At 70.5% G+C, this 225,930-nt stretch carries 219 protein-coding genes and 3 pseudogenes; 137 read left to right on the top strand and 85 right to left on the bottom strand.

Annotated features, from left to right (window positions below):
* Nucleotides 1-111 precede the first annotated feature (111 nt).
* From ACZ601_RS28390 to ACZ601_RS28355, 8 genes are all read left to right on the top strand, one after another.
* Nucleotides 112-756: an HAD family hydrolase gene (locus ACZ601_RS28390; RefSeq protein WP_469543163.1), complete on the top strand. Its 645-nt coding sequence runs from the start codon at nt 112-114 to the stop codon at nt 754-756.
* A gap of 42 nt (nt 757-798) precedes the next feature.
* Nucleotides 799-2,001, top strand: coding sequence for an MFS transporter (locus ACZ601_RS28385; protein WP_469543160.1), 1,203 nt, complete (start codon nt 799-801; stop codon nt 1,999-2,001).
* A complete protein-coding gene (locus tag ACZ601_RS28380) occupies nt 1,970-3,142 on the top strand; it encodes an acetoin utilization protein AcuC (RefSeq protein WP_469543157.1) in 1,173 nt (390 codons plus the stop codon). The genes ACZ601_RS28385 and ACZ601_RS28380 overlap by 32 nt, the downstream gene beginning before the upstream one ends.
* Nucleotides 3,143-3,305: 163 nt before the next feature.
* Nucleotides 3,306-4,121, top strand: a complete 816-nt coding sequence (locus tag ACZ601_RS28375; protein WP_469543154.1) for a phosphatase — start codon at nt 3,306-3,308, stop codon at nt 4,119-4,121.
* 128 nt (nt 4,122-4,249) lie between these two features.
* Nucleotides 4,250-4,462 carry a helix-turn-helix domain-containing protein gene (locus ACZ601_RS28370; protein WP_158072253.1) on the top strand — a complete coding sequence of 71 codons (213 nt, stop codon included), beginning with the start codon at nt 4,250-4,252 and terminating at the stop codon, nt 4,460-4,462.
* Nucleotides 4,463-4,572: 110 nt separating this feature from the next.
* Complete coding sequence (locus ACZ601_RS28365; RefSeq protein ID WP_003948845.1) at nt 4,573-4,671, top strand: 30S ribosomal protein bS22; 99 nt, start codon at nt 4,573-4,575, stop codon at nt 4,669-4,671.
* 240 nt (nt 4,672-4,911) lie between these two features.
* On the top strand, nt 4,912-6,009 hold the full coding sequence (locus ACZ601_RS28360; protein ID WP_469543151.1) for an NAD-dependent epimerase/dehydratase family protein: 1,098 nt from the start codon (nt 4,912-4,914) through the stop codon (nt 6,007-6,009).
* A gap of 15 nt (nt 6,010-6,024) precedes the next feature.
* Nucleotides 6,025-7,071, top strand: a complete 1,047-nt coding sequence (locus tag ACZ601_RS28355) for a lysophospholipid acyltransferase family protein (RefSeq protein ID WP_469543148.1) — start codon at nt 6,025-6,027, stop codon at nt 7,069-7,071.
* A gap of 330 nt (nt 7,072-7,401) precedes the next feature.
* Here ACZ601_RS28355 and ACZ601_RS28350 read toward each other — a convergent pair whose 3' ends face one another.
* The 3 genes from ACZ601_RS28350 to ACZ601_RS28340 form a co-directional block, all read right to left on the bottom strand.
* Nucleotides 7,402-8,613 (bottom strand): DUF5667 domain-containing protein, encoded by a 1,212-nt coding sequence (locus tag ACZ601_RS28350; RefSeq protein ID WP_469543145.1) that lies wholly within the window; start codon nt 8,611-8,613, stop codon nt 7,402-7,404.
* A 224-nt stretch (nt 8,614-8,837) separates the two neighbouring features.
* Nucleotides 8,838-9,614 (bottom strand): ECF subfamily RNA polymerase sigma factor, BldN family, encoded by a 777-nt coding sequence (locus ACZ601_RS28345; RefSeq protein ID WP_389211256.1) that lies wholly within the window; start codon nt 9,612-9,614, stop codon nt 8,838-8,840.
* A 310-nt stretch (nt 9,615-9,924) separates the two neighbouring features.
* Nucleotides 9,925-10,872: an HAD family hydrolase gene (locus tag ACZ601_RS28340; RefSeq protein ID WP_469543142.1), complete on the bottom strand. Its 948-nt coding sequence runs from the start codon at nt 10,870-10,872 to the stop codon at nt 9,925-9,927.
* Between the two features lie 148 nt (nt 10,873-11,020).
* On the opposite strand from ACZ601_RS28340, the gene ACZ601_RS28335 reads away from it, so the two are divergent.
* From ACZ601_RS28335 to hemB, 6 genes are all read left to right on the top strand, one after another.
* The gene (locus tag ACZ601_RS28335) at nt 11,021-11,296 is read left to right on the top strand and encodes a glutaredoxin family protein (protein ID WP_440576960.1); all 276 of its coding nucleotides are present in this window, start codon (nt 11,021-11,023) and stop codon (nt 11,294-11,296) included.
* 272 nt (nt 11,297-11,568) lie between these two features.
* Entirely contained in the window at nt 11,569-12,339 is a 771-nt protein-coding gene (locus tag ACZ601_RS28330; protein WP_073737091.1) for a redox-sensing transcriptional repressor Rex, read from the top strand.
* On the top strand, nt 12,336-13,856 hold the full coding sequence (locus ACZ601_RS28325) for a glutamyl-tRNA reductase (RefSeq protein ID WP_469543136.1): 1,521 nt from the start codon (nt 12,336-12,338) through the stop codon (nt 13,854-13,856). Before ACZ601_RS28330 ends, ACZ601_RS28325 begins: the two co-directional genes overlap by 4 nt.
* Entirely contained in the window at nt 13,853-14,839 is a 987-nt protein-coding gene (gene hemC, locus ACZ601_RS28320) for a hydroxymethylbilane synthase (protein WP_389211261.1), read from the top strand. The genes ACZ601_RS28325 and hemC overlap by 4 nt, the downstream gene beginning before the upstream one ends.
* Entirely contained in the window at nt 14,836-16,503 is a 1,668-nt protein-coding gene (locus tag ACZ601_RS28315; RefSeq protein ID WP_469543132.1) for a bifunctional uroporphyrinogen-III C-methyltransferase/uroporphyrinogen-III synthase, read from the top strand. The genes hemC and ACZ601_RS28315 overlap by 4 nt, the downstream gene beginning before the upstream one ends.
* Before the next feature lie 116 nt (nt 16,504-16,619).
* The gene (gene hemB / locus ACZ601_RS28310) at nt 16,620-17,618 is read left to right on the top strand and encodes a porphobilinogen synthase (protein ID WP_440576964.1); all 999 of its coding nucleotides are present in this window, start codon (nt 16,620-16,622) and stop codon (nt 17,616-17,618) included.
* 25 nt (nt 17,619-17,643) lie between these two features.
* Here hemB and ACZ601_RS28305 read toward each other — a convergent pair whose 3' ends face one another.
* Both ACZ601_RS28305 and ACZ601_RS28300 read right to left on the bottom strand, forming a co-directional pair.
* The gene (locus ACZ601_RS28305; protein WP_469543128.1) at nt 17,644-18,174 is read right to left on the bottom strand and encodes a HEAT repeat domain-containing protein; all 531 of its coding nucleotides are present in this window, start codon (nt 18,172-18,174) and stop codon (nt 17,644-17,646) included.
* 88 nt (nt 18,175-18,262) lie between these two features.
* Nucleotides 18,263-19,033, bottom strand: coding sequence for a DUF4232 domain-containing protein (locus tag ACZ601_RS28300; RefSeq protein WP_469543125.1), 771 nt, complete (start codon nt 19,031-19,033; stop codon nt 18,263-18,265).
* A 342-nt stretch (nt 19,034-19,375) separates the two neighbouring features.
* On the opposite strand from ACZ601_RS28300, the gene ACZ601_RS28295 reads away from it, so the two are divergent.
* Nucleotides 19,376-20,809: a helix-turn-helix domain-containing protein gene (locus tag ACZ601_RS28295; protein ID WP_469543118.1), complete on the top strand. Its 1,434-nt coding sequence runs from the start codon at nt 19,376-19,378 to the stop codon at nt 20,807-20,809.
* A 39-nt stretch (nt 20,810-20,848) separates the two neighbouring features.
* Nucleotides 20,849-21,643: a CPBP family intramembrane glutamic endopeptidase gene (locus ACZ601_RS28290; protein WP_469543115.1), complete on the top strand. Its 795-nt coding sequence runs from the start codon at nt 20,849-20,851 to the stop codon at nt 21,641-21,643.
* Nucleotides 21,644-21,659: 16 nt separating this feature from the next.
* Here the strand turns inward: ACZ601_RS28290 and ACZ601_RS28285 are convergent, their stop codons facing one another.
* Nucleotides 21,660-22,217, bottom strand: a complete 558-nt coding sequence (locus ACZ601_RS28285) for an NUDIX hydrolase (RefSeq protein ID WP_469543112.1) — start codon at nt 22,215-22,217, stop codon at nt 21,660-21,662.
* 5 nt (nt 22,218-22,222) lie between these two features.
* Complete coding sequence (locus tag ACZ601_RS28280; RefSeq protein WP_469543110.1) at nt 22,223-23,344, bottom strand: adenosylhomocysteinase; 1,122 nt, start codon at nt 23,342-23,344, stop codon at nt 22,223-22,225.
* Nucleotides 23,345-23,554: 210 nt separating this feature from the next.
* On the opposite strand from ACZ601_RS28280, the gene ACZ601_RS28275 reads away from it, so the two are divergent.
* From ACZ601_RS28275 to ACZ601_RS28265, 3 genes are read left to right on the top strand one after another with little or no spacing between them, the layout of a single operon-like run.
* Nucleotides 23,555-24,694: a helix-turn-helix domain-containing protein gene (locus tag ACZ601_RS28275; protein ID WP_469543107.1), complete on the top strand. Its 1,140-nt coding sequence runs from the start codon at nt 23,555-23,557 to the stop codon at nt 24,692-24,694.
* On the top strand, nt 24,631-25,287 hold the full coding sequence (locus ACZ601_RS28270) for a YdcF family protein (protein ID WP_469543104.1): 657 nt from the start codon (nt 24,631-24,633) through the stop codon (nt 25,285-25,287). The genes ACZ601_RS28275 and ACZ601_RS28270 overlap by 64 nt, the downstream gene beginning before the upstream one ends.
* Nucleotides 25,223-26,017: a WbqC family protein gene (locus tag ACZ601_RS28265; protein ID WP_469543101.1), complete on the top strand. Its 795-nt coding sequence runs from the start codon at nt 25,223-25,225 to the stop codon at nt 26,015-26,017. Before ACZ601_RS28270 ends, ACZ601_RS28265 begins: the two co-directional genes overlap by 65 nt.
* A 30-nt stretch (nt 26,018-26,047) precedes the next feature.
* Here the strand turns inward: ACZ601_RS28265 and ACZ601_RS28260 are convergent, their stop codons facing one another.
* From ACZ601_RS28260 to ACZ601_RS28250, 3 genes are read right to left on the bottom strand one after another with little or no spacing between them, the layout of a single operon-like run.
* Nucleotides 26,048-26,839: a DUF4253 domain-containing protein gene (locus ACZ601_RS28260; RefSeq protein WP_469543099.1), complete on the bottom strand. Its 792-nt coding sequence runs from the start codon at nt 26,837-26,839 to the stop codon at nt 26,048-26,050.
* A 37-nt stretch (nt 26,840-26,876) separates the two neighbouring features.
* On the bottom strand, nt 26,877-27,116 hold the full coding sequence (locus tag ACZ601_RS28255) for a DUF397 domain-containing protein (RefSeq protein ID WP_469543096.1): 240 nt from the start codon (nt 27,114-27,116) through the stop codon (nt 26,877-26,879).
* Nucleotides 27,113-27,898, bottom strand: a complete 786-nt coding sequence (locus ACZ601_RS28250; RefSeq protein WP_469543094.1) for a helix-turn-helix domain-containing protein — start codon at nt 27,896-27,898, stop codon at nt 27,113-27,115. The genes ACZ601_RS28255 and ACZ601_RS28250 overlap by 4 nt, the downstream gene beginning before the upstream one ends.
* 151 nt (nt 27,899-28,049) lie before the next feature.
* Here ACZ601_RS28250 and ACZ601_RS28245 point away from each other — a divergent pair, with 151 nt between their 5' ends.
* From ACZ601_RS28245 to ACZ601_RS28215, 7 genes are all read left to right on the top strand, one after another.
* Entirely contained in the window at nt 28,050-28,454 is a 405-nt protein-coding gene (locus ACZ601_RS28245; protein WP_393340907.1) for an ATP-binding protein, read from the top strand.
* Between the two features lie 174 nt (nt 28,455-28,628).
* Nucleotides 28,629-29,189, top strand: coding sequence for a SigE family RNA polymerase sigma factor (locus ACZ601_RS28240; protein WP_469543196.1), 561 nt, complete (start codon nt 28,629-28,631; stop codon nt 29,187-29,189).
* Nucleotides 29,190-29,191: 2 nt separating this feature from the next.
* Nucleotides 29,192-29,968: a hypothetical protein gene (locus ACZ601_RS28235; protein ID WP_469543091.1), complete on the top strand. Its 777-nt coding sequence runs from the start codon at nt 29,192-29,194 to the stop codon at nt 29,966-29,968.
* A gap of 91 nt (nt 29,969-30,059) precedes the next feature.
* On the top strand, nt 30,060-31,010 hold the full coding sequence (locus ACZ601_RS28230) for a hypothetical protein (RefSeq protein ID WP_469543088.1): 951 nt from the start codon (nt 30,060-30,062) through the stop codon (nt 31,008-31,010).
* Nucleotides 31,007-32,581 (top strand): peptidoglycan-binding protein, encoded by a 1,575-nt coding sequence (locus ACZ601_RS28225; protein ID WP_469543085.1) that lies wholly within the window; start codon nt 31,007-31,009, stop codon nt 32,579-32,581. Before ACZ601_RS28230 ends, ACZ601_RS28225 begins: the two co-directional genes overlap by 4 nt.
* Nucleotides 32,578-33,333, top strand: coding sequence for an ABC transporter ATP-binding protein (locus ACZ601_RS28220; RefSeq protein ID WP_469543082.1), 756 nt, complete (start codon nt 32,578-32,580; stop codon nt 33,331-33,333). The genes ACZ601_RS28225 and ACZ601_RS28220 overlap by 4 nt, the downstream gene beginning before the upstream one ends.
* Nucleotides 33,330-34,616, top strand: a complete 1,287-nt coding sequence (locus ACZ601_RS28215; protein WP_469543079.1) for an ABC transporter permease — start codon at nt 33,330-33,332, stop codon at nt 34,614-34,616. Before ACZ601_RS28220 ends, ACZ601_RS28215 begins: the two co-directional genes overlap by 4 nt.
* A gap of 69 nt (nt 34,617-34,685) precedes the next feature.
* Here ACZ601_RS28215 and ACZ601_RS28210 read toward each other — a convergent pair.
* Nucleotides 34,686-35,387, bottom strand: a pseudogene (locus ACZ601_RS28210) (DUF234 domain-containing protein); the annotation flags it as partial.
* A gap of 144 nt (nt 35,388-35,531) precedes the next feature.
* Between ACZ601_RS28210 and ACZ601_RS28205 the strand changes: the two are divergent.
* The 3 genes from ACZ601_RS28205 to ACZ601_RS28195 all read left to right on the top strand — a co-directional run bounded on the left by ACZ601_RS28205 (nt 35,532) and on the right by ACZ601_RS28195 (nt 37,850).
* Nucleotides 35,532-36,140 (top strand): DUF6232 family protein, encoded by a 609-nt coding sequence (locus tag ACZ601_RS28205; RefSeq protein WP_440573267.1) that lies wholly within the window; start codon nt 35,532-35,534, stop codon nt 36,138-36,140.
* Entirely contained in the window at nt 36,137-36,484 is a 348-nt protein-coding gene (locus tag ACZ601_RS28200; RefSeq protein WP_440573268.1) for a DUF5955 family protein, read from the top strand. The genes ACZ601_RS28205 and ACZ601_RS28200 overlap by 4 nt, the downstream gene beginning before the upstream one ends.
* 112 nt (nt 36,485-36,596) lie before the next feature.
* Nucleotides 36,597-37,850 (top strand): phospholipase D-like domain-containing protein, encoded by a 1,254-nt coding sequence (locus tag ACZ601_RS28195; RefSeq protein ID WP_469543075.1) that lies wholly within the window; start codon nt 36,597-36,599, stop codon nt 37,848-37,850.
* A 25-nt stretch (nt 37,851-37,875) separates the two neighbouring features.
* Here the strand turns inward: ACZ601_RS28195 and ACZ601_RS28190 are convergent, their stop codons facing one another.
* Nucleotides 37,876-38,337 carry an ATP-binding protein gene (locus tag ACZ601_RS28190; RefSeq protein WP_469543072.1) on the bottom strand — a complete coding sequence of 154 codons (462 nt, stop codon included), beginning with the start codon at nt 38,335-38,337 and terminating at the stop codon, nt 37,876-37,878.
* A gap of 171 nt (nt 38,338-38,508) precedes the next feature.
* Between ACZ601_RS28190 and ACZ601_RS28185 the strand changes: the two genes are divergently transcribed.
* Nucleotides 38,509-38,937, top strand: coding sequence for a hypothetical protein (locus ACZ601_RS28185; protein WP_440573271.1), 429 nt, complete (start codon nt 38,509-38,511; stop codon nt 38,935-38,937).
* Between the two features lie 210 nt (nt 38,938-39,147).
* Here the strand turns inward: ACZ601_RS28185 and argS are convergent, their stop codons facing one another.
* Nucleotides 39,148-40,929 carry an arginine--tRNA ligase gene (gene argS / locus ACZ601_RS28180; RefSeq protein WP_469543069.1) on the bottom strand — a complete coding sequence of 594 codons (1,782 nt, stop codon included), beginning with the start codon at nt 40,927-40,929 and terminating at the stop codon, nt 39,148-39,150.
* 134 nt (nt 40,930-41,063) lie between these two features.
* Here argS and lysS point away from each other — a divergent pair, with 134 nt between their 5' ends.
* Nucleotides 41,064-42,821 (top strand): lysine--tRNA ligase, encoded by a 1,758-nt coding sequence (gene lysS / locus ACZ601_RS28175; RefSeq protein ID WP_469543192.1) that lies wholly within the window; start codon nt 41,064-41,066, stop codon nt 42,819-42,821.
* A 98-nt stretch (nt 42,822-42,919) separates the two neighbouring features.
* On the opposite strand, the gene ACZ601_RS28170 is transcribed toward lysS, so the two are convergent.
* Nucleotides 42,920-43,864 (bottom strand): ACP S-malonyltransferase, encoded by a 945-nt coding sequence (locus ACZ601_RS28170; RefSeq protein WP_469543066.1) that lies wholly within the window; start codon nt 43,862-43,864, stop codon nt 42,920-42,922.
* 335 nt (nt 43,865-44,199) lie between these two features.
* On the bottom strand, nt 44,200-45,195 hold the full coding sequence (locus ACZ601_RS28165; protein ID WP_469543063.1) for a UbiA family prenyltransferase: 996 nt from the start codon (nt 45,193-45,195) through the stop codon (nt 44,200-44,202).
* Nucleotides 45,196-45,551: 356 nt separating this feature from the next.
* On the opposite strand from ACZ601_RS28165, the gene ACZ601_RS28160 reads away from it, so the two are divergent.
* From ACZ601_RS28160 to ACZ601_RS28150, 3 genes are all read left to right on the top strand, one after another.
* Nucleotides 45,552-46,244 carry a 4'-phosphopantetheinyl transferase family protein gene (locus ACZ601_RS28160; protein WP_469543060.1) on the top strand — a complete coding sequence of 231 codons (693 nt, stop codon included), beginning with the start codon at nt 45,552-45,554 and terminating at the stop codon, nt 46,242-46,244.
* Nucleotides 46,245-46,447: 203 nt separating this feature from the next.
* A complete protein-coding gene (locus ACZ601_RS28155) occupies nt 46,448-47,449 on the top strand; it encodes a sensor histidine kinase (protein ID WP_469543057.1) in 1,002 nt (333 codons plus the stop codon).
* Nucleotides 47,433-48,107 carry a response regulator gene (locus tag ACZ601_RS28150; protein WP_073737121.1) on the top strand — a complete coding sequence of 225 codons (675 nt, stop codon included), beginning with the start codon at nt 47,433-47,435 and terminating at the stop codon, nt 48,105-48,107. Before ACZ601_RS28155 ends, ACZ601_RS28150 begins: the two co-directional genes overlap by 17 nt.
* A gap of 190 nt (nt 48,108-48,297) precedes the next feature.
* On the opposite strand, the gene pdxR is transcribed toward ACZ601_RS28150, so the two are convergent.
* Complete coding sequence (pdxR, locus tag ACZ601_RS28145; RefSeq protein ID WP_440573277.1) at nt 48,298-49,698, bottom strand: MocR-like pyridoxine biosynthesis transcription factor PdxR; 1,401 nt, start codon at nt 49,696-49,698, stop codon at nt 48,298-48,300.
* A 116-nt stretch (nt 49,699-49,814) separates the two neighbouring features.
* Between pdxR and ACZ601_RS28140 the strand changes: the two genes are divergently transcribed.
* From ACZ601_RS28140 to ACZ601_RS28070, 15 genes are all read left to right on the top strand, one after another.
* Nucleotides 49,815-51,146 carry a nucleotide sugar dehydrogenase gene (locus tag ACZ601_RS28140; protein ID WP_440573278.1) on the top strand — a complete coding sequence of 444 codons (1,332 nt, stop codon included), beginning with the start codon at nt 49,815-49,817 and terminating at the stop codon, nt 51,144-51,146.
* On the top strand, nt 51,146-52,225 hold the full coding sequence (trpD, locus tag ACZ601_RS28135) for an anthranilate phosphoribosyltransferase (RefSeq protein WP_469543053.1): 1,080 nt from the start codon (nt 51,146-51,148) through the stop codon (nt 52,223-52,225). Before ACZ601_RS28140 ends, trpD begins: the two co-directional genes overlap by 1 nt.
* Nucleotides 52,225-53,022, top strand: coding sequence for an indole-3-glycerol phosphate synthase TrpC (locus tag ACZ601_RS28130; RefSeq protein WP_440573280.1), 798 nt, complete (start codon nt 52,225-52,227; stop codon nt 53,020-53,022). The genes trpD and ACZ601_RS28130 overlap by 1 nt, the downstream gene beginning before the upstream one ends.
* Nucleotides 53,019-54,206 (top strand): tryptophan synthase subunit beta, encoded by a 1,188-nt coding sequence (gene trpB / locus ACZ601_RS28125; protein ID WP_469543050.1) that lies wholly within the window; start codon nt 53,019-53,021, stop codon nt 54,204-54,206. Before ACZ601_RS28130 ends, trpB begins: the two co-directional genes overlap by 4 nt.
* Nucleotides 54,203-55,000 (top strand): tryptophan synthase subunit alpha, encoded by a 798-nt coding sequence (trpA, locus tag ACZ601_RS28120; protein WP_469543047.1) that lies wholly within the window; start codon nt 54,203-54,205, stop codon nt 54,998-55,000. The genes trpB and trpA overlap by 4 nt, the downstream gene beginning before the upstream one ends.
* The gene (locus ACZ601_RS28115; RefSeq protein ID WP_469543044.1) at nt 54,997-56,169 is read left to right on the top strand and encodes a DegT/DnrJ/EryC1/StrS family aminotransferase; all 1,173 of its coding nucleotides are present in this window, start codon (nt 54,997-54,999) and stop codon (nt 56,167-56,169) included. The genes trpA and ACZ601_RS28115 overlap by 4 nt, the downstream gene beginning before the upstream one ends.
* Nucleotides 56,166-57,290: a DegT/DnrJ/EryC1/StrS family aminotransferase gene (locus ACZ601_RS28110; protein WP_469543041.1), complete on the top strand. Its 1,125-nt coding sequence runs from the start codon at nt 56,166-56,168 to the stop codon at nt 57,288-57,290. The genes ACZ601_RS28115 and ACZ601_RS28110 overlap by 4 nt, the downstream gene beginning before the upstream one ends.
* Nucleotides 57,291-57,295: 5 nt before the next feature.
* Nucleotides 57,296-58,225 (top strand): sugar phosphate isomerase/epimerase family protein, encoded by a 930-nt coding sequence (locus ACZ601_RS28105; RefSeq protein WP_469543039.1) that lies wholly within the window; start codon nt 57,296-57,298, stop codon nt 58,223-58,225.
* Nucleotides 58,218-59,525: a M20/M25/M40 family metallo-hydrolase gene (locus ACZ601_RS28100; RefSeq protein ID WP_440573286.1), complete on the top strand. Its 1,308-nt coding sequence runs from the start codon at nt 58,218-58,220 to the stop codon at nt 59,523-59,525. Before ACZ601_RS28105 ends, ACZ601_RS28100 begins: the two co-directional genes overlap by 8 nt.
* Nucleotides 59,526-59,566: 41 nt before the next feature.
* Nucleotides 59,567-60,682, top strand: a complete 1,116-nt coding sequence (locus ACZ601_RS28095) for an Ldh family oxidoreductase (protein WP_469543035.1) — start codon at nt 59,567-59,569, stop codon at nt 60,680-60,682.
* Between the two features lie 42 nt (nt 60,683-60,724).
* A complete protein-coding gene (locus ACZ601_RS28090) occupies nt 60,725-62,038 on the top strand; it encodes a Gfo/Idh/MocA family protein (protein WP_469543032.1) in 1,314 nt (437 codons plus the stop codon).
* Nucleotides 62,035-62,715 carry a phenylalanine--tRNA ligase beta subunit-related protein gene (locus tag ACZ601_RS28085; protein WP_469543029.1) on the top strand — a complete coding sequence of 227 codons (681 nt, stop codon included), beginning with the start codon at nt 62,035-62,037 and terminating at the stop codon, nt 62,713-62,715. The genes ACZ601_RS28090 and ACZ601_RS28085 overlap by 4 nt, the downstream gene beginning before the upstream one ends.
* Before the next feature lie 119 nt (nt 62,716-62,834).
* Nucleotides 62,835-64,328, top strand: a complete 1,494-nt coding sequence (locus ACZ601_RS28080; RefSeq protein ID WP_469543026.1) for an anthranilate synthase component I family protein — start codon at nt 62,835-62,837, stop codon at nt 64,326-64,328.
* A complete protein-coding gene (locus ACZ601_RS28075) occupies nt 64,325-64,924 on the top strand; it encodes an anthranilate synthase component II (RefSeq protein WP_469543023.1) in 600 nt (199 codons plus the stop codon). Before ACZ601_RS28080 ends, ACZ601_RS28075 begins: the two co-directional genes overlap by 4 nt.
* On the top strand, nt 64,894-65,559 hold the full coding sequence (locus tag ACZ601_RS28070) for a flavodoxin family protein (RefSeq protein WP_328696526.1): 666 nt from the start codon (nt 64,894-64,896) through the stop codon (nt 65,557-65,559). Before ACZ601_RS28075 ends, ACZ601_RS28070 begins: the two co-directional genes overlap by 31 nt.
* 22 nt (nt 65,560-65,581) lie before the next feature.
* On the opposite strand, the gene ACZ601_RS28065 is transcribed toward ACZ601_RS28070, so the two are convergent.
* The 8 genes from ACZ601_RS28065 to ACZ601_RS28030 all read right to left on the bottom strand — a co-directional run bounded on the left by ACZ601_RS28065 (nt 65,582) and on the right by ACZ601_RS28030 (nt 74,661).
* A complete protein-coding gene (locus tag ACZ601_RS28065; RefSeq protein WP_469543019.1) occupies nt 65,582-66,853 on the bottom strand; it encodes an amidohydrolase family protein in 1,272 nt (423 codons plus the stop codon).
* Nucleotides 66,854-66,855: 2 nt separating this feature from the next.
* Complete coding sequence (locus ACZ601_RS28060; RefSeq protein WP_440573293.1) at nt 66,856-67,578, bottom strand: type 2 periplasmic-binding domain-containing protein; 723 nt, start codon at nt 67,576-67,578, stop codon at nt 66,856-66,858.
* Complete coding sequence (locus ACZ601_RS28055) at nt 67,575-68,987, bottom strand: phenylacetate--CoA ligase family protein (protein WP_469543016.1); 1,413 nt, start codon at nt 68,985-68,987, stop codon at nt 67,575-67,577. The genes ACZ601_RS28060 and ACZ601_RS28055 overlap by 4 nt, the downstream gene beginning before the upstream one ends.
* A 190-nt stretch (nt 68,988-69,177) precedes the next feature.
* Nucleotides 69,178-69,864, bottom strand: coding sequence for a phosphoribosylanthranilate isomerase (locus ACZ601_RS28050; RefSeq protein ID WP_469543013.1), 687 nt, complete (start codon nt 69,862-69,864; stop codon nt 69,178-69,180).
* A complete protein-coding gene (locus ACZ601_RS28045; RefSeq protein ID WP_469543011.1) occupies nt 69,861-71,135 on the bottom strand; it encodes an MFS transporter in 1,275 nt (424 codons plus the stop codon). The genes ACZ601_RS28050 and ACZ601_RS28045 overlap by 4 nt, the downstream gene beginning before the upstream one ends.
* A complete protein-coding gene (locus tag ACZ601_RS28040) occupies nt 71,122-72,399 on the bottom strand; it encodes an ATP-grasp domain-containing protein (RefSeq protein ID WP_469543008.1) in 1,278 nt (425 codons plus the stop codon). The genes ACZ601_RS28045 and ACZ601_RS28040 overlap by 14 nt, the downstream gene beginning before the upstream one ends.
* Nucleotides 72,400-72,436: 37 nt before the next feature.
* The gene (locus ACZ601_RS28035; RefSeq protein WP_469543005.1) at nt 72,437-73,648 is read right to left on the bottom strand and encodes an ATP-grasp domain-containing protein; all 1,212 of its coding nucleotides are present in this window, start codon (nt 73,646-73,648) and stop codon (nt 72,437-72,439) included.
* On the bottom strand, nt 73,645-74,661 hold the full coding sequence (locus tag ACZ601_RS28030) for a Gfo/Idh/MocA family protein (protein WP_469543002.1): 1,017 nt from the start codon (nt 74,659-74,661) through the stop codon (nt 73,645-73,647). Before ACZ601_RS28030 ends, ACZ601_RS28035 begins: the two co-directional genes overlap by 4 nt.
* 307 nt (nt 74,662-74,968) lie before the next feature.
* Between ACZ601_RS28030 and ACZ601_RS28025 the strand changes: the two genes are divergently transcribed.
* Nucleotides 74,969-75,739: a 3-oxoacyl-ACP reductase family protein gene (locus ACZ601_RS28025; RefSeq protein ID WP_440573300.1), complete on the top strand. Its 771-nt coding sequence runs from the start codon at nt 74,969-74,971 to the stop codon at nt 75,737-75,739.
* 74 nt (nt 75,740-75,813) lie between these two features.
* On the opposite strand, the gene ACZ601_RS28020 is transcribed toward ACZ601_RS28025, so the two are convergent.
* From ACZ601_RS28020 to ACZ601_RS27960, 13 genes are all read right to left on the bottom strand, one after another.
* The gene (locus tag ACZ601_RS28020) at nt 75,814-77,490 is read right to left on the bottom strand and encodes a phytoene desaturase family protein (RefSeq protein WP_469542997.1); all 1,677 of its coding nucleotides are present in this window, start codon (nt 77,488-77,490) and stop codon (nt 75,814-75,816) included.
* 33 nt (nt 77,491-77,523) lie between these two features.
* Nucleotides 77,524-78,663 (bottom strand): beta-ketoacyl synthase N-terminal-like domain-containing protein, encoded by a 1,140-nt coding sequence (locus ACZ601_RS28015; RefSeq protein WP_469542994.1) that lies wholly within the window; start codon nt 78,661-78,663, stop codon nt 77,524-77,526.
* A complete protein-coding gene (locus tag ACZ601_RS28010; protein ID WP_469542991.1) occupies nt 78,660-79,883 on the bottom strand; it encodes a beta-ketoacyl-[acyl-carrier-protein] synthase family protein in 1,224 nt (407 codons plus the stop codon). The genes ACZ601_RS28015 and ACZ601_RS28010 overlap by 4 nt, the downstream gene beginning before the upstream one ends.
* A complete protein-coding gene (locus ACZ601_RS28005) occupies nt 79,876-80,142 on the bottom strand; it encodes an acyl carrier protein (RefSeq protein WP_311304967.1) in 267 nt (88 codons plus the stop codon). The genes ACZ601_RS28010 and ACZ601_RS28005 overlap by 8 nt, the downstream gene beginning before the upstream one ends.
* Before the next feature lie 162 nt (nt 80,143-80,304).
* On the bottom strand, nt 80,305-80,739 hold the full coding sequence (locus ACZ601_RS28000; protein WP_440579279.1) for an ester cyclase: 435 nt from the start codon (nt 80,737-80,739) through the stop codon (nt 80,305-80,307).
* Nucleotides 80,740-80,830: 91 nt separating this feature from the next.
* Nucleotides 80,831-81,535, bottom strand: coding sequence for a 3-oxoacyl-ACP reductase FabG (gene fabG / locus ACZ601_RS27995; RefSeq protein WP_440579278.1), 705 nt, complete (start codon nt 81,533-81,535; stop codon nt 80,831-80,833).
* Complete coding sequence (locus ACZ601_RS27990) at nt 81,532-82,200, bottom strand: HAD family hydrolase (protein WP_469542985.1); 669 nt, start codon at nt 82,198-82,200, stop codon at nt 81,532-81,534. The genes fabG and ACZ601_RS27990 overlap by 4 nt, the downstream gene beginning before the upstream one ends.
* 9 nt (nt 82,201-82,209) lie before the next feature.
* Complete coding sequence (locus tag ACZ601_RS27985) at nt 82,210-83,232, bottom strand: AfsA-related hotdog domain-containing protein (RefSeq protein ID WP_440579276.1); 1,023 nt, start codon at nt 83,230-83,232, stop codon at nt 82,210-82,212.
* Nucleotides 83,233-83,329: 97 nt separating this feature from the next.
* Nucleotides 83,330-84,784 carry a DHA2 family efflux MFS transporter permease subunit gene (locus tag ACZ601_RS27980; protein WP_469542980.1) on the bottom strand — a complete coding sequence of 485 codons (1,455 nt, stop codon included), beginning with the start codon at nt 84,782-84,784 and terminating at the stop codon, nt 83,330-83,332.
* Nucleotides 84,781-85,875: an SMP-30/gluconolactonase/LRE family protein gene (locus tag ACZ601_RS27975; protein WP_469542979.1), complete on the bottom strand. Its 1,095-nt coding sequence runs from the start codon at nt 85,873-85,875 to the stop codon at nt 84,781-84,783. The genes ACZ601_RS27980 and ACZ601_RS27975 overlap by 4 nt, the downstream gene beginning before the upstream one ends.
* Nucleotides 85,876-86,318: 443 nt before the next feature.
* A complete protein-coding gene (locus ACZ601_RS27970) occupies nt 86,319-87,812 on the bottom strand; it encodes a DUF2637 domain-containing protein (RefSeq protein ID WP_469542976.1) in 1,494 nt (497 codons plus the stop codon).
* A gap of 219 nt (nt 87,813-88,031) precedes the next feature.
* Nucleotides 88,032-88,850, bottom strand: a complete 819-nt coding sequence (locus tag ACZ601_RS27965; RefSeq protein ID WP_469542974.1) for a DUF3558 family protein — start codon at nt 88,848-88,850, stop codon at nt 88,032-88,034.
* Between the two features lie 169 nt (nt 88,851-89,019).
* Nucleotides 89,020-89,886, bottom strand: coding sequence for a prolipoprotein diacylglyceryl transferase (locus tag ACZ601_RS27960; protein ID WP_469543190.1), 867 nt, complete (start codon nt 89,884-89,886; stop codon nt 89,020-89,022).
* A gap of 170 nt (nt 89,887-90,056) precedes the next feature.
* Here ACZ601_RS27960 and ACZ601_RS27955 point away from each other — a divergent pair, with 170 nt between their 5' ends.
* Complete coding sequence (locus tag ACZ601_RS27955; RefSeq protein WP_469542971.1) at nt 90,057-91,250, top strand: RtcB family protein; 1,194 nt, start codon at nt 90,057-90,059, stop codon at nt 91,248-91,250.
* Nucleotides 91,251-91,282: 32 nt separating this feature from the next.
* Here the strand turns inward: ACZ601_RS27955 and ACZ601_RS27950 are convergent, their stop codons facing one another.
* The 3 genes from ACZ601_RS27950 to ACZ601_RS27940 form a co-directional block, all read right to left on the bottom strand.
* Nucleotides 91,283-92,167, bottom strand: coding sequence for a hypothetical protein (locus ACZ601_RS27950; protein WP_469542968.1), 885 nt, complete (start codon nt 92,165-92,167; stop codon nt 91,283-91,285).
* A gap of 200 nt (nt 92,168-92,367) precedes the next feature.
* Entirely contained in the window at nt 92,368-93,126 is a 759-nt protein-coding gene (locus tag ACZ601_RS27945) for an SDR family NAD(P)-dependent oxidoreductase (RefSeq protein WP_401927409.1), read from the bottom strand.
* Nucleotides 93,127-93,180: 54 nt separating this feature from the next.
* On the bottom strand, nt 93,181-93,516 hold the full coding sequence (locus ACZ601_RS27940; protein ID WP_073737160.1) for a YnfA family protein: 336 nt from the start codon (nt 93,514-93,516) through the stop codon (nt 93,181-93,183).
* Nucleotides 93,517-93,629: 113 nt separating this feature from the next.
* On the opposite strand from ACZ601_RS27940, the gene ACZ601_RS27935 reads away from it, so the two are divergent.
* Both ACZ601_RS27935 and ACZ601_RS27930 read left to right on the top strand, forming a co-directional pair.
* Entirely contained in the window at nt 93,630-94,148 is a 519-nt protein-coding gene (locus ACZ601_RS27935; RefSeq protein WP_469542964.1) for a hypothetical protein, read from the top strand.
* Between the two features lie 76 nt (nt 94,149-94,224).
* Nucleotides 94,225-94,719 carry a MarR family winged helix-turn-helix transcriptional regulator gene (locus tag ACZ601_RS27930; protein WP_440579441.1) on the top strand — a complete coding sequence of 165 codons (495 nt, stop codon included), beginning with the start codon at nt 94,225-94,227 and terminating at the stop codon, nt 94,717-94,719.
* A 63-nt stretch (nt 94,720-94,782) separates the two neighbouring features.
* Here ACZ601_RS27930 and ACZ601_RS27925 read toward each other — a convergent pair whose 3' ends face one another.
* From ACZ601_RS27925 to ACZ601_RS27910, 4 genes are all read right to left on the bottom strand, one after another.
* On the bottom strand, nt 94,783-95,538 hold the full coding sequence (locus tag ACZ601_RS27925) for a Mut7-C RNAse domain-containing protein (RefSeq protein ID WP_469542960.1): 756 nt from the start codon (nt 95,536-95,538) through the stop codon (nt 94,783-94,785).
* 78 nt (nt 95,539-95,616) lie between these two features.
* On the bottom strand, nt 95,617-96,456 hold the full coding sequence (locus ACZ601_RS27920) for an SDR family oxidoreductase (protein WP_469542957.1): 840 nt from the start codon (nt 96,454-96,456) through the stop codon (nt 95,617-95,619).
* A 139-nt stretch (nt 96,457-96,595) separates the two neighbouring features.
* The gene (locus ACZ601_RS27915; RefSeq protein WP_469542954.1) at nt 96,596-97,126 is read right to left on the bottom strand and encodes a GNAT family N-acetyltransferase; all 531 of its coding nucleotides are present in this window, start codon (nt 97,124-97,126) and stop codon (nt 96,596-96,598) included.
* A gap of 65 nt (nt 97,127-97,191) precedes the next feature.
* Nucleotides 97,192-98,013 (bottom strand): DUF6597 domain-containing transcriptional factor, encoded by an 822-nt coding sequence (locus tag ACZ601_RS27910; protein WP_469542951.1) that lies wholly within the window; start codon nt 98,011-98,013, stop codon nt 97,192-97,194.
* Nucleotides 98,014-98,116: 103 nt separating this feature from the next.
* On the opposite strand from ACZ601_RS27910, the gene ACZ601_RS27905 reads away from it, so the two are divergent.
* Complete coding sequence (locus ACZ601_RS27905; RefSeq protein WP_469542948.1) at nt 98,117-98,689, top strand: TIGR03086 family metal-binding protein; 573 nt, start codon at nt 98,117-98,119, stop codon at nt 98,687-98,689.
* Here the strand turns inward: ACZ601_RS27905 and ACZ601_RS27900 are convergent.
* Nucleotides 98,622-98,939, bottom strand: a complete 318-nt coding sequence (locus ACZ601_RS27900) for a hypothetical protein (RefSeq protein WP_469542945.1) — start codon at nt 98,937-98,939, stop codon at nt 98,622-98,624. The genes ACZ601_RS27905 and ACZ601_RS27900 overlap by 68 nt on opposite strands.
* 702 nt (nt 98,940-99,641) lie before the next feature.
* Nucleotides 99,642-100,235: a hypothetical protein gene (locus ACZ601_RS27895; protein ID WP_311304989.1), complete on the bottom strand. Its 594-nt coding sequence runs from the start codon at nt 100,233-100,235 to the stop codon at nt 99,642-99,644.
* Nucleotides 100,236-100,365: 130 nt separating this feature from the next.
* Here ACZ601_RS27895 and hemL point away from each other — a divergent pair, with 130 nt between their 5' ends.
* The 7 genes from hemL (at nt 100,366) to ccsB (ending at nt 108,226) form a co-directional block, all read left to right on the top strand.
* Nucleotides 100,366-101,682 carry a glutamate-1-semialdehyde 2,1-aminomutase gene (gene hemL / locus ACZ601_RS27890; protein WP_311304990.1) on the top strand — a complete coding sequence of 439 codons (1,317 nt, stop codon included), beginning with the start codon at nt 100,366-100,368 and terminating at the stop codon, nt 101,680-101,682.
* A 29-nt stretch (nt 101,683-101,711) separates the two neighbouring features.
* Nucleotides 101,712-102,428 (top strand): histidine phosphatase family protein, encoded by a 717-nt coding sequence (locus tag ACZ601_RS27885; RefSeq protein WP_469543187.1) that lies wholly within the window; start codon nt 101,712-101,714, stop codon nt 102,426-102,428.
* Nucleotides 102,429-102,665: 237 nt separating this feature from the next.
* Nucleotides 102,666-103,919, top strand: coding sequence for a polysaccharide deacetylase family protein (locus ACZ601_RS27880; RefSeq protein ID WP_469542941.1), 1,254 nt, complete (start codon nt 102,666-102,668; stop codon nt 103,917-103,919).
* Nucleotides 103,920-103,986: 67 nt separating this feature from the next.
* Nucleotides 103,987-104,595: a TlpA family protein disulfide reductase gene (locus ACZ601_RS27875; protein ID WP_469542938.1), complete on the top strand. Its 609-nt coding sequence runs from the start codon at nt 103,987-103,989 to the stop codon at nt 104,593-104,595.
* Between the two features lie 40 nt (nt 104,596-104,635).
* Complete coding sequence (locus ACZ601_RS27870; protein WP_469542935.1) at nt 104,636-105,358, top strand: cytochrome c biogenesis CcdA family protein; 723 nt, start codon at nt 104,636-104,638, stop codon at nt 105,356-105,358.
* A 7-nt stretch (nt 105,359-105,365) separates the two neighbouring features.
* Nucleotides 105,366-107,147 (top strand): cytochrome c biogenesis protein ResB, encoded by a 1,782-nt coding sequence (gene resB, locus ACZ601_RS27865; protein WP_469542932.1) that lies wholly within the window; start codon nt 105,366-105,368, stop codon nt 107,145-107,147.
* Nucleotides 107,144-108,226, top strand: coding sequence for a c-type cytochrome biogenesis protein CcsB (gene ccsB / locus ACZ601_RS27860; protein ID WP_440576784.1), 1,083 nt, complete (start codon nt 107,144-107,146; stop codon nt 108,224-108,226). The genes resB and ccsB overlap by 4 nt, the downstream gene beginning before the upstream one ends.
* A 4-nt stretch (nt 108,227-108,230) precedes the next feature.
* Here the strand turns inward: ccsB and ACZ601_RS27855 are convergent, their stop codons facing one another.
* Nucleotides 108,231-108,710 carry a winged helix-turn-helix transcriptional regulator gene (locus tag ACZ601_RS27855; RefSeq protein WP_469542928.1) on the bottom strand — a complete coding sequence of 160 codons (480 nt, stop codon included), beginning with the start codon at nt 108,708-108,710 and terminating at the stop codon, nt 108,231-108,233.
* A 70-nt stretch (nt 108,711-108,780) separates the two neighbouring features.
* Between ACZ601_RS27855 and ACZ601_RS27850 the strand changes: the two genes are divergently transcribed.
* Complete coding sequence (locus ACZ601_RS27850) at nt 108,781-109,608, top strand: NAD(P)H-binding protein (RefSeq protein WP_469542926.1); 828 nt, start codon at nt 108,781-108,783, stop codon at nt 109,606-109,608.
* A gap of 36 nt (nt 109,609-109,644) precedes the next feature.
* On the opposite strand, the gene ACZ601_RS27845 is transcribed toward ACZ601_RS27850, so the two are convergent.
* Nucleotides 109,645-110,949, bottom strand: coding sequence for an aldehyde dehydrogenase family protein (locus tag ACZ601_RS27845; protein ID WP_469542923.1), 1,305 nt, complete (start codon nt 110,947-110,949; stop codon nt 109,645-109,647).
* 139 nt (nt 110,950-111,088) lie between these two features.
* Between ACZ601_RS27845 and ACZ601_RS27840 the strand changes: the two genes are divergently transcribed.
* Nucleotides 111,089-111,553 carry a MarR family winged helix-turn-helix transcriptional regulator gene (locus tag ACZ601_RS27840; RefSeq protein WP_440576882.1) on the top strand — a complete coding sequence of 155 codons (465 nt, stop codon included), beginning with the start codon at nt 111,089-111,091 and terminating at the stop codon, nt 111,551-111,553.
* Nucleotides 111,554-111,568: 15 nt separating this feature from the next.
* On the opposite strand, the gene ACZ601_RS27835 is transcribed toward ACZ601_RS27840, so the two are convergent.
* Together ACZ601_RS27835 and ACZ601_RS27830 are read right to left on the bottom strand one after the other, a co-directional pair.
* Nucleotides 111,569-111,973: a PLD nuclease N-terminal domain-containing protein gene (locus ACZ601_RS27835; protein WP_469542920.1), complete on the bottom strand. Its 405-nt coding sequence runs from the start codon at nt 111,971-111,973 to the stop codon at nt 111,569-111,571.
* 73 nt (nt 111,974-112,046) lie between these two features.
* A complete protein-coding gene (locus ACZ601_RS27830; protein WP_469542917.1) occupies nt 112,047-112,856 on the bottom strand; it encodes a class I SAM-dependent methyltransferase in 810 nt (269 codons plus the stop codon).
* Nucleotides 112,857-112,945: 89 nt separating this feature from the next.
* Here ACZ601_RS27830 and ACZ601_RS27825 point away from each other — a divergent pair, with 89 nt between their 5' ends.
* The 4 genes from ACZ601_RS27825 (at nt 112,946) to mqnP (ending at nt 116,515) form a co-directional block, all read left to right on the top strand.
* A complete protein-coding gene (locus tag ACZ601_RS27825) occupies nt 112,946-113,680 on the top strand; it encodes a GntR family transcriptional regulator (protein WP_469542914.1) in 735 nt (244 codons plus the stop codon).
* A gap of 148 nt (nt 113,681-113,828) precedes the next feature.
* Nucleotides 113,829-114,062, top strand: a complete 234-nt coding sequence (locus ACZ601_RS27820; RefSeq protein WP_469542911.1) for a hypothetical protein — start codon at nt 113,829-113,831, stop codon at nt 114,060-114,062.
* Between the two features lie 93 nt (nt 114,063-114,155).
* On the top strand, nt 114,156-115,613 hold the full coding sequence (locus tag ACZ601_RS27815; RefSeq protein WP_469542908.1) for a menaquinone biosynthesis decarboxylase: 1,458 nt from the start codon (nt 114,156-114,158) through the stop codon (nt 115,611-115,613).
* 62 nt (nt 115,614-115,675) lie between these two features.
* A complete protein-coding gene (gene mqnP, locus ACZ601_RS27810; RefSeq protein WP_242436796.1) occupies nt 115,676-116,515 on the top strand; it encodes a menaquinone biosynthesis prenyltransferase MqnP in 840 nt (279 codons plus the stop codon).
* On the opposite strand, the gene ACZ601_RS27805 is transcribed toward mqnP, so the two are convergent.
* Entirely contained in the window at nt 116,451-117,092 is a 642-nt protein-coding gene (locus ACZ601_RS27805) for a rhomboid family intramembrane serine protease (protein WP_469542906.1), read from the bottom strand. The two genes, mqnP and ACZ601_RS27805, sit on opposite strands and share 65 nt — an antisense overlap.
* A gap of 126 nt (nt 117,093-117,218) precedes the next feature.
* Between ACZ601_RS27805 and ACZ601_RS27800 the strand changes: the two genes are divergently transcribed.
* Entirely contained in the window at nt 117,219-117,884 is a 666-nt protein-coding gene (locus ACZ601_RS27800; protein ID WP_469543184.1) for a UbiX family flavin prenyltransferase, read from the top strand.
* Between the two features lie 11 nt (nt 117,885-117,895).
* Here ACZ601_RS27800 and ACZ601_RS27795 read toward each other — a convergent pair whose 3' ends face one another.
* Nucleotides 117,896-118,030, bottom strand: a complete 135-nt coding sequence (locus tag ACZ601_RS27795) for a hypothetical protein (RefSeq protein ID WP_260255715.1) — start codon at nt 118,028-118,030, stop codon at nt 117,896-117,898.
* A gap of 140 nt (nt 118,031-118,170) precedes the next feature.
* On the opposite strand from ACZ601_RS27795, the gene ACZ601_RS27790 reads away from it, so the two are divergent.
* The 6 genes from ACZ601_RS27790 to ACZ601_RS27765 all read left to right on the top strand — a co-directional run bounded on the left by ACZ601_RS27790 (nt 118,171) and on the right by ACZ601_RS27765 (nt 123,509).
* On the top strand, nt 118,171-118,626 hold the full coding sequence (locus ACZ601_RS27790) for an Lrp/AsnC family transcriptional regulator (protein WP_073737182.1): 456 nt from the start codon (nt 118,171-118,173) through the stop codon (nt 118,624-118,626).
* 90 nt (nt 118,627-118,716) lie between these two features.
* The gene (mqnE, locus tag ACZ601_RS27785; protein WP_073737183.1) at nt 118,717-119,880 is read left to right on the top strand and encodes an aminofutalosine synthase MqnE; all 1,164 of its coding nucleotides are present in this window, start codon (nt 118,717-118,719) and stop codon (nt 119,878-119,880) included.
* 159 nt (nt 119,881-120,039) lie between these two features.
* Nucleotides 120,040-120,564, top strand: a complete 525-nt coding sequence (locus tag ACZ601_RS27780) for a GNAT family N-acetyltransferase (RefSeq protein WP_440576875.1) — start codon at nt 120,040-120,042, stop codon at nt 120,562-120,564.
* Nucleotides 120,565-120,719: 155 nt separating this feature from the next.
* On the top strand, nt 120,720-120,974 hold the full coding sequence (locus ACZ601_RS27775) for a DUF4229 domain-containing protein (RefSeq protein ID WP_469542902.1): 255 nt from the start codon (nt 120,720-120,722) through the stop codon (nt 120,972-120,974).
* Nucleotides 120,975-121,384: 410 nt separating this feature from the next.
* Entirely contained in the window at nt 121,385-122,731 is a 1,347-nt protein-coding gene (locus ACZ601_RS27770) for a dicarboxylate/amino acid:cation symporter (protein ID WP_469542900.1), read from the top strand.
* Nucleotides 122,732-122,852: 121 nt separating this feature from the next.
* Nucleotides 122,853-123,509: a TetR/AcrR family transcriptional regulator gene (locus ACZ601_RS27765; protein ID WP_469542898.1), complete on the top strand. Its 657-nt coding sequence runs from the start codon at nt 122,853-122,855 to the stop codon at nt 123,507-123,509.
* A 157-nt stretch (nt 123,510-123,666) separates the two neighbouring features.
* Here ACZ601_RS27765 and galE read toward each other — a convergent pair whose 3' ends face one another.
* From galE to ACZ601_RS27745, 4 genes are read right to left on the bottom strand one after another with little or no spacing between them, the layout of a single operon-like run.
* Complete coding sequence (gene galE / locus ACZ601_RS27760; RefSeq protein ID WP_469542896.1) at nt 123,667-124,665, bottom strand: UDP-glucose 4-epimerase GalE; 999 nt, start codon at nt 124,663-124,665, stop codon at nt 123,667-123,669.
* Between the two features lie 45 nt (nt 124,666-124,710).
* A complete protein-coding gene (locus tag ACZ601_RS27755) occupies nt 124,711-125,097 on the bottom strand; it encodes a formylglycine-generating enzyme family protein (RefSeq protein WP_469542893.1) in 387 nt (128 codons plus the stop codon).
* 30 nt (nt 125,098-125,127) lie between these two features.
* Nucleotides 125,128-125,988 (bottom strand): MaoC/PaaZ C-terminal domain-containing protein, encoded by an 861-nt coding sequence (locus ACZ601_RS27750; protein ID WP_469542891.1) that lies wholly within the window; start codon nt 125,986-125,988, stop codon nt 125,128-125,130.
* 3 nt (nt 125,989-125,991) lie between these two features.
* The gene (locus ACZ601_RS27745; protein WP_469542890.1) at nt 125,992-127,389 is read right to left on the bottom strand and encodes a 3-oxoacyl-ACP reductase; all 1,398 of its coding nucleotides are present in this window, start codon (nt 127,387-127,389) and stop codon (nt 125,992-125,994) included.
* Between the two features lie 76 nt (nt 127,390-127,465).
* Here ACZ601_RS27745 and ACZ601_RS27740 point away from each other — a divergent pair, with 76 nt between their 5' ends.
* The 12 genes from ACZ601_RS27740 to ACZ601_RS27685 all read left to right on the top strand — a co-directional run bounded on the left by ACZ601_RS27740 (nt 127,466) and on the right by ACZ601_RS27685 (nt 142,076).
* The gene (locus ACZ601_RS27740) at nt 127,466-128,743 is read left to right on the top strand and encodes an acetyl-CoA C-acetyltransferase (RefSeq protein ID WP_469542888.1); all 1,278 of its coding nucleotides are present in this window, start codon (nt 127,466-127,468) and stop codon (nt 128,741-128,743) included.
* A gap of 117 nt (nt 128,744-128,860) precedes the next feature.
* Entirely contained in the window at nt 128,861-130,783 is a 1,923-nt protein-coding gene (locus ACZ601_RS27735; RefSeq protein WP_469542887.1) for an AMP-dependent synthetase/ligase, read from the top strand.
* A 402-nt stretch (nt 130,784-131,185) separates the two neighbouring features.
* Complete coding sequence (locus tag ACZ601_RS27730) at nt 131,186-132,208, top strand: hypothetical protein (protein ID WP_469542886.1); 1,023 nt, start codon at nt 131,186-131,188, stop codon at nt 132,206-132,208.
* A 106-nt stretch (nt 132,209-132,314) separates the two neighbouring features.
* Complete coding sequence (locus ACZ601_RS27725) at nt 132,315-132,494, top strand: hypothetical protein (RefSeq protein WP_469542884.1); 180 nt, start codon at nt 132,315-132,317, stop codon at nt 132,492-132,494.
* A gap of 8 nt (nt 132,495-132,502) precedes the next feature.
* Complete coding sequence (locus ACZ601_RS27720; RefSeq protein ID WP_469542883.1) at nt 132,503-132,628, top strand: hypothetical protein; 126 nt, start codon at nt 132,503-132,505, stop codon at nt 132,626-132,628.
* An 82-nt stretch (nt 132,629-132,710) separates the two neighbouring features.
* Nucleotides 132,711-133,655 (top strand): LLM class F420-dependent oxidoreductase, encoded by a 945-nt coding sequence (locus ACZ601_RS27715; protein WP_469542880.1) that lies wholly within the window; start codon nt 132,711-132,713, stop codon nt 133,653-133,655.
* 10 nt (nt 133,656-133,665) lie between these two features.
* A complete protein-coding gene (locus ACZ601_RS27710) occupies nt 133,666-134,451 on the top strand; it encodes an SDR family NAD(P)-dependent oxidoreductase (RefSeq protein ID WP_469542877.1) in 786 nt (261 codons plus the stop codon).
* 121 nt (nt 134,452-134,572) lie between these two features.
* Nucleotides 134,573-135,694 (top strand): LLM class flavin-dependent oxidoreductase, encoded by a 1,122-nt coding sequence (locus ACZ601_RS27705; RefSeq protein WP_469542874.1) that lies wholly within the window; start codon nt 134,573-134,575, stop codon nt 135,692-135,694.
* 204 nt (nt 135,695-135,898) lie between these two features.
* Nucleotides 135,899-137,638, top strand: a complete 1,740-nt coding sequence (locus ACZ601_RS27700; protein ID WP_469542872.1) for an N-acyl-D-amino-acid deacylase family protein — start codon at nt 135,899-135,901, stop codon at nt 137,636-137,638.
* Nucleotides 137,635-139,098 carry an aldehyde dehydrogenase family protein gene (locus ACZ601_RS27695; protein WP_469542870.1) on the top strand — a complete coding sequence of 488 codons (1,464 nt, stop codon included), beginning with the start codon at nt 137,635-137,637 and terminating at the stop codon, nt 139,096-139,098. Before ACZ601_RS27700 ends, ACZ601_RS27695 begins: the two co-directional genes overlap by 4 nt.
* A gap of 139 nt (nt 139,099-139,237) precedes the next feature.
* The gene (locus ACZ601_RS27690) at nt 139,238-140,623 is read left to right on the top strand and encodes an MFS transporter (RefSeq protein WP_469542867.1); all 1,386 of its coding nucleotides are present in this window, start codon (nt 139,238-139,240) and stop codon (nt 140,621-140,623) included.
* A 112-nt stretch (nt 140,624-140,735) separates the two neighbouring features.
* Nucleotides 140,736-142,076, top strand: coding sequence for an eCIS core domain-containing protein (locus tag ACZ601_RS27685; protein ID WP_469542864.1), 1,341 nt, complete (start codon nt 140,736-140,738; stop codon nt 142,074-142,076).
* A 10-nt stretch (nt 142,077-142,086) separates the two neighbouring features.
* Here the strand turns inward: ACZ601_RS27685 and ACZ601_RS27680 are convergent, their stop codons facing one another.
* On the bottom strand, nt 142,087-143,622 hold the full coding sequence (locus ACZ601_RS27680; protein ID WP_469543179.1) for a CehA/McbA family metallohydrolase: 1,536 nt from the start codon (nt 143,620-143,622) through the stop codon (nt 142,087-142,089).
* Nucleotides 143,623-143,855: 233 nt separating this feature from the next.
* Here ACZ601_RS27680 and ACZ601_RS27675 point away from each other — a divergent pair, with 233 nt between their 5' ends.
* The 3 genes and pseudogenes from ACZ601_RS27675 to ACZ601_RS27665 form a co-directional block, all read left to right on the top strand.
* Entirely contained in the window at nt 143,856-144,497 is a 642-nt protein-coding gene (locus ACZ601_RS27675) for a DinB family protein (RefSeq protein ID WP_469542861.1), read from the top strand.
* A gap of 95 nt (nt 144,498-144,592) precedes the next feature.
* Nucleotides 144,593-145,438, top strand: a complete 846-nt coding sequence (locus ACZ601_RS27670) for an LLM class F420-dependent oxidoreductase (RefSeq protein ID WP_469542858.1) — start codon at nt 144,593-144,595, stop codon at nt 145,436-145,438.
* Between the two features lie 151 nt (nt 145,439-145,589).
* Nucleotides 145,590-145,836 (top strand): annotated as a pseudogene (locus ACZ601_RS27665) (transposase); the annotation flags it as partial.
* Nucleotides 145,837-145,966: 130 nt separating this feature from the next.
* Here ACZ601_RS27665 and ACZ601_RS27660 read toward each other — a convergent pair.
* The 3 genes from ACZ601_RS27660 to ACZ601_RS27650 all read right to left on the bottom strand — a co-directional run bounded on the left by ACZ601_RS27660 (nt 145,967) and on the right by ACZ601_RS27650 (nt 148,218).
* Nucleotides 145,967-146,593: an SMI1/KNR4 family protein gene (locus ACZ601_RS27660; protein ID WP_469542856.1), complete on the bottom strand. Its 627-nt coding sequence runs from the start codon at nt 146,591-146,593 to the stop codon at nt 145,967-145,969.
* A gap of 138 nt (nt 146,594-146,731) precedes the next feature.
* Nucleotides 146,732-147,433, bottom strand: coding sequence for a DUF4232 domain-containing protein (locus ACZ601_RS27655; RefSeq protein WP_469542853.1), 702 nt, complete (start codon nt 147,431-147,433; stop codon nt 146,732-146,734).
* Between the two features lie 125 nt (nt 147,434-147,558).
* Nucleotides 147,559-148,218, bottom strand: a complete 660-nt coding sequence (locus ACZ601_RS27650; protein ID WP_469542851.1) for a class I SAM-dependent DNA methyltransferase — start codon at nt 148,216-148,218, stop codon at nt 147,559-147,561.
* A gap of 356 nt (nt 148,219-148,574) precedes the next feature.
* On the opposite strand from ACZ601_RS27650, the gene ACZ601_RS27645 reads away from it, so the two are divergent.
* Nucleotides 148,575-149,630: a C40 family peptidase gene (locus ACZ601_RS27645; protein ID WP_440575133.1), complete on the top strand. Its 1,056-nt coding sequence runs from the start codon at nt 148,575-148,577 to the stop codon at nt 149,628-149,630.
* 57 nt (nt 149,631-149,687) lie between these two features.
* Here the strand turns inward: ACZ601_RS27645 and ACZ601_RS27640 are convergent, their stop codons facing one another.
* The 3 genes from ACZ601_RS27640 to ACZ601_RS27630 form a co-directional block, all read right to left on the bottom strand.
* Entirely contained in the window at nt 149,688-150,521 is an 834-nt protein-coding gene (locus ACZ601_RS27640; protein ID WP_469542848.1) for a helix-turn-helix domain-containing protein, read from the bottom strand.
* Nucleotides 150,522-150,816: 295 nt separating this feature from the next.
* On the bottom strand, nt 150,817-151,002 hold the full coding sequence (locus ACZ601_RS27635; protein WP_469542846.1) for a DUF397 domain-containing protein: 186 nt from the start codon (nt 151,000-151,002) through the stop codon (nt 150,817-150,819).
* A complete protein-coding gene (locus tag ACZ601_RS27630; protein WP_469543176.1) occupies nt 150,999-151,865 on the bottom strand; it encodes a helix-turn-helix domain-containing protein in 867 nt (288 codons plus the stop codon). Before ACZ601_RS27630 ends, ACZ601_RS27635 begins: the two co-directional genes overlap by 4 nt.
* A 133-nt stretch (nt 151,866-151,998) precedes the next feature.
* Between ACZ601_RS27630 and ACZ601_RS27625 the strand changes: the two genes are divergently transcribed.
* The 7 genes from ACZ601_RS27625 (at nt 151,999) to ACZ601_RS27595 (ending at nt 156,574) form a co-directional block, all read left to right on the top strand.
* Nucleotides 151,999-152,463 (top strand): ATP-binding protein, encoded by a 465-nt coding sequence (locus ACZ601_RS27625; RefSeq protein ID WP_469542843.1) that lies wholly within the window; start codon nt 151,999-152,001, stop codon nt 152,461-152,463.
* A 13-nt stretch (nt 152,464-152,476) separates the two neighbouring features.
* Nucleotides 152,477-153,073, top strand: coding sequence for a DUF4333 domain-containing protein (locus ACZ601_RS27620; RefSeq protein ID WP_469542840.1), 597 nt, complete (start codon nt 152,477-152,479; stop codon nt 153,071-153,073).
* Between the two features lie 27 nt (nt 153,074-153,100).
* Nucleotides 153,101-153,757 carry a maleylpyruvate isomerase N-terminal domain-containing protein gene (locus ACZ601_RS27615; protein ID WP_469542837.1) on the top strand — a complete coding sequence of 219 codons (657 nt, stop codon included), beginning with the start codon at nt 153,101-153,103 and terminating at the stop codon, nt 153,755-153,757.
* Between the two features lie 281 nt (nt 153,758-154,038).
* Entirely contained in the window at nt 154,039-154,485 is a 447-nt protein-coding gene (locus ACZ601_RS27610) for a hypothetical protein (protein ID WP_469542834.1), read from the top strand.
* A 54-nt stretch (nt 154,486-154,539) separates the two neighbouring features.
* A complete protein-coding gene (locus ACZ601_RS27605; protein WP_440574957.1) occupies nt 154,540-155,349 on the top strand; it encodes an NAD(P)-binding domain-containing protein in 810 nt (269 codons plus the stop codon).
* A complete protein-coding gene (locus tag ACZ601_RS27600) occupies nt 155,346-155,852 on the top strand; it encodes an SRPBCC family protein (RefSeq protein ID WP_469542831.1) in 507 nt (168 codons plus the stop codon). The genes ACZ601_RS27605 and ACZ601_RS27600 overlap by 4 nt, the downstream gene beginning before the upstream one ends.
* A gap of 98 nt (nt 155,853-155,950) precedes the next feature.
* The gene (locus ACZ601_RS27595; protein ID WP_469542828.1) at nt 155,951-156,574 is read left to right on the top strand and encodes an RraA family protein; all 624 of its coding nucleotides are present in this window, start codon (nt 155,951-155,953) and stop codon (nt 156,572-156,574) included.
* Between the two features lie 110 nt (nt 156,575-156,684).
* Here ACZ601_RS27595 and ACZ601_RS27590 read toward each other — a convergent pair whose 3' ends face one another.
* The gene (locus tag ACZ601_RS27590) at nt 156,685-157,362 is read right to left on the bottom strand and encodes an HAD family hydrolase (RefSeq protein WP_440574964.1); all 678 of its coding nucleotides are present in this window, start codon (nt 157,360-157,362) and stop codon (nt 156,685-156,687) included.
* 173 nt (nt 157,363-157,535) lie between these two features.
* On the opposite strand from ACZ601_RS27590, the gene ACZ601_RS27585 reads away from it, so the two are divergent.
* Complete coding sequence (locus tag ACZ601_RS27585; protein WP_469542826.1) at nt 157,536-160,118, top strand: bifunctional FO biosynthesis protein CofGH; 2,583 nt, start codon at nt 157,536-157,538, stop codon at nt 160,116-160,118.
* Nucleotides 160,119-160,171: 53 nt separating this feature from the next.
* Here ACZ601_RS27585 and ACZ601_RS27580 read toward each other — a convergent pair whose 3' ends face one another.
* From ACZ601_RS27580 to ACZ601_RS27565, 4 genes are all read right to left on the bottom strand, one after another.
* A complete protein-coding gene (locus ACZ601_RS27580; protein WP_469542823.1) occupies nt 160,172-161,455 on the bottom strand; it encodes a choice-of-anchor A family protein in 1,284 nt (427 codons plus the stop codon).
* A 136-nt stretch (nt 161,456-161,591) separates the two neighbouring features.
* Entirely contained in the window at nt 161,592-162,362 is a 771-nt protein-coding gene (locus tag ACZ601_RS27575; protein WP_469542819.1) for a hypothetical protein, read from the bottom strand.
* Nucleotides 162,359-163,597, bottom strand: coding sequence for a type VII secretion protein EccE (eccE, locus tag ACZ601_RS27570; RefSeq protein ID WP_469542816.1), 1,239 nt, complete (start codon nt 163,595-163,597; stop codon nt 162,359-162,361). Before eccE ends, ACZ601_RS27575 begins: the two co-directional genes overlap by 4 nt.
* Nucleotides 163,598-163,865: 268 nt before the next feature.
* Entirely contained in the window at nt 163,866-165,026 is a 1,161-nt protein-coding gene (locus ACZ601_RS27565; RefSeq protein ID WP_469542814.1) for an RNA-guided endonuclease InsQ/TnpB family protein, read from the bottom strand.
* Between the two features lie 378 nt (nt 165,027-165,404).
* Here ACZ601_RS27565 and eccB point away from each other — a divergent pair, with 378 nt between their 5' ends.
* The 13 genes from eccB to ACZ601_RS27500 all read left to right on the top strand — a co-directional run bounded on the left by eccB (nt 165,405) and on the right by ACZ601_RS27500 (nt 176,942).
* A complete protein-coding gene (gene eccB, locus ACZ601_RS27560; protein ID WP_440574950.1) occupies nt 165,405-166,955 on the top strand; it encodes a type VII secretion protein EccB in 1,551 nt (516 codons plus the stop codon).
* Between the two features lie 210 nt (nt 166,956-167,165).
* Complete coding sequence (mycP, locus tag ACZ601_RS27555) at nt 167,166-168,302, top strand: type VII secretion-associated serine protease mycosin (protein ID WP_469543172.1); 1,137 nt, start codon at nt 167,166-167,168, stop codon at nt 168,300-168,302.
* Between the two features lie 146 nt (nt 168,303-168,448).
* The gene (locus ACZ601_RS27550; protein WP_390089171.1) at nt 168,449-168,799 is read left to right on the top strand and encodes a WXG100 family type VII secretion target; all 351 of its coding nucleotides are present in this window, start codon (nt 168,449-168,451) and stop codon (nt 168,797-168,799) included.
* Nucleotides 168,800-168,861: 62 nt separating this feature from the next.
* Nucleotides 168,862-169,143 (top strand): WXG100 family type VII secretion target, encoded by a 282-nt coding sequence (locus ACZ601_RS27545; RefSeq protein ID WP_469542809.1) that lies wholly within the window; start codon nt 168,862-168,864, stop codon nt 169,141-169,143.
* A gap of 111 nt (nt 169,144-169,254) precedes the next feature.
* On the top strand, nt 169,255-169,722 hold the full coding sequence (locus ACZ601_RS27540) for a hypothetical protein (protein ID WP_469542807.1): 468 nt from the start codon (nt 169,255-169,257) through the stop codon (nt 169,720-169,722).
* Nucleotides 169,723-169,754: 32 nt separating this feature from the next.
* Nucleotides 169,755-171,356: a WXG100 family type VII secretion target gene (locus ACZ601_RS27535; RefSeq protein ID WP_469542805.1), complete on the top strand. Its 1,602-nt coding sequence runs from the start codon at nt 169,755-169,757 to the stop codon at nt 171,354-171,356.
* A gap of 95 nt (nt 171,357-171,451) precedes the next feature.
* Nucleotides 171,452-172,666: a type VII secretion-associated serine protease mycosin gene (mycP, locus tag ACZ601_RS27530; RefSeq protein ID WP_469542802.1), complete on the top strand. Its 1,215-nt coding sequence runs from the start codon at nt 171,452-171,454 to the stop codon at nt 172,664-172,666.
* A gap of 33 nt (nt 172,667-172,699) precedes the next feature.
* The gene (locus tag ACZ601_RS27525) at nt 172,700-173,452 is read left to right on the top strand and encodes a hypothetical protein (protein WP_469542799.1); all 753 of its coding nucleotides are present in this window, start codon (nt 172,700-172,702) and stop codon (nt 173,450-173,452) included.
* A gap of 25 nt (nt 173,453-173,477) precedes the next feature.
* Nucleotides 173,478-173,780 carry a BAR domain-containing protein gene (locus ACZ601_RS27520; RefSeq protein WP_440574944.1) on the top strand — a complete coding sequence of 101 codons (303 nt, stop codon included), beginning with the start codon at nt 173,478-173,480 and terminating at the stop codon, nt 173,778-173,780.
* A gap of 29 nt (nt 173,781-173,809) precedes the next feature.
* Complete coding sequence (locus ACZ601_RS27515) at nt 173,810-174,550, top strand: hypothetical protein (RefSeq protein ID WP_440574943.1); 741 nt, start codon at nt 173,810-173,812, stop codon at nt 174,548-174,550.
* A gap of 149 nt (nt 174,551-174,699) precedes the next feature.
* Complete coding sequence (locus tag ACZ601_RS27510; protein WP_440574942.1) at nt 174,700-175,038, top strand: hypothetical protein; 339 nt, start codon at nt 174,700-174,702, stop codon at nt 175,036-175,038.
* A 367-nt stretch (nt 175,039-175,405) separates the two neighbouring features.
* Entirely contained in the window at nt 175,406-176,008 is a 603-nt protein-coding gene (locus tag ACZ601_RS27505) for a PH domain-containing protein (RefSeq protein WP_469542795.1), read from the top strand.
* A 169-nt stretch (nt 176,009-176,177) separates the two neighbouring features.
* Nucleotides 176,178-176,942, top strand: a complete 765-nt coding sequence (locus ACZ601_RS27500; RefSeq protein ID WP_469542793.1) for an SDR family NAD(P)-dependent oxidoreductase — start codon at nt 176,178-176,180, stop codon at nt 176,940-176,942.
* Nucleotides 176,943-177,005: 63 nt separating this feature from the next.
* On the opposite strand, the gene ACZ601_RS27495 is transcribed toward ACZ601_RS27500, so the two are convergent.
* Nucleotides 177,006-177,614 (bottom strand): TetR/AcrR family transcriptional regulator, encoded by a 609-nt coding sequence (locus tag ACZ601_RS27495; RefSeq protein WP_469542790.1) that lies wholly within the window; start codon nt 177,612-177,614, stop codon nt 177,006-177,008.
* 98 nt (nt 177,615-177,712) lie between these two features.
* The gene (gene eccCa / locus ACZ601_RS27490; protein ID WP_469542788.1) at nt 177,713-181,678 is read right to left on the bottom strand and encodes a type VII secretion protein EccCa; all 3,966 of its coding nucleotides are present in this window, start codon (nt 181,676-181,678) and stop codon (nt 177,713-177,715) included.
* 384 nt (nt 181,679-182,062) lie between these two features.
* Between eccCa and eccD the strand changes: the two genes are divergently transcribed.
* Together eccD and ACZ601_RS27480 are read left to right on the top strand one after the other, a co-directional pair.
* Nucleotides 182,063-183,532: a type VII secretion integral membrane protein EccD gene (gene eccD / locus ACZ601_RS27485; protein WP_469542785.1), complete on the top strand. Its 1,470-nt coding sequence runs from the start codon at nt 182,063-182,065 to the stop codon at nt 183,530-183,532.
* 84 nt (nt 183,533-183,616) lie between these two features.
* Nucleotides 183,617-183,994: a nuclear transport factor 2 family protein gene (locus ACZ601_RS27480; protein ID WP_440576500.1), complete on the top strand. Its 378-nt coding sequence runs from the start codon at nt 183,617-183,619 to the stop codon at nt 183,992-183,994.
* Nucleotides 183,995-184,046: 52 nt separating this feature from the next.
* Here the strand turns inward: ACZ601_RS27480 and ACZ601_RS27475 are convergent.
* Nucleotides 184,047-184,201, bottom strand: a pseudogene (locus tag ACZ601_RS27475) (IS630 family transposase); the annotation flags it as partial.
* A gap of 72 nt (nt 184,202-184,273) precedes the next feature.
* Entirely contained in the window at nt 184,274-184,723 is a 450-nt protein-coding gene (locus ACZ601_RS27470; protein WP_469542783.1) for a MerR family transcriptional regulator, read from the bottom strand.
* 76 nt (nt 184,724-184,799) lie between these two features.
* On the opposite strand from ACZ601_RS27470, the gene ACZ601_RS27465 reads away from it, so the two are divergent.
* Both ACZ601_RS27465 and ACZ601_RS27460 read left to right on the top strand, forming a co-directional pair.
* Entirely contained in the window at nt 184,800-186,104 is a 1,305-nt protein-coding gene (locus tag ACZ601_RS27465) for an MFS transporter (RefSeq protein WP_469542780.1), read from the top strand.
* 387 nt (nt 186,105-186,491) lie between these two features.
* Nucleotides 186,492-187,490 carry an aldo/keto reductase gene (locus tag ACZ601_RS27460; RefSeq protein WP_469542777.1) on the top strand — a complete coding sequence of 333 codons (999 nt, stop codon included), beginning with the start codon at nt 186,492-186,494 and terminating at the stop codon, nt 187,488-187,490.
* A gap of 85 nt (nt 187,491-187,575) precedes the next feature.
* Here the strand turns inward: ACZ601_RS27460 and ACZ601_RS27455 are convergent, their stop codons facing one another.
* Nucleotides 187,576-188,484 carry an aminoglycoside phosphotransferase family protein gene (locus ACZ601_RS27455; RefSeq protein WP_469542775.1) on the bottom strand — a complete coding sequence of 303 codons (909 nt, stop codon included), beginning with the start codon at nt 188,482-188,484 and terminating at the stop codon, nt 187,576-187,578.
* Nucleotides 188,485-188,816: 332 nt separating this feature from the next.
* Here ACZ601_RS27455 and ACZ601_RS27450 point away from each other — a divergent pair, with 332 nt between their 5' ends.
* Both ACZ601_RS27450 and ACZ601_RS27445 read left to right on the top strand, forming a co-directional pair.
* Nucleotides 188,817-189,773: an RpnC/YadD family protein gene (locus ACZ601_RS27450; RefSeq protein ID WP_469542773.1), complete on the top strand. Its 957-nt coding sequence runs from the start codon at nt 188,817-188,819 to the stop codon at nt 189,771-189,773.
* A 374-nt stretch (nt 189,774-190,147) separates the two neighbouring features.
* Complete coding sequence (locus ACZ601_RS27445) at nt 190,148-191,263, top strand: ADP-ribosylglycohydrolase family protein (protein WP_469542770.1); 1,116 nt, start codon at nt 190,148-190,150, stop codon at nt 191,261-191,263.
* Between the two features lie 113 nt (nt 191,264-191,376).
* Here ACZ601_RS27445 and ACZ601_RS27440 read toward each other — a convergent pair whose 3' ends face one another.
* Nucleotides 191,377-192,975, bottom strand: a complete 1,599-nt coding sequence (locus ACZ601_RS27440; RefSeq protein ID WP_469542768.1) for a sodium:solute symporter family protein — start codon at nt 192,973-192,975, stop codon at nt 191,377-191,379.
* A gap of 355 nt (nt 192,976-193,330) precedes the next feature.
* Complete coding sequence (locus ACZ601_RS27435) at nt 193,331-194,113, bottom strand: SDR family oxidoreductase (protein ID WP_469542765.1); 783 nt, start codon at nt 194,111-194,113, stop codon at nt 193,331-193,333.
* A gap of 79 nt (nt 194,114-194,192) precedes the next feature.
* On the opposite strand from ACZ601_RS27435, the gene ACZ601_RS27430 reads away from it, so the two are divergent.
* The gene (locus ACZ601_RS27430; RefSeq protein WP_469542762.1) at nt 194,193-195,074 is read left to right on the top strand and encodes a hypothetical protein; all 882 of its coding nucleotides are present in this window, start codon (nt 194,193-194,195) and stop codon (nt 195,072-195,074) included.
* Between the two features lie 123 nt (nt 195,075-195,197).
* Here the strand turns inward: ACZ601_RS27430 and ACZ601_RS27425 are convergent, their stop codons facing one another.
* From ACZ601_RS27425 to ACZ601_RS27415, 3 genes are all read right to left on the bottom strand, one after another.
* On the bottom strand, nt 195,198-195,404 hold the full coding sequence (locus ACZ601_RS27425) for a DUF397 domain-containing protein (RefSeq protein ID WP_024491268.1): 207 nt from the start codon (nt 195,402-195,404) through the stop codon (nt 195,198-195,200).
* A gap of 206 nt (nt 195,405-195,610) precedes the next feature.
* Nucleotides 195,611-196,480, bottom strand: a complete 870-nt coding sequence (locus ACZ601_RS27420) for a helix-turn-helix domain-containing protein (RefSeq protein ID WP_390089213.1) — start codon at nt 196,478-196,480, stop codon at nt 195,611-195,613.
* A 295-nt stretch (nt 196,481-196,775) separates the two neighbouring features.
* Nucleotides 196,776-197,498, bottom strand: a complete 723-nt coding sequence (locus ACZ601_RS27415; protein WP_024491270.1) for a GOLPH3/VPS74 family protein — start codon at nt 197,496-197,498, stop codon at nt 196,776-196,778.
* 194 nt (nt 197,499-197,692) lie between these two features.
* Here ACZ601_RS27415 and ACZ601_RS27410 point away from each other — a divergent pair, with 194 nt between their 5' ends.
* Both ACZ601_RS27410 and ACZ601_RS27405 read left to right on the top strand, forming a co-directional pair.
* Nucleotides 197,693-200,248, top strand: coding sequence for a D-alanyl-D-alanine carboxypeptidase family protein (locus ACZ601_RS27410; protein WP_469542756.1), 2,556 nt, complete (start codon nt 197,693-197,695; stop codon nt 200,246-200,248).
* 265 nt (nt 200,249-200,513) lie between these two features.
* Entirely contained in the window at nt 200,514-202,322 is a 1,809-nt protein-coding gene (locus ACZ601_RS27405; protein WP_469542754.1) for an MFS transporter, read from the top strand.
* A gap of 170 nt (nt 202,323-202,492) precedes the next feature.
* Here the strand turns inward: ACZ601_RS27405 and ACZ601_RS27400 are convergent, their stop codons facing one another.
* Nucleotides 202,493-205,147, bottom strand: a complete 2,655-nt coding sequence (locus tag ACZ601_RS27400) for an N-acetylmuramoyl-L-alanine amidase (RefSeq protein ID WP_469542751.1) — start codon at nt 205,145-205,147, stop codon at nt 202,493-202,495.
* Between the two features lie 399 nt (nt 205,148-205,546).
* Nucleotides 205,547-206,188: a TetR/AcrR family transcriptional regulator gene (locus tag ACZ601_RS27395; protein WP_469542748.1), complete on the bottom strand. Its 642-nt coding sequence runs from the start codon at nt 206,186-206,188 to the stop codon at nt 205,547-205,549.
* A gap of 179 nt (nt 206,189-206,367) precedes the next feature.
* Here ACZ601_RS27395 and ACZ601_RS27390 point away from each other — a divergent pair, with 179 nt between their 5' ends.
* The 6 genes from ACZ601_RS27390 (at nt 206,368) to ACZ601_RS27365 (ending at nt 213,367) form a co-directional block, all read left to right on the top strand.
* Nucleotides 206,368-207,849, top strand: coding sequence for an APC family permease (locus ACZ601_RS27390; RefSeq protein WP_440578260.1), 1,482 nt, complete (start codon nt 206,368-206,370; stop codon nt 207,847-207,849).
* A complete protein-coding gene (locus ACZ601_RS27385; protein WP_469542744.1) occupies nt 207,849-209,018 on the top strand; it encodes a zinc-binding dehydrogenase in 1,170 nt (389 codons plus the stop codon). The genes ACZ601_RS27390 and ACZ601_RS27385 overlap by 1 nt, the downstream gene beginning before the upstream one ends.
* A gap of 178 nt (nt 209,019-209,196) precedes the next feature.
* On the top strand, nt 209,197-210,531 hold the full coding sequence (locus tag ACZ601_RS27380; RefSeq protein WP_469542741.1) for an NAD-dependent succinate-semialdehyde dehydrogenase: 1,335 nt from the start codon (nt 209,197-209,199) through the stop codon (nt 210,529-210,531).
* Nucleotides 210,532-210,707: 176 nt separating this feature from the next.
* Nucleotides 210,708-211,496, top strand: coding sequence for a hypothetical protein (locus ACZ601_RS27375; RefSeq protein ID WP_469542738.1), 789 nt, complete (start codon nt 210,708-210,710; stop codon nt 211,494-211,496).
* 27 nt (nt 211,497-211,523) lie between these two features.
* Nucleotides 211,524-212,678 (top strand): sensor histidine kinase, encoded by a 1,155-nt coding sequence (locus tag ACZ601_RS27370; RefSeq protein ID WP_469542735.1) that lies wholly within the window; start codon nt 211,524-211,526, stop codon nt 212,676-212,678.
* Nucleotides 212,675-213,367: a response regulator gene (locus ACZ601_RS27365; protein WP_469542732.1), complete on the top strand. Its 693-nt coding sequence runs from the start codon at nt 212,675-212,677 to the stop codon at nt 213,365-213,367. Before ACZ601_RS27370 ends, ACZ601_RS27365 begins: the two co-directional genes overlap by 4 nt.
* 92 nt (nt 213,368-213,459) lie before the next feature.
* Here ACZ601_RS27365 and ACZ601_RS27360 read toward each other — a convergent pair whose 3' ends face one another.
* Both ACZ601_RS27360 and ACZ601_RS27355 read right to left on the bottom strand, forming a co-directional pair.
* Nucleotides 213,460-213,591, bottom strand: a complete 132-nt coding sequence (locus ACZ601_RS27360; RefSeq protein WP_469542729.1) for a hypothetical protein — start codon at nt 213,589-213,591, stop codon at nt 213,460-213,462.
* A gap of 671 nt (nt 213,592-214,262) precedes the next feature.
* Nucleotides 214,263-214,808: a flavoprotein gene (locus ACZ601_RS27355; RefSeq protein ID WP_469542727.1), complete on the bottom strand. Its 546-nt coding sequence runs from the start codon at nt 214,806-214,808 to the stop codon at nt 214,263-214,265.
* Nucleotides 214,809-214,938: 130 nt separating this feature from the next.
* Between ACZ601_RS27355 and ACZ601_RS27350 the strand changes: the two genes are divergently transcribed.
* Together ACZ601_RS27350 and ACZ601_RS27345 are read left to right on the top strand one after the other, a co-directional pair.
* Nucleotides 214,939-216,117, top strand: coding sequence for a helix-turn-helix domain-containing protein (locus tag ACZ601_RS27350; protein ID WP_469542724.1), 1,179 nt, complete (start codon nt 214,939-214,941; stop codon nt 216,115-216,117).
* A 306-nt stretch (nt 216,118-216,423) separates the two neighbouring features.
* Nucleotides 216,424-216,663: a DUF7848 domain-containing protein gene (locus ACZ601_RS27345; protein WP_469542721.1), complete on the top strand. Its 240-nt coding sequence runs from the start codon at nt 216,424-216,426 to the stop codon at nt 216,661-216,663.
* A 644-nt stretch (nt 216,664-217,307) separates the two neighbouring features.
* On the opposite strand, the gene ACZ601_RS27340 is transcribed toward ACZ601_RS27345, so the two are convergent.
* Nucleotides 217,308-218,372 carry an HNH endonuclease gene (locus tag ACZ601_RS27340; RefSeq protein ID WP_469543169.1) on the bottom strand — a complete coding sequence of 355 codons (1,065 nt, stop codon included), beginning with the start codon at nt 218,370-218,372 and terminating at the stop codon, nt 217,308-217,310.
* A 405-nt stretch (nt 218,373-218,777) separates the two neighbouring features.
* Between ACZ601_RS27340 and ACZ601_RS27335 the strand changes: the two genes are divergently transcribed.
* Complete coding sequence (locus ACZ601_RS27335; RefSeq protein ID WP_469542718.1) at nt 218,778-219,758, top strand: hypothetical protein; 981 nt, start codon at nt 218,778-218,780, stop codon at nt 219,756-219,758.
* 471 nt (nt 219,759-220,229) lie between these two features.
* On the opposite strand, the gene ACZ601_RS27330 is transcribed toward ACZ601_RS27335, so the two are convergent.
* Nucleotides 220,230-220,793: a GNAT family N-acetyltransferase gene (locus ACZ601_RS27330; RefSeq protein WP_469542715.1), complete on the bottom strand. Its 564-nt coding sequence runs from the start codon at nt 220,791-220,793 to the stop codon at nt 220,230-220,232.
* Nucleotides 220,790-221,563: a GntR family transcriptional regulator gene (locus ACZ601_RS27325; protein ID WP_469542712.1), complete on the bottom strand. Its 774-nt coding sequence runs from the start codon at nt 221,561-221,563 to the stop codon at nt 220,790-220,792. The genes ACZ601_RS27330 and ACZ601_RS27325 overlap by 4 nt, the downstream gene beginning before the upstream one ends.
* 157 nt (nt 221,564-221,720) lie before the next feature.
* On the opposite strand from ACZ601_RS27325, the gene ACZ601_RS27320 reads away from it, so the two are divergent.
* The 8 genes from ACZ601_RS27320 (at nt 221,721) to ACZ601_RS27285 (ending at nt 225,750) form a co-directional block, all read left to right on the top strand.
* Nucleotides 221,721-222,050 carry an SCO3933 family regulatory protein gene (locus ACZ601_RS27320; protein ID WP_328898328.1) on the top strand — a complete coding sequence of 110 codons (330 nt, stop codon included), beginning with the start codon at nt 221,721-221,723 and terminating at the stop codon, nt 222,048-222,050.
* 2 nt (nt 222,051-222,052) lie between these two features.
* Nucleotides 222,053-223,402: an FtsK/SpoIIIE domain-containing protein gene (locus ACZ601_RS27315; RefSeq protein ID WP_469542709.1), complete on the top strand. Its 1,350-nt coding sequence runs from the start codon at nt 222,053-222,055 to the stop codon at nt 223,400-223,402.
* A gap of 83 nt (nt 223,403-223,485) precedes the next feature.
* Nucleotides 223,486-223,671: a hypothetical protein gene (locus ACZ601_RS27310; protein WP_469542706.1), complete on the top strand. Its 186-nt coding sequence runs from the start codon at nt 223,486-223,488 to the stop codon at nt 223,669-223,671.
* Nucleotides 223,672-223,751: 80 nt separating this feature from the next.
* Nucleotides 223,752-224,435: a DUF2637 domain-containing protein gene (locus tag ACZ601_RS27305; RefSeq protein ID WP_469542704.1), complete on the top strand. Its 684-nt coding sequence runs from the start codon at nt 223,752-223,754 to the stop codon at nt 224,433-224,435.
* A gap of 19 nt (nt 224,436-224,454) precedes the next feature.
* The gene (locus tag ACZ601_RS27300) at nt 224,455-224,640 is read left to right on the top strand and encodes a hypothetical protein (protein ID WP_469542701.1); all 186 of its coding nucleotides are present in this window, start codon (nt 224,455-224,457) and stop codon (nt 224,638-224,640) included.
* A gap of 2 nt (nt 224,641-224,642) precedes the next feature.
* Complete coding sequence (locus ACZ601_RS27295; RefSeq protein ID WP_469542699.1) at nt 224,643-224,831, top strand: mobile element transfer protein; 189 nt, start codon at nt 224,643-224,645, stop codon at nt 224,829-224,831.
* A gap of 14 nt (nt 224,832-224,845) precedes the next feature.
* Nucleotides 224,846-225,190, top strand: a complete 345-nt coding sequence (locus ACZ601_RS27290; RefSeq protein WP_469542697.1) for a SpdD protein — start codon at nt 224,846-224,848, stop codon at nt 225,188-225,190.
* Nucleotides 225,191-225,195: 5 nt separating this feature from the next.
* Nucleotides 225,196-225,750, top strand: a complete 555-nt coding sequence (locus ACZ601_RS27285) for a GGDEF domain-containing protein (RefSeq protein WP_469543166.1) — start codon at nt 225,196-225,198, stop codon at nt 225,748-225,750.
* Nucleotides 225,751-225,930: the final 180 nt, after the last annotated feature.

Raw genomic sequence — 225,930 nt, 5'->3', positions numbered from 1 at the left:
AGGGGGGACCCTGTGGGAGAGTAGGACGCCGCCGAACTCCTTTTAATAGTTAAGCCCCGTGCCCTTGTGGCACGGGGCTTTTCTGCGTTCCCGACAGTTTAAGGTCATGACATGCGCTACGAACTGGTCATCTTCGACAACGACGGTGTGCTCGTGGACAGCGAGCCGATCTCCAACACCCTCATGGCCGCCTACCTCACGGAGCTCGGCCACCCCACCACGTACGAGGAGTCCCTCCGCGACTACATGGGGGCCGCCATGCACCGGGTGCACGACCTCGTCGAGGAGCGGGGCGGGGAGAAGCTGCCCGCGGACTTCGACGACACGTTCCACTCGCGGGTGTTCGCCGCGTTCCGGCAGGAGCTGCGGCCCGTACCCGGTGTCGAGGAGGTGCTGGGGGATCTCGTCGCCGAGGGGGTCCCGTACTGCGTCGCGTCCTCCGGCAGCCACGAGCGGATCCGGGTCGGGCACCGGACGACCGGGCTCGACCAGTGGTTCGAGGAGGAGTGGATCTTCAGCTCGGAGGATGTGGGCCGAGGGAAGCCCGCCCCCGACCTGTTCCTCTACGCCGCGGACCGGATGGGGGTGCCGCCGGAGCGGTGCGTCGTCATCGAGGACAGCCCGCTCGGGGTGGAGGCGGCCAGGGCCGCGGGGATGGACGTCTACGGGTTCACCTCGATGATGCCGGCGGACCGGCTGGCCGGGGTGACCGGGCATTTCTCCGACATGGGACAGCTGCGGGAATTGCTTGCCTGACGCGTCTACCCATGGGTAGAAACTGGCTCTACGCTCGCGGCCATGACAGATGCACGTTTGCGGCACGGCAGAGCTTCCCTCGCGTTGAGCTTCTTCGTGCAGGGGGTCACGTTCGCTTCTCTCGTGACGCGGATCCCGGCCATTCAGGACCGGTACGGGATATCCGACGGCCTGCTGCCGGTGTTCCTCGCCGCCGTACCGATCCTGGCTGGTGTGGGCAGCGTGGTCACCGAGAAGGTGGTCGCACGGGTACGGCCGCGTGTGGTTCTGCGGTGGACGCAGCCCATCGTGCTGCTGGCGCTCCTCGGCGTCGGTGCCGGGAGCGAGCTGTGGGCGGCGGCGCTGGCGCTCGGCGTGTTCGGGCTGGCCGTCGGCGCGCTGGACGCGTCCACGAACATGATGGGGGTCAGCCTCCAGCGGGCGTACGGACGTTCCATCATGCTCGGCTTCCACGCCGCGTACAGCCTGGGCGGGATCGCCGGGGCGTCGATGGCGTGGGCCGGGGCGCACTGGGATCTGTCGCTGCTGGTCTCGTACCTGCCGGTCGTGGTGGTGCTGTTGCCCGTCGCGTTCGTCGGGAGCCGTTGGTACGTCGAGGGGAAGCAGGAGGACGAGGGGCGGGCCGCGCCGAAGGGGAAGGCCGGGGCTGTCTCGTTCAAGCTGCTGCTGCCGCTCTGCCTGGTGATGAGCTTCGCGTACATCGGGGACTCGACCGTCTCCAACTGGAGCGCGAAGTATCTGCAGGACGTGCTGGGGAGTTCGGAGCAGCTGTCGACCGTTCCGTACAACGTCTATATGGTGACGACGTTGCTGGGGCGGGCCGTCGGGGACTTCGGGGTGCGGCGGTTCGGGGCGGTGGCCGTGGTGCGGTCCGGGAGTGTGCTGGCCGCGGCCGGGTTCGGTGTGGTGGCCGTCGCCGGCGGGGCCTGGACCGGGATGCTCGGGTTCACCATGCTGGGGTTCGGGCTGTGCGTGATCGTGCCGCAGACGTTCGCGGCGGCCGGGCGGATGTTCCCCGACGACAGCGACACCGCGATCGCCCGGCTGAACATCTTCAACTACGTGGGATTCCTGGTCGGCTCGCCGCTGGTGGGGGCGATCGGGGACGCCTGGAGCTACCGGGGCGCGATGCTCGTACCGATGGTGCTGGTGCTCGCGATGCTCGTGTACGCCAGATCGTTCGGCGCGGAGCCCGCCCGATACGGTGGCGGGCATGAGCGGCCGCGCACAGCTGATGTGGGATGACGCAGTAACGGGATACGACTTCGGGGACAGCCACCCCATGGACCCGGTCAGACTCGCGCTGACGATGGGCCTGGTGCGGGCGTTCGGCCTCGACCGCGCGGTGGACGTGGTGGCGGCCAAGCCCGCCGGGGAGTCCACGCTGCGGCTCGTGCACCGCTCCGACTACGTGGCGGCCGTGCGGGCGGCCTCGGCGGACCCCGCCCACGCCGACCAGAACTACGGACTCGGGACGTTGGACGATCCCGCGTTCGCCGGGATGCACGAGGTGTCCTCGCTGATCGCCGGGCAGTCCGTGGGCGCCGCGGAGGCGGTGTGGCGCGGGCGGACCGGGCACGCGGTGAACTTCAGCGGCGGGCTCCATCACGCCATGCCCGGCAGCGCGTCGGGCTTCTGTATCTACAACGACCCGGCGCTCGCCATCGCCCGGCTGCTGGAGCTGGGCGCGGAGCGGATCGCGTACGTCGATGTGGACGTCCACCACGGGGACGGCGTGCAGGCGGCGTTCTGGGAGGACCCGCGGGTGCTGACCGTCTCGCTGCACGAGCACCCCCGCACCCTCTTCCCGCAGACCGGCTGGCCGGAGGAGACCGGCGCCGGGGCCGGTGAGGGCGGTGCGGTGAACGTGGCGCTGCCGGCCGGGACGGGGGACGCGGGGTGGCTGCGGGCGTTCCACGCGGTGGTACCGGAGCTGCTGGCGGACTTCCGGCCGCAGGTCCTGGTGACGCAGCACGGGGCCGATACGCACTTCGAGGACCCGCTGGCCCATCTCGCGGTGTCGCTGGACGCCCAGCGGGCGGTGATGGCGGCCTGCCACGACCTCGCCCACGAGTACGCGGACGAGGCGCGCTGGGTGGCGCTCGGCGGGGGCGGTTACGCGGTGGTGGACGTGGTGCCGAGGTCCTGGACGCATCTGGTGGGGATCGCCGCCCACGCGCCGGTGGACCCGGAGTCGGTGATCCCGTCCTCCTGGCGGGACGAGGTCTACGCCCGGACCCGGCAGCTCGGTCCTGCCCGGATGACGGACGGCCGCACCCCGTCGTGGAAGTCGTGGGAAGAGGGGTACGACCCGGCCGACCGGCTGGACCAGGCGGTGCTGGCGAGCCGCCGGGCGGCCTTCCCGCTGCGGGGGCTGCTGACCTGAGCGACCGGGCCAGTCCTGTCCTGAGGCGACCGGCCCGTTCTGTCCCGAGGCGACCGGGCCCGCTCCGGCCCGAGGCCCGGCCGCCCGGCACGGGTTACGCCAACTGTGGGGCGTAACCCGGCTTTTGGCCCCCGGCCGGTGCGGGTACGGGAGCATCGGCAGGGTGTTGAGCACCGGCGCGCTGCGCGCGCATCTGCTGGCGGCCCGGCTGGCCGGCCCCGTGGCGACCTCGCGGGAGGTGAGCCTGCGGAGTTATCGGCTGTTCGCGGCCAGGGACCCCCGGGTGACGCTCGGCCTCGACCCCGGACGGGGCTGGGGTGAGCTGGACCTGCTCCGGCTGATGGCCGATAAGTGCGGGGTCTCGGCCGATCCCGCGCATGTCTCGGGTCCCGATGTGATCGACCCGGAGCGGACGCTCGCGGGGCTGGACGCCTTCGCGGCCCGGCTGGCGGACGCGGCCCGGCGGCGGGCGCCGGTGCTGTTCGGTACGGGGCACCCGCACCGGCTGCTCGGTTTCTACGCAGCGCTGGCAGACGCTTTGTCGTCGGTCGGGTGCGTTGTGCTCACCCCCGCGCAGGGGCGATGTATCGACATAACGACCCGGTTCGGCGTACGCACGTACAACCTGGACTACGTACGGGGAGTCGCGCTGGTGCGCGAACCCGGCGTGCGGCTGCCCGGTGGTGGTACCGGCGCACACTCCCACTCCCCGCTGCCGGTCAGGGTCGTTCTGGAGGCCGCCGCGGTGGGCCGGGGGCCGCTCCCGGAACTCGTCGTGGGGGACCACGGCTGGGTCTGCGGGGCAGGTCAGCTGGGCATCGAGGCGATCGGGCTGGCCGATACGGACGATCCCGCGCTGTTCGTCGGTGAGGCCGAGGGAAGGGTGTCGGCCGTCGTCCCGGTGGACGACGCCGTGCGGTCCGCCTACTACCTGCCGCTCACGCGCTATGTACTCAATCGGGCGGCTCTGTCACAGTAGGCGGCCGATCGTCTCTCCTCTTCCCCACTCGCATCACCCGCCCCTAATCTGGGCAGTGAGCGCACATCGACGAAGAGTCACCGGAGGGGAAGCCGGTGCGCGTCGCGTGCGGAAGGTACAGGTGGATCATGGCTGCTGACAGCGAGAGGCCTCTCAACGAGGTCAAGTTTCTGACCGTGGCGGAAGTCGCCTCTGTCATGCGAGTGTCGAAGATGACCGTGTACCGCCTGGTGCACAGCGGTCATCTGCCGGCGATCCGGGTGGGCAGGTCCTTCCGGGTGCCGGAGCAAGCGGTTCACGAGTATCTCCGGGAGTCCTTCGTGGGGGTGGGGTCGGCCTGACATTCCCCTCGGATTACGTCCCTCACCCGGTGGCGGGTAGGCTAGGCCGACGTAGGTCGTGTGGGCCCAGACGCCCCGCACCAGTGAAGAAGAAGTGAGCGAGGGTAGTCGTGGGCTCTGTCATTAAGAAGCGGCGCAAGCGGATGGCCAAGAAGAAGCACCGCAAGCTGCTCAAGCGCACGCGCGTTCAGCGTCGCAACAAGAAGTAAGCGAACGCAGTTCGTGAAATCCGCAGCCCTTTCGCCTGTCAGGCGGGAGGGCTGCGGTGCTGTGCGGGGTCCGGTACGACCAGGCTCGCCCCGGCACACATTCGGGCCAAGACGCGGGAGAAGGCCGCCGCGCGGGCATCACAGGGCAACATCCACCCGCTACGGTGACGAGCGGGGGAGAACCTCTCTTCGAGGGCCCCTCCCACTCACTTCACGGGAGACCGACGGAAGGCGCTGATCTTGGGGAAGGTCGTGCTCGTCACGGGAGCGGCCCGGCAGCTGGGCGGCCGCTTCGTGCGGCGCATCCAGCGTGACCCGGACGTGGACCGGGTGATCGCCGTCGACGCGGTCGCGCCCGGCCACCAGCTGGGGGACGCCGTCTTCGTGACGGCCGACATCCGCCAGCCCGCCATCGCCAGAGTCCTCGCCGAGCACTCGGTCGACACGGTCGTCCATCTGGACGTCAGCGCGATGGGCCTCGGCTCCCAGGGCCGCAGCGCGGTCAAGGAGACCAACGTCATCGGCACCATGCAGCTGCTCGGCGCGTGCCAGAAGGCCCCGGCCGTCCAGCGCCTGGTGATCAAGTCCAGTACGGGTGTGTACGGCTCCGCGCCCCGCGATCCGGCGGTCTTCCACGAGACCACCCCGCCCAAGTCCCTGCCGAGCGGGGGCTTCGCGAAGGACGCGGTGGAGGTCGAGGGATACGTACGGGGCTTCGCGCGCCGCAGGCCGGACGTGGCCGTGTGCGTGCTGAGGTTCGCGAACATCCTGGGGCCGGACGCGGATTCGCCGTTGGCGGACTATCTGTCGCTGCCGGTGCTGCCGACGGTGTTCGGGTACGACCCGAGGCTCCAGTTCGTGCACGAGGACGACGTCATCGACGTGCTCGGCATCGCCGCGAGCGAGCCGCGGCGGGGCACGCTGAACAGCGGCACCTTCAACATCGCCGGGGACGGGGTGCTGCTGCTCTCGCAGTGCTCACGGCGGCTGGGGCGGCCGACGCTGCCGGTGCTGCTGCCCGCGGTCACCTGGGTCGGTCAGGCGCTCCGTGCGGTCGGTATGACGGACTTCTCGCCGGAACAGATCCGGCTGCTCACCCATGGCAGGGTGGTCTCCACCGTCCAGATGCGCGAGACCCTGGGCTTCCGGCCGCGGTTCACCACGGTGGAGACGTTCGCGGAGTTCGCGCGCAGCCGGGGGCCGGGGCTGCTGCCGCCCGAAGCGGTGGGCCGGGCCGTCGGCAGAGTGGCAGCGATGCCGTTCGCCGGGGGGACCGGCGGGGCTCCGGAGATCACCGGGGCCGGCGACGACACACATCCGACCCCGAGCGGCAGGTAGAGGAGCGCACCGACGATGGCGGATGCCAAGGTCATTCCGTTCGACGACGACCGTTCGCGGTCGGGAGGTTCGCCGCGTGGAGCGCGGCGGCGCGGACCCGGACGCGGCAACGGGTCCGTGAGCGCCCTGCCGGGCCGGCCGGGCGCCGGGCCGCTGTCGGAGGGGCAGGGAGATCCGGTTGAGTCCGAGGAGGCCGGGACGGCGGCCGAGGGCGCGGGACGGGCCGGCTGGGAACGGCGGATCGCGGGCGGTCTGGCGTTCCTGCGGCGGCGGGTCACGGGCGAGTACGACGTCGACGAGTTCGGCTACGACGAGGAACTCACCGACCAGGTGCTGATGTCGGCGCTGCGGCCCGTGTACGAGAAGTACTTCCGGGTCGAGGTGAAGGGCATCGAGAACATCCCGTCGGACGGCGGGGCGCTCATCGTGTCCAACCACTCCGGGACGCTGCCGCTGGACGGGCTGATGCTCCAGGTCGCGGTGCACGACAACCATCCGGCGGGGCGGCATCTGCGGCTGCTCGCCGCGGACCTGGTCTTCATGCTGCCGGTCGTCAACGAGCTGGCCCGTAAGGCGGGGCACACGCTCGCCTGCGCGGAGGACGCGGAGCGGCTGCTGAGGAAGGGCGAGGTCGTCGGCGTGATGCCGGAGGGCTTCAAGGGCATCGGGAAGCCGTTCAGCGAGCGGTACAAGCTCCAGCGCTTCGGGCGGGGCGGCTTCGTGTCGACGGCGCTGCGGGCCGGGGTGCCGATCGTGCCGTGCTCGATCGTGGGGGCCGAGGAGATCTACCCGATGATCGGCAACTCCAGGACGCTGGCGCGGCTGCTGGGTACGCCGTACTTTCCGATCACGCCGACGTTCCCGTGGCTGGGGCCGCTGGGGGCGGTGCCGTTGCCGACGAAGTGGACGATTCAGTTCGGTGAGCCGATTCCTACGGAGGGGTATCCGGTGGAGGCGGCGGAGGATCCGATGCTGATGTTCAATCTGACGGATCAGGTGCGGGAGCAGATTCAGCACACGCTGTACAAGTTGCTGGTGCAGCGGCGGTCGGTGTTCTTCTGAGGTGCCCGGTGCTCCGGGCTGGAGCTTTGTCCTCAACCGCCGGACGGGCTGGATTTTGCCGGCCTCGGGGCCCCGGGGCGGAGGCTTTGTCCTCAATCGCCGGACGGGCTTGATGTGGGCGGGCGGGATTTCTCGGCCTCGGGTGCGCGTGGGCCGGGGCTTTGTCCTCAATCGCCGGACGGGCTTGAGTTGGGCGGGCGGGGATTTTTCGGCCTCGGGTGCGCGTGGGCGTGGGTCTTGTCCTCAATCGCCGGACGGGCTTGATGTGGCCGGACTGCGGGCTTGAGCTAGCCGGACGGGCTTGGGGCCCGTCCGGCGGGGGTTTGTGGGTCAGTCCTTGTCGGGCCTGCTGTCGATGCCTAGGCCTCCGATCAGGCCGGGGATCAGCGGGGGCAGGGTGATGTCGGGTGTGGGCGCCGTGCTCGGGGTGTCCTTCGACGGTTCGGTGGCTTCCGGTGACGGCGGGTCGAAGAGGTCGTCCGCGCCCCCGATCAGTCCGTCCGCCGGGGTGGAGCCCGTGTCCGAGGGGCGGGGTGAGGTGCTGCTGCCCTTCTTGCCCTCGTGCGCGCCCGCCGGTGAGGAGGACGAGGGTGACGGCCTGTGCGACGAGGGGGCCGTGCCGGTACCGGTGCCCGTGCCCGAATCGGTGGAGTCGGACCGCTGGGATCCGCCGCTCTTCTCCGGGGCGCGGGGGAACAGCGACTGGAGCGGCGCGACTTCCTCGTCTATGGCCGCGAAGACGGAGCTCACCTGGTCACCGAGCTCGGTGAGCTGGACGGGCAGCCGGTCGCGGAGGCTGCTCCAGCTGTCGCGGTGCGAGCGGGAGAAGGAGTCCAGGGTCTGGATCGGGCCGATGGCGCCGTCCCGCTTATACGCGGCGTGCAGCAGGCGGTGGCCCTCGGTGGCGTCGTGCGTCATGCCGTTGAGCGTGCGCCTGACCTCCCCGAGCTGCTCGTGGTCCAGGTCGCCGGAGCGGCCGCGCTCCATCAGCCTGCGGGCCTCGCTGAGCCGGGTCGATGCCTGGTCCAGGTAGACCTCGCCCCGGCTGGTGTCGCTGCCCGCCAGGTTGAGGTGGATGTCCTCCATGCCGCGCTTGAGCCCGTAGAGCGAATCGCCCGGGAGCGCGTCGGAGCTGGCCGCGGCCACTCCGCCGAAGGCTCCCGCGGCCACACCGACGGTGAGTCCGCCGGCCGCGAGGCCCTTCGTCCAGCGCGATCTGGGGCGCAGTTTGCGGAGCGGGGAGGCCCGGTGGGCCCCCTTGCTCCGTTGTTCGGGTACTGCGGGGGCCGCGGGCGTGCCGCCCGCGGCGAACATGGCCTCCATGGCGGCGACGAGCTGGGCTCGCTGCACCACTTTGACCTCGGGATCCAACGCCGGCTTCGGTAGTTCACCGAGGCCGTTCGCCAGGGCCAACAGCGGTCCGCGGTCGGCCGGTTCGGCCGGGTCCTCGGGCTGTACGGCCGCCGCACCGCGGAGCGACTGCTCCTCCACGGCCTGGGCGAAGGCGTTCGCCCGCCGGTGTGCCGAGACGTTCGCGATCACTGGCGGCACCTCCTCTCGTCATGACGGTCGACTCCCCTGAGGGTCCGGAAGGTTGCACACCTTGAGCGCATCCACACGATTGAGTGAGTGTCTGCGGACAGGGGGTGACGACAGGGGGCCTGCAACCGGCACAACGAGTGGCGCGGCACTTGGGTTACGCACGAAGGATGATCGGACCAGTGCGTGATGAACGTATCGCCGAGAGTGATTCGGCCCGGGTGGGATCAGCGGGCATCGTCCGGGAGGAGGCGGGCAAGGGTGCGGACGGCGCGGTACTGCAGGGTCTTGATCGCGCCCTCGTTCTTGCCCATCACCCGGGCGGTCTCGGCGACCGAGAGCCCTTGCAGGAAGCGCAGGGTCACGCACTCCTGCTGCTGGGGGTTGAGTCGGCGCACGGCTTGCAGCAGTGCGGCATTGGAGAGGGACTCCAGGACGGAGTCCTCGGGGCTGCGCTCGACCTCGTTGGCGTCGAGCATTTCGCCGGTGGTCACTTCCAGCCGGAACCGACTGGATTTGAAGTGGTCGGCGACCAGGTTACGAGCGATGGTGACAAGCCAGGCGCCGAAGTCACGGCCCTGCCAGGTGAACGTGGAGATACGCCGCAGGGCGCGCAGGAAGGTCTCACTGGTGAGGTCCTCCGCTGTCGCCTTGCCGCCCACGCGGTAGTAGATGTAGCGGTACACGGTGTCGCTGTACTGGTCATAGAGGCGGCCGAAGGCGTCAGCCTCACCGGCCTGTGCGCGCTCGACGAGATCCATCATGCGCGCGCTGTCGCTGTCGGCCGTCGGCCGACGAACGGTGGACGTGGTCGTTGCGCCGCGGTTGCTGCGTCTTCCGACCGCCGCACCGCGTTCGGCCAGGGCGTAGCAAGGGCCGACAGGCGCAGGGGTGGCAAAGGCGGGTACGGCGTACGCGGTGGGGACGAAGCCGCGCAAGCGGTCGCCGACCGTTGCGCGCAGCGTAGCCAGGCCCGAGGCGTCAACCCCGACGTGTGGGTACACGGGACTCCCAGAGGCAGAGCTTCCATCACGTGCAGTGCGAAACCGTCACTCGTCGTAGTGAGTGGTGGGTTCCGGAATGCGTCTGAGGAGAATAACGCTTCGTACAGGCAGTGCTACACCCAGTTGCTCAAATCACCGGTTACGTCGCTTCTGTAGCGACTATTCGACACATCAAGTAGCACATGGTGACCGGTTATTGATCGAATTATTTCGAGATCTGCCAGGAGCCGCGACAGGTTGTGGTCGGGCGGGGAGAGCCGGAGCGGGCCGGACCGGCGGGAGCGGGCCGGGCCGGCCGGGGCGGCCGGGGTCAGCGGCGGCGGCGGTGCAGGGCGACGGCGGCGGCGGTGCCGCCCGCGAGGGCGCCCACTCCCGCCGCGGCCGGGATGCCGACCTTTGCCGCCTTGCGGCCCGTCCGGTAGTCGCGCAGCCGCCAGTCACGCGCCCGCGCGTGCTTGCGGAGCTTGCTGTCGGGGTTGATCGCGTACGGGTGTCCGACCAGGGACAGCATCGGGATGTCGTTGTGCGAGTCGCTGTACGCGGCGCAGCGCGACAGGTCCAGGCCCTCCGCCGCCGCCAGGGCGCGTACCGCCTCGGCCTTCGCGGGGCCGTGCAGCGGCTCGCCCACCAGTCGTCCGGTGTAGACGCCGTCGACGGACTCCGCGACGGTGCCGAGCGCGCCGGTCAGGCCGAGGCGGCGGGCGATGATCGTGGCGGTCTCCACCGGGGCGGCGGTGACCAGCCAGACCTTCTGGCCGGCGTCGAGGTGGGCCTGGGCCAGCGCCCGGGTGCCGGGCCAGATGCGGTCGGCCATGTACTCGTCGTAGATCTCCTCGCCGATGGACATCAGCTCGGAGACGCGGTGGCCCTTCACGATGGACAGGGCGCTGTCGCGCGCGTCCTGCATGTGTTCGGGGTCCTCGACGCCGGCCAGCCTGAACCAGGCCTGCTGCCAGGCGAACCGGGTCAGTTCGCGGCGCTCGAAGAACTTCCGCTTGTACAGGCCGCGGCCGAAGTGGAAGATCGCGGCGCCCTGCATCACGGTGTTGTCGAGGTCGAAGAAGGCGGCTGCCCGGTCGTCACCGACGACGGGGAACTCGGGTTCCTCTGCGGGTGCGCCGGCCTCGGCTTCGGTGTCGGCGGGGCGTTCGGTATCGAGCGACGACTTCCGCGCGGCTTCCGCCGCCGCCTCGCCTGCCAGCACGCTCCGTGCTGTTGCGGAGCGCCTACGGGGTGTGAGCCATCCAAGAGCGGCCATGTCGTGAGCATAGCCAGTCGGTTCGGCCCTTCCCGACCTGCCGGGATGCGAAGCCGTGAACTCTCGGGGACCGAATTGTTAAACGGGTGATTCCGGGCACCGGGGACGCGGAGCCGTCCGGCTCCGCGCGCGGCGCAGAATGAGAGGCATGAGTCCCCTGTTGCGACGTACGAAGAAGAAGCCCGCAGACCGGGTGGTGACCCTGGTCGGGAAGCCGGGGTGTCACCTCTGTGACGATGCCCGGCTGGTGGTGCGGAAGGTCTGCGAGGAGACCGGCGCGTCCTGGGAGGAGAAGGACATCACCCTGGACGAAGAGCTGTACCGGGAGTACTGGGAGCAGATCCCCGTGGTCCTCGTTGATAACGAACAGCACACGTTCTGGCGGGTGGACCCGGCGAGACTGCGCAGTGCGCTGATTTCCTGAGTGAAACCCGGTTACCATCGTGGGCGTTTTGAGTGGTCCCGGGGGCGTAGTTGTGAGGAGTGTGTACCACCTTGCCCCCTTCGGGCCTGCAACGGGCTGATGCGATCGGCGGTTCCTGGATCGCGCGACGAATGCGCGTGACCCCGGTCACTTTGACCGGACAAATCGGACACCATCTTTGTGCACGCGTTCACAAAGACATAGCCTGCATTCGACGGGGCGGCCATGGGACATACGGCCGCCTGCAGCCCCGCTCATCCCGCAGGAGCACCGTGGCAACTGGCCGAAACCACCGACCGGCGACCCGTAGCCGAGGAATTCCCGAGGCCACCGTCGCCCGACTTCCGCTGTATCTCCGTGCGCTGACCGCGCTCTCCGAGCGCTCGGTCCCCACGGTCTCCTCCGAGGAGCTCGCCGCGGCGGCGGGGGTCAACTCCGCCAAGCTGCGCAAGGACTTCAGCTATCTGGGTTCCTACGGGACGCGCGGCGTCGGCTACGACGTCGAGTATCTCGTCTACCAGATCTCCCGCGAACTCGGCCTCACCCAGGACTGGCCGGTCGCCATCGTCGGCATCGGTAACCTCGGCGCCGCGCTCGCCAACTACGGCGGTTTCGCCTCCCGCGGCTTCCGGGTCGCCGCGCTGATCGACGCCGACCCCGCGATGGCCGGAACGCCCGTCGCCGGTATCCCCGTCCAGCACGCCGACGAGCTGGACCGGATCATCAGCGAGAACGGCGTGTCGATCGGCGTGATCACCACCCCGCCCGGCGCGGCGCAGCAGGTCTGCGACCGCCTGGTGGCCGCCGGGGTCACCTCGATCCTGAACTTCGCCCCGACCGTGCTCTCGGTGCCCGACGGCGTCGACGTGCGCAAGGTCGACCTCTCCATCGAGCTCCAGATCCTCGCCTTCCACGAGCAGCGCAAGGCCGGCGAGGACGCCGCCGCGGACGACGGCCCCGACCCGGCCGCGCCGCCGGTACGGGCCACGACCACCAGCCGGAAGGGACCCGACGGGGACATGCCCGCCGTGATGCCGGCATGAGTCTCCTCGTCGTAGGGCTGAGCCACCGCAGCGCCCCCGTCTCCGTACTGGAGCGGGCCTCGCTGGCCGCCGACGCCCAGGTCAAGCTTCTTCAGGACACGCTCGCCGCGGAGCCCGCGGCCGAGGCCGCCGTGCTGGCCACCTGCAACCGCATCGAGCTGTACGCCGACGTGGACAAGTTCCACGCGGGCGTTGCCGAGCTGTCCACCCTGCTCGCCCAGCACAGCGGCGTCGGTCTGGACGAGCTCACTCCGTATCTCTATGTGCACTACGAGGACCGGGCCGTCCACCACCTCTTCTCGGTGGCCTGCGGACTGGACTCGATGGTCGTGGGCGAGGGCCAGATCCTCGGCCAGATCAAGGACGCGCTGGCGCTGGGCCAGGAGCTGCACACCGCCGGACGGCTGCTGAACGACCTCTTCCAGCAGGCCCTGCGGGTCGGCAAGCGAGCCCACAGTGAGACCGGGATCGACCGGGCCGGGCAGTCGCTCGTCACCTTCGGCCTGGAACAGCTCGCCGAGGGACGCGACCCCGCCGCCTGGGCGAAGGGCAAGCGCGCCCTGGTGATCGGCGCGGGCTCGATGTCCTCGCTGGCCGCCGCGACGCTGGCCCGTACCGGTGTCGCGGAGATCGTCGTCGCCAACCGCACCCGGGCCCGCGCCGACCGGCTGGTGGAGATCCTCAGCCAGGCCGGAAGCCAGTCCGGAGGCCAGGCCGGGGGCACCCCGGTCGCCGCCCACGCCGTGGAGATGGCCTCGGTCTCCGACGAACTGACACGTGCCGATGTCGTCGTCTCCTGCACCGGCGCGACCGGTCTGGTGCTGAGCGCGGAAGCCGTCGCCGGAGCGCTCGGCCTTGACTTCGCCCCGCACGAGGCGCCCGCCGCGCCCGTCGCCGCGCCGGCCGTCGAGCTGGACCAGCACGCGGCCTGGGTGGAGAACGGCTCCGCCACCGCGACCGCGCAGGCGCAGGCCGTCCGCCGGGCCACCGTGCCCGCCCAGTCCACCGGACCGGTCCGGCTCGCCCTGCTGGACCTCGCGATGCCCCGCGACATCGACGGGGACGCCGCCCGCCTCGACGGTGTGCGCCTCGTCGACATCGAGTCGCTCGCCGAGGCGTCCGCGGACGCCCCGATGGCCGCCGATGTGGACCAGGTGCGCACCATCGTCGCCGACGAGGTCGCCGCCTTCGGTGCCGCCCAGCGCGCCGCCCACATCACTCCCACCGTCGTCGCCCTGCGCACGATGGCCGCCGGAGTGGTCGCGGGCGAGATCGCACGGCTGGACGGACGCCTCCCCGACCTGGACGAGAAGCAGCGCGCCGAGATCTCGCAGACCGTGCGCCGCGTCGTCGACAAGCTCCTGCACGCGCCCACCGTGCGGGTCAAGCAGCTCGCCAGCGAGCCCGGCGGCGCCGGGTACGCCGACGCACTGCGGGAACTCTTCGACCTCGACCCGCAGACGGTCGCCGCCGTCTCCCGGGCAGACCTGAACGACCCGAATCGAGGGCGGTCATGACCGACAACTCACCCCTGGGCGCGGGGGCCACCGAGCCGCTGCGGCTGGGGACCCGGCGCAGCAAGCTGGCCATGGCGCAGTCCGGCCTGGTGGCCGAGGCCGTCAGCGAGGTGACCGGGCGGGCCGTGGAGCTCGTCGAGATCACCACGTACGGGGACACCTCCAAGGAGCAGCTCTCGCAGATCGGCGGGACCGGCGTGTTCGTCGCCGCGCTGCGCGAGGCGCTGCTCCGCGGTGACGTGGACTTCGCCGTCCACTCGCTGAAGGACCTGCCGACCGCGCAGCCCGAGGGGCTCGTGCTCGCCGCGGTGCCGGAGCGCGAGGACCCGCGTGACGTGCTGGTGGCGCGGGACGGGCTGACCTTCGGGCAGCTGCCGCCCGGTTCCCGGATCGGCACCGGCTCGCCGCGTCGCATGGCGCAGCTCAACGCGTACGCCCGCAGTCACGGCCTCGGCATCGAGACCGTGCCGATCCGCGGCAACGTCGATACGCGCATTGGTTTTGTACGAAGCGGTGAACTGGACGCGGTGGTACTCGCCGCGGCCGGACTCAGCCGTCTCGGCCGGACCGGTGAGGTGACCGATTTCCTGTCGGTCGACACCGTTCTGCCCGCTCCCGGCCAGGGAGCACTGGCGATCGAATGTGCTGCCAGCAGCACTGACCTCGCCGCCGCGCTCGCGGAGCTCGACGACCCGTACACCCGGGCCGCCGTGACTGCCGAGCGTGCCCTGCTCGCCGCCCTGGAGGCCGGCTGCTCCGCACCTGTGGGTGCGCTGGCCGACCTCCTGGCCGACGGTCAGGCTGTCAACGAACTGCGCCTGCGCGGAGTCGTCGGGTCCACCGACGGTTCCTCGCTGGTACAGCTGTCCACCACCGGTCCCGTCCCCACGTCGCACGACGACGCGGCGGCCCTCGGTCGCGAACTCGCGGCCGAGATGCTCGCCAAGGGTGCGGCCGGTCTTATGGGGGAGCGAGCACTTTGAGCCCCACCGGCCCCGCCGCATCCGATTTTCCTGTCCTGTCCGCAGGGCACGTCACCTTCCTCGGCGCCGGTCCCGGCGACCCGGGACTGCTGACTCTGCGCGCCGTCGAGGCGCTTGCGAGCGCGGACGTTCTTGTCGCGGAGCCGGACGTTCTCGGCGTCGTCCGCTGCCATGCGCGCGCAGGTGTAAGCACGCCTGAGCTGACGGTTGTTGACGCGCAGTCAACAGCCGTCGGGGTACCCGTTCTCAGGGATGCGGCCAATCTTGTCATGGAGGCCGCGAAGGGCGGCAGGCGGGTCGTCCGTGCCGTCGCCGGTGACCCCGGCCTGGACGGGAACGCGGGCGGCGAGATGCTGGCCTGCGCCGCCGCCGGGATTCCCTTCGAGGTCGTGCCGGGTGTCGCCAACGTCGTGGGGGTGCCCGCGTACGCCGGGGTGCCGCTGCGTGACGCGCAGGGCGCGGACGTCCGGTTCGTGGACGCCCGTACCGCCTCGGAGCGCTGCTGGAGCGAGGTCGGCGCGAGCGATGCCACGTGCGTCATCTCGACGACGCTCGACGCGGTGGCCGCGGCCGCCGGTGAGCTGGTCTCCGCGGGCCGCAAGCCCGACACCCCGCTGACGGTGACGGTCGGCGGCACCACGACCCGGCAGCGCACCTGGACGGCGACGCTGGGCACCATCGCCCAGCTGTTCAAGCAGGCCAAGGTCCTCCCCTCGCCGGAGGGGCACCGGCCCGTCATAGCCGTGGTCGGGGAACGCAGCTCCGCCGCCCAGCGCGACCAGCTCGCGTGGTTCGAGTCCAAGCCGATGTTCGGCTGGAAGGTGCTCGTGCCGCGTACGAAGGAGCAGGCGGCGTCGCTCTCCGACCAGTTGCGTTCGTACGGCGCGGTGCCGCACGAGGTTCCGACGATCGCCGTCGAGCCGCCGCGGACGCCCCAGCAGATGGAGCGCGCGGTCAAGGGTCTGGTCACCGGCCGCTACGAGTGGATCGCGTTCACCAGCGTCAACGCCGTGAAGGCGGTCCGGGAGAAGTTCGAGGAGTACGGGCTCGACGCCCGTGCCTTCGCCGGGATCAAGGTCGCGGCCGTCGGTGAGCAGACCGCCGCCGCGCTCGTCGACTTCGGTGTGAAGCCGGACCTGGTGCCCTCGGGCGAGCAGTCCGCCGCCGGGCTGCTGGAGGACTGGCCGCCGTACGACCCGGTCTTCGACCCGATCGACCGGGTGTTCCTGCCGCGCGCCGACATCGCCACCGAGACGCTGGTGGCCGGTCTCATCGAGCTGGGCTGGGAGGTCGACGACGTCACCGCGTACCGCACGGTCCGCGCCTCGCCGCCGCCCGCCGACACCCGTGAGGCCATCAAGGGCGGCGGTTTCGACGCGGTGCTCTTCACCTCGTCCTCGACGGTGCGCAACCTCGTCGGCATCGCCGGCAAGCCGCACAACGTGACCGTCATCGCGTGCATCGGCCCGGCCACGGCGAAGACCGCCGAGGAGCACGGGCTGCGCGTGGACGTCCTGTCCCCGGAGCCCTCGGTGCACAAGCTGGCCGAGGCCCTCGCGGCCTTCGGCGCGCAGCGCCGGGACGCGGCGAAGGAGGCCGGTGACCCGGTGACCCGGCCGAGTGAGCGGCGTCCGGGTGCGCGGCGTCGTCGTACGACGACCTGACCGTCCGGCGTGCTGTGTGCGGGGCCCGGCTGCTTCTCCTGGAGGCGGCCGGGCCCCTCGCTTTCCCAACACGGGTGTCGGTAAGAGCGTGATGTGTACGGGTCTAATCTCGAAGGATGACTGTGTACGGAAACTTCCCCGGCTCCCGCCCCCGGCGGCTGCGGACGACCCCCGTGATGCGGCGGATGGTCGCCGAGACACGGCTCGACCCGGCCAACCTGATCCTGCCCGCGTTCGTGCGCGAGGGCATCGACGCCCCCGTCGACATCTCGGCCATGCCCGGCGTGCGGCAGCACACCCTGGACACCCTGCGGAAGGCCGCGGTCGACGCGGTCTCGGCGGGCGTCTCCGGGATCATGCTGTTCGGTGTGCCGCTGGACGAGAAGAAGGACGCCCGGGGCACGGCGGGCACCGACCCTGACGGCATCCTCCAGCTCGGTCTGCGCGCGGTGCGCGAGGAGGTCGGTGACGATCTCGTCGTCATGTCCGACCTCTGCCTGGACGAGACCACGGACCACGGCCACTGCGGTGTGCTGACCGAGGACGGCCGGGTCGACAACGACGCGACCCTGGAGCGGTACGCGGAGATGGCCCAGGTCCAGGCCGACGCGGGCGCCCATGTGGTGGGCCCCAGCGGCATGATGGACGGCCAGGTCGGCGTGATCCGCGACGCGCTGGACCAGACCGGCCACGAGGACGTGTCGATCCTCGCGTACACGGCGAAGTACTCCTCCGCGTTCTACGGCCCGTTCCGCGAGGCCGTCGGCTCCTCGCTCCGGGGCGACCGCAAGACGTACCAGCAGGACCCGGCCAACTCCCGTGAGTCGATGCGCGAGCTGGCGCTCGACCTGGCCGAGGGCGCGGACATGGTCATGGTCAAGCCGGCCGGACCGTACCTGGACATCCTGGCCAAGGTCGCCGAGTCGGTGGACGTGCCGGTCGCCGCGTACCAGATCAGTGGCGAGTACTCGATGATCGAGGCCGCCGCGGAGAAGGGCTGGATCGACCGGGACGCGGCGATCATGGAGAGCCTGACCGGGATCCGGCGCGCGGGCGCGCAGATGATCCTGACGTACTGGGCGACGGAGGTCGCGCAGAAGCTGGGGCGCGGCTGACGGGTCGTGGGGCCCGCGCGGGTGCTCAGAGCGCCGGTTCGCCGCCCCAGGCGGTGAGGATACGGGTGGCCTCCCGGCCCAGCGTGCGGTCGTCGGCCAGTTGGTGCAGCACCTCGGCCCGGCCCTCGCTCGGGCCCGCGTGGCTGAGCGCGGCCAGGGCGTTGTCCCGGACGAGTTGGTCCTCGTCACCGAGGACGGCGGCCGCCATCGCCTCGTGGACCTCCGGGTCGTCCGCGTAGGGGCCGAGCGCCATGGCCGCGTACTGCCGCACCAGGTCCTCGTCGGGCCCGCGCATCACGGCGAGCAGCGCGCGGGCGGCCCGCTGCCGGTGGGCGCGGTCCGTGGGCGGCCACAGCCGCAGGGCGGTGGCGGCCTCGATCCTGGCGAGTTCGTACTCCTCGGTGTCCTCGGTGACCGAGGCGAGGAACGTCAGGGCCGCCGGGTGGTCGGGCCGGTCCGCGAGTATGCCGCCTATCCCCGCGACGAGTTCGCGTCTCCGGTCGCTCTCGGGGGGCTGTGCGCGGAATTGGCCGATGAGGTTCTCTGTCCGGTCCATTGTGTGTGGCTTCCCGTTTGACGGCGGCGCACTCCCGGCCCGGCCGTCGACGGGGACGGGCGGGCCGGACGGGGCGCGGTGACGGGGCTCAGTAGGTGAGGGCGTCGGACATCTCGGCCTGCCAGTAGGTGACGAAGCCGTTGTCGTCCCAGTTGGTGTTGGCCGGGAGGTTCAGCTGGGCCGGGCTGCCGGTGGAGCCCACGTTGCTGCGGCCGGCGAAGTTGACCTGGAGGTGGGTGGTCTTGCGCGGGGCCGGGCCGGCTCCGGGCTCGCCGGTCAGGCCGATGGAGGCGTAGGCGGACTCGCCCGGGTTGAGTGTGACGACGGCCTGCGGCTTGCTGTCCTCCAGGATCGGGAAGACGGCCTGCGCGTCGTCGAAGCGGAGCTTGGGCGCGTAGTAGGCGTTGCAGGCGGTGCTGCCCGTGTTGGTCACGGTGAGCAGCAGGTGGTTGATGGGGCGGGTCACCTTGCTGACGCTGGTCTTGGTGTTGCCCCCGGTGCAGGCGGCCGTCGTGACCTTGGAGCTGCTGCCCGCCTGTTCCGTGGAGCCGGTGGTGCCCTTGTCGGTCTTCCCGGCCTTGGCGGCGTCCGCGTCGGCGTTGGACGTGCCGTTGGACGTGCCGTTCGACGTGCCGTCCGTGGTGCCGTTGTCGGCGGCGTCGGCGTCGGTGCCGTCCTTCTGTGACGCGGCGTCCGGGGACTGGGACTGCTTCGCGCTGCTGTTCGCCGCCGGGGCGGACGCTGCCGCCTTGCCGTTGTCGCTCGTGCCGTCGTTGTCACCGCCGCAAGCGGTGAGCGAGAGCGCGGCCAGGAGGGCGGTGGCGGCGATGACAGTGGTGCGGACGCGGTTGCTGCGCATGGTGGTGCTCCCCGTGAAGTGAAGGTGCTGGATCTGCGGAATTGGATCAGTGCTGGTGGATCAGGTGGATCAGTGGCTGTGGATGAGGACCATGACGACCGTGCCTGCCACGATCACCACCCCGATGGCCAGAACATCGATGAGCTCGATGCGGAAGAGGGTTCGCATTGCTCGTCCCCCGTGGTCGCTGCGGTGTGGTCTCAGATTGCGGGGCGGCGGATTCCGGCCGCAACACCTGCCGATCCATTGGGGATGCTGGAACGCCTGCGCGTACTGTGACCTGGGCAGATTCCACGTCCCTGGAACGGTGTTCCGGGACGAACCAGGAGGGGGAACGCTGCAGTGGCGACGCCGGAGGCCGAGGATTTCGCGGCCCTGCTCAAGGAACTGAAGGACCGTTCGGGACGTAGTTACGGGGTGCTCGCCGCGAAACTGCACGTCAGCACGTCGACGCTCCATCGGTACTGCAACGGGGACGCCGTCCCCAACGAGTACGGGTCTGTGGAGCGGCTGGCCCGGCTGTGCGGGGCGACGGCGGACGAACTCGTCGAGCTGCACCGCCGGTGGATCGTCGCGGAGGCGGCGCGTCGACGCGGAAAGCAGGAGAACGGGGCGGCCCCGGCGGCTCCCGCGGCTCCGGCTCCGGCTGCTGCGCCTGTGCCCGCGTCTGCGCCTGTTCCGGCGCCCGATCCGGCTTCGGCTGCCGGGGGCGATCCCGAGCCCGAGCCCGAGGCGCATCAGGCACCTGAACCCGTGCCCGAACCCGTGCCCGTTCCGCCGGCCTCCGAGCTGGAACGTGAGCATCCGGCGGCCGAGCCCGCCGCCTCTGGCAACCGCTGGCGGCGCGCGTCCGCCCGCACGCGGGTGCTGCTCGCGGTGGCGGCCGTTGTCGCGCTCACCGTGCCCACCGCCGTCGTCGCCAACCAGCTCGCCGGGTCGAGCGAGGACGCCGCCGTGGGCGCTGCCCCGGGCGCGACGGGCCACGGGGGCGACGGCAAGAAGGCGGACGCCGTGTCCGGCGCCTCGGAGAGCGCCTCCCCCTCGCCCAGCCCGTCGCGGAAGCCGAGCGCGTCCGCGGCCACCGGTTCCGCCACCCCTTCCGCCACCGCGTCGAAGACCGCCTCGCCCCCGGCGGGGAGCGAGCCGAAGACCGCCACCGGCCGGCCGCCGACCGTCACCATCAGCTCGTACAACTGGGAAGAGCCCTGCGGGCAGTACTACCTGCTGGACGAGCCCGCCGCGAACGTGCCGCCGCCGCCCGTACCGCAGGACACCCGTGGCTGGGCCCGCGCGCTGGGCGGCGTCGACGGCGGTCAGATGAGGCTCGAACTCACCGTGCAGGGGACCTCGGAGCAGGCGGTCGTCCTCAAGGACCTGAACGTGCGGGTGCTGAGCCGCAGCGCGCCCCTGAAGCGGTCCGCGTTCTCGATGGGCGAGGGCTGCGGGAGCGGGATCGAGCCGCAGTCCTTCGATGTCGGCCTGGACAACAGCCGCCCCGCGCTCACCCCCGTGCCGGGGCTACAGGCCGGCAAGAAGGTCCCGGCGAAGGACTTCCCGTTCCGCGTCTCCTCCAACGACGTGGAGGTCTTCGACCTGGACGCGCACGTGGAGGGCCACGACGTCACCTGGTACCTGGAGCTGGAGTGGAGCAGCGGCGGCCAGACGGGCACCCTGCGCATCGACGACGGCGGCCAGCCGTTCCGTACGAGCAGCATCGCGGGACGGCCGGAGTACCTCTACAACAGGGAGAACTCCAAGTGGGAGGCCGCCCCGTGACGCGGCGCCTGGGAATCGACTGACGGTGAGGGGGGTCCGGTGGACGCAGCCGGGGCGGAGACGCAGTTCGGGCGCAGGTTCACGTGGCCGTGGTTCCTGGTGGCGGTGCTCGTCTACCTGGGGATCATCCAGGGACTCGGACAGCTGATCGGCGTGGACACCCCGTCCTCCGACAGCCGGTTCCCGACCACCGAGTCGCTCGTCCGCAACGCACTGATCCCGATCGGTGCTTCGATCGTGTTCGTGGCCGCGCTGGTGACCTGGCTCGGCTGGTGGGGCGAGGTGCTGCGCTACCGCGTGCCCGTACGGCGCTGGGTGCGCTGGGTGCCGGTCTCCATGCTGCTCGGCTCCCTGGTCGCCATGAACTACGGCCACCTCGGGGCCCAGAGCGGCTCCCTGGTCGTATGCCTCCTGCTGCTCGGGCTGTTCGTCGGTGTGGGCGAGGAGCTGATGTTCCGGGGCATCGGCGTCCACGTGTTCAAGCGTGCCGGACTCAGCGAGGGCAAGGTCGCCCTCTGGTCATCCGTGGTCTTCGGTCTGGCCCACGTCAGCAACGCCATCGGCCAGGGCGCCCAGGCGATCATCCAGGCCCTGGTCGTCTGCACCTCGGGCTACTTCTTCTACCTGTGCCTGCGCGCGGGCGGCGTGATCCTCCTGCCGATGCTCGTCCACGGGCTGTGGGACACCAGCCTGTTCTCCAGCATGATCGGCGCCAAGTCCGCCGTGTACCCCGGCGCCGTCCTCCTCGTCGTGCTCCAGGTGGCCCTGATCATCATGCTCTTCAACCGGCGTCGCGCCGTCAGTCCCACCAGAATGCCCACGTCTCCTGCTTGAGGAGCGCCTTCTCCGGTTATGCCTGGAGGGTGTTGAGGGTCGACATCAGCCTGCGGACCAGTTTCCGCGACGTGATGGTGTCCACTCCCAGCCACGCCGCATCCGTGACCTCCTCGGTTTGGAGCGTGCTGATGTCAGCGCTCTCCGTGCGGAAGAGGAAGCGAAAGTCGACGTGCTGGTGATCGGGCTCTCCATTGGCGTCGTTTGCCGGGATGGGGTGTACATCGATGTCGATCGGTGCGGGGTTCGCCAGGGTCACCGACGTGGAGGAGATACCGGTCTCCTCGCACAGTTCACGGAGGGCGGCCTCCTGGAGGGTGGTGTCCTCCGGCTCCAGATGACCGCCGGGTAGCAGCCACTTGTTGAGCGCCACGTGGTGAATGTGGAGGACACGGGCGTCGGGGTCGATGAGGATCGCTCCTGCGGTGGCGTGGGCGCGAAATTCCTTGCGGGAGGTCAGGTCCGCGTCCATGGCCAGGAGCGTGAGCACCGGACTCAGACCGGGCTCTTCCTCGGGGTGGACTCCGAGGTAGTTGTTCAGGGTCGTACGGATGTGGTCCTTGCTGATGGGCATGTCTGTCACCTGTTGAAGTAGGAGAGCCAGGTCGTCGCGATCGCGGCGCGGTCGTATGCGGGGATCTCGTGGAGTCCAGGAGCGAGGTGCTGGTCGGTGAGCAGCCTGATCGCTGCGAGGATCTCCGCTTGAACGAGGAAGATGAACGGTCCAACGCTGGCGCCATGCAGAAAGTTGACCGCGTTGCCACCGTTCGCCAGATAGAAGTAATGGCCGGTGGTCCGGTAGCGGGTGATGTGGTCGCCGACGGCTGTCCGCGTGTATACCTCCGGCAGGGAGTCGAGTTCCAGTTCGTCTTCGCTGCTCGTCACAGTGGCTACGTACGCCCCGTTGCGAAGGTGTCCGAAGTCCTCCCCGCGCAATGAGACCGCACCGGTCGCGCAGAGGACGAGGCCGGCGCCAGTCAGGGCTGCCTCGCGGTCCCGCGCGACGGCGAAGCCCTGGGAGAGCGCCTGTGTGCGCCGTACGGGATCGATGTCGAAGACGGTCACGTGCACGCCCTTCGCCTCGAGCAGCCGCGCGATGGAACTGCCCAGCTTGCCGAACCCGATGACCAGCGAGGGCCGGCCGTGGAGGATGTCGCCCCGGCTGCGCATCACCGCCTCCGTGGAAAAGACGACCGACTGACCGACGAGGTAGTCCTCGGGGTCCTTCAGCGGTGAGCGGGCCACCGAGACGACCGGGCAGGGGAGTTTTTCCAGCGCGGCATACCGGCGGTGTCCGTTCTCGGTGTCCTCGACGACACCGGTGATCTCTCCGGAGAGCCGCTCGTGCAGATGTGCGAGGACGGGTGCGAAGTAGCCGCCGACATCCAGCAGAACCGTGCGCTCACCCCCGGCACGGGATTCGATGTAGTCGAGCGCGGCGTCGGGATCGTTGAAGAGTTCGCGCGAGAGGGCGTCGACGCTGACGGACCGCTCGACGTCCCGCCGCGCCGCCGCGTCGATCGACTTGGGCTTGGGCAGTACGGCGCGCACATCACTGAGGGACGCCACCGCGCGGACGAAGCTGGGGCGTTCGGACAAGAGGTGGGTTATAAGGAAGGCAGTAGTGCGTTCCCGGGGCAGGAAATGAGCGGCGATCTTCGTGAAGTAGGCGTCCAGCCTTGCGCGCTCGAAGGGCTCCACGGCAGTTCTCCTTTCTTGTTCTCGGACAATCGGGAGGGATCAGACAGGCTCAGGAGTCGGCACCGCGGGCCGTCTCGTGAGCGGTGGCCGGTCCGTCGAGTCTGTCGTGAGCAGCGGGGCGCCCCAATGGCCGTGTGTCGCACCTCCGTGGCACTTTCGTCCCTTGCCGTCGGTCGGTGTGCTTGCATGACAGGAGGAAGGGAGGGGCCCGTGGCGACCGTGCACCACTGGACCGGCCTGGAAGCCAGGGCACTGCGGCTTGCCCTCCGGATGAGTGTCCGGACCTTCGCGGCTCATCTCGGCGTGGGCACCCGGACGATCTCGAAGTGGGAGAAGCTCCTCTCCTCCACCGCGCCGAGGCAGGACACCCAGGCCATCCTGGACACCGCGCTGGCGCGCGCGGAGGCCGCCGTGCACCTTCGCTTCGAGACCAACCTCTCCGAGGCCGGAAGACTTGCTGCCAGCTCCGTCCGGCGGCTCATCGCCAGCGGCCCCCAAGCTTGGGAATACGAGACTTGGGCCGACGACCTGGAACGAGCCGCAGTCTGCCTGAGCCGCCAGGACTTCAGCTTCGCCGGAGCCCTCCTGGGCCGGTGGCTGCGGTGTACTCCCCGGGAGCTCGACGAGAAGGGACGGTATCTCTACGCGCGGTCCCTGACGCTGGCCGGGGACAGGCGGCGGCTGGAGGGCAGCATGCAGGATCTGCTCACTGCGACGTCCCTGTACAGGGACGCGCACAGGACGTTCGTCGAACTCGGTATTCCGCGCCGGGCGGCTCAGATTCAGTTGACGCTCGCCGTGGTCGCGGAGATGTCAGGACGGCTCTCGGCCGCTGCCTCCCGGTATGAGGCCCTCACCAGCGACGAGCGGCTGAGTGCCCGCGATCGTGCGCGGGCCCGGCTCTGGATCGGTACGGCACTGGCCAAGCAGGGACATGCCGAGCCGGCGATCGCCCTCATGCGCTCGGCAGCAGAAGACTTTCACGACCTCGCGGAGCCCGAGGAGTGGGCAGTGTCGCAGCAGAAGCTGGCGCTGGCTCACCGGGGCGTCGGCGACCTCACCCGTGCTCTGTGTTTCATGGAAACAGCGCGCTCGGCCGGCCGTCCCAACTCACCTTTGGAGCATGTCCAGATCGACACCGCGCAGGCGCACATTCTGCTCTCCGACCCCGCCACCGCCGACGAGGGGCGGGCGGTCCTGGCCGGGGCCGCCAATATGGCTGGGAAGCATGGGCTCAAGCACCAGTTGCGCAGCATCGAAACCATCCGCGACACCGAGGAGTATGCATGGCCCCGATCAACGACGCCGACCGGGACGACGCCCGCACGCTATGGGACTTCAACACCCTGAACCAGCGGGCCCGTCCTGTCTCCGCCGCCGTCGCCCTGGGCGGCTGCGACATCGGGGTCGTCGCTGCGGTGGCCACGCTCTATCGTGCGCGCCTCTTCCCGACGGTGGTCTTCACAGGGGCCGTGACAGAGGCCACGTTGGGGCGCTTCCCTCGGGGCGAAGCCGTCCATTTCCGAGAAGAGGCGCTCGCCCTCGGCGTGCCGGATGAGGCGATCCTCCTGGAGCCGCGCGCGACCAACACCGGGCAGAACATCACTTTTGCCCGCGCTGTTCTGGAGGAGGCCGGGAAGCACATGGACTCGGTGTTGCTGGTCTGTATGCCCTATATGCAGCGCCGGGCGTACGCCACGTGCCGCAGGCAGTGGCCGGAGGTGGAGGTCGTCTGCGCATCCGAGACGGTGTCCTTCGACGAGTACGCCAAGTACCAGGAGGACGAGGCGGGGTTCGTCGCCATGATGGTGGGTGACACGCAACGCGTCATGGAGTACCCGCGACGGGGCTTCGCCATCGAGCAGGAGGTGCCGGAGCGTGTCCACGACGCCTTCGAGCGACTGTCAAAGCGCGGCTACGACGCCTGGCTCCTCCGCGACTGACCCCGAGTGCTCCGCGACGCCGGAGAGAACACGCTGCGCCATCCATCAGCCCAACCTCTTCCCCCGGCTCTCCACACTGGCGAAGCTGTATTCGGCAGACTGCTGGGTCGTGCTCGACGACGTGCAGTTCGCCCGGCGGGACTTCCAGCACCGGGCCCGTCTCGCGGCACTGGAGGAACCGGCACAGCGGCAGTGGCTCACGCTCGCGACCCACCTGCCGCACGGACGGCAGAGCCGTATCAATGAAGCCCTGATCGTGGACCCGGGGCTCAGCCGCAGAAGAGTGGACCTGCTGCTGCGGCAGTACTACGGCCGGAGCCCGTACTGGTCCACGCTCTCCTCCGTGATCACACCCGTCCTGGAACTCATGGCGGTTTCCGATCGCACGGCGGTGATCGCGGAGGCCTCCACCCGGCTGCTGCTCGAACTGCTCGGCTGGCGCGGCTCCGTCGTTCACAGCAGCGCTCGCCCCGCACGCGCCGGCCGCTCGCAAAGGCTCGCAGACCTGGCGAGGGCGGTCGGTGCCGACACGTACCTCTGCGGAACCGGTGGCGCTCGCTACCTGTGCTCCGACCCCTTCGACGAGTACGGCATAGACGTTGCCCTCTTCCGCGCTCCGACCGGTGAAGGGGCCTGGACAGGGGCGCGGGAGACCAGCGCCCTGTGGGCACTGGCGACGTACGGTCCTCAGCACCTTGCGGGCCTTCTACGCGATCGGTCAGCGGATTGATCACCCGCAGCCGGGACCCTCGTTGAGGGCTCAGTCCCACCAGAACGTCCACGTCTCCTGCTTGAGGAGCGCCTTCTCCGCGTATGCCTGGAGGGTGTTGAGGGTCGACTGCTGGATGTTGTCCGGGCAGAACGCGAAGTGCTCGGCCGCCAGTGCCTCGGCCTCGGCGGGTGTGGTCGGGGGGCGGCTCACGGAGACGACCATCGTGTCGAAGCCGAGCACCACGACCCGGGCCCCGAAGCGGTCCTCCCAGGAGCGCAGTACCGCGCAGAGCCGGGCCACGTCGTTCTCGTGGTTGAGCGGTCCCGACCAGCCGATCGCCGCCGGTATGTCCGCGCTGCGCCGCGCGGGAACCAGTGCCGCCCGCATTCCGGCCGGTGAGAAGCCCATCCCGGTCAGCTGGTCCGCGACCTCGGCCGCCAGGCCGTCCGGGGTGTCAGGGCCCGCCTCGGCCGGGACGGGAGCCAGGCCCGGCCAGTCGGCCGGTGCGTCGTTCAACTCGTCGTCGGCGTATGCCTCCCACGACTCGCTCAGTACGTCCTCTGCGTCATGGTCACCGGCGTACGTCGTCCGGGCCGGGGCGAGGTCCCAGCGCTCGGGCCACTGGGTGCGCGTCCCGCCGTCGATCAGTACCGGCAGCAGCCCGACCGGCCGTCCCGACGCCCGCAGTGCGGACCACGATCCGGGGGACGCGGGCTCGTCCCCGTACCAGAGCAGGGGTTCGGTCCACGTGCCGTCGACCGTGTCGTCCACGAGCCTGCCGGGCGGGAGTTCCAGCCCGGCGGCGGCCGGGGAGCGCAGAGGATTCGGGAGCGTCGCCATTCCAGAACCCTAGGCGCCCCCACTGACAGTCGGCCCGTCAGCTCCCCACGTGCCCGGTGAACGCCGCCCAGGTCGTGGGGGCGAGGGTGAGGGCCGGGCCCTCGGGGTTCTTGGAGTCCCGGACGTGGATGGCGCGGGGGTGAGCGGCGACCTCGACGCATGCGCCGCCCTCTTCGCTGCTGTAGCTGGACTTGCGCCAGTCGTAGGCGACTTCGAGGCACGCCCCGCCCTCGCTGCCGCTGTAGCTGGACTTGAACCACACGCGTGCCGTGCTCATAACTCTCCTAGCAGCCGGTCCAGCAGGTCCTTGGTTTCCTCGACGTTGAGGGCCTGCGTCCGCAGCATCGCATATTTCTGCGCCAGGATGCTGACCTCATCAGGGTCTGCGACGATCTGGCTTCCGCGCTGCGTTTCCGTGTAGGCGAGGTGCTGGTAGTCCGGTGTTTCGAGCAGGATGAACGGGCCGGAGAGAGCTGCGTGCGTTTTCAGTCCGAGTGGCATCACCTGAAGCGTGATGCCGGGCAGTTGGGCGATCTCTACGAGGTGTCGCAGGGTCTCTGCGTACACCTCGTCACCGCCCAGGCGGTCGCGGAGGACGGCTTCGGAGATGATGAAGCTTGTAGTGGGAGGGTTCTTCCGGTGCAGGATCTCCTGCCGCTCGATGCGGGCCGCAACCTGTGCCTCGATCTCGTCCTCGGGCATGACGGGGACCTTGCTGCGGAACACCGCCCGCGCATAGTTCTCCGTCTGGAGCAGCCCAGGCAGTACCTGGTTCTCGAACCAGGACAGCGCCAGCGCCGTCCGTTCCAGGTCCATGTACTCCTCGGCCCACGCCGGGATCAGGTCGACCTCCGGCATGTACTCCAGGGCCGTCCCCAGCGCTCCCTTCGTCTCCAGGATGTCGTCCAGGACGCAGGCCAGTGGCGGGAGCAGCGCGCGGCGGCCCTGTTCGATGGAGGCGATGGTTTCCGGCTGGGTGTTGGAGCGGTCGGCCAGTTGGCGTTGGGTCAGCCCGGCCGTTCTGCGGAACTGAGCGACCAGTGCTCCTACGAGCTTCATTGCCGACGCGTTCTTGCGCTGCCGATTCCTGGGGTGCATGCGGCCCCACTCCCCACTTTCGTCCGTACTTCACCCGTGATCGGCCCGTACAAGAAATGTGTACGGGCTCGCGTAAGGCGACAGCCTAGTCACGGAGTGTGACTCTCGTCTCATGAACGAGACGATGCAACTCGTGCTCCTGCGCGAGCGGTTCTACCGGCGTGAGCGCCGATCCGTCCGGGCGGCGCGGGAGTTCGTGCGGGCCGCCGCCGATGACTGGGGGTACGGGGCGCGGGCCGATGACGTACTGCTGTGCGTGAGCGAGCTGGCGACCAACGCCCTGGTGCACGGGGTGCCGCCGGGGCGCGGGTACCGGGTGCGGCTGCTGCTCCAGGAGGCGGGGCGGCTGCTGCGGATGGAGGTGCACGACAGCGGGGACGGTACGCCCGTGGCGCGGGAGCCCGCCGGGGAGTCGGGGCGGGGGCTGCTCATCGTGGCGGCGTACTCCGACGGGTGGGGCGTGGGGGAGCGGAGCCCCGGCAAGGTGGTCTGGTGTCAGTTCCGCAGGGAGGGGTGACGGCCGGGAGGTTCTCGTGCTCTCTCGCCGGGAAAAGTATTTTCGAGTCGATGACAACCTCCCGCGCGTGCCACCACGTCAGTACGGCATGAAGTACTTCTCACCGCGCACCGCGCCGGTGCCGGGCGGAGGCGGCCGGTGACGCGGGCGCCGGACGGGCCGGGCGTCTCCGACATCAGCGACCTCGACGGTGCCCCCGTCGAGTTCGACGAGTTCGCACGCAGCCGGCAGGCCTACCTGCGGCGCTCGGCGTATCTGCTGTGCGGTGACTGGCATCTCGCCGAGGACCTGACGCAGACGGCGCTGGCGAAGCTGTACGCCGTGTGGCGCCGGGTGCGGATGGACTCGCCCGACAGCTACGCCCGCAAGGTGCTGTTCCGGACGTTCGTGGACGAGACCCGCCGGCGGCGTTGGTGGGAGCGCTCCAGTGCGCACGAGTACGACGTGGCGGCCCCGGCGCAGGACCCGGACCTGCGGCTGATGCTGCTGGCCGCGCTGCGGCAGGTGCCGGCGCGCGGCCGGGCGGTGCTCGTGCTGCGGTTCTGGCACGACCAGAGCGTGGAGGAGACCGCGGCGGCGTTGGGGTGCAGCACCGGCACCGTGAAGAGCCAGACCTCCCGGGGGCTGGCCACGTTGCGCCGCATCCTGGGCGACACACCGCTCGCGGCGCAGCTCGGGAGCGGCGACGGCATGGGCAGAGGCGCGGGAATTGGCTATCCGAAGGCGGGGTGCTGAGCATGGCGGAGAAGTGGAGCGGCGACGAGCACGGGTTCGCCCTGGCCGATGCGCTGGGGGAGCTGGACACTGGACCGGAGCCGCCCATGCCCGATCTGGTGCCGGGTGCTGTCGCGCGCGGTGCCCGGATCCGTCGCAGGCGCCGGATCGGTGCCGCGCTGGGTACCGCGGCCATGGCGGCGGTCGTGGCGGTCGGCGGATACGGGCTGCTCGCACCGGCGACGCAGGAGAACCGACAGCCGCTGCCCGCCGCTGAGCCCTCGGCCTGGTATCCCTCGCCCGAGCTCCTGCGGTCGATCCTCCCCGCCTCGGCCGGCACCATCGAGGCGGCGCGGCCGGCGCGGCCCGGCTACTTCCGGATGACCGACAGGACGGGGCTCGTGACCAGCCTCTATGTGACGGTCGCCCGGTCCGCGGCACCGCTCGCACCCCCGGCGGAGGTCTGGCGCTGCCAGGACGGACGCGGCCGGCTGCTCACCAGTCCGTGGGGCGGCCGGCTGACCAAGTGCTCGGCTCTCCGGACGCGTACGGGCGACAGCGTGCTGGAGTACTTCATGGAGATGGAACAGCTGCCCGCCCGGATGCGGGCCCCGGGTGTCGGGTACGCCTGGGGCCTGTCCTACCTGACCTCGGGCGGCTGGACGGTGCAGCTGATCTCCAGCCCCCGCAGCGAGGGCAGAAGGGACCTGGAGGGCACCGTGCCGAACAAGCGCGTGCTGACCCAACTGGTCACCGACTACCGGCTCTTCGACGCCGTCGAGCCGGCCGGCGGCGGCTGACCCGCCGGCCCCGGAGACCGCACACCACGGGCGATAGGCCACCGTCGGCCGACCGCCGGAGACACCCCCTGAACAGAAGGATGGCATGTACATGTCTAAGAAAGCTGTGCGCAACTCCCTGATCGCGGCCCTGGTGGTCGCCACGCTGCCGCTGCTGACCGGCTGCGGCGGTTCGGACGACAAGGCCGCCGCGGGCACCGGTTCCGCGGCGGCGGACGGCACGCCCGCGGCCGACGGCTCCGGGCAGCTCGTCGTCCCGGACGGCACGAGCGACGAGGTCAAGAAGACGTACATCCTGGAGAACGCCCTCGCGGCCTGCATGAAGAAGCAGGGCTTCACCTACACACCGCACGTGATGACACCGTCCACCGATGACCCCCTCGCCGGAATGGACGGGGAGGACTACGCGGTCTCGAAGAAGTTCCGGCAGAAGTACGGATTCGGCACCTACGCGGCCGACGCCTACCCCAACGACCCCAAGGCCCCCTTCAGCAACGCGGGCGGCCGGGCAAGAGGAAAGATCGTCACCCCGGCCGACGACGACGAGAAGGGAATGACCCCCGCCCAGCTGAAGGCGTACGGCGCCGCGCTGGACGGCGTACCCCCCAAGACCACCGACAAGACGGTGCTGGACAAGCCCCGCGGCTGCACCGCAGAGGCGAGGGTCAAGGCGTACGGACCTGAGCAGAGCGCGTCCGCGGCGAAGAAGGAGCAGGCCAACAGGGAGCAGACGAACCGCACGAACGGGCTCGCGCTCAACGGCGACACCCAACTCGTCCAGCTCGCCCAGCAGTACGCCACCTGCCTGCGGGGGCAGGGCATCCCGGTCTCCACCACCCAGCCGACCGGCATGTCCACCATGGTCCGCCTCGACCTGACGGCCAAGCTGCCCGAGCACCACACGCTGACCAGTGAGGCCGCGCTGCCGCTCCTCACCAAGGACATCGACGTCGCCCTGAAGGACCTGGAGTGCGGCAAGGCCTTCCGGGCCGCGTACTACCCCAAGGAGAAGGCCCACCCGTACTGGGGGGACGGCGCGTGAAGCGCCTCAGCACGCGAAGGCAACTGGGCGCCGTGATAGGCGCGGTCGTCCTGGTCGGCGCGGGCGGCTGGGTCGCCGGAAGCCAGGTGCACTCGCCCGCCGACGCCGCCGCCGCGCACAGTGCGCCCAAGGCCGGCCCGGTGACCGTCGCCGTCCAGCGGCAGTCCCTCACCGCGACCGTGGTGTCGACCGGATCCGTCGAGTTCGACTCGCCCGAGCCCCTCTCGCTGGCCGGTGCCGTCGGCACCGGAACCGCCGCGACCGCAGGCGGCGAGGGTGCGGAACAGCGGGTCACGAAGGCGCCGGTCTCCGGCGCCCGGATCAAGGAGGGCGACGTCCTGATGACGGTCAACGGCCGCCCGGTACTCGCCTTGCAGGGCACCGTGCCGATGTACCGCGCCATGGGCCCCGGTATGTCGGGCGATGACGTGAAGCAGCTCCAGAAGGCCTTGGGGCGGCTCGGGTTCGGTCCCGGGGGCGTCACCGGAACCTTCGGCCAGGGCACGGCCGCCGCGGTCACCAGCTGGTACACGCACAAGGGGTACCAGGCGCAGCAGCCCAGTCCGGACGAGCAGCAGCAGCTGGGCACGTTGCAGCAGTCGGTGTCCTCCGCCCAGGAGGCACTCCTCACCACGACGGCCGCAGGCGCCGGCTCGAACCATCCGGCTCCCAAGACCGGCACGTCGAGGAGCACGGAGGGCAGTACGGACGGCAGTACGGACGGCAGTACGGGCAGCGGCACCGACAGCAGTACGGGCAGCGGCGCGGACAGCAGTACCGACAGCAGTACGGAGAGCAGTACCGACAGCAGTACCGACAAGAAGGTCCGGGCCATTCAGCTCAAGTCCGCCCAGAAGTCGCTGGACATGGCGAACGACGCCCTCAGCACGTTCCAGGCCTCCTACGGTACGAAGGTCCCGGCCGGAGAGGCCGTCTTCTTCCCGAAGCTGCCCGTACGGCTGGACAAGGTGACCGTGAAGCCGGGGGACGTACCGTCCGGCCAGATCGGCACGGTGACCAGTTCCGAACTGGTGGTGCAAGCGGTCGTCCCCGGCACGGACGCCGAACTGCTCAGGAAGGGCATGGCCGTTGACCTGACGACGAATGGGGGCGAGAAGGCGCACGGCACCGTGGCCGCGCTGGGCGCCGACGCCGCGGCCACGGTGCCGCAGGACGGCGGCGGCCACGGAGCGTCCGCCGGGACGGCCGAGGAGGGCGCCGGGGCAGAAACGAGTGAGGGCGACGGCGGAGCCGCCGACGCCTCCGGCTCCAGCCCCGGCGCCCCGGTCCAGCTGCGGATCTCCGTACCGGAGCCCGGCCCGATGGCGGGGCAGGCCGGGGCCTCGGTGAAGGTGACCATCAAGATCGGCGACTCGGACGGCAAGGTGCTGACCGTGCCGCTCGCCGCGGTCCGGACCTCGGCGGACGGAAAGGCCCGGGTGCAGGTCCTGCGGGGCACAGGCGTGCGGGACGTACGGGTCACCGTCGGGCTCTCCGCGTCGGGCCTCGTCGAGGTGAAGCCGGACGGCGCCGGGCTGAAACAGGGCGACGCGGTGGTGGTGGGCAAGTGATACGCCCGGCGACCGACGCCGCCCCGGCAACCGAAGCGGTCCCGCCGCAGGGTGGCGGCGGCCGGGACACGGTCATCGAACTCATCGGAGTGGAGCGGACCTTCGACACCGAACCGCCCGTGCACGCGCTGCGCGGCGTCGATCTGACGGTGCGCAGGGGAGAGCACCTGTCGATCGTCGGGCCCTCCGGGTCCGGGAAGTCGACGCTGCTCAACACACTGGGCCTGCTCGACCGGCCCACCGCGGGCTCGTACCGGCTGGACGGAGTGGAGACCACGACGCTGGGCGACCTCGAACGCACCGCGCTGCGCGGCAGCCGGATCGGCTTCGTGTTCCAGTCCTTCCACCTCCTCCCGTACCGGACGGTGGACGAGAACGTCATGCTGGCGGAGGCGTACCGCAGACCGCGCCCCGGACGCGGGCGCGGCAGCCGTACGGAACGGGCGCGCCAGGCGCTGGAGCGGGTGGGGGTCGGACACCGGTCGGGTTTCAGGCCTGACCGGCTGTCCGGTGGTGAGCGCCAACGTGTCGCCATCGCACGGGCGTTGATGGGTGACCCGGCGCTGCTGCTCTGTGACGAGCCCACCGGGAACCTGGACAGCGAGAACACCCTGTCGGTCCTGGAACTCTTCGACGACCTGTGCGCCCAGGGCATGACCCTGGTCCTGATCACCCATGACGAAGCGGTCAGCCGCCGGGCCGGGCAGCGGGTCCGGATCACCGACGGCGGCCTCACCCTGGAGACCACGTGACGCGCACGGGAAGCGCCCCGGCCGTGCCGGCGACGGGGGCGGCCGCGGCGGACGGGGCGCGTACGGCCCGCCCCCGGATGGACCCCAGGGACCTGTGGGCGGAGGCCTTGGCCGGCATCCTCGCCCGCCCGGTGCGGTCCGCGCTGACCACGCTCGGCACGGTCCTCGGCATCACCACGCTCGTCATCACCATCGGTGTGGCGTCCACCGCGGGCAACCAGATCGTCGGACGGTTCGACGCGCTCACCGCGACCTCGGTGGCCGTGAAGGTGCCGGCGGCACCACCGGGCGGGGACGACGACGGGCCGTTGGTGCGATGGTCGGGCACCGACGCGGTCCGGCGCCTCGCCGGGGTGGAGTCGGTCGCCGCGCTCGCGGACTCCGCCGCGACCAACAGCGTCCAGGTGCGGTCCAACGACGTGAACGCGCCCGGCGACGCCTCCGGCCAGACCCTGGCCGTCGTCGCCGCGTCGGACGGCCTGCCCGAGGCCGTACGCGGCGCGATGACCGCGGGACGGTTCTACGACACCGGCGACATCGACCGGCGCGACCAGGTGGCCGTGCTCGGTGACCAGGCGGCGAAGCTGCTCGGCATCAGCCGGGTGGAGGACGCGCCCGCGGTCTTCTTCCAGGGCCAGTCGTACACCGTCATCGGCATCCTCGGCGGCATCAGGCGCGAGCGGCGCCTGTCGACCGCCGTGATACTCCCGCCGACCGTCGCCGCGGACCGCCTCGCCCTGCGCGACGTCAACCTCGTCCTGGTCAACACCGCGCTGGGAGCGGCCCGGCAGGTGGCGCGCCAGGCACCGATCGCCCTGGCGCCCGGACACCAGGACTCACTGGGCGTCGAGGCACCGCCCGACCTGTCCAAGGCCCGCGACGGCATTCAGAGCGACGTCAACGGGCTCTTCCTCGTCCTCGGCCTGGTCTCGCTCGTGGTGGGCGCGATCGGCATCGCCAACGTGACCCTGGTGACGGTGATGGAACGGGTCGGGGAGATCGGACTGCGCCGCGCCCTGGGGGCTTCGAGGCGGCAGGTGGCGGGCCAGTTCCTGCTGGAGTCGACGACCATCGGCCTGCTCGGCGGCATCGTCGGCGCGGCCCTGGGCATCACGATCGTGGTGTGCGTCGCGGTGGTCAAGCAGTGGACGCCGGTGCTGGACCTGGGCCTGGCCTTCGGCGCCCCGCTCGCCGGAGCCCTCGTCGGCCTGCTCGCCGGCCTCTACCCGTCGCTGCGAGCCGCTCGGATGGAACCGGTCGACGCCTTGCGGGCACCGTCGTAGTGGGGCCGGGGTCTCGTACCGGCCGCCGCCGGGGGCGGGCTCGGCGGCGGTGCGCCACCGGTCACGGAATCAGGTCCAGGCGTGCTGGAGGTCCTCGGGTGTGAGGCTGGGGACGTCGGCGGTGCAGCCGTTGCGGGTGACGGCGAGCAAGGGGGTGGAGTCGTCGGCACCGGGAAGCCGGGAGCGGTGGGTGACCAGGCGGGCGAGGTCGCGGTGGTCGAAGGGCTTCTTCTCCAGCCACTTGACCGAACCCACCAGGGTGATCTTCTTCGCGATGGGGGCGCGGTCGGCGCCGACGATGTCGATCTCCGGGTCGTTGGTGCGGGTCCAGTAGCCGCCGATCGCATCGGTGCCCGCAGGCAGCTGCCCGTCGTCGGGGCCGAGCCGCCACAGGGCTTCGCGGATGACGGGCTCGATGGCCCTGCCCCGCCAGGACGTCCAGCCGGCCCGGATGGTGCCGAGGACGCGGTCTCCCCGGCCGCGTTCGATCGCGGGGATGCCTGGGCCGATGAAGGAGAGCCAGAAGCGCAGGTACGGGTCGTCGACGCGATAGCGGGTCTCACGGCTGGGTCTGGTGGAGAGGGGCAGTTCGGCGGCGACCATGCGGCGGGAGGTGAGGAGCTCCAGTGAGCGGGATACCGAGCTGGGGTTGAGGCCGCCGGCGGCCCTGCCGATCAGGGTGAAGGTGCGTTCGCCGTGGCCGATGGCGCCCAGGACGGTGCGAGCCTGCGCCTCGGCGGGGAACTCGGCGGCCAGGGACCGACCCCCGGTGCGGGTGGGGTAACAGGTGCGTTTCCGCCAACTCCTTTTGGTGGAAGCGCCGTTGAATAGTCGTTGAACGATTTTGACTTGCGTTGACCGAGGGCGCGGCGCTTAATGGGTGCTTCGCGCCGAGCGGATGTTCGAGGGGGAGTCATGGAGCCACCGGCCGTACCGCCGCGCCCCATGGGCGCGCCTCCGCCGCCGCTCGTGCACGCGGTGGATCTCAGGGTCAGCAAGCGGCTGCTGTGGGTCGGGCCCGCCGCGTATCCGCTGGAGAACATCGCGCGGGTGTTCACCTTCGTGCTGCGCCCGCGCCGCAAGGAGGCCATCGCGCTCTTCTGCAAGCGCGTGGCGCTGACGCTCGCGCTGGCGGTCGTTATGACCGTGCTCATCCTGCTGGTGGACACGGTGGCGTCCATCGGGCGGGGTGAGAGCAGCGGGGGTCCGTTCATCACGATCGTCTGGCTCGGTACGGTCGGCGCGCTGATCTACTACCTGCTTGAGCTGACGAAGGTGCTTTCCGCGCCCTCGTACTTTGTGCTGGCCGTCGAGACGTCGGGGCCGTCCACGGCGATGGTGACCAGTCACGACCCGGCGCATCTGGTCCAGCTCGTCGGGCAGATCGCGTACGCGATCGACCATCCGGAGGCGGAGTTCACCGTGCGGGTGGAGGGCATCAGCGTGAGTCCCCAGATCTACCACTTCGGGGACAACGTCAACATGTACGGCGGAACCGGAAACGTGGGGATCGCGAATTCATGAGCGGCGACAACGTCAACATGTACGGCGGCTCGGGCAACACGGGCATCCAGAACAACCACTACGCCCCGGCCGCCGCCGATTCCGGCTCGGCCGAGTTGCAGGAGGCGGTACGGGAGCTGCTGCGGCTGGTCGGTGAGCTGCGGGCGCAGCTCCCGCCCGTCAGCGCCCGCGCGCTCGACGAGACCTTGCCCGCCCTCACCGGCGGGGCCGACGCGCCGCAGGCACCGGAGGAGCGGCACCGCGCGCTGCTGGCGGTCGCCGGGATCGCGGCCACCGTGTCGACGGTCGGGGAGCCGGTGGTCGAGGCGGTCCGCAAGGTGCTCGGGCTCCTTGGCGCTGTCTGACCCGTCACAGTCATACGAACGCTTGAACGACGCAGTCGCGGGAAGGTGCGCGGGGTTGCTTCCGTGGGGGAGTGGCGGCACGGAACCCAGTAACGACCGTCGGAGGCGACGTATGACCAGCATCGTGGGCGGCAGACCGGAGAGCGTCCGTCCGGAGCCGTCCGGTTCCTCCGTCGTCGAGGCCCCGCAGCAGCGGGAGACCGAGCTCCTCGCCGAACGCGCGCTCAGGCTGCGGCGGCGGCTGGAACGGCTCATCGGGATCGCCGCGACCGAGGGGAACGAGGTCGTCCCGCTCCGCAACGGTGACGCGATCTTCGCCGCGATGCTGGAGAGCATCCGGGGCGCCGAGCACACCGTGGACATGATGACCTTCGTCTACTGGCGCGGCGACATCGCCGGGGAGTTCGCCCGGACACTGGCGGACCGGGCCAGGGCCGGGGTCAGGGTCCGGCTGCTGCTGGACGGGTTCGGCAGCCGGCTGATCGAGAAGGACCAGCTCGCCGCGATGGAGGCGGCGGGTGTCCAGGTGGCGTGGTTCCGCAAGCCCCTCTACCTCTCACCGCTGAAGCAGAACCACCGGTGCCACCGCAAGGTCCTCGTGGTCGACGAGGACACCGCGTTCACCGGGGGCGTCGGCATAGCCGAGGAGTGGTGCGGGGACGCCCGTAACGAGAACGAGTGGCGCGACACCCACGTACAGGTGCGCGGACCGGCCGTGGACGGACTGGCGGCGGCCTTCGCGCAGAACTGGGCCGAGTGCCACGAGGAGCTGTTCGACGAGCGGGACCGTTTCCTGGGGACGCCGCCGCGCGGGGATGCGGTCGTCCAGGTCGTGCGCGGTTCGGCCAGCTTCGGCTGGCAGGACATGCAGACGCTGTTCCGCGTCGTACTGGAATCCGCCGAGGAGCGGGTGCGGCTCACCACGGCCTACTTCGCGCCCGACGCGTACTTCGTGGAGCTGCTCTGTGCCGCCGCGCGGCGCGGGGTGGAGGTGGAGATCCTGCTGCCGGGACCGCACACCGACAAGCGGGTCTGTCAGCTGGCGGGACAGCTCCACTACGAGGACCTCACCGCCTGCGGGGTGAAGATCTTCCAGTACCAGCCGACGATGATCCACACCAAGGCCATCACCGTCGACCGCGTCGCGTCGCTGATCGGCTCGACCAACTTCAACCGGCGCTCGCTTGACCACGACGAGGAAGTGATGCTCGCGGTGATGGACCGCGCGTTCACCGCGACGCTCGACGGCCATTTCGATCAGGACCTGGAGTCGAGTGTCCTGATCAAGGGCGGCCGGTGGAAGAGGCGGTCGGTCGTGCAGCGGCTCAGGGAAGCGTCGGTCGTGCCGTTCCGCCGCTTCCTGTGACCGCCCCCCGTGGCCGGTGTGCCGGTCAGCGGGCCAGTGTCGCCAGGATGGTCTTTCCCTGGTTTCCGTGGCGGTGGACGGTGACGTTGCTGGCCAGCCGGAGGACCATCGGCCAGCCGAATCCGCCCGTCTGGCCGGTCAGGTCCGGGACGCGGCACTGCGGATGGGCGGGGCTGGGGTCCACGACCCGTACGTGCAGCGCCCCGTGGTCGGCCCCGAACGAGAGGGCGGTGACGCCTCCGGCGTACCGGATCGCGTTCGTCACCAGCTCCGAGACGAGCAGCACCAGGTTCTGGACGGCACGGGCGGACGGCGCCGGGCTCAGCCGTGCGACGAAGGCGGCGGCGGCCTCGCGGGCCTCTGCGGCGCGCAGTGGCGGGGGTGCGGGCTCCGAACGGACTTCCTCTGCGGCGCGCAATGGCGGGGGTGCGGGCTCCGAACGGACTTCCTCTGCGGAGAGTTCGGGCGCGATGCCTTGTGCGGTCATTGTGGTTCACCCCTGAGGAATGGCGCGGTGGCCGGTCCTCGCTGCGCGTACCCGGGTTCTCGCGGTGTATCCGCAATTGGTCCGTACGGGTGGCCGGCTGTTCCGAGGCGTGCGGCGGCTTCCTCGGGGCAGGTGACCGGGACCTGACCGTGCTGCGAAGGGAACAAGCCCATGAACGAGTCCGTCGAGCTCGCACCGGACTCGACCGCGGTGATCACCGAGGCGGTGCCCGATCTCCAGCTCCAGCTGCTGATCCAGCTCCTCGACCGGGAGACCCGCTCCGGTCTGCCGCTCACGCTGACCATCCCGGCCGGTGTGCTGCACGGTGACGTGATCGGGCACGAGGCCTGGAAGGCCGAGTGGTCCAGGAGTCTGCGGCAGGTCGAGGGCGAGGGCGCCAACCTCATCGCGGAGTTCCCGGAGACGGTGGACCAGGGCATCCAGGAGCTCCGTGCCGGTGAGGACAGCCAGCAGCTGCCCCGGTGGATCCATCTGCGCGATGCCACGCTCGTCTTCGGCGGTACGGCTCCGCTGCGGCTGCCGCTGTGGCGCGGGCGGCTGTCCGACGTGTCCGGGTGGGCGCTCGGGCGGCCCGAGTAGTACGACTGCGCGCCCGGTAGCGCGGCAGTGGTGACTCTGCGCGGCGAATGCGCCCTCGTCGAATAACTGTCCGTAATCGATTTTCGGCTAAGTGCCCGTCACTCCTGCTGTGCGTCCCCCAAGCTCCTGACCGGGAGCGGGGGACGCCACGGCGCCTCCAGCACTCCGGTCAGGAGGTGTCGGCGGCCCTACGCGCGCCGGGAAACGCGATCAGAGCCGCTCGGGGGTCCTGATGCCGAGCAGCGCCATGCCCCGGTGCAGGGTGCGGGCGGTGATGTCGCAGAGGAACAGCCGGTTCTCCACGACCTCGGCCGGGTTGTCCTCGCTCAGTACGTGGCACTGGTCGTAGAACGTCGTGTAGAGCGAGGCCAGCTGGTAGAGGTACGCGGCCAGCTTGTGCGGCTCGTAGCCCGCCGCGACCTCGGACAGCACCTCACCGAACTGGTCCAGGTGCAGACCGAGCGCCCGCTCGGCCGGGGCCAGCTCCAGCTCCGGGTGCGCGACCGGCTTCGCCTCGCCGGCCTTGCGCAGGATCGACCGGACACGCGCGTACGCGTACTGGAGGTAGACGGACGTGTCGCCGTGCAGCGACACCATCTGGTCCAGGTCGAACTTGTAGTCCCGCACGGCGGAGGTCGACAGGTCGGCGTACTTCACGGCGCCGATGCCGACGTACCGGCCGTTCTCGACGATCTCCTCCTCGGACAGGCCGACCTTCTCGGCCTTCTCCCGGACCACGGCCGTCGCCCGCTCGACCGCCTCGTCGAGGAGGTCCTCCAGCTTGACCGTGACACCCTCACGGGTCTTGAACGGCTTGCCGTCCTTGCCCAGGACGGTGCCGAACGCCAGCTGGTGCGCCTTCACGCCGTCGCTCAGCCAGCCCGCCCGGCGGGCCGTCTCGAAGACCATCTTGAAGTGCAGGGACTGCCGCACGTCCACCACGTACAGCAGGCTGTCCGCCTTGAGGTTCCGCACCCGGTCGCGGATCGCGGAGAGGTCGGTGGCCGCGTAGCCGTAGCCACCGTTCGTCTTCTTGACGATCAGCGGGACCTGGTTGCCGTCAGGGCCGAGCACGTCGTCGAAGAAGACGCAGAGCGCACCCTCGGAGCGGACGGCGACGCCCGTCTCCTCCAGGATCCGGCAGGTCTCCTCCAGCATGTCGTTGTAGCCGGACTCGCCGACGATGTCGGGGTCGGCGATCTCCATGTCGAGCTTGTCGAAGACGGAGTAGAAGTAGATCTTCGACTCGTCGACGAACCGCTGCCACATGGCGAGCGTCTCCGGCTCACCGGCCTGGAGCGCGACCACCCGGTCCCGCGAGCGGGCCTTGAACTCCTCGTCGGAGTCGAAGAGCGCCCGGGAGGCCTTGTACAGCCGGTTCAGCGACGACATGGCGGCCTCGCCGTCGGCCTGTCCCGCTTCGTCGTCCTTGTGGTCCAGCTCGTGCGGGTGCTCGATCAGGTACTGGATGAGCATGCCGAACTGGGTGCCCCAGTCCCCGATGTGGTGGCGCCGGACGACGGACTCGCCGGTGAACTCCAGGATCTGGACCATCGCGTCACCGATCACGGCGGACCGCAGGTGACCGACGTGCATCTCCTTGGCGACGTTCGGCTGGGCGTAGTCGATGACGGTGGTGCCCGCGGCGCTGTTGTACGGGACGCCGAGCCGGTCCTCGCCGTCCGCCGCACGGGCGGCGAGCGTCTCGGTGATCGCCCTGTCCGAGAGCGTGATGTTCAGGAAGCCGGGTCCCGAGACCTCGATGTCCTTGATCAGCTCGCTCGCCGGGAGGGCGGCCGTGACCTGGGCGGCCAGCTCGCGCGGGTTGCCCTTGAGCTTCTTGGCGAGGGCCAGGATGCCGTTGGCCTGGAAGTCGGCCCGGTCGCTTCGGCGCAGCAGCGGGTCCGCGGTACCGGCATCCGGCAGGGCTGCCGTCAGGGCGTCCGCCAGCTGCTGCTGGAGCGTGGAAGCGAGGGAATTGACCGAGGCCATGAGCTGGCTGCCGTTTCCGTAGGAGTACAGGGGATGAGCCCAAGTATCCCACGGGGTGCAAAGCCGTTTTCGCGCTGTGGGTGGTACCTGGGAGAATGGCCGCTGCCCCCATGAGTCCTACAAGAGAGAAGGACGTGCCGACCGTGGCTCAGAGTCAGAGCAGCACCGAGACCGACTGGGTCTCCCGCTTCGCGGACGAGGTCATCGCCGAATCGGAGCGTCGTGCGCCTGGCAAACCGGTCGTCGTCGCCTCCGGCCTCTCCCCGTCGGGCCCGATCCACCTGGGCAACCTCCGCGAGGTGATGACCCCGCACCTGGTCGCCGACGAGATCCGCCGCCGCGGGCACACCGTCCGGCACCTGATCTCCTGGGACGACTACGACCGCTATCGCAAGGTGCCGAACGGTGTCCCGGGGATCGACGAGTCGTGGGCCGAGCACATCGGCAAGCCGCTGACCTCGGTGCCCGCCCCGGCCGGTTCCGCGTATCCGAACTGGGCCGAGCACTTCAAGGCCGCCATGCTGGCCTCGCTGGACGAGCTGGGCGTCGAGTACGACGGAATCAGTCAGACGGAGCAGTACCTGGCGGGGACGTACCGCGAGCAGATCCTGCACGCGATGCGGCACCGCGCCGACATCGACGCCGTCCTGGACCGCTACCGCACCAAGAAGGACGGGGCCGCGGGAGCCAAGGGCAAGAAGCCGCAGCAGAAGAAGGCCGACGAGGCCGAGCTGGAGGCCGAGGCGGGCTCCGGCGCGGCGAGCGAGGACGACGGCAGCGGCGGCTCGGCCGGGTACTTCCCGTACAAGCCCTACTGCGGCAACTGCGAGAAGGACCTGACCACCGTCACGTCGTACGACGACGAGAGCACCGAGCTGAACTACACCTGCTCGGCCTGCGGCTTCGCGGAGACGGTCCGGCTCAAGGAGTTCAACCGGGGCAAGCTGGTCTGGAAGGTCGACTGGCCGATGCGCTGGGCGTTCGAGGGCGTGATCTTCGAGCCGAGTGGCGTCGACCACTCCTCGCCCGGGTCCTCGTTCGTCGTCGGCGGGCAGATCGTCCGCGAGATCTTCGACGGGGTGCAGCCGATCGGTCCGATGTACGCGTTCGTCGGGATCTCCGGCATGGCGAAGATGTCCTCCTCCAAGGGCGGTGTGCCGACCCCGGCCGACGCGCTGAAGATCATGGAGGCGCCGCTGCTGCGCTGGCTGTACGCCCGCCGCAGGCCCAACCAGTCCTTCAAGATCGCCTTCGACCAGGAGATCCAGCGGCTCTACGACGAGTGGGACTCGCTGGAGCGCAAGGTCGCCGACGGCTCCGTGCTGCCTGCGGACGCCGCGGCGCACGCCCGCGCGATCGGGACGGCCGCCGGTGAGCTGCCGCGCACCCCGCACCCGCTGCCGTACCGCACCCTCGCCTCGGTCGCGGACATCACCGCCGGGGCCGAGGACCAGACGCTGCGCATCCTCAGCGAGCTGGACCCCTCGTCCCCGCTGACCTCGCTGGACGAGGCCAGGCCCCGGCTTGACCGGGCCGAGAACTGGATCACCACCCAGGTCCCGGCCGAGGCCCGCACCATCGTCCGGGACCAGCCGGACAAGGAGCTGCTCGGCTCGCTCGACGACGAGGGCCGCGCCTCCCTGCGGCTGCTGCTGGACGGGCTCGACTCGCACTGGTCGCTGGACGGGCTGACCACGCTCGTCTACGGCGTGCCGAAGACGCTGGCCGGCCTGGAGCCCGACGCCAAGCCGACGCCCGAGCTGAAGATCGCGCAGCGCTCGTTCTTCGCGCTGCTGTACCGGCTGCTCGTCAGCCGGGACACCGGGCCGCGCCTGCCCACGCTGCTGCTGGCGGTCGGGGCGGACCGGGTGCGCGCACTGCTCGGCGGCTGACCGGACCGGGTGGTCGCTGACCGGACGAAGCGAAGGGCCGCTGGGAGTTTCCAGCGGCCCTTCGCTTCGTCACCCGGTTGTTCGTCACCCGGTTGTTCTCAGACGGCGGGGGTGGGGACCAGGGAGGTCCTCGGGTCCGAGAACGTGTCGCGCGGTACCCGGGGGACGGTGGCCTTGGCCAGGCCCGTCAGGGTGCGGCCCGGACCGATCTCCATGAGGCGGTCGCAGGCCAGCTCGGCGGTGAGCGTGTGGAGCGTGTCCGACCAGCGGACCGGTGCCGTGAGCTGGCGGCGCAGCAGCTCCGCCCAGTGCGGGCCGCCCCGGTAGGCGCGGGCGTCCACGTTGGCGACGACCGCGGAGTGGCCGGGCATGAAGCGGGCCGTGGCCAGGGCCGCCGTGAAGGGCTCGACCGCCCCGGCCATCAGCGGGGTGTGGAAGGCGCCGTCCACCGTCAGCGCCACCACCTTCACCGCCCCGGCCCGTCGCGCCGCCTGCGAGCAGCGCTCCACGTCGGCCGCCCGGCCCGCGATGACCGTCTGCTGCGGGGAGTTGAGGTTGGCCGGCCACACCTGCCCGCCCGTCGCGTGGATCTCGTCGACGACCTGCTGGACCCGTTCCGTGTCCAGGCCGAGGACCGCGGCCATGGTGCCCTCGGTGCGTTCGCAGGCCGTCCGCATCGCGTCGCCGCGCGCCATGATCAGGCGCACCGCGTCCTGCGGGTCCAGGATTCCGGCGGCGACGAGCGCGGAGTACTCGCCCAGGCTGTGTCCGGCGCAGGCACCGGGGAAGGTGGCCAGGGGGTGCTGGCGGCGCAGTTCCGTCATGGCGACCAGCGCCAGGGTGAAGGTGGTCAGCTGGGCGTTGTCGGTACGCCGCAGCGTCGCCGTGTCGGCGTCCAGCAGCAGGGTCTCGATGTCCCGGCCCGCGGCCTCGGAGACCTCCGCCACCACTGACCAGCCGGGGGTGTGGGTCCAGGGCAGGCCCATACCGGGACGCTGGGCTCCCTGGCCGGGGAATGTGAGTGCCAGTCGGGTGCTCGTCATCGTCTTCCGTCTCCTTCCTGCGGCCGGGCGTGGTGCTGACACACGGTGAGGAGCGCGTTCCGCTCCACCGTTACGCGAGTATTTCTCCACCGGCGTCGGCGACACTTTCATTCCCGGAGTCCGCGGTCCGGACCACATTTTTGCGATCCGTTGCTTTCTCCGGTGATGAAATCACCTCAACCGCCCTGTACGGTCGGTATGTTGCACTTGAGTGGTGGGTGAATGTGCCTTTGGAACGGGGGCGGTGTTCCTTTGTGTTCCCGGGGCGGGGACGGGTGTTGAACCGAATGGCCGGGCCGCTGTCGGGCGCCGCCGGCCGGGGTTGATCGGGCCGGTCAGGCGAGTGCCTGGGCGAGCAGCGCCAGATGCGCGCAGTGCTGCGTGACCATGAAGTAGCGGTACGGGCGCCGCCGTTGGTGGCGGCTGTCGGTGGCGCGGCCCATGAGCGTCACGGCGGACAGCGCGAGCCCGCCCACCAGCACCACGCACGCGGTCGGCAGCTGCTCCGGGGCCCAGCGCAGCGCTCCGGCGGTGAAGCCGCCGCCGACGGTGCAGGCGCCCAGCGCGACCAGGACCCGGGTGCGGCGTTCGCCCAGCGCGACCGCCCATGTCCGGCGGCCCGCCGCGGCGTCGCCCGCGATGTCGGAGAAGTCCTTGGCCACCGCCCCGACCAGTGCCATCCACAGGGACATGGCGAGGGCCGTCAGGAGCAGCGCCGGGGACTGGGGCCGGCCGCCGAGGGTGAGCGGACCGGCGGCGTAGGTGAGCAGCCCGGACACGAACACCACGCCCATCACGGTCGGTGTCCGGTTCTTCCAGGCGGTGCGCGGCGAGGAGTAGGCGTGCCCGAGGAGCAGCATGGCCGTGCACAGCACCAGCGGGCCGAGGCCGGCGGCCGCGGCGAACAGCAGCGCGGCGGCGGCGGAGCAGCGTGCCACGGTCAGCGCGGTGCGGCGGGAGAGCCGGCCGCTCGCTATCGGCCGGGCCGAGCCGTTGACCTGGTCCTCCCGGTAGTCCATGCACCCGTTGTAGAGGTACGTGTAGAAGATGGCGCCGAACCACGCGACGGAACCGAATACCGCCTGGAGTAGGGAGCGGCTGCTGATCTCCGGGACGGACGCGATCGCCAGGGCTGTGCCGGCGAAATAGCGGAGCTGAAATGCCGCCAGGACGGCGGGGCGCGATTCTTCTACGCAGAGCCGAAGAATCCGGGAAGTCCGAGCGATCCGACTGGTTCGAGTAATTCGAGGAGTCTGAGGAGTTCGAGGAATTCCGTGCTTCGGACCACTGGGTGCAGTCACAGGCAGTGGCCGTATCGTCGCCGTAGGCATGTCCAGGAGCCTAGGCATTAGCGGTCCGCCCTGACTGTTCCGCAAATGAGCCATGGCTACCACTAAAGAGGTACGCAAGACCGGTGGGTCGGATTCCGAATAATCCCAGGTCCCGCACCCCGCGCCCGGTGTCCCGTCCGCCCGGACCGTTCTCCCCGGCCGGGAGGCGGCTGCGCCCTTCTGGTACGCCGGACCGCCGCCGAAGTGGACCCCCCGCCCGCCCCGCCCCAGCGCTTCGCTGGTGAGCAGGCGGGCGCCGTCCTTTCCGGCACCCCGCTTCCCGTAACGGGCCGTTGGCAGCCCTGGTCCATTTCCGACCCCGGGAAGCCGTCATGCATACCCTTACGCCCCTGTCCTTGAGTCCGGCTAGCGCGGTCCTTGCGCCGGACGAGATCCATGTCTGGTCCGTCTCCCTGGACCGGGTCCCGCCCGATGGCGCGGACGCGGTCCTCGACCTGGCCGAACGCGCCCGTGCGGCGCGGATCCGGCACCCCCTGGCGCGGTGGCGCTACCGCCGCGCGCATCTCGCGCTGCGCGTCGTGCTCGCGGGATACCTCGGCGTCCCTCCGGACCTGCCGCGCTTCACCCGGCGCTGCCCCGAGCCGGAGGTGTGCGGTGACTGCGGCCGCGGCCGGCCGGTGCTCGTGGACGGGCCCTGGCCGGACCTCGGCTTCAGCCTGTCGCACTCCGGGGCGGCCGCCCTGGTGGGTGTGACGGGGCCGCCGGGTCCGGTCGGGGTGGACGTCGAGCGGGTCCGCCCGGTGTTCGACTGGCGGCGGGTGCCCGAGGTGGGAAAAAAGGACCGGATAACCGGATTCCGAATGTGGACGGCAATTGAAGCCGTGGGCAAAGCGGCTGGAACCGGACTCCGGACCTCGGTCTCCGTCGGCGAGCCGGGAACGGACGGGCTGCGTCACGCGCGCCGTTCGGGCGATCCGCTCGACTGGTACGTACACCCGGTGGACTGCCCCGATGGATACGTCGGATCCGTCGCCACGGCGATGCCCGGGGCCCAAGTAAGCGCATTCTCATGGCCGCCGGAAGACTGAGTCCGGGATGTGGGACGGGAGGAGCCGTGTTGACATGCCGTAACCGTACGATGATGATCCGAGGGTCGGTTTCTGGTGAGGGTGGGGGCTCTTTAATGATGCATTCAGGTTTTATTGAATCCGACACAGCCGAACAACTTCTGGCTCGGACTCCGGAATTACTGTCCGACTACCGGAGCCGGCTCGAAGAGATCAAAAGCCCCTTGGTCGCGAGCGACGGCGCCTGGCATACGTGCGCGCTGCAGGCCGAGCGGATCATCCGGGACTGCGCGGACAGCCTGGAGCACGGCCGGGCCGACGTGCGGGACACGCTGATCCAGCAGGTCGCGGGGCTGGGGGTGGAGCGCGCCACCCAGGGCATCGACGCCGTGCACTCCATCCGGGCCGGGCTGCTCCTGTTCGACATCGTCTTCGACGCGCTCGGCAAGGCCATGGTGAACTCGCCCTCCGCGTTCGACGGGTTCCAGGCCGGGGTGCGCACCCTGCAACGGGGCATCGGCAGACGGCTGGAGGCCGGCGCGCTGGGGCACGACACCTACCTGCTGAACACCGTGCGCGAGGTCAACGCCGCCACCCAGCGGCAGCTCGCCCGCGAGATCCACGACCACCTGGGCAACCACGTCAGCCTGGCCCTGCGCCGGATAGAGCTGCACGAACTGACCTGGGAGTCCAGACCCGAGGAGGTCGCCGCCCGGATCGGCTCCGTCAAGGACACCCTCACCGAATCGCTCGGGATCATCCGCGACCTGGTCACCCAGCTGCGCCGGGCCGACCGCGAGGGCACGCTGGAGTCGGCGTTCACCGCGTTCCTGGAGTCGATGGAGATCACCCCCTCCAAGGTGCGCATCCAGGTCAACGGCAGCGAGGAATGGGCCCCGCAGGACGTGCTCGACGAGGTGTTCCTCGTGGTGCGGGAGTGTCTGCGCAACTCACTGGCCCACGCGGAGGCCGAGCACGTGCTCGCGGCGATCGACATCGCCCCGTACAAACTGCAGGCCCTGATCGAGGACGACGGCCGGGGGTTCGACGTCTCGGCGGTCGCCGTCGCGGGCAAGGCCAACGGCATCGCCTCCGCCACCGAACGGGTCGAACTCCTCGGCGGAACAATCCTGTTCACCAGCGCCCCCGATGCCGTCGGCACCCGGGTCACGATCACGATCCCCCTGATGGACCTCCCAGGTGATTCCGTTGAACGCGCGACCTGAACTGATCCGCATCCTCGCGGCCGACGACCACACCCTGCTGCGCACCGCGCTGGCCGAACTGCTCAACGCGGAGGACGACCTCCAGGTCGTGGCAGAGGCGAGCAGCGGACGGGGTCTCGTCGAGCTGGTGGAGCGCCACCAGCCGCACGTGGTGCTGCTCGACGTGGAGATGCCGGACCATCACCCCAGGGCCGCCGTGCGCGGGCTCCTGGAGCGTTTTCCGAGCCTGCGCATCATCATCCTCACCATGTACGACGACCAGCCGCTCGTGCACGAACTGCTGCAGCTGGGCGCCCGGGGCTATCTGCACAAGAGCGTGTCGCGCGCGGCGCTGCTCAGCGCGGTGCGCAACGCGGCGCGGGAGGACGACCAGATCACCATCCTGGTGCCGCGCTCCGGCTATACCTCGGGCGGATACCAGACCCAGGAGCAGGACGCCGGGCCGGTGTCGCCGCGCGAGCGCGAGGTGCTGACGTGTGTAGCGGAGGCAATGAGCAACCGGCAGATCGCGGCCCGGCTCGGCATCACGGAAGGCACCGTCAAGCGCCATCTGCGCAATATCTTCGACAAGTTGGAAGCCGTCTCGCGCATCGACGCGGTGAACAAGGCGCTGGCCCAGAAGCTGATCGCCGCCCCGCGCGGCCGCTCGATGCGTTAGGGCCTGTCCGGCGGATCATGGCCGGGGTCACGGTGTCTGGCACGGCACCTCGCCGCGTTGCCGAAACGCCCCAATAGCTCCGCTATCGAGACGCTCCGGCGCCTTGCGATGCACCGCACCAGACACCGCGCCCTATCCGACCCTGATCCGCCGGACAGGCCCTAGCGGTGGCGGCGGGCCCTCGCGGCCCTCAGCCCCGGGCGGCCTCGCGGTAGGAGGCGCCGATCGCCTCGATGGCGTCCGAGATGCCGGTGAGCGGCAGCGAGCCGTACCCCAGGAGCAGGCCGGGCGCGCCGGGCATCCCGCTGAACCGGAACTGCCGGCCGCTGCGGACCAGCACCGAGCGGCGCTGGGCGCCGTGCACCACGGCCGCCTCGTCGGTGCCGGGGGGCAGTACGGCGTAGCTGTGCAGACCGGCCGCGCAGCCGATGAGCCGGGCCTCCGGCAGGGACTCGTGGACGGCCGCCGCCAGCGCCTCGCGGCGGGAGCGGTAGCGGGAGCGGACCCGGCGCAGGTGCCGGTCCAGCAGCCCGCTGCGCATCAGCTCGGCGAAGGCCAGCTGGGTGAGGGTGTCGGAGCCCTGGTCCTGGCGGGAGCGGACCCGTTCCATCAGCGGGTACAGCTTCGGGGGTATCGCCAGCCAGCCCAGCCGCAGGCCGGGGACCAGCACCTTGCTGGTGGTGCCCGCGTACACCACCCGCTCCGGGTCGCCCTCCTGGAGCGCGGTGGGCCTGGCGCCCCGGTCGAACCAGAACTCGCCGTCGTAGTCGTCCTCGATGATCCAGCCGTCCCGTGCCCGCGCCCAGGCCAGGAGCTGTTGCCGGCGCTCCGGCGACATCATCACCCCGGTCGGGAACTGGTGCGCGGGGGTGACCAGGACCGCGCGGGCGCCCGAGCGGTCCAGCGCCTCGACGATCAGTCCCTCCTCGTCCACCGGCACCCCCACCGGGGTTATCCCGGTGTCCAGGATGAACCGGCGCTGCCCGTTGTGCCCCGGCTCCTCGATGGCCAGTTCATGGATGCCGAGCCGCTGGAAGGAGTCGGCCAGCAGCGCGAGGCCCTGGGCGAAGCCCGCGGTGACCATCACCTGCCCCGGCTCCGTGTGCACCGAGCGAACCCGGCCCAGATAGGCGGAGAGTTCATTGCGCAACTCCGCGATTCCGGCGACCGGCGGGTAGTCCATGCCTTCCCGGCCGACATTCTGGAGCACCTTCGTATAGGAGTTGAGCCACTCCTGGCGCGGGAAATTCGACAGGTTCGCGATGCCTACCCGCAGGTCCCAGCGGGCACTTGTCGCCGGACGGGAATCCAGCAGCGAGGTGTCGCCCGCGCTCTCCGGCAGCTTCCGGGCCACGTGGGTGCCGGAGCCGCGGACCGCGTCGAGGTATCCCTCGGCGATCAGCTGCTCGTAGGCCTCGACCACCACACTGCGCGAAAGCCCCAGGTCCAGGGCGAGTTGACGGCTCGAAGGCAACCGTGATCCGGGGTGCAGCACCCGGTCCTCGACCCGGCTCTTGATGGCGTTCTGGAGCTGTGCGGTGAGCGGTACAGCCGAGTCTCGGTCCACTTGGACCGACAGGTACCAGGCCATCTGGTCTGCTCCGTCTCCCCCGCAGTGGTCTGGGTGGTCCCCCCGGCCCACTGGCCTAATTGATCACGCCAACGGCCTTTATTTATAGCACTCAGAGGGAGAATCCCATGGTTGCAATGACTGGCGTAATCGCTCCCGCGATTCACGGGCGGGACGGCGCACAGGTCTTCGACGAGAAGATCGAGAGCCGTACCCTGCGCGTGGGAATCGTCGGACTCGGCTACACCGGTCTCCCGCTCGGTCTCGGTTTCGCCACGGCGGGCCTTCCGGTCCGCGGGCTGGACACGGACGCCGAGCGGGTCGACCGGGTGGCGCGCGGCAGTTCCTATCTGCCGGATGTGAGCGACGCCGAACTGGCTTCGGTGAGCCAGCAGTTGAGCGCCACCACCGAACCGGGCGAGCTGGCCGGCTCGGACGTGCTGATTGTCTGCGTGCCGACCCCGGTCACCGGAGACCAGCAGGCCAACCTGGATTACGTCAACTCCGCGATGGACTCGGTGGCGCCGCTGCTGCGCCGGGGGACGCTGCTGATCCTCCAGTCCACCGTCCCGCCGGGCACCACCGCCGCCGCAGCGGCCGCCCTCGCGGACGCCACAGGCCTGGAGCCGGGCACCGACTTCCACATGGCGATGGCCCCGGAGCGGGTCGACCCCGCCAACACCAACGGCTGGAACCTCACCAACACCCCCAAGGTGGTGGGCGGTCTCACCGAGGAGTGCACCCGCCGCGCCGCCGCCCTGTTCTCGCTGGTCTGCGAGACGGTGGTGCCGGTCTCGCGCACCGAGGTCGCGGAGCTCTCCAAGGTCTTCGAGAACACCTTCCGACTGGTCAACATCAGCCTCACGCTTGAGCTTTCCGACCTCTGCCGCCAGCTGGACATACCGGTCCGCGAGGTGATCGACGCCGCCTCCACCAAGCCCTACGGGTTCCTCCCGCACTACCCCGGGCCCGGCGTGGGCGGCGAGTGCATCCCGGTCGACCCGCTGTTCCTGCGCGAGGCCGCCGACCGCCTCGGCACCGACATGAAGCTGGTGGCCGCCGCCTTCGAGCGGGTCGAGAAGCGGCCCGGCCAGGTCGTGGAGCGGCTGGCGGAGCTGATCGGGGCCCGCGGCTCCGCGCTGAGCGGCGCCAAGGTCCTTGTCGTCGGGGTCAGTTACAAGTCCGGCGTCGCGGACCTGCGCAACGCCCCCGCCCTGGACGTCATCCGCGGTCTGCGCGCCGCCGGGGCCACCGTCTCCTACTACGACCCGCTGGTCCCGGACCTCGTCGTGGACGGGGAGCCGGTCACCGCCGCCGAGTGGGCCGTCACGGAGCTGGCGCAGCTGGACGCCGCGGTCATGGTCACCGCCGTCCCCGGGCTGGAGCAGGACCTGCTGTGGGGCATCCCGCCGGTCGTCCTGGACACCCACAACAAGCTTGAGGCGGCCCGCAATGTGGCGGTGCTCTGATGGCGGCCACCCTGCTCGGCGGCCGTGCGCTCCCGGCCGTCACCAGGGACGCGGTCGCGGGCCGGACGGTCTCCGCGCAGGCGGCCGGGGACGCGGCCCGGGAGCTGCTGGACGAGACGACGGACGAGGTGGAGGCCGCCGCCTTCCTGACCGCCGTCGCGGTGGGCGGGGCCACCCCGGTCCTGGTGGCGGCAACGGTGCGGGCGGTGCTCGCGGTGGCCAGGCCGGTCGGCTGGACGGGCCCGGCGGTCGATGTGGTCGGCACCGGTGGTGACGGCAGCGGCTCGGTCAACATCTCCACGCTGGCCGCGCTGGTCGCGGCCTCCGCCGGGGCGACCGTCGCCAAGGCCGGCAACCGGGCGGCGACCTCGCAGTGCGGGAGCGCCGACCTGCTGGAGGCCCTGGGCATCGAGCTCGACGCAGGGGAGCGCATCGGGGAGCTGCTGGCCGGACACCGGTTCGCGTTCCTCTTCTCCCCGGCGCTCCACCCGGCGCTGCGCCGGCTGGCCCCGGTCCGCCGCCGGCTCGGCTTCCGCACCCTGTTCAACCTGTCGGGCCCGCTCGCCAACCCCGTACCCCTGACCGGCCGGCTCATCGGCACCGCGACCCGGCAGGACCAGGAGGTCATGGCGCAGGCCGCGGCACTCCTCGGCTACCGGCGGACCTGGGTCATCCAGGGCTACGACGGAATGGACGAACTGACCACCTCCGGCCCCGCACGGGTGCTCCAGGTGGACGGCGGCGACGTCACCGAGTCCACCGTGGACCCGGCCGGGCTGCCGCTGCGCCCTGCGGGCCGCGCCGAACTGGCGGGCGGCGGCCCGGCACACAACGCGGACCTCGCCCGCCAGGTCCTGGCCGGCACGGCGCCCCGCCCGCTGATCGACACGGTGCTGCTGAACGCGGCGGCCGTGCTCCACCTCGCCGGACAGGCACCAGACCTGCCGTCCGCGCTCGACCTCGCCCGCCACGCCGTACAGCGCGGAGCACCGGCCGAACTGGCCGCCCGGCTCGCCGCGCAGCCCACTTCGGCAGGGCCCGCCGGCCCCGCCACCACGATCACCCGGGAGAGCCTCTGATGGCCACGCACCTCGACGAGATAGTCGCCGCCAAACGCGCCGCCTGGAGCGGCCCGGCGGCAGCCGACGCGGCGGCCCGGGGCCGCCGGACGGCCGCCGTACCCGGCCGGTTCGCCGCCGCGCTGAGCGGTCCCGAGGTCTCGGTCATCGCCGAGATCAAGCCGAAGTCCCCCTCCAAGGGGCAGCTGCTCGACCCCGCGCAGGCGGTCCCCACCGCCAGGAAGTACATCGACGGAGGCGCCTCGGCCATCTCCGTACTCGGTGACACGCCCTTCTTCGGCGGCTCGCCGGAGCTGGTCCGTACCGTCGCGGAGCACCCGGACGTCACCGTCCCGGTCCTGTTCAAGGACTTCATGGTCGACATCCGGCAGATGCGGCTGGCCCACGACAGCGGCGCCGACGGCGTCCTGATCATCGCCCGCGCCGTCGGTGACGCCCTGCTGACCGACCTGGTGCAGACCGCCCACGGCCTCGGCCTCGACGCACTGGTGGAGACCTTCACCCAGGACGAGGTGGACCGGGCGCTGCTCTCCGGGGCCCGCATCATCGGCATCAACAACCGGGACCTGCAGACCTTCTCGGTGGACCTGGACAACTCGGCCAGGCTGCGCCGCGACATCCCGCGCGGCGTACTGACCGTCAGCGAGAGCGGCCTCGGCGGCCGCCCCGACATCGAACGCATCGCGGCGCACGGCTTCGACGCCGCGCTGATCGGTGAATCCCTGCTCAGCAGCCCCGACCCCGCCGCCCAGCTGCGGTCCTTCACCGGGGTCCCGATTCTGGAGGTGGCCTCGTGAACGGCCGATTCGGTGAGTACGGCGGACAGTTCGTCGCGGAGACCCTGGTGGGCCCGCTCCAGGAACTGGAGGAGGAGTACCACAAGGCCCTGGTCGACCCGGAGTTCAACGCGGAGCTCGACCGGCTGCTCAAGATGTTCGTCGGACGGCCCACCCCGATCACCGAGCTGCACCGGCTCGGCGTCACCGAGAACGGCGTCAAGCTGTGGCTCAAGCGGGAGGACCTGACGCACACCGGCGCCCACAAGATCAACAACTCGGTCGGGCAGGCGCTGCTCGCCCGCCGCCTGGGCAGGAAGCAGATCATCGCGGAGACCGGCGCGGGCCAGCACGGCGTCGCCGTGGCCGCCGCCTGCGCCTACCTCGGCCTTGAGGCCACCATCTACATGGGCCGGGTCGACGCGGAGCGGCAGGCACCCAACGTGCAGCGGATGGAGCTGCTCGGCGCCCGCGTCGAGCTGGTCGACCTCGGCACGGCGACCCTCAAGGACGCCATCAACGCGGCGATCCGCGAGTGGATCGCCCGCCCCGACACCACGCACTACCTGCTCGGCTCGGTCGTCGGCCCGCACCCCTTCCCGACCATCGTGCGCAACTTCCAGTCGGTCATCGGCCGCGAGGCCCGCGCCCAGTTCCTGGCGGAGAACGACCGGCTGCCCGACGCGGTCGTCGCCTGCGTCGGCGGCGGCTCCAACGCGGCCGGGATGTTCAGCGCCTTCCTGGACGACCCGGTCCGGCTCGTCGGCGTACAGGCGGCGGGCGAGGGCAAGGGCGGCGAGGGCGGGCACGCGGCTCCGCTGCTCTACGGCGACCCCGGCGTCCTCCAGGGCACCCGCACCTACCTGCTCCAGGACGACGACGGGCAGATCCAGCTCACCCACTCCATCGCGCCCGGCCTCGACTACGCGGGCGTCGGCCCCGAGCACTCGCACTACAAGGACACCGGCAAGGTCGAGTACATCTCCGCCTCCGACAACGAGGCGCTGGACGCGTTCGCCGCGCTCAGCTCGCAGGAGGGCATCCTCCCCGCCCTGGAGTCCGCGCACGCGGTGGCCGGCGCCCTGAAGGTGGCCCGCGAGTCCGCACCCGGCAGCACCATCCTCGTCAACCTCTCCGGCCGCGGCGACAAGGACCTCACCTCCGCCATGGCCGCCCTGAAGCAGCGTGAGGAGACCACCCGATGAAACGCCTCGAACAGACCTTCACCGACAACCGGGCCAAGGACGAGACCACCCTCGTCGCCTACCTCACCTCCGGCTACCCGCACCTCGGCGAGACCGTCGGCCTGATCTCCGCCGCGGTGGACGCGGGCGCCGACGTGATCGAGCTCGGGGTCCCGTTCTCCGACCCGCTCGGCGACGGCCCGGTCATCCAGGCCACCGGACAGGCCGCCCTGGACACCGGCACCACCACCGCCGCCACCCTCGACGTGGTCGCGGAGGCGCGGGCCGCCGGGGTGGAGGCGCCGATCGTGCTGATGGGGTACTGCAACCCGTTCCTGCGCTACGGGCTGACCCAGCTGTACGACGACGCCAGGTCGGCCGGTGCCGACGGATTCGTCGTCCCGGACCTGCCGGTCGGTGAGGGCGCCGAGTGGCTGGCGCAGGCCGAGGCCACCGAGCTCGGCCAGACCTTCTTCACCGCCCCCGGCAGCTCGCCGGAGCGGATGGCGGCCTCCGCCGCCGCCTCCCGTGGCTTCCTCTACGTCCTCGCGGCGAACGGCGTCACCGGGGTCCGCTCCGAGCTCGACCCCGGCATCGACGCCTACCTGGAGCGGGTGCGGGCGGCCGGGGACACCCCGATGGCCGTCGGGTTCGGCATCTCACGGCCGGAACACGTCGCCTCCCTGCACGGCAAGACGGACGGCGTGATCGTGGGCAGCGCGCTGCTCCAGGCGATCGGCGCGGCCACGGACGCGGCCGGCCGCCGCCAGGCCGTCACCGGGCTGATCTCCTCCCTGAAGGCGGCCACCCGATGAGCGACGCCACCGCCGCCCCCCTCGCCGTCCCCTTCTTCAGCGGCGCCGCCTCCGTCCGCCGCGACTGGCCCCGCCTTGAGGCCCGCATCCGCGAGGTCGCCGCCTCCGGCCGGTTCACCTCGGGCCCGGTCACCGCCGAACTGGAGGCGGCCATCGCCGCCCGCACCGGCGCCCGGCACGCGGTGGCCGTCGCCAACGGGACCGACGCCCTGGTGATCCTGCTCCGGGCGGCGGGCATCGGCCCCGGCGACGAGGTCATCGTCCCCGCGTACACCTTCTTCGCGACCGCCTCCGCCGTCCTGCACGTGGGCGCCCAGCCGGTGTTGGTGGACGTGCTGCCCGGCAGCTACGCCATGGACCCGAGGCGCGCCGAGGCCGCGATCACCGAGCGGACCAGGGCGATCATGCCGGTCCACCTGTTCTCGCAGATGGCCGACATGGAGGTGCTCAAGGACCTGGCGGACCGGCACGGACTGATCCTGCTGGAGGACAGCGCCGAGGGCATCGACATGTGGGCCGGCGGGGTGCACGCGGGCCTGTGGGGCAGCGGTGGCGTCCTCTCCTTCTTCCCCACCAAGACGCTGGGGTCGCTCGGCGACGCGGGGATGCTGCTCACCGACGACGACGAGATCGCCGCCGCCGCCCGGCGGCTGCGCCTGCACGGCCAGGGCACGGACGGCGCGTACGCCACGGACGGCGCGTACGTCTACCAGGAGCTCGGCTACAACAGCCGCTGCGACGAACTGCACGCGGCGTTCCTGCTGCACCGCCTGGAGCGCCTCAGCGAGGAGACGGAGCGGCGCGCCGAACTCGCCGCCCGCTACGACCGGCTGCTGGCGCCGCTGGCCGGCACCGTGGAGACCCCCTGGATGGCGCCCGCCAAGACCCCGAGCAACCAGGTCTACTACGTCTACCTCATCGAGTGCGACCGCCGGGACGAGCTGGCCGCCCACCTCGAAGCGAACGGCGTCGGCACCGAGGCGTACTACCCCCGCCCGCTCACGGACCAGCCGCTGCTGGCCCCGCTGCCGGGCTCCCGCCACCCCGTCCCGGTCGCGGCCGCCGCCGCGAACCGGGCCCTGGGGCTGCCGATGTACCCCGACCTCACCGACGAGCAGGCCGACCGCGTCGCCGCCCTGATCCTCGCCTTCTACGGAGCCGCCTCGTGACCACTGCCATCCCCTACTTCGACTGGCCCGCCCGCTCGGCCGACTGGGCCGACGACATCGTGGAGGTCTTCCGAGAGGTCGCGGAGAGCGACGAGTTCATCCTGAAGTCCCGCGTCGAGCGCCTGGAGTCGGAGATCGCCGCGCGCACCGGGGCCGCCCACGCCATCGCGGTGGCCAGCGGCACCGGCGCGCTCAGCGTGATCCTGGCCGCGCTCGGCCTCGGGGACGGCGACGAGGTGGTCACCCCCGCGTTCTCCTTCGTCTCCACCGCCTCCACCGTCGCCCTGCGCGCCGCCCGCCCGGTCTTCGCGGACGTCGAGTACGAGACCGGACTGCTCGACCCGGCCGCCGCAGAGGCCGCCGTCACCGCACGCACCAGGGCGCTGCTCCCGGCCTACCTGTTCTCGAACTCCCCGAAGATGGGCGCCTTCGCGGAACTCGCCGCCCGGCGCGGACTGCACCTGATCGAGGACAGCGCGATCGCACTCGGCGCCACGGTCGACGGCCGGCCCGCAGGCCGGCACGGGCACGCCGGGGTGTACTCCTTCTTCCCGGCCAAGCCCGCAGGCGGCATCGGGGACGCCGGGATGATCGTCACCGACGACGACGAACTCGCCCGCACCGCACGCATGCTGCGCAACCACGGCCAGCCCGCCGGCAAGCGCTTCTACCACGAGCTGCTCGGCTTCAACTGCCGGATGGACGAGCTCACCGCCGGCTTCCTGCTCCGCAAACTCCCCCACCTGGACCGGCTGCTGGAACGCCGCCGCGAGATCGCCGCGATCTACGAGGAGGGGCTGCGCCCGCTCGGCCCGGCCCTGCTGCCGCCGCCCGCCGGATCCGAGGAGCGCTCCGTCTACACGTACGTCGTACGCGCCCAGCAGCGCGACGAGCTCCGTGACCAGCTGGCGCGGGAGGGCATCGAGACCGCCGTCTACTACCCGCGCCCCCTCCACCTCCAGCCCGCGTTCGCGTATCTCGGCCACGGGCCCGGTGACTTCCCCGTCGCCGAGCAGCTGTCCCGGGAGTCGCTCGCGCTGCCGCTGCACCCGGACATGGCGCCGGGCGCGGCCGAGCGGGTCGTGGCCGCCGTCAACCGCTTCTGCACCGCGGGGAGGTGAACGGGATGCGGGTAGCGAAGGACCTGGTCATCACGGCGGACCGGCTGTGCGGGATCGGGGACGAGGCCGCCCCCGACCTGGCGGGGCAGCTGGCCATCCACCACGAACTGGGCATGGAAGCGATCGAGTTGCGCACCGTCGACGGACTCGGCCTGCACGAGCTGGAGCCGGGGGACGCCGCCGACCTGGCCAGGCGCACCATCGTCGCCGGTCTGCGGGTGCCCGTCGTCGACACCCCGGTGGGCTCCTGGTCCACCACTGTCGCCACCCCCATGGACGACGAACTGGCGGCCCTGGAGCGCTCCGCCAAGGTGGCCGCGCTGCTCGGCAGCGACCGGCTGCGGGTCATGTCGTACCCCAACGACGGCCGCCCCGAGCGCGAATGGCGCACCGAGTCGCTGCGCCGGATGAAGACGCTGGCCCGGGAGGCCGAACAGCTCGGCGTGACCCTGCTGCACGAGAACTGCCAGGGCTGGGGCGGGCAGAGCGCCGCGCACACGGTGCGGATGCTGGAGGAGGTCGCGAGCCCCCGGCTGCGGCTGGTGTTCGACACCGGCAACGGCCTCGCTTACGGCTACGACTCGCTCGACTTCCTGCGCGGCGTGCTGCCGTGGGTGGAGCACGTGCACATCAAGGACGGCGTCCGCACCGGCCCGGACGCCGAGTTCACGATGCCCGGCGAGGGCACCGCCCACGTCGCGGAGTGCGTGGCCCTGTTGGAGCGCCACGGCTACCGGGGCTTCTACAGCCTGGAACCCCACCTGGCCCGCATCCCGCACCTCGGTCTGGCCGGTGACCCGGCCGCACTGGCCGACGGCTACCGGGAGTACACCCGGCGCTGCACCGCGCTGCTCGGCATCGACACCACGGACAGCCGCGCGTTCATCGAATCCACGGACAGCCCCATGTACTGGGAGGGCAGCCACCATGGCTGAGACGGCCCGCACGACCCGCACCCACGGCGGCCTCGGCGCCGGTGACCTGGAGTGGCTGACCGAGCTGATGGCCGTCGACTCGGTCTCGCCGCTGGAGGGCGGCCCCATGGACGGGGCGGCCCGCGCACAGCGGGTCTTCCTGGCCGGTGCCGCCGAGCGCGGATTCCGCACCGCACTGCACCGGGCACCCGCGCCCGGACTCCTGGAGCGCCCCGAGGTGCCGGCGCCGGTCCGGGAGGCGGCCGCCCGCGACCTGCCCGCGTTCCTGGCCGGGCAGCCCTCGGTGGTCGTCGCCCACGGGGCGCCGCAGCCGCAGGAGCGCCGCCTGGTCGTCAACTTCCACGTGGACACGGTCGGCCCGCACGTCCCGCCCCGGCTGGACGGGCGGATCCTGTACGGCCGGGGCGCCGTCGACGACAAGGGCCCGGGGGTCGCCGCCGCGGCCGGGGTCGCCGCCGCCTTCGCGGAGGACCCGGGCCTCGACGGCCGGATCGAGGTCCAGATCGCCTCCGTGCCCGGCGAGGAGGGCGGCGCGATGGGCACGTACGGCACCCGCGCCCTGGTCGACGCCGGGTTCACCGGGCGACTGATGGTGTTCGCGGAGCCCACCGGCAACACCTTCATGGACGGCTGCACCGCCGCGATGACCCCCAGGATCACGGTGGACGGCCAGGACTCCACCGACGACCACCCCGCGGACGGCCACAACGCCACCGTGCTGCTGGGCTTCCTCGCGGACTTCCTCGCCCGCCGGCTCGGCCCGCTCGCCCACGGCATGGGAGCCAAGCTCTGCGTCTCCGGACTGCACACCGGCACCGCGCACAACCGGGTCTACGGAGGCGGGCAGTTGCTGCTCAACATCGCCTACCCGACGACCGAGCAGGCCGAACTGCTCGCCGCCTCACTCGAAGTGCTGATCGAGGAGGCCAGGACCGAGTTCGCGCATCTGCACGCCCATGACCCGTTCAGCCGCCGCACGGTCAAGGACTGGCGCCGCATCGTCCGCCTGGACTGGCTGAAGCAGGGCCTGCCCACCCTGAACAACCGGGACGCGGACGCCGAACTCGTCCTGAACCAGGCCGGGTTCCACCGGCACGACGGACTGGCCGACGGCTCCGCGTTCACCTGTGACGCGATCTGGGCGCCGGGCCCCGGCCGCTACGTGGTGGCCTGCGGACCGGGCCGGCTCGACGCCAACGGGGCTCACACCGCAGACGAGTTCGTGCACCTGGACGACCTGGACACCTACGCCCGGCGGATCAAGGAGCTGGTGCACGCCTTCGCCGCCCACGCCGCCTGACCCACCCCCCTCAACCCCTCCGAACCCGCAAAGGAACTGCCATGACCGTCCGTGTCCCCCTCGCCGAGCTCACCACCTTCGTCAACGACGTCCTCACGGAGTGCGGACTGGACACCGAGTCGGCGCGCACCGCCGCCGACGTCATCACGTACGCCGACGCGAACGGCTTCACCACCCACGGCACCAACGGGCTCGTGAACATCTACGCGCCCCGGCTGCTCGACGGCCGGATAGCCGCCGACGCGACACCGCGCGTCGTCCAGGAGACCGCCGGGGCCGCCCTGCTCGACGGAGACCGGGGGCTCGGCCTCGTCACCATGGACCTGGCCATGGACATCGCCATGGCCAAGGCGCGGCAGACCGGCATCGGCATGGTCGCCGTCCGCAACAGCACCCACTTCGGCAGCGCCGGCTACTACACGCAGAAGGCGGCGGCCGCCGGGCTGATCGGCCTGGCGATGACGAACTGCGGCGCCCAGGGCGTCGCCCCGCCGCTGGGCGGCACCGTGCGGATGCTCGGCACCAACCCGCTGAGCGCGGCCGTGCCGGTGACCGAGGGCGCGCCGTTCGTCCTCGACATGAGCACCACGGTGGTCGCCACCGGAAAGATCAAGGCCGCCCACCGGGAGGGGCGGCAGGTCCCGCAGGAGTGGCTGATCCGGCACGACGGCACCCCGACCTCCGACCCGGCCGACTTCATGGCGGAGGAGGCGGACGTGGCCTGGCTCGGCGGGCCCGCCTCGACCGGCGGCGCCAAGGGCTTCGGCCTCGCCCTGCTGGTGGACCTGTTGTGCGGCCCGCTGTCCGGCGCCGCCTACGGCCCCCGGCCCGGCGTGCTGAAGGGCGAGCCGGCCGGCGACGACAACGTGGGCCACACCGCGATCGTGATCGACCCCTCGGCGTTCGGCTCGGCGCACGCCATCGCCGCGGAGAACCGCCGCCTGCTCGACACGGTCGTGAACTCCCCGGCCGCCGGATACGCGACGCGGGGCGTCACCTACCCGGGAGCCCCCGAGGCCGCGCGGTACGAGCAGTCGCGGCGCGAGGGCGTCGAGCTGCCGGGACCGGTGGCCGACGGACTGGTCGCGCTCGCGGACCAGCTGTCCGTGGCGGCGCCCGACGCGCTGGCCGTCCGGGCCCTCGCGCCCGCCGCCTGAGCCCCCCTCCAACGACCCGGGAAACGGAAAGGACCGAACGTCATGCGTATCGGAGTGATCGGCCTGGGCGTCATCGCCCCCTTCTTCCTTCAGGCCATCGAGGACGATCCGGAGCTGCGGCTGACCGCCGTCTGCGATCTGGACCGCCGGAAACTGGACGGATTCGCCCCGGGGACCGAGGTCTTCGCCGACCACCGCGAACTCCTCGCATCCGGACTGGTGGACGGCGTGGTCGTCACCCTGCCCAACCACGCGCACGCCCCGGTCGTGGCCGACGCGCTGCGGGCCGGTGTGCACGTCTGCTGCGAGAAGCCGCTGACCGTCCGCGCCGAGGACGCCCACCACCTGGTGCGGCTGGCCGAGGAGCACGCCACCACCCTGTTCACCGCCTTCCACCGCCGCTACAACACCCATGTACAGGAACTGGCCGCCCAGTTGGCCGACCGTTCGCAGATCTCGCACGTCACCAGCCGCTACCAGGAGAAGATCGAGGAGCACAGCGGCAGCGAGGGCTGGTACCAGGACCTCGACCGCTGCGGCGGGGGCTGCGTCATCGACAACGGACCCAACGCGCTGGACGCCCTGGAGACCGTCCTCGGCCCGCTCACCCTGACGGACGCCACGATCGGGGACGTCCGCTCCGGCGTCGAGTTCTGCGCCGAACTCCACCTCGCCACCGCCGACTCCATCCCCGTCCTGGTCGACCTGGACTGGGCGCTGGAGACCGGTGAGCGCAAGGACATCACCGTGCACCTCAAGGACGGCCGGCAGCTGTACGCCGACATGCTGGACGGATTCCAGGCGTTCAAGTCCTCCCTCGACCACGAGTACGCCGGGATCATGGCCGACTTCCACCGCACGGTCCGCGACGGCCGCGACGGGCCGGACCGGGGCCCGCACATCGTCGACCTGGTCGAGGAGGCGTACGCCATCGGCCGCACCCGGGAGGATCGGCTGCGGATGACCGCCAAGGAGCCGGTACCGGCCCATCTGGTGAAGCTGCTGTTCCACCGGCGCACCGACCGGGGCATGCGGCTGTCGCCCTGGCAGTCGCGCTGCGTGCGTGCCGGGGACGTACACGAACTGGTCACCACCACCGACCGGCCCACCACCACCGGGGACCGGGTCGACCACGTGGGGTTCCTGGGCTTCGCGGAGTTCGGGGCGGGCACGGTGGTCGAGCGGGGCGACGTGGTGACGGGCCCGCACGGGCCGATCGGACGGGTGGCCGGATTTGACGAGTGCCACGCGCCGAACCACTACAACATTCTCATCGACACCGAACGCGTCCTCACGGCGGAGGACTTGAACCTGCATACCCTGGACACCCTCACCTTCTCCGGAGGAACCCGATGACCGCCACCGCACAGGGCACCCCCACCTTCCGCAGGGTCGACGTGACGCCGGAGGCCCGCGAGCGGGTGCCCGGGGTGCACGTACTGACCCTGGAGGCGGACATTGGCGTCACCGGCCCGGCAGCGGCGGAGGCGGTCTGGACCGAGGCCCACGACCGGTGGAACGGCAAGAGCCGCGCCGAGGTGCGCGCGGCCCCCCACGTCGCCGCCTACCGGGAGCTGAGCCGGCTGCTCGGCACCCACCCCGACAAGCGCCCGCCCTCTGTCCAGGCCCTGGTCGACCGGGGGCTGCGGGCCAAGCCGCTCGGCGCCTGGCCCCGGATCAACCCGGCCGTCGACGCGGTCAACGCGGTGGCGGTCCGCACCCTGGTCGCGCTCGGCCTGTTCGACCGGGACGCGCTCGTGGGCGAGGTGGGGCTGCGGCTGACCGACGGTACGGAGGAGTTCACCGCACTCGGCGCGGACGGCCCGGTGACGCTGGAGGCCGGCGGGCTGGTCCTCGCCGACGAGGAGCGCGTGCTGTCGCAGTTCGCGCACCGCGACGGCGTGCACCAGGCGGTGACCGGTGCCACCCGCCGGGTGCTGCTGCTGGCCTGCGCGGTCCCCGGCGTCAGCGAGGACAGCTGCCGGGACGCGCTGCTGGAGGCCGCCGCGCTGCTGCGCGGGACGGTGGACTGAGGACCGGCGGCGAGTGGTCCGCCGCCACCCCGGGTCAGTGGACTGCTCCGCCGGTACGCGCAGTTGGTTGGCTGGTGCCAAGCCACCGCCGCCCGCGTACCGGAAAGAGACCGCCCACGATGACCATCACCGCAGTCGAGCCCGCCGCAGCACCGCCCGGGGCGCACCCCGCACCCGTGCGGGTGAGCGTGGCGCGGACCCCGCTGCCGCCGCACGCACCGCTCGCCCTGGCCACCGAGCTGCGCCGGCTGCTCGGTGAGGACCAGGTCTTCCTCTTCGAGAGCCTGGCAGGGCCCGAGGAGGACTGCCGCTTCGCGGCCGTCGGCGCCGAGGCGCTCGCCCGGATCACCGTGCGGGACGGACAGGCCGTGCTGGACGGGGCGCCGGAACTGGTGGACCGGCTGCGCCCCCTGGTGGACCGCGCCGCAGGGAACGTCCAGCGGCTGGTGGAGACCCTGCACGGGGCCTTCGCCGTGGAGACCGACGTACCGCCCGACAGCTACGCCTTCGGCTTCCTCACCGTGCTCGGTTACGAGGCCGCCTGGCACCTGGAGCAGCTGCCGCCGCTCGGACCCGGGCAGTACCCGGAGATCACCCTCACCCTCTTCCGGCACGTCGTCAGCTACCGCTTGGACACCGGCGAGAGTCATCAACTGCACGCACGGGCGCCTGAGTTCGGTGGGTCCGGTGTGCTCGGCGACGGTCTCGCGGCGCTGGTACGGGCCCTGCCGGACGGCGCGGAAACCCCGCCGCCGGACGCGCCCCGGCCGTACGCGGTCCGCCGCACCGTCCACCGCGAGGAGTTCGCGGAGCGGGTGGAGCGCTGCCTGGAACACATCAGGGCGGGCGACGTCTACCAGATCCAGATCGGCCACCGCGTCGAGGTGACGACGCCCCTGGCCCCCCTCGACGCCTACCGGCGGCTGCGCCGGAGCAACCCCTCGCCGTACATGTACCTGGTGCCGTGGGCGGGCCGCACCCTGGTCGGTGCCAGCCCCGAACTGCTGCTGCGGATCGAGGGCCGCACCCTGGCCATGCGCCCCATCGCCGGCACCACCGCGCGGGCCGCGGACCCCGCGGAGGACGCCCGCCGGGTGGCCGCGCTGCACGCCGACGAGAAGGAACGCGCCGAGCACATCATGCTCGTCGACCTGTGCCGCAACGACGTCGCCAGGGTCTCCGTACCGGGCACCCTCGCCGTCGAACGGATGATGGTGGTCGAGCACTTCGCCCAGGTGCACCACCTCGTTTCCACGGTGAGCGGCCAACTGGCCCCCGACGCCGACGTGTTCTCCGCACTGCGCGCCACCTTCCCGGCCGGCACCATGACCGGGGCGCCCAAGGTCCGGGCCATGGAGCTGATCCAGGAGATCGAGGGCCGGCCACGCGGCGCCTACGCGGGCGCGCTGGGCCTGATCGACGTACGCGGACAGGCGGCGACGCTCGCCCTGTGCATCCGTACCGCCGTCCACGACCCCGCCACCGGCAGCTACGCGCTCCAGGCGTCCGCCGGGGTGGTCGCGGACTCCACGGCCGACGGCGAATGGCGCGAGACGCTGATCAAGATGAGCGCCGTGTACGCCGCCCTGACCGGCGAGGTGCTCACCGCATGAGAATCCTGCTCGTCGACGCACGCGACAGTTTCGTCCACATCATCGACCACTACCTGCGGCAGCTCGGCGTCCGCACCGACCTCGTCACCGCCCACGCGCACACCCCGGCCGAGCTCGCCGCCCGCCGCCCGGACGCGGTGGTCCTCGGCCCCGGCCCCGGACACCCCGCCGACTCCGGCCACCCGGAGCTGGTGCGCCACTTCGCGGGCAAGGTCCCGCTGCTCGGGATCTGCCTGGGCCACCAGGCCATCGGGCTCGCCTTCGGCGGCCGGATCGAGCGCGCCGCGCGCACCGTGCACGGCAAGACCAGCCGCCTCGACCACGACGGCTCCGGGGTCTTCGCCGGACTCGCGGACGGCACCGAGGTCACCCGCTACCACTCACTGGCCGTCGCGGACCCGCCGCCCGCCGCGCTCACCGTGACCGCGCGGGCCCGGGAGGACGGCTGTGTGATGGGACTGAGCCACCGCGAACTACCCGTCCAGGGAGTGCAGTTCCACCCCGAGAGCATCACCACACAGACCGGACAGGCGTTCCTCACCAACTTCCTCGAAGGGATACAGCCATGGCAGACCACGGTCCCTGGGCGTCGATAGCCGCCCTGAACGGCTCCGAGCGGCCCGACGGCCTCACCGGACGCGTCCTGCGCATGCTGGCCGCACAGGCCGCGGAGCACGGCGTGCACCTCGATGTGATCCCGCTCGCCGAGTACGACATCACGCCCTGCGGGCCCTGCGGCGACTGCAACATACGGCCGCTGCCCTGCGCCCAGGACGACGACGTCCCGGCCCTGGTGGACCGGATGATCCGGGCCGACGGAGTGCTGTACGCGGCGCCCGTCCACGGCTTCGGACTGGCCGGTGTGATGCAGAACTTCATCGAGCGCGCCGGGGTCGGACACCTGCGCTTCGACCGCCCGCTCGCCAACAAGGTGGCCGGGGTCGTGGTCACCGGACGCCGCTACAGCCACGACCGGGTCTACGGGCAGCTCATCGACAACGTCCTGCTCAACCGGATGATCGTGCCGGGCAGCGGCTTCCCCGCCTTCGTCCAGGACCAGTTCGCACCGGGCGAGGACGAGGAGGGCCTGGCGGCGGCGCGCGGGCTGATGGACCGCATGATCGACCTGCTGCGCATCCTGCTCCTCCCGCACGCCGGCCGGGGCGACACCGCCCGGCTGCTGTCGCTGCCCCGCAACGAGAGGACCGGGCTGCTCAGCCCCACGGGGTGAACAGCCCGGCTCCTACGGGGAATCAGGACACAGGAGGCGCCACCGGACCCGCCACGTGTTCCCCGCCGATCAGCACGGACCGCAGCGACTCCTTGTCCTGGAGCACCGTCAGGTCGGCCGCCGGGTCACGGTCCCGGACCACCAGGTCCGCGAGGCGGCCCGGTGCCACCACTCCGGCGTCCGCGCCCCGCCCGGCCAGCTCCGCGCCGTGGGCGCAGGCCCACTTGATGACGGTCTCCGGTGCGATGCCGGCCCGCTCGACGTACATCACCAGCTCGTCCGCGTACGTGCCGTGCGGGGTCCAGGCGAAACCGAAGTCGTCACCCGGCACGATCTTCAGGCCGAGCTCCTCCGCCCGGGGCAGGAAGCGCAGGGTGTTCTCGATCTCGTCCTTGAAGTCCAGGGACTCCAGGTAGTCCGGGGCCTTGCCGAACCGTTCGCCCAGGGCGAGCAGCCGGTCGGGCTGGAACAGGCTCGGCACCACGAACACGCCCCGCTCCGCGATCTCGTCGAGCGCCCGGTCGTCCGCGTAGGTGGCGTGGTCGATGACGTCGACCCCGGCGGCCAGCGCGTTGCGGATGCCGGCCAGCCCGCGGGAATGGGCCCGTACCCGGGCGCCGCGCCGGTGCGCGGTCTCCACCACCGTGGTCAACTCCTCACGGGTGAAGAGCAGTTCCTCGGAGCGGGCGTTGGGGAAGGTGTCGTCGCCGGACGAGAACACCTTGATGATCTCGGCGCCCTCGTCGATCTCCTCCTCGGTGTACTTCACCAGGTCCCCGAGGACGTCCACCACCGGCATCAGCTCCCGGGGCATCCGCTCCTTGAGCTCGGGCGAGCGCCGTCCCGGCGGGCCCGACACCATCAGGTCGCGGCTGCACGGGGTGATGCGCGGGCCCCGGATGGCGCCGGCCGCGATGGCGTTCTTCAGCGCCATGTCGATCCCGGCGACCGAACCAGCCCCGACGAACGCGGTGTACCCGCAGGTCAGCAGGTCCGCCGCATGCCGGGCGGCGTGCATCGCGACCTCCGGCACCCGGTACTTGAACAGGGTCTCGCGGCCGTTGGTGACATTGACGTACGCGATGTGGGTGTGGCCCAGCGTCATGCCGGGCAGCACGGTGGCGCCGGCCAGGTCCCAGCGGACGAAGTCGCCCTCCTCGGGCGCCTGTCCGGCGGGCAGGACGGCCTCGATCCGCTCGCCGTCCAGCAGTACGGAGCGGGCGGGCAGCGAGGCGCGGCCCAGGCCCTCCTGGACGGTGACGTCGTGCAGCAGCAGTCGGCGGTCAGTCGTCATGATCAACGCTCCAGGGTCTGTCGGAGGGTGGACTCGGGCCGGGCGAGTACCGCGGGCCCGAACACCATCCAGACCATCGGGACGCCCGGCCGCGAGACCTGGAACCGCAGCCGGTGCGCGGCCCGTCCGGGCTCGTTGGTGACGGCGGCGTCCGCGCGTCCCTCCGCGACCAGCTGGGCGGCGTGGATGGTGGACTCGGCGGGCACCCAGGCGATCTCGTAGCCGCCCCGCCCGCCCTCCGCCCCGTCCAGGAGCTCCACCAGGCGCCGGGTCTCGTGCAGGGTCGCCAGCCGCAGGACACCCTCGCGCAGCCCGGTCCCGTAGGAGGCGATGCCGTACTCGGGGGTCGGGGTGGAGAACGTGGCGTCCAGCCGCAGCCGGGGCGACCAGAAGAACCGGGTCGCGCACTCGGCGGCCCCCGGCACCAGGGCGTAGGCGGGCCCGCCCCGGCTGCCGACGGCCGCGAGCAGCTCTTCGAAGGAGTCGTACGGCACGGCCTCCACCTCGGGTCCGCCGAGGTGGGCGAGCCGGTAGCCGAGGCGGCCGAGGGCGACCATCGAGGTGGTGCCGGCCGGGCCGAGGGTGCCGATCCGCAGGGTGCCGGACCGCAGCAGCGGCGAGTGGGGTATCCGGGCCGGCTCCCACAGGATGGGGAACGGGGTCGGATCGGACCGGTCCCCGGTGTCGAGGGTGTAGCCGTGAGGATGCAGCATCGGCTCTGTCATGCGCGGTGCCCCCGTGCCCCGGCCAGCCGGCGGGCGGCGGCCGTCTCGTGATCGACGGCGGTCCGCCGGTCGTGGATGCGTGCGGCCTTCCAGCTGACGAAGGCGCCGGTCGTGGTGACCGGGTCCAGCTCCTCGGGCAGCTCCACCCGGCAGCGCACCCCGAGGGAGTCCGCGACCCGCGCCGCGTGCGCGGCCGCGAGGCCGGGTTCCGGCCCGTCCGGCAGGTCGAGCCGCACGGTGATCAGGTCTTCGCCGTCCGCGTCCCGGTCGATGACCACCTGGTAGCCGTAGCTGTGGTCGATCCGCTGGAGCACGGCCCGCTCGACCTGCCAGGCCTGGAAGCTCCGGCCGCCGAGCACGATCCGGTCGCGGGTGCGGCCGACGACCCGCACCACCGGGCCCCGGATGCCGCAGCCGCAGTCGTTGGCGGCGAGTTCGACGAGGTCGCCGGTGCGGTAGCGGATCAGCGGCTTGATGCCGTCGATGAGCATGGTGACGACGAGTTCGCCGGTGCCCCGGTCACCGAGGGCGGCGCCGGTGTCCGGATCGACCAGCTCTGCGATGTAGTTGGGCCGGGCCAGGTGCAGCCGGCCGCGGGCGCAGGCCGAGGCGACGACCAGGGTCTCCTGGGAGCCGTAGAGCGCGTTGTAGGTACGGGCGCCCCAGGCCTGGTCGATCTGCCGGGCCAGGTCGGGCGTGCACATCTCCCCGGTGACCAGGAAGACCTTCACGCCGAAGTCCCGGCGCGGGTCGAGCCCTTGGGCGCGGGCCGCCTTCGCCAGCGAGAGCGCCACGTTCGGGGTGCAGAAGACCACGTCGAGGGCCAGGTCCCGGATCAGCTGGAGTGCCTTGGGGAAGCCGATGACGGGGGAGTACGGCCAGATCTTGGCGACGGCGGAGCCCACGTTGCGGGCCACGTCCCCGAGGGTGTCACCGAGCGAGTGCACCTCGGTCGGGCCCATCACGCCGACGCGCGGGGCCCGGTCACCGAAGACGTCCGCGAAGATGTTGCGCCAGCTCTCCGTCACATGGGCGTTGGAGGCGATCACCTCGCGCGGGTCACGCGGGCAGGGGGTGGCCGGCCCGGTGGTGCCGGTGGTCTCGTAGTAGAAGCACGCCTCGTCGAGATCCCGGCTGAGGATGTCGGACATGGCCGTGCGCAGATCGTCCTTCGTGGTGAAGGGCAGCTCGCTCAGCCCGTCGAGGGTCAGCTCCTGCGTACGCAGTCCGGCCAGGTGCCGGGCGTAGAAGGGCGAGCCGCTCCGGGCGAGCGCGACGACCTCGCGCAACTGCCGCTGCGCCCACGCCCGCCACTCGTCCTCACCGAGTTCACCCGAGGTGTACCGGTCGTGCAGGGCGAGATAGCGCTCGACGAAGTCGTGGTGCTTCCCGGAAGCGGGCAGCCACATGGATCCCCCAGGTGGATCGGCGGTTGAGGTGGACGAAGTGCCGTGCACCAGGTGGGTGCCCGGGTGCTCCCATACGGGTCCGGGAAGCGGCCATCCGATAGTGCGGGCCGCGTCGGCCCATCCTCAATCCGCCTTATGAGGCAGTCCGTTCGCACTTGGAGGCAGTGCGGTGGTGGGTGTGGCGGGGTGCTTACTTGAGCGCCGCCGCCTCCCTCACGAAGCGCTCGATGAGCGCCGGGTCCTTCACCCCCCGGGAGCTCTCGACCCCGCTGGAGACGTCCACACCCCAGGGCCGCAGCCCCGCCACCGCCCCGGCGACGTTGTCCGGGGTCAGCCCGCCGGCCAGCAGCCACGGACCGGCGGGGGAGCCGCCGAGCGCCGCCGGGTCCCAGCGCTCGCCGGAACCGGGTCTTGGCGAGTCGATGATCAGCAGGTCCTCCCCGTACGCACCGCTCTCCAGCGGCGCCCCGCTCCCCGGCGACGCGGCCCGGATCAGCCGGAACCCGTCGGCGCGCAGCGCGGCGAAGGCCTCGGGCGGCTCGGAGCCGTGCAGCTGCACGGTGTCGACGCCCGCCGCCGCGGCGGCCCTGCGCACCTCTTCGAGCGGCTCGCCCCGGAACACGGCGACCGTGGCGGTGCCCTCCGGTACCTCCGCGACCAGCGCGCGGACGGCGGCCGGGGTGACCTGGCGGGGGCTCGGCGTGAGGACGAAGCCGATCGCGTCGGCCCCGGCCCCGACGGCGGCCGCCACATCCTGCGGGCGGCTCAGGCCGCACACCTTGACGTACACATCTGCCTCCTGGAAGCGGAACGGGAATCGGAACGGGACACGGTTGATCACCGTACGGCGGCTCATGACCGTACGACGGCGGCTCATGACCGTACGGCCGTACGGGAGCACAGGAACACCAGCGCGCCCGCGGTCAGTCCGCCCGCCGTCACGGCCAGCGCGGCCCGTGGGCCGACCGCCGCCGCGAGCAGTCCGCCGAGCAGCCCGCCCAGCGGGATCACCGCCCAGGTCAGGAACCGGAAGGTGGCGCTGACCCGGCCGATGAGTTCGGCGGGCACGGTCGCCTGGCGCAGCGTGATCGAGTGGATGTTGAAGACCGCGATGCCGAAGCCGTTGAGGACGTAGCCGGCCCCCAGCAGCAGCTGCCCGGTGGCGCTGCCGGAGCCGGGCGCCAGCGGCAGCAGCAGGGTCGCGGCGGAGGCCACCACCATGCCGAGGACCATCGTGCGGCCCACCCCGAGCCGCGCCCCGAGCGGGCCCGCCGACAGCGCGCCGCCGAACGCGCCGAGGCTGCCGACCGCGATGATCACGCCGAGACCGGCCGGTCCGAGGTGCAGCTCGCGGATGCCGTAGAGCGGGAAGACGACCAGGACGACGTCCCAGAGCAGGTTGTACCAGGACGCGTGCAGCATGATCACCCGCAGCAGCCTGCTGTGCAGCGTCATGCGCAGCCCGGCGGCGATCTCCTTGCGGATGGAGGGGCGGGCACCGTCCGGGCGGACCGGCGGGGTCTCCGGGGTACGGATGCGCAGCAGCATGACGGCCGAGAAGAGGTAGCCCGCGCAGTCGACGAGGATGGCCACGGGTGCGGTGAGCGCCTGGATCAGGGTGCCGCCGAGCCCCTGACCGGCGGTCTCCGCGACCGAACGGCTGGCCTGGAGCTTGCTGTTGCCCTCGACCAGCCGCTCCTTGGCCACCAGCGAGGGGACGTACGCCTGGTACGCCACGTCGAACAGGGCGGTGAGCACCCCGGTGGCGAACGCCACCGCGCACAGGGCCCAGACGCCGAGCCCGCCCAGCCAGGCGAGCAGCGGCACCGCGGTGAGGATCGAGGCCCGCCCGAGGTTGGCGGCGATCATGAGCGGGCGGCGGCGCACCCGGTCGGCCAGCACTCCGGCGAACAGGGTGACGCAGAGCACCGGCAGGTACTGGGCGCTGTTCAGCAGCCCCAGCTGGGCCGGGCCCGCGTCGAGCAGCACGATCGCGGTGACCGGCAGGGCCAGTTCGGTGACCCGGGAGCCGAGCAGCGAGACCGTCTGGCCGGCCCACAGCCTGCGGAAGTCCCGGTGGTGCCAGAGTCCGCGCGGCGGCTCGGGAGCCTGCTGTCCGGACCGGTCCAGGAGCTCAGAGGACGACATGGGCCGCCTCCCGGACTGCCGGACCTCTGGTGCCGGTGGAGTGCTCGTCGAGCGGGTGCCAGTCGAGCCGGTAGGCGGCCATCGTCCGCCGGATCGCCGCTTCGACCTGCTCGGAGGTGGCGCCTCGGTAGCGGAACGTGCCGGCGGTGTGCACGGCGCCGCCGTTGCCGCTGAGCACGGTGCCGGGGGGCGGCAGCGTCTCGGCGTACAGCTCGGGCACCCGGTCCACCAGTGAGGTCACCGATTCCACCACGGCCGGGCGGACGGGCGGTTCGGGCATCATCAGGTATCCGGCGACCGGTCCGGCCAGGTCCATCGGCGCGACGCGGAGCTCCTCGCCGAGCTGCACCAGCGCGGAGGCGGCGACCAGGTCGACCCCGTACACCTCCTCCCAGACGTAGCGGACCTGACCGCCGCCCGCCCGCGCCCCGATCTCCAGGAACACCAGGTCGTCACCGTCATCCGGTCCGGTGCGGAACACCTCCAGGTGGAAGACGTCGTCGGTGAGCGCGAGGGCGGCGCAGACCCGCTCCGCGAAGGCGGTCACCCGCCGTTCGAACTCCGGGTCATCGTTGGCGACCGAGCTGAAGGCCGTACCGGTGGCGAAGTCCAGGCAGCTGGCGCCGCAGCGCCAGGCGCGCGAGGTGAGCAGTTCGCCGCCCCTCACCACTCCGTCGATCTGGTAGAGCACCCCGTCGATGAACTCCTCGCACTGGGCGTCGGACAGCTCCGCGCCGTCCAGCAGGGCGTCCAGCCGGTCCTCGGAGCGCACCACGTGCACGCCCTGGCTGTCGGCGCCCGCGCGCGGCTTGAGGACGAACGGGTAGCCGTGCCGGTCGGCGAACTCCCGTACCGAACCGGCGTCCGGCGTCTCCCGGAACGCGGGCACCCGCAGCCCGGCCGCCGCGACCAGGCCCTTCATCACGACCTTGTCCCGCACGGCGGCGACCTCCGCGGGGCCGCGCCCCGGGATACCGAAGTGCCGGCGGATCTCGCCCGCCGCCTCCAGGTCGAACTCGGAGAGCGCCAGGACGTGGGTGAACGGTCCGTAGAGGCCGATGAGCCGGGCTGTCTGGGCCAGGACCTCCGCGGTGTCGGTGAGATCGGAGACCACCCGGACGGACTCGGCCAGTTCCTCGTCGAGCGGCTGCCGGCCCGCGGCGGTGGTGAGGTAGGCGATGCGGTCGGTGGTGTGGTCGAGGTAACGGTGGTACTCCGCGAAGGAGTTGGCCCAGCGGTTGAGGATCAGGACGTGGCGGTTCATCGGTTCTCCGGATGGTCGGTACAGACGTGCGGGTCGTTCAGCTGAAGGTCACGGCGCGCTCGGCACGCCGCAGTACCCCCGCGGTCTCCCGGTACGAGGCGCCCGCGGCGAGCACGTAGCCGAGCCGCCCCGAGGAGCTGCCGGGTTCACGGAGCGCACTGCCCGGCGGCAGCAGGACGGCTATCTCCCGCACCCGGGGATCGGACTCGATCACCGGGTCGACGCGGAACTCGCGGTAGCTGTCCAGGCCGGGCCGCAGGAAGTAGCGGATGCCGGCCCGGACGCCGGAACGGGCCCTGGCCGGTGCGGGGTTGGGCAGGCCCAGGTAGCAGCGCAGCATGATCTCGTACAGGTCGTGGCCGCAGGCCAGGCGCAGCAGCTCCGGGATGCGGTCGCCGGGCAGCCGGGCCGCGACCTCCATCAGCAGCGGTCCGCGCGCGGACATCCGCAGCTCGGCGTGGAACGGTCCGATGCCCAGGGCGACGGCCTCCAGGACCCGGACGACGTAGGAGCGGATCCGGTCGGCCGTCCGCGCCTCCAGCTGGGCCGGCACGATGTGCCCGACCTCGACGAAGTGCGGTTCCTTCCCGAGGATCTTCTCCGTGATGGCGAGTACGTGCACCCGGCCGTCCTCGACGTACCCCTCGACGCTGTACTCCGGCCCCTGGACGTACTCCTCGACCAGCACCAGCCCGGGGCCGCCGGACCCGGTGGACCGGCCGGAGCGCAGCGCCCGGCGGAACGCGCCGACGGCCTCCCGCTCCGAGGACACCCGGCGCACGTCGAGGCTCCCCGACTGGTCGACCGGCTTGACCACGCACACCGGGCCGAGCTCCGCGTACGCGGCGGCGGCGGACCGGGAGCCGGAGACGGTCCGGTAGCGGGGCTGGTCGAGGCCCGCCGCCTCCACGGCCCGGCGCATCCGGTTCTTCTGGCGCAGCGGTGCCACCCCGTCCGGGGGGATGCCGGGCAGGCCGAGGGCGGCGGCGGCGTGGGCGGCGAGCGAGACGAAGTGCTCGAAGCCGGGCAGGACCGCGTCGATCGGGGTCTCGGCGTGCAGGGCGCGGATCAGGCCGAGCACGGCGGCCCGGTCGTGGGTGTCCGCGTGGATCACCCGGTCTGCCTTCCCCGGGTCCTGGCCGGGCCCGGTGGCGGAGCTCAGGACGATGACGGTGTGCCCGAGTTCGTGCGCCCGGGTCACCAGCTCCCGCCCGGAGGAGCGGGGCTCGATGATCAGAACGGTGCTCATGCCGCTTCCTGCGGGACGGTGGTGCCGGAGGCCGCGAACGCCGCGGTGCGGGCGGTGTCCAGGAGTTCCATGGACTCCAGGTGCAGGGCGAGACCGCTGCGCGGTGCCGGGCGCTCGCCGCGGAAGTGCTCGTAGGCCTGCTCGATGAACCGGGTCAGCGGGGCGTCCTGGACGACCGTGCGGACCGGGCGTCCGGCGATGCGGACCTGGCCGAAGTCGTCGTCCCCGGAGACGGGGTAGTCGGCCACGAGGGTGCCCTCCGAGCCGTGGATGTGCAGCCGGCGGCGGCGTACGGGCGAGGCGAGATCGGTGTACAGCGTGGTCCGGACACCGGAGGTGTGCAGCAGTTCGACCTCGGCGCCGCCCATCCGGTCGAGCCGGCCGAACGGCAGCGGCAGGTCCCAGCCGCGCGACTCGGTGACCTCCGCGACGGACCCCGCGAGGTGCAGGGCGAGCAGCAACTGGTGCGGCAGCTCCACCTCGAAGGCGCTGCCGTGGCCCTGGGTCTGCAGCGAACGGCGGAAGCGCGGCTTGCTCTGCTCCATGTGGTACGAGACCGGCTCACCGATCGCCCCGGAGGCCACCAGCTCCTCCGCGGCCTCGGTGACCCGGCTGGAGGGCCAGACGCTCATCGGCAGCACCACGGAGCCGGTCGCCTCCGCCAGGTCCACCAAGTAGGCGGCGTCCTCGATGGTGTTGGCGATCGGTTTCTCCAGGATGAAGCGCTGGGCCCCGACGCGCAGGAGCTGCTCCATGCAGTCCCGGTGCGCGTTCGGCGGCACGGCCACGTGGAAGACGGCGTCGGCCACCCGGTGCCCCGCCGCCCACAGCTCGGCCACCGCGCCACGGATGTCCGGCACCCACTCCCCTCCGAGCACCTCGGCGGGACGCGGGTCGACGGCGATCACCAAGGACCGGCCGCCGGTGATGTCCCGCAGCGCCCGATGGTGGAGATCGCGGCCCGCATGCCCGTATCCGACGATGACGGAAGGTGAATTGCCTTTCTTCCTCATCTGTTTACCGCCCTTCGCTGTCGTAGTGAAAAGAGCGTCGCAGCGGTTCGGCAGATGCAGCCAGGCCAATTCCCGTGACCCGGGCCGGACCACTTGGTAATGGTTCGTCCAGGCACGGTGGTACGCCGAAAGGAACACGGTGGGGCGCCGAGGTGGCATCGGTGGAACGGCCTCGCCCGCACGGCCGCTGGATACGCTTGTTCGGATATTCGGTATTCGCTTTTCCCTGCGCGGAATTCACTGAACGTCATATTCCGCTCACGGAATTACCGCGTCCGTTCCATTCATCTGGAGAAGGAGACAGTCGATGACCCTCGAAGGCCGGGCAGCTCTGGTCACCGGTGGTTCCCGCGGCATCGGGCGGGCCATCGCGCTCCGTCTCGCCGCCGACGGGGCCGCCGTCGCCGTGAACTACCGCTCCCGAAAGGACGAGGCCGAACGAACGGTGGAGGAGATCACCGCACTCGGCGGGCGGGCCATCGCCCTCCAGGCCGACGTGGCGGACCCCGAGGCCGCCCAGCGGCTGGTGGACGAGACGACGGCCGGCCTCGGCGGGCTGCACATCCTGGTGAACAACGCCGGAGTGGCCCGCGACGGGCTCATCTTCGACCAGTCGCCCGAGGACTGGTGGGAGGTGCTCCGGGTCAACATCGGCGGCGTCTACCACTGCACCCGGGCGGCCGCCGGGCACTTCATGTCCCAGCGCGAAGGCAACATCATCAACATCTCCTCCGTCATGGGCGAGGGCGGCTGGGTCGGCCAGTCCAACTACTCCGCCTCCAAGGGGGCCGTCAACTCCTTCACCCGGGTCGCCGCCGTCGAGCTGGCCCGCTTCGAGGTCCGGGTCAACGCGGTCCTCGCCGGGTTCACCGAGACGGAGCTGATCGGCGGACTGCTGGAGAAGGACGGCGGCCGGAGCATCAAGCGCCAGCTGCCGCTGCGCGCGTTCGCCACGCCCGAGCAGGTGGCCGGCGCGGTGTCCTTCCTGGCCGGCGAGGACTCCTCGTACATCACCGGCGAGCTGCTGCGCGTGGACGGCGGCTGGGCGGGCCAGCTCGGCCTGGGACGGGCCAAGTAGCGCCCCCGCCCCACGCGGCAGGCCCCGTAACCGACAAGCGGTTACGGGGCCTTCCTGGTGCCGGTCTGCGGCATTCAGCCGATCCGGGCCAGGCCGCGGGCGTTACGGCGCTGCGAGCCGCGCGAGACGGCCAGCGGGTCCCAGCCGTCCGCGCGCTCCGGGAGCAGGTCGGGGTCGCCCAGGAGCGCGCCCCCGTGGACCTCGGCCATCAGGGCGCGGCCCAGGATCTGCCCGGCCAGCACCATGCCGCCGACCGCGGAGCCGGTGATCCCGGTGCCGTGCCGGGTGTTGGTGCCCACCATGTGCAGCCCCTCGATGGTGGTGCGGGTGTCGGGGCGGCTGCCCGTACCGCCCCACTCGGCCAGCCCGTACGGCGTCCCGCCGGTGGCCAGCGTGTAGCGCTCGTGGGTGATCGGGGTCGCCGTCTCCAGGTGCACGATGTGGTCGCGGAACGGGCCGAGCACCTCCTCCGCCGTACTCAGCATCGACGCGGTCAGCTCGGCCTTGCGCTGCTGGTAGCCCCCGTTGCGCCGGTAGCGCTCACCGGCCGCGGGCCCCTCGTTCACCCCCCAGTACTCGTAGCCGGGCGGACACAGCGTCATCACCTGGAAGTTGCTGTGCCCCGGCGGGCAGACGGCCGGCGTGTCCGGGTCCTTCAGCGAGGCGAACGACGCGAACAGGAACGGCACCGGACTGATGCTCTCCTTCTCCAACTGCTCGTAGTAGCCCTCGATGTCGGCGTCCCGGTACCACCACAGATTGGCGTTCGGCCGGGCCGGCAGCTCCTTGTCGAGCGCGACGTAGAGGGTGGCCAGCGGCAGCGCCATCTTCGCCTGCCGGGTACGGGAGACCACCCGGCGGCCGAAGTGCTCCTCGCCCACCAGGTCCAGCACCGTGCGCGAGTAGTCCGCGTTCGACACCACGAGCGGGGCGCGCAGGACGTCGCCGTCCTTCATCCCCACCCCGGTGACCCTGCCGTCCTCGACGAGGATGCGCTCCACCCGGCTCCTGGTCCGCAGCTCCCCGCCGTGCGCCTCCAGACCCTCGACCAGCGCGGCCGCGAGCACCTGGCCGCCGCCCTCGGGGTAGTAGGCGCCCCGCAGGTAGTGGTCGGTGACGGCCGCGTGCGTGGAGACGGTGGCCTGGCGCGGCCCCATCCCGTAGTTGGGCGACTGGGCGGCCAGCACGGTACGGGCCCGGGGCGACAGACCGCAGTGGTCGAAGAGCTCGGTGAGCGTGCGGCGTCCCCACTCGGCGGTCACCGGCGTGCGCGCCAGCAGGTCCGCCAGCGAGGATCCGCCGTCCGACAACATCATCGAACGGGTCTCCGCGGCCACGGAGCGGCAGATCCCGGTGAACCGCACGATGCCCGCGCTCTGGTCCGGCAGCGCCGCCGTCAGCCGCTTCGTATAGGCCTCCCAGCCGACCGGCACGTCCACCGTGAGACCCGGCATCTCGATCCGGTCGAAGCCGTCCCGGTCCATCTCCCGGTAGGAGACCCGGCCGTCGAGCCCCAGCCCGGAGAAGATCGCCGGCAGCACTCCGTCCGGCCCGCAGTCGCCCAGGTAGTGGACGCCCACGTCGAACTCGTAGGCCCGGCGGCGGCGGAAGACATGACTGTTTCCCCCCGCCACGTCGTGCTGCTCCAGTACGAGGACGCGGCGCCCGCTCACGGCCAGGTACGACGCGCACACCAGGCCGCCCATGCCGCTGCCGACGACTATCGCGTCCCACTCATCCCGCTTCACCATGGCGCTCAACCGTCCTGTTCCTGTAGGCGGGACTCAGACCCGCTCGCGTACGACCAGCGCACCGGCGTTGCCGTCGTGGCCGACCGAGGTGATCAGGCCGACGCGGGGGCCCTTGCCGCCCGGCGCGCTCTTCCAGCGGGCGAGCAGCGCCGCGAGCTGCAGGGCGCCGCCCGCGCTGTACGTCTCGCCCAGCACCTCGGTCACCCGCACCGGCTCCGGCAGCCGGCCCAGGGCGAGCCGCACCGCGCGCTCCTCCAGCCGGTCCAGCCCGATGTGGTCACCGGCGCCCAGCGAGACGGCGGCCACGTCCTGTGCCGTCACCTGGCTGCGCTCCAGGGCCCGGGTGATGGCGTCGGCCAGCCCGTTCGTCAGGCCGCGGTGGAGGCCGGCCCGGCGGCTGACCCCGGTCCACCCGTGGAAGCCGACCTCGCAGGCCAGCAGCTCCGCGAGGACCGGTTCGCCGGGGGTCTCCTCGGCCCGGACGACGAACACGGCGCTGCCCTCGCCGACCGGTGCGGCCTCCCGCAGCGTTCCGGCGTGGTGCCAGGCCCAGGCCACCGGGGCGCTCAGCTCCTCCGCACCGCCGACGAGCAGCTTCCCGGCGCGCCCCGCCGCCATGGCCAGCCGGGCGTGCCGGAAGGCGTACAGGCTGGCGCTGCGGCCGCCGGCCACGGTGGCGTTCAGGCCCTTGAGCCCGTGCCGGATGGCCATCTGCCCGGCGCTGCAGTTCATGACGCTGCCCGCGAACTTGCCCGGGTTGATCAGGTAGGGCTTCTCCAGGGTGAGGGTGTCGTACAGCAGGTCGGAGTAGCCCGCGATGCTGCCGGTGTTGGTGGCCAGCACCACGCCGGTCCTGGCCGGCTCGGTACCGGCGGCGGCCGGGCCCGCCTCTTCGAGCGCCTGCTTGCAGGCGACCAGGCTGAGACCGGCGAGCCGGTCGAGGATCTTGGTGCCCTTGCGCCCCAGGTGGTCGGCGGCCCGGAAGCCGGGCACGGACCGGACCGGACGCGGCGGGTAGGCCGCGTCCCGCCCGGCCGCGTCCGGTTCCCCGGCCTCCTGCGGCACGGAGCCCCGGTTCAGCGCTCCGGCCAGGGACGCCAGTCCGTAGCCCGCGCTGGAGACCACTCCGGCGCCGACGACCGGCAGGGGCTGCACGGGCGCGGCCGTGGTCACAGGTACCTCCCGAGGATGGTGATGACGTTGTTCCCGCCGAAGGCGAAACCGTGGTTCTGGACGATCTCCACCCGGGCGTCCCGGCCCACCCCCGGCACGCAGTCCACGCCGGGCCCCAGCTCCGGGTCGGTCTCGACCAGGTTCGCGGTGGGCGGCAGGAACCCCTGCTCCAGGGCGGCGCAGCAGGCGATCGCGCCGAAGCCGCTGGCCGCGCCCATGGTGTGGCCGAGCATCGACTTGATCGAGCTGATCGGCGGCAGCCGGTCCCCGAAGACCTGGCGGACCGCCCGGACCTCGGTCGCGTCGTTGGTCGGGGTGCCGGTGCCGTGGGCGCAGATGTAGTCGATCTGCTCCGGTACGACCCCGGCGTTGAGGTGTGCGGCCCTGATGCAGTCCGCGATGCTGGTGGCGTCTGGGTGCACCATGTGGGACGCGTCGCAGTTGGCGGCGTACCCGAGCACCTCCGCGTAGATCCGGGCGCCGCGCTCCAGCGCGTGGTCGAGCGGTTCGAGCAGCAGCGCCGCCCCGCCCTCGCCGGTGATGATGCCCGAGCGGTTGGCGTCGAACGGCTGCGGCAGGTCCTCCGCCATGGCACCCAGCGCGTAGAACCCGGCATGGGTCAGCCGGTTCACCGAGTCGGCGCCGCCGGCCAGCATGAAGTCGGCCTCGCCCAGGCGCACCATGTCGAAGGCGTACCCCAGCGCGTAGTTGCTGGCCGAGCAGGCGGTCGGGATGGTCTGGGCGTCGCCGCTCAGGCCGAGTTCGGCGTTGACGGCGCCGGCGATCTGACCGGCCGGCAACTGGCCGACCAGCCGGGGCTCCAGACCCTTGAGGCCCTGGGTGACCCACTGGCCGCCCAGGCTCTGGGCGACGGCGGACTCGCCGCTGGTGGTGCCCATGATCGAGCCGGACCGGGCTGCGGAGAGCAGGTCGGGGTCGATGCCGGAGTCCTCGACCGCCAGCCGGGAGGCGGCGGCCGCGAGGAGGGCGCTGCGGCCCCATCGCTCGGGGTCGAGGTGGTTCAGGAGGGCGGCCGGTTCGAAGTCCTCGACCTCTGCGGCCTTTCGGCTGGGGAACGGGGTGGCGTCGAAGCTGCGGGCCGGCCCGATGCCGACCCGGCCCGCCCGGAGAGAATCAGCGAAGAGCTCGACGCCGATTCCCACCGGGCTGACCGCTCCGAGTCCCGTGATGACGACTCGGCGCAAGGTCGACTCAGGCATTCCGTGCGCATCCCTCGACGGCGAGCAGCAGCGCCCTGAGCGTGGTGAGCGACTCCAGGTCCGCCTTGGGAAGGACGAAGCCGAGCTCCTTCTCGATCCGGGAGACGACGGTTATCAACGTGAGCGAGTCACTGTCGTAGTCCTCGATGAAGTGACCGTCCTCGGTGAGCTCGTCGTCGTCCAGCTCCAGTTCCTCGTTGACGATGTCGATGACACGGATCCGCAGCTCGGCATCCAGTTCCACGGTCTGCACGGTCATGATGGGTCCTTTCGTGAAGAGAAAACGTGAGTGGTTCGCGTCCACTGGTGGTGGGGGGTGCGGGTGGGGGCGCGGCTGTTGTGGGGGCGTGGGGCTGAGGGGGGAGTGGGGGAGTGGGGGAGTGAGGGGGATCGGGGTGTGAGGGGATCGGGGTGTGACGGGTCAGACGGCGGCCGGGGTCGGCGGCTTGAGGGTGATCGCGCCGATCTGGGTCAGCAGCAGGAGGTCCTGGCGGAAGCCCCAGTGCTCGACGACCTTGCCGTCCTCGATCCGGTAGATGTGGGTCTGCTCGACGTCCACGGCGGCGCCGGACGGCTCGAAGCCGAGGAAGTCACCGGTGTGCTTGCCGGTGAAGCGCAGCCGCAGGACCGCGCGGTCGCCCTCGGTGAAGCTGTCCAGCTCCTCCCACTTGGCGCCCGCGAAGGCGCTGTGAACCCAACGGGCGGTCCCGAGGTAGCCGTACGGGCCACCCGGGACGCCGGGCTGCGCCTCGTGGTCGACGAAGGAGTCGGCGACGTACTTGAGGGCGGCCTCCTCGTTCAGGTCGTTGAAGATCAGGCCCATGTTGATGGAGAGGTCGAGTGCTTCGCTGCTCATCTGCTTGCTCCTCAATGGTGGGGAAAGGTCCGGGGATTGGGATTCGCCCCCGGAGGTCTGTGGGTGGCGGGGCCCGCACGGGGCCCGCGCCTCAGTGGCCGGCGCCCAGGCCGCCGGTGACCGGGATGACTCCGGCGGTCACGTACGAGGCGTCCTCGCCGGCCAGGAAGCGCGCGGCGGCGGCGACTTCCTCGGGGGTCCCGGTACGGGCCAGTGCCGTCCTGGCGAGCGCGGCCTTCCGGCGCGCGTCGGTGACGTCCTCGACCATGTCGGTCTCGATCATTCCGGGAGCCACCACGTTGACGGTGATGTTGCGCCGGCCCAGCTCGATCGCGAGCGACCTGGCGAATCCGATCAACGCCGCTTTGGAGGACGCGTAGTTGGTCTGCCCCGGGGCGCCGGACATGCTGTTGATGGACGACATGTAGATCAGCCGGCCCCAGCGGGCCTTGATCATCGCGGGGACGACCGCCCGGGTGACGCTGACGGCCCCCTGGAAGTTGGTCTCCATCACGGCGCGGAAGTCGTCCTCCGGCATGCCGATCAGCAACTGGTCCCGGGTGATGCCCGCGTTGGAGACCAGGATCTCGATGTCACCCTGCTGGATCGACACCGCCTCGACCGCGGCCTCGATCTGGGCCGGGTCTGTCACGTCGCACCGTACGGCGAAGAAGCCGGGCGGGGGCTCACCGTTGCGGTAGGTGATGGCGACCTTGTGGCCCTCGGCCGCCAGGGCTCGGGCGGTGGCGAGGCCGATGCCCCGGTTTCCGCCGGTGACGAGTACGGAGCGGCTCATATGGACTTCCTCCTGGTCTCGTCCCACAGGGACGCGAGCTGGTCGCCGGCGCTCTCGGCGTCGGTGAAGAGCACCGCCTGCCAGCCGAGCGCCTCCGCACCGGCACAGTTCTGCGGGAGGTCGTCCACGAGCACACAGCGCTCCGGGGGTACGCCCGCCCGCCGCGCGGCGAGTTCGAACATGCCGGGGGACGGTTTGCGGTGACCCACCTCGAAGGAGAGGAGCACGTCGTCCCAGAGCCCGTCGGGCTCGATCATCCGGCGCCAGTACGGGTCCCAGGCGGGCACCATGTTGGAGAGCATCCCGACGAACGCGCCCCGCTCCCGCATCTTGCGCAGCTGGGCCAGCCAGGCGTGGTTGGTCTCCCGCCCGTCGAACCAGGCGTCCGCCATCGTGGTGAGCCGGAGGTGGACGCCGTGCTCGGCCTCCAGCACGTCACCGATCTCCTGGAGCCACTCCTCCTCTGTCACCAGCGGGGTGTCGATCGGCAGCATGATGTCGGTGGTGCCGTACCGGGCGGTGACCGTGGCCAGCGCCCGGCCCAGGACCACCTGGTCGAGGCCCATCGAGGCGCAGAACGTCTTCATCGTGTGGCCGAGCGGAGGAGTGAGGACCCCGCCGAAGTCCGACCAGACGGCCAGTGGGGGCGATGTGGTGTCAGACATGACGGGTCCTCAGGATCCTTTGAGGTGGGAGACGTCGACGACGGTGACGGTGAGTTCCGCGATCTCCTGGCCGTCCTGGCGGAAGCCGACCCGTACCGTGTGCCGGCCGTCGCTCGCGGGAGTCCGCTCGGCGGTCGCGGTCAGGGGGACGTCCAGTTCCGCGAACCGCTGGAACCCGCCCTCGTAACCGGCGGCGAAGAAGTCCCCGGAGCCGGACGCGGAGCCGGAGCCGGACGCGGAGGCCGTCAGCAGCGCCAGCTGGCGGGCCGCCTCGACCAGCGCCATGGCCGGCAGATGGTCGTAGGAGTGGTCGAACAGCGCCGGGTTATCGAAGCGCGGTACGACCTGGGCCGACACCGACCCCTCGGTGAACTCCGGCTCCGTGAGCACCACGTTCAGCGGGTTGTCGCGGCCCACCAGCTCCGGAGCCACCCGCCGGACCACGCCCGGCCACTCGGTGAACTCCGTACTGAGCGGCGCGGGGGTGCCGCGCTGGGCGTGCCGCAGGATCTCGTTCTCGTCCCCCTTGAGGAAGAGCACGTCCATCGAGTGGTCGCCCACGTGCACGTCACCCATGAAGATCCGCTGCTCAAGACGGCCCTTGCGGAACCGGCCGCTGTGCCGGGCGGTCTTGCCGAAGAAGTCGGTGTCGATCCGGGGCGGCCCCGGCTCGCCGCCCACCCGCAGCGCGGACAGGTTCCGCAGCGAGAACTGGAAGGCGTGCACGATGGCGACGGTTCCGGCCGGCACCCCGGCGTTGGTGTGGCCACCCGCGATCGAGGCCTGCCGCCCGGCCTCCAGCAACAGCAGGGAGTCGTGCAGCTTCGGCCTCGGCCGGTGGTCGCTGTAGTAGAGGTGGGTCAGCGGCAGATGGATGCCCGCGGTCACCGCCATCGGACGTACGTTCTGGACGTCCGTGACGAAGACCTCGGATATCGCGGACCGGTGCGCGAGGGAGCGCTCGATGGTGCGCCCGTATTCGAGGGCGGGCAACACGCTCTGCGCGGCGTCTTCCAGCACCTGGGTGGTCATCGGGATTCCTCCAGACCTGTTCTCGGGGTGATCTGCGGGGCGGTGGGGCGGGGCGGGACCGGTCGGCCGGCCCCGCCCCACCCGGGGGCGGCTCCGGTCAGGCGACCGTGACCGCCACCGAGCTGTCCTCGGCGGCATCGGCGTCCGCCGACGCCTTGTCGCCGGCCCGCTCCGAACTCCGCCGGATGCACAGGCCGCTCACCGCGCCGAGCATCACCACGATCACGCCGACCCACAGCGCGGCCTCCAGGCCGTCGGTGAACGCCGAGGCCTGGTCGCCCGAGGTGTTCGCGGCGAACTGGCGGCTGAACACGGTGGTGAGCGCGGCCACACCGAGCGCGCCACCGAACTCACGGCTGGTGTTGTTGGCACCGGACGCCTTGTTCTGCTCGTTCTCCGGCACCGCCGAGATCACCGTGGCGGGGTTGCCCGCGAAGACCAGCCCCATCCCGATACCGGCCAGGGCCAGCGCGGGCACCATGGCGCCGTAACCGACGTCCGGGGTGATGACCAGGGCGATCCAGCCGAGGCCGATGCCCTGGAGGGCGCAGCCCGCGGCCTGCAGCACACCGCCGCCGATCCGGTCCACGAACTGGCTGGCGACCGGCACCACGAACATCGGCGCCAGGGTCCACGGGATGGTGCGCAGACCCGCCTCGAAGGGGGTGTAGCCCATCGGGCCCTGGAGGAACTGGGTGAGGTAGAAGATCGACCCGAAGACACCGAAGTACATCGTGATCGACACCACGTTGCTCAGCACGAACGCCCGCGCCCGGTACAGGTGCGAGGGAATCAGCGGCTGGCTGCTGGAACGCTCGGACACGATGAACGCCACGGCGAGGACCGCCGTGAGGGACAGCCCGATGATCGTGCTGGTGCTGGTCCAGCCGTGGTCGGCGGCGGAGACGATGCCCCAGACGGCCGACACGACGGAACCGGTCACCAGGACCATGCTCGGGACGTTCAGGCTGCGCTCCCGGCCCCGGCTCTCCTTGACCGCCCAGAGGGCCAGCGGGAGTGCGATGAGGCCGACGGGCACGTTGATCCAGAAGATCCAGCTCCACGAGATCTTCTCGGTGACCAGGCCGCCGGCGAGCGGACCGGCCGCGATGCCGAGGCCGTTGACCCCGCCCCAGACCCCGACCGCCAGATTCCGCTGCGCCCGGGAGACGGCGCCGACGGCCAGCGTGAGCGAGACCGGAAGGATGGCGGCCGCACCCGCGCCCTGGAACACCCGGGCGATGACCAGCGTGACGACCGAACCGGCCATCGCACAGGCCACGGACGACACGGTGAACAGGGCGATGCCGCCGAGGAACACCCGACGGCGGCCGAAGCGGTCACCCAGTGCCGCGCCGGCCAGCAGCAGACCCGCGAAGGCCAGCACGTAGCCGTTCATCACCCACTGCAGTTCGGACTGCTTGACCTCGAAGTCCTTGCCGATCTCCGCCAGCGCGTTGGTGACGACGAGGTTGTCCAGCGAGACCATGAACATGGGCAGCGAGGTGGCGATCAGCGCCCAGAGAACGCCGTTGCGCTTGGCTGCGGTCATCGGTTGTGCCCCCTGTTGCTCGTGGAGTGGCGGTTCACGGAGTGGTGGCCGGTGGCGTGGTGCTTCGTGCCGGCGCGGGCAACACGGCGCAGCGTGATCCGGTCCGAGGTCTCCCCGGCCAGCACCACACCCACCTCACCGCTGAGCACGTAGTCGCCGTACGGCGTGACGGCCACCGTCGTGGGGCCGGAGACCGGCCACGGCTCCTCGCGCGAGCGGACGCTGGCGCTGCGCCAGCCGTCCTTCGAGCCCACGACCGTGACGGCGTCCACGCCGCCCGGCGCGCCGACGGCCTCACCGATGGAGTTGGTCACCACGACCAGGGAGCCGTCCGGACGCAGCGCCAGCCCGTCCGTGCCCACCAGCGGCCGGTCCAGCTTGACCTCGGCCACCTTGCGGTGGGCCGGGGCGTTCGGGCTGATCTTGAACATGGCGCCGTTGTCGTAGCGAAGCGCCAGCAGGTAGCCGTCCGGGTGCCAGGTGATCCCGTTCAGGCCGACGATGTCCGCGGCGAAGCGGGGGTCGGTGACCACCGGGTGGACGTGACCGGCCAGGTCGATCCGCTGGAGCGTGGCCGACACGGAGTCCGTGACGTAGATGTTGCCCCGGGGGTCGAAGGTCAGGTCGTTGGCGAAGGTGCGCGAGAGCCCCTTGGCGACGTCGATACGGCGCTGCAGCTTGCCGGTGTCCAGGGCGAAGATCGCCACGCCCGAGGTGGGCGGCTGGTCACCGACGTCCAGACGCTGGCGGATCCAGAAGTCGCTGTAGGCGACCAGGATGCGGTTGCGCGCGGTGTCCACCCGGACCCCGAGTGTGGACACCATGCCGATGCTGGGTGCCAGCTCGGTGACGGTGCCGTCCAGCCGGACCACCGAGAGGGTGCCCTTCAGGGCGGAGCCGACCAGGAAGGCGCGGCGGGTGGGGTCCCAGGCGACGCCCTCCGGGTAGACGTCGGCCGCCCGGGTGTTGATCACGTCCGGCCCGGTGTGACGGCCGGCGGCAGCCGCGGTGTGGGAGGACGAATTCGCCATGGCGGGGGCCGGGAGGGCTATCGGCGCGATCGCCGTGAGGACGGCCGCGGAGGCGAGCACGGCTCTTAGCGGAATTGCGCGGGACACGGTGTTCCTCTCATGGTGGGTCGGCTGGAATCCGGAGTACGCGTGCGGTGAGGGGAGTACGGGAATGCGGGACTGCGGAAATGCGGGAATACGGGCACGGAGAACTACGGATTCCGGCTTCGCGATGGGTCATGCGAATGGTCGGTTCGACGAATGGTTCAACGGGCGTCTGTGTATTCGATGACGCGATTCACTTGCGGTACACGAATGAATCTAGGCCGCTGGCAGCGCGATATGTAGACGACCTAGGGCGTACCGGGACTGTCTCCTTCGAGACATCCGGGAGCGCGGCGGCGGGGGCGGCGCCGGTGACATACGCGGGCGCGCACAGCACAGAGGGCCGTCACCCGGTGGTGCGGGTGACGGCCCTCGGCGCTGCGCGCGTAGTCCCGGGGAGCCCTCAGGGGCTCAGTGGCTCACGCGATGTGGTCGGCCTCCAGCTCCGCGTGGTAGCGGTTCTTGAAGCCCTGGATCAGCTGGCGGAGCAGCGCCGCGCTGCGCGGGTGCCGCACGTTGTGGCCGTCCGACAGGTGTATGTCGAGGACCTCGATGCTGGGGTACGTGCTGTGCTGCGTCACGAAGGCGGCGAAGACCTCGTAGGCGATCTCGCTGAACTCCGCGTCCTCCTGCGCCCACTCCTCGGCCCATTCCTCGGCCGCCTCCGCGACGGGCTTCTGCTCCTCCGGGAGCTGGCCGGCGTCGGCTGCGGGCGCGGTCGCGAGGGGAGCCTCGGCCGCCTCGTGGGGCTGCTGCGGCTGCGGCGGCTGCTGCTCGGCGCCGGGGCCGGGCACGCCGCCGATGGTGCCGACGTTGCCCAGCGGGCGGGTGCGGCCGGGCCCCGTCGGGATCATGACCGGGCCGGGCTCCTGGACGTCGAGGTACGTCGGGTTGTACGAGCCCTCGTACGCGCCGTCCGGCGACTGCGCCGCGAACCAGGGGCTCTCGTGCGAGTCGGGGGCGGGGGTGAGGATCGGGGCGTGCGGCTGGAAGGCGCTCTGGGGCTGGGGCTGGGGCTGCGACTGAGGCTGGAAGGCGCTCTGGGACTTGGACTGGGGCTGGTTCTGCTGGGGCTGCTGGTGGCCCTGCTGCGGGTGGTCCTGCTGCTGGTGCTGCGGCCCGGCGAACTGCTCCTGGCCCGGGGCGCCGACGAGTTCGGGCTGCTGCTGGGAACGGGCGGTGTCGACGGCGGCGACAGCCCCGGCGGCGGCGGGGGCCGGCGGCAGCAGGACGGGCTCGATTCCCGCGGCGGCGAGCCCGGCCGGGCCGGTCTCGGCCAGCGGAACGCCGAACTTCGCGAGGCGCAGCGGCATCAGGGACTCGACGGGGGCCTTGCGGCGCCAGCCGCGGCCGAACCGGGCCTGGAGGCGGGCCTGATAGATCAGCCGGTCCTGTTCGAGCTTGATGACCTGCTCGTAACTGCGCAGCTCCCACAGCTTCATCCGCCGCCACAGCCGGAACGTCGGCACCGGGGAGAGCAGCCACCGGGTGAGGCGGACCCCCTCCATGTGCTTGTCGGCCGTGATGTCGGCGATCCGGCCCACGGCGTGCCGGGCGGCCTCCACGGCGACCACGAACAGCACCGGGATCACGGCGTGCATGCCGACGCCCAGCGGGTCCGGCCACGCGGCCGCGCCGTTGAACGCGATCGTCGCGGCGGTCAGCATCCAGGCCGTCTGACGCAGCAGCGGGAACGGGATGCGCAGCCAGGTCAGCAGCAGGTCCAGCGAGAGCAGGACGCAGATGCCCGCGTCGATGCCGATCGGGAAGACCAGCGAGAAGTCCCCGAAGCCCTTCTCCAGGGCGAGTTCGCGTACCGCGGCGTACGAGCCCGCGAAGCCGATCGCCGCGATGAGCACCGCACCGGCCACCACGAGCCCGATGAGTATGCGGTGCGTGCGTGTGAGCTGCATCGCGGCCACCCGCGATCCCCTTCCCGCTTCTTCGTCTCCGACGCCCGGTCCGGAGGAACGATGTGAGTTCTGGCGGGCACAGCCTGGCACATGTGTGCGAGCAGTGTTGCGCGGGGAGGGGCGAAGCCCGGTTCCCGGAGGAGAGCCGGGCTTCGCAAATCCGCTTATGGGGTGGGGAGTTGGGGCTCCCGGGCGTCTGGGAGGGCGCCGGGAAGGACGCTACTCGGCAGCCTTGTCCGATGCCTTGTCCGTCGTCTTGCCCGATGCCTTGGCCGAGGGCTTGCCGGACGACTTGGGGGCGTCGGGCGACGCGCTCGTCTTCGGGCTCTCGTTGGCGGTGGCGACCGAGGCGACGGCGTCGCGCGCGCCCGTCTTGGCGCCCGCGGTGATCTTCTCGGCCGAGGGGGCCTTCGCTCCCGCGTAACCCGCGCCGTTGTAGGTGAGGGTCACGACGACGTTCCCGGTACGGGCGAGGATCGTCGCGTAGCGGAAGTCCTCGCTCGTCTTTTCGAGGTCGTAGGTGATCAGGGTGGCCTGCTCGCCGATCCCGCTGACGGGGGCCGTGACCAGCTTCTTGGCACCCTCGGTCGCCTTGACCTTGTCGATCTGCTTCGCCAGGTCGTCACCGGCCCGGTCCGCGCCGCTGCCCAGGGCCTGGTCGGAGGCGAAGCGGGTGAAGCCGGTGTCGAGCCAGCGGTACTGGGAGCCCTTGACGCCGTTGTCGTCCAGGCCGTTCCAGGAGCAGCTGCCGCGGGCGGCGGTGTCGCTGGACTTGCCCTGCGTGCCCTTCTTGTCCTTGGCCGCGGGGACCAGGGACTTGACCGTCTTCGCGGTGACCGCCTTGCACGGGTCGGGCAGCGCGGCGAACTTCGCGGCCGCCACCTCGGGCTCCGTCTTCGTGGCGTCCGGCGCGGCGGACGAGGCCGAGGCCTTGTCCTTCCCGCTGTCGGAGTCCGACGAGCAGCCGGCGACGACGAGCATCACCGGAACGGCGGCGCAGGCGAGTATGCGGGTGAGTCGCGGGGCTGATCGGTGCATGGTTCCTTCACTCGGGTGGCGCGGCGTTCGGGCGGCCGGACGATCGGTGGACAGGGACGCGGTCGGTGGTTCCGGAGGGCCACGGTACGACGGACGGCGGCCGGATGCCGCCTCGGCCGGACGGCTCACGGACCTGCCGCGGGCCGGGGCGGACCGGCCGGGGACGGGGTCACTCGCTGAAGCCGTCGACCAGTTTCCGGCCCAGTGCCTGGGCCTTCTCCTGCAGTTCCTTGCTGTCGGGGATCTCCGTGGAGAGGGTCGGCTGCGCGGTGTACTGGATGGTCACGATGACATTCGATGTGCGGAATACCACGCTCACCGTGCGGTGCTGTGCGGTAGAACCTGCCCGGGTGAGCAGATCGTCCAGAAATGCGCTGTCGCCGAGCGAATCGAGGACCCGGGGCTGGAGGTTCTCGGCGGCGCCGCCGTCCCCGGAGCCATCCGTGTCCGCGGTCTCCTCCGCGTCCGGATCCGCGCTCTTGCCCGAGCTCTTGCCCGCGGCCTTGCCGCCGTCCTTGCCCGGCTTCCCGCTTGCGGTCGCGCTCGCGGTCGCGGACGGGGAGCCGGAGGCGTCCGGGGCGCCGCTGTCCGTGCTGCCGGGCAGCGCGGAGGGCAAGTCCGCGGCGGCCTCCTTCTTCGCGTACACCTCGCGGGCGCGGTCGTCGTCGCTCACGGCCGGGTCGTACGAGACGACCCGTTCGAAGTCGACGAAGAGGCTGTGGGCACCGTCGGGCGCCTCGGTCTTCCAGCGGCAGCCGACCCGGCGGTCGGTGTCGTACGTGACGGCGGGCGAACCGTCGAACACCTTCTCCTGCTGGGCCTCCGGCAGCTCGGCGGAGCCGGGCAGCAGGTCCTTCAGGGTGGCGGGCGAGACCGAACGGCAGGCCTCGGGAAGCGTGCGGTACTTGCCCGGAGGCGCGGTGGAGGAAGCCACGGCACCGGGTTTGCTGTCGGTGGCGGAATCGCCGGATCCGGTGCCGCTGCTGCAGCCGACCGCGAGCGCTGCAATGAGCACGGCGCCGGGCGCGTACGCCATTCGTCGCACGTTCCTGGGCTCCCTTCGTGCGAAAAACGGTTGCCGCTCGTCGGCGGCCGGTGGACACAATGTGTATCGCACGCGCCGCCGTGGTTGCCGATCGGCCGATACTTTTGCCGACCTTGGTACCGGTTTTGCGCTTTCAGACTTTTCGGGGGAATCGAGGAGCTATGTCGTACGTAGAGGTGCCGGGTGCGAAGGTACCCATCCGCATGTGGACCGACCCGGCCAAGGTCGAGGACGTCGCGATGCAGCAGCTGCGCAACGTCGCCACCCTGCCGTGGATCAAGGGCCTGGCCGCCATGCCGGACGTCCACTTCGGCAAGGGCGCCACGGTCGGCTCGGTCATCGCGATGCACGGTGCGGTCTGCCCGGCGGCGGTGGGCGTGGACATCGGCTGCGGGATGTCCGCGGTCAAGACCTCGCTGACCGCCAACGACCTGCCCGGGGACCTGACCGGGCTCCGGTCGAAGATCGAGCAGGCCATCCCGGTGGGCCGCGGGATGCACGACGAGCCGGTGGACCCGGGCCGGCTGCGCGGGCTCCCGTCGACCGACTGGGACGACTTCTGGGGGCGGTTCGACGGAGTGGCCGAAGCGGTCAAATTCCGTCAGGAACGTGCCACAAAGCAGATGGGAACGCTCGGAGGGGGAAATCACCACATCGAGGTCTCGCTGGATGAATCCGGTTCCGTGTGGCTGACACTGCACTCCGGTTCGCGGGCCATCGGGAAGGAGCTCGCCGACTTCCACATCGGTCAGGCGCAGCAGCTGTCGCACAACCAGGGTCTGGTCGACCGCGACCTGGCGGTCTTCCTTGCGGAGACCCCTCAGATGGCGGCCTACCGTAGCGACCTCTTCTGGGCGCAGGAGTACGCGAAGCACAACCGCGCGACGATGATGGCGCTTGTGAAGGGCGTGGTCCGCAAGGAGTTCAAGAAGGCGAACGTGACCTTCGGCCAGGAAGTCAGCTGCCACCACAACTACGTGGCGGAGGAACGGTACGACGGAATGGACCTGTTGATCACCCGCAAGGGCGCGATCCGAGCGGGCAGTGGTGAGCTGGGGATCATTCCGGGTTCGATGGGCACGGCCACCTACATCGTCAAGGGCCTCGGCAACGAGAAGGCATTCAACTCGGCCTCGCACGGAGCGGGCCGCCGAATGAGCCGCAACGCGGCCAAGAAGCGGTTCACGACGCGTGATCTGGCGGAGCAGACCCAAGGGGTGGAGTGCCGCAAGGACTCCGGAGTGGTGGACGAGATCCCGGGGGCGTACAAGCCGATCGAGCAGGTCATGCAGCAGCAGCGCGACCTGGTCGAGGTCGTCGCGAAGGTGAAGCAGATCATCTGCGTGAAGGGCTGAAGCGCGGGCGGAGACCTCCGCCCGCGCTCTCCTCACCTGCCGGGTGCCGTGCCGTCGGCCGGTGCGATCTGCCCGGACTTCAGTCGCCACAGACGGACCGAGCAGCTGGCCACACTCCGGTCGAGTTCGGGCGCCGCGCTGCCCGCATCGTCGAGCCGGAGGAGGATCTCGTCCTCCCAGGGCTTCCACCGCCGGTTCTTCGCACGGGGTTTCAGCCCCGGAGGGCGCTCCCAGGTGAAGACGGTTGCTGCGGCGTCCCGTTTGCGGCTCAGCGCAAGGCAGCCGGGGTAGTAGAGGTGCTCGGCCAGCCGCACGGCGGCCTCCATCGTGTACATGATGTTGTAGATGCCGTCGCGGGTGTTGCGGCTGATGTAACGCTGGGCCCCGGTCACCTTCTTCGCGTAGAAGCAGAGGTAAGCCCCCACGGCTGTGCTGGCCGTGGTCAGGGAGATGAACGGGAATCCCTGGCTGGTGATGCCCACCGAGCCGTCGGCGTCGATGACTCCGCGAAGGTAGTCGCGGGCCGAGAAGTCGACCCGGGGCGGCGTGATGCGTCGTGACTTGCGCCCGTAGGGGACTCCCAAGTCGTTGATCAAGGAACGGGCTTCGAGGGCGCAGACGGTCCAGATCGCCGAATGATGGCGCTCGGCGAAATTGGTGGAGCGGATGCGCTCCGTGATGCTGCTGTTGTACGGAGTCAGCCGCTGGAACTCGCGAAGGATCGCGATGTCCCGCACGTTGATCTCGACACTCAGGCGGCCCTTTCTGCCTGCCCCCGCTGCGAGGTGCCCGTCCGCCTGGACGAAGCCGAACATGTAGGCGTAGCGGGGATCGGAGAGGTCCAGGAACCCGGTTGGGCGGGGAGCGAGATCGTCGACTTCGAAAAGCGCGGGCGCGTTAGGGTCGTGCTCAGCCACGGGAAGCTCCACTTCCTCGGTGGTGAGGCTCTCGGCAGGACTGTCATCCGGCCGAGAGCCGTTCTGTGTGAAGTTGTGATCAAACGTAGGTCGAAGACGCACGCGGCGGCTCGATGACCGGGGCGGGTTCCCTCGGACGGGTGACGACAGGCGCTACGGGGATCCGCCCCGGGGCCCAGGAGTCCGCCGGGCGGACCCCGTCAGCCTGTGCGGTGGACCTTGGAGTTGGAGGCCTGGGCGCGGGGGCGGACGACCAGGAGGTCGATGTTGACGTGGCTGGGGCGGGTGACGGCCCAGGTGATGGTGTCGGCCACGTCGTCCGCGCTGAGGGGGGCGTCGACGCCCGCGTAGACCTTGGCGGCCTTCTCGGTGTCGCCGCGGAAGCGGGTGGTCGCGAACTCCTCGGTCTTGACCATGCCGGGGGCGACCTCGATGACGCGGACCGGGGTGCCGACGATCTCCAGCCGGAGGGTCTCGGCCAGTACGTGTTCGCCGTGCTTGGCGGCCACGTACCCGCCGCCGCCCTCGTAGGCGGAGAGGCCCGCGGTCGAGGAGAGGATGACCACCGTGCCGTCGCCGCTCGCGGTGAGCGCGGGGAGCAGGGCCTGGGTCACGTTGAGGGTGCCGATGACGTTGGTCTCGTACATCTGGCGCCAGTCGGCCGGGTCGCCGGTGGCGACGGGGTCGGCCCCGAGCGCACCGCCCGCGTTGTTCACCAGGACCGCGAGGGAGCGGAACGCGGTGGCGAACTCGTCGACCGCGGCCCGGTCCGTGACGTCCAGGGCGTAGGCCGTGGCCTCGTGGCCCGCCGCGGTGATCTCGGCGGCGAGCGCCTCGATGCGGTCCTTGCGGCGGGCGGTCACCACGACGCGGTAACCGGCGGCCGCCAGCTGCCGGGCGGTCGCGGCGCCGATGCCGCTGCTCGCTCCGGTGATGACGGCGATGGGGGATGCGGCCATGGCGGGCTCCTCGGACAGCTGATCGGTACGGGGCCAGGATAGGCAGGGGCGCGGTCAGTGGTTGCGGGGGGCGTACATGATCACGGCCATGCCGGCCAGGCAGACCAGTGCGCCGGTGACGTCCCAGCGGTCGGGCCGGTAGCCGTCCGCGACCATGCCCCAGACGATCGAGCCCGCGACGAAGACCCCGCCGTACGCCGCGAGCACGCGCCCGAACTCGCCGTCCGGCTGGAGCGTGGCGACGAAGCCGTACGTGGCCAGCGCGACGATCCCCGCACCGATCCAGGCCCAGCCGCGGTGTTCCCGGACGCCTTGCCAGACCAGCCAGGCACCGCCGATCTCGAAGAGCGCGGCGACGACGAACAGGGCGATGGAGCGGACCACGGACATGTGATCAGCGTGTCATGACCAGGGCGGCGGAGTGCGGGAGGGAGCGGGACACCGGGACGCGCCGAACCGGTCCGAATATATGGATATTTCGTGCAGATCTGTATCTTCGGGACATGGTAGTGACGTGCAAGGCCCTGCTGAGGGTGTCCGCCGCGGCGGCCGTGGCATCGACTCTGGCGCTGGGCGCGGGCGGGACGGCCACGGCGGGCCCGCCGACGGTCGCGCCGGGTGCGCGGGGCACCGCGCCCGAGGCGGATGTGTCGCACCACGGGCACGTCTCGCTGTGGGGCACCGGGCTCGGCGTCTGGCTGACCAGCCGGAACAGCGGCCCCTCCGACCTCACGGGCGCCACCGTCCGGCTACGGGTGTCCGTGCCGCTCGCCGGCCGCCAGGTGCTGCCCGCGCAGTGCCTCCAGGCCGACGCGCAGACCGTGCTGTGCCGCACGGGCCCGCTGCCCGCGGACGGCTCGCGGCAGCGGCAGCTCGCCCTCGAACTCCAGCTCCAGGGGCGGCCGACGGAGGTGGTCGTCCGGATCGACACCGGGTGGAACGGCGGTGCGACGGACCGGAACGCGAAGAACAGCGAGCACGAGGTGCTGGCCCCGGCCACCGGTGACGAGTACGTCTTCTGAGGCCGCCCGCCTCGGCCGGTCGCCCCGGGCCGCCCGAGCGGGCGGATGAGCGATCTCTGCTTCGTACACTCTCTGTATGCCGCAGAAGTCCGTCCCGCCCCGCCGTGCCGCGATGCTCGCCGAGCTGTCCGTCGTATCGCGCCGCTACATGGCCGCGTACGCCCTGTTCAACCAGGCCGTCGCGGACCGGCTGCGGCTCCACCCGACCGACCTCCAGTGCCTCAACCTGCTCAGCCTGGAGGCGGCTCCCGTCACCACGGGGCGGATCGCGGAACTGACCGGGCTCACCACGGGCTCCGCGACCCGGCTGGTCGACCGGCTGGAGCGGGCCGGCTACGTCACCCGCGCACGGGACACGGTGGACCGGCGGCGGGTCCTCGTCACGACGGTGCCGGGACGGATGGCGGAGTTCGGGGCGGTCTGGGAGCAGCTGAACGGCGGCTGGGCGGCCATGTTCGAGAGCTACGGCGACGACGAGGTCGCGCTGCTCATCGCCCATATGCGGCGGACGGTGGAGCTGAGCGCGGCCCAGGTCGCGGGGTTGCGGGAGGGCGGCGACGGGCCCCGGTGAGCCCGGGACCGGGGCCGGGGCCGGGGTCGCGGTGAGCCTGGGGCCGGTGGCGCCGTGCCGCGCTCAGGCGCCCGAGCGGTCCGGCCGGGCGGCGGCACCGCCGAAGTCGCGGACCGCCTCGGTGACGATCGCCTCCAGCCTGGCGTGGTGGGCGCCGCGCCAGTAGACCCGCTCGCACTCCGTGCACTGCGCGAAGACGTCGTACGAGCGTTGCGTTCCGCTCTCCAGCCGGGTGCCCACGCTGTCCTTGTCGGCCGCCGCCAGCCGTCCGTTGCACGCGGTGCACCGGCTCCACGGATCGAGCTCGGGCGCGAACCGCCCCAGTACGTCCCGCAGCTGTTCCTCCGGCCGGTCGCTGTAGACGTACGCCCCCGCCCAGATCTCCCGCCGGTGGAGCAGCCCCCGGTCCCGGGAGAGCAGGACGCGCCGCTCCCGCGCGGAGCGGGTGGCCAGGGCCGGGTCGCCGATGTCCTCGTACTCGTAGGCGGCGTCGACGCCGAGCAGTCGCAGCCGCCGCGCGAGGGTGCCGAGGTGGACGTCGAGGAGGAAGCGCAGGGGCGCGCCCGGCACCTGCTGCGGGCGCCGTACGGCCTGGACGTCGACCACCTCGCCCGCGGCGGGGATGTGCGAGAACGGGACGGGGCGGCCGTCCACCAGGAGTTGTCCGGCCTCGGTGAGCGGGACCCCGAGCGATTCGACGACATGGCCGAGGGTGGACGAGCCGTCGGTGGTCACGGCCGTACGTGCCCCGCGGCGGTGGTGCGCCACGAAGAGCCTGAGTTCGGGGGCGACTTCGAGGTGGATCTCCGGTCCGTTCACTTGGTCAGGATGTCACCGGTCCGGGTGCGCCTGCCAGGGAATTCGGGCGGCGCGGGGGCGGTGGGGGGTGGCGCGGGCTCAGGGGCGGAAGGCGGCGGCGTGCTCGGCGGCCCAGGAGGCGAACGTGCGCGCCGGGCGCCCGATGAGCCTCTCCGTATCGCGGGTGACCTCGGCCGGTGAACCGTCGGTGGCGGCCCAGTGGCTGAGCAGCCCCTCGGCGAACTCCGCGGGCAGGAAGGGGGAGACGGACTCCTTCCAGGCCTGCCGGCTCACGGCGTTGACGGTCGTGGCGCTGCCGGAGGCCGCGGCCAGCAGCTCGACCTGCTCGGTCGCGGTGAGGGATTCGGGGCCGGTCAGGTGATACGAGGCGCCCTGGAGCCGGGTGTCGGTGAGCACGGCGAGGGCTGCCTCCGCGATGGAGGTCTCGTCGATCGGGCTGGTCTGGCTGAGGGGGTAGGGCAGGTCGACGGGGCGCCCGCCGCGGAAGGCGCCCGCCCACTGGTAGGCGTTGCTCGCGAAGTCGCCGGGGCGCAGGAGCGACGAGCGGAGGGGCGAGGCGGTCAGGGCCTCCTCGACCGCGTGGTGGGAGGCGGCGACGGGGTTGGCGGCGGGGTCCGGGGCCAGCACCGAACTGGAGGAGAGCAGCACGATGTGCCCGACCCCGGCGGCCCGCGCGGCGGCCAGGAAGTCGTCGATGTGGGACGGCTCCGCGTACAGGAACACGGAGTCGACGCCGTCCAGCGCGGCCGGGAAGGTCCCGGGGTTACCGAGGTCGCAGGCCGCGGCCGGGACGCCGGCCGGCAGTGCGAGCTCGGCGGGGTTGCGGGAGGCGGCGCGGACGGGGTGGCCGCGGTCGTGCAGGAGCGCGGCGAGCGTGGAGCCGACGCGGCCGCGGCTTCCGGTGACGAGAGTGAGCATGGCGGGTGGGTCTCCTCGGGGCGTCGGGGCTGTCCGGAGTCGTTGAATGCGTCACGCATAAGCTGCGCAACGCAGATAAATATCCAGGAGGCCGCCCCGATCGTCAAACGAGTTCTGCGGAACCCGGCCCTGGGGCCTGTCAGCGCTCCGGGTGCAGATCGAGCCGCCAGTCGTTCGTCAGCAGCGGATGGCCGGGCGGGTACTCGATCTCGCACTCACCGAGCAGGGTGAACCCCGCCTTGCGGCACACCGCGTTCGACGCGCCGTTGGCCACGGACGGGTAGGCGTGCAGATAGCGGTGCTTGCGCTCGGCGCGCGCCTGCCCGGCCACCGCCGCCGTCGCGGCCGACGCGATGCCGCGCCCCTGGAACCCCGCGAGAACGGCCCACCCCGTCTCGTACACCTCCTGGCCCCGCCAGCTGCGCACCCAGAATCCGATGGTGCCCACGGCCTCGTCCTCGCCGGTCAGCGCGATGCGGAACATCCGGCCCCGGCCGGTGCGGTCCGCGCTCAGTGCCACGTAGCGGGCGTGGCGCCCGACGAGCTGCTCCTCGGACTCGGGGCCGCCCAGATGGTCCATCAGCTCCGGTGCGTTGGCACGGCGGAGCAGCCCCAGATCGCTGTCCGACCAGGGCTCGATCCGTACGGAAGATGCTTCGGTGTGCTCCATGCCGAAACTCTAGGACGAGGCACTGACAGTCAATGGGGCACTGACAGCCAACGGGGCACTGAGAGTCAACGGGCGGTCAGGGCCGTCGGCGGCACGCCCACCGTCGCGGTGAAGTCCCTGACCAGGTGCGCCTGGTCGCTGTAGCCGAGGTCCGCCGCGAGCGCCGCCCAGTCCACCTCCGGCTCCGATTCGGCGCGTTCCAGCGCCTCGTGGATGCGGTAGCGGAGGATGACCCACTTCGGGCCGACGCCGACGTAGGTGGCGAACAGCCGCTGGAGCGAGCGGACCGACACCCCCTCGGCGCGGGCGAGTCCGTCGACCCGGCGGACCGTGCGGTCGGTGCGCACCAGCTCGGCCAGGGCCATCGCCCGGTCGGCCTGCGGATCGGGTTCGGGGCCGAGCGCCATCAGGTACGCGTCGAGCGCCGCGATCCGCTCGTCCTCCCCGGCGGGGTCCAGGACCGAGGCCGGTGCGGCGGGCGGCGCGAACACCTCGGGCGCCGGGACCCGGCGTCCCGTCCACTCGGACACCGGCCGGTCCGGTGCGAACGGGTGGAAGCCGCCGGGCCGGAACTGCACCCCGCAGACCCGGCCCCGCCCCTCCAGCTTCTGCGTGAACAGCTCCAGGCCGATGCCGGAGACCTCCGCGAAGCCGGCCTCCTCTTCGCCGCAGCCCGGGTACCGCTCGAAGACCAGGTTGACGCTGGGGTGCGGGACCAGGTGGGAGAGGTAGGGCTCCGGCAGATCCCAGTCGATCAGCCAGTAGTGCTCCAGGTACGGGCGCAGCGCGGGTGCGGGTTCGCGGCGCCGGAACGTCACGTGCGTGAAGAGTTCGGGGGCGTCGACGATGCCGCGGGTGTCGCGCCGGGGACCTGTGGGGCCAGCCATGACGGCCGATCCTATGACCGGGGCGGGTCCCGTGTCCCGGTTGTCGTGCCCGGCTGTCGTGTTTCTTCAAGACCTGGGCCGCCGCCGCGTGCAGGGTCGAAGCATGAAGAAGATCAGCGAATTGCTGGAATCGGCGGCGGCCGGCGCGCTGCCCGTGGTCCGGGGCATCGACGACAGCCGGCTGGGCGATCCCACTCCCTGCGCGGAGTACGACATCCACGCCCTGATCAGCCACCTCAGCCAGGTGGTCGTCAACTTCACGGCCCTGGCGGCCCGGGAGGAGGCGGAGTTCGGTGAGACGCCGGACGCGGTCACCGGCGACTGGCGCAACCGGTTCGGGGAGCGGACGGCCGCGCTGGTCGACGCGTGGGCGAGGCCCGGCGCGGAGGACGGGACCGCGGGTGCCATGGGGTTCCCGGCCCGGACCGTCGGCCACATGGTGCTCGGTGACCTGACCGTCCACGCGTGGGACCTGGCCCGTGCGACCGGCCAGGAATTCGTGCCGGACGCGGACGTGGTGGACGAGCTGGCCCCGGCGATGGCCGCGATGGCACCGAAGGCCAGGGAGGCGAAGGTGTTCGGTGACCCCTTCCCCGTACCGGAAGGGGCTAGCCCCTTCGCGCGGGTGCTGGCGCTGACCGGCCGTGACCCGGACTGGCGGCCGGCCCGGGGGTGACATCCGTGGCCGAAATATGTGCGCCCGGCGCACTCGGCCCGTCGTAGAGCGCCCCGACGCATCCGTACGCGCTGTCCACGATCCTCTCGGCGTCCACCAGTATCGCGCGCTCGGCCAGCCGCGCCGCCTGGTGGGTGTACGGGGACGGCGGCGCCGGATGCCGACGCCGCCACCAGCTCTCAGCTGCGGCGTAGATGCCGGAGGCGAAGACCAGCACGGGGATGGACAGGGCCAGCAGAATGTCGCCCATGGCAGGCCTCCCTCAGTTTCTGTGCCTCCTGCATCGGCAGGTTCGGCAGGTCAGCTGAAGATCATTCTTCGGCCAATGAATGGCCGGATACGGCTGGCCGACGGACGTCCGCCGTGCAGGTGGGCGTCCGGGAGTGAACGGGCTGGGCCGTGTGTTCGGCGGCGGCCGGCGGGCGGGGCGCGCGTTCGGCGGGCAGGTGTTCAGCGGCGGCGCCCACCCGCCTCGCGGCCGTGGCCTCCACGGCTTCCTGGCACCAGTGGCCCTGGGTGACCGGGGTCCGCGCGCCCGGCAGATCCGGGGTCGCGAAGAGCGGGGGAAGATCTGGGCCGAGCAGCTGCCGGGTCGGTGTCATCGTGCTCACCTGCTGTGCGGGGAGTGCCCGCGAGGGAGTGACTGTCGTGGTGATGTGCCGTCGCGGGAGTGCGTCGGCCCACGTGAATGGTTCGGCGCGGACGGCCCGCCGGATTGGTCCGCCGGATTGGTCCGCCGGGCACGCCGCAAACGCGGGGGCGGGCGGTTCACGCCGCCTGGAGGATCTCGCAGGAGCAGTGGCGGAACTCCAGACCGAGCTCGTGGTCCACGGCCGCGCTCGAACGCGTGGCGGCTTCGACGACCTGCTCCCAGGAGCCGTACCCGCCACGTGCGCGTGGGGCGCCCCGGCCCGGCTCCCGGGAGATCCAGTCCGCTCCCGGAAACCTCGGGTCAGGGCCACACCAGGCAGTACGCCTGGTGCCCCGCGTCGTGCAGCCGGTGTGAGAAGTCCTGCCACTCGTGCAGCAGTTGGTAGACGTTGTACGCGTCGCGCGGGCCGCCCCGGTCCGGGACCGTGGACCAGATGAAGGCAGCGGCACCCACCGACTCCTCGCCGACTCCGCGCAGCGGGTCCACGACCGTCATCGGGAGCCTGACCACCGCGTAGTCGGGGTGCAGGACGACCAGCTCCAGCGGCGGGACCTTGTGCAGGGGTATGCCCTGTATGCCGGTCAGGACCATCGCGGCCACCGTCTCCGGCTTGATCTTGCTGAACATGCCGCCCATGCCCAGCTCATCGCCGCCGAGCTCCTCCGGGCGCATGGAAATGGGCACGCGTGCGGCAGTCGCGCCGTCGGGGGCCCCGAAGTACTTGTAGGTCACCCCCACCCGGCCACTACTCCTGCTTCCGGCTCCGTCTCCCACCTGCGCGCCACCGGCCTGTATGCCCTGTCTGCGCTCAGCCTCGCGCCGGTGCCGACCCCGCCGGGCAGGCTCGGGCCCCAGGTCGTCGGTCCCTTCGCCCACTCCGCCACCGCGATGCATATTTCATCCACCCGACTACTAACTAGGAGACACAGCCCCCGCCGCGCAACCCGATCATCGTGTCAGTGACCTCCCCCACGGGCGTGCGGTGAAACACCTGTCCGCAAATACCATCCGTGGCTCTGACACCATGGCATGTGTGAGCTTTCCCTATGACGCCCCAGTTTCGCAGACGCTTTTCGACCGCGCGTCCCTCGTGACGCCCGGCGGCGTGAACTCTCCGGTACGTGCCTTCCGGGCCGTGGGCGGTACACCTCGCTTCATGGTGTCCGGCACCGGCCCGTACCTCACCGATGCCGACGGCCGTGAGTACGTCGACCTCGTGTGCTCGTGGGGGCCGATGATTCTCGGCCACTCCCACCCGGAGGTCATCGCCGCAGTCCAGGAGGCCGTCGCCCGCGGCACCTCGTTCGGTACGCCCGGTGAGGGCGAGGTCGCGCTCGCGGAGGAGATCGTCGCCCGGGTCGAACCGGTGGAGCAGGTGCGGCTCGTGTCGTCCGGCACAGAGGCGACCATGTCCGCGATCCGCCTCGCCCGCGGTTTCACCGGCCGGGCCAAGATCGTGAAGTTCGCCGGCTGCTACCACGGCCATGTCGACGCGCTGCTCGCCGCCGCCGGGTCCGGGGTCGCGACCTTCGGGCTGCCGGACACGCCCGGGGTCACCGGCGCCCAGGCAGGCGACACGATCGTGGTGCCGTACAACGACCTGGAGGCCGTGCGGGCCGCGTTCGCCGCGCACCCCGGCGAGATCGCCTGTGTGATCACCGAGGCCTCCCCGGGCAACATGGGCGTCGTGCCGCCGCTGGACGGTTTCAACGCCGGGCTCAAGCAGATCTGCGCGGCCGACGGCGCGCTGTACATCTCCGACGAGGTCATGACCGGTTTCCGTACGTCGAAGGCCGGCTGGTTCGGCATCGACGGGGTGCGGCCCGACCTGATGACCTTCGGCAAGGTGATGGGCGGCGGCTTCCCGGCCGCGGCCTTCGGCGGGCGCGCCGACGTGATGGCGCACCTGGCCCCTGCCGGCCCGGTCTACCAGGCGGGCACGCTCTCCGGGAACCCGGTCGCGACCGCCGCCGGGCTCGCCCAGCTGCGACTGCTGGACGACGCCGCCTACGCGAAGGTCGACGCGGTCTCCGCGGAGATCCGGGGGCTGGTGAGCGAGGCCCTCGCCAAGGAGGGCGTCGCGCACACCGTGCAGGTGGCGGGCAACATGTTCTCCGTCTTCTTCACGGACCGGCCGGTCCGTGACTACGAGGACGCCAAGCGGCAGGAAGCGTTCCGCTTCACCCCGTTCTTCCACTCGATGCTGGCGCAGGGCGTCTATCTGCCGCCGTCGGCGTTCGAGTCGTGGTTCGTCTCCACCGCCCACGACACCCGGGCCGTCGAGCGGATCGCCGCCGCGCTGCCCGCCGCAGCCCGCGCCGCATCGGAGGCCACCGCATGAGCGAGACCAGCAGTGAGACGAACAGCGAGATGAACAGCGAGACGAACAGCGAGACCGGCCGCGACACCGGACGCAAGGACATCACCGTCGTCCACCTGATGCGCCACGGAGAGGTGCACAACCCGGACGGCGTGCTGTACGGACGCCGCCCCGGCTACCACCTCTCCGAGCTCGGCCGGCAGATGGCCGACCGGGTCGCCGAGCACCTGGAGAAGCGCGACATCACCCATGTCGTCGCCTCCCCGCTGGAGCGCGCCCAGGAGACGGCGACGCCGATCGCCAAGACCCACGGACTGGACCTCGCCACCGACGGGCGGCTCATCGAGGCCGCCAACGTCTTCGAGGGCAAGACCTTCGGCGTCGGTGACGGGGCGCTGCGCAAGCCGGACAACTGGAAGCACCTGACGAACCCGTTCCGGCCGTCGTGGGGTGAGCCGTACATCGAGCAGGTCGTCCGGATGATGGGCGCCCTGGACGCGGCGCGTGACGCGGCCCGCGGGCACGAGGCGGTCTGTGTCAGCCACCAGCTGCCGATCTGGATCGTGCGGAGCTTCGTGGAGCGGCGGCGGCTCTGGCACGACCCGCGCAAGCGGCAGTGCACGCTCGCCTCGCTGACCAGCTTCACCTACCAGGGCGACAAGATCGTGTCGGTCGGGTACTCGGAGCCGGCGCGGGATCTCGTACCGGCGCACCTCCTCGCGGGTGCGAAGCCGGTGAAGGGGGCGTCCAAGGGGTTCGGCGCGTAGCCGGCCACCGGTCCGGAGGTTTTCGGTCCGGGTCCGCTCCGGTTACGGCCGGCGGTGGGCCCGGATTTTGCCGTTGTGGTGGGGTTTGGTCCAATCGGTCTTGTGTTCGGTCAAGGTCGGGGTCTGGATCCGTAAAGAATTGTGTGCTATTTCGGGGAACCCTCGTGTTGCTTCGTCCATCTAAGCCTTCGGCAGTTTGTATGGACTTAAGGCAAAACGACCGCAGATGGGAACCGCATGCGTGACATCAGCCGAAGGGGTTTGCTCGGAGCCGGGCTTGGGGCCGCGGCCGCCATCGGGGTGGCGGGCTGCAGTTCGTCCGACTCCCCCGACACCGGCCGGGCGGGGCCGGGCAAGGGCGAGAAGGGTGCCGACGGGACCGCCAAGGGGACCGGGCCCGCGAAGAAGGACGTGAGGTCCATCGGGGACGGTTCCACCGCCGACACCGGAAAGCAGCCGCACCAGCCGGCCGCGCCGGTCCCGCTCGAACCGGGCCAGAAGCCGCCGCAGTTCGTGATCTTCTCCTGGGACGGTGCGGGCGAGGTCGGCAACGGGCTCTTCCCGCGCTTTCTGAAACTCGCCAAGGAACACGACGCGGCGATGACCTTCTTCCTCTCCGGGCTCTATCTGCTGCCCGAATCGAAGAAATCGCTCTACCGCCCGCCCAACAACCCCGTCGGCGCCTCCGACATCGGATATCTCACCGACGAACACCTCAAGGCGACGCTGACGAACGTCCGCCAGGCCTGGTACGACGGCCACGAGATCGGCACCCATTTCAACGGGCATTTCTGCAGCGGCTCCGGATCCGTCCAGAACTGGTCCTCCTCCCAGTGGCAGAGCGAAATCGACCAGGCGATCTCCTTCGTCACCGAATGGCGCACCAACACCGGCTGGACCGACGAGGATCCACTGCCCTTCGACTACCGCAAGGAACTCATCGGCGGCCGCGCCCCCTGTCTGCTCGGACAGGAGAATCTGCTTCCGACGGCGAAGAAGCTCGGCTGGCGCTACGACGCCAGTTCGCCGGGCGGCACCCAGGTCTGGCCCAAGAAGCGCATGGACGTCTGGGACCTGCCGCTCCAGGGCATGCCGTTCCCCGGCCACACCTTCGAGGTCCTCTCGATGGACTACAACATCCTGGCCAACCAGTCGCAGAATTCGACCAAGGGAATGCCGTCCCGCTATCCGGGCTGGCGCGAACAGGCCACCCAGTCGTATCTCAGCGGATTCAAGCGCGCGTACGAGACGAACCGCGCCCCGTTCTACATCGGCAACCACTTCGAGGAGTGGAACGGCGGCATCTACATGGACGCCGTGGAGGAGACCCTCAAGCACATCGCGGGGAAGCCGGATGTGCGCCTCGTCTCATTCCGGCAGTTCGTCGACTGGCTCGATGCCCAGGACCCGGCGGTGCTCGCGAAGCTCCGCACGCTTGAGGTCGGACAGGCGCCGGAAGGCGGCTGGAACACCTTCTTTAAACAAGCCTGACAACGGGCTTTACGGGCACCGAGGGGGGTGCCCAAGATCCCCGAAACCGCCATGCGAAACTTTTCACATGAGCCATGGCCGCGCACCCCGACGCCGCTTCACCCTGCTCGCCGCCCCCGCGGTGGCCGCCGCGCTCGCACTGACGCTGAGCGCGTGCGATTCCGGCAACAAGACCAGTGGCGGCGGCGACACGAACTTCGTCACGGGCAACAGCGGAATCTCCACCGCGGCCAAGGGCGAGCGCGCCGACGCCCCGAAGCTCGACGGCAAGAGCCTGGACGGCAAGCAGCTCGACCTCGCGGACTACAAGGGCAAGATCGTCGTCCTCAACGCCTGGGGCTCCTGGTGCGCCCCCTGCCGGCTCGAAGCGAAGTACTTCACCAAGGTGGCCAAGGCCACCAAGGAGCAGGGCGTCCAGTTCGTCGGGGTCAACACCCGCGACCCGCAACCGGCCCAGGCGGTCAGCTTCGAGAAGGACTTCGGCGTCACCTACCCGAGCTTCTACGACCCGACCGGCAAGCTCCTGCTGAGGTTCCCCAAGGGCACGTTCAAGCTCCAGTCCATCCCGTCGACCGTCGTCATCGACCGGGAGGGCAAGCTGGCCGCCCGCTACGTGGGCCCGCTCGACGACACCCAGCTGCGCAAGATGCTCGACCCGCTGATCGCGGAGAAGTGATCAGGTGATCGCCCTCGCCGCCACACAGAACGAGACGGTCATGAGCGGAGCCCTTCTGGTCTCCCTGCCCATCGCCCTGCTCGGCGGGCTCGTCTCCTTCTTCTCCCCGTGCGTCCTGCCGCTCGTCCCCGGCTACCTCAGTTACGTCACCGGGGTCAGCGGCGCCGATCTGGCCGAGGCCAGACGGGGCCGGATGGTCGCGGGCGCCTCGCTCTTCGTCGTCGGCTTCACTGCCGTGTTCGTCTCCGGCGGCGCGCTCTTCGGCTACTTCGGCGACACGCTCCAGGCGAACAGCGGCCCGCTCACCAAGGTCCTCGGCGTCCTGATGATCCTCATGGGGGTCTTCTTCATGGGCCTGATGCCGTGGATGACCCAGCGCGAGTTCCGCATCCACAAGAAGCCGGTGACCGGCCTGGTGGGTGCCCCGCTGCTCGGCGCGCTCTTCGGGATCGGCTGGACGCCCTGCCTCGGCCCGACACTGAGCTCGGTGAGCATCCTGGCGATGAACGAGGGCACCGCCGGGCGCGGGGCGATACTGACCGTCGCCTACTGCCTCGGCCTCGGCATCCCGTTCGTGCTCGCCGCCGTCGCCTTCCGCAGGGCACTCGGCGCGTTCGGCTGGGTCAAGCGCCACTACGTCTGGGTGATGCGCATCGGCGGCGGGATGATGATCGTGACCGGGCTGCTCCTGCTGACCGGAGTGTGGGGCAACATGATGCAGGAACTGCAGGGCTGGTCCGCCGGCTTCCAGGTGGGGATCTGAGTACCGAATGAGCAACACCAAGTCCAACCCGTCCCAGGAGCGCGAGCGCCCCGACGAGCGGGAGGTGCGCGCGGAGCAGGACCGGGAGACCGCCCGTGAGCTCGGCGCCGCCGGCTCCCAGCTCTCCACCGCCCCGCGCGAGGAGGCCCTGTCGAGCCTTCCCGCCATGGGGATCATCGGCTGGATCCGCTGGTTCTGGCGGCAGCTGACCTCCATGCGGGTCGCCCTGATCCTGCTCTTCCTGCTGTCGCTCGGCGCCATCCCCGGCTCGCTGATCCCGCAGAACAGCGTCGACGAACTCAAGGTGCAGACCTTCAAGGGCCTCCACCCCACCGTCACGCCGATCTACGAGAAGCTCCAGTTCTTCGACGTCTACAGCTCGGTGTGGTTCTCCGCGATCTACATCCTGCTGTTCGTCTCGCTCATCGGCTGCATCGTGCCGCGCACCGGCACCTTCATCGGCCAGCTGCGCAGCCGCGCGCCGGGCGCGCCCAAGCGGCTGACCCGGCTGCCCGCGTACACCACCTGGCGCACCGAGGCCGCACCCGAGGACGTCCGCGAGGCCGCGCGCGCGATGATGCGCAAGCGCCGCTACCGGGCCCATGTCGACGGGGACGCGGTCGCCGCCGAGAAGGGCTATCTGCGCGAGGCCGGGAACCTGATGTTCCACATCGCGCTGATCGTGATGCTGGTGGCCTTCGCCTGGGGGCAGCTCTTCAAGTCGGAGGGCGCCAAGCTGGTCGTCGAGGGCGACGGGTTCTCCAACACGATCACCCAGTACGACGACTTCAAGTCCGGCTCCCTCTTCGACCAGGACTCGCTGGCCCCCTTCAGCTTCACCCTCGACAACTTCGTCGGCACGTACGAGCGCAGCGGCCCGCAGATCGGCACCCCCCGCACGTACGAGGCGCACGTGACGTACGCCGACGGCGCCTACGGCAAGCCGAAGAAGTCCGTGATCAAGGTCAACGATCCCCTTGTCGTCGACGGTACGAAGGTCTACCTCAACGCCCACGGCTACGCGCCCGTCGTCTCCGTCAGGGACGGCCGGGGCAAGGAGGTCTACAAGGCCGCCGTGCCGCTGCTGCCCCTGGACAACAACGTCACCTCGTCCGGTGCGATCAAGGTGATGGACGGCTACCGGGACAAGAACGGCAAGAAGGACCAGCTGGGCTTTCAGGCCTTCTTCGTGCCGACCTTCGCGGGCAACGGCAAGGGCACGATGTTCTCGCAGTTCCCGGCCGCCGACATGCCGGTTCTCGCGCTCAACGGCTACCACGGCTCCCTCGGCGTCGACTCGGGCCTGGCACAGAACGTGTACCAGCTCAACAAGTCGAAGATGAAGGAGTTCAAGGACTCCAAGGGCAAGCAGCTCAAGCAGCGCCTCCTGGTGGGCGAGACGATGAAGCTGCCCGACGGGGCCGGCTCCATCAAGTTCGAGGGCATCCAGGAGTGGGCCAGCTTCCAGATCTCGGAGCAGCCCGCCAGCGGCTGGGCGCTCGTGGGAGCCATCGGCGCGATCGCCGGTCTGGCGGGCTCGCTGTTCATCCAGCGGCGCCGGATCTGGGTCCGTGCCGTGCGCGGCGCCGACGGCGTCACCGTCGTCGAGATGGCGGGGCTCGGCCGCAGCGAGTCCGCGAAGCTTCCAGAGGAGCTGGCCGATCTCGCGGTCACGCTCAACGCCGCGGCGCCGATGGCGCCCGGCCCCGACAACGACTCCGACACCGATCCGGACCCCGACGTCGTCGACGCGTCCTCCGCAGAACCTTCCGAAGGGGCTGAGAAGTGAATCTCGCCGCCGCAACCAACGAGAATCTGGCACACACCAGCAATGTGCTGATCTACTCGTCGATGGCCGTCTACACGCTGGCCTTCTTCGCGCACATCGCGGAGTGGGTGTTCGGCAGCCGCAGCAAGGTGGGCCGTACCGCCGCCGCACTGACCTCGGAGGAGGCTGCCGCCGCGACGGTGAAGGTCGAGGTCGCGCAGAAGTCCGGCGGTACCGCCGTACTGGAACGGCCGAAGATCGTCACCCGTTCCGCAGCCGGGTCCCGTGACGTCCCGGACGGGCCCGGCGCGGCCGGCGGCACGTTCAAGGGCGACCTGTACGGCCGGATCGCGGTCTCCCTGACCGTGCTGGCGTTCCTCGTCCAGGCCGGCGGGGTCGTCGCCCGCGCGATGTCCGTGCAGCGTGCCCCCTGGGGCAACATGTACGAGTTCTCCATCACGTTCTCCGTGGTGGTGGTGGCCGCGTACCTGGTGCTGCTCGCGCTCAAGAAGAACGTCCGCTGGATGGGCCTGCTGCTGGTCACGGCCGTGCTGCTGGACCTCGGTATCGCGACCACCCTGCTGTACACCTCCAGCGACCAGCTGGTGCCCGCGCTGCACTCGTACTGGCTCTGGATCCACGTCTCCACCGCGATCATCTGCGGTGCGGTGTTCTTCATCGGCGGGGCCGGCACGCTGATGTACCTCTTCCGCGACAGCTACGAGAGCAAGCTCGCCAACGGGGGCCGGCCGGGCGCGTTCGCCGAGTCCGTGCTCTCCCGGCTGCCCGCCGCGTCGTCCCTGGACAAGTTCTCGTACCGGATCAACGCGGCCGTCTTCCCGCTGTGGACGTTCACGATCATCGCGGGCGCGATCTGGGCGGGCGACGCCTGGGGCCGCTACTGGGGCTGGGACCCCAAGGAGGTCTGGTCCTTCATCACCTGGGTGGCGTACGCCTGCTACCTGCACGCCCGCGCCACCGCCGGCTGGAAGGGCCGCAAGGCCGCCTACCTGGCGCTGATCGCCTTCGCCTGCTGGATCTTCAACTACTACGGCGTGAACATCTTCGTGACCGGCAAGCACTCCTACGCCGGAGTCTGAGCCCTCACACCCTCGGCCGTCGCACCCGTTCCACGGGTGGGGCGGCCGCTGTGCGTGCCCGGCCGTCCGGCTGTGCGTGGGCGGCGTCCCAGGCCGCGTGGGAGGCGGCGATGACCGGGCGGTGAGCGATCGACCAGTCCGCCAGGGCCTTCACGAGGTGGGTGAGGCTGTGGCCCGTCTCCGTCAGCTCGTACTCGACCTGCGGCGGGACGGTGGGGTGTACGGTCCGCTCGACCAGCCCGTCGCGCTCCAGGCGGCGGACGGTGAGGGTGAGCATGCGCTGCGAGATGTCGCCGGGGACGGCGCGCTGGAGCTCCTTGAAGCGCCGCATGCCGGAGGCGAGTTCGACGACCACGTAGACGGACCACTTGTCGCCCAGCCGGTCCAGCACGTCCCGCACCCCGCACTCGTCCTGCGGCGTCTCGCAGACGATGACGGGGGTGTCCGGCGCGGAGGTGGTTACCTCGGTGTGCCCTGCTGACATCAATGTGCCTCCTTACCCGGCCGGGGCCGGTTCCTGATGATGGAACCACACAGCTCAGGAGGGACATCCCATGATTCTGGTCACCGGCGCCAACGGCGCGCTCGGGCGGCTCGTCGCAGGCGAACTCGACGGGCGGGACGACGTCGTACTCGGCACCCGTACCCCCCGCTCCACCGCCGAACGGCGCGTCGACTTCGATGACCCGACCTCACTCGATCTCACCGGCGTGGACACGCTGCTGCTGATCTCCGCCGGGTACGGAGAGGACGACACGGTCATCGCCCGTCACGACGGAGCGATCCGGGCGGCCGAGGAGGCGGGTGTGCGGCACATCGTCTACACCAGCGTCAGCGGCGACGGCGACCACCTGACGTTCTCGCTGGCCCACCGCTGGACCGAACGCCGCCTCCGGCGCTCCACATCGGCGTGGACGATCCTGCGCAACGGGCTCTACGCGGAGTTCCTCGCCGACATCGCCGCTCCGGCCCCCGACGGGACGATAGCGGCGCCACTGGGCGCGGGCCGCCTGGCGGCGGTGGCCCGCGCCGACCTCGCGGCGGTGGCGGCACAGGTGGTGGCCGATCCGGAGCGGCACGCGGGCCGGGTGTACGAACTCGTCGGCGAGCGGGCGCTGGGCGGCGCCGAGCTGGCGGAGGCGGTCGGGGGTTCGTACGAACCCGGCTCGCTGGGCGCGGCCCGCTCGGCGATCACCGAAGCCGGGCAGGCACTGTCCTACCAGGTTCCGATGCTGGTGGGCGCGTACTCAGCGATCGCGGGGGGCTTCCTGGACGGCACCGGGATACAGGACAACGCCCTGCGCACCCTCCTCGGCCGGGAGCCCCGCTCGGCGCTGGACACGTACCGGGACGCGGTCGCGGGCGCCCGGACCGCCGCGTAGGCGCGGGGGCGGACTGGGTGCGCCGACGGGTGCTCGTCAGGTGAGAGGTGTGTCCAGGACCGCCTTGCGGTGGCTGAACGTCTCCAGCGAGTAGCGGCCGTGGTAGCTGCCCATGCCGCTCTCACCGACCCCGCCGAACGGCAGGTCGGAGACGGTCAGATGGGCGAGCGGCAGCCCGATGCCGACGGCGCCGGAGGACGTCTCCGCGACCAGCCGTTCGCGTACGGTGTCCGATTCGGTGAACGCGTACAGCGCCAGCGGCTTGTCCCGCTCGTTGATGAACGCGATGGCCTCGTCGAGGCCGTCCACGGTGACGATCGGCAGTACCGGCCCGAAGATCTCCTCGCGCATCACGGGCGCGTCCGGTGCCACGTCGGCAAGCACGGTCGGGGCGATGTACTTGGCGTCCCGGTCGTAGGTGCCGCCGGTCACGGTGCGGCCCGAGCCCAGGAGTCCGGTCAGCCGGTCGAAGTGGCGCCGGTTCACGATCCGGCCGTACTCCGGGTGCGTCGAGGCGTCCGCCCCGTAGAGCCCCTCGACGGCGGCGGCGAGCGCGTCGGCGAGGGCGGGGGCGGTCTCCGGGTCGGTCAGTACGTAGTCGGGGGCGACGCAGGTCTGGCCCGCGTTCAGGAACTTCCCGGCCGCCAGCCGTCCCGCGACCGCCTTCAGGTCCGTGTCCCGGTCGACGAAGACCGGCGACTTCCCTCCCAGTTCGAGGGTCACCGGGGTGAGGTGCTTGGCCGCCGCCGCCATCACGATCCGGCCCACCGTGCCGTTGCCGGTGTAGAAGATGTGGTCGAAGCGCTCGGCGAGCAGCGCGGTGGTCTCGGGAACAGCGCCCTCGACGACGGCGACGGCGTCCTCGTCCAGATAGCGGGGCAGCAGCCGCGCGACGGCCGCGGAGGTCGCGGGCGCCAGTTCGCTCGGCTTGACCAGCACGGTGTTCCCGGCGGCGAGCGCGCCGGCGAGCGGGGCGAGCAGCAGCTGCACCGGGTAGTTCCAGGGCGCGATGACCAGGACGACGCCGAGCGGGTCCTGCACGGTGCGGGCCGTCGCCCCGCCGAGCCGGGCCGGTACGGGGGCGGGCTCTGGCCGCAGCCAGTCGGCCAGGTGCTCCAGGGTGTGGTCGATCTCGCGGACCGTGAAGTCGATCTCGGTGCGGTAGGCCTCCTTGCGGCTCTTGCCGAGGTCGGCGTGGAGCGCGTCGGCCAGTTCGTCACCGCGTTCGGTGAGCAGCGTGCGCAGCTGCCGGAGCCGGCCGGTGCGCCAGTCGAGGCTCTTGGTGCTGCCGGTACGGAAGGTGGTGCGGAGGCGGTCGACGGTCTCGGGTACGGAGGGCATGGAGGACGCTTTCTGCGGGGACGGGGGCGGGGGAGACGGGGTGGAGCTTGATATGCTCAAGCAATTACTTTCATGTAACTGCCAACCATTGAGCATGTCAAATAAATGTCGGCGGATGCCGATCGAAGAATGGCCGACCATGACCACCGAACCGACGCCCCGCGCCGACACTGCTCCGGACGATCGGGCCGCCCCCGCCCCGGAAGACCTCCTGGAGCCGCTGGCCCTCGTCGTGCGCGGCCACCACGACGACCTCACCGCCGTCGCCGCCCGTCACGCACTGTCCACCTCGCAGGCCCGCGCGCTGATCGCGCTCAACGAGCCCATGCCGATGAGCGCCCTGGCCGCCCACCTCGTCTGCGACGCGTCCAACGCCACCGGCCTGATCAGCCGCATGGAGACCCGAGGCCTGGTCGTCCGCGCCCCCGCCCCCGGCGACCGGCGCTCCAAGGTCGCGAGCCGCACCCCGGAGGGCACCGCGCTCGCCCACACCATCCGCGCCGAGATGCGCGCCGTGCACGGCGCGCTCGAAGCGCTCACGCCGCAGGAGCGCACAGCGCTGCTGCCCCTGCTCAACCGGCTGGGGCAGCTGCTGTACGCCTGATGTTCCCGGAGCGCGTTACGGAGCGGGCGGCGCCGACTCCTCCGGACCCGCCCCGCTCTCCCGCCGCTTGAGCTCGTCCTCGCGGCGGCGCAGGTCCGCCTCCCAGTCCTTGAGGACCGCCTCGTCCTGCTTGTTCTCTTCCTTCAGGGACTTCAGGAAGTCAGGATTGTCGTCCGGCGCCACCCACCGGGAACGCCCGTTGCGGTGCCACTCGGAGGGCGTACGGCCGTCGGCCGGCACCTCGCGCACCTTGCCCGCGGCCAGCCACACGATCGGGCCGACGATCCAGAACAACAGGATGATGAAGACCCAGGCGATCTTCGGCAGGTGCTTGGCCTCGTCCTCCGGGGTGTTCAGGCAGTCGATGAACGCAAAGATCGTCAGCGCCAGCGGCAGGAGATAGATCAGGGCCCGGAGCATGGTGGAAGTTTCCCCCCGAGGAGAGTTGGCGGGGCAAAGCCCCGCCCCGGTGACGGGCCCAGGGTAACGGGTGTCAGTTACGCCCCACGGCGAGCAGGTGGGAACTGGCTGCGAGCAGATCCGGGTACGGCTCTGCCATGCGGGCGGCCGCCAGCGCGGAGGCGAACATGCGCGATCCGGTGAGGGATTCCCGGGTGTGCCGCTCGGTTGCTTTCAGCAGCGCCCAGGTGGGGCCCTCGATCCCGTACACCCGGGTATCGGTGAAACCGGCGTCGCTCAGCTCCGACTCCAGCTCCTGGCCCGTGTGGAAGTGGGCCTCCGTGAAGCCCTTCTTCCCGTCGTGCGAGCCGGTCGCGAGGATCTTGGCGATGCCCTCCTGGAGCGAGGCGCCGTCGAGGTGGGCGAGCGCGGTGTGCTCGAACAGCGAGGCGTAGCGGTTGATACCGGCCGCGGCGACGAGACCGCCCGGCCGCACCACACGACGGGCCTCGGTGAGGGCGGTCCTGCGGTCGGCCGCTTCGACCAGGTGGTAGAGGGGGCCGAGGAGAAGGACCACGTCGTACGAGTCGTCGGCCGCGCTCAGAGCACGGGCGTCACCCAGTTCGACGCTGCAACCGGAGTCCACGGCCTCGGTGACGTGGCGCTGAACGGGGTCCACGAGGTGCACGCGGTAGCCGTCCTCCGAGAGCCATCGTGCATGGGCCCCGGGACCACCGCCGACGTCGAGCACGGATGCCGGAGCGGGCGGGAGATGGCGGCGCAGGAGTTCCTGGGTCCGGACCATTTCCAGTACGCCGTCGGCCGGGACGGAGAGCCGGTCGGCCTCGTTGATGGTGGAGGTGTAGAACTCGATGATTCCCGGCGGGACTTGGTGAGCCGTCATGAGACCGTCCTGTTCCGGCAGAAGAACGTGGCGCGTGCATCCCTCGACTAACCTAGCCGGTTGACCTGTCCAGTCACCAGGAGGCCGCTGTGCCGCAGTTGAAGTACGAGCAGATCGCCGAGTCCCTGCGCGTCAGGATCTCGGACGGCGACTTCGGGCCGGGAGACCTGCTTCCCTCCGGGCGGGATCTGTGCGAGCAGTGGTCGGTGTCGCGTGCCACCGTCATCAAGGCGATGGATGTACTGCGCGGGGACGGGCTTGTCGTCGCCCGGCAAGGGTCGGGTTTCACGGTCGTGGAGGTTCCCGTGGCCCGACCGGCCGGGCGGCGGTCCGCCGGGTCGCCTCGCGTCTCCGGCGGGGGTCCGTTCCGGCGGCTGGGAGCGCCCGAGAAGGAGGTGCCGTCCAGTCGGGTGGCCGATGCCATGGGGGTCGGCGCCGGAACGGTCGCTCTCCGCCGCGACCGGCTGATGCTGCTCGACGACGGGTCTCCGCTGTCGCTGGTCACGGCGTGGTTTCCGGAAGAGGTCGCGGACGCCTGTCCGAAGCTCTCCCAGAAGGGGCCGATTCCGGAAGGGACGACCCACTACGTCGCGCGGACGCTCGGCAGGTCCCCGGCTCACGGAACGGACGTGACCTCAGTACGCCTCGCGTCCGCCGGTGAGGCCGAATGCCTGGGCCTCGGAATGCCGGCCGCGGTCGTGGTCGTCCTCCATACGGCGAGCGACAGCACCGGTGAGGTCCTGGTGTGCGAGGAGGGGGTGACCCCGGCGCACCTCTGGGAACAGGTGGACAGCTACCCGATGGGTGGAAGAAGCGGCGAATAGCTTGATTGGACCGGTCCACCGGTCCAATCTCGGTTTCATGAGCCCCTCAGAGCAACACGACGCCCTCCACGCCCGGTTACTGCCCTGGACCCGTCCCGACGGTGGACCTTGCTATCTGCGTACCGACGGCCATGGGTACGTATCGCGCGTGGCGGACCAGATGGAGACCGTGCAGTTGGGAATGGGGGCGGAGGTCCTCGACTGCGCCCGGCCGATCATCGCCGCACCCGGTGCGGCCGTGACGGAGCTCCGTTTCGCCGCGGCACGATTGGCCGAGTGCCTGACCGATGCCTTGCGGATCGCCGAGAGCAGGGGTGGACGGCTTCGGCACGACCATGGCGACGGATGCCGCGCGGAGCTCCCCGACGTGCGCGGGGCGTGAGTGCCGGGCCGATCCGGCAGCCGGGCCATCGTCGGGGCGCGAGGTGGGGGAGCCGTGGCGGGCGGCGGAGGGGAGGATGTCAAACTGGACAGCATGGCTTACGACGATCTTCGATCCCTCCTCCGGGCTCTGGAGCGCGAGGGCGAGCTCAAGCGCATCAAGGCCGAGGTCGACCCCTACCTGGAGGTCGGTGAGATCGTCGACCGGGTGAACAAGGCCGGCGGGCCCGCGCTGCTCTTCGAGAACGTCAAGGGCTCCTCGATGCCCCTGGCCATGAACGTGTTCGGCACCGACAAGCGGCTCCTCAAGGCGCTCGGGCTGAAGTCCTACTCGGAGATCAGCGACAAGATCGGCGGGCTGCTCAAGCCGGAGCTGCCGCACGGCTTCGTCGGCGTCCGGGAGGCCTTCGGCAAGCTCGGGACGATGGTCCACGTGCCGCCGAAGAAGGTGAAGGCGGAGAACGCACCGGTCCAGGAGGTCGTCCTCACCGGCGACGACGTGGACCTGGACCGGCTGCCCGCGCTCTTCACCTGGCCCAAGGACGGCGGCTCGTTCTTCAACCTCGGGCTCACCCATACCAAGCACCCCGAGACCGGCGTGCGGAACCTGGGGCTCTACCGGCTCCAGCGCCACGACCGCCGCACCATCGGGATGCACTGGCAGATCCACAAGGACAGCCGCAACCACTACCAGGTCGCCGCCAGACGTGGGGAGCGGCTGCCGGTCGCCATCGCGTTCGGGGCGCCGCCCGCGGTGACGTACGCCTCCACCGCGCCGCTGCCGGGGGACATCGACGAGTACCTGTTCGCCGGGTTCATCCAGGGCAAGCGCATCGAGATGGTCGACTGCAAGACCGTCCCGCTCCAGGTCCCGGCCAACGCCGAGGTCGTCATCGAAGGGTGGCTGGAGCCCGGCGAGACGCTGCCCGAGGGGCCGTTCGGTGACCACACCGGCTTCTACACGCCGCAGGAACCGTTCCCCGCGCTGACCATCGACTGCGTGACCATGCGGAAGCGCCCGCTGCTCCAGTCGATCGTGGTGGGCCGGCCGCCGACCGAGGACGGGCCGCTGGCCCGTGCCACCGAGCGGTTCTTCCTGCCGCTGCTCAAGATCATCGTGCCGGACATCGTGGACTACCACCTGCCCGAGTCCGGTGGCTTCCACAACTGTGCGATCGTCTCGATCGACAAGAAGTACCCGAAGCACGCCCAGAAGGTGATGAGCGCCATCTGGGGCGCGCACATGATGTCGCTGACCAAGCTGATCGTCGTCGTGGACTCCGACTGTGACGTCCACGATCTGCACGAGGTGTCCTGGCGGGCGCTCGGGAACACCGACTACGCGCGGGACCTGACCGTCGCCGAAGGTCCCGTCGACCATCTCGACCACGCCTCCTACCAGCAGTTCTGGGGCGGCAAGGCTGGGATCGACGCGACGAAGAAGTGGCCCGAGGAGGGCTACACCCGGGACGGGGGCTGGCCCGACATGGTCGAGTCCGACCCGGACACGGCGGCGAAGGTCGACCGCCGGTGGAAGGAATACGGACTGTGAGTGCCTCTGCCGCTGCCGTGCCGCAGCCCCGCAGCAAACCCCGCGCGTTCCTGCGGCTCGTCATGATCGAGCACTCCGTCTTCGCGCTGCCCTTCGCCTACATCGCCGCCCTGACCGCGATGTTCCACGACGACGAGTCGATCCACTGGGTCACCCTGCTGCTCGTCACCGTCGCTATGGTCGGGCTGCGCACCTTCGCGATGGCCGCGAACCGGATCATCGACCGGGAGATCGACGCCCGCAATCCGCGTACCGCCGGCCGCGAGCTGGTGACGGGTGCCGTGTCGGTGAGGTCGGCGTGGACGGGGGCGCTCATCGCCGTCGTCGTCTTCCTCGGTGCGGCGGCGCTGCTCAACCCGCTCTGCCTGGCGCTGGCGCCGCTCGCGGTGATCCCGATGGTCGTCTACCCGTACGGCAAGCGGTTCACGAACTACCCGCACGCGATCCTGGGCATCGCCCAGGCCATGGGGCCGGTCGGTGCCTGGCTGGCGGTGACCGGGAGCTGGTCGTGGGACGCGGTGATCCTGGGTCTCGCCGTCGGTATCTGGATCGGCGGCTTCGACCTGATCTTCGCCTGCCAGGACGTGCAGGCGGACCGGGCCCACGGGGTGTTCTCCGTCCCGGCCCGGTTCGGCGTGCCTGCCGCGCTGTGGGGCGCGCGGGTCTGTCACGTGGTGACGACCGGGCTGCTGGTCTGGTTCGGACTGGCCACCGAGGCGGGGCTCTTCTACTGGATCGGCATGGTGATCGTCGCCGTCGCCTTCGTGTACGAGCACCGGGTGGTGCGGCCGCACGATCTGTCGCGGCTGAACCGGGCGTTCTTCTCGGTGAACGGGTTCATCGGAATCGCCCTGTTCGCGTGTGCCCTGCTGGATCTGCTGGTGCGGGGCCTGACGGTCTGAGCGGCCGGGCGCCCCGGCGCAGGACGAACGCGGCGAGCGCGCCCCCGAGCAGGCCGAAGAGGTGACCCTGCCAGCTGACGCCCGGATCGGTCGGCAGGACGCCCTGGAGCAGCGAGCCGTACACCGCGGCGACGATCACGCCGATGACCACGTCCAGCGGACGGCGGTCCACGAAGCCGCGGACCAGCAGGTAGCCGAAGAGGCCGAAGACCACGCCCGACGCGCCGAGCGTGACCGTGTGCGCCGGGGCGGTGAGCCAGACGCCCAGGCCGCCGACCAGGATCACCGTGAGCACCACGCCCGCGAAGCGGCGCAGGCCGCCCAGCGCGGCTATGAAGCCGAGGACCAGCAGCGGGACGCTGTTCGACGCGACGTGCGCCCAGCCGCTGTGCAGGAAGGCGGCGGGCACGATGTCGAGCAGCTCGCCCGGTTCGCGCGGGCTGATCCCGTGACCGTCCAGGCTGTGGCCGGTCGCGAGGTCGATGCCCTCCAGCACCCAGAGCAGCCCGACCCAGCCCAGCATGACCGCGCCCGCCGCGAGGGCTCGGGATCCGGTCGTCATGCGCATGCCGTTCATGGAACGCCCCCCTTCATACGTCTCATACGTCGCGACGTATTCACACCTCGCAACGCACGGAGCCCCTGGCTCGGTTCCGGGTGGTGCGTGCCGGATAGGCTCGGTTCTGTGGATTCCGGGATTTCAGTGAGTCAGCAGCAGCGACAGCCTTGGATTGTCGGGGTTTCGGGCGCTTCGGGCACACCATTCGCCGCCGCGGTGCTGCGCGGTCTGCTGGCCGCGGGCGAGAGCGTCGATCTGGTGGTGAGCCGGGCGTCCCGCCTCACCCTGCTGGACGAGACCGGGATCGCCTTCCGTGACGCGCACTGGCAGGAGGACCTGCGCTGCTGGCTGGCGCGGGGCGCGGACGGCAAGCCGCACACCTTCGACGTGGACGTGTCCGGGGTACGGCACTGGGCGGCGGGCGATCTGGCGGCCGGGCCGTCCTCGGGGTCCTACCCGGCGAAGGGGATGCTGATCGTCCCGGCCTCGACGGCGTGTGTGGCCGGAGTGGCGCTCGGGCTCTCGAAGGACCTGTTGCAGCGGGCCGCGAGCGTGACGCTCAAGGAGCGGCGGAAGCTGGTCGTCGCGGTCCGCGAGACCCCGCTCAGCGGGCAGACGCTCAAGGCGCTGGTGGCCCTGGACGAGGCGGGCGCGGTCGTGCTGCCCGCCTCTCCGGCGTTCTACGCGGGTGCGACGCACATCCAGGATCTGGTGGATTTCGTCGCGGGGCGGGTGCTGGACGCGGCAGGGGTGCCGCACCAGCTGTACCGCCGCTGGGAGGGAGAGCTCGGTGGCGGCTCCCGTGGCTGATCCGGGCGGAGTCAGCGCTTCTTGGGCGCGCGCGGGGTGCGGGTCCGGTCGACCCGGTGCGCGGCGGCGGGCTGGTGGGCACGCGAGCGGTTGGCCAGGTCCTGCAGCTCGCGCATCCGGGCGTAGGCCATCTCGATCGTGTACACGGTGTTGTCACTCCTGAGGATTCGAAGATTCGAAAGCATTTTTTGGATGTTCGGGAAGATTTACAGGTCGTGAGGCCTGCATGCCTTAGATTCTACACATAGACTCGCGATACTGCTGATTAATGGAAGGTTCCATTCACATGGACGCGGTGGACAGGCAGCTCATCCAGGCCCTCAGGGAGAACGGCAGGGCCTCGTACGCCGAGCTGGGCCGGCTCGTCGGGCTCTCCGGGCCCAGCGTCACCGACCGCATCAACCGGCTGGAGTCCGCCGGAGTCATCACCGGCTACCGCGCCACCGTCGACGCGGCCTCGCTCGGGCTCGGCGTCACGGCCCTGATCGGCATCTCGCTCTCCGACGCCGCGGACCACGAGGACGTCGCGCACCGGCTGAAAGACCTCGCGGAGATCGAGGACGCCTGGTTCATCGCGGGGGACGACTCCTACATGCTCAAGGTGCGCGTCGGTGACGTGGACGGCCTGGAGAAGACCATCCGCCGGCTCAGCGGCACCCGGGGCGTCTCGCGCACCCGCACCACGATCGTGCTGTCCACCAAGTGGGAGAACCGGGTCGGCGAGCTGCCCGAAGAGGGCTGACGGAAGGGCCGACGGGGGGTTCGTGGGGCGCGCCCGGCGGAGGAGTACGGTGAGCGAAGTCTGTTACGTAGAGAAATGGGAGGCGCCCTAGTGGACGCGGGACTCAAGCGCGAGCTGGAGCAGAAGGTCCGGGCCGGCGAGCGGCTGACCCGCGAGGACGGGATCGCGCTCTACGAGTCCGACGACCTGGCCTGGCTCGGCGGTCTGGCCCATGAGGTGCGTACGCGTAAGAACGGCGACGTCGTCCACTTCAACGTCAACCGCCACCTCAACATGACGAACGTGTGCACCGCGTCCTGCGCGTACTGCTCGTTCCAGCGCAAGCCGGGCGAGAAGGACGCGTACACGATGCGCATCGAGGAGGCCGTCCGCCTCGCGAAGGCGATGCAGGGCGAGAACCTCACCGAGCTGCACATCGTCAACGGGCTGCACCCCACCCTGCCGTGGCGCTACTACCCGCGTTCGCTGAGCGCGCTCAAGGAAGCGCTGCCGGAGGTCTCCCTCAAGGCGTTCACCGCCACCGAGATCCACCACTTCGAGACCATCTCCGGGCTCTCCGCCTCCGAGATCCTCGACGAGCTGATCGACGCCGGTCTGGAATCGCTGACCGGCGGCGGCGCGGAGATCTTCGACTGGGAGGTCCGCCAGCACATCGTGGACCACGCCACCCACTGGGAGGACTGGTCGCGCATCCACCGGCTCGCGCACGAGAAGGGGCTCAAGACCCCGGCGACGATGCTGTACGGGCACATCGAGGAGCCCCGCCACCGCGTCGACCACGTGCTGCGGCTGCGTGAGCTCCAGGACGAGACCGGCGGCTTCCAGGTCTTCATCCCGCTGCGCTACCAGCACGACTTCGTGGACATGAAGGACGGCAAGGTCCGCAACAAGCTCCAGGCGCGCACGACGATGGCGACCGGCGCGGAGGCGCTCAAGACCTTCGCGGTCTCCCGGCTGCTCTTCGACAACGTCCCGCACGTCAAGGTCTTCTGGGTGATGCACGGCGTGCAGACCGCCCAGCTCGCGCTCCAGCACGGCGCGGACGACATGGACGGCTCGGTCGTCGAGTACAAGATCACGCACGACGCGGACAACTACGGCACGCCCAACAAGCTCGGCCGTGAGGACCTCCTTGACCTGATCCGCGACGCCGGCTTCCGGCCCGTCGAGCGCAACACCCGGTACGAGATCCTCCGCGAGTACCCGGGCCCCGACGCGGACCGGCGCGAGTCGCCGCAGCCGATGCGGGTCTGACCCGGCGCGCGCCCCCGGGCGCGCGCAGTGCTGTACTGCTCCACGAAAGACTGCTCCACGAAAGCTCCGGCCGCCGTCCCCGGCCGGAGCTTTCCCGCGTTTCTGGCGGGGTTTCCCGACGGGATTGAGCGCAGCGCTCGTAATGGTTAATCTGCATCTATGACACTTACCTTTGAGCTGGACCCTCCCTTCGACAGGCCCCTGCGGGACGGCGTCACCGCGCTCTGGGCCGATGTGTCCAACGCGGGCGGCGCGGTGGGGTTTGTGCCGCCCGTCACGGCGGAGGACGTCCGGCCCGAACTGGTCAAGCACCTCACCGCCATCACGGAGGAGCGCACCCGGCTCCTCGTCGGCTACGACGAGGAGGGCGCCGTCGCCGCCACGGCCTTCCTGACCCGCAACACGCACCGGCTGATGTCGCACTGGGTCTGGCTCTACACGGTGATGGTCCACCCCCGCCACCAGGGCCGGGGCTTCGGGCGCGACCTGATGGCCGCGGCCGCCGACGCCGCGCGCTCCATCGAGGGCATCGAGGCCATCCGGCTCACCTGCCGGGGCGGCACGGGCGCCGACCGCTTCTACGCAGCCTGCGGCTACAAGGAGGTCGGACGGGTGCCGGGGGCGATCCGGGTGGCCGACGGGGACGACCGCGACGACATCATCATGCTGCTGCCGCTCGGCTGAGAGCGGTGGTCCAGGACCGCCGCGCGGACCCTTGGCGGAGCCCTCCGAACCGCGCGATTACGGGGCATGCTTCACTGGACGGGCAGGACTGTCACGTAGAGAGAAGGCGAGCTGTGTCCGCTGCAAAGCCGAGCGCAATGATCCGGTACACCGCGATGCGTCTCAGTATCTTCGTCGGCTGCTTCGCGCTCGCCGCCGTGGCGGTCAACTACGGGCTGCTGCCCTCCGGAGCGGGGGGCTCGAACATCATCTGGGTCATCCTGCTCGCCCTGGTGCTCTCCGCACCGCTCAGCTACGTGCTGCTGCGCAAGCAGCGCGACGAGATGTCCGAGCAGATCATCTCCAAGGTCGACCGGACCAAGGCCCGCCTTGAGGCGAACCGCACCCGCGAGGACAGCGTCACCCAGTAGGGGAAATGTAAGCTGCCTCACACTCATACCAATTCTTCCCGAAACCCCAGCGCCGGAGTCAACGCTCCTGTACTGGGGTTTTCGCGTTCCTCCGGGGCCAGTTGAGGAGTGCTGCCGGGTGCTGACGGGTGTGCGGACGCAGTGTCATACCAAAGAAGACCTTTGAGGTTCTCAAAGTTCAAGTGTTAACGTGTTCGGCATGAAGACAGCTGTGCGCCTCCGACCTGCCGCGAGCATCCCGCTCGTGGCGCGCCTGCATGTCGATCTCTGCCGCTGTATGTCCGCGGTCTGTTGCCGCAACGTCTGAACGGCATCATGCAGCGGCGCCGCCTCTGACGCGGGCGCCGCACCCCCGTCCCCTCCGCACACCGTCCCCGTGCGTCCCGATGCGTCACATCTGGAGTGTGTCCGTGTCCGCGAACCCCGCGTCCGCCACCACCGATGAGCCCTCCGGCTCCGGTTTCCGCATACCCAAGGTCCCGTTCTGGGCCCAGATCGTCGCCGGTCTCGTCCTCGGCGTACTGCTCGGCTGGCTCGCCCGCAGCCAGGACATCGACTGGCTCTACACCACGCTCGACAAGGTCGGCCACATCTTCGTCCAGCTGCTGAAGCTGGCCGTCGCGCCCCTCGTCTTCTTCGCGATCCTGGTGTCGATCACCAACCTGCGCAAGGTCAACAACGCCGCCAGGCTGGCGGGCCGCACCGTCCTCTGGTTCATGATCACCTCACTGATCGCGGTCGCCATCGGCCTCGCGATCGGCCTGATCACCAACCCGGGCTCCGGCACCGGCCTCACGCCGAAGGACGGCAAGGCCCCCGAGCACGCCGGCTCCTGGCTCGACTTCCTGACCGGCATCATCCCGGAGAACGTGATCACACCGTTCACCGAGCTGAACGTCCTCCAGATCGTCTTCATGGCCGCCGTCGCCGGTATCGCCGCCCTGCAGCTCGGCGAGAAGGCCCAGCCGATCCTCACCCTCAGCGAAGCCGTCCTGGAGCTCCTCCAGAAGGCCCTGTGGTGGGTCATCCGGCTCGCCCCGATCGGCACCATCGGCCTCATCGGCTACGCGATCGCGGACTACGGCTGGGACCTGATCGGCAAGTACGCGACCTTCACCGCCGACGTCTACATCGGCTGCGCCCTGGTGATGTTCGGCGTCTACCCGCTGCTCCTGGCCACCGTCGCCAAGGTCAGCCCGCTCCAGTTCTTCAAGGGCGCCTGGCCCGCGATCCAGCTCGCCTTCGTCTCGCGCTCCTCGGTCGGCACCATGCCGGTCACCCAGCAGGTCACCGAGCGCCTCGGCGTCCCGAAGGAGTACGCCTCCTTCTCGGTCCCGTTCGGTGCGACGACCAAGATGGACGGCTGCGCCGCGATCTACCCGGCGCTGGCCGCGATCTTCATCGCGCAGATCTTCGACGTTCAGCTGGGTGTCGGTGACTACATCCTGATCGCGTTCGTCTCGGTGATCGGCTCCGCCGCCACCGCCGGTCTCACCGGCGCCACGGTCATGCTGACCCTGACGCTGTCGACGCTGGGCCTCCCGCTGGAGGGCGTCGGCCTGCTGATGGCCATCGACCCGATCCTGGACATGATGAGGACGGCGACCAACGTGGCGGGCCAGGCGCTGGTCCCGGTCCTCGTCTCGGCGCGCGAGAAGATCCTCGACCACGACCTGTACAACTCGGCCTCCGCCTCCCCGGTGGACGACGTCGAGGTCCAGGACAGCGAGCCGGCGAAGGTGCCCGTCCCCGCCTGATCCACGCGGTCCCCAACGGCTGCGCCCCGTACCCTCCGCACCTGGGTACGGGGCGCAGCCGTTTCGCGAACGCGCCGTACTCTTACCGGGGAGTGGTGCAGCGGGGCGGGAGGAGTCCGGCATGGGTGCTGTGAAGGGCAAGCGGATGCCGCGCGCCGTGCGCGAGCAGCAGATGATGGACGCCGCGGTGCGGACGTTCGGGCGGCGCGGCTACCGGGCCGCCTCCATGGACGAGATCGCCGAGCTGGCCGGGGTGTCCAAGCCGCTGGTGTACCTGTACCTGAATTCAAAGGACGAGCTGTTCACCGCGTGCATCCGGCGCGAGGCCCGGGAGCTGCTCGCGGCCGTACAGGCCGGGGCGGAACCGGGACTGCCCGCCGACCGGCAACTGTGGTCCGGGCTGCGGGCGTTCTTCACGCACACCGCGCAGAACCCGGACGGCTGGGCGGTGCTGTACCGGCAGGCGCGTACGCACGGGGAGCCCTTCGCCACCGAGGTGAGCGTGATGCGCGACGAGATCGTCGCGTTCGTGACGGGTCTGATCGGGGCGGCGGCCCGCGAGGCCCATCACGACCCGGCGCTCCCCGACCGCGACGTGGCGGGCCTCGCGCAGGCGCTGGTGGGCGCCGCGGAGTCGCTCGCCGGCTGGGCGAACGAGACCCCGGGCGTCTCGGCGAAGGAGGCGGCGTCCACCCTGATGAACTTCTCCTGGGCGGGGCTGGAGAACCTCATGAACGGGCGCTCCTGGCAGCCGCGGGGGCAGTCCGGGCATGTGTAGCGTCCGGCCGGGCCCGGCTCGATCCGGGCTTAAGACCGCGGGCTCGGACGAGAGCTACGGCGGTCAGGGCCATGCGTACGGCGGTTTCCGCCGGGACCACGGCGGCCAGGCCCACAGGTGGACCCCACCAGCGAGTTGCCGCAGGTCGGGGGAGGGGTCAGGAACCCGTGAGTCGTTCGTCGCGGACGGCGGCCCAGTGCAGGGAGTCGCGGATGCCGTCCGTGACCGTGTACTGCGGGTGCCAGTCCAGGAGGCGGTTGGCGCGGTCGCTGCGGGTGTAGGCGCCGGCGACGTCGCCGGCGCGCGGACCGGTTTCCGTCGCCGCGACGGGGGTGTCCACGATTTCGTTGAATGCCGCGATGAGTTCCCGCACGGTGGTGCCCGTCCCGGTGCCCAGGTTGATGGCAACTGAGCGCTGATCGGCGCTCAGGATGGTGTCGAAGCGCTCGATCGAGGCTACGTGCGCGGCGGCCAGGTCCCAGACGTGGACGTAGTCACGGATGCCGGATCCGTCGCGGGTGGGCCAGTCGGTGCCGGTGATCTCGAAGCACGCACCTTCTTCGTGTGCCGAGATCAGCTTGCCGAGGGCGTGGCTGGGACGCCGCAGTTGCAGGCCGGTCCGCATCTTGGGGTCCGCGCCGATCGGATTGAAGTAGCGCAGCGACAGGACGCGGATCGGCTGGGTCGCCGCGATGTCGGTGAACATGCCTTCGCAGACCGTCTTGGTCCGGGCGTAGGGGCTCTGCGGGGCGTGGGCGGAGTCCTCGCCGACAGTGGAGTCGGCGCCGGTCTCGTAGATCGACGCCGACGAGCTGAAGATCATGCGGGTGCACCGGTTGCGCAGGAGGTGGCCGACGAAGTCGAGGCCGGCCGTGACGTTGTTGCGGTAGTAGCCGACGGGGTCGGCCACGGAGTCCGGCACGACGATCAGCGCGGCACAGTGGACGACTGCGTGAATGTCGGGGTGCTCGGCAAAGACGCGGTCGATGAGGGGGCCGTCCGCGATGTCGCCCTCGTAGAAGATCCGGTCGGTGGTGAACTCCCGGCGGCCGGTGGAGAGGTTGTCGAGGATTACTGGTTCGATCCCGGAGTCGAGGCAAGCGGAGGCGATGGTGCTGCCGATATACCCGGCTCCGCCGGTGATGAGTACCTTCATGCGCAGAGCCTAGTGGCTGGTTGCATGCGCATCTCCGGGGCTGTTTCAGCCCGCAGAGGTGCCTTGAGGTGCAGTGCGGGCGCAGCGGAACCCGAGGGCGTGGTTGGAGTAGCCGGGAGCTGCCGCGAACCGTTCTGTGGTGCGGACCTGGAAGCGCAGGTGCATCCAGCCCCCTCCGCGGACGGCCATGTACCGTCCGGCGGCTGCGTGGTACATCCGGTCGTAGGTGCGGGCGGGGTCGTAGAGCTCATAGGCGCTGGACGTCCACTGCGACACGTTTCCCGCCATGTCGCTCGCACCCAGAGGGGAGTCCCCGGAAGGAGAGCGTATGCCCACCGGTTCGGTGCCGGGCCTGGTCCCGTGCTGGGCGAAGTGGTCGTTCCAGTAGTGCCGCCAGTTGGTGAGGCCATCGAGCTGGCAACCCAACCCCACCCGGCAACACGGCCAGGGATGGCATGGCCCCTACCCGGTCTCTTCGCTCACTGCAGCCGCCGTCCCGGTGAGGTGGACGCGGGCGGCGTCGCCCGTGCCGTCGCGGAGCTGGAAGCCGGTGCCGTCGGACGCGTAGGTGACGGTGCCGGGGAGGAGGACGGGCGCCCTGAAGTCGGCCCGTAGCGTGTGGATCAGGTGTGGTCGCGGGGTCTGCGCGAGGCAGTGGGCCACGGTCCACATGCCGTGCGCGATGGCGCGCGGGAAGCCGAACAGCCGTGCCGTCACCGGATACAGGTGGATGGGGTTGCGGTCGCCGGAGGCTGCTCCGTAGCGCCGTCCCAGGTCTGCGGGGAGCTGCCACTCGGCGACGGCGGGGAGTGCCGGTCCGGGGGTGGCGGGGAGCGCAGGTCCGGGGGTGGCCGGGGCCGTGCCCGTGCGGGGCGCGTGCCGGGACAGGTAGCCGCTGCGGGACTCCCACACCAGCTCGCCCGAGAGCCGGGCCTCGGTGACCACGGTGACCTCGGTGCCGCGCCGGTGCGGCGTCAACTCGGTCGCGTAAACCGTCAGTTCGAGTGCGTCCGTGGGGTGCAGGGGCCGGTGTGCGGTGATCTCGATCCAGGTGTGGACGAGTCCGGTGACCGGCAGCGGGAAGCGGTGCCGGGTCATCAGCCGCATCGCGAGCGGGAAGGCCAGGACGTGGGGGTAGGTGACCGGCAGGGCGTCCGGCTCCGTGAAGCCGCAGATCCTGCGGTACGCGGCCAGCGGGCCGGCCGCGGGGCGTGCGGCGGGGGCGGTCGCGCGGTCGGGCGGCAGTGCGGCGTCCGGGCGGCCGGGCCGTTTGAACGGGGACGTGGCGGCGCCGCGCGCCAGCGAGAGGAGCAGGCTCGGCACCGGTCACGCCCCCAGCAGGCTCTGGCCGCACACCCGGACGACCTGGCCGTTGACGGCGCTGGAGGCGGGCTGGGCGAACCAGGCGGTCGTCTCGGCGACGTCGACCGGGAGCCCGCCCTGCGAGAGGGAGTTCATCCGGCGGCCCGCCTCGCGGATGAAGAGCGGCACGGCGGCGGTCATCTTCGTCTCGATGAAGCCGGGGGCGACCGCGTTGACCGTGACGCCGTGGTCGGCGGCGGCGCGTGGGGCCAGTGAGCGGACCAGGCCGATGATTCCGGCCTTGCTCGCCGCGTAGTTGGTCTGGCCGTTGTTGCCGGCGATGCCCGCGATGGAGGCGGTGGCGACGATCCGGCCGCCCCGGTTGACGGTGCCGGTCTTCAGCAGCGCGTCCGTGGTGCGCAGGACGCTGTCGAGGTTGACGTCGATGACCGGGGCCCAGCGGTCGGCGGCCATGTTGGCGAGCCGCCGGTCGCGGGTGATGCCGGCGTTGTGGACGAGGATGTCGAGGCCGTCCGGGGCGGCGGCGGTGATCCGGGCCGCCGCGTCGGCCGCGGTGATGTCCAGCGGCAGGGCGGTCGCGCCGAGCCGGGCGGCGGTGCGCTCCAGGTCCTCCCGCGCCTGCGGGACGTCCAGGCAGATGACGTGGGCGCCGTCCCGGGCGAGCACGGAGGCGACCGAGGCGCCGATGCCGCGCGCCGCCCCGGTGACCAGCGCGGTGCGGCCGGCGAGCGGGGCGGCCCAGTCGTCGACCGGGTCGGGGGCGGCCGAGGTCAACTCGATGACCTGGCCGCTGATGTACGCGGACCGGGGCGACAGCAGGAAGCGCAGGGTGGATTCGGCGCCGGAGAGCGCGCCGGGCACGACGCGGACCAGCTGCGCGGTCGAGCCCTTCCCGATCTCCTTGCCGAGGGAGCGCACGAAGCCTTCGAGGGCCTGCTGGGCGGCGGCCTGGTGGTGGTCGTCCGGGGAGGGCCGCACGCCGAGGACGACGACGCGGCCGCCCGGTGCGAGGGAGCGGACGACGGGGTGCAGCGCGCCGTGCACGGCCCCGAGCCCGGCGGCGGTGTCGACGGCCGTGGCGTCCAGGACGAGCGCGGCGGGTCGTTCGGTGCCCGTCCTGGATGCCGGTCCGGCCGCGGGCCGTTCCGCGCTCGCGTTCACATCCGTTCCGGTCGCGGGCCGTTCCGCGTCCGTCCTCACCTCCAGGCCGGTCGCGGCGAGGACCGCGCCGAGCTCCTCTGTCACGGTGGAGTCCCCTGCCGTGAGGTGGCGGACGGGGCCGGTCAGTGCCGGGGTCTCCAGGGACCAGCGGCGCAGCGGTGCGGGCTGCGGCAGGCCGATCCGCCGGGTCAGGAACCGGCCGGTCGCTGTGCCGGTGAAGTGCAGATAGCGGTCGGCCATTGTCCAGACTCCCTGCTCGGTCTTAGATTTACTCCAGAGTAAGGTTACTCAAGAGTCAGGAGCTGGTCGAGATGAGTTGGTCGAATTGATCCCCCTCGCACTCCCGCAGCCCCGCAGGGTCGCGGTCATCGGCGGCAGCCGTATCCCCTTCGCCCGCTCCGACGGGTCGTACGCGCAGGCCTCCAACCAGCAGATGCTCACCGCCGCGCTGGACGGACTGGTCGAGCGGTTCGGGCTCCAGGGGCAGCGGGTCGGGGAGTTCGCCGCCGGTGCGGTCCTCAAGCACAGCCGGGACTTCAACCTGGCCCGGGAGACCGTGCTCGGCTCCCAACTCGACCCGCGCACCCCCGCGTACGACATCCAGCAGGCCTGCGGCACCGGCCTCCAGGCCGTCATCGCCGCCGCCAACAAGATCATGCTCGGGGCGGTCGACTCGGCCGTTGCGGGCGGCGCGGACACCACGAGCGATGCGCCGCTCGGCGTCAACGACGAGCTGCGCAGGCTGCTGTTGTCGGCGCGCCGCGCGAAGTCGACGGGCGGCCGGGCGAAGGCCCTCGCGGGCGTACGCCCCCGCCATCTCGTCCCGGACATCCCGCGCAACGCGGAACCCCGCACCGGTCTCTCGATGGGCGAGCACGCGGCGGTCACCGCCCGGCAGTGGGACATCGCCCGCGCGGACCAGGACCTGCTCGCTGCCACCAGCCACCAGCGACTCGCCGCCGCCTACGAGCGGGGATTCCTGGACGACCTCGTCGTCCCGTACCTCGGTCTGGAGCGGGACCAGAACCTGCGCCCCGGCTCCACGGTGGAGAAACTCGCCACCCTGAAGCCGGTGTTCGGCGCGGACCACCCGGACGCGACGATGACCGCGGGCAACTCCACCCCGCTCACGGACGGCGCCGCGACGGTGCTGCTGGCGAGCGAGGAGTGGGCCGAGCGGCACGGGCACGAACCGCTGGCCTACCTCTCGCTGTACGAGACCGCCGCGGTGGACTACGTGGGCGGCGAGGACGGTCTGCTGATGGCGCCCGCGTACGCCGTGCCGAGGCTGCTGGAGCGGGCCGGTCTCGGTATCCAGGACTTCGACCTCTTCGAGGTCCATGAGGCCTTCGCCTCCCAGGTGCTCGCCACGCTGGCCGCTTGGGAGAAGGCGGGCCTGGCCCCCGTCGACCGGGAGAAGCTCAACGTGGCCGGCTCCTCGCTCGCCACCGGCCACCCGTTCGCCGCGACGGGCGCCCGGATCGTCGCCACCCTCGCGAAGCTCCTCGCGGAGCGGGACGCCCCGGGACGCGGGCTGATCTCGATCTGCGCGGCCGGCGGCCAGGGCGTGACGGCGATCCTCGAACGCGCCTGACCCGTAACCCCGTGCACGTAGGCACGTCTCGACCCGTTCCGATCAGTTTGGACCTGTTCTGACCTGTTCTGACCTGTTCTGACCTGTTCCGACCCGTTCAGACCCCGCCCGACCCCGATGCCCGAGGAGCCGCACGTGTCCACGCCACCCGCCACCACCACCGCGCCCGTCCTGGTCGAGCCCACCAAGGTCAGGGCCGCCGACGGCACCGTCCAGCAGGTCTCCGTACCGGCGTTCGCCCCGCCCGTCCGGCGCGGCTCGCTCGCGGAGATCCCCTTCGACAACGCCCGCGAGGCCCCGGCCGACGCCGTCCTCAGCCGCAAGCAGCCGGACGGCAGCTGGCAGGACGTGACGGCGGCGGAGTTCGCGGCCGAGGTGCTCGCCGTCGCCAAGGGCCTGATCGCGGAAGGGCTGCGGGGCGGCGACCGCATCGCGATCATGGCCCGTACGACGTACGAGTGGACGCTGCTGGACTTCGCGGCGTGGGCCGCCGGCCTGGTCACCGTCCCCATCTATCCGACCTCCTCCGCCTTCCAGGCCCGCTGGATACTCCAGGACTCGGGCGCCGCCGCCTGCGCGGTCGAGACGGCGGAGCAGGGCCGCCTCATCAGCCAGGAACGCAAGCAGCTCGGCGGCCTCACCCATCTCTGGCAGTTCGACACGGGCGTGCTGGGGCGGCTGAAGGCGGCCGGCCGGGACGTCCCCGACGACGCCGTCGCGGCCCGCCGAGCCACCCTGGAACCCGAGACCCCCGCCACCCTCATCTACACCTCCGGCACCACCGGCCGCCCCAAGGGATGCGTGCTGACCCACGGCAACTTCTACGCCGAGGTCGACAACGCCATCGAGCTGCTGCACCCGGTGTTCAAGTCGGTCAGCAAGTACCCCGCGTCCACCCTGCTGTTCCTTCCGCTGTCACACGTCTTCGGCCGGATGGTCGCGATCGGCTGCCTGCGCGCGAGGGTCCGGCTGGGCCACGCCCCGTCCATCCAGACCGAGGACCTGCTCGCGGACCTGGCCGGTTTCCGGCCGTCGTTCCTGCTGGCCATCCCGTACGTCCTGGAGAAGGTCTACAACACCGGCCGGGCCACCGCGGAGAAGATGGGCCGCGCCTCGTCCTTCGACCGGGCCGCCCGGATCGCCCAGCGCTACGGCCAGGCCGTCGAAGCCGCGGAACACGGCACCGGACCGGGCCCCGGGCTCGGTCTGCGGGCGGCCCGCGCGCTCTACGACCCGCTGGTCTACCGCCGTATCAGGGCCGCGCTCGGCGGCCAGGTCCGGTACGCGATCTGCGGCGGCTCCCCGCTCGGCAGCCGGCTCGCCGCCTTCTACGCGGGCGCCGGCATCGAGATCTTCGAGGGCTACGGGCTGACGGAGACCACCGCGGCCGCCACCGTGACCCCGCCGCTGAGACCGCGGCTGGGCACGGTCGGCTGGCCGCTGCCGGGCACCGCCGTCCGCATAGCCGAGGACGGCGAGGTGCTGCTCAGCGGCGGCCAGGTGTTCCAGGGGTACTGGGACGGGGAGCGCGGCGAGGCCGTTCCCGCGCTCGACGGCGGCTGGTTCGCCACCGGGGACCTGGGCGCGCTCGACGGGGACGGCTACCTCACGATCACCGGCCGCAAGAAGGACATCATCATCACCTCGGGCGGCAAGAACGTCACCCCGGCCCCGCTGGAGGACTGGCTGCGCGCCCATCCGCTGGTCAGCCAGTGCATGGTGGTCGGCGACAACCGCTCGTTCATCACCGCCCTGATCACCCTGGAGCCGGACGGGCTCTCCCACTGGCGCCGGATGCGGAAGAAGGAGGGCGTCCCGGTGCGCGAACTGATCCACGACGAGGAACTGCACACCACGCTGCAACGCGCGGTCGACGAGGCCAACCGGCTCGTTTCCCGCGCCGAGTCGATCCGGAAGTTCACCGTGCTGCCGGTGGACTTCACCGAGGAGCGCGGCCATCTGACCCCGTCACTGAAGCTGAAACGGGACGCGGTCAGCCGGGACTTCGCGGCGGAGATCGAGGAGCTGTACCGGAAGTAGGCGGCCTTGGTGCGGGGTGCGGGGTGCGGGGTGCGGTGCGGGGCGCTGTGGTGCGGGGTCTTCGGGGTGCGGGGTTCCGTCCTCAATCGCCGGACGGGCTTGGGTGGTGCGGGTGCTCCGCCGGGTGCGGGCCGCCTGGTCCGGTGGGTGGGGGTTCGGGGGCCCTCCGGGGCGTCTCCTCAAACGACGAACGTGCGGCGGGTCCGCGAGGGTGCCCGGGTCTGTGTTCGTCGTTCTGCGGGGACTCCCCTGCACGCCCCCGAACCCGGCCCGTCGCGCGTCTGCGGCAGTCGTGGGGCGGGGACGGTCGCGACCTTCGGCTGCCGTCCGGATACTTTCGTCCGGTGGTCCTGGCCCATCGGCCGATGCCCGCCGCCGGGTGTCCGGACCAGCATCGGATCCATGGCCCCGGCACGCGCACACCACCACCGCCTCCGCTCCGCGCTCGGCCTCTTCCTGCTGGCACCGCTGATCGGGGAGTTCCTGCTCGGCAACCAGCCGATCACGGCGCTGCCCTCGGTGTTCCTGCTCGCGCCCCTGTACGGGGGCGGCGCGCTGCTGGTCCGGGAGGTGGCCCGCCGTGCCGGGCGCGGCTGGCCGACCATGATCCTGCTCGGCGCGGCGTACGCGCTGATCGAGGAGGGCCCGGTCGACCAGATGCTGTGGAACCCGCACTACGGCGGCTTCGACCTGGGGGCCGCGTACGCGGGGGCCCGGGTGCCGCTGCTGGACACCAGCGTCCAGCTGCTCCAGGACGTGCTGACGCTGCACACCGTGTGGAGCGTCTGCGTGCCCATCGCCCTCGTCGAGGCCTTCGCCCGCGACGGTGACCGCACCCGCCCCTGGCTCGGTCTCCCCGGCCTCTCGGCGACCGTCCTCGTGTTCACCGCCGGTTCGGGATTCCTCGCCCTGGCCCAGGTGGAGTCCGAGGACTTCGTGGCCACGCCCGCGCAGTTCGCCGCTGCGGGCGTGCTCATCGCCCTACTGATCGCCGCGGCCTTCCTGTGCCGCCCGACGGGAGCGAGGCGCACGACGGGGCAGGGACTGGAGGTGCGGCGCACGCCGCCCGCGCCCTGGGTGGTCGGTGCGCTCTCGTTCGCCGTTACCAGTGTGTACTGGGGCCGGGAGTACCTGCCGGACGAGGTGCCCGCGGCGGTGCCCGTCCTCGGCTGGGCGCTGCTCGTGGCGGCGGTCCTGGTGCCGTGCGTCCGCTGGGCGCGCAGCGAGGGGTGGACCGGGGCGCACCGGCTCGGGCTCGCCGGGGGCGCGCTGCTCACCTATGCCTGGGTGGGGTTCGAGCAGGTGCGGTACCTCGATGTGTCCCGCGCCACCGGTCTCATCGGCAACGCGGTGTTCGCGACGGGCGCCCTGGTGCTCCTGGCGGCGGCGGTGTCGGCGGCGCGGCGGGCCCGGCCGCTGGCCTGAGCGCAAAACGCCTGCTGCCAGGCGTAATTGGTTATGACATGACGCTGCGGCCGTCGATATCCTGACGGGCTCCACCCCACGTCGTGAATCAGCTGGAGGCCACAGAGTGTCCGAGCCCGACGGTCAGCCCCGCCCCATACCGGCGCCGCCTCCCGGCCCACCGGCTCCGCAGGGCGGCGGCCACCGGGGGGCGATCGTCGCGGCCGTGATCACCGCGGCGGCGACGATCGCCGCCGCGCTCATCGCCCCGGCCGTGGTCCGGACGGGGGTTTCACCGCCGAGGTGAAGGTGCCAGTGGACCAGGGGAAGGGCTACGAGAAGCCCCGCTTCCGGGTGTGGAGCGTGAGCGAAGTGGACGTCGACAACTCGGCCGACACCCCCTTCACCTACTCGAATGAGCCCTCTCTTCCCCTTGTCTGATTAAGCGTCAGGTACGACGATGGCCCCGCGCATCGTTATGTGACGGAGCGTCAGATCTGGTCCAGGGGAAGGAGGCCGGACGGTGCCGATATCGCCCGCCGGGCCGCTGTCGTACGGGATGCAGCTCCCGATCCAGTCTCAGAGCGCCATCTACGCGGAGCCGTGGGAGGCCGGGGCCACCCCGGCCGACCTCGCCGAGATCGCCCGCACCGCCGACCGTACCGGGTTCGCGTACCTCGCGAGCTGCGACCACGTCGCCATCCCGCGCCGGCTCGCGGAGGGGATGAGCACCGTCTGGTACGACCCGGTGGCCACGCTCGGGTTCCTCGCCGGGGTCACCGAGCGGGTGCTGCTGATGAGCCATGTCGCGGTCGTCGGACTGCGGCATCCGCTGGCCACCGCCAAGCAGTACGCGACCCTCGACCACCTCAGCGGCGGCCGGCTGGTCCTCGGGGTCGGGGCCGGGCACGTGCGCGAGGAGTTCGAGGCGCTCGGGGCGGACTTCGACGGGCGCGGCGGAGTGCTCGACGAGACCATCGACGCACTCAAGGCCGCGCTCGGCCCTGAGGAGTACCCGGAGTTCGCGGGGGAGCGGTTCTCCTTCAGTGGGCTCGGCCAGCTGCCCAGGCCCGCCCAGGAGCGGGTCCCGCTCTGGGTGGGCGGCTCCTCGCCCGCCGCGGTGCGCAGGGCGGCCGTACGGGGGGACGGCTGGCTGCCGCAGGGTGATCCGCGCGGGAAGCTGCCGGAGCAGATCGCCCGGCTGTACGCGCTGCGGGAGGCCGCCGGGGTGGCGGAGCCGATCGTCGTCGGGGCCATCACGGAGCCGCTGTACGTGGGCGAGCCGGACTGGTCCGTGGGGCGGCGCACCCTCAGCGGGAAGCCGGAGGCGCTGGCCGAGTCGCTGCGGGAGTACGCGGCGATGGGCGTGCACCAGATCCAGGTGCGGTTCCGCAGCCGCAGCCGGGCCGAACTCACCGATCAGATGGCGGCGTTCGCCGCCGATGTCGCACCTCACCTCGACAGGTAGGAGTCAGGTCATGGGGAAGCTGGACGGGCGGACGGTACTGATCAGCGGCGCGGCGCGCGGGCAGGGCGAGCAGGAGGCGCGGCTCTTCGCGGCCGAGGGGGCCCGGGTGGTGATCGCCGATGTGCTCGACGAGCAGGGCGAGGCGCTCGCGAAGGAGCTGGGGGAGGAGAACGCGCTCTTCGTCCACCTCGACGTGAGCCGGGAGGCGGACTGGCAGGCGGCGGTCGCCGCGGCGAAGGGCGCCTTCGGGCGGATCGACGGGCTGGTCAACAACGCGGGGATCCTGCGGTTCAACGAGCTGGTGACCACGCCGCTGGAGGAGTTCCAGCAGGTGGTGCAGGTCAACCAGGTGGGCGCCTTCCTGGGGATCAGGACCGTCGCGCCCGAGATCGTGGCGGCGGGCGGCGGGACCATCGTCAACACCTCCTCGTACACCGGGCTCACCGGCATGGCGTTCGTCGGCGCGTACGCCGCGACCAAGCACGCCGTGCTGGGACTGACCAAGGTGGCGGCGGTGGAGCTGGCGGCGAAGGGGGTCAGGGTCAACGCCGTCTGCCCCGGAGCCGTGGACACCGCGATGTCCAATCCGTCGGTGCTGGACCCGGACGCGGACCAGGAGGGGTCGAAGGAGGCCGTGGACGCGCTTTACCGCAAGCTCGTCCCGCTCGGCCGGATCGGTCGTCCGGAGGAGGTGGCCGCCCTGGCGCTGTTCCTGACCTCTGACGACTCCTCGTACATCACCGGGCAGCCGTTCGTCATCGACGGCGGGTGGCTGGCCGGGGTCAGCCTCTTCTGACCGCTGCCGCCCGAAGTGCCTGACGATGTGTCAGGTATTGACGGGTCGTGGTGTCGGTGAAACAGTCGGACGCATCAGAATCTGACGGAGTGTCAGAAACGATTGAGGACGGTGAACCCCCTTGGAATTCGGGCTCTTTGTACAGGGGTATGTGCCCGCCGCGCGGGCCAAGACGGACCCCGGGGCAGAGCACAAGGCGCTGATCGAGGAGACCGAGTACGTCATCCAGGCGGATAAGTCCGGCTTCAAGTACGCCTGGGCCTCCGAGCACCACTTCCTGGAGGAGTACTCGCACATCTCGGCCAACGACGTGTACCTGGGCTACCTCGCCCACGCCACGGACCGCATCCACCTCGGATCCGGCATCTTCAACCCGCTCGCCCCGGTCAACCACCCGGTGAAGGTGGCCGAGAAGGTCGCCATGATGGACCACCTCTCCGAGGGGCGCTTCGAATTCGGCTCCGGGCGGGGGGCGGGCAGCCACGAGATCCTCGGGTTCATGCCGGGCATCACCGACATGAACCACACCAAGGACCTCTGGGAGGAGACCATCTCGGAGTTCCCCAAGATGTGGCTCCAGGACGAGTACGTCGGCTTCCAGGGCAAGAGCTGGTCGCTGCCGCCGCGCAAGATCCTGCCCAAGCCGTACGGGAAGTCGCACCCGGCGATGTGGTACGCGGCCGGCTCGCCCTCCTCGTACGCCATGGCGGGCAAGAAGGGGCTCGGCGTGCTGGGCTTCAGCGTGCAGAAGGTCTCCGACATGGAATGGGTCGTCGAGTCCTACAAGACGGCCGTCAAGGACGCCGAGCCGATCGGTGACTTCGTCAACGACAACGTGATGGTCACCTCCACGGCGATCTGCGCCGAGACCCACAAGAAGGCCGTCGAGATCGCGGTGGGCGGCGGGCTGAACTACCTCCAGTCGCTGCTGTTCCGCTACCACGACACGTTCCCGCGCCCGGAGGGCATCCCGGAGTGGCCGGAGCTGCTGCCGGAGTACTCGGAGGAGATCATCGAACTCCTCATCGCGGAGGAGCTGATGATCTGCGGCGATCCGGACGAGGTGCTGGCGCAGTGCCGGCGGTGGGAGCGGGCGGGGGCGGACCAGCTGAGCTTCGGACTGCCGATCGGGATCAGCCCCGAGGACACGCTGAACTCGATCAAGCTGATCGGTGAGCACGTGATCCCGAAGATCGACACGGACCCGGTCCACCGGACGACGCGGTTCCGCGACGCGGCGTGAGACCGGGCGCGGGGCGTCGCGGGGGCGCTGCCTCCGTGCCCCCGCTCCTCAATTGCCGGAGGGGCTGATTCTGCCCGGTTGTGAACCCCGGCTCCACACACGGGCGGCGTCTTCCCGGACCGCCGCTCCGCGGGCCGGGGTGCGTGCCGCGGCCGTACGCACCCCGGCACACATTCGGTTCTGCACACACGGAAGGGACCCCTCATGCTCGACCACCTCATCCGCGGAGCGACCGTCGTGGACGGCACCGGCGGGCCCTCCTACCTCGCGGACATCGGCATCCGTGACGGCCGGATCGCCGTCATCGCGGAGCCCGGCAATGCCCCCGGACCCGCCGCGACCACCGAGGACGCCACCGGCCTCGTCCTCGCGCCCGGGTTCGTCGACCCGCACACCCACTACGACGCCCAGCTCTTCTGGGACCCGTACGCCACCCCGTCGATGAACCACGGCGTGACCACCGTCGCCGGGGGCAATTGCGGATTCACCCTCGCCCCGCTCCACCCGGACCGGCCGGAGGACGCCGACTACACCCGGCGCATGATGTCGCGGGTCGAGGGCATGGCGCTCAAGGCCTTGGAGGAGGGCGTGGACTGGACCTGGTCCAGCTTCCGCGAGTACCTCGACGCGCTCGACGGGCGGATCGCCGTCAACGCCGGGTTCATGGTCGGGCACTGCGCGCTGCGCCGGCACGTCATGGGCGCGGACGCGGTCGGCGGACAGCCCACGCCCGCCCAACTGGACGCCATGCTGGCCCTGTTCCACGACGCGATGGACGCCGGGGCGTGGGGCCTGTCCACCACCCAGTCCTCCACCCACGCCGACGGCGACGGACAGCCGGTCGCCTCCAGGCACGCGCTGCCCGAGGAACTCCTCGCGCTCTCCCGCGCGGTCGGTGAGCACGAGGGCACCCAGATCGAGGCGATCGTGGCGGGCTGCCTCGACCAGTTCTCCGACGAGGAGATCGAGCTGTTCGTCGACATGACGGCGGCCGCCGGACGCCCGCTCAACTGGAACGTCCTGACCATCGACGCCGCCGTCCCCGAGCGCGTGCCGCGCCAGCTGGTCCCCAGCGAACGCGCCCGCCGCGCGGGCGGCCGGATCGTCGCGCTCACGATGCCGATCCTGACCCCGATGAACATGTCGCTCGGCACCTTCTGCGCCCTCAACCTGATCCCCGGCTGGGGCGACATCCTGTCCCTGCCCGTCCCCGAGCGCATCGAGCGGCTCCGGGACGCGGACACCCGCACCGAGATGCTGCGCCGCGCGGGCAGCAAGGAGGCCGGTGTCTTCCGCCGCCTCGCGAACTTCGGCCGGTACGTCATCGGGGACACCTACAGCGCGGCCAACGAGGGCCTCAGCGGCCGGGTCGTCAACGACATCGCCGCCGAACGCGGCCAAGACCCCTTCGAAGCCCTCGTCGAGATCTGCGCCGCCGACGAACTGCGCACGGTCCTGTGGCCGATGCCCACCGACAACGACCCCGACTCCTGGGCGCTGCGGCAGCGGACCTGGGAGCACGAGGACGTCATGCTCGGCGGCTCCGACGCGGGCGCCCACCTGGACCGGATGTGCGGAGCCCCGTACACCACCCGGTTCATCGGTGACTGCCTGCGCGGCCGCAAGCTCGTCCCCCTCGAAGCGGCCGTCAGGATGCTCACCGACGACCCCGCGCGCCTCTTCGGCCTGCGCGACCGGGGCAGGATCGCGGAGGGCTACCACGCCGACCTCGTGCTCTTCGATCCCGAACGCATCGACGCGGGCCCGGCCACCCTCGTCCACGACCTGCCCGGCGACAGCCCCCGGCTCGACTCCAAGGCCCTCGGCATCGTCTCGGTCCGGGTCAACGGGGTGGAGACGCTGCGGGACGACAAGGTGACCGGCGCGGTCCCCGGCACGGTGCTGCGCTCCGGACGCGACACCCGGACGGTGAGCACGCAGTGACCGCGACTCCCCAGCGCCTCTTCATCGGCGGCGAGTGGACCGAGCCCGCGAACGGGCACTACGAGGTGATCAACCCGGCCACGGAGGACGTCGTCGGCCTCGCCCCCGAGGCGAGCCGGGCGCAGGTGTACGAGGCGGCCGCCGCTGCCCGCGAGGCCTTCGCGAGCTGGTCCCGGAGCCGCCCGGAGGAGCGCGCCGCGATCCTCGACCGCGCCGCAGACCTGATGCAGCGCGACTTCACCGCCCACGCCGCGCTCGCGCAGGCGGAGAGCGGCGCCACCACCGGCACCGCGCGCGGGATGCAGGTGGCGGTCGGCGCCGCCCGGTTCCGGCGGTACGCGAAGGGCGCCCTGGAACCGGCGGAGGAGGCGGTCCCGCCGCAGATCAACGAGGCCGGTCCGATGGGCCGGGCCGGGATCTTCGGGGCGCTCGCGGTCCGCCAGCCGGTGGGCGTCGTCACCTGTATCACCTCGTACAACAACCCCTGGGCCAACCCGGCGGGCAAGATCGCCCCGGCGCTCGCGATGGGCAACACGGTCCTCGTGAAACCCGCGCCGCAGGACCCGCTCTCCGTCTACCGGATGGCGGAGGCCCTCGCGGAGGCCGGTGTGCCACCGGGCGTCGTCAACGTGGTCAGCGGTTCTGGGGCGGAGGCGGGCGAGGCCGCCGTGGACTCGCCCGACGTCGACATGGTCAGCTTCACCGGCTCCACCTCGGTCGGGCAGCGCATCGCGGAGGTCTGCGGCCGGTCCATGAAACGGCAGCTGATGGAGCTGGGCGGCAAGGGCGCCGCCGTGGTCCTCGACGACGCCGACCTCGACTCCGCGGTGGCGGGCATCGGCACCACGTTCTCGTTCTACAGCGGACAGATCTGTACGGCTCCGACCCGCGTCCTGGTCCAGCGGGCGGCGCACGACGCCCTGGTCGAGAAGCTCACGGCGTACGCCGGACACCTGCCGGTCGGGGACCCGACGGCGAAGGGCACGGTCGTCGGCCCGGTCATCTCCGCCGCCCACCGGGACCGCGTCGAGTCGTACGTCGAACTGGGCCGCAAGGAGGGCGCCCGGATCCTCGCAGGCGGCGAACGCCCCAACCCGACCGGCAGCGGCTTCTACGTGGCGCCCACGCTGCTGGCCGACTGCACACCCGACATGCGGGTCGTGCGGGAGGAGATCTTCGGCCCGGTCGTGGTGGTCGTCCCCTTCGACGACGAGGAGGAGGGCATCGCACTGGCCAACGACAGCGACTACGGGCTGATCGACTACGTCTGGTCCGGCGACGTGGCCCGCGCCTTCCGCGTCGCCCGCAGGCTGCGGGCCGGCGGGGTCGGCGTGAACACCATCGGCCGGAACATGGAGGCACCGTTCGGCGGATTCAAGCGCAGCGGGGTGGGCCGCGACGTCGGCTCGTACGCCCTGCACGCGTACAGCGAACTCCAGGCGATCGTCTGGCCGGGGTGAGGCGGGCGTCGGCCGCCCCCCACCGGCCGGAGACGACGCGGCGCGAGAGTATCTCGTAATCAAGTATCTTGACATCGAGATAGATTCGCGACAGGCTTCCCCGGTCTGCTGAGCCGTGAAGAGATTCGGGGGTGGGGCGGTGCGACGCGCCACGAAGGGCAAGGGCAAGGGCGAGAACAGGGGTGGCCGGGTTCCGGCGCGCGGGCCGGGGCTGCTGGCGCAGCTGCGTAATCCGCCGGGCGGACGTAACGCCCGGATCATGCTGCTCGCCCTCTCTGTCGACCGCACCGGTTCCGGCCTGTGGGCGGCGTCCTCGGTCCTGTACCTCACCTTCGTGACGCATCTGAGCGCCCAGCAGATCGGGGTGCTGCTGGGCGTGGCCGGAGTGGCGGGTATCGCCGGTTCACCGCTGGCCGGACGGCTGGCCGGGCGCTTTCCGCTGCGTCCGCTGCTGATCGGCTGTCATCTGCTGCGGCTGGTGACCCTGACCCTGGTGCTGCTGTGTCCGGGGTTCGAGGCGCTGCTGCCCGTCGTCGCCGCGACCTACCTGGGGGACAGGGCGGCCAAGACGCTGGAGATGCTGTTCGCCACCCGCGCGGCGGGCGAACGGCGCTCCGCGTACCAGGCGTTGTCGCGCAGCGCGGCCAACGCGGGGTACGGGGTCGGCGCCGGGATCGCGGCCGTCGGGCTGGCCGTGGGCACCACGGGCGCCTATCGCGCCCTGATCCTCGGCAACGCGCTCTCCTTCGTCGTGGCGGCCGTGCTGGTGTGGCGCACCCGCGAGCTGCGGGAGGCGTCGGTCGAGGTGGCGCGGTCGACGGCGGCGCCCGGAGCCGCGTCGGCGTCCGTCGCCGGACGCACCCCCGACCGGCCGAAGAGCCCCTGGCGGGACCGTGGTTACCTCAGGTTCGTCCTGCTCGACATCCCGATGAACCTCGACGACTCCGTCCTCGGCGTCGGGCTGCCGCTGTGGCTGGTCAACCGCACCTCCGCGCCGCACGCCCTGGTACCGGCCTTCCTGGTCATCAACACCGTGCTGGTCGTCGTGCTCCAACTGGCCGTGTCCAGACGGTCCGAGGGCCCGCGCCGGACGGTCCGGACACTGCTGCTGTACGGCGGCCTGATGTCCGTGTGCTGCGCGCTCCTGGCCGGGGCCGTCCGGTGCGGGACGTGGACGGCCGCGGCGGTCCTGCTCGGCGCGGCGGTGTTGGTCACGCTGGCGGAGCTGATGCGCTCGGTAAGCTCGTGGGAGCTGGCCGTCCTGCTGGCGCCCCCGGAGGCGCGAGCCGCCTACCTCGGGGTGGCGGGTATGTCGCAGTCCGTCCAGAAGTCCGCCGGGCCCCCGCTGCTGACCGGTGTGGTGATGGCCGCCGGGCCGGCGGGGTGGCTGGTGCTCGGCACGGTGATCGCCGGACTGGCGGTGGCGCAACGGCACTCCTGCGCCCAGCGGTTCCGTACCCTCACACCGCCCGCCCCGGACTACGCGCTGACCGCCGCGCCGGTCGCGCCGGTCGCGCCGGAGTAGCGGGCGGCCGGGCGGACGGGCGGTGTCCGAGGAGTGCAGCGGCAGTGCCCCGTGACCACCCCAGGGGCCCCTTGGCCGGCCGGGTGCGACGCGGTATCAATGGCGGGGACCGATGGCTGGAGGCACCGTGCACGAGCAGGAACGCCGCACCACCCGCGCCGGGCGTCCACGGGCGCGGGACCAGGAGTCGGACCGCCCGTCGGGGCCGGTCGTGGCGCCGGGGTCCCCGGCGGAGCTGTCGGTGCTCCAGCGGACGGTGGGCAACGCGGCCGTCGCACGGATGCTCGCGGACCGGGAACGGGACCGCGACCCGGACGGTGGCCGGGACCGGGATCAGCCCGTGCAGCGCTCCGCGGTGCGCGAGGTGCTGGGCACGACCGGCCGGCCGCTGGACCAGCCGGTGCGCCAGGACATGGAGGCCAGGTTCGGCACGGACTTCTCCGATGTCCGGCTGCACACGGACGCCACCGCCCAGCGCTCCGCCGCCGAGATCGGCGCCCGCGCGTACACGTCCGGCAGCCACATCGTGCTGGGCGGCGCGACGACCGACGCGCACACCCTCGCCCACGAACTGACCCATGTGGTCCAGCAGCGCTCGGGCCCGGTGGCGGGCACGGACGACGGCACCGGGCTGAAGGTCTCCGACCCCTCCGACCGCTTCGAGCGGGCGGCGGAGGCCAACGCGCACCGCGTCATGGCCGCACCGCACGCGCACGACGCCGCCGAGGCCGGGGTGCAGCGCAGCAGGGCGACCGCGTTGCATGACCACGCCGTGCAGCGGGCCCCGACCACCGGCGGGGCCGCACCGGTTCTCGACGCCCCTGTCCTGGGCGCCTACAACGAGGAAGGCCTCTGCGGCAACTTCTCCCGGGTGCGCGAATGGCAGCTCGCCAACCCGCAGCAAGGGGTGATCATCCAGGAGGTGAACAGGCGCTTCGCGGTGGAGCGGCACACCGGCCAGGGCTGGGCCCCGATCGACGGCCCCGGGCTGGACACCTATGTGTCGGCCACCGGCGGGACGGCCAACGGGAGCGAACTCCGGTACTGGGAGCTGTGGGTGGTCAACGCGGACGGCACGATCAGCGACGGAGGCGACGACACCTTCGGCATGACCTCGCTGATCCAGAACGCGGGACAGATCCACAACACCACCCGGGGATCCTTCACGATCAGCGGCGAGGCGCACTTCTTCGCCACGAACCAGGCTCCGACGGCCATGGGCTTCCAGCGCGGCGGGTCGGTCTCGGCGGGCGGCCTGTACAGCCGCACCACCGATCCGCAGTCGGAGCTGGCCGCCCTCGGCCTGACCCCGGCGGCCGGACCGCTCCGCTACACCGTTCAGTCCACCTGGGACAGCTCGGACAAGCGGACCGCCGCGGCCGCGGCCAAGCCCAGGACCAGCGTGTACGAACCGAGGGCGGCGCTCAGCAGGGTGCAGGAGAGCGCCACCTGACCCCAACGCCTCAGCCCTCCAGGAACACCGGATTGGTCAGCGCCGCCAACGCCCCGGGCAGCCCGGGTACCGTCGCCGGGTGCCGGACCTCGGCCCGTACGTAGGCGGCGTTCGCGGGCGTCGTGCGCCATTCCGCCGTCCCCGTACCCGACTTCGGGAGCGTCGAGGTGAACAGCGTGCCCTGGTCGGTGACGAAGTGCGCGGTGCAGTCCGGGGCGCCGATCACCTCCAGCCGTACGGCGACCGGGGTGTCGTCCCCCGGGGCGCGCAGCCGCTCACCGATCCCGGCGTGCTGCCCGCGCCCGTCCGAGACGCCGAAGGAGAGGCTGACGGCGGACGACTCCGCGATGTAGGAATGCCCGGCCCTGATGCCCGCCACGATCGCCTCGCGGGACAGCTCCTCGGCCAGGACGACGGTCTGCGGGAGCCCGATCCGGTCCGGCTCCCGGTGCGCGTCGCTGTTGCCCATCGCCGGAACCCACGGCGTGGACGAACGGGAGGCTGCCACCAGGGAGTTGTCCCACTCCGCCAGGGCGATCTCGTCCTCCGGGGTGTAGGCCCCGTTCCAGACCTCCACCGCGTCCGCCTCACCGAGGCCGAACTTCCAGTGGCAGCCGATGCAGGTGGCGTGCGGATGGGCGGGCACGACCAGACCGCCGGCCCGGCGGACGGCCTTCGCGTAGCGCCCGAAGCGGTTGTCCCTGGCCCGGTAGCGCCAGTCGATGAACGTGCCCGGCTCGGTGGCGAGCGCGAGCACATGGCCGTTGCGGGTGGTGACCTCCTCGCCCGTCAGGATGAGCAGATCGTCACCCCACAGTCCGCCCCAAGCACCGTGCGCGGACGTGGTGTTGTGCTCGCTGCTGTTGATGAAGTCGAGCCCGGCGGTGCGGGCCCCGGCGGCGATCTCGGCCGGGGTCCGCCCGCCGTCCGAGTGCACGGAGTGCAGGTGGCAGTCCCCCCGGTACCAGGCCCGCCCACGCCCCTTCGCGCGCTGCGGCGGATACCCGGGGCGCGGTGTGGGTGCCGTGGGCCCGGAACGCAGGGTGACCGTCACCTCGTACGGCAGCCCCTCGGGTGCGACGGTGTACGGGCCGAGGGCGATGTGCCAGGTCCCGGCCCGCACCGGCCCCGCGAGATAGCCGGGGCTCGCCTCGTCGCCCCGGATGAAGAAGCTGGAGCGCGCCCCGCCGGACCACCCCCGGAACCCGGGCCCGCCCAGCTCCGTACCGCGCTCGTCGAAGACGCCGATGTCCAGGGCGTTGCCCTGCGTCCCGGCCGGGACGGGCGTCTTCTCGTACGTGTACGAGACGGCGATCTCCGCGACCCCGCGCGGGACGTCGACCGGCAGGTACACATAGTCGGGGGCCCCGGGCGGCAGGACGCCGCGCACGGTGCCGGCCCGGGTGCCGCCCTCGTCGGCGGCGGCGAAGCTCACGGTCCCCAACGTTAGGGCGGTGGCGGCCGTTCCGACGAGAAGGCCACGCCTGGCGATCGGGCGGTCCGCGGGAAGTGGTGCGGTTATCGGTACCGGCGTCGGTTCGGGCATGGGCGCTCCCCGGGAGGTGGTGGACGAGACGAGGTCTGCGTACCGGTGCATCGTGGGGGAGAGCGGTGAATGCCCGATGAACGCGGTGAGTTCGGGGAGGGTGGGGACGGACCGGCGTCGGTCCGGGGACCGGTCCGCCGCGCCCGGCATCACCACCCGATCACCACCCGCTCGGTACGGTGGCCGCAGAGCGCGCCGGTACCCGCTCCCGCGCGGGGTGAAGGAGAAGAGTGATGAGCAGACAGCTCGCCGTCCCCGTCCGTCTGGTGCCGCTCCTGGACCAGTTCGACTTCGGCTGCGAACGCCTGCTCGGCCGCATCGGCGGCCCGGTGGTGGACAGCGGCAACGGGGTGGATGTGGAGGCCGCACCGATGACCGACGCGGAGTACCTCTGGGAACCGGTCCCCGACTGCTGGTCGGTCCGCCGCCGGGCGGACGGGCCGGGCGCGCGCGCCACCCAGTTGGTCGGGGCGGGGGACTGGGGCCGGGACTCGGCGGACCAGCCGCACCCCGTGCCGCCGCCCTTCACCACGATCGCCTGGCGGCTGACCCACCTCGCGGAGATGCTGGCCGTCCGCGCCGACCACACCAACGGCACCCGCACCCTCACCAAGGGCGACTACCGGGCCGCCCCCGACGCCGCCGGGGCGATCGCGGGCTTCTCGGCCGCCGCAGGGGCCTGGCGCGAGGCGCTGCTCGCCGCCGACGACGCCACGCTCGACCGGGTCGGCCACTGCACGTACCCGCACGGCAGCGACCCGGAGGAGCCGTTCGTCACCGTCATCTGGTGGGTGAACCAGGAACTCCTGCACCACGGCGCCGAGATCGCCCTGCTCCGCGATCTCTACCGGTACCAGCCACGGCACACCGGGTAACGGCGGGCGTCCTCCGTGGGTGCCGAAGGCTCGGATTCGCGGGCCGGACGGCATACCTTTGGGCCGTCACTCGACGACGACGGAGGTGTCCTCGCATGCGGATCGGCACAACGATCTTCCTCACCGACGAGACGATCACACCGGTACGGCTCGCGCGCCAGCTCGAACAGCGCGGGTTCGCCGGGCTCTACCTCCCGGAGCACACCCACATCCCGGTGAGCAGGAAGACCCCGTACCCGCAGGGCGGCGAGCTGCCGCCCGAGTACGGCCGAACCCTGGACCCCTTCGTGGCGCTCGGGCAGGCCGCCGCCGTCACCGAACGGCTGACGCTCGGCACCGGCATCACCCTGATCGCCCAGCACGACCCGATCGACCTGGCCAAGCAGATCGCCACCCTCGACCATCTCTCCGGCGGCCGCTTCACCCTGGGGCTCGGCTTCGGCTGGAACGTCGAGGAGGCCGCCGATCACGGCGTGGACTGGCGCACCCGCCGCGACCTCGGCCGTGACCGCATGGCCCTGATGCGGGCGCTGTGGTCCGAGGAACCGACCGCGTACGAAGGTGAGTTCGGCTCAGTCCAGGCCAGCTACGCGTACCCGAAGCCGTTCCAGCAGCCCCGGGGCCCGGTGGTCGGCCCACGCACCCTGGTCGGCGGTGCGGCCGGACCGAAGCTGTTCGCGAGCATCGCGGAGTACGCGGACGGCTGGATGCCGATCGGCGGCGGGGGCCTCACGGAGTCGATGCCCCGGCTCCGTACCGCCTGGGAGTCGGCGGGCCGCGACCCGAAGGACCTGCGGGTGGTCCCGTACGCGGTCCAGCCGGACGCGGGCAAACTGGCGCACTACGCGGACCTGGGCATCGAGGAGGTCGTGCTCCAACTGCCCCCGGCGGGTGAGGCGGAGGTGCTGCGCACGCTGGACGCGTACGCCGAGTTCCTCTAGGTCGGGTCCGCGAAGTATCGTCGTCCGCCCGCCGGGCAGGCGGGACTTTGCGGATACGGCTGGGCAGTGTCGTCAAATGATCGTCGCTGGTGGTTCATGGTGTCGTGATACGCCACCATGAACTGTCCGACGCTGAGCGGGAGTTCGTCCGGCCCACCAGCATGCGGCGGATGCCCGAAAAGGGGCTCCGTGAGCCGGCCCTCGGTCGGTCCCGAGGTGGTCTGCCCAGCAAGATTCACCTGGCCCGTGACGGCCGGGGCCGGCCGCTTGCTTTCGTCATCACGGGCGGCGACACCAATGACTGCACCAGGTTCACCACCATGACGGACGCGATCAGGGAGCCCCGGATCGGACCGGGACGCCTCCGCACCCGGCCCGATCATGTACTGGGCGACAAGGGGATACAGCTCAACCGCCTGTAGCAGTGGAGCGGCCTCGCTACCCGCTATGACAAGACCGGCCAGTCCTACGAAGCGGCCGCCTCCCTCGCATCACTCCTGATGTGGGCGTGAAGGCTGACGAACCAACTCAGTCCTCGTCCTCCTCCATACTCTCGTACCCGGAGCGGATCAACGCGGAGAAGCTGGGGTACTTCGTCGGGTTGCCGTACTTCGGTGCGAACTCGTAGGCGGCCCACTCGCCGTCCGGCCCGACGTCGGTCGGATCGAGCAACCAGAAGTCCTCTCCCCGGGCGATCTCGATGGACCGGCGAAACAACTGAACATCGTCCTCGTTGCCGGGTATCGAGTCGTAGGTATCAGTCACGCGCCTGCCGGCCTCGCTGTCCCGCATCCACAAGACGCGACCGCAGGAATGGACACCGTCCACCCAGGCATCCAGGCGCGTCCATCCGTCGCTCGCCAGGAAGAATCCCCGCAGACTCGGTGGGAACCGCACTCCGAGCCGCTCCTCGGATGCCACCAGAGATTCCTCCCGAGCAGGGGCTTCACCCAACCACAGCTCAACGCGCCCCCCTTGATCCAGGAGCTCCAGCTGATCGTCATCCAGCAGATCGACCAAGTCGTCAGCGTCGGCACGGACCTTCACGTACAGCTCGCCGTATCGCTCCAGAAAGACACGCCACTCCTCCGGCGTGACCAGGACGCCGTCAACTTCAGTCTGTTCAGGCTCAGTCGTCTCACTCATGCCGATCACAGTGCCAGGTGGCTATGACAATGCCGATGGCTACCGAACGCACCGCGTGCGCGGGCAGCTCGTAGTTGCTGCCTCTGATGCGGACGTGGCATTTGACGAAACCGCCTAAAGGCCGTACGAACCCGCCCCGCGGTACGGCTACTTGGTCGTGTGCGTGGGGAAGACCTGAACGTCGACGTACGAGCCCTTGACCTTGCCCGCGCCCTCGGGCCACTTCAGGTCCACGGTGTGGGTCTCGTTCGGGGGCGTCACCAGGATGTCGGTCGGGTTGGTGAGGCTGTCGTCGCTGTTGTCGATGTCGTAGGCGATGTCGAAGACAGCGGCGTCGCCGGGCTTCAGCGTGGTGACGCGAGGCTGGGCGTGGCCGCGCTCGATGGGGCTCGACGTGTTGTCGGTGTCCTTGATGTCGACGCCCGGGAAGCCCGTCGCCGAGCAGGTGGTCGGGCCCCGGTTGATCATCGTGACGTTGATCCTTCCGGAGCTCTCGTCGGGCGCGGCGTTCACGGCATCGATGGCCAGGTCCTCGGTCTTGCAGAACGTGGTCTTGCCGCCGGCCCCCGACGTGCCGCTCGCGGCGTCGGACTGGGTCGCGGCGCCGCCGCCGGAGTCCGGCTTCACGTCGCCGGCCTGCGAGCCGCTCCCCGACTTCGAGCTGTCGCCGGAGGAGTCAGAGGAGTCCGAAGAGGAGGACGAGGAGCCGGAGGAGGAAGACGACGAGGAAGAGGCCGACGAGTCCTTGGCGGCCGAGGCCTTTCCGGAGCCGTCATTGCCACAGGCGGTGAGCGAGAGGGTGGCGGCGAGCCCGACGGCGGCGATAGCTGCGATGCGGGTGTACTTCACGGTGTGCCCTCCAGAAATGACGCGGTGCATGTTGTCGTAAATATTTGTATCGCGCACCGAGTTACAGGCGGTCTGCGACGGCGTCTTCGTTCTGTCACAGTGCCGAGGGGGCCTCCCTGCGCTCCTTACTCCTCCTGCTCCCCGTGCTCCGCGCGCATCAGCAGGTGTCCCCGGCGGAACCGCTCTCCTTCGAGCGGCTCGCGCAGCAGCCGGCCGATCTCGACGAACCCGGCCTCGCGCGCCAGCCCGGCGAGTTCGTCGATCGGCCACCGGTAGGCCGTCGTCACCTTGTGGTCGAAGGCCGCCACCGGCCCGCCCTCGGCCTCGAAGAAGGCGAACAGGAGAACGCCGCCCGGGGGCAGTAGGCGGCGGAACTCGTCGAAGTACGGCGGGAGTTCCTTCGGCGGGGTGTGGATGACCGAGTACCAGGACACGATGCCGCCCAGCTCGCCGTCAGCCAGGTCCAGCGCGTCCATCGAGCCGACCTCGAACCGCAGGTCCGGGTACGCCTCGCGGGCAAGGCCGACCATCACCGGCGACAGGTCGATCCCGAACGCGTCCAGTCCCAGGTCCCGCAGGTGCGCCGTGAGGTACCCGGGGCCGCAGCCCAGCTCGGCGACCGGGCCGGTGGCCCGCGCCCGTACGAGGTCGGCGAAGGCGGCGAGCATCGCGCGGTCCAGCGGGAGGGCGCCGAGGCTGTCACGGGCGAAGTCGGCGTAGACGGCCGCCATGGCGTCGTAGGCGTCCGCCGTCGCCCGGAGGTAGGAGGAGGGGGATTCGCTCATGAGGAGCGACCCTAAGGGCTGTCCGGCGGATCATGGACGGACGGATGGAATGAGGCATTCCATATGCCTGGTGGCCCTTGTGGCGACTTGCCCGAAGTTACGGTACGCGCCGTCAGTTCGCGGCTACGGGTTGTGCGGTGTGACCAAAATAAGTACCCCTTGTGGAGAGAATCCACCTGCGTCGATTGAACTGATTACGAGATGGTCACTATGGTTGGCCCTCGAACCTTCGCACGGTTGGTCACCCATCCGGGGTGGCAGCGAAGGAACCGCCGATTCCGTGACGTGTGCGGAGCCGGGGCTTCCCGTCCCCCCATAGCCCGGTAGGCGGCTCCAGGAAGAAGGAGCTCGCCTTCGTGGCGTCCCACCGTCGTCCCAAGAACCCGAGCCGCGCCCGTGTGACCGTGCTCACCGCGACCGCCGCTGCGGCCGTGGCCCTGACCTCTCAGGCCGCTCACGCCGACCCCAAGCCGACCAAGAGCGAGGTCAAGGCGGAGGTCGACAAGCTCTACCACGAGGCTGAGGTCGCCAACGAGCACTACAACGCGGCCAAGGAGAAGCAGGAGAAGCTCGAAAAGCAGGTCGGCGCGCTTCAGGACAAGGTGGCCCGCGGCCAGCAGGAGCTCAACACGATGCGGGCCGGACTCGGTTCGCTCGCCGCCGCGCAGTACCGCTCCGGCGGCATCGACCCCTCGGTTCAGCTCTTCCTCGCCTCCGACCCGGACAGCTTCCTCGACCAGGCCTCCGCGCTGGACCAGTTGACGGCCAAGCAGACCGAGTCGCTGACGAAGATCCAGGGCAAGCAGCGGACCCTCGCGCAGGAGCGCAAGGAGGCCCAGGACAAGCTCAGCGACCTGGCCGACGTGCGCAAGACGCTCGGTGCGAAGAAGAAGCAGCAGCAGGGCAAGCTCGCCCAGGCCCAGAAGGTGCTCAACACCCTGACCGCCGCCGAGCGCGCGAAGATGCGCGAGGACGACGCGCGCGCCAGCAACGCCGCCGCCGAGAAGGTGCGCGCGAGCCGGGGCGCCGGAGACCGGGTCGAACTCGGCCACGAGGCCCCCGCGTCCGGCCTCGGCGGCGCCGCCCTCCAGGCCGCCGCGTCGCGGATCGGGATGCCGTACCAGGCGCGCGCCACCGGCCCCGGCTCCTTCGACTGCTCGGGCCTGACCCAGTGGGCCTACCACCAGGCCGGTGCCGAGATCACCCGCACCACGTACAGCCAGATCAACCAGGGCACCCGCATCTCGACGAGCCAGCTGGCCCCGGGCGACCTGGTCTTCTTCAACGGCAACTCGCACGTGGGGCTCTACGCGGGCGGCGGCAACGTGCTCCACGCCCCGTACCCGGGCGCCAGCGTCCGCTACGAGTCGATGGGCACCATCGGCTCCATCTACGGCGCGGTGCGCATCTGATCACGCGTTGACGGGCGGACTCCGCGCCCAGTGAGTGTGCTTCCTGCCCGTCGGTGACTACAGGTCACCGACGGGCAGGGCGCGTTCATGGACGCATTCACCGCAGCGGCCCGGTTCGGGTGCCCTGAACGCGCGGTCGCAGTCGTCGCAGTTCTGGAGCGGCTCAGCCCGGAACGTGGCGGGGAGCGTGCGCCCCGCCGGGAGCAGCGCGGTGAGCCGGTGTCGCAGCAGCTTCGCGGGGAACCTCAGTGGATGCGGCAGATCCGCCGTGAGGGCGTGACGTACGGCGGCGGGCGAGGCGTCCCGCTCGAACCAGGCCGCCACTGCGGGTGCCAGCAGAGCGATGTCCGCTTCCGTCAGGCTGAGTTGGACCGCCTGTTGCCGGAGCCCGGCGAGCAGGGCCGCAGCGGCGTGCATGAGCTGGGGCTGGGGGACCGGTGCCGGTGAGGGGGCCTGTACTGCGGGGGCGGGGGCGGGGGCGGGTGCCGGTGCCGGTGCCGGGACTGCGGCCGGGCGCCTGCGCGGCTGCTCCTCGCCGCCGAGGGAGGCGGCGTCCGGGTGGTTGTAGGACACCGTGCGGGTGTGGACCCGGCCGTCCCGCCCACGCACCCGGGTCCGCTTCAGGTAGCCGAACTCCTCCAGCTCACGCAGGGCGGAGGCGATGCGGTGCTCGCTGTCCGGCAGTCGCTCGACGAGGGTCTTGATGCCGACCCTGGCACCGGGCGGCAGCGACTGGATGTGTACGGCCAGGCCCCTGGCGGCGAGGGACATCTCGTCGTGCTGGCTGAGGTGATTGCCCACGATCGTGAAGCCGGACGTGTGGCGGATGTTGACATGCACCACACCCACGGACGGGGCAGGGGAGGGCACGATATTCTGGCAGGTATCCATCGGGAAGCTCTTCTTCCTCGCTGGTCAGGCCCTCGTTCGGGATTGCTGTCCCGCCGGGGGCCGACTCATGTCTGAAGTTTGGTGCGGCGAGCATATGCCAGGCAACCCGGGCAAAATCCAGCTCAGTTGGGAAACCTCACCCGGGAGAGTGACGGGCCCGCCGGGTGGGGTCGGGTGGGTGAAATTTCTTTCCCCAAGTGCTTTAAAGCCTTTTACGTCGTGGGTTACCGCGTCGCGGGGGACCGGGTCGCGGCCCGTGGCTCCACCGGGTCGCGGTTTCCGCTCCGGGTGCGGATCAGCCCTGGCGGGCGTACGTGACGAAGGCGGACCAGGCCGTCGGGGCGACGTCGAGCCGGGGGCCCTGAACGTGCTTGGAGTCGCGGACGTGGACGGCGGCGGGGGAGGTGGCCACCTCGATGCAGGCGCCCCCCTCGCCGCTGCTGTACCTGCTCTTGAACCAGTGCAGTTGCTCGGTCTTCATCGGTCTCCCAGCATCTTCTCGATCAGCATCAGGGACTCCTTGGGGGTGAGAGCCACTGATCGGATGATTCCATAGAGCTCGCTGAAGACACGGACTTCCTCCGGGTCGGTGATCAGGCGCGCATGTCCGTAAGCCTCGGTGTATGCGACCTGTTGGCGCCCCTTGGGCGTAAGCATGATGAACGAGGCATCCAGGCTGGGGTGTTCTGCGCGATCCGTCGGCATGATCTGGAGCGTCACTGTTCGCATACGACCCACGTGCAACAAACGCCGTAACTGGCGCTCATGGGCGTCGCGACCACCAACCGGGCGCTGCAGAACGACTTCCTCCAGCACATAGGTCATCGTTGGAGGCGGCCAGCGCTCGAAGATCTTCTGTCGGTCCAGTCGGTCGGCCACCCGCTTCTCGATCGTGGCCTCGTCCAGCAAGGGTCGTCGTTGGGTGAAGAGGGCTCGCGCGTACTCCTCGGTCTGAAGCAGCCCCGGCACCGCCTGGTTGCTGTAGTCGTGCAGCGCAACTGCCTCGGCCTCCGTTCGCGCGTAGTCCCGGAACCAGTCCGGGTGCCGCGTACGGGATCGGGTCAGAGCCTCACGGACCTCCTCGATCGCTGCCACCAGCACTCCGCCCGCGTTCAGAACCTTGTCGGCGCGGTTCAGGAACTCGGGCTGAGGTGTCCGTACACCTCGCTCCATTGCGGAGATCAGATCCTCGCCGCAGTGAGTCGCCGTGCCCAAGTCCTTCTGGCTCATGCCCGCGCGCTCGCGCAGCACCTTGATCTGTCTCCCCAGCGCCCTGAACAGGTGCGCGGTCCCGTCCGACTCGGTGGGTCGCTCCGGTCGTTCTTCTCGTTCGATGTTCGCCATCTGCCCCGTACCGCCTTCGTCCGTCCGGTCACGGCCCGACAGCCGTACAGCGGGGCGGGTGAGCCCGTACAGCTTCACGGTGTCGTGGTGTCACTCCTGGTCAGCGTACGAGCGCTCGGACACTCTGAGTCACATGAACGCCGAAATCACTCTTGTGGGCGCCGAGTTCGCCCAACGCCTCAGTGCGACCCGCCGCGGTGTGCGGCTCGCCCGTCGGCTCGCGGTGCAGCAGCTGTACGAGTGGGGCGTCCCGTACGGCAGTGAGCTGTCCGACGACGTGGCGCTGACCGTGAACGAGCTGGCGGCGAACGCGGTCCTGCACGGGTATGTACCGGGGCGGGACTTCGAGGTGCGGCTGCTGGTGGTCGGTGCCGGGGTCCGTGTCGAGGTCTCGGACGCGCGGGGGGAGCGGCGGCCGCAGCTGTACGTGGGGGAGGCCGTCACGGAGGCGGGGCGCGGGCTGCGTCTGGTCGAGGCGCTGGCGGAGAGGTGGGGCGTGTCGGAGCGGGTGGTCGGAAAGACGGTGTGGGCGGAGATCGGGGCCGGATATGGGCGCGGTGGTAGCTTGGCGCGCCGAGATTTTGACGTGCACATTTGATACAGGGGGGCCCATGCGGCAGTCGGGGCGGAGCCGGACAGCGGTGCGAATAGCGGCCGGGGCGCTGGCGGTGCTGTGCGCCGCCGGCTGTTCCGCGAGCGTGGGGAGCACGAAGGCGGTGAGCAGGAAAGAGGTCGCGAAGCAGGCCAAGGCGGGCCTCGCCAAGGAGGCCGGCCGGGAGCCCGACGACGTCACCTGCGAGCACGACCTCAAGGCCAAGGTGGGCGAGACCGTCCGCTGCACGCTGACCGCGGACGGCAAGAAGCAGGGCATGACGGTCACCGCGAAGTCCGTCGACGGCGACAACGTGCACATGGACTTCAAGGTGGACGACGCTCCCGACGGCGGTGGCGGCAGCGGTGGCGGCGGGGCGAAGGCGGTGGACAAGGCGGAGGTCGCCCGCCAGGGCAAGGCCGCGCTGACGGCGCAGGTGGGCCAGGAGCCCGACACCTTCACCTGCCCCGAGGACCTTCCGGCCCGGGTGAACGCCGTGGTCCGCTGCCAACTGGGCGCGGACGGGAAGCAGTACGGCGTGACGGCCACCGCGACATCGGTCGTCGACGGCCAGGTGAAGATGAACTTCAAGGTGGACGACGCCCCGAGCGGCTGACCCGGAAACATGCACTAGCTTGCGGCCATGGACGACTTCTCACGCTCCTGGACAGCACTGCTCGCAGCGGTGGCCGGACTCGACGACGCGGACTTCGCGCGGCCGTCCGGCTGCACCGGATGGCTCGTGCGGGATCTGGTGTGCCACCTGGTCATCGACGCCCAGGACATCCTGATCACCCTCGCCACCCCCGCCACCACCGAACCGACCCGGGACGCGGTGACGTACTGGGAGGTCGCGGACGCGCCGCCGACCGGCGAGGACCCGCTCGACGCGCTGACCGTCCGGCTGGCCGCCGCGTACGGGGAGCCGTGGCTGCTGAAGTTCCACCTCGACGACGTCGGCTCCGCGGCGGGCCGTGCCGCCGCACTCGCCGCCCCCGGGCTGCGGGTCGGCACCCGGGACGAGGTGTTCGCGGTGGCCGACTACCTCTCCGTGTACGTACTGGAGAGCACGCTGCACCACCTCGACCTCATTGCGCACCTCGCGGAGGCCCCGGCGCCGCCCACCGAGGGGCTGGCCCGGTCGCGCGAGCTTCTGGAGGCGATCGCCGGGACCGCGATTCCGCCGTCGTTCTCCGACCGGGATGCCCTGCTCATCGTCACCGGACGCCGCGCCCCGACGGAGTCGGAGAAGGCGGAGCTGGGCGAACTCGCCCTGAGGTTCCCCCTGTTCCTGGGCTGAGTCGCTGATCAGCCGAGTTGACCCGTTGACGGCTGAACCCCCGTCAGCGATTGCCCTAGTTATGCGCTTGATGATGCACGCACCGCGTGCATAATGAGGATGGGTGCTGTCCGGAGGCAATGGCCTTCCCGGTATCCGGCCAGGGAGGGGAGCTGGGCACCGCACCCCGGCCACCGCACCTCGAAGGCGGAGATCCTCAAGCACGCGAACGGGCGATCCGCGAACCGACGGGCTGACCAGCACCGACCTGTGAAAACCCCACGGAGAGAGGAACCCTCACGATGCGGCCACACCAGGTACGAGGAGCGCTCGGAGCGATGTACGCGGGCCTCGCGCTCACCGTTCTCACGACGATCGCCCCGTACGCCGACCGTGCCACCACCCATCTGCTGGCCGACCACATCCGGGCCGGCTACCCCACGTACTCCCCGGCACGGATCGACTCCGCCGCCACCACCTACCTGGTCCTGCTGTCCGTCATCGGAGCGCTCGGCGCGCTCGCCTGGACGGTGACCGCCCGGGCGGTCGGGTCGGGGAAGCGGTGGGCCCGTCCGGCCGCGACGGGGATGCTGCTGCTCGGCATCTGCTTCGGGCTGACCGGGCTCCTCGTCAAGGACACCTCGGGCGCGACCGGCCTGCCGCCGGCGCTGGGCTGGGCAGGAATGCTTCCCGCCCTGGCGGGCGTCGTGGCAGTCGCACTGCTGTGGAGGAGGCCGCGGCTGACGTGACGCCGGCTCGGCCCCTGAGAAGTCACGAGCACCGCACACCACGGAGGAAGCACTGTGAAGCGCATCGGCATCATCGGAGTGGGCGAGATCGGCCGGGCCATCGCCACGGGCCTGCGCCACCGGGGCGGGGACGGTGCCGTGCCGGAGATCTGGCTCTCCCCGCGGGGAGCCCGCTTCGCCGCCGAACTGTCCTCGCGCCACGAGGGCGTACGGGTCTGCGCCGGAAACCAGGAGGTGGTGGACCGCTCGGAGTTGGTGATCATCGCGGTCCGGCGCCAGGACCGGCACGAAGCGCTCGCGGGGCTGTCGGTGGGCGACGACAGGATCGTGGTCAACGTGATGGCCGGCGTCAGCAACGACGACGTACGGCAGACACTCGGCACCGGCGCCGCGATCGTCCGCGCGATCCCCCTGCCGGCCATCCGCGAACGCCGCTCCCTCACGGTCACCTACCCCTCGCACCCGGAGGTGGACGCCCTCTTCGAGGAGATGGGCGGAGTGCTCCCCGTCGCGGAGGAGGCCGCCTTCGACGCCTTCTCCGCGCTGACGGGGACGCTGACCTCGCACTACGCGTACCTCGCCGCGCTCACCTCGTGGGCCGGCGCCCAAGGCATCGCGACCGACGACGCGGACCGCTATGTCCGCAGCCTCTTCCAGGGCGTCGGCCGCTCCCTGAGTGACGGGACCCGCACCCTGCGCCAACTCGCCGCCGACCACGAGACCCCGAACGGAAACAACGAACGCATCCGCACCACTTGGTTCGACCCGGCCAACTCCGAAGCCCTCACGAAGGCCCTGGACGGCCTCCTCGCCGCCCTGAGGCAGCAGGGCCGGCCGGCACCCGCACCGGGCGAATCACGGTGACGGCGCCGGCGGGACCTGGTCGCTATACGGGGTGGACCAACACCCACCCGGTCCGCCTGGAAGCCTCCATCGAGATCGAGGCGTCGCCCGACGAGGTCTGGCAGGTACTGACCGACCTCCCCGCCTATCCGCAGTGGAATCCGTTCATCACCTCGACGAAGGTGACCTCGGACGGCGGCCGCCTCGAAGAGGGCGCGACTCTGCGCAACGTGATGCACGACAGGACCGGCGACACCGTCTTCGAGCCGGAACTCCTGGCGGTCGACCCGGGCCGGGAGCTCAGATGGCTCGGCAAGATGGGGCCGGGCTGGATCGCGGACGGCGAGCACCGGTTCCTGATCGAGAAGACCGGCGTCCATCGCGTCCGCCTGACACAGAGCGAGAGCTTCACCGGAGTCGCGGTGCCGTTCGTCGCGTCGCGGCTCAGGTCCGACACCCTCCCGCAGTTCCGTGCGATGAACGAGGCGTTGGTCCGGCGCATCGGGCAGGTGCGTTCCGGCTGAGCGTTCTGCGGCTGTTTCCGGTTGACCGGAAAAGCCCTTGGGGCGTGGAATACCGATGCCGCCCCGGCTCCCGGGGCGGCATCGAACGGAGGACGCGCATGTACGACGTCAGCGGCTACAAGGACATCTCCCCGACCACGCTCGCCGACCTCCTGGGGCGCGGGCAGGTCATGGACGCGGGTATCCGTCCGCTGTGGCCGTCGAAGCGGCGGGTCGCCGGTCCGGCGTTCACCGTGCGGTGCCCTCCGGGCGACAACCTCATGCTGCACGCCGCCATCCACCGCGCCGAACCCGGCTCCGTCATCGTCGTCGAGGCGGGGGACGTGGACTACGCGCTGGCCGGCGGGAACGTGTGCGCGGTGGCGCGGCGGCGGGGGATCGCGGCCTTCGTGACGGACGGGGTGATCAGGGACCTCGCGGAGGTCCGGGAGATGGGCTTCCCCGTCTTCGCCCGGGGCGTCGTCCCCTTTCCCGGCACCAAGAAGGCCGTGACGCCCCTCAACGAACCCGTGCGGTGCGGCGGGGTGACCGTGCACGCGGGGGACATCGTCGTCGCGGACGAGGAGGGCGTCGTCGTCACGCCGGGGGCCCGGCAGGAGCAGGTGCTGCTCGACGCGCGGGCGAAGGCGGCCGGGGAAGCGGCCGAGACCCTCGACGCGTGGGAGGCCGCGCACCGCGCCCGGATCGACAAGATCCTCGCCGCCAACGGCTACGAGGGCTGACGGGCCGCCGCACCGGCCATGCCCCGGCCCGGGCAGGCGTCGTCGTCCGGAGCGCCGTTCATGGCGGAGCGGGCGGGATCGCGCGGAGGGGCCGGCTGACTCCCGGCGGTCTACAGCGCCCGCAGGGCCCTCGGCCGGGGCGGTTCCGGCACCCTGTCCAGCAGCGCCGGAAGGTCCGTCAGGGCGTCGATGCGGAAGTCCGCGGCGGCGACGACATCGGGATGGTCCGCCCACCAGTACCCGCACGCCCCCCGCCGCAGGTGCGCGGCGAGCAGCCCGCACGACTTGGCCGGGAACAGATCACCGGCAGGGTGGTCACCCACGTACAGCGTCGCCCCCGGCTCCGCACCCGACACCTCCAGCACCCGGGCGAAGAACTCCGGGTCCGGCTTGGCGACGCCCCACTCGTCCGAGGTGACGACGAGGTCCGCGGGCAGGTCCAGCGCCCGCAGGAGTTCCCCCGCCAGCACCGTCCCGTTGCCCGCGATCACCACCCGTACGCCCAGCGCGCGCAGTTCCGCCAGCACCGGCCGTACGTCCGGGTACAGGTCCGGCTCCGCCAGGTGCTCGCCGCGACCGGCGGCGGTCCGGGCGAGCGAGGCCTCGTTGATGTCCATGTCGGGGCGCAGCAGGCTCAGCGCGTCCGCGCTGTCCCGCCCCTGGGCGACCGAGGCACCGACCAGCGCGCTCAGCGTGTGCGGCGGGACGCCGAGCCAGTTGGCCCAGGAGGCCCAGTAGCGGTCGTCGCGGACGAGTGTCTCACCGATGTCGAAGACGATCGTTTCCATCACCGTGCCGACCCTACGGGGCGCGGACCGCCGCGCGTCCGAGGCGCCAGGGGCGAGGGCCCAGGGACTCCGGGGGCGGGCGCTCCGCGCGGCGGACGGGACGCCGGGGGCGGGTGTGGCCTGCGGGAGATCCAGCCGGTCACCGGCCGGCTACCCGCTCGTATGCTCGTTTCATGACCGATGCTCAGAGCGGACGCCCCACCACCAATTCCATGCGCCGTGCCCTCAGGCGGGCCCGCGACGGTGTCGCCCTCGACGTGGCGGAGGCCGCCGTCCTCCTCCAGGCACGCGGCGAGGATCTGACGGATCTCGCCGCCTCGGCCGCCCGGGTCCGGGACGCCGGGCTGGAGGCCGCGGGCCGGCCGGGTGTCATCACGTACTCCCGCAAGGTCTTCATCCCGCTCACCCGGCTCTGCCGCGACAAGTGCCACTACTGCACCTTCGTCACCGTGCCCGGCAAGCTCCGGCGCGAGGGCCACGGCATGTTCCTGTCGCCCGACGAGGTCCTCGACATCGCCCGCAAGGGCGCGGAGCTGGGCTGCAAGGAGGCGCTGTTCACCCTGGGCGACCGGCCCGAGGACCGCTGGCCCGAGGCGCGGGAGTGGCTGGAGGCCGAGGGGTACGACGACACCCTCGCGTACGTACGCGCCATGGCGATCCGGGTCCTTGAGGAGACCGGGCTGCTGCCCCACCTCAACCCCGGCGTCATGACCTGGACGGACCTCCAGCGGCTCAAGCCCGCCGCCCCGTCGATGGGCATGATGCTGGAGACCACCGCGACCCGCCTGTGGTCGGAGCCGGGCGGCCCGCACCACGGCTCACCGGACAAGGAACCGGCCGTCCGGCTGCGCGTACTGGAGGACGCGGGCCGCTCCAACGTCCCGTTCACCACCGGCATCCTCATCGGCATCGGGGAGTCGTACGAGGAGCGCGCCGACTCCCTCTTCGAGCTGCGCAAGACCGCCCGCGCCTACCACGGCATCCAGGAGGTCATCGTCCAGAACTTCCGCGCCAAGCCGGACACCGCGATGCGCGGCATGCCGGACGCGGAGCTGGAGGAGCTGGCCGCCGCCGTCGCCGTCGCCCGCCACATCCTCGGCCCGTCGGCCCGCATCCAGGCCCCGCCGAACCTGGTGGACGCCGAGTACGCGCTGCTCATCGGCGCCGGGATCGACGACTGGGGCGGCGTCTCGCCGCTCACGCCCGACCACGTGAACCCCGAGCGCCCCTGGCCGCACATCGACGAGCTGGCCGCGAAGACCGCGCAGAGCGGCTTCACGCTGCGTGAACGGCTCACCATCTACCCGGAGTTCATCCAGCGCGGCGAACCCTGGCTGGACCCGCGCCTGCTCCCGCACGTCCGGGCGCTCGCGGACCCGGAGACCGGGCTCGCGAAGGAGGGGGCGATCCCCGCCGGGCTGCCCTGGCAGGAGCCCGACGAGGGCTTCAACGCCTCCGGCCGTACCGATCTGCACCACACCATCGACACCGAGGGCCGCACCGCCGACCGCCGCGACGACTTCGACGAGGTGTACGGGGACTGGGAGGCGCTCCGCGAGGCCGCCGCCCCCGGCATGGTGCCGTCCCGCATCGACGGCGATGTCCGCGGGGCGCTCAGCCAGGCCGCCGACGACCCGACGAAGCTCACCGACGAGCAGGCGCTCGCCCTGCTGCACGCGGACGGGCCCGCGCTGGACGAGCTGTGCCGGATCGCGGACGCCCTGCGCCGGGACGTGGTCGGTGACGACGTCACGTACATCGTCACGCGCAACATCAACTTCACCAACGTCTGCTACACCGGCTGCCGCTTCTGCGCATTCGCGCAGCGGCGCACCGACGCCGACGCGTACACCCTCTCCCTCGACCAGGTCGCGGACCGGGCCGCGCAGGCCTGGGACGTCGGCGCCGTCGAGGTCTGCATGCAGGGCGGCATCCACCCGGACCTGCCCGGCACCGCGTACTTCGACATCGCGCGGGCGGTGAAGGAGCGCGTCCCCGGTATGCACGTCCATGCCTTCTCGCCCATGGAGGTCGTCAACGGCGCGACCCGCACCGGAATGTCCATCCGCGACTGGCTGACCGCCGCGAAGGAGGCCGGTCTCGACTCGATCCCCGGCACGGCGGCCGAGATCCTGGACGACGAGGTCCGCTGGGTGCTCACCAAGGGCAAGCTGCCCACGGCGACCTGGCTGGAGGTCATCAGGACCGCCCATGAGGTGGGCCTGCGCTCGTCCTCGACCATGATGTACGGCCATGTCGACCAGCCCCGCCACTGGCTCGGCCACCTGCGGACACTGGCCAACCTCCAGCAGGAGACCGGCGGCCTCACCGAGTTCGTGACGCTGCCGTTCATCCACACCAACGCGCCCGTCTACCTGGCCGGCATCGCCCGCCCCGGGCCGACCGACCGGGACAACCGCGCGGTGACGGCCATGGCCCGCCTCCTCCTCCACCCGCACATCACCAACATCCAGACCAGCTGGGTGAAGCTGGGCACGGAGGGCGCGGCCGAGATGCTCCGCTCGGGCGCGAACGACCTGGGCGGCACGCTGATGGAGGAGACCATCTCCCGGATGGCGGGGTCGAGTTACGGCTCGTACAAGTCCGTGCAGGACCTGGTCGCGGTGGCCGAGGCCGCCGGACGGCCGGCGAAGCCGCGTACGACGCTGTATGGGGAGGTGGCGGAGGAGCGGGTGGCGGCGGCCGCCGCGTCGGACGGCCACCTGCCGCAGCTGCTGCCGGTGCTGCCCGGGTAGGAATCGCGGCACCGAAGCCGCCGGTCCGCTGACGGACCGGCGGCTTCGCGGGATCAGGCGCGCTTCGAGCGGCGGCGGGACGCCACCACCAGTCCGGCGCCCGCGGCGAGCACCACCGCGGTGCCGACGATCAGCGGGAGGGTGCCGCTGCTGCCGGTCGTGGCCAGGTCGCCCCCGGCGGGGGCCGTGCTGCTCTGCGACGGGGTCGGCGTGCCCGCCTCCGCAGGCTGCGAGGCGGAGTCGGAGGGCGAGCTGGACGGGGAGGCGGAGCCCGCCGGGGTGTCGCTCGGGGAGGGCGTCGTGGAACCGGACGGGGTGCTGACGACCGGCGGGGTGGTGCCCGGGGTCTCACTCGGCGACGGGGTCTCCCCGGTCCCGGGCAGGCAGCCGCTGAACGGGAAGTGATGCGTCTCCGCACCGCCGGAGCCGTGCAGGGAGGCCACCCACACCGAGCCGTTGACCGGCGCGGCGGTGCCCAGTTCGAGGTGGGCCCGAGGTGCCAGCACGCTGCCGGGCCAGGCCGCCTGGCTGTTCTTGGTGATGGTGCGGGCGTCCGGGAAGTTCCACAGCAGGCGGGCGCGGACCTTGCCGTCGGAGGCGCTCTGGAGCTTGTCGTCAAGGACGAAGTCCTGCCCGCCGGACAGGAAGAACCCGGTGGTGCCGGCCGTGGCCATGTCGTAGCTGTCGCCGCTGACGTTGACGAGCGAGGTCGCACCGGCCGGGACCTTGAGGAACACCTCCTTGGCCTGCTCCAGCTGACCGGCGGTCACCCGGAAGACGTTGCGGGTGGTGTTGTCGCCCGTCAGGGTGAGCCGGCTGCCGTCGGCCTTCACCTGGGTGCCGTCGGTCGCCGCTTCCCCGGCCAGCGCGGCGGAGTAGCCGCGGAGCTTGGTGAACTCGGCGTCGAAGTCGATCAGCCCGGCTTCCTTGCGGAAGGACCCGGAGTGCAGTTCGACGGCACGGTCGCTGACCTTGCCGCCGACGACCGCGTTGCCCTTCATCACGGCGGTGACCGAGCCGCCGTTGAGGAGATCGCCGCGCACGACGAGTGACGCCTGTCCGGGCAGCGCGGCGACCTCCGCCGCCGTCAGCTCGTTGGCGACGCTGAACCCGCCGCGGAAGTCGGCGTTGCCGCCCACGGCCACCGCGCCCTCCGCGTCGGGGGAGTGGACATCGTCACCGAGGACGAACTCGCCGTACTTCCCGGCGACTCCGAACGCGTCGGTGGTGCATTCCGACGGGCCGGCAGGCGTGGCCTGGGCAGCCGGGACGGATATGAGGCCCAGGGCGAGGCTCCCGCCGAGCACGGTGGCCGCGGTGACTGCGGATATGCGCATGGTGCGTGGTTCTCCTGCGGGTCGGATGCGAAGAGTGAATGCGAAGGCCTGGTGAAGGCGTCGCACATGATCTCCGCATCCTCGCGCATTGGTCAAGACCAATGCACGAGGGGGGTCACGCGGGGAACCGGCCGGGTCAGTCCAGGCGGCGCGGGACGCCGAGCAGTCCGGCCTCGATGTCGGTCGGCTGGAGCTTGACGAGCTTGCGGTGCTGGGTCGTGCACCACAGCACCATGTCGTCACCGAGCGAGGGCAGCGCCTCCGCCTGCACCCGTGGCAGCCGCAGGATCCGGCCGAGGACCGCCGCCTCCTCCGGGGAGACCCGCTGGATACCGACCAGCCCCGCGTTCTCGATCAGCTTCGGCGCCGACGGACCCAGGAACGGCATCAGCGTCAGCACGGACTGCCACGGCCCCGTCGCCAGCCGGCTGCGCGGCGGGCGCATACCGCAGTCCCGTACGACCAGCACGGGGCTGGTGACCGAAGCGCCCTGCGGGCCCACCTGCTTGACGTCGTGCACCGTCATGCACTGCTGACCGCCGCCCGCCGCCTGAGCGAGCCCCGTCCACGCGTGCGGCCTGGCCGTCTCGACGGCGACGCGCGCACCGGTACCTGCCGTGCGCAGCGCCAGCACCTGCGCCGTCCACACACTGCCGATGACCACGACATCGAGCTGGGTGGGGCGGAACAGGCCGAGCACCGCGGGCTGCCCCTTGGCGTCGACACCGGCCACGACCCCGTCGTCACCGAGCGGCAGCCGTAGCGCGGCGAGCTGCTCCACGGGCAGTACGTGCCGGTCGCGGCGCGGGCCGAGCAGCCCGAACCCGGGCCTGCTCCGCCCGGCCGCCCGAGGGGCGGCGGGAGCCGGACCGCCGGTCCCGGCGGGCGTCGTACGGTACGTGCTCAACGGGTACCTCCGAGGGGCAGGGTGGCCAGCACACCGGGCAGCTGTTCGCGGTCCAGCCGGACGAGGCTGACCTTCACCCCGCGCGCCGCGCGCTCCAACTGCCGCCTTACCGAGACCAGTTCGTTGCTGCCGCGCGCGGTGAGACGGACATGTCCGCTGACGGCCGGTGCGCCGCCGGTCCCGCGAGAGACCGCCAGGCTGAACGTGCTGGCCAGCGCCGGCATCGAGGTGAGCAGCGCCACCAGTTGCGCGGTGGGCGCGGCCCCCGCGCCCAGGTGCGGCCAGCGGCCGACCCAGTACGTCGTGTGCCAGCGGTCGTCGCAGCGCCAGGCGCGGGTGGACTCCGTGGTACGCCGCAGCGGGGCGTCCGCCCGTACCGCCAGGGCGCTGGCCTGTGGGCTGACACCGGCCGAGGTCGCCAGGGCGGACGTCACCTGCGCCTCGGTCATGACCGAGGCGTCGAACCCCGCCCCCGCCAGCCGGCTCGCCAGCTGGTCCGTGGCCCGCAGCAGCGCGCGCTGCGCCCCGCCGATCCCGCCACCGCGGGCCCGCACCGCCTCCGGGCACAGCTCGGGGGCGAGCTTCAGCGCGATCCAGGTCAGCCGGATCGCGGGGGTGCCGGCCTGGGCCTGGAGCGGCGCGTAGGAGCGGGCGGCCGCCGCCTGTTCCGGCAGGTGCGGTCCGGGCGCGGGCTGCGTGTGCTGGACGACCTGGACGGACTCCAGCCGGATGTCGTCCACCTCAAGGGCGTCGTGCAGCAGGCCGAGCTCCAGCGGCCGGGCGTCCCGGGCCGACCGCAGCGGTTCGTCGCGCGGCTGCACGAGCACCAGGGCCGTCAGGAACGTCCCGTCACCCACCATCCCGATCGAGCGCTCACGCTGCCGGTCGGTGTAGGTGTACGTCCGCAGCGCCGCGTCGCACTCGATGACCGGCGCCAGCCCGGGATCGATCCCGTCTGCGGACCACGGCTGCCGGGCGGCCCGCAGCCGCCCGCGCAGCGCCATGACCGCGTTGAGCCACTCCACCACCGGCCGTCCCCGCCGCCGCAGGACCGCCAGCAGCACCAGCACCGCCGCGACCAGGCCCAGCGGCACCAGCATGACCCTGTTCGTCACCCACGCGATCAGCATCAGCGCGCCGGCGACCTCTATCAACACCACCTGGTGCAGCCGAACCCCGCCGATGCGTCCTGGCTTCGGGTGCACACTCATCACTGCGGTCGTCGCGCTGCTCATCCCCCGGTATGTCCCTCCGTGTCACGGCACTACGGCGTGTGTGCGTGGACCGACGCGCTTCGCACACCGGCCCGCGACCGCCAACTGTCCCACGACCGGCGCCGAGGCGTTCGAATGGGGGCTCGGGCCTGATCCGGACGAAAGGCCCCAGGGGCGCACAGCCGGACAGGAGCGTTTGGCAGACTCCGTCAACTTGACCCGGTCCTGAAGGACCGGGCTTGGAGGTAGGGCCCAGCTGGCTGCTGGGTTGTCTCCTCCGTCCGGCCACCTATGGGGTGGCTGGGACGCGTGACTCACGCCCCGCTCTCCACACGATTTCGCCCTTGCGGTTGATGTTGTGGGACGCGTTATCGTCCGCGTGCAGGGTGACGCCGCAGGCGCGGCACGCGAACGTTGCTTGATCGACCCGGTTCTTCCGGTCGGTGTACCCGCACTGGGAGCATTGGCGGCTGGTGTACGCCGGATCGACGTACACCAAAGGCACCCCGGCCCGGCGTGCCTTGTACTCGATGAAGGAGCCGAGCTGGTGGAAGCTCCATGAATGCAGTGGTGCCCGCTGGTCCTTGCGGAGCCGTACCCGGTCGCGGATGCCCGTGAGGTCTTCCAGGGCGATCCCGCGGCCGGTGCGTTCAGCGGTGGTGACGATCTTCTTCGAGATGATGTGGTTGATGTTTCTGGCGTGCCGCTGTTCTTTTCGGGCGCGCTGTTTCAAGCGGCGTTTGGCGGACTTGGTGCCCTTGGCCTGGAGCTTGCGGCGCAGTTCGAGTTGTCGTTTGCGGTGCTGGTTCAGGCCGCGCCCGCCGGCCGGGTAGCCGGTGGAGGTGGTGGCGATGTTGACGATTCCGAGGTCCACGCCGATGAACCCGGACGGGTCCTCGTTGAGCGGGGCCTCGGGAATTTCGCACACCGCGATCAGGTAGAACACGCCGTTGCGTTCGATCAGGTCCGACTCGCCCTTGCGGTACTCACGGAGCGTCTTGAGCGCGCCGGCGGAGCAGGCGAACCGCACGTTCCTGAGCCGTCCCGCCGTGGTCCAGATACTCACGGTTTGTGCGTAGTACTGCCAGGACAGGCACCGGTCGTCGAACGGGTGCGCGGCCCGGGGGCGGAAGACGATGGGCTTGGACTCGGCCGTGGCCCGGCGCTTCGATCCGGGTTTGCCCAGGTTTCCGGCCCGGATGTTGGCCGCCAGTGCGGTGTAGGCGTCGCGCACTTTCTTGATCGTGTGCTGGGCTGCCTGCGCGCCGAGGCCGGCTGCTTTCAGCTGGGCGTAGGTGTGTTTACGTAGTTCGTACTCGCGTGGCACACCGTGCTCGAACGCCACACCGGAAACCCAGTTGGCCCGGTCGTTGACGGTATGCAGGGTCGCACTGATGGCCGGGGCCTGTGCGGCGTCCGGTATCAGTTTGACCTGCACAACGATCTTCACACGGTCACGCTAATCCAATGGACCTATGGCGCCGCAAGGGGAACCGGACTCGAACATTCGTGTGTGTCGTACAGTCGTCTACACCCTCCACGCACACTTGGTCTTCACCCCGAAGTGCCGGCGCGGGCCCTCGCATTTCTCAGCCTCCTGCGGCGGCGCACCGTTATCCGTCATCAAGGAGTGCGCCGAGCAGCAAAACGTCCGACGTAACCCGCACGTCAGAGCATTCCAGAGAAGCGATTCCTCCCGGGGCTGAAGCCCCGGGGTTCCTCGCTAGATCAAGCTGAATCATGTACCCGCACGGCGGCGGACGAGCGTCGGCGGGCATAGTGGTGGCGGTTCGCGAGGCATCTACAACCACGGGGAGAAGTCGGGCAGATGGCATCACGGCGGGACGAACTCAACGCCTACACCTTCGCGAAAAAGCGGCTGGTCGCCGCCTTTCTGCAGCCGTCCGCAGCCGGTACGGACGAAGCGGCGCCGCGCCCGCTGCGCGCCATGGTGCCGGGAGTGGTGGTGGGTGCCCTGCTGCTGGCGGGCTTCGGGGCCTGGGGGATCTTCAAGCCCAAGGTGCCCGAGGGCTGGGACAAGCCCGGCGCCCATGTCATCGTCGGCAGCGACTCGACGACCCGCTATGTCGTCCTGGAGACCAAGGGCGTCAAGCGCCTGCACCCGGTGCTGAACTTCTCCTCCGCGAAACTCCTCCTGGACCCGGGCGACTCCTCGGTGCTCCAGGTGAAGGAGTCCGAGCTGGACAGCGGGAAGCTGCAGCGCGGGCCGATGCTCGGCATACCGTACGCACCCGACCGGCTGCCCAGCGAGGAGGACGCCGGCCGGAACAAGCTCTGGGTCGTCTGCGAACAGCCCGGCGCCGGTTCGGGCGGGGCCGTGCAGAAGGCGGTCTTCCTGCTCGCGGACCGGGACGCGGACAAGGTCGGCGGCAAGAAGCAGCTCCACGGCGGCCAGGCCCTCTACGTCGAGGCGGACGGCGGCAACGGCACCAGGTACCTGGTGGACGCGGACGGCACGCAGCACGCCATCGGGACCAGCGGCGGCGACAAGCCCTCCGCCCGCGACGAGGTACTGCGCCGCTCCCTGTTCAGCGAGGGCGCCCAGCCCCAGAAGGTCACCAAGGACTGGCTCGGCACCCTGCACACCGGCGCACCCATCGACTTCCCGAAGCTGCCCGCCAAGGCCGGCACCCCGGCCGGCGTCAACGGACTGGACGCCCGCCTGGACAAGGTGGGCACGGTACTCAAGGCCGTGGCCGGTACCGGCATGCAGCAGTACGTCGTCCTGCCGGGATCGGTCGCCCCCGTCTCCGACCTGGTCGCCAGGCTGCTCCTGACGAGCCCGGAGGCGGCGGTGCTGGGCCAGAAGGCGCAGGCCGCCGAGGTCGGACCGCAGTCCTTCACCTCTTCCCCGGACGAGTTCTACGCGAAGTACGGCTGGCCGGGGAACGTACCGACGCAGGCCAACGACACCGCGTCCCCGACCGGGACCGTCTGCAACGTGCTGCACGGCGTCACCGGGAAGGGTGACCCGAAACTGACCACGTGGGCCGGTTCCGGATACCCCGTCCGCTTCCTGGACGGTGCCACCAGCGCGTACGTCACACCGGGCAGCGGTGTCCTGTACCGGCAGTTCAACGGAGCGTCCCCCACCACCGGCTCACTCTTCCTGGTGACGGACACCGGACTGCGGTACGCCGTACAGACGAACAACGACAGCAGCGCGGACCCCTCGAAGATCGGGGCCACCGGGAAGCCGACGACCCCGGAGGAGCAGGCCGCCGAGGTCAACCAGGCCCAGACCAGGCTCGGCTACAAGGACGTCAAGCCGCTGCCGGTACCGGACAACTGGTCCAACCTGCTGCCCAAGGGCCCCCGGCTCGATACGAACAGCGCCAAACAGCCGCAGAGCTCCTGAGGACGGGGAGGAGGAAGCGTGATGACCACCCGCACCACTCGCACCACTCGCACTGCTCGTAACACTGGCGCCACTCGCAGCGGATTCCGTTCCTCGGCCGTCGTGCTGCTCCTGACGATCGCGGCGGGTGCCGCCCTGCCCGGACTCGCGGCCGCGGACGATGACGCCCCGCAATCGGGCTCCGAGGCCAGCGGTGAGTGCACCTTTCCCATGAAGAAGCAGATCCAGGGCCGTCCCTGGGCGCTCCAGCGGCTGGTCTTCGACCAGCTCTGGCAGGACACCAAGGGCAAGGGCGTCCGGGTCGCGGTGATCGACACGGGCGTCGACGACACGAACCCGCAGCTGAAGTCCGCCGTCGACCGGTCGGCCGGGAAGGATCTGCTGCCGGTGCCGAAGGACGGGTCCCAGGACCCGGACGCCCCGAAGAGCAAGGGCAAGGGCAAGCCGAGCGGCGGCGACGGCACCTTCGACCCGGTCGGCCACGGCACCAAGGTCGCCGGCATCATCGCGGCCCGCCCGCGCTCGGGCACCGGGTTCGTCGGTCTCGCCCCGGAAGCGACGATCATCCCCATCCGGCAGAACGACGACAAGGGCACCGGCACCGCCACGACGATGGCCGCGGCCATCCGCCACGCCATCGCGCAGCACGCCCGGGTCATCAACATCTCCCAGGACACCGCCAAGCCCCTGCGAGCCGACTCCGACCTGGCACTCGCGGTGACCGAGGCGCTGAACAAGGACATCGTCGTGGTCGCGTCGGCCGGTAACGACGGACTCGCCGGCGCGGTCAAGGTGACGTACCCGGCGGCGTACAAGGGCGTCCTGGCGGTGGCCGCCTCCGACCGCAACGACGAGCGGGCGCCGTTCTCCCAGACCGGCGACTTCGTGGGGGTCGCGGCGCCGGGCGTCGACATGGTGTCCACCGTCCCCAAGGGCGGCCAGTGCGTCGACAACGGCACCAGCTTCTCCGCCCCCTACGTCGCCGGAGTCGCCGCGCTCCTGCGGGCGAAGCACCCGGGCTGGAAACAGAACCAGGTGGTGGCCCAGATCGAGCAGACCGCGGAACGCGCGGTCAACGGACGTGACAAGTTCGTCGGCTGGGGGGTGGTCGACCCGGTGCGCGCCCTCAACGACGACGAACATCCGGTGAACGCCCCCACCCCTGACCGCGCGGTATCGAATGGTCCCGCCGGGCCGGAACCAATCGCGCTCCAGATGGGTGAAACAAGGAAGGAACGCATCGCCCGGATCTCGATCTACGTGCTGGCTACCACAGGCCTTCTCGTGGCAGTGATCGCGGGCGCCGCGATCGTGTTGCGGGACCGTCGCAGCCGCGTAATTAGGTGAATATCCAACAACGCAAGGCAAGACTAAGGCTGTTGGATTGAGTGGCGGCCGCAGCTAAACTGATAATTGACAACTTTGGTCCGATGTACGCGTGGTAGCGACAGGCAAGCAGCCCGCGACATCCGATTCATGGGGGAAGGTGCGTTATGACAGACAAGCTCAAGCACTCAGCTGATCAGATTGACAGTCTCATCCGCGAGCTCGGCCACATGCACGACACACTCCAGGGCAGGATCACGCACCTCAACGGGGTCATCGACGCCGTGGAAGGTCACTGGAAGGGTGTCGCGGCCAACGCGTACAACGGCCTCCAGACGCAGGTCAACCTCGACGTGCGCGACCTGAAGGATCTCCTCGACTTCACCCAGGAAGCCGTCCGGATGAGCAAGGACGGATTCGACGCGGAGGAAGTCGAGCAGCTCAACAAGTTCAAGGGCATCGACGGCGTCGGCAACACGGGCAGCAACGGAGTCCTGGACCGGTTCCAGGTCTCCTAGCAACCCGCCTTCGCAGCCCGCCCTCACTTCGCCTCGCACCAGTCGCATCAGGAGACCGTTCCATGGAGATTACGTACTCAGGGGTCGTAGAAGCCTCGAACCAGGTCAAGTCGACCGCCAACACCATCAAGGGTCAGCTCGACGACCTGAACACCAAGGTCAAGGCCGTCGTCGCCACCTGGGACGGCGAGACGCAGCGCGCGTTCTACGACCGCCACAAGGGCTGGGACATCAAGGTCAACCACATGCACGAGACGCTGCTGACGATCTCGACGAGGCTGATGGAAGCCACCGAGGGCTACCGGGCGAACGACCTCGCCCAGGCCCGGCGCTTCCAGGGCTGACCCAAGCTCAGATGAATCACGACGGAACCGGCACGATGTGGATGTGGGATGCGCCCGGCGCATCCCACATCCACGCCTGCGGTTCCGCGGCACTTTAGGGGAGGTGCTTGCATGAGACCTGAACTTCCGGGCGACGGATCACCTTCGTCCGATCTGGCGGCGCCCAGTGAGTCTCTGCAGAAGTTCAAGATCCGCGTGGACAAGCTGCTGACGAAGCTCGACGCGTCACCGGCCGCGCACGGCCGCATCACCGAACAGAAGGTCGACGCAACTGCCTACGGCAGCGCCGACTTCCCGGAGGCCATGGGGCTGGACATGGCCTACACAAAGGTGCACGAGCGCTTGACGCTGCTGTCCAAGACGCTCAGCGATCAGCTCGAAGCGATGGGCATCACCGTCGACCTGGCCGACCGCGGCTACGAGAACGTCGACCAGGAACACTCCGAGCGTCTGCACGCCATCCAGCAGCGCACCGAGGTCTACTACAAGAAGCCGGACACCGGCCAGGATCCCGGAGCGCACGGAGGCGACAAGAACAAGCCCGGCGACGGCTCGTCCAGCGGTAACGACGGCTTGTAACACGTAGAAGTGAACGGGGGACAGGGATAACCATGGGCGAGAAGCTGCCACCACTCAACGCCTGCTACAACACCACCAACTTCGAGAACGCGTCGTACCAGGAGATGCTCAACATGGTCCGTGGCGTCGACGCCACGGCGATCATGGCTCGCGGCACGGCTCTCGTCGACGCGCAGACCGAGATCGAGAAGATCGGCACCGAGCTCAAGGAGCACGTCGGCCGTACCACGTGGAAGGGCGCGGGCGGTGATGCCTTCCGCGAGTGGGGCGACGGATTCGCCAAGGAGACCCTGAAGCTGGCCGACTACGCCGGCACCGCGGGCACCTCGCTGCAGACGGCCGGCCAGGCCCTCAGCGAGGTGGCCAAGGTGGTTGCGGGGCACCCTGACGCCGTGGCCATGTGCTACGCGGACGAGGCGAAGGAAAAGGCCCGGCTCAAGGCCGTCGAGACGGCGCGGAACGAAGCCATTCCGCAGATGAACAAGCTCGCCTCGTATTACATGATGGCCGAGCAGTCGATCTCCTCCCAGGAGGAGCCGAACTTCAAGCCGCTGCCGAAGGCGGCGTTGCCGAACAGCCCGGTCGACGGTGGGAAAACGAGGTACGGCTCTCCGGGAAGCTATTCCGGTAGCACGGATTCCGTGACCAGTCCGCAGACCGGCAACGCGTCGAGGGCCGACCACCATTACTCCACCGTGAGTCCCGATGGCGTCAGCCCGTCCTCCCCGGACGGCACCCCTGTCGTCCACACGCCGCAGCATGTCAGCGCGGTGCCGGGGGCCCCGGACAACACGGGCACGAACATCGACACGGTGACGATGCCGCAGACCCCGAACCCCACCACGGTCCCGCCCACGGGCGGTCCCGTGCCGCAGGGCCCGGGGGGCGGCGGGCACCAGTCGCCGCTTCCTCCAGTGATCCCCCCGCGCACGGGACCGTTCGGTCCCGGAGGCGGCCCGGGGCGTACTTTGCCCACGGGGCCGGGTGGCAGGAGTGATGTCGGACGCGTCCGGCCTCCGACGGCCAACCCCGACAGGAGCACCGTGTCTCCGACGGGCACCCCCGGCAGGGGTGGCGTCGAAGGTGCCCGGCCCCCCATGGGCACGCCCGGCAGGGGCGGCGTCGAAGGTGTCCGACCCCCCATGAACACCCGGACCGACACCGGTATCCACGGCGGTACGCCCGCTCAAGGTGGCCGGGGCGGGGTCGGCCCGGCCCGAGGCACCTCACGCGGGACGATCATCGGTGGGGAGAAGCCGTCGACCTCGACCGGCCGCGGAATGATGCAGGGCCACGCCGGTGGCGCGCCCGGAATCGCCGGGGGCCGGGCCGGGGCCACACGTCCCGGTGGCAACGCGCAGCGCCTGGTCAACGAGCCGGGCGGCATCGTGAGGGCACCACGCGGCACGCAGTCGGGGGCCGGCGGAGAATTCACCCCGGGCGGCACCGGGCTCGTCCGCGAATCGCCGCGATCAGGCGGAGCGATGGGCTCGATGGGTGGTGCGATGGGCGGGTCCCAGGCCAAACGGCGACGTCCTCAGCGGCGTGACGGCGAGATCCCGGACTATCTTGCCGAGGACGAAGAGACCTGGGGCACGGGGGACGACGGCATTGTTCCCCCCGTGATCGGCTAGAGCCGGTTCCGGAGCAGCGAAGCCGGACGGCGGACAGAGAACGAGTGGGTGGCATGAGGTCAACGGTCAGGCGTCACCGCAGGCGAGCGTCGGCGGTGGTGTCCGCGCTGGGTTCCCTGCTCCTCCTCGGTGGCGCCATCGCCCCGGCCGCGTCGGCGGACACCATGCGCGACCGCGAGTGGTACCTGGACCGGATGCAGGCCGCCGAGATGTGGAAGGTCAGCACCGGTAAGGGGATCACTGTCGCTGTTCTCGATACCGGTGTGATCCCCTCGGTTCCCGAGCTGACGGGAAAAGTGCTCACCGGAAAGAATTTCGTCGAGCCGGAGCGGGGTGCGCACAAGGACAAGGATGGGCATGGAACCGCCATGGCGATGCTTATCGCTGGGAACGGGGCGAATGGTCAGGGAGTGAAGGGGCTTTCGCCAGATGCGCACATTCTCCCCCTGACTGTTTTCGGTTCCTCCAAGGAATCAGGCACCAATAGCATCCCTGCTTTGGTCGAGGCCATTCGATATGCCGCCGACAGCGAAGCCAAGATCATCAACATGTCGTTGGCCTACGAGTACTTCACGCCCGAAGATGGCGAGTTGAACCAGATCCAACAGGCAGTAGATTACGCGATTCAGCGTGGAAAGCTTCTTTTTGCCGGAACTGGCAACAGGGGTGATAAGGAGAATACCTTCGCGTACCCGGCGGCGAGCATCGGCGTCGCGGGCGTTGGAGCCATCGACAAGACGTCCTCGGTCACGAAGTTTTCGGTGTCAGGACCCCAGGTAGCGCTTGCCGCCCCTGGTACGGACATCCCGATCCTTTGTGGCGGAGGCACGCCCGGATACTGCAGCAGCTGGGGCACCAGCCAGGCAACAGCCATCGCCTCCGCCTCCGCAGCCCTGATCTGGTCCAAGCACCCGTCCTGGACCGGCAACCAGGTCCTCCGCGTCCTGATGAACACTGCGGGCAAGCCGACCAAGGGCAAGGTCCCCAGCCGCTACATCGGCTACGGCACGGTCCGCCCCCGGCTGGCCGTCCTCGGGGACCCCGGCGACCCGGGCCCCGCCGACGTGAACCCGCTGGTGGCCGCCCGGACCCCGAAGAAGTCCCCGTCGCCCTCGGCGTCTGCGTCGAAGACCGGCGATTCCGGCTCCTCGAACGCTTCGAAGCAGCCGGCGTCGTCCGCGGCCTCCGAGAAGTCGGAAGACGGCAAGGGCGTAGGCGCGATGGTCTGGATCATCGTCGGAATCGGTGTGGTGGTCGTTGTCGGCGCGGTGCTCCTGCTACGCCGGAGAACCGCTGGTGCCAGGCGCTGACGTGAACATCTGGAATTACGAGAGGGGATATACGTGAGCGGCGACATATTTCAGGAACTGAAGCAGTTCCAAGAATATGCGAACAAGATGCAGCAGCTGATGTCTGAGGTACGCGATCAGATGCCTGAGTACGCCGACGGCGAGGACGCTCAGGGGGCCGTCAGAGTCCGGATGATAGCCGGTGGGATTCCGGAATCGATCAAGGTCGCATCCGACTGGCAGCGCAGGCAGCCCCCGGAAAATCTCGGTGCGGCTGTTGTCGAGGCGTACGGGTCCGCCCTGAGCGAGTGGATGGAGCGCTGGTCGGGCGGCCTTGAGCAGGCGGACTGGGAAGCTCGGGCTCATCAGCTCGACGGTAGTCTCGACCAATCTGCGTCGGCAGGGACGCCCCCGGTGTCTCCGGAGTCCTTCGAGCGGGATGTGCGGTACGTCGTTCCGCGGCCCCTCGACGAAGTGGCCGAGGATGTGCTGACAGCCTTCGACGTGGTCGAGCGGCAAGACCCGGAGTCGTCCCCGCAACCCGAGGTGATGGGGGACTCTGCCGCGCGCCGGGTCGTGATCACTCTCGGCTCGCAGGGCCTCGTCTCGTGCGAGGTGGAGCCTGAATGGGCTGTCCAGCAGTCAGTTGTGCGACTGAATCAAGCGCTTGATGACGCATTGGCCGATGCGCGCGCCAGGTCCAGTAGTGCAGAAAGCGGTGGCCAGGACGCCATCGCAGACCTGAACCTGGGAGGCCTGCTGGATGAAGCTATGGCCATCATGAAAAACCCGCGAAACTTTATGTAGAGAAATCCTGAAAGGGTTGAGAGCTTTGGGAAAAGACCTCAAAGTCATCACTGATGCGATACGTACCGATGTGGGCACGTGGGACGAGCAGTCCAAATCCATAGGTGAAGTGGCTGCTTCCATTAAGGGGATGCAGCAAAATGGAACCGAACTCGGGATCTTCGCCCCGATTTTCGTGCAGTACACAACTGTCATCGGGCATCTCTCTGGCCTGTGTGCCGAAGGGAAGGTCGAGATGTCAAAGATAGCCGACGAGTTGGTCAAGAATGCGAAGGCCTACGATGATCAGGAAGTAGGTACGGAGAAGTCTGTTGAAGGCGCCTACTAGGTATCGATTCAAAAAGAGCGGAGCTTCTCATGGCATTCAATCCCGAGCAATTTCAGGCGATTATCGATAAGCTGAACGCTGGGCTTACGACTCTCACGACACATATGAATGAAATGGGGCCGAGGATAGAGGCGGCAGTGGATCACTGGTATGTTCCGGAGGCTATCGCGCGGGGGTGTATCTGGATAATTAATAAAGTTATTGAAGCGGGTAACTGGGTTCTTGGTAAGCTTGTGGATATTCTGCAAGGTGCCGCTGCCCCCGTCATCATGTTCTACAACGCCCTGCAATGGCAGGGTGAGGAGATTCGAGGGAAGGCGTCTGGTGCTGCGTCTTCTACGCAGAAATTCAACCTCACGTCTCTCAGGTACTGGGAGGGGGAAGGGGCAACCGCATACACAAACGCGATTTTCCCTCAGTCTGCCGCGTCCGCTCAGATCGCGTCCAGTTCGAGCACGGTGGCGGGTTGCCTCACAGCCTGCGGAGCGGCGGGATTCGCGTTCTACGTCGCAGTGGCGGTCTTTGTCGCTCAGCTGATCCCTGTCATGGCCGCCTCGGCTGTTGCGGCTGCTTCCGTGGTTGCTGCTCCCGCTGCCGGAGCTGCTGCCGCGGCGGAAGCGACTCTCGGTCCCGTCGTCATTGGGGGCGCTGTGCTCGCCGTGCTGACCGTGCTCGGTGCCGAGGGCACGACGATGGCTCAGCTCGCGGGCGAGGGATCCGACAAGAGTGCCTTCCCGAACGGTGGCCATTGGCCGGTCGGAACCGTCTGACGTTCCTGCTAGGTCGTTGACTTCTATTCCTGAAGTAGTGATGAGTGCTGAAGGTCTTTCTCCCCACGAATGCAGAGATGCATCGAGCGGGGAGGCGGGGCAGCGCACGCGGTATTCACAGTTCTCGACGGCGACAGGCGGGGTTTCGTGTGTACTGGATTCGAGTAGCGTTGTGGTGCGTCGCTCTGGCCTGTTTCTACGTGATGTTCATCCTTAAGCCCGATAACGAGCCGTTGGTGTTTCTCCTGTTCGTTCTGGGTGTTGTTCTCCCGGGCTGCGGTGAGGCATACGCGGACTGGCGGCGGCGGCGAGACTGGTATGCGGCGAGGTTCGCATCCATCGACGAGTTGCGGATGATGGTGGCGGACGAGGCGGCGCTTCGCCGATTCCGTGACGAAAAGGGGGTACTGAAGGCTGCCCGGCAGCTCAGGCGTCAGTTTCCTCTCTGCCCGATCGCTGAATCCGTAAAGCTGGTCGAGTTGCTGTGACCGATCCTCTCGCTTGGCGTCGGCTGCCGACGACTTGCACTGCGCCTTCCTGCATTTAGGCACCAGCCATGCGGATTGCTCGGATCGGTTGACGAGCTGAGGCAGGCCGTCGCTGGCAAGGGCGTCGGCGTATGCGTGATGAGGGCGGGCCGCTGGCGCTGTGCGCGAGATCAGGCGCCAGCATCCAGGGAACCGATCGACGTAACCACGACCTTGGTCACGGAGTCGTGAGCCCGCTGGCGGCAGGTCCGCCTCGTAGGGTGGCCCTGTTCTCGTGCAGCAACGCTAGGTGACGTTCGATAGCGCCTCGCCGTCGGCGAGTTGTGCGCCGCGCGCCAGGTAATCGAGACTCAAGAAGGAGAGCGTCATGTCCACACCGTTCAGGGATGCCACCGAAGGGCTATGGATCCCCGCCGAGCGGGCACGGCGGGGTTGGTTCTACGTTGGCCTGGTCCTCGCCGGGATGCTCTGTCTGATTCTCCTGGAAGTGCTGACGACAGTTGTGATCGCCTTGCTGATGGCGGATGACGCCATGGAAACGGTGGGCTTGGTGGGGGTCTTCGGGTATGCGGCCATACCTGGGTTCGCGGCAGTGGTGGCCGTGGTGTGGCTGGCCGTGCTGGTAAGCCGGCGCTCGGCGCTGCGCATCGATGGGGCAGGGGTCAGCAAAGTGTGGAGTGACCGCACTCAGACCGTCCCGTGGGCTGATATCGACAAGGTCCGGTTCAACAGCAGGCGGAGCTACTTGCTGCTGGTGCTGAAGCCGGGTGGGTACCCGGCGGCGCCGAACGGTGTTGTCGGGGAGCGGGTGATTCTGATCCACTCGCTCGGACACGCCCTTTGGAGCCGCCGGAGGCCGATGCACCCCGACTTGATCGTTGACGCAGTCGAGCGGTTCGCCCCGGGAAGGTTCACCGAGCCCTGGAACCCGGGCAAGGGCCGCGCGAGTGGTGCGGGCGCCTCGGCGTAGCCGAGATGAGCGCAGCCCGGGTCACCGCACTTTTGGACTTGCAGGTCCATTTTTGTCGTCGCACAGTGGCAGAGCGCCCCGACAGCCAGGGGGCGCCCCGTCCGGTCGAACGCTGCCGGCGGTCCGGCCGTGCGGTGTCGCAGCGGCGAACCAAACAATGGAGAGAACCATGTCTGTGCGGCTTGCGGGCAAGACAGCCCTTGTCACCGGAGCGACCAGCAACCTCGGGCGCGCGATCGCGGAGGCCTTCGCCGCCGAGGGGGCGTACGTCGCCGTCTCGGGCCGCAGCGCCGAGCGCGGCGCGGAGGTCGTCGACGGGATCCGTGTACGTGGTGGCCGTGCGGAGTTCGTGCGGGCCGATCTGGACGGCAGCGCCGCGGCCTCGCGGGCGCTCGCGAAGGACGCCGCGCGGGCCCTCGGTGGACGTATCGACGTCCTCGTCAACAATGCGGGCATCTACCCCCGCAACACCACGGTGACCGTCGACGAGGAGACCTTCGACCAGGTCTACGGGGTCAACGTGAAGGCCCCGTTCTTCCTGACCGCCGCCGTCGCGCCCGCCATGGTGGAGGCCGGTGGCGGGGTCATCGTCAACCTGGGTTCCTGGATCGCGCGGCTGGGCATTCCCGGGGCCCTTTACAGCTCCACCAAGGGGGCGGTGGAGACGTTGACCCGGGCCTGGGCCGCCGAGTTCGGGCCGCAGGGGGTCAGGGTCAACGCGATCTCCCCGGGCGTCGTCCAGACGCCCGCACCTGGTGAGGTCCACCCCGGCGAGATCATGATGAAGGGCACCCCGGCCGGGGGGATGGGCGCCCCCGGCGACATCGCGAACGCCGCCGTATACCTCGCCAGCGACGAGTCCTCGTTCGTGCACGGCATCGTGCTCGACGTCGACGGCGGCCGCACCACTGTCGCCGTCATCGCCGCCGACTGAGCGCCTGACGCGAACGGCACGTACAGCACGCACCGCACCGGCCCAGGGCGCCGCCCGCCCCGGTCACACCGCAGGCCCGCCCGCGCGGCGCAGGTCCGCGATCCCCTGGTCGAGCGCGGCGCGCAGGTGCGTGGACCGGCCCGTCGACAGCAGGATCGACACGCCTCCCTGGATCCCGGCCAGCAGCGCCGCGGCCCTCGCCTCGGCATCGACGTCGGCTGGCAGTGCGCCGGCTGCCTGCAGCGCCCGGACGCCCGCCGCGAGGCTCTCCTGCCAGCGGCGCAGCAGCTCGATGACGATCGCCCGCGCCCCGGGGGTCGAGCGCCCGATCTGGTGGAACAGCGAGCCGAGCGGACACTGGTCGCCCTGCGCCTCGTAGCGCTTGATCACCGCGTCCCGCCACTGCTCCCAGGACTCCCACGAGTCGAGGCGGCCCAGATAGGGCTGCTGGTCCTCCAGGACCTGGTCCGCCTCGAACTGGGCGACGGCGACGAGCAGTTCGTCCTTGCCCGCCGGGAAGTAGTGGAACAGCTGGCTCTTGCTGGTGCCGGTCCGCGCCATGACGTCGTCCAGGGTCGCCCAGGCGACGCCTCGCTCGCGCAGCACCGCCGCGGCCCCCTCGACGATCCGGCTCCGCGTCGCCTTCCCCTTCGCCGTCAGCTTCCCGGGCACGAGCCACCTCCACGAACGTAATGGACCAGGTAGTCCATTGTAGGTGCGGATACGGAGGAGGGGGCCGGCCCCCTCCTCCGTATCCGACAGTGATCCGCTCAGTCCAGTTCCGTAGGCAGCCAGCCCGTCTGGATCAGGGAGGGCGCGCTGCGGCGGGAGACGAACAGGCCGCGGCCCGGGGGTAGCGGGCGGGCCTTCACGTCGCCGAGGAGTTCGCCCTCGCCGGGGTGGCCGGACAGGACGACGCCCTGGGCGCCCAGCTCCTTGAAGCGCTGGATGAACTGCTCGTACGAGGAGCGGCCGGCTCCCGCGCTGTTGCGGGCGATGATGAAGTTCACCCCGGCGTCGCGGGCGTACGGCAGGTTGTCAACCAGCATCGCCATCGGGTTGTTGGAGGACGTGGCGACCAGGTCGTAGTCGTCGACGATGATGAACGCCCTCGGCCCCCGCCACCAGCTGCGGTTGCGCAGCTGCTGCGGGGTCACGTCCGTGCCGGGGATGCGGCTGGTGATGAGGGTGTTCATGTCGTTGAGGTACGTCTCGAACGCGTTGTGCGTCGTCGCGTAGCCGACCAGGTACGGCTCCGGCACGCACTCCAGCAGGCTGCGCCGGTAGTCACCGACGCAGATCAGCGCCTCCTCCGGGGTGTACCGCTCGGTGATCTGCTTGATGAGCAGCCGCAGCAGGGCGGTCTTCCCGGACTCCGACTCACCGAAGACCGCGAACAGCGGGTCGGTGTCGAAGTCGACGATGACCGGGGCGAGGTTCATCTCGTCGATGCCGATCGCGATGCCACCGCTGGACCGCTCCGGGCCGCTCGGCAGTTCGCGCGCGGACAGCTTCCGGGGCAGCATGCGGACCTGCGGGGCGTGCGGGCCCGGCCAGTTGTCGACCGAGGCACGGACGAAGGCGGCGGTCCCCTCGGACAGGTCCTCGCCGGCGCCCGCGGAGTCGTCGATGCGCGGCAGCGCCCCCATGAAGTGCAGCTTCTCCGCGGTCAAGCCCCGGCCGGGTGCGCCCACGGGGACGTTCACCGCGACCTTGCGGTCCAGTTCGGAGTCGGTCGGGTCACCGAGGCGCAGCTCCAGCCGGTTGAGCAGCTGGTCCTTGAGCGCGGCCCGCATCTCCATGTACCGGGCGACGGTGGCGACCAGGTGGATGCCGAGGCCCAGGCCCCGGGCGGCGATGTCCGCGACGACCGGCTCCAGGAACTCGTAGTCCGTCTTGAAGGACTGCCAGCCGTCGATGACCAGGAAGACGTCGCCCCACGGCTCGCCCGGCAGCCGGCCGGCCGCGCGGAGCTGGCGGTACGTGGTGATCGAGTCGATGTTGTTGTCCCGGAAGAACTCCTCGCGCCGGTTGAGGATCCCGGAGACCTCGGCGACCGTACGGCGGATCTTCTCCGGGTCGAGCCGGGAGGCCACCCCGCCGACGTGGGGCAGGCCCTCGACCGCGATCATGCCGCCGCCGCCGAAGTCCATTCCGTAGAACTGCACCTCGTGCGGGGTGTGCGTGAGGGCGAAGGAGCCGATGAGGGCGCGGAGCAGGGTGGACTTGCCGGAGCGGGGCCCGCCGACGATCAGCATGTGACCGGCCGCACCGGAGAAGTCCCGCACCAGGGGGTCGCGCCGCTGCTCGAAGGGCTTGTCGACCAGGCCGAAGGGAACGACCAGGGAGCCGTTCTTCCCGTACTGCGGGGCGTGGAGTCCGCGTTCGGGCGTCGCCGCCAGCGGCGGCAGCATCTGGTCGAGGGACGGCGCGTCGGTGAGCGGCGGCAGCCACACCTGGTGGGCGAGGGGCCCCTGGCCCTCCAGCCGGCGGGCGATGACGTCGAGAACGGTGTCCGCCAGCGCGTCGGCGGTCCGCTGTCCGGGGGCGAGGGAGACGTCCGGCTCTGGCTCCGGGTAGTGGACCGCCACCGGGGTTGCGGTGAACAGCACCGGGCGACGGTCGATGGGGAGTTCCCCGGAACCGGTGGTCGGGGCGACACCCGGCCGGTAGGTCCCCGACACATAGGCGGCCTTGAAGCGGGTCATCCCCTCCGTGCCGAACTTCAGGAACCCGGAACCGGGGACCGACGGCAGGTGGTACGCGTCGGGCACACCCAGGGCGGTACGGGACTCGGCGGCCGAGAACGTACGCAGACCGATCCGGTACGACAGGTAGGTGTCCAGGCCGCGCAGCCGGCCCTCCTCCAGGCGCTGCGAGGCCAGCAGCAGGTGCACGCCCAGGGACCGGCCGATGCGGCCGATCTGGATGAACATGTCGATGAAGTCGGGCTTCGCGGTGAGGAGCTCGCTGAACTCGTCGATCACCAGGACCAGGGACGCCAGCGGCTCCAGCGGGGCACCCGCGGCGCGCGCCTTCTCGTAGTCGGTGAGGTTCGCGTAGTTGCCCGAGGAGCGCAGGAGCTCCTGGCGGCGTTGCAGCTCACCCGTGATGGAGTCCCGCATGCGGTCGACCAGGGTGAGGTCGTCCGACAGGTTGGTGATGACCGCGGCGACGTGCGGGAGCTCGGACATCCCGGCGAACGTCGCGCCGCCCTTGAAGTCGGCCAGGACGAAGTTGAGCGTCTCGGAGGAGTGGGTGACGGCCAGACCCAGCACCAGGGTCCGCAGCAGTTCGGACTTGCCGGAACCGGTCGCTCCGACACACAGCCCGTGCGGCCCCATGCCCTCCTGCGCGGCCTCCTTGAGGTCGAGCATGACGGGCGAGCCGTCCTCACCGATCCCGATCGGTACCCGCAGCCGGTCGGCCGTCGAACGCGGCCGCCAGACGGTCGCGGTGTCGACGGCGGCCGGGTCACCGATGCCCAGCAGATCCGTGAAGTCCAGGTTGGCGAGCAGCGGTTCGTCGTCCTCCGCGCCGATTCCCATCCGCAGCGGGGCGAGCTGGCGGCCGAGCGCCTCCGCGGTCTCGACCGGCAGCAGGTCGGGCGTGCCGTGGTAGGTGGCCGCCGCCGACTCCAGCCGCAGCCGGCCCGGCCGTACCGCTATGTGCAGCCCGCCGCGGGGCTCGTCCAGCTCCTCCGGGACGATCTCCACGACGGTCACGCCCTGGAGCCCCTCCGGGGAGGCGAGCAGCGACTCCGCCGGTACGAAGGTGCCGTCCAGTACGACGACGACGTGCGGCTGGTCCAGCAGCGGGGCCCCCTCGCGGTTGAACCTCGACCGGCCCGACAGGCGGTCTTCGAGCAGGGCCTCGACCTCCATCAGGTTGTCGCCGAACAGCCGCTTCGTGCCGGCCCCGTCGGAGGATCCCGGGACCTGGGTGTGCGGAAGCCACTTCGTCCAGTCCCACTGGTCCGTCACATCCCGGGACGCCGCGACCGCGACCAGGAGGTCGTCGGGCGAGTGCAGCGCGACCAGCCCGGCCACCATCGCGCGGGCGGAATCGCGTACAGAGCCGGGCTCGCCAGAGACCACGACGTGGTAGAAGGCGCGCAGCGACACCGCCATGGGGAGCCGGTCGAGCGAACCGTGCGCGGCCAGGAACTGGTGCATCGCACCGGCCGACAGCGGCTCCAGCTCATCGAGCGGCGCGGTGCTCGGAGCCACCAGAGGGGTCCACAGCTGCTGCGGTCCCAGACCGATGCGGACCTGGCCGAAGTCCTTGTCAGCGATCCGCCGCTCCCACAGCCGGCTGCCCTCGGCGACCAGCGACCAGAGCTGGTCGGGGTCCGGGTGCAGGTAGAACTGCGCGTCCCGCTGGGCCCGCGCGGTGCGGCGCACCTTGCGCCGGGTCTGCGCTAGGTACTTCAGGTAGTCCCGGCGGCCCTCGGAGGCCTCGCCCTGGCTGCCCTTGCGGGCCCGCATCACCTGCGCGATCGCCATGGCCACGGTCGACAGCAGCATCATGACGCCCATGATCTTCATGAAGGGCTGCGAGCCCGGCATGAAGAAGAACACCACGGAGGAGCCCATGCCGAGCATCGGCAGCAGCTGCATCGCCATGCCCTCCTGCTGCCCGCGCGGCAGCTCAGGAGGCGATTCGAGCCGCAGCTCAGCCGTGGACGTCTCAGGCGGCATGGCCCGCGGCTGGCGCTTGACGACAATCTGGGTCACCGGCGAATCAATCCCTCAGTGCGGCCCGGAGAGTTGCGGGCCGGCACCCCCGTGGCAGCGACCTACCTCCGCGCGCCGACAATCCTACGTGTAGACCATGAGAGGGACCCCGATAGGGTGGCGCCCCAGAGCCTGTCGTCACACTGCCGTCTGCCGCGCGACGCCATGCACGCACTCTCGCCGCACCGGCCCCAGACCCGGTACGTTCCAGTACAGGGGACTGGGGCCGGCACGCCGAGAAATGGGGCCTCCCCTGCTCAAGCGAAGCCGAGAGCTTGGGGAAGCGCCTGACTCCGCGCGGCCGCCCTTCGGGCGACGACGGCAGTGTGACGACAGGCCCTGGGCCTGGAGCGTGGTGTACAGCGAACGAGGGGGATGCATCAGGTGAGTTCGACCCTGACAACCGGTTTCTGCCGTGTAACGGTCGTGGCGCCGGACAGCCGTATCGATGTCGCTCTGCCGGACGACGTCGCCGTCGCCGACCTCCTTCCGGAGGTTCTGCGGCTGACCGGCCAGGTCACAGCGCCGGGGGCGCCCCCCGGCTACCACCTGGCCCGTCGCGACGGCACCCTCCTGGACGTCACCCACCCGCTGTCCGTCCAGCGGGTCCTGGACGGTGACGTCCTGCGGCTGAGGCCCTTCGCGGAATCGCTCCCCCCGGCCGTCTTCGACGATGTGTCCGACGCCGTCGCGTCCGCCGTCCGCCGCGACCGCGCGCTCTGGAGCGATCAGCTGTTCGGCGTCTCCGGCCTCTTCGGCGGCGCGCTCCTTCTCGTACTGATGGGCTTCGTGCTCTGGTTCGCGGACCCGGTCACACACGACATGCACGGCCTGCCGGGCATCGTCGCCGCCGCCGTCGGCGTGCTGCTGGTCACGCTCGCCGGTATCAGGGCACGGAGTTACGGGGACCGGGCCTCCGCCGTCGCGCTCGGCCTCGCCGCCCTGCCGCATCTGATGATCGCCGGGTCCGGGCTGCTCGCGCTCGACCCGGGCACGGGTATCGGACGTCTCCAGTTCATGCTGGGCTGCGCCGCGGTGCTCCTCGTCTCCGCCGGGCTCGTCGCCGCGATGCCGACCGGGGACGCACCCTTCGTCGCCATCGTCTTCGCCTCCGCGGTCGGCACCCTCGCGACGTTCTGCGCGATCCTCACCGATTCCAGCCCCAGCGAGACCGCCAGTGTCTGCGCGGTCGTCGCGATCGGCGCCATAGCCTTCCTGCCCGGCCTCTCCGCGCGGGTGGCCCACCTGCCGATCGGTTACGCCGCCCCGCGTCCCACGACGGACGCCGACCTCGACAACGAGCCGGGTGCCGTCGGGGACCCCGACCCCGTGGACGCCGAACGCATCGCCACGCAGGCCCGGCGCGGGCACGAGCTGCTGCTGGGTCTCGTCGGAGGCTGCTGCGTCGTGGTCGTCGCGTCCGCCGCCGTCCTGGGCTTCTCCAGCAACGTCTGGGGCCAGACCCTCGCGCTGGTCGCCGGACTGGCCATGCTGCTGCGGGCCCGGCTCTTCCGCTACACCGCACAGGTCGTCGCCGTACTGGGCGCGGGCCTCGCCGCCCTGGGCCTGCTGGTGCTCGGGCTGTCGCTCAACCCGCCGACCGACGCGGTCATCAAGCTCCTGACCGAACAGGACCGGGGACCGCTCGACATCCGCACCCTGTGGCTCGCCGCCGCCGTCACGGCCGGTGCCGCGCTGATGGTCGGCATCGCGCTGATCATCCCGAAGAAGGGGCTCTCGCCCTTCTGGGGCCGCCTCTCCGACCTGGCCGAGGTGGTCCTCCTCCTCGCGCTGGTCCCGCTGTGCCTGGCCGTACTGGACGTGTACTCCTCGGCCCGCGGGATGACCAGCTAGTGCTGTGACCGGGATGGTTCACCGTGGTCGGGAGACGGCTCACGGGACGAGTGCGGTCCGCAAGGCGACTGGTATTACTGATGCATGCAGGAAGAGACGGCGCAATCCGCGATCGACACGTTCATCTCCGCGTTCAACGCCTCGGACGACAGCTATGTGACTGCGCTGCTCTCCCAGGCCCTGACCTCGGACGTGGTCTTCTGGGGACCGTTGGGCCGCAGTGAGGGGATCGAGGCGGTCGAGCGGTTCGTGCTGGACATCCGGCGCCACCCCGCGGGGACCGGCACGATGGTGCGCTGTTCGGCGGTGGACATGCCGGACGAGTGGGCCCGGTACCAGTGGGTCTTCACGACGCCGGATGGAGGCCCCCGCCTGGCGGGAACGGACGTCGTCCATCTGCGGCGGAGCCTCATCGACCAGATCATCGTCTTCGCGGGGAAGATCGAGCCGTCCGCCTCCTGAGTCATTCTCCTCCCGCGCCGTCCTGCTCCTGAACCGGCCCCGTTCGGGGCCGGCGCAGGTAGACGTGCAGGGTCTGTGACTGCACGGTGTGGTTGGGGTAGTGGGAGTTGACGATGGTGAACTGCTGTTGTGGACGGACAGGTTGTCCAGGATCACGTAGACGGGTGCGCCGTCGGGTCGGGCGGCGCGGATCGCCTTCAGAGCACTAGTCGAACGACGGGGCAGCCGGCCAGCCGGTCAACCGGCCGGCATCGGCCTCTCGCCCGAGGCATCGGCCTCTCACGCGGACGGCGGCCAGAAGTCCGTGGTGTGCGGGGTCCCGTCGAGCGTGGCGTCGACCCGGCCCCGGATGTAGTCGCCGGTCATCGGGCAGTCCAGTGCCCTGTCGGTACGGCAGCCGAGCATGTGGTCGAGCACCGCGACCGCGCCCCGCATCTTCTGGATCTTCTCCAGCATCGCGTCCCGCTGGGCCGCGATCAGCTCCAGCCGGTCACCGACCCGATCGCTGCCGACGATCGCGCTCGTCTCCGTGAGCGTGAGCATGCCGTCCTCGTGCCAGAGCTGCGCGTAGGCGAGCCCGGCCAGGTCCTCGCGGCTGTACTGGCGCACCCTGCCCCGGCGTTCACTGTGCCGGATCAGCCCTCTGTCCTCGTAGAACCGCAGGGTCGCGACCGTGAGGCCGAACGCCTCCGCGACCTCAGTGATCGAGTACAGCCTCTCCTCGGACATTTCGCACACCTCCGGTTGCGCTCAAGTTTACTTGAGCGTGAACCCTGGTGGGATCGCCCGCCACCGGAAGGTTCCCGTGTCCGCTCCCACCCCGGCAGTCCGCCCCGCCGATCCGCCCGCACCGCGTACCGCAGGTGCGCCCTCCCGCACGACGCTCTCGGCTGCGGTGCTCGTCACCGGATTCGTGCTGCTCAGCCTCAACACCCGGGTGGCGTTCGGCCAGCTCGGCCCGCTCGCGCCGGTCGCGGGTTTCTCCACCGGGGCCGTGACGCTGCTCGGCCTGATACCGCCGCTCTGCATGGGCCTCTTCGCCCCGCTCGCCTCGGTGGTACGACGCCGGTTCGGCGAGGAGCGCGGACTGTTCGGGGCCAGCGTGCTGCTGCTCGCCGGGGCGGTCGTGCGCATGCTGGGCCTGCCCGGTCTGTTCGCCGGCACCGTGCTCGTCAGCATCGCGACGGCCGTCGTGAACGTGCTGGTTCCGGTGTTCGTGCGCAGCCGGTTCGAGCACCGCAGGGTCGGCGTGATGATGGGCGTCTACGCGCTGTCGATGGGCGCCGGGTCTGCGCTCGTCGCGGCGTTGACGGTGCCGGTGTGGCAGGCGGGCGGGCACTCCTGGCAGCTCGCCATCGGCCTCGCGGTGATCCCTGCGGCCCTGGCGGCGGCCGGAATCGCGCCGCAGCTGGGTCACGCGCGCGTCCGACGGCCGGCGGAACCCCGTACGGGGACGGGGACAGGGACGGATACGAGTACGGGTGCGGATACGGGTGCGGGCGGCGGGAAGAGTGCGCGGGTCGCGGTGGTCGTGCCGGTCGCGGTGGATGCCGGTGGGCGCGGGCTCGTGTGGAGCCTGACGGCGTTCTTCGGGTTCCAGACGTTGCTCTTCTACACCACGCTGGCCTGGCTGCCCGCGATCCTGGTGGACGCGGGCGTCGCCAGGACGGTCGCGGGCGGCATGCAGTCCCTGTTCATCCTCGGCGTCGCCCTCGGAGGCTTCCTGCTGCCGGTCCTGGCCGCCGCCCGTACGGACCAGCGCCCGCACCTCGTCGCGGTCGTCCTGGTCTGCGCGCTCGGCTACGCCGGTCTGCTGGCCGCGCCGGGAGCCGCCCCCGCGCTCTGGGCGATCGTCCTCGGAGCCGGGCTGGGCGGCGGCCAGGCGGTGGCCGGTGTCCTCTACGTGAAGCGCGGACGGGACCACGAACACGTGGCGTCCCTCTCGGCGGTGGCGCAGACCGGGGGCTACCTCCTCGCCGCCACCGGACCGGTCGCCGCATCCGTGCTGCACACCGCGACCGGGGCGTGGACCGTGCCACTGCTGGCCCTGACGGGCGCCCTCGCGCTGAGCCTGCTGGCGAGCCTGCGCGCGGGGCACGACAAGCGGTGATCGACCGGCACGGGCCGGCGGGCGAACTTCGACGTACCGCCGCAGAACGCCCGGCACCGCTTCGTGCTCCCTGTGCACGGCCGCGCCGGCGTCGGCAAGGCCTCGCTCGTACGGCAGCGGGAGGGGGGCAGGCGGCCGAGGTGCGCGAGGCGCTGGTGGCGTGGGTCGGTCAGACGGCCGACGGACAATCGTTTCGGACAGTGCCTCCCTGCTCATGCGTGCTCTCCTGCTCATGCGTGCCACCCATGATAATTCCCTTTGACAAATGGGGAGTTGAATCCGTACGTTCGGCCCGGATCGAATGTCCGGATTCCAGGATGCGTAGAAGGAAGACGGATCCGAGGGCCGGGAAGACAACCACGGGAACCTGAGAGAAGGGCCCTGGATTTGAACTCGTCACTGATTCCGCGGCGTCGGCCGGGAAGCGTCGGCCTTGAAGTCTCCGCGTTGGGGCTCGGCTGCATGGGAATGAGCCAGACTTATGGAGCTCCGGACGACAAGGAGTCGATCGCGACGATCCATCGGGCACTCGAACGAGGCTGCTTCTTCTTCGACACCGCGGAGTCGTACGGCCCTTTCGTCAATGAAGAGCTTCTGGGCCGCGCGCTCCGTGGCCGCCGGGACGATGCGGTCATCGCGACGAAGTTCGGTTGGGAATACGAGGGAACACGACGCGGAGAGCTGAACAGCAAGCCCGAGCACATTCGCAAAGTGGTCGACGAATGCCTCGGGCGGCTGGAAACCGACCGGATTGACGTCCTCTATCAGCACCGCGTGGACCTGGAAGTCCCGATCGAGGAGGTAGCCGGCACGGTCGGCGGGCTCATCCAAGAGGGAAAGGTGCTCCACTTCGGCCTGTCGGAGGCCGGTGCGGGAACGATCGCCCGCGCCCACGAGGTCTGTCCCGTGGCCCTGCTCCAGACGGAGTACTCGCTCTGGGAGCGCCACATCGAGCAGGAGATTCTGCCGGCGGTCAGGGAGCGGGGAATCGGGCTCGTGGCCTACTCGCCTCTGGGGCGGGGGTTCCTGACCGGCACGGCGCTGCCGGCGGAGGAATATCCGGAGTCGGACTACCGCCGCTACGACCCCCGGTTCCAGGGGGACAACTTCACCGCCAACTCGGCGGCGGCATCGGTGGTGCGCGAAGTGGCCACGAAGCACGGGGCGACGCCCGCCCAGATCGCCCTCGCGTGGCTGCTCCACCGGGGCGAAGACATCGTGCCTATTCCCGGGACCAAGCGCAGGGTCACCCTGGAGGAGAACCTCGCGGCCGTGGACGTGGCGCTCGACGCCGAGGACCACCAGCGGCTGGACGAGGCGCTGCCTCCGGAAGCGGTGGCGGGAACCCGCTACCCAGAAGCTGTCATGCATATGAACGGCCGCTGACAGTCGTTGAACGAAAGGAACTTCACCGACGGGCTGCCGGGGCTTCCGGGGCTGCCGGGGCCGGCACGGGCTGCCTTGGAGAGCCTCAGCCGAACCGCTCGTGATCCTCCAGCACCGCGTCGATCACCCGGAGTTCCTGCGCGGCGCCCACGGGGTCCGTACCGGCGTACCCCGTCAGGTTCAGCAGCGACTTCCACAGCGACCACCCCCGGGCCCGCGCCCAGGTACCGGCGTCCTGGCCGACGGCCCGCCGGAACGCCTCCCGGCTCTCGCCGGAGAACAGCCCCCACGCGATCACCAGGTCGCAGGCGGGGTCACCGACCCCCGACGTACCGAAGTCGATGACGGCCGTCAGCTCGCCGCCCTCCACGAGCAGGTTGCCGGAGGCGATGTCGCCGTGGAACCAGACAGGTTCCCCCTGCCAGGGCGCGGCGAGCGCCGCCTCCCAGACGGTGCGGGCCCTGTCGGTGTCCACCTGGCCCTCCAGCGCGGTCAGGCAGCGCCGGGTCTCCGCGTCGTAGTGGGCGGGCGAGGCACCTCGGTACCAGCTGTGCTCCCCGGCGGCCGGTCCGTCGGTCGCGTCGCACCGCTGGAGGGCGAGGAGGAAGTCCGCCACGGAGCGCGCGAACCGGGGGACGTCGTCGATACGGTCGAGGGCAGCCGTCTCACCGCGTAGCCAGCGGCGGACCGACCACGGATACGGATAGCCCTCGCCCGGAGCGCCCAGGGCCAGCACCGGGGGAACGGCGACCGGCAGCGAAGGGGCGAGACGCGGCAGCCAGTGGTGCTCCTTCTCCACAGCGGGGACGTAACCGGCCGCAGTGGGCAGCCGCACGGTCATCGCATCGCCCAGGCGGTACGTCCGGTTGTCCCAGCCGTCCACCGCCACCGGGGTCACCGGAAGACCGCTCCAATGCGGGAACTGGGCGTCGATCAGGCGTATTACGAGCGCGGCGTCGATTCCGGCGCGGCCATCGGGGTGGGGGGAAGCCATCCGGCGATCATCGCGCCGGTGTCCGGGCCGCGCAACGAGATATCGGCGGCACGCCGGAGCCGCCTTCGTGAGGGCCACCGAACGTTCCGCACGGGCCCGGTGCAGGGGCGCGGCCGAAGATCATGAGTCACTTCCGGGAGCGCGGCCGGCTCAGGTGCGTAGTAGGCGACGGCTTTCAACTCCCCTGGTGCGAAAGTCACTCACATGGGTGAAGTAGTACTTCTGACGGATTTGAGCAACATCTTCGGACATATGCTGCTGGCAAGAACTTCCCCGCGTTCTGGGGCACTTCGGCACCGCGTCACACATCACCGCACCCGCAGGAGTTCCGCATGGTCAGTTCGCCTCATGAGGCGATGCACCGCATCTTCCAGGAGCACCCGGGCCTGTTCTCCCGCGTCTCGGAGGTGCTGGGGATCACGATCTCCCCACCCGTCTCGGTCACCGTGATGCCCACCGACCTGACCGAGAACCGCCCCGTCGAACGGCGCGTGGACACGCTGCTGCGTCTGGACACGGAGGACGACGAGCCGATTCTCCTGGCCATCGAGGCCCAGGGGAGGAAGGACACCGACAAGCCGGCGAGCTGGGCCTACTACCTGTCCTACCTGTTCACGAAATACCGGCTCCCGCCGCTGCTGCTGGTCGTCTGCCAGGACCGTGCGACCGCGGAATGGGCCTCCTGCCCGGTCCCCATCGGACCCCGCCAGTGGCCCGCGCTCACCCTGCGTCCGCTCGTCGCGGGCCCCCACAACATGCCGGTGATCACCAGTGTCGCCGAGGCCCGCAAGGACCTGGCGCTCACCACGCTGGCGGCCATCACACATGCCGCCGATCCGGACATCGGTGCCATACTGAAAACGCTGTGCACCGCTCTCCGGGACGTACCGGAAACCATCGCTGATCCCCTTGTGGAACTCACCGCACAAGGCCTGGGCAACCGCCCGGCCGCACAACAGTGGAGGAACCTGGTGGCCGTGGACCTCTCTTTCTACAAGTCCTTCATGGCAGAGGAAATCCGTGACGAGGGCCGGACAGAAGGCCGGACGGAAGGCCGAACAGAGGGACGGACAGAAGGCCGGACGGAGGGCATCGCTCAGGGCATCCTTCTCTTCCTCGCGCGGGCGGGCATCGACGTACCGGACGAGGTGCGCGAGCGGATCACCACCTGCGGTGATCCGGACACCCTGAACCGCTGGCTTCTGCGTGCCCCCACCGCGGAGTCGGCCGAGGACGTCTTCGCCGGGGAGTCCGGGGAGTCCGGGGAGTCCGCGGAGTCCGGCGAGTAGGCGGCTCCCGGCCCGGCGCCGGCCCCGCCGACACGACGGCCCCGCAGCGAGCACGCTGCGGGGCCGTCGTGCGGGTTGCTCTCAGCGATTGGACGCGAACGGGACGAACGATGAACGCGGTGGATTCCGGCAGGGGAGTGGGCGGTGCGGACCGCGCTCGCCCGGTGTGTGGAGTCGCTCGGGGACGTCCTGCGGATCGCGCACAGCCGGGGGCTGCGGACGCAAGGTCAATCCCCGGAGAATGCCGCGCAAAACTGAACCGAACCAGCACTTCGTACATACGGTTCCGCCCCAGGAACCGGGTGGTCGTTCGATTACAGTGCTGCGAGTTACCGCGCAGTCGCACAGGGGCGAACCGACAGGGGAGGGGCACGGTGAGCACAGGAACCACGGCTGTCTGGGGCCGTGCCGAACAGCAGGACTTCCGCAGCCGGGTACGTGGCGCGCTGCTCGGCGGCGCCATCGGGGACGCGCTCGGCGCGGCCGTCAGCGGGCTCTCGCTGGAGGAGATCCGCGAGGCCCACGGCGCCGACGCCGTCACCGATCTCGTCCCCGCGCACGGCGGACGCGGCCTCGTCACCGCCGCCACCCAGCTCAACCTGTTCACCGTGGACGGGCTGATCCGCGCCCAGGTCCGCCGCGACATCGGCGCCTGGCACCCGCCCACCGATCTGCACCAGGCGTACCTGCGATGGGCCGCCACCCAGCACGACTGGGGGCCCGACGAACGCCGCAAGGACAACGGCTGGCTGGCCGGTCAGGAATGGCTCTACGCGCGCCGCGCCCCCACCCGGGAATGCCTCAACGGCCTTGGTGACACCGTCATGGGCACCCTCGACCGGCCCAAGAATCCCGCCGCCCACGATGCGGCGGCGCTCACCCGCTCCGCCCCGTTCGGGCTGCTGGTCGGCTGGGAGCCGCAGCTCGTCCTCCAACTCGCCGTCGAGTGTGCCGCCCAGACCCACGGCCACCCCACCGCCCTGCTCTCCGCAGGCGCGCTCGCCGTGATGGTGCACGGGCTGGCGCGCGGCGAGACGCTGGACGGTTCCGTGCAGCACGCCCTCGCCCTGCTCGCGGAGCGGCCGGGCCACGAACCCGTCACCGAGGCGCTCCAGCAGGCCCTCGGCACCGTACGGCAGGGCATACCGGGGCCCGCGCTCATCGAGTCCCTGGGTGCCACGGACTCCGCGGAGGAGGTGCTCGCCGTGGCCGTGTACTGCGCGCTGGTGGGCGAGGACGTCCGGCACGGTCTGCGGCTGGCCGTGAACCACGGCGGGCCGTCGGCCGCGACCGGGGCCCTGTGCGGGGCGCTGCTCGGCGCGCTGCACGGGGAGACCGCGCTGCCGCCGGCCTGGCTCGCCGAACTGGAGGGCCGGGCGACGCTGCTCGAAATCGCGGACGACTTCGCCATGGAGATGACCCAGGGCCCCGCCCTGCACAGCCCGGCCGCCGCCGCGGCGGGCTGGCTGGCGCGCTACCCGCGCGGCTGACTGCCGAAGGGGGCGAGCAGAGCGCGAAGAGGGGTGCGGGGTGGGTTACGGGAAGCCTCCGCGTCCCGTAACCCACCCCGCACCCGTCCGTACAACCGGGACAACCGGGTGGGTCAGTCCTTCGCGTCCTTCCCGCCCCGCACGTTCTCCGTCTCGTCGGGGAGCGTCACGTCCCCCGGGCCGGCCTGCGCCGGTACGGTCGCGCCGACGCCCGGACCGTCGCCGTCCGTGTTGATCCGCTCGATGACCGCGTCGCGCTCCGGGGTGTCCTCCGGCTTGATGAAGCCGATGGCGATGAAGAGCACCAGCGAGATCGCCAGCGGCAGCGCCACCTGGTACTGCAACGCCACGTTCGTCTTCGTCGAACCGTCGAAGTTGTAGTTGGTGAAGTAGAACGCCAGCAGACCGGCCGCCCAGCTGACGAGCGCCGCCGTCGGTCCCGACTTACGGAACCGGCGCAGCAGACCCAGCATGAACGGGATCGCGATCGGACCCATCAGACCGGCGACCCACTTGATGACGACGGAGATGATGTCCTTGAACGTCGGCGAGTTGATCTGGGTCGCCAGCGCCATCGACAGACCCAGGAAGCCGAGCGTGGAGAGGCGCGCGGCCAGCAGCCCGGCGCGGGCGCTCCAGTTGCGGGCGGCCTTGGAGAAGACCGGGGCGATGTCACGCGTGAAGACGGCCGCGATGGCGTTGGCGTCCGAGGAGCACATGGCCATCGTGTGCGAGAAGAAGCCGACGACGACCAGGCCCAGCAGACCGTGCGGCAGCAGCTGCTCGGTCATCAGCGCGTAGCTGTCCGAGGCGTCCGGCTTCTCCGCGTGGACCAGCAGCGGGGCGCACCACATCGGGAAGAACAGGACCGTCGGCCAGACCAGCCACAGGATGGCGGACAGCCGGGCCGAACGGGTCGCGGAGGCGGCGGAGTCCGTGGCCATGTAGCGCTGGGCCTGGTTCCACATGCCGCCGTTGTACTCGAAGGTCTTGATGAAGAGGTACGCCAGCAGGAAGGTCACGGTGTACGGGCCGGCCGTCGGGTCCGTGTGGCCCTCGGGGAGCTTGTCCCAGACCGTCCACAGCGTGCTGAACCCGTCCAGCTTGCTCATCGCGGTGACGAGCATCGCGACACCGGCGAACAGCTGGATGACGAACTGCCCCAGCTCGGTGAGCGCGTCGGCCCACAGGCCGCCGACCGTGCAGTAGACGGCCGTGATGATGCCGGTGATGAAGATGCCCTGGGTCAGCGTGATGCCGGTGAAGACGGAGAGCAGGGTGGCGATGGCCGCCCACTTGGCGCCGACGTCCACGATCTTCAGCAGCAGACCGGACCAGGCGAGCGCCTGCTGGGTCTGAATGTTGTAGCGGTTCTTGAGGTATTCGAGCGGCGAGGCGACGTGCAGCCGTGAGCGCAGCCGGTTGAGCCGGGGCGCGAAGAGCTTGGCGCCGATCCCGATGCCGATGGCGATCGGCAGCGACCACGTCACGAAGGACGTGACGCCGTACTGGTACGCGATTCCGGCGTAGCCGGTGAACATCACGGCGCTGTAGCCGGACATGTGGTGCGAGATGCCGGACAGCCACCACGGCATCTTGCCGCCGGCCGTGAAGAAGTCGCTGACGTTGTCGACACGCTTGTGGGACCAGAGTCCGATCGCGATCATCACGCCGAAGTAGCCGATGAGCACGACCCAGTCGAGACTGTTCATGTGCCCCCTCCTGGGGTCCGCCTTGTGAACGGGTACGCACTTCGTCAGCACGGCCGCTCAGCGGGGCCCCCGTGCGGGAGCGGGGACTTCGGGGATTGAACCGCCTGTGCGGTGCCCCGGTCAAGGTCTCTTACGGTCAGAGATGTGAACGCAGATCAGTAAGCCGAACGATTTTACGGGTTCTTGACTCGCGGGGGCGTTGTCGCGAACGTGACGGCGGCCACACCATGAGCAGGCACTTCGTCAGGCTGTGCAGAGAACGAGGACACGTCCAGGAACGCCGAAGAACGCAGAGAGACCGCACGGGATGCGGGTCCCGTGCGGCCGAGAAGGAGGGGAACTCTGTACGAGAGTCTCAGCGCATCAGCTCACCGGCGTTGACCAGCAGGGACTGCCCGGTGATCGCCCGCGCCCGGTCGGAGGCCAGGAACACCGCGGCCTCCGCCACATCGCCGTCCGTGGCCAGCTCCGGAAGAGCCATGCGCTCGGAGAGCCTTCCCAGCACCTCGGCCTCGGACACCCCCTCGGTGTGGGCGGTGAACTGTACGTAGGCCTGCACCGGCGGCCCCCACATCCAGCCCGGCAGCACCGTGTTCACCCGGATCCGGTGCGGCCCGAACTCCCGGGCCATGGAGTACATCGCGGAGGTCAGCGCGCCCTTGGAGGCCGCGTACGCCGCCTGCCGCACCTGGGACGGCGCGGCCACCGCGGACTGCGTGCCGATGACGACGACCGAGCCGCCGCGCTCCTTCAGGGCGGGCAGGCAGGCGCGCGTCATCCGCAGGGTGCCGAGCAGATTGACGTCGATGACCGACTTCCAGGTGTCCAGGTCCGCGTCCTCGATGCCGCCGAAGTAGCTGTCCCAGGCGGCGACATGGACGACCGCGTCGATCCGCCCGAACCGCTCGACGGCCAGCGCCGCGAGCGCCTCGCACTGTGCCTCTTCGGTGATGTCGGTGGGCAGGTGCGCGGTGTGGAGCCCCTCGGGATCGATCTCGGCGGCCGACTTGGCGAGATTGGCGGCGGTGCGCGCCCCGAGCACGGCGTTGCCCCCGTCCCGTACGACCGTGGCCGCGATCTGATGGCCGAGCCCGGCGCCCACCCCGGAAACGATGACGGTCTTCCCCGCGAGCAACATCGGCGCCTCCCGGCCCTGGCAGTTCTTCTGACGGGGCGTCAGAGTAGGTGGCTCCGGCGGAGTACGGAAGGGGAACGGCATGAGCGAGGAAACACGGGACGAGGCGGCGGGCGGGGCGCCGCGGGACAGCGGGACCCGGAGCGACACCTACGCCGAACTGGCCGCGCTGGGACCGTACGGGGTCCGCCCCGGCCACGCGCTGATCACCATGGTGGAACCGCACCCGGGCCACGAGTACGCGTACAACCGCTGGTACGAGGACGACCACTACTACGCGGGCGCGATGGCGATGCCCTGGATGGCGGCCGGGCGGCGCTGGGTGGCCACCCGGGAACTCCAGGAGCTGCGGTACCCGGAGAAGTCCGCGATCGCGACACCGGTCGGCGCCGGCTGCTACCTGTCCACGTACTGGGTGACGGAGGGGCGCTACGACGACCACATGAAGTGGACCGTCGGGATCAACAAGCGGCTGAACCGGGACGGCCGGGTCTACCAGGACCGCACCCATGTCTTCACGGCGTTCCAGGACCACGAGGCGACGGTCTACCGGGACGGGGCTGCGGGCCCCCGCGACTTCCACGCCCTCGACCACCCCTACCGCGGACTGGTCCTGGAGGTGATCGACGCCGAAGGTCCCGAGCGGCGGGCCGAGTTGCTGGAGTGGCTGCGCTCACGGCATCTGCCGAAGCGGCTGAGCGGGTCACCCGCGGCGATGGTGACGGTGTTCCGGCCGACGCCGTTGCCGGGCGACCGGATGACGTACGTGAAGCAGGTCGAGGGCGTCGACACCCGGCTGACCCTGCTCTGGTTCCTCCAGGAGGAGCCGCGGCAGTGCTGGGACGAACACTTCATGGGGCTCGACGCGGCGGTCGCGGAATCGGGCCTGGGGCGGGTGGAGTTGGTGGCCCCGTTCATCCCGACCGTGCCGGGCACGGACCGCTACGTCGATCAGCTGCGCTGACGTCCATCGGCAGCGCTTCCCACGGCCTCGCGGTGAGCCCCCTCGGCCAGGACGGCGAACCGGGCGAGAGGGCTACCCGCAGCACCGGGGTCGGTGCGGCGACACAGCGTGGGAACTCATCGGTCAGGCGTCGAGCGCGCCCTTGGCGACATCGCGCACGAACGCGTTCCAGGCACCGGGGACGAAACCGATCGAAGGGCCCTCGGGAACCTTCGAGTCACGTACGGCAATAGCGCGCACGAGAGGGGACCTGACTTCGACGCAGGCGCCGTTGCCCCCGGAATACGACGACTTCGTCCACTTATCCGTAGCACCCTGACGAATGGCCATGTTCACTCCGGTTCAGAGAGTTGTGTGAGTGGCGCCAACGATGTCCAGTTGGCGTGATCGACGCTACTCGCCAAATTCCTTGTGTGAAGTGGCCATTCACTCGACCGGATGGTATATGCCGTGCGGGTCTTCCATTGCGAGGTGGCGGCGGTGTACCGTGCCGCCGCCCCACTCGTCACATCACTTCATTTCTCTCGTTCCGGAGTTCAGGACGGGTCCAGCCGGGTGTAGCTCTTCGCGATCTCGTCGATGAAGATCCGGGTCTGCTCCACATTCAGGGCCTGCGCCCGCAGGTGCTCGTACATGACGCTGTACAGCTGGACGTCATTCGCCTTCTCCAGATAGAGATCGCTGGTGACTCCCTCGATGTAGACGACGCTGGAATCCGCGGCGTCCGGGAATTCCAGGATGGCGTACTGCCCGTTGATCCCGGGGTGGGCGCCCATGTCGAACGGCAGCACCTGGACGGTCACGTGCGGCAGGTGCGACAGCTCTACCAGGTGTTCCAGCTGCTCGATCATCACCTGCTTGTCTCCGACCAGCCGGCGCAGCGCGGACTCGTCGATCACCGCCCACAGTCGCAGCGGGTGCTCGGGAGAGCTGATCCGGTCCTGGCGGCGCAGGCGGACACTCACGCGCTTGTCGATATCGCTCTGCGGCGCCTCCGGCAACGCGCCCCTGATCAGCGCCTCGGCGTACTGCCGGGTCTGCAGCAGGCCCGGGATCACCTGGGGTTCGTACACCCGCAGCGATTCGGCATCGGTCTCCAGACCGATGTAGACGCTGTACGGGATGTCCCCGAAGGCATGCCACCAGCCCTGCTGGCGGGAGTCCTTGGCCATCTGCATGAGTGAGTCGACGACCCGGACGTCCTCGACCTCGTACACGCCGCAGAGGTCGCGGACATCGCGCTGGCTGATGGAACGGCGGCCGTTCTCCAGGCGGCTGATCTTCGACTGCGAGACCAGCAGTCGCTCTGCCACCTCTTCTGCGGTCATGCCCTTGATCTCGCGCAGGCGGCGCAATTCCTGACCCAACCGGCGTCGTCTGACGGTGGGATTGACGTTGGACGGCACGGAAACGGCACCTCCGGCTATGTAGCTGTGCGTACCTACTGCTTAGCAGATTGCCACCCTTGGCCCCGGCCGCGCTGGAAAACGCACACACGCAGCGGCGCGGGGCAGCCGGTGGTACCGGCTGCCCCGCGCTTGGTGCGGCTCCCGGACCGGGTCTTTTGGGGACGTCGGTGCGGCGGTATTCGGTTGTCGCGGTGATGCGGTGATGCGGTGATGCATTGTGTTGCGTTGATGCCGTGTGTTGCGGTGCTGCGGTGTGCTGCCGTGCGGGTGCTGCGCCGGCGCTCGTGCCGCCCTAGTGGGCCGCGGTGTGCGCCATGCTGTCGCGACGTGACTGCGACTGTGCTTGCGGTTGCAACGGAACACCGGCCGCCTGGTTGCGGCGCGGCTGTGCGACCGCCCCGTTCTGGACGTCCATGACGGCGTGCGCCACGAGACCGCCCATCGGGTCGTGTCTGATCAGATCCCGGAGCCGGGAGCGCGAAGAGCGCCCCTCGTTCCCGGGGTACAGGTGCTTGCCGAGTCCGACCGCGTGGGCCAGTGCGGCGAGCGCCGCGGTCCGCGGGTCCGGCGGTACGCCGGTGCGGATCGCGCTGTCCAGCCGGGCCTTGATGTCCCGGCTGATTGCCGTGTCCGTCGCCTGGTAGCGAGTTGTCGGCAGCACTCCGCACATCTGGCCCGCCACGGCATGCACCATGCCGCACCGCTCCAGATGAGCGAGGTAAATCTGGCGAAGCCCCAGTCGGGGTCCGCCGATCCAGTGGACGGCCCGGACCGGGCTGCCGCGTCTGCGCAGCAGTTCCAGTGCGGAGTCCAGAGTCGGATCTCCTGTCGGCCGTGGCATCACCACGGCGATACGATCCCCGTCAGGGGCTATCCGTCCTGCCAGGGCCAGCTCTACTAGCTGGGCCCCGGCGAGGCCGAGGTCGAGCGACTGCGGCTGCGCTGTGGTACCCGTGGTCGGGTCCAGAGCGAGCAACAGAAGCTCCTCCGGAATTGTTCTGCGGCTCCTGCCCATCCATGCCTCCCCGCGTGGATGAGTGACAGGGTGACCCCTCTCACATCTGTCTGTCGAGGGTGCCTGGGTGCTTTGTACTGGAACCAGTAGGTATGTCGTTCTCGTCTAGCAGCCCAGCCAAGGGTTCACACGGGACACTGGTAGATGGTTCGGACAGCGCGGGGATGTCCCCGTGCCGCATGGAGGAGGCATCGGTGGCGGGCGAGTCCCCCGACAAGTCGGAGCAGCGGAAGTCGTCGGGAACGGCTCGGAGCGAGCACGATCCGCGGCTCTCGGTGTTCCGCGAACCCGCCGCACCGGCGGAGTCCGGCGGCAGGACGGACACGGCGACGGCCGTTTTCGGCACGCAGCGGTCAGAGTCACCGGCCGACGGCGAGTCCGCGGCCGAGTCTGCTGCCGAGTCCGGCGCGGTCGTGGCGGAGACCCCTGAAGGCCCTGGGAGCCCGGCAGAGGCCCCTGAGGCCGCTTCGCGCGCCCCGGAGGAGCCCGGGGAGCCTGAGGAGCCCGCAGGGCCCGCGGAGGGCGAGGAGCCGGCTGGGGCGGCCGACGCGGCGGAGGCCGATGCGGCGGATTCGGAGTCCGAGCCCGAGTCGGAACCCGAGCCCGAGCCCGAGGAGGGCGATGCGCGGCTGCGTGCGGCGGTTGCCGCCTGGGTGTCGACGGACGGCGAGGCGCGGGACGACGAGGCTGACGAGGGCCGGGCTGATGGCGGCCCGTCCGACGAGGAGCCTGTGGCGGAGGCCGAGGACCCCAGCTCAGAGTCCGACGAGGACGACGAGGACGACGAGGACGACGAGTCCGATGAGGACGGCGGGGACTCCGAGCGGGAGCCCGACGTGGAATCCGACGCGAAATCCGACGAGAAGCCCGAATCGGAGTCCGACAAGAGGCCTGAATCGGAGTCCGACAAGAAGTCCGAAACGGAGCCCGAAACAGGGCCCGACCTCGACGAAGACTCCGCCGCAGAGCCCAAGTCCGGCGCGAAGTCGGAGGAAAAGCTCGACGCGAAGCCCGAGGTAAAGCCCGGCGCGAAGTCCGAGGAAGAGCACGCCGGAAAGGCCGACGGAAAGCCCGACGAAGGGCCCGACGCGGAGCCCGGTATCGACCAGGCGACCGCCGTTTTCAAGGCGCCCAAGCTGCCCCGCGTCGACCAGCCGACGACCGCTCTGAAGATCAACCCGCCGTCAGCCGGGAAGCCGAAGTCCGGGTCCGGGTCCGGGCCGGACTCCGCCGGGAAGTCCGAGCCCGAGTCCCCCGCAGAGCGGACCAGCAAGTTCGTACCGCTGCGCGCCGACGACGTACGGCCGGCTCCCGCGCCGCGCGGCCCGGAGGCGCCCGCCCCGGAGTCAGGCCCTGAGGCCGGTCCGGACCGGCCGGGGACCACTCCCGCGTGGGGCGCCCGGCTGCCCGGTGACGCGTCACTCGGTGGCGCCGAGCGGACCAGGCAGCAGCCGATGCCGCCCAGGCCGCCGCTCGACCTGCTGGCCGAGCTGACGAACACCCCGCCGCCGCCGGAGACCCCGGTCCGCACGGCCGTGCGGAGGGTCAAGATCTGGACACCGCTGGTGCTCCTGCTGCTGATCGCGTTTGCAATCGTGCAGATGGTGCGTCCGCTGCCCGAGCCCGCGCTCGTGATGTCGGCGGAGTCCACGTACGCGTTCAAGGGCGACGAGCTCAAGCTCGAATGGCCCTCGCAGGGGCAGTCGGCGGTCAGCGTGGACGGTGTCGGTTCGCTCGGCTCCGCGGGAGCGCAGAAGCCGGCGCCGATCGCCAGCGTCGCCAAGATCATGACGGCGTACGTGATACTCCAGGGCCACCCCCTCGCCGGCAAGGAACAGGGCGAGAAGATCACTGTTGATCAGCAGGCGGAGGACGAGTCCAAGGCGGAGGACGAGTCCAAGGTGCCGATCAACAAGGGGCAGCAGTTCACGGAGCGGCAGATGCTGCAGCTCCTGATGATCCCCTCGGGCAACAACGTGGCCCGGCTCCTCGCCCGCTGGGATGCCTCCTCCGAGGACGCCTTCGTCACCAAGATGAACGACGCGGCCAAGAAGCTCGGCATGAGCCACAGCACGTACACGGACCCGAGCGGTTTGAAGAAGACGACCGTCTCCACCGCCGACGACCAGCTCAAGCTGGCGGCCGCCGTGATGAAGAGCGAGGTGTTCCAGGGGATCGTCGACACACCGCAGATCAAGATCGACGGCATCGACACGACGATCTACAACAACAACACCATCCTGCTGGAGCCGGGTGTGAGCGGCATCAAGACCGGTTCCTCCACCCCGGCCGGCGGCAACCTGATCTGGTCGGCCAACACCGTCGTCGACGGCAAGAAGCTGTGGATCTACGGCGCCGTCATGGGGCAGCAGGCGGGAACCGGCCAGCCGTACGACAGCCTGGTGATGTCGATCTCCAACAGCCTCAAGCTGATCAAGGGCGCGCAGGAGGCCGTGACCTCGGCCAAGGCGGTCCACAAGGGCGATGTCGTCGGATATGTGGACGATGGGTTCGGCGGTCACACCCCGCTGGTCGCGACCGCGGACCTCAAGGCGATGGGCTGGCAGGGGCTCAAGGTGGAGCTCTCCGTGACGGGCAACGGCAAGGAGATCTCGCGCACCATGAAGGCGGGCACGAAGGTCGGCGTGGTGACGGTGGGAACGGGCAGCGGCCGGGTGAGCGCACCCGTCGCCCTCCAGCAGGATCTGACGGAACCGGGCTTCGGCCAGAAGCTGACCCGAGTCAGCTGACCCCCGTCAGCTGATCCGCGTCAGCTGACTCGGCGGGCGGGGCGGCCGAAAGGCCGAGGCCCTGAAGGCGCGGCCCCCTGTGTTCACGTGACGCGGTTCATGTGGGCGCAGGGGGTCCGGAACCTTTCCGGCCGACGTCAGAGGCTGCGTGCTAGCGTCCCAGGGGCAACGCGTGTATCCCGGAACGCGTTTTCCGGCACTGACGCCCGCGCTGCAAGCAGGCCGGCGGTTCCACCGCGTCCGGGGGAGGACGGGGAGAGTCGCAGTGACCACTGCTGAGCCGACACGGGCGAAGAGCAGCGAAGGCCGGTGGCGGGGTCCGGGCGGGGAAACCGTGCCGGAGGGCGCCGGCCGGTTCGACGGTTTCAAGCGGTGGTGCGTACGCCATCCGGTCCTCCTGACGACCGCGGTGGCCGCGGTGGCGCACATCCTCTGGTTCTTCTTCTTCGCGAACAGCGGCGGCGACATCGCGGCCCAGGACGCCTGGGCCGAGTTCGTCGGCCGGCACCCCGGTACCGCGTACAACCTGGCCTGGTACGGGGGGATGCACCCCGTCTCGTACAGCGTCGTGTCGCCGTACCTGATGTCGGTGCTCGGCGTCCGCACGACGATGATGATCGTCGGTACGGTCTCGGCGGGGCTGACCGCGCTGATCCTGGTCAGGGTGCGGGCCGTCCGCAATCCGATCGCGTGCTCGATGGCCGGTGTCTTCGCGTACCTGTGCAACGCGATGTCGGGCCGGGTGACGTTCGGCCTCGGCATGATGTTCGCGGTCGGTGCGGTGGCGGCGGTCTTCTGCTGGCCGTACCGATGGCGGTACAAGCGGTGGGCGAAGGCGGCTGTCGCCGCGCCGCTGGCCGGGCTCGCGACCGCCGGCAGCCCGGTGGCCGGGCTCTTCCTCGGTGTGGTCGCGGCGGCCCTGTTCCTGAACAAGCGGCGCCCCGGTGCGTACGCGCTGGGGCTGGCGCCGGTCGTGGTGGTGGCGCTCTCCGCGTGGCTGTTCCCGTTCTCCGGCACGCAGCCGATGTCGATCGCGACGCTGTCGCTGCCGTTCGTCTTCGCGGCCCTGGTCTTCTTCCTGGTGCCCCGCGACTGGAAGACGGTACGGACGGCGGCCGCGGTCTACGGCATCGGAACGCTGCTGACGTACGTCGTGGACTCGCAGATCGGCTCGAACGTGTCGCGGATGGCGATGCTGTTCGCCGGGGTGGTGCTGCTGGCCGCGCTGCCGTACGCGCAGCCCCGCTCCCGGCGGTGGTACGCGCTGGTCCTCGTGTTCGCCGGGCTGAACTTCTGGATCGGGTTCAAGGGCGTGGACGACATAGTCCGCACCGCCCCCGACGCGTCCTGGGCGCGGTCGCTGGCTCCGCTGGTCAACCAGCTCCAGACGGTCGGCGCCGAACGGGGCCGGGTCGAGGTGGTCCCGCCGAACAGCCACCGGGAGGCGTCCGCGCTGGCCCCGGTGGTGAACCTGGCCCGCGGCTGGAACCGGCAGGCCGACATGGAGCGCAACCCGCTCTTCTACGACGACACCCTGAACTCCGTGAACTACCGGCAGTGGCTCGACCGCTGGGCCGTGCACTACGTGGTGCTGCCGCAGGGCGAGCCCGACTCCAGCGGCGCGGTGCGGGAGACGGAACTGGTGAGCAAGGGGCTGCCGTACCTGAAACCGATCTGGTCCAACTCCAACTGGCGGCTCTACTCGGTGGACAGCCCGGTGCCGCTGGCCGATCCGCCGGCGACGGTGGACGAGGCCGGTGCGGGGGAGCTGACCATCCATGTGAAGAAGGCGGGCCGGGTGCTGATCCGCATCCCGTACTCGCGCTGGCTCGCCGTGCTCGACGAGGAGGGCCGCAGTGTGGAGCGGCCCCAGGAGACGGAGGAGTCCAGGCGCCGCGAGGACAAGGAGATCCCGAGGGACTTCGTCAACGCGAACGGCTGCCTGATCAAGCTGGACGAGGACCAGTACGGCGACGAGTGGACGGAACTGCTGGCACCGCGCGCCGGCGTGTACCGGCTGGGCGCGCCCTACCAGTTGTCGCCGGGGACCCCGTGCCCGGAAGAGCTGCGCTGACGGCAGCGGCGGTACGCGGTACGCGGTAGGCGGTACGTGGAGGGGCCGGTGCCCGGCGGTTGTCCGCCGGGCACCGGCCCCTCCGTCACGTCAGCCGTCCGTGTTCTCAGGGCCTCAGCGTGACGGCTCCGGTATCCGTGACAGCTCCGGCATCCGTGACGGCCTCGGCGTCACGGCGCCAGCGTCTGGCCGACGTGGGCCGCCGCCGGGGTGCCGAGGTTGGAGCGGCCGTAGTAGACGGTGCTCTTGGCGGAGATGCCCGCGCTGCCGCTGTCCAGCTGGAGGAAGACGCCGTCGCCGGCGTTCTCGCCGTCCGCGCCGATCGCCAGGTCCGCGCGGCCGTAGCCGGACAGGTCCTGGAGGAGGACGGAGGACCCCATGCGGTCACCGGACTCCGTGTCACCGGAGACGTCGGCCGTGTCCTGGCTGTAGGTGACCGAGCCGGTACCGGAGATGCCGGTGGAGGTGCCCTTGAAGAGGATCACCGCGCCGGCGTCCACCCGGCTCACACCGGCCCGGGTGATGTCCTCGTTCGGGGACCCGGCCATGACGTCCGCGTACCCGTCGAGGTCGTAGTCACCGACCGCGACGGAGGCGCCGAGGTCGTCGCCCGTCTCGCCGCCGCCCGGCACATCGGGGGAATCCTGTCCGAGAGTGATCGCGCCGGTCGCGGTGAGGCCGGTCGTCGTGCCCTTGAGCAGGGTGACCGTGCCGCCCTTGACGGTCGTACCGGACTCGGTCGTGCCCGGCTGGCCGACGACCAGGTCGTCGATGCCGTCGCCGGTGACGTCGCCGGCGGCCAGGGAACGGCCGCCCTTCGCGGAGAGGATCCCGACGCGCTGCAGCCCGCCGGACGAGCCCTTCAGCCACAGGATGCGGGAAATGCCGCTCGGGTCACGGAAGTTGACGGCGGCGTCCGCGTAACCGTCCCGGTTGAAGTCGCCCGTGGCGACGGCCGCGTAGGAGACGTCCGCGGTGTAGGCGGTGGTGTTCAGGTACCCGGACGTGGCCGCGCCGGTGCCGGAGTCGTACGACCACCAGCGGCCGGGCTTGCCGGGCGCGACGGAGAGGATGTCCGACTTGCCGTCCGCGTTGAAGTCACCGGCGGCGACGGAGGTGCCGAGCTTCTCACCGGCGTCGCGGGTCGCGGTCGCGGTTCCGTACGACGTGCCGGTGTTGAGCGCGGGGCCGTACAGCACGGAGATCAGGCCCGAGTCGGGGTGGCCGCTGGTGTCGTCCTCGCCGGGCGAGCCGATCACCAGGTCGCCGTATCCGTCACCGTTGACATCGCCGTACGCGTTGGACGCGCCGAACTGGTCACCGGACTCGCTGCTGCCGGGGACGCCGGGGCTGTTCTGGTCGATGATCCTCCCCGCGGAGGCGACCGGGCCGTCGTCGCCGCCCGGGACGACCGTGAGCGAACCGGCGCCGCTGCCCGTCTGCGGAGTGCCCGCGACCAGGTCGGTCACGCCGTCACCGTCGAAGTCCGAGCGGGTGAGGGCGTGCGAGACGCCGGGCGAGGCGGCGAGGGTACGGATCAGCGGCAGCTTGCCGTACAGGGCGTCGCCGGGGCACAGCGTGGAGTTGGTGTCGCGATGGCCGAAGACCCGGGGCAGCGTGATCGAGTCGCCCTGCGGGACCTTGTTGCCGTCCTGGCCGAGCGGTGAACCGGACACCAGGGTCACGTTGGAGCTCGGGCTGATGCCGTACATGCCGAACTTCCAGGCGACGACCCGGGAAATGGCCTCCAGACCGGCCCGGGTCGGCTTCATCGTCATCGTGTTGCCGATGTACGAGATGCCGAGCGTGTTGGTGTTGAAGCCGACGTCGTGGGCGCCGGTCACCGGGAGGTCCATGCCGCCGCTGCGGCCCTCGAAGATCTGGCCGCAGCGGTCGACGACGAAGTTGTAGCCGATGTCGTAGTAACCGCGGGCGAAGTGCTCCTGCTGGATGGTCCGCAGCCGGGCCTTCGACTGGCTGCACGGGACGCCGTTGTCCTGGTCGACGCCGGTGTGATGGATGACGGCGGCCTTGATCTCCTGACCGTATTCGGGGGTGCCGTCGTAGTCCGTGGAGGCGCCCCACTGGGCCTGGGTGATGACCGGCGGCTTGACGACGGTCGAGGGCAGGGGAGCCGGAGCGGCCGGCGACGGGGAGGCCGTCGGGATCGGTGGGTCGGTGGGTGAGTCCGTCGGGGTCGCGGGGGCGGTGGGCGAAGAGGTGGTGCCCGCGGGTGCGGGTGCGGGTGCGTCGGTGCCTGCGTCCGACGGGGCCGGCGTGACGTCTCGCGCGGACGCGACGGGCTTCGGGGCGCCGGCCGGGTCGGTGCCGGGATCGAGGAGTTTCACGTCCATACCGGACGGGAGCGCGGAGGCGGAGCCGTCGGCGGCGACCACCCGCACCTCGACGCCGTCCGAGGGTCCGGTCCACACCGCGGAGGTGCCGCCGCGGGTCGCCGCGTCCTGGGCCTCCTTGCCGTCTGCGGAGAAGGGGTCGTCCGGCAGCGCCTGCCAGCCCGACCACTTACCGGTCCCGGCCGCCTTCGACCGTATCTGGGCCGTCCCCTTGAGCTTGGCGCCCGGGTCCGACCAGGTCAGCAGGGCGGCGCTGTACTCCTTGGTGTCCTGCTTCGGCAGCCCCTTGCGCCCGGCCCCCTGGCCGGCGAGCTCGACGGTACGCACGGCCGCGTCCCGCACCTTGTGGTCAACCGCCGTTCCGCTCCCGGCCGGACCGGCGGTCGCGTAGGCCGCCGAGCCCGCTCCGCTCAGGACGACGATGCCGACGGTCAGGAGCGCCCGTCTCCTCAGGCTCAGCGGTCTGTCCATGTGCTTCTTGCGCGTGTTCAATTCCCCACCCCATTGGTTACGTTTGTGGTCACGAGTGCCGCAAGTGTTCTTGTGAGTCTTAGAGTTCAGCGTCCGCGAGGCGCGGATCGTCACACCAAGAGGCGTCACACCAAGAACAAGAGGCGTCAAACCAAAGGCAGTTCCGGCCCGGCTGTTGGGCGTGGTGGCCCGTCACGGGAAGGCGGTCGCGGTTCATCACCCGGCCCGGCTGCCATGGGACGGATCGTACGACCGCCCTCTGACAGCCATCGGCCGGTCGGGCCGGGTCCTGGCCCACTGAGCCGCCACCCGTCCGCGCCCCCATTGGGCCGGGCGAGTCACGCGATGCGGCTCCGGGGTGTCTCCGGGGTGTCTCTGGGGTGTCTCTGGCGGGGCCCGTCAGGGCATGCGCAGGCCACCGGCCGGCAGGCCCAGTTCCGCTTCCGCGAGTGTGCGGCCAAGGTTGGCGAGGGGTGCCATGCGCCGGTCGGCGCTGGTGTTGATGTACGCGCTGGCTCCGTCCACGACGGCGAGGACGCGTACGGCGGCGGCCCACGGATCCTCGCAGCGGAACGCCTGCTCCCGCACGCCTCGCGTGATGATCTGTTCGATCCGGTGGCACCAGCGCAGCTCCTGGCTGACGACCTGGTCGCGCAGCACGGGACGGTAGCGGGACAGGTGCCGGGCGTTGATCCAGAGCTTGCTCACGTTGTCGAACTCGGTGTCCGAGATCAGGGTGAAGAAGCGCTGGAGGGTGCCCAGGGGGTCACCGCTCCCGGCCTCGGCGGCCGCCGCCTCGGGCAGCAGGCCATCCAGCTCCGCGGTGGTGGCGCTGGTGAACGCCTCGGCCACGAGTTCCTCGACCACGGGGAAGTAGTGGTGGATGAGTCCGGACTGCACTCCGAGGCCGTCGGCGATCCGCTGACGGGTGACGCACTCCAGGCCGTCTTCGAGCCCGACCTGCGCGGCAGCTGCCACGATCTCGCGCCGGCGTTCGGCCGCCGCTTTGCGGACTTGCCTCTCAGGACCCCTTGACGTCATGGCGAGGATGCTATTGGCTGTGCAGCCAAATAACAATTGGCTCTACAGCCAATAAATGGATCGCCGCTCGAACGGCTGCCGTCGTACCAGCCCGTAGCGGGGTGAGAACGGCAGGCCGGCGGCGGCCTCCACCGTGTGGGCGCCGCCGAACGCGCGCCAAGCAATGCCAGGAGACGAACGTGGACCACAACCGCGCCGATGCCGGTGATCTGGCGGAATACGGCTACGAACAGGAGCTCAGACGCACCCTGTCCGCGTGGGCCGTGTTCGCTCTCGGTTTCGCGACGATCTCCCCGGTGGTCGGCATCTACGCCGTCGCCCAGCTGGGATTCGTCTTCGCCGGCCCCACCTGGATCTGGGCGGTCGTCGTCGCCTTCCTGGGGCAGCTGCTGGTCGCCACGGTCTACGCCGAGCTCTCCTCGCAGTTCCCGATCACCGGCGGCGTCTACCAGTGGGTCCGCCGGCTGGGCGGGCCCCGGCTGGGCTGGCTGGTGGGCTGGATCTATCTCGCCTCGGCCATCGCCTCCCTGACCACCGTGGCCTACCTCGGTTCCAGCTGGCTGCACATGCTCTTCAGCGACGCGGAACTGTCACCGGTGACCCATGTGCTGCTCGGAGTGGTCTTCATCGCGGTGGCCCTGGGCATCAATCTGCTCGGCGTCAACCCGGTCAAGCACTTCCTCAACGCGGGCATCGTCGCCGAAGGCGTTGTCTCCATCGCCGTCAGCGTGTTCCTGCTGCTCTTCGCACGCCACCACGGCTTCAGCATCCTCTTCGACACCCTGGGCGCGGAGTCCGCCTCCGGCGGGTCCGTCGTGGCCGGGTTCGTGACGTGTCTGGCCGTGGCCGGCTGGGCCTTCCTCGGGTTCGACGCGACCACCCAGGTCGCCGAGGAGACCGAGCAGCCGAGGCGCAGCGTGCCCCGGGCTCTGCTGCGCTCCTACGTGTTCGTGGCGTTCACGGTGCTGCTGACCTCGATCGCGGTGACGTTCGCGCTGCGCCGTCCCGAGGACGCCGTCTCCGGGAAGACCGTGGACCCCGTCTTCGACGCGGTGACGCAGGGCCTGGGCAGCTGGAGCGGGAAGCCGTTCATCGTCGTCGTCCTGATCGCGTTCTTCGCCTGCGCCATCTCGATCCAGACCTACATCGGGCGGGCCGTCTACGCCTTCGCGCGGGACCGGCAGCTGCCCTGCTCCGCCCAGCTCGCCAAGGTCGGGGAGCGCCAGATCCCCTGGGTCTCGCTCACCGTGACGGCCGTCCTCGCCGGGCTCGGCCTCCTGCTCGGTCTCAACGGCAACGCGGCGGCCACGCTGATCTCCTTCGGTTCCGGTGGCTTCTACTTCATCTTCCTGGCGGTCGCACTCGTCGCGCTCTTCGCCCGCCTCCGCGGCCGCTGGAATCCGGCGGAGGGACAGTTCCGCCTGGGCCGGGCCGGTCTGGTGATCAACGTGTCCGCTGTGGTGTGGCTGCTGTTCGAGGCGGTCAACATCGCCTGGCCGCGCGCCGAACTCGCCCCGCCGTCGGGCAGCTGGGTCCAGGTGTGGGCCGTGGTCCTGGTCTTCTCCGCGCTGCTCGTCGTCGGACTGGTCTACGTCGCCGTCGCCAAACCCCACACCCGGCTCTCCCCCAACAAGTCGACCGAGGAAGTCAAGGCTCTCTGATGTCCGCGCACCTCTCCACCTCCATTGCCACCGACACCCCCACCACTGCGCCCGCCCCCGCCACCGCTCCCACTCCCACCACCGCTCCCGCCCTGGTCTACGACCCCGTCGCGGGACTGCACACCCGCGAGGTCTCCCACCGGCCCGCCGGACCGGGCGAGGTCGAGATCGACATCCGCGCTGCCGGGGTGTGCCACTCCGATCTGCACATCCTGACGGGGGACTGGCCCAGCGACCGCCCCCTCGTCATGGGCCACGAGGCCGCCGGCGTGGTCACGAGCACAGGTGACGGCGTCGGCGCGGTGCAGGCGGGCGACCACGTCGTCCTTTCCTGGTTCGCGCCCTGCCGCCGCTGCCGTAAGTGCCTGGCCGGGATGGCCTGGCTGTGCACCGGCACCCAGGCCGTGGCGAACACCCTGCCCGACGGCACGACACCGATCACCGATGCCCGGGGGGAAGAGGTCTGGCCCTTCCTGGGCCTCGGCGCGTTCACGAGCCGGGTCGTCGTGCCCGAATCAGCCGTGGTCAAGGTCCCCGACGAACTGCCGTTCGGCATCGGGGCCCTCCTGGGCTGCTCCATCTCCACCGGCATCGGCGCGGTCCTGAACACCGCAGGGGTGCGGGCCGGCGAGTCCGCGGTCGTCGTCGGCGCCGGAGGGGTGGGCCTGTCCGTGGTGATGGGGCTGCGCCTGGTGGGGGCCGATCCCATCATCGCCGTCGACCTCTCGCCCGAGCGGCTGGCCGCCGCCGAACGGTTCGGGGCGACCCACACGCTCGACGCCGCCACGACCGACGTGGCCGCCTGGTGCCAGGAGGAACTCGGCGGGGTCGACTACGCCTTCGAGGCCATCGGCAGCCCCAAGGTCATCGAGACCCTCCCGAGCATGCTTACCTCCGGCGGGGCGGCCGTACTGGTCGGCATGGCCGCCGACGGGGCGACGGGCGCGTTCAACCTCTTCGACCTCGCCGACCAGGGAAAGCGCATCCTCGGCTGCAATTACGGCTCCAGCGTCGGCGCGATCGACATCCCGAAGCTGGCCCGCCTCTACCTGGCCGGCCGGCTGCCGCTGGACGAGCTGATCGGCAAGGTGCGCCCCCTCCACGAAGCGGCTGCCGCCTTCGAGGACCTCAAGTCCGCCGTGGGGGCCCGCACCATTCTGGAACCGTAGGATTCCGCGACGCCGTCCTCGCGGCTCGCGGCTCGAACCGTAGGATTCCGCGACGCAGGCCCCGCGGCTCGAACGCAGGACTCCGCGACGCAGGCCCCGCGGCATACCAGCGAGCGAGGCCGACGCCGCGACCCAACCCCTGCAACCGCTCCCCGCCCCCACACTTCCTGGAGACCTGATGTACGCCGTCACCGACCCGTCCACCGGCACGACCACGCAGACCTACCCGACCGCCACCGACGCCGAGGTGACCGGGGCCGTCGACGCCGCCCACGCGGCCACCGCCTGGGGACGGAGCACCTCCGCGGCCGAGCGTGCCGCGCTGCTGCGCCGGCTCGGGGATCTGCACGCGGAGCACCGGGCCGAACTGGCGGCGGGCATCGTGCGCGAGATGGGCAAGCCGCTCGAAGAGGCGGAGGGCGAGATCGACTTCTGCGTCGACATCTACCACTACTACGCCGACCACGCCGAGGAGTTCCTCGCCGACGAGGAGCTCTCCGTCACCTCCGGCCCCGGTCGCGCCGTCATCCGGCGGGGCTCGGTGGGTGTCCTGCTCGGCATCATGCCGTGGAACTTCCCCGCCTACCAGGTAGCGAGGTTCGCCGCCCCGAACCTCGCCCTGGGCAACACCATCGTCCTCAAGCACGCCCCGCAGTGCCCTGCCACCGCGGCACTGCTGGAGCGGCTGGTGACCGAGGCGGGCTTCCCCGTCGGCGCGTACGTCAACGTGTACGCCACCAACGAGCAGATCGCCGACGTGATCGCGGACCCGCGTGTCCACGGCGTGTCCCTGACCGGATCGGAACGGGCCGGCGCCGCCGTCGCCGAGATCGCCGGGCGGCACCTGAAGAAGGTCGTCCTCGAACTCGGCGGCTCCGACCCGTTCATCGTGCTGTCCGCCGACGACCTCGACTCCGTCGTGGACGCCGCCGTGTCCGCCCGACTCGACAACACCGGCCAGGCCTGCAACGCGGCCAAGCGGTTCATCGTCACCTCCGGCGTCTACGACACGTTCGTCGAGAAGTTCACCGCCGCGCTCCTCGCCCGCCAGTCCGGAGCCCCCCTGTCCTCGGTCGCCGCGGCCGACACCCTGGAGCGCCAGGTGGCCGCCGCCGTCGCGGAGGGCGCGACGCTGCACACCGAGGGCGAACGCAGCGGCGCCCACTTCCCGGCCGGGGTCCTCACCGGCCTCACCACCGAGCACACCACCGCACGCCAGGAGCTGTTCGGCCCGGTCGCCATGGTCTTCCGGGCGGCCGACGAGGAGGACGCGCTGCGGATCGCCAACGACACCCCGTACGGCCTCGGCTCGTACGTCTTCACCACCGACCCCGCACAGGCCGCCCGCGTCGCTGACGGCATCGAGGCAGGCATGGTGTTCATCAACGGCGTCGGAGCCGAGGGCGCCGAACTGCCCTTCGGCGGCATCAAGCGCTCCGGCTTCGGCCGCGAGCTCGGCCGCCCGGGGATCGAGGAGTTCGTCAACAAGAAGCTCATCCGCACGGTCGCGTAGGCGGGGGCGAGCCCGGGGCCGTGACCCCGACCGGCAGCCCAGGCCGCAGCGCGACCAGGATGCCGGCGTCCGAGGCGGTCATGTCGGACGGCCCGACGGGTCATACCCAGGTCTGACCCCGCGGTTCAGCTCCTGGTCCGACGCCCTGCGAGGACGGGGCGGGCATGGTCGTCGACATGACGAACCCGACGACACCCATGGCCGCCCCGGCCACCACGATCGGCGCCCGACTGCGCGCCGCACTGCCTGTGGAGTGGCCGGAGGGGACCGGCTTCCCCGGGCGTTGGGCGGGCGGCACCGCCATGGTGCTCGGTCCGCTCCTGATGCTGGCCGGCGCGTTGTCGCGGGCCCGCTTCTCCTTCTTCTACCCCGATCAACTCGCGGCGTACGAGCGGCACCCCACCCTGATGGCCACCGCGTACAGTCTCTTCGCCGCGGGCAGTCTGCTGCTCTGGCCCGCCGTGGCCGTGCTGGCCGCGCGGATCGGGTCCCGCAGTGCCGGATGGGGACTGTGGGGCGGGGTGCTGGCCATGTTCGGACTGTTCGCCCGCGCCTTCCACGCGGGGGTGGACCATCTGGCCTTTCAGCTGGTGCGTTCCCAGGGAGTCGGGCCCGCCACCGAAGCGGTCTCCGCCGGCTACGGCGCCTTTCATGTCTTCGCCACGCTGAACCTCGCCATTCTCGCCGGGTGGACGGTCCTTGCCCTGGGCGCCTGGCGCACCCGGGTGCTCGGCCCGGTCCGCGCCGCCGCACTGGCCCTCACCTCGGCACTGCCCCTCGGGGTGCTGAAGGGAACCACCCCCGTGTCGCTGGTGGCCCTGACCGGACTGTGCGCGGCACTGGTGCCGCTGGGCGTGGCGCTGCTGCGTGAAGCGCCCCGTCCCAGCTGGGCGGCGGTGCTGCGCTGGGTGCCGCTGACCCTGGTGACGCTCGGGCTGATGGTGCTGCTGGGACAGGCCGGCTGAGTGGACGCGTACAGATACGGTCGGGTCATGAAGCCCAAGGGGCGGCGCACTCTCTACGCCCTCGACCTCAGCGCGGCCCTGGCCCTGACCACCGTGTACGTCGGCTTCGCCGGGCTGACCGCAGACGACGGCCAGCCCGCCTACACCGGACCGGTCTGGCTGGGCTGTTTGATCGCCGCCGCGGTCGGCCTGCCGATCGCCGTACGCCGCCGTTGGCCGCTCGCGGTTCTGGCCGCAGTGCTGGCCGCCCTGGCCGCGGCATCGCTGCTCGACATCACCCGTGAGCCCTACGTCGCCGCCGGGCTTGCGGCCTACCTCGTCGGACTGGCCGAGCCCGCCCGCAGCTCCGTGCTCGCGCTCGCGGTGACGCTGCCGGTGGCGTGCGGTGCCGTCTACCTCGGCGAGGCGGTGGTGACTCCCGCCGAGGACTGGCGGGGCGCCGGCGGGGTGGCCGGGCTCGTGCTCCTGGTGATCGGCGGGGCCTGGGGCGCGGGGTTCACCGTGCGCGGCCACCGGTCCGAGGCTGCCCGGGAGCAGCGGCGCCGGTCGGAACACGCCCTGGACGAGGAGCGTCTGCGGATCGCCCGTGAGCTGCACGACATCGTCTCGCACAACCTGAGCCTGATCGCAGTCAAGGCGGGTGTCGCCGGGCATGTGGCGGAGGCCGACCCACGGGAGGCGCGGGCCGCCCTCAAGGTCATAGAGGAGACAAGTCGCCGCGCGCTGGCCGAGATGCGGCGCACGCTCGGTGTGCTGCGTATCGAGGGCGCGCCTCTGGGACCCGTACCGGATCTCGACGACCTCGGCTCGCTCGCCGCACAGGCGCACCGGGCCGGGGTGGACGTCGACCTGACGGTGCACGCCACAAAGGGCCTGTCCGAGGGGATGCGGCTGACCACCTACCGGATCGTCCAGGAGGCCCTCACCAACGCGGTCCGGCACGCTGCCCCGACCCGCTGCCAGGTCACGGTCGAGGCGGACGCGCGAGAGATCCGCATCGACATCGCGGACGAGGGGCCACCGTCCGCACGTGAGCAGGCCGACCGCGAACTGTCGGGCGGACATGGGCTCTTGGGGATGCGGGAGCGGGCGATGATGTACGGCGGAAGCTGCGAGGCGGGGCCCCGGCCGGAAGGCGGCTTCGCCGTCTCCGTCCGCCTGCCGGCCGAAGGGAACCGATGACGATGAGCGACGTGACCCCGGTCCGGGTACTGATCGTCGACGACCAGGCGATGGTGCGCGGCAGCTTCCGGGTCCTCGTCGACCACACGCCCGGTATGACGGCCGTGGGCGAGGCCGCGAACGGAGCGGAGGCCGTCGAACTCGCCCGCCGCGAGAGGCCGGACGTCGTGCTGATGGACGTACGCATGCCGGGCCTCGACGGCATCGAGGCGACCCGGCAGATCTGCTCGGACCCGGCCCTGTCCGGCGTCCGCGTCCTCATCCTCACCACCTTCGACCTGGACGAGTACGTCTACGCCGCCCTGCGCGCCGGTGCCGCGGGATTCCTGCTCAAGGACACCCCGCCGACCGAGGTCCTCACCGCCATCGGAGTCGTCGCCGCGGGCGAGGCACTGCTCGCCCCCTCGGTGACCCGTCGCCTGATCGCGGAGTTCGCCCGCCGCCCCGAACCCGCGCGCCCGCCCAGCCGCTCCCTGGACGGGACCACCGACCGGGAGTTGGAGGTGCTCGGTCTGATCGCGCGGGGGCTGTCCAACACGGAGATCGCAGAGCAACTCCATCTGAGCCTCGCCACGGTCAAGACCCATATCGGGCGGCTGCTCGCCAAGCTGAGTTCGCGCGACCGCGCCCAGCTCGTGATCGTCGCCTACGAGACCGGGCTGGTGGGCGACCGCAGGCGCGGGGTGTGAGATTCACCGGACGGGCGACGGGCCTGAGCGAACCGAAGGCCCTGCCGCCCGCTGGACGACAGACCTTCGAGCCCTGTTGCCGTATTGCGCTGTCATCGCAGCGCTGCAATGACGGCGCCGACTCCGGCGAGCAGGGTGCCGATGCCGGTGAGAACGGCGGTCCACGAGGCGGTGCCGCTGATTCCCTCTCCGTTGGGCTCAGAGGGGGGAGGGATGTCACTCATGCCGTTCCTTCCTTGCCTACCTCTACGCGAGGCGTGGTGTGGCCCCGTCCTGGTCCGGCGAGACGAAAGGGGCGGGGCCCTTTTATGGCCACGGAACGTATCAGCGGCTGACCTGCGCACGAAGCGCTGGAAGCGTTATTCAGCTGTCTGCTGTGCCCACAAGTCGGGCCATTTCGGTTTGCGATCGATCTTGACGCTCAGTCGTCTGACCTGGCGTTCTCTGGACGCGGCATATGCCGCGGCATGAGCAGGGCTCCTCGGCCCACGCGCATGACCCTTGGGGGCACGCGCATGGGCTCCCCCCGACGCGCACACGCCTCCTGGTGAGCACTGGCTAAAAGGGGTAATCAGGGCAGTGATCCCAAGAGTGTTTGACTCAATACCTATGGCAGGACGTTCGCACCCACCACCTCTACCCACCACAGTACGAACGACCTTGACGCCCTGGGCCGCGACCGCTCGGCTCTGCCTGGGTCGAAGGTGGTCGGGCCCGTTGGTCCGGACGGGCCTGCCCGGCCGGGTACAGCCTCCAGCCACCGCCCGGCGACCCGGATGCGCGCTGGTCTGCCGGCGCGACGGAGCAACGACGCACCGGAACCGACGATGTCCCCGGCTGCGTACGCGCTGCTCGACCGGCGCCGCCACTGAACCACCACGCCCCCTGCTCCCGGCTACGGCCGAGGCAGGGGGCGCTTTCGTGTGTCGTCAACCGCGTCAAGGGCGAGGTGCCACGGATAGGGGACGCGGTCGCCCGACTGATTCGGCTCGAACCCACCGGGCCCGTACAGCACCGTGACCCCCATCCCTCGGAGCTCGGCCACGCTCCGGTCCAGCGCACGATGCTGGGCGTATGCGGAGTTCACACAGGGCATCGTGACGAGCGGGATCCCTTTCCCGATCGCTTCGGCCGCGAAGCCCACGACGAAGCTCGACGTGAGCCCCAGGGCCCACGAGTTCAGGCTGTTGAATGTGGCTGGTGCGAACAGGACCACGTCTGCGTGAGGCCACGCGTCCAACACTGCCGGCGCTTTGTACTCGGAGCGCACCGGATGCCCAGTCAGTTGCTCCAGCTGTTCCACCTGCGGAGCCAGCCAGCGGGCGGCCGACGGAGTGAGGCCCAGGCACACGTCGTAGCCGCGTGCCTGCACGTCCTCGATCACCGGCGCGATCTCAAGGACGGGCGGGGCGGCGGAGCCGAGCAGGTAGAGAGTCGTCATGCCACCATCCCACCCGCCGAGCCCCGGGCACGCAACCGCCCCCGAAACGGATGGAATCGGGGCGATGCAGGGTCCAGCGCGCGGGCGCGCGGGTACCGTTCCAGATGGCGAGTCAGGAACGGAGGCCGGTATGCCCACACTGGACGATGACCGCACGGGTGCCCGCATCAGAGAGCAGCGGAAACTCGCACACCTCAGCCAGCGAGAGCTGGCCGCGCGCCTCCCCTACTCCTACAGCCTGCTCAATCAGGTGGAGTGCGGAGCCCGCCCGGCCACGGACGCCTTCGTGGCCGCAGTCGCGGCAGCGCTCGGCATCGACATCGCCCACCTTCAGGGACCAACCCACGTGACGGACATGCAGCAGGGCCGCCTCACCGCCCTGATGAGCCCCATCCGCCAGGTCCTCGACCTGTACGACCTCGATCACGAGCCTTCAACCGGCATGCTGGTCACTGAGCTTGTGGCCGACGCTGACCGAATCTGCCAACAGGTCCGGGCCACGCGCCTCCGGGCGGCCGCGCGAGATCTCCCCGCAGTCATCTCCGGCCTGACGCAAGCAGCCCGCGCGGCTCCGAACATCACAACGTGGCGGGCCCTTGCCTCCACGTACCGGACCGCCCACGACATCGCCCTGAAGGTCGGATACCCCGACCTTGCGATCGTCGCCCTGGACCGGATGGGCTGGGCGGCAGAGCGCGCCTCGGATCCCTGTCTCGCTGCGATCCGCCAGTACAAGCGGGCGCTTGGCCACGCCGAGTCCGCGCAGGATCTCGGGAGGCGTCTCGTCCAGGCCGGCCATGCACTCGTCGTCGGCGAGTCGTCGCGGGAGGCTCTGGCGGTGGCCGGACAACTGCACCTCGGCGCGTCAGCTGTGGCGGCCCGAGCTGGGGACAGCAGCGCGGTGGAACAGCACATCGCTGCGGCGCGGGAGCTGGCGGGCCGCGTCGGCGGCGAGGCACGTGAGGTGCACTGGCTGTCGTTCGGCCAGATGAACGTATCCCTGCACGAGATGGGCGCCGCAATCACCATGCGGCAGTACGACGACGCGCTACGACAGGCGCGCACGATGAAACTGCCGACGGCAACGCTGACGTCCAGGCGCGCCCGGTTCCTCATCGACCGCGCGACTGTCGAGATGGAGACCGGACACACGGACGCCGCCCTGCGCCACCTCGTCGAGGCGCGTCGGGCAGCACCGGAGCAGACCCGCTACCACCCCCGCACCCGCGAGACCGTGACGGGCCTGCTCCACTCAGCCCGCCGCACCCCAGACAGCCTCGGCCACATGGCCGCCTGGATCGGGATGTAGGTCCGCTCACGTGCTCACAGATCTGTGAGCGTTGAGCACTCTTTCGCCCTGCACGCTCGTTGCACCAAGCCGCCGACGAGCCGGGGACGCTATGACCATGAAGGCCTTACCACCAGCCAGCATGTTGACGGAGCAGCAACAGCGGGGGTGGCGCTGTGTCTGGTGCGACTACCCTCTCGCGGCCGGGCTGGACGTAGACCTGGGCGAGCAGCGTGCACGGCCGGCCGACGGAGCTGCGTACTCCTGGTTCCCCCGGGCCTGCGCGGACACGGAGACGTGCTCGACCCGGACCGCGGAGGCCCGACGATGACCCGGTCGATCATGCGGTTCGTGGACTGGACGATCGGCGCTCCCCGCGGCGAGGCGCCGAAAACCACCATCGTGGTCCGCTGCCTAGCCCCCAGATGTGCCGAGGCGTCCGAGCCGAGCGCCTCGCACATCGACCCGGACCTGTGGGCACTGAAGCACGCGGGCCGGACCCATCACACCGAGCACGAAGAGGTCGCCCGCTGCCGCCTCGTCGCCACCCCGAAGGAGGCCCGGTGATCTGCGACCGCTGCGACCAGCTGATACGGCCGGACGAGGCCGAGCACATCTACATCGACGCAGCCTCTGGCGCCGGGACCACGGTCTGCGTTCACAGGGTGCTGTGCGCCAAGTCGCGGGCTCACCCCCATTCGTATCCGCAGCGCCCGTCCCGCTGATCTCCCGCTCGTACCCGAGGCCGACGGCGGCCGGGGTGCGGGCGGGCCTACACCCACCACGAGATCGCGCAGCAAACGTGCCGGGCATGCAAGGGCGCCACCCTCGCCCCCGGCACACGGCGGGCCCTCGCTTAGGCGGGGGCCGCCACCTTTCGTTTTGGGCTCCACTGCGAAGACGCGTAGATCCACTGGGGAGTTTTTGGGGAGCCAGGTCACGCGCTCAGTGCGTGGCAGTACGTCTGAGACCGTTCAAGGAACGGGAGCTCACGAAGAAGGGCCAGGTCGGGCATCTGCCCTGGCCTGGCCCTTTCCCAGATATGTGCTGGTGGAGACTGTGCCCCCGGCAGGATTCGAACCTGCGACACCCGCTTTAGGAGTTCGGCCGGAGGCGGTTGAGCACTCTGGCGGGACCGGCCGCGGCTGCCGTCCAAGGTTCTCCGGAGCTGCCGGTGTACACCGACGTTGATGTCGGCAGTGGATGTCAGCTCAGGGGTTCGGCATCTGCTCGTCGGCCGCCCTACGGGGGCGCGTCAACGTCGTCGCGGCGCGCCTGTCGTTTGCATGCTTCTGCTCTATTGAGGCTCGCAGATCCTCAGGGGTCGGCCATGGCGCACGCCGGTGGATCATGCGGTGACAGTTGGCGCAGATGAGGGCGAGATCGCTGAGCTTGGTGCGGCCTTCTCCTGCGATGTGAAGCGGAAGCACGTGGTGGCACTCGATGTACCCGGCACCGCGGTCCCCGTAGACCTTCTCGAAGTCAAAGCCGCACGCCTCGCAAGCGAGCTGCCCGCCACGCTGGAGGACAGAAGCGATCTTCTTCTTGCGCAGGCTCTTGTTCCGTTCACGCGCCCGGTGTCGCCGCATGAGCAGTCGCCCCTCCGGCGCGCTGAAGTCGTCGTCGAACTCCTCGTCCTCAGTCGGTGCGAAGGACTGCAATTCGCCGGTCGCGATGCCCTGACGGATAAGCCGCGCGGCCTCGGTCATCTCCTGGGGCCGGGCAAGGAACTCGTGCAACACAGCGACATCCAGCGCGCCGCCGTTTGTGGGCTTCCCCCGGTAGTCCGGGTGGCGAGTGGCGATGTCGAACGTCTTGCGCGCGACGCCGTTGGAGTTGCGGAACTTCTCGTTGCGGTCCGCCTCCGCGTGGATGGGAAGCAACTGGAGGAGGGCAGACAGCTCCACCACCCGGCCGTCCTCCGCGTCCAGCCCCTTCCAACCGTTCTCCATCACTAGGTGGCAGGCAAGGATGATCTCGTCGCGAGCCCAGTCCGGGTTCTTGATGGCCTTGACCTGGAAGCCAACCCGCTTGAGCCACGCCGCGGCATGATCCTTGCCGCCGCTGAACTCGTCCCGCGTGAGGGCCCGCCCCTGATCCCACTTGTGGGCCACCCCGGCAACGGCCTTGGAGTCGTACTCCTGGCCCTCATGAACCAGGACGTACGACCGCGCCTCCCCGAAGCCGTACTTCGCCAGGAAGGCTTCACGCCCCAATTGGTCATGCTCCGCCAGGACCTTGAGCACGGACTCTCGCGTGATCGCTCCTCTTCGCATAGGAGGATCGTAGGGCCGGGCACTGACAACACCCTCGGCGTCCGACAGGTGCATCGTCGTGGCGTACGGCATCTTCGTCTGGAAGCGACAGCATGGCGCACCGCGCCACGATCAAGGGCCTTTGCAGCCGCCGAGCCGACCACGAACCCCTGCTCGATCAGTAGCCGAAGAAGTGAGACGTTCCTTCTCCGACGTGCGGTTACACCTCCGATCAGTGCCATGACCTGCGGTTGACCGGTCAGTGGTTGTGAACAGTGGTCATCGTTTAGCGCCTTCACACGGCCCCGAGACGGCCCAGAGAGGTACCTCTCGTAGCACTGCCGGTGCCTTCACCGCCAGTTAGACACATGCTGTCAGTGTTGACCGGTAGGCTTCAGCCTCCAACGAATGCACCGTGGGTGGTATATGCGAAAGTATGGCGTTGAGATCGGCCTTAGCATCGTCGTTTCGCCAATGATTATGGGCCGTCAGCGTGATCTCGAAAAATCCGACGTCCCCAGAGATCCACCTTGCCACATTTATATCGTCACCCAAGCTCCTCGGGTATCGATCCTGCCTGATGATGTAACAATCGAGGATGGGGTGATCTCCGGTAGAGCGCGGCGGCAGATTGAAAGTGACTACGAGTATTTCGATTTCCAGATGTCCTATCAACTCAGCAACGGGGTTGAAGAGCTGTCCTGGATCTCCGAATACCCATACGAAGACTTCTCGCTGGCAGCTAGTGATAGTGGGGAAGTGCTGGTCTCTGGAAGTGCATCGATACTGGTTTCGCAGCTAGATACTGACGCCTCCTGGCGTGTCCAGGACGTTCTCTACGTCGGGCAGGCCTTCGGTAGTTCGGGAGAAAGACAGGCGTTCGACAGACTACGGAAGCATGACACTCTCCAGAGGATCTACTCCGAGCAGAGGCCGGATCGGGAGATTTGGTTGTCGCTCTGCGCCATCACCGATGTTGCGACCCTCTCAACAATGCACCCCACCGACGCAGGAAGTGTTACCGACGAGGAGGATAAAGATCACGCTCTCAGGGTCTATCAGCGCGTCATACAGAACGAGCATTTCAATGGCCATGAGGGTGTCGCACTGGCAGAAGCCGGTCTTATTCGATACTTCCAGCCTAAGTACAACAAAATCTTCCGAGACAATTTTCCTGACCCGAAACACGTTTCGCTATCTGAGTGCCTGGACCTTGAACTGAATACGATCGTCATCGAGCTTCACGGAATAAATATTCAGACCTCGTACAAATCGCCCACGGTTGAAGCCGGTGAGCTGCATTTCCCCCAGTACCCGCTGTTCGAGGCGGAGGGGAGAACTTCGCTATTCGATTTCTGGAGCGAGTTCAATGGTCATGCCTCAAAGGGTGATCCGGATAGGGCTTGATGCGCGTCGGGTCAACGGTACGCACTATCGCCAACCCACCACTCGCCCCGGCTCCCATCCCGTCCGCCTTCGACCCACACGTCGTGGAGCGGTCGTGGTTCAGGGCGTCAAGGTGGAGCGCGCCACTGTACGAACGACCTTGACGCCCTGGGCCGCGACTGCTCGGCTCCGCCTGGGTCGAAGGTGGTCGGGATGGGAGCCCCACGACGCTCACCACGAATCCGCCGGCACTCGCGAACGGCGCCCCTCCCATCCCGGAGTCTGAGCGCCCCCGCCGGAGGCATGTCCTTGAGCCGCGGGCTTGGTTCTCGCCTCATGCCCCTCGGGCCTATCCACTGCGGGCGCGCGTCGGCGGCGGCAGCGCCGAGCGGGCCGAAGGCAGGAGCGCGGGCGCAGCCAGAGCCGGGAAGCGCGCCCGGCGGAGCGGAGCGCAGCCGGGTGCCTTGATGAGGTAGAGAAACCTGTAACAGCTCAGCTGCCAATGGGCTTGGGGCTAGGCGTCTGGTCCTCGAACCCGTGCTGGGCGGGGGAAGCGGGACGCTGGGCAATCCAGCCTGAGACGCGTGGGCCGCCGTTGATGGCGCCGCCTCCCCGGACAGTCCGAACGTGCTCGAAGCCATGGCGCAGGTAGTAGCGCTGAAGTGCAGCGTTGTTGGTCCACGCGTCAAGGCGGAGCCACATGGCTGACGATTGGTAGGCGCGATCTCCCGCCCAATCGAGGAGCCTGCCTCCAAGATCCTTTCCCGCGTAGTTGCGAGACACCGTCAGCTTGTTGACGAAGATGGACGCCTCCCCCAACTCCTCGGGCGTCCACAACCCTTCTTCCGCCTCGGGCGTGAGAGTGATGGTCCCAGCGGTCCGGCTGCCGTCGCGAAGCATGAAGACGGTGCCAGCCTCGATGGTCAACAACAGGCGATCGGCAGGGTATGGCCGGCTCCACTGGTCGCTGCCAAGTTCGCTGATCCAGGATGCGGCTTCTTCCCGGAACGCCAGAAGCTGGTCCAGGTCGCCCGGTACTGCGGTTGTGATCTTCACTGGGTGTCGTTCTCGCTTCGGGCGGACAGGTCGCCGATCTCGTAGTTCATCCGGTTCAGGTCGCCGCGGAACGTCGTGATCGTGCAGCGAATGGGGCGCTCGGGGGAGTAGCCGGTTCGGGTCCAGAGCAGGACCGGGACACCCGCTCCTATGTCCAGAAGCCGGGCCTCCTCTGGCGTAGGCATCCGGGTGGCGACTTCGTCGGCGTATCCGACCTGCTCGATGCCGTGGCTCGTGAGGTAGCGGGTCGTTCCCTCGGCGATATCCCCCGGTTCAGTCAGGCGGGGAGCCGTCTCTACCAACCAATCGGGGTAGTGAGTGGCCTGGGTGGACCATGGGACATCGTCAACGAACCGATGGCAGAACCTGAGGACGGCTCGGGATCCGGTGTCGACCCTCAGGCGCTGGGCCACGTACTCGGGGGCGGTGGTGAGCTCGACACGAAAGGTCTGGTGCGGCCTGCGGCCGGCGTTCGTCACGTCCGTCGAATAGGCGTCGCCCGTCTGCGGGAAGGTCAGGTTCTCGAATCGGGAGGCGTTGAGCTCGAATACCTCATGCTTACGAACCTCGTAGCCAAGTCCCTGGCTTGACGTGATCAAGCCCTCGCTGACCAGCAGGCTTAGGCCCGATCGGACAGTGTTTCTGGACGCTTCGAACCGTGTCGAAAGTTCGCTCTCTGAGGGGAGACGCGCGCCGGGTCCGTAGGCGCCGCTGTCGATCTCGCGACGCAATGCGTCGGCCACCTGTCGGTACTTCGGCTGCTTGCTCATGGCCCCATCATGACGCACTCGGTCAACTTGTTGGTACATGTGCGGCCGAAGTGCTTGACGCCCCAACCTCGGTGATGCAATCTCTAGGTATCAGCTTGTACCAACAAGTTGAGCAAGTGGTCCAAGAGGCTTGGGCTGTATGACCGAGGAGACTGCTATGCCGTCGTTCAAGATCGATGTTTCGACCGCTGTCGTGTTCGTTGCGACGCCTCCGACTCCGAAGCTCGTGAGCAAGCAGACCGGCGAGATCGCGATGGACCGGGAGACCGGTGCCCCGCTGGCCACGGTGGGCCTGCTGATCTCGGACGACGGGGAGGGCAACCTCTACCAGGTGACCGTCCCGAGCACGGGTGTCCCCGAGAGCCTGACCCCGGGAACGCCGGTCACGGTGATCGGCCTCAAGGCCCGGGACTGGGAGAACACCTTCAACGGGCAGACCCGGCACGGGATCAGCTTCCGCGCGGTGGCCATCACGGCGGGTGCCTGATCATGCCGGACCTGTCCATGATGATCGAGACGGCCGGGGCCTTATCGGCTGCCGGCGGCCTCGGATACGCAAAGGCTCGCGCACCTCGCGTGTTCTGGTCGCTGGTGGGTCTGCCGATCGCCCGGGTCCGGTTCGCGGCCACGTACCGCTCGACGATGGATGTGTGCGGGCTGACGGTTCAGCCGTCCCGCCTGCGGGCGTTCATGGTCCGCAACGTGGGGCGCCGGCAGGATGTGCAGCCGGTTCCGCCGAGTGTGCGCCGGGTTCGTGGTTCCTCGACCGGGATGCGGGCAACGCTGCGTCTCCCGGCCGGCCTGGAGCCTGCGGATGTGGCTGTGGCCTCGGAGCGGTTGCGGCACGCCTGGGGTGTCCACTCCGTCCACGTGGTGGAGGTCAGGCCCGGCTTCGTCGAACTCCGCATGACCGGGTACGACGTGCTGCGCCGGGTGAAGATGCCGCGCCGACTGCCCCGCAAGCTGACGGGATCGCTGGTGGTGCCGGTGGCGTTGCGGGAGGACGGAACGGCGTTCGTTCGGGACTACAAGAAGATCCCGCACGGCCTGATCCTGGGTGCGAATCAGTCGGGCAAGTCGATGTATCAGCGCAACCTGATCACGAGACTGGCGAAGCTGCCGGTGGGCCTGGTCGGGATCGACTGCAAGCGCGGTGTCGAACAGCGCGGCTACGCACCCCGCCTCTCCGCCCTGGCCACCACCCCGGATGAAGCCTCCAGCCTCCTGGAAGTCCTCGTCCGCGAGATGGAAGAGCGCTTCGACACCCTCAGCGCCCACGGGGTCTCCGACCTGTGGGACCTGCCCGTCAAGGTGCGACCGGTGCCGCTTGTGGTCCTGGTGGATGAGGTCGCGGAACTGTTCCTGGCCGCGGCGAAAAAGGATGAGGAACGCCGGGACCGGATGGTGATGCATCTGGTGCGGCTCGCGCAGATGGCCCGCGCGGTCGGCATCTATCTGGAGATCTGCGGGCAGCGCTTCGGCTCCGAGCTCGGCAAGGGCGCCACCATGCTCCGCGCCCAGCTCACCGGCCGTGTGGTGCACCGCGTCAACGACAAACAGACCGCCGACATGGGCCTGGGCGATATCGCCCCGGACGCGGTCTTCGCCGTGACCACGATTGCCCCGGACCGTCCCGGTGTGGCGGTGGCCGGCGACTCCTCCGGCGGCTGGTCGCGTATCCGCACCCCCGAACTGAGCGCCGCCGACGCCGTGGCGATCTGCCGCGAGTACGCACACATGACCCCGGACATCGAGGTGCTGGCCCCGTTCCGCCCGGTCGTCCTCACCACCCCGGCCCCGGCTGCGCCGCTGGTCAAGCCGGTCCCGGTCACCGAGTAACACCCCCTGCTTCCCGGTTGGCGTGACCGTCTCGCGCCTGGTCCCTACCCCGCCCATGCCCGGAACCGGAAGGAACCACCGCCATGGCCACCACGAAACGGACCACCACCAAGCCCCCGCCCGCGGCCGAGACCGACGACTGCAAGCCCTGTGGGGGGACCGGAAACGTCCCGACCACAGTCCGCGTCGGTCGCAAGCGTCGCCCGGTCGGCCAGCAGGACGGGCTCTGCCTCAACTGCCTCGGCACCGGTACCGACCCGGACGCCTGACCCCTTCGCCCCGGGTACTGGGCGGTGACCACCACATCCCGCCCGGCCCCGGCACCAAACCAGATTGGAGGTGAACCCCGATGTCCCGCACCATCCGCCCGGACGCCGTACTGATCCAGGCTGTCATCGCCGGCGCCCTGTCCTTCTCGCATCTGCATGACCTGGCCGAAGCTGCCGGGCAAGACGGCTGGAAGGCCTGGGCCTACCCGATCAGCGTCGATCTGCTGCTCGTCGCCGCCTGGCGCCGGATGCGCACGACCGCTGACACCGGCCCGGCCTGGGTCTGGTTCGTCATCGCCCTCACCGCATCCCTGGGCGCGAACATCGCGACCGCCGGAATGCTCAACCTGGGTGACGTGCCGCCGTGGCTGCGCATCCTCGTCGCGGGCTGGCCTGCTCTGGCCTTCCTCGGCGGAACACTCCTCGCCCATGCCCCCGCCGCGGCACCGGCCGAGCCCGAACAGGTTCCGGTCGCTGCACCGTTGACTGCTCCGGAGCCTGAGCCGGTCCCGGACGTCACGGTCGAGCGGGTTGCCGACCCGGCCCCCGAACTGCCGCTCGCCCCGGCCCCGGTACCCAATCCGGCCCCGGCTCCCTCGGCTGTCCCGGCGGTATCGGTTCCTCCGGCGCTGCTGGATCACGCTCGGAAGGTTGCTGACACCCACCACGCCACGACCGGGACCCGGATCGATACCGCGACCTTGCGCGCCCGGCTTGGTGTTCCCGCACCGCTGGCCGCCGCGATCACCGCCCAACTCGCCTGATCAGAAAGGAACTCAGCTCATGGCCTTGTTCAACTTCAACCGTCCCGCGGACTACATCGACGCCGCTCGGGAGATGGCCGACTCCGGCCGCCCCACGCTCGCCCGGCTCCTTGCCGAGGAGGCTGCCGACCGGACCACCGACCCGACCGAAGCGGCCCGCATCCGCGCCGAGTTCCCCGGCAACAGCCTCCGTCAGGAGGGCTGATCATGCCGCGCCCGAACCGCTTCACCGACGTGATCCGTATCGGCCCCGTCCAGGTCGGCACGCATTACGACGGCCGCGGCCGCACCAAGCACACCACCGCGTGCACCGCCCCCGGCTGCAACTTCTCCGCCGATTACCACGGCCGGGCCGCCGCCGAACTCGCCGCCCGTACCCACCGCTGCAACCCCTGACAGGAGGCTCACCCGTGTTCACCCCGAAATACCCGGCACCCGACACCGCACCCACCCCGGACACCTCCCTCGTCCGCCCGCTCACCGGCCTCATCCACCCGCCGGCCTGCACCTGCCACCACACCCCCGCCGCCCCCGCTGCGGCCCCGGCACCGGCGCCTGCTCCGGCCGCCAGGTCCGCGGTGCAGCTCACCCCCGGAACCCTCGTCGTCGCCATCGCCGGCGGAACCGCCGTGGTCCTGGTCGTGGGCGCGGTCCTGGTCTCCATGCTCCTCGCGACCGCCATCACCGCCGTATCCGTCGCCGTCTGCACCGTCGTCCTGCGCTCGCTCCTCAACAGCCAGCACAAGGGCCGGTGAACGTCGTGGAGCTGCCCGTCATCGCCGCAGCATTACCCGCCTTCGGCTGGGCCCTGCACAGCAGCCTGCTCACCCGCCGCCTCTCCACCGCTCGGCGCGACCCGCTGACCGGCCTGCACACCCGGGCCGGCTGGACGACGCGCGCCGAACGCATCGCCACCCGCTCGCCCCGGGCTATGGCCCTGCTCGTGGACCTGGACGACTTCAAGGCCATCAACGACACCCACGGCCACCCGGCCGGCGACACGGTTATCACGGCCACCGCCGCTCGACTGGCCGCATGGGTGTCCGGGCACGGCATCGCAGCCCGGCTCGGGGGCGACGAATTCGCCGCCATCATCACCGACCCGGCCCACACCCCCGGCGCCACCGCTCTGCACGAAGCCCTGCACCAACCGGTCAACCACCGCGGGCGACTGATCCCCGTCGCCGCCTCGGTCGGCATCTGCCACCTGGCCGACTTGCCCGCACACACCCTCACCGACGCACTGTCCGCCGCCGACACCGCCATGTACGCGGTCAAGGGCCGCAGCCGACGCACCAACACCCCGCGCCCTTGACAGCCCCCGGGGCGGCCTCGGTCGCCAAACTTCCGCCGCCCCGGGCGCCTCAACACCTTCCAGATCACGCAGACCCGAAAGGGAGATCCCATCATGCACCAGCACACCCTGCCCCGGCCGATCTGCGGCCACTGCGACGGCTTCCCCACCGTCGCCATCACCACCGGCCAGACCACCCCG

Source organism: Streptomyces sp. NPDC104307, from assembly GCF_055584045.1.
The sequence above is the reverse complement of the archived record's forward strand: the minus strand, read 5'-3'. Positions and strand labels throughout refer to the sequence as shown.

Bases quoted from the DNA above. Each gene is read 5' to 3' on its own strand.
- ACZ601_RS28390 (WP_469543163.1), top strand. From the start codon at position 112: ATGCGCTACGAACTGGTCATCTTCGACAACGACGGTGTGCTCGTGGAC.
- ACZ601_RS28385 (WP_469543160.1), top strand. From the start codon at position 799: ATGACAGATGCACGTTTGCGGCACGGCAGAGCTTCCCTCGCGTTGAGC.
- ACZ601_RS28380 (WP_469543157.1), top strand. From the start codon at position 1,970: ATGAGCGGCCGCGCACAGCTGATGTGGGATGACGCAGTAACGGGATAC.
- ACZ601_RS28370 (WP_158072253.1), top strand. From the start codon at position 4,250: ATGGCTGCTGACAGCGAGAGGCCTCTCAACGAGGTCAAGTTTCTGACC.
- ACZ601_RS28355 (WP_469543148.1), top strand. From the start codon at position 6,025: ATGGCGGATGCCAAGGTCATTCCGTTCGACGACGACCGTTCGCGGTCG.
- ACZ601_RS28340 (WP_469543142.1), bottom strand. From the start codon at position 10,872: ATGGCCGCTCTTGGATGGCTCACACCCCGTAGGCGCTCCGCAACAGCA.
- ACZ601_RS28335 (WP_440576960.1), top strand. From the start codon at position 11,021: ATGAGTCCCCTGTTGCGACGTACGAAGAAGAAGCCCGCAGACCGGGTG.
- ACZ601_RS28325 (WP_469543136.1), top strand. From the start codon at position 12,336: ATGAGTCTCCTCGTCGTAGGGCTGAGCCACCGCAGCGCCCCCGTCTCC.
- hemC (WP_389211261.1), top strand. From the start codon at position 13,853: ATGACCGACAACTCACCCCTGGGCGCGGGGGCCACCGAGCCGCTGCGG.
- hemB (WP_440576964.1), top strand. From the start codon at position 16,620: ATGACTGTGTACGGAAACTTCCCCGGCTCCCGCCCCCGGCGGCTGCGG.
- ACZ601_RS28305 (WP_469543128.1), bottom strand. From the start codon at position 18,174: ATGGACCGGACAGAGAACCTCATCGGCCAATTCCGCGCACAGCCCCCC.
- ACZ601_RS28300 (WP_469543125.1), bottom strand. From the start codon at position 19,033: ATGCGCAGCAACCGCGTCCGCACCACTGTCATCGCCGCCACCGCCCTC.
- ACZ601_RS28285 (WP_469543112.1), bottom strand. From the start codon at position 22,217: ATGCCCATCAGCAAGGACCACATCCGTACGACCCTGAACAACTACCTC.
- ACZ601_RS28270 (WP_469543104.1), top strand. From the start codon at position 24,631: ATGGCCCCGATCAACGACGCCGACCGGGACGACGCCCGCACGCTATGG.
- ACZ601_RS28260 (WP_469543099.1), bottom strand. From the start codon at position 26,839: ATGGCGACGCTCCCGAATCCTCTGCGCTCCCCGGCCGCCGCCGGGCTG.
- ACZ601_RS28255 (WP_469543096.1), bottom strand. From the start codon at position 27,116: ATGAGCACGGCACGCGTGTGGTTCAAGTCCAGCTACAGCGGCAGCGAG.
- ACZ601_RS28250 (WP_469543094.1), bottom strand. From the start codon at position 27,898: ATGAAGCTCGTAGGAGCACTGGTCGCTCAGTTCCGCAGAACGGCCGGG.
- ACZ601_RS28245 (WP_393340907.1), top strand. From the start codon at position 28,050: ATGAACGAGACGATGCAACTCGTGCTCCTGCGCGAGCGGTTCTACCGG.
- ACZ601_RS28235 (WP_469543091.1), top strand. From the start codon at position 29,192: ATGGCGGAGAAGTGGAGCGGCGACGAGCACGGGTTCGCCCTGGCCGAT.
- ACZ601_RS28230 (WP_469543088.1), top strand. From the start codon at position 30,060: ATGTCTAAGAAAGCTGTGCGCAACTCCCTGATCGCGGCCCTGGTGGTC.
- ACZ601_RS28205 (WP_440573267.1), top strand. From the start codon at position 35,532: ATGGAGCCACCGGCCGTACCGCCGCGCCCCATGGGCGCGCCTCCGCCG.
- ACZ601_RS28200 (WP_440573268.1), top strand. From the start codon at position 36,137: ATGAGCGGCGACAACGTCAACATGTACGGCGGCTCGGGCAACACGGGC.
- ACZ601_RS28195 (WP_469543075.1), top strand. From the start codon at position 36,597: ATGACCAGCATCGTGGGCGGCAGACCGGAGAGCGTCCGTCCGGAGCCG.
- ACZ601_RS28190 (WP_469543072.1), bottom strand. From the start codon at position 38,337: ATGACCGCACAAGGCATCGCGCCCGAACTCTCCGCAGAGGAAGTCCGT.
- ACZ601_RS28185 (WP_440573271.1), top strand. From the start codon at position 38,509: ATGAACGAGTCCGTCGAGCTCGCACCGGACTCGACCGCGGTGATCACC.
- argS (WP_469543069.1), bottom strand. From the start codon at position 40,929: ATGGCCTCGGTCAATTCCCTCGCTTCCACGCTCCAGCAGCAGCTGGCG.
- ACZ601_RS28170 (WP_469543066.1), bottom strand. From the start codon at position 43,864: ATGACGAGCACCCGACTGGCACTCACATTCCCCGGCCAGGGAGCCCAG.
- ACZ601_RS28165 (WP_469543063.1), bottom strand. From the start codon at position 45,195: ATGCCTACGGCGACGATACGGCCACTGCCTGTGACTGCACCCAGTGGT.
- pdxR (WP_440573277.1), bottom strand. From the start codon at position 49,698: ATGGCCTGGTACCTGTCGGTCCAAGTGGACCGAGACTCGGCTGTACCG.
- ACZ601_RS28140 (WP_440573278.1), top strand. From the start codon at position 49,815: ATGACTGGCGTAATCGCTCCCGCGATTCACGGGCGGGACGGCGCACAG.
- trpD (WP_469543053.1), top strand. From the start codon at position 51,146: ATGGCGGCCACCCTGCTCGGCGGCCGTGCGCTCCCGGCCGTCACCAGG.
- ACZ601_RS28130 (WP_440573280.1), top strand. From the start codon at position 52,225: ATGGCCACGCACCTCGACGAGATAGTCGCCGCCAAACGCGCCGCCTGG.
- trpA (WP_469543047.1), top strand. From the start codon at position 54,203: ATGAAACGCCTCGAACAGACCTTCACCGACAACCGGGCCAAGGACGAG.
- ACZ601_RS28115 (WP_469543044.1), top strand. From the start codon at position 54,997: ATGAGCGACGCCACCGCCGCCCCCCTCGCCGTCCCCTTCTTCAGCGGC.
- ACZ601_RS28105 (WP_469543039.1), top strand. From the start codon at position 57,296: ATGCGGGTAGCGAAGGACCTGGTCATCACGGCGGACCGGCTGTGCGGG.
- ACZ601_RS28100 (WP_440573286.1), top strand. From the start codon at position 58,218: ATGGCTGAGACGGCCCGCACGACCCGCACCCACGGCGGCCTCGGCGCC.
- ACZ601_RS28095 (WP_469543035.1), top strand. From the start codon at position 59,567: ATGACCGTCCGTGTCCCCCTCGCCGAGCTCACCACCTTCGTCAACGAC.
- ACZ601_RS28090 (WP_469543032.1), top strand. From the start codon at position 60,725: ATGCGTATCGGAGTGATCGGCCTGGGCGTCATCGCCCCCTTCTTCCTT.
- ACZ601_RS28085 (WP_469543029.1), top strand. From the start codon at position 62,035: ATGACCGCCACCGCACAGGGCACCCCCACCTTCCGCAGGGTCGACGTG.
- ACZ601_RS28080 (WP_469543026.1), top strand. From the start codon at position 62,835: ATGACCATCACCGCAGTCGAGCCCGCCGCAGCACCGCCCGGGGCGCAC.
- ACZ601_RS28075 (WP_469543023.1), top strand. From the start codon at position 64,325: ATGAGAATCCTGCTCGTCGACGCACGCGACAGTTTCGTCCACATCATC.
- ACZ601_RS28070 (WP_328696526.1), top strand. From the start codon at position 64,894: ATGGCAGACCACGGTCCCTGGGCGTCGATAGCCGCCCTGAACGGCTCC.
- ACZ601_RS28065 (WP_469543019.1), bottom strand. From the start codon at position 66,853: ATGACGACTGACCGCCGACTGCTGCTGCACGACGTCACCGTCCAGGAG.
- ACZ601_RS28060 (WP_440573293.1), bottom strand. From the start codon at position 67,578: ATGACAGAGCCGATGCTGCATCCTCACGGCTACACCCTCGACACCGGG.
- ACZ601_RS28055 (WP_469543016.1), bottom strand. From the start codon at position 68,987: ATGTGGCTGCCCGCTTCCGGGAAGCACCACGACTTCGTCGAGCGCTAT.
- ACZ601_RS28050 (WP_469543013.1), bottom strand. From the start codon at position 69,864: ATGAGCCGCCGTCGTACGGTCATGAGCCGCCGTACGGTGATCAACCGT.
- ACZ601_RS28045 (WP_469543011.1), bottom strand. From the start codon at position 71,135: ATGTCGTCCTCTGAGCTCCTGGACCGGTCCGGACAGCAGGCTCCCGAG.
- ACZ601_RS28040 (WP_469543008.1), bottom strand. From the start codon at position 72,399: ATGAACCGCCACGTCCTGATCCTCAACCGCTGGGCCAACTCCTTCGCG.
- ACZ601_RS28035 (WP_469543005.1), bottom strand. From the start codon at position 73,648: ATGAGCACCGTTCTGATCATCGAGCCCCGCTCCTCCGGGCGGGAGCTG.
- ACZ601_RS28030 (WP_469543002.1), bottom strand. From the start codon at position 74,661: ATGAGGAAGAAAGGCAATTCACCTTCCGTCATCGTCGGATACGGGCAT.
- ACZ601_RS28025 (WP_440573300.1), top strand. From the start codon at position 74,969: ATGACCCTCGAAGGCCGGGCAGCTCTGGTCACCGGTGGTTCCCGCGGC.
- ACZ601_RS28020 (WP_469542997.1), bottom strand. From the start codon at position 77,490: ATGGTGAAGCGGGATGAGTGGGACGCGATAGTCGTCGGCAGCGGCATG.
- ACZ601_RS28010 (WP_469542991.1), bottom strand. From the start codon at position 79,883: ATGCCTGAGTCGACCTTGCGCCGAGTCGTCATCACGGGACTCGGAGCG.
- ACZ601_RS28005 (WP_311304967.1), bottom strand. From the start codon at position 80,142: ATGACCGTGCAGACCGTGGAACTGGATGCCGAGCTGCGGATCCGTGTC.
- ACZ601_RS28000 (WP_440579279.1), bottom strand. From the start codon at position 80,739: ATGAGCAGCGAAGCACTCGACCTCTCCATCAACATGGGCCTGATCTTC.
- fabG (WP_440579278.1), bottom strand. From the start codon at position 81,535: ATGAGCCGCTCCGTACTCGTCACCGGCGGAAACCGGGGCATCGGCCTC.
- ACZ601_RS27990 (WP_469542985.1), bottom strand. From the start codon at position 82,200: ATGTCTGACACCACATCGCCCCCACTGGCCGTCTGGTCGGACTTCGGC.
- ACZ601_RS27985 (WP_440579276.1), bottom strand. From the start codon at position 83,232: ATGACCACCCAGGTGCTGGAAGACGCCGCGCAGAGCGTGTTGCCCGCC.
- ACZ601_RS27980 (WP_469542980.1), bottom strand. From the start codon at position 84,784: ATGACCGCAGCCAAGCGCAACGGCGTTCTCTGGGCGCTGATCGCCACC.
- ACZ601_RS27970 (WP_469542976.1), bottom strand. From the start codon at position 87,812: ATGCAGCTCACACGCACGCACCGCATACTCATCGGGCTCGTGGTGGCC.
- ACZ601_RS27965 (WP_469542974.1), bottom strand. From the start codon at position 88,850: ATGCACCGATCAGCCCCGCGACTCACCCGCATACTCGCCTGCGCCGCC.
- ACZ601_RS27960 (WP_469543190.1), bottom strand. From the start codon at position 89,886: ATGGCGTACGCGCCCGGCGCCGTGCTCATTGCAGCGCTCGCGGTCGGC.
- ACZ601_RS27955 (WP_469542971.1), top strand. From the start codon at position 90,057: ATGTCGTACGTAGAGGTGCCGGGTGCGAAGGTACCCATCCGCATGTGG.
- ACZ601_RS27945 (WP_401927409.1), bottom strand. From the start codon at position 93,126: ATGGCCGCATCCCCCATCGCCGTCATCACCGGAGCGAGCAGCGGCATC.
- ACZ601_RS27940 (WP_073737160.1), bottom strand. From the start codon at position 93,516: ATGTCCGTGGTCCGCTCCATCGCCCTGTTCGTCGTCGCCGCGCTCTTC.
- ACZ601_RS27935 (WP_469542964.1), top strand. From the start codon at position 93,630: ATGGTAGTGACGTGCAAGGCCCTGCTGAGGGTGTCCGCCGCGGCGGCC.
- ACZ601_RS27930 (WP_440579441.1), top strand. From the start codon at position 94,225: ATGCCGCAGAAGTCCGTCCCGCCCCGCCGTGCCGCGATGCTCGCCGAG.
- ACZ601_RS27920 (WP_469542957.1), bottom strand. From the start codon at position 96,456: ATGCTCACTCTCGTCACCGGAAGCCGCGGCCGCGTCGGCTCCACGCTC.
- ACZ601_RS27915 (WP_469542954.1), bottom strand. From the start codon at position 97,126: ATGGAGCACACCGAAGCATCTTCCGTACGGATCGAGCCCTGGTCGGAC.
- ACZ601_RS27910 (WP_469542951.1), bottom strand. From the start codon at position 98,013: ATGGCTGGCCCCACAGGTCCCCGGCGCGACACCCGCGGCATCGTCGAC.
- ACZ601_RS27905 (WP_469542948.1), top strand. From the start codon at position 98,117: ATGAAGAAGATCAGCGAATTGCTGGAATCGGCGGCGGCCGGCGCGCTG.
- ACZ601_RS27900 (WP_469542945.1), bottom strand. From the start codon at position 98,939: ATGGGCGACATTCTGCTGGCCCTGTCCATCCCCGTGCTGGTCTTCGCC.
- ACZ601_RS27895 (WP_311304989.1), bottom strand. From the start codon at position 100,235: ATGCATCGCGGTGGCGGAGTGGGCGAAGGGACCGACGACCTGGGGCCC.
- hemL (WP_311304990.1), top strand. From the start codon at position 100,366: ATGGCATGTGTGAGCTTTCCCTATGACGCCCCAGTTTCGCAGACGCTT.
- ACZ601_RS27885 (WP_469543187.1), top strand. From the start codon at position 101,712: ATGAACAGCGAGACGAACAGCGAGACCGGCCGCGACACCGGACGCAAG.
- ACZ601_RS27880 (WP_469542941.1), top strand. From the start codon at position 102,666: ATGCGTGACATCAGCCGAAGGGGTTTGCTCGGAGCCGGGCTTGGGGCC.
- ACZ601_RS27875 (WP_469542938.1), top strand. From the start codon at position 103,987: ATGAGCCATGGCCGCGCACCCCGACGCCGCTTCACCCTGCTCGCCGCC.
- ACZ601_RS27870 (WP_469542935.1), top strand. From the start codon at position 104,636: ATGAGCGGAGCCCTTCTGGTCTCCCTGCCCATCGCCCTGCTCGGCGGG.
- resB (WP_469542932.1), top strand. From the start codon at position 105,366: ATGAGCAACACCAAGTCCAACCCGTCCCAGGAGCGCGAGCGCCCCGAC.
- ACZ601_RS27855 (WP_469542928.1), bottom strand. From the start codon at position 108,710: ATGTCAGCAGGGCACACCGAGGTAACCACCTCCGCGCCGGACACCCCC.
- ACZ601_RS27850 (WP_469542926.1), top strand. From the start codon at position 108,781: ATGATTCTGGTCACCGGCGCCAACGGCGCGCTCGGGCGGCTCGTCGCA.
- ACZ601_RS27845 (WP_469542923.1), bottom strand. From the start codon at position 110,949: ATGCCCTCCGTACCCGAGACCGTCGACCGCCTCCGCACCACCTTCCGT.
- ACZ601_RS27840 (WP_440576882.1), top strand. From the start codon at position 111,089: ATGACCACCGAACCGACGCCCCGCGCCGACACTGCTCCGGACGATCGG.
- ACZ601_RS27835 (WP_469542920.1), bottom strand. From the start codon at position 111,973: ATGCTCCGGGCCCTGATCTATCTCCTGCCGCTGGCGCTGACGATCTTT.
- ACZ601_RS27830 (WP_469542917.1), bottom strand. From the start codon at position 112,856: ATGACGGCTCACCAAGTCCCGCCGGGAATCATCGAGTTCTACACCTCC.
- ACZ601_RS27815 (WP_469542908.1), top strand. From the start codon at position 114,156: ATGGCTTACGACGATCTTCGATCCCTCCTCCGGGCTCTGGAGCGCGAG.
- mqnP (WP_242436796.1), top strand. From the start codon at position 115,676: ATGATCGAGCACTCCGTCTTCGCGCTGCCCTTCGCCTACATCGCCGCC.
- ACZ601_RS27805 (WP_469542906.1), bottom strand. From the start codon at position 117,092: ATGAACGGCATGCGCATGACGACCGGATCCCGAGCCCTCGCGGCGGGC.
- ACZ601_RS27790 (WP_073737182.1), top strand. From the start codon at position 118,171: ATGGACGCGGTGGACAGGCAGCTCATCCAGGCCCTCAGGGAGAACGGC.
- ACZ601_RS27780 (WP_440576875.1), top strand. From the start codon at position 120,040: ATGACACTTACCTTTGAGCTGGACCCTCCCTTCGACAGGCCCCTGCGG.
- ACZ601_RS27775 (WP_469542902.1), top strand. From the start codon at position 120,720: ATGCGTCTCAGTATCTTCGTCGGCTGCTTCGCGCTCGCCGCCGTGGCG.
- ACZ601_RS27765 (WP_469542898.1), top strand. From the start codon at position 122,853: ATGGGTGCTGTGAAGGGCAAGCGGATGCCGCGCGCCGTGCGCGAGCAG.
- galE (WP_469542896.1), bottom strand. From the start codon at position 124,665: ATGAAGGTACTCATCACCGGCGGAGCCGGGTATATCGGCAGCACCATC.
- ACZ601_RS27745 (WP_469542890.1), bottom strand. From the start codon at position 127,389: ATGGCCGACCGCTATCTGCACTTCACCGGCACAGCGACCGGCCGGTTC.
- ACZ601_RS27735 (WP_469542887.1), top strand. From the start codon at position 128,861: ATGCCCGAGGAGCCGCACGTGTCCACGCCACCCGCCACCACCACCGCG.
- ACZ601_RS27730 (WP_469542886.1), top strand. From the start codon at position 131,186: ATGGCCCCGGCACGCGCACACCACCACCGCCTCCGCTCCGCGCTCGGC.
- ACZ601_RS27710 (WP_469542877.1), top strand. From the start codon at position 133,666: ATGGGGAAGCTGGACGGGCGGACGGTACTGATCAGCGGCGCGGCGCGC.
- ACZ601_RS27700 (WP_469542872.1), top strand. From the start codon at position 135,899: ATGCTCGACCACCTCATCCGCGGAGCGACCGTCGTGGACGGCACCGGC.
- ACZ601_RS27685 (WP_469542864.1), top strand. From the start codon at position 140,736: ATGGCTGGAGGCACCGTGCACGAGCAGGAACGCCGCACCACCCGCGCC.
- ACZ601_RS27680 (WP_469543179.1), bottom strand. From the start codon at position 143,622: ATGCCCGAACCGACGCCGGTACCGATAACCGCACCACTTCCCGCGGAC.
- ACZ601_RS27675 (WP_469542861.1), top strand. From the start codon at position 143,856: ATGAGCAGACAGCTCGCCGTCCCCGTCCGTCTGGTGCCGCTCCTGGAC.
- ACZ601_RS27670 (WP_469542858.1), top strand. From the start codon at position 144,593: ATGCGGATCGGCACAACGATCTTCCTCACCGACGAGACGATCACACCG.
- ACZ601_RS27650 (WP_469542851.1), bottom strand. From the start codon at position 148,218: ATGAGCGAATCCCCCTCCTCCTACCTCCGGGCGACGGCGGACGCCTAC.
- ACZ601_RS27640 (WP_469542848.1), bottom strand. From the start codon at position 150,521: ATGGATACCTGCCAGAATATCGTGCCCTCCCCTGCCCCGTCCGTGGGT.
- ACZ601_RS27635 (WP_469542846.1), bottom strand. From the start codon at position 151,002: ATGAAGACCGAGCAACTGCACTGGTTCAAGAGCAGGTACAGCAGCGGC.
- ACZ601_RS27630 (WP_469543176.1), bottom strand. From the start codon at position 151,865: ATGGCGAACATCGAACGAGAAGAACGACCGGAGCGACCCACCGAGTCG.
- ACZ601_RS27625 (WP_469542843.1), top strand. From the start codon at position 151,999: ATGAACGCCGAAATCACTCTTGTGGGCGCCGAGTTCGCCCAACGCCTC.
- ACZ601_RS27620 (WP_469542840.1), top strand. From the start codon at position 152,477: ATGCGGCAGTCGGGGCGGAGCCGGACAGCGGTGCGAATAGCGGCCGGG.
- ACZ601_RS27615 (WP_469542837.1), top strand. From the start codon at position 153,101: ATGGACGACTTCTCACGCTCCTGGACAGCACTGCTCGCAGCGGTGGCC.
- ACZ601_RS27610 (WP_469542834.1), top strand. From the start codon at position 154,039: ATGCGGCCACACCAGGTACGAGGAGCGCTCGGAGCGATGTACGCGGGC.
- ACZ601_RS27595 (WP_469542828.1), top strand. From the start codon at position 155,951: ATGTACGACGTCAGCGGCTACAAGGACATCTCCCCGACCACGCTCGCC.
- ACZ601_RS27590 (WP_440574964.1), bottom strand. From the start codon at position 157,362: ATGGAAACGATCGTCTTCGACATCGGTGAGACACTCGTCCGCGACGAC.
- ACZ601_RS27585 (WP_469542826.1), top strand. From the start codon at position 157,536: ATGACCGATGCTCAGAGCGGACGCCCCACCACCAATTCCATGCGCCGT.
- ACZ601_RS27580 (WP_469542823.1), bottom strand. From the start codon at position 161,455: ATGCGCATATCCGCAGTCACCGCGGCCACCGTGCTCGGCGGGAGCCTC.
- eccE (WP_469542816.1), bottom strand. From the start codon at position 163,597: ATGAGCAGCGCGACGACCGCAGTGATGAGTGTGCACCCGAAGCCAGGA.
- eccB (WP_440574950.1), top strand. From the start codon at position 165,405: ATGGCATCACGGCGGGACGAACTCAACGCCTACACCTTCGCGAAAAAG.
- mycP (WP_469543172.1), top strand. From the start codon at position 167,166: ATGAAGAAGCAGATCCAGGGCCGTCCCTGGGCGCTCCAGCGGCTGGTC.
- ACZ601_RS27550 (WP_390089171.1), top strand. From the start codon at position 168,449: ATGACAGACAAGCTCAAGCACTCAGCTGATCAGATTGACAGTCTCATC.
- ACZ601_RS27545 (WP_469542809.1), top strand. From the start codon at position 168,862: ATGGAGATTACGTACTCAGGGGTCGTAGAAGCCTCGAACCAGGTCAAG.
- ACZ601_RS27540 (WP_469542807.1), top strand. From the start codon at position 169,255: ATGAGACCTGAACTTCCGGGCGACGGATCACCTTCGTCCGATCTGGCG.
- ACZ601_RS27535 (WP_469542805.1), top strand. From the start codon at position 169,755: ATGGGCGAGAAGCTGCCACCACTCAACGCCTGCTACAACACCACCAAC.
- ACZ601_RS27515 (WP_440574943.1), top strand. From the start codon at position 173,810: ATGGCATTCAATCCCGAGCAATTTCAGGCGATTATCGATAAGCTGAAC.
- ACZ601_RS27505 (WP_469542795.1), top strand. From the start codon at position 175,406: ATGTCCACACCGTTCAGGGATGCCACCGAAGGGCTATGGATCCCCGCC.
- ACZ601_RS27500 (WP_469542793.1), top strand. From the start codon at position 176,178: ATGTCTGTGCGGCTTGCGGGCAAGACAGCCCTTGTCACCGGAGCGACC.
- ACZ601_RS27480 (WP_440576500.1), top strand. From the start codon at position 183,617: ATGCAGGAAGAGACGGCGCAATCCGCGATCGACACGTTCATCTCCGCG.
- ACZ601_RS27470 (WP_469542783.1), bottom strand. From the start codon at position 184,723: ATGTCCGAGGAGAGGCTGTACTCGATCACTGAGGTCGCGGAGGCGTTC.
- ACZ601_RS27455 (WP_469542775.1), bottom strand. From the start codon at position 188,484: ATGGCTTCCCCCCACCCCGATGGCCGCGCCGGAATCGACGCCGCGCTC.
- ACZ601_RS27450 (WP_469542773.1), top strand. From the start codon at position 188,817: ATGGTCAGTTCGCCTCATGAGGCGATGCACCGCATCTTCCAGGAGCAC.
- ACZ601_RS27440 (WP_469542768.1), bottom strand. From the start codon at position 192,975: ATGAACAGTCTCGACTGGGTCGTGCTCATCGGCTACTTCGGCGTGATG.
- ACZ601_RS27435 (WP_469542765.1), bottom strand. From the start codon at position 194,113: ATGTTGCTCGCGGGGAAGACCGTCATCGTTTCCGGGGTGGGCGCCGGG.
- ACZ601_RS27430 (WP_469542762.1), top strand. From the start codon at position 194,193: ATGAGCGAGGAAACACGGGACGAGGCGGCGGGCGGGGCGCCGCGGGAC.
- ACZ601_RS27425 (WP_024491268.1), bottom strand. From the start codon at position 195,404: ATGGCCATTCGTCAGGGTGCTACGGATAAGTGGACGAAGTCGTCGTAT.
- ACZ601_RS27415 (WP_024491270.1), bottom strand. From the start codon at position 197,498: ATGGGCAGGAGCCGCAGAACAATTCCGGAGGAGCTTCTGTTGCTCGCT.
- ACZ601_RS27400 (WP_469542751.1), bottom strand. From the start codon at position 205,147: ATGGACAGACCGCTGAGCCTGAGGAGACGGGCGCTCCTGACCGTCGGC.
- ACZ601_RS27395 (WP_469542748.1), bottom strand. From the start codon at position 206,188: ATGACGTCAAGGGGTCCTGAGAGGCAAGTCCGCAAAGCGGCGGCCGAA.
- ACZ601_RS27385 (WP_469542744.1), top strand. From the start codon at position 207,849: ATGTCCGCGCACCTCTCCACCTCCATTGCCACCGACACCCCCACCACT.
- ACZ601_RS27380 (WP_469542741.1), top strand. From the start codon at position 209,197: ATGTACGCCGTCACCGACCCGTCCACCGGCACGACCACGCAGACCTAC.
- ACZ601_RS27375 (WP_469542738.1), top strand. From the start codon at position 210,708: ATGACGAACCCGACGACACCCATGGCCGCCCCGGCCACCACGATCGGC.
- ACZ601_RS27370 (WP_469542735.1), top strand. From the start codon at position 211,524: ATGAAGCCCAAGGGGCGGCGCACTCTCTACGCCCTCGACCTCAGCGCG.
- ACZ601_RS27365 (WP_469542732.1), top strand. From the start codon at position 212,675: ATGACGATGAGCGACGTGACCCCGGTCCGGGTACTGATCGTCGACGAC.
- ACZ601_RS27360 (WP_469542729.1), bottom strand. From the start codon at position 213,591: ATGAGTGACATCCCTCCCCCCTCTGAGCCCAACGGAGAGGGAATCAGC.
- ACZ601_RS27355 (WP_469542727.1), bottom strand. From the start codon at position 214,808: ATGACGACTCTCTACCTGCTCGGCTCCGCCGCCCCGCCCGTCCTTGAG.
- ACZ601_RS27350 (WP_469542724.1), top strand. From the start codon at position 214,939: ATGCCCACACTGGACGATGACCGCACGGGTGCCCGCATCAGAGAGCAG.
- ACZ601_RS27345 (WP_469542721.1), top strand. From the start codon at position 216,424: ATGACCCGGTCGATCATGCGGTTCGTGGACTGGACGATCGGCGCTCCC.
- ACZ601_RS27340 (WP_469543169.1), bottom strand. From the start codon at position 218,372: ATGCGAAGAGGAGCGATCACGCGAGAGTCCGTGCTCAAGGTCCTGGCG.
- ACZ601_RS27335 (WP_469542718.1), top strand. From the start codon at position 218,778: ATGCGAAAGTATGGCGTTGAGATCGGCCTTAGCATCGTCGTTTCGCCA.
- ACZ601_RS27325 (WP_469542712.1), bottom strand. From the start codon at position 221,563: ATGAGCAAGCAGCCGAAGTACCGACAGGTGGCCGACGCATTGCGTCGC.
- ACZ601_RS27320 (WP_328898328.1), top strand. From the start codon at position 221,721: ATGCCGTCGTTCAAGATCGATGTTTCGACCGCTGTCGTGTTCGTTGCG.
- ACZ601_RS27315 (WP_469542709.1), top strand. From the start codon at position 222,053: ATGCCGGACCTGTCCATGATGATCGAGACGGCCGGGGCCTTATCGGCT.
- ACZ601_RS27310 (WP_469542706.1), top strand. From the start codon at position 223,486: ATGGCCACCACGAAACGGACCACCACCAAGCCCCCGCCCGCGGCCGAG.
- ACZ601_RS27305 (WP_469542704.1), top strand. From the start codon at position 223,752: ATGTCCCGCACCATCCGCCCGGACGCCGTACTGATCCAGGCTGTCATC.
- ACZ601_RS27300 (WP_469542701.1), top strand. From the start codon at position 224,455: ATGGCCTTGTTCAACTTCAACCGTCCCGCGGACTACATCGACGCCGCT.
- ACZ601_RS27295 (WP_469542699.1), top strand. From the start codon at position 224,643: ATGCCGCGCCCGAACCGCTTCACCGACGTGATCCGTATCGGCCCCGTC.